This window comes from Martinezella lusitana (assembly GCF_016901135.1).
GTDB lineage: Bacteria > Pseudomonadota > Alphaproteobacteria > Rhizobiales > Rhizobiaceae > Rhizobium > Rhizobium lusitanum_D.
Genome location: NZ_JAFEVL010000075.1, coordinates 1 through 228062, shown reverse-complemented (window position 1 = coordinate 228062; position 228062 = coordinate 1). Strand labels below are relative to the sequence as shown.

Annotated in this window: 209 protein-coding genes, 1 tRNA gene and 2 pseudogenes (1 of these 212 running past the window's edge); 108 read left to right on the top strand and 104 right to left on the bottom strand. The window is 60.0% G+C overall.

Annotation, left to right across the window (positions count from 1 at the left end; all coding sequences use genetic code 11):
• From mmsA to JTP94_RS32750, 7 genes are all read left to right on the top strand, one after another.
• Positions 1–1156: the 3' portion of a multiple monosaccharide ABC transporter ATP-binding protein gene (gene mmsA / locus JTP94_RS32780; RefSeq protein ID WP_204854521.1), read on the top strand. Its footprint begins 383 nt before the window's first position; 1156 of the gene's 1539 nt are visible here — the last part of the coding sequence; its start codon lies beyond the left edge, outside the window; the stop codon is at positions 1154–1156.
• Positions 1153–2361 (top strand): multiple monosaccharide ABC transporter permease, encoded by a 1209-nt coding sequence (gene mmsB / locus JTP94_RS32775; protein WP_204854520.1) that lies wholly within the window; start codon positions 1153–1155, stop codon positions 2359–2361. Before mmsA ends, mmsB begins: the two co-directional genes overlap by 4 nt.
• Positions 2362–2478: 117 nt before the next feature.
• Positions 2479–3477, top strand: coding sequence for an AraD1 family protein (gene araD1 / locus JTP94_RS32770; protein WP_204854519.1), 999 nt, complete (start codon positions 2479–2481; stop codon positions 3475–3477).
• Positions 3478–3543: 66 nt separating this feature from the next.
• Positions 3544–4977 carry an aldehyde dehydrogenase family protein gene (locus JTP94_RS32765; RefSeq protein ID WP_204854518.1) on the top strand — a complete coding sequence of 478 codons (1434 nt, stop codon included), beginning with the start codon at positions 3544–3546 and terminating at the stop codon, positions 4975–4977.
• Between the two features lie 63 nt (positions 4978–5040).
• On the top strand, positions 5041–6786 hold the full coding sequence (gene araD, locus JTP94_RS32760) for an L-arabinonate dehydratase (RefSeq protein WP_204854517.1): 1746 nt from the start codon (positions 5041–5043) through the stop codon (positions 6784–6786).
• A gap of 230 nt (positions 6787–7016) precedes the next feature.
• Positions 7017–8159, top strand: a complete 1143-nt coding sequence (locus JTP94_RS32755) for a helix-turn-helix domain-containing protein (RefSeq protein WP_204854516.1) — start codon at positions 7017–7019, stop codon at positions 8157–8159.
• 83 nt (positions 8160–8242) lie between these two features.
• Positions 8243–9829 (top strand): serine hydrolase, encoded by a 1587-nt coding sequence (locus tag JTP94_RS32750; protein ID WP_204854515.1) that lies wholly within the window; start codon positions 8243–8245, stop codon positions 9827–9829.
• Positions 9830–9997: 168 nt separating this feature from the next.
• On the opposite strand, the gene JTP94_RS32745 is transcribed toward JTP94_RS32750, so the two are convergent.
• From JTP94_RS32745 to JTP94_RS32735, 3 genes are read right to left on the bottom strand one after another with little or no spacing between them, the layout of a single operon-like run.
• Positions 9998–10816: a transglutaminase family protein gene (locus tag JTP94_RS32745; RefSeq protein ID WP_204854514.1), complete on the bottom strand. Its 819-nt coding sequence runs from the start codon at positions 10814–10816 to the stop codon at positions 9998–10000.
• A gap of 12 nt (positions 10817–10828) precedes the next feature.
• On the bottom strand, positions 10829–11770 hold the full coding sequence (locus tag JTP94_RS32740; RefSeq protein WP_204854513.1) for an alpha-E domain-containing protein: 942 nt from the start codon (positions 11768–11770) through the stop codon (positions 10829–10831).
• A 7-nt stretch (positions 11771–11777) separates the two neighbouring features.
• Complete coding sequence (locus tag JTP94_RS32735; RefSeq protein WP_204854512.1) at positions 11778–13187, bottom strand: circularly permuted type 2 ATP-grasp protein; 1410 nt, start codon at positions 13185–13187, stop codon at positions 11778–11780.
• Between the two features lie 398 nt (positions 13188–13585).
• Between JTP94_RS32735 and JTP94_RS32730 the strand changes: the two genes are divergently transcribed.
• Positions 13586–14494, top strand: coding sequence for a DMT family transporter (locus JTP94_RS32730; protein ID WP_204854511.1), 909 nt, complete (start codon positions 13586–13588; stop codon positions 14492–14494).
• 51 nt (positions 14495–14545) lie between these two features.
• Here JTP94_RS32730 and JTP94_RS32725 read toward each other — a convergent pair.
• The 3 genes and pseudogenes from JTP94_RS32725 to JTP94_RS32715 all read right to left on the bottom strand — a co-directional run bounded on the left by JTP94_RS32725 (position 14546) and on the right by JTP94_RS32715 (position 18629).
• Positions 14546–16242: pseudogene (locus JTP94_RS32725) on the bottom strand (DEAD/DEAH box helicase).
• A 333-nt stretch (positions 16243–16575) separates the two neighbouring features.
• Complete coding sequence (locus JTP94_RS32720) at positions 16576–16899, bottom strand: hypothetical protein (RefSeq protein WP_204854509.1); 324 nt, start codon at positions 16897–16899, stop codon at positions 16576–16578.
• A gap of 143 nt (positions 16900–17042) precedes the next feature.
• A complete protein-coding gene (locus JTP94_RS32715; protein ID WP_204854508.1) occupies positions 17043–18629 on the bottom strand; it encodes a trimethylamine methyltransferase family protein in 1587 nt (528 codons plus the stop codon).
• Between the two features lie 215 nt (positions 18630–18844).
• On the opposite strand from JTP94_RS32715, the gene JTP94_RS32710 reads away from it, so the two are divergent.
• Complete coding sequence (locus JTP94_RS32710; RefSeq protein WP_204854507.1) at positions 18845–22093, top strand: response regulator; 3249 nt, start codon at positions 18845–18847, stop codon at positions 22091–22093.
• On the opposite strand, the gene mnmD is transcribed toward JTP94_RS32710, so the two are convergent.
• Entirely contained in the window at positions 22090–22824 is a 735-nt protein-coding gene (mnmD, locus tag JTP94_RS32705) for a tRNA (5-methylaminomethyl-2-thiouridine)(34)-methyltransferase MnmD (RefSeq protein WP_204854506.1), read from the bottom strand. The genes JTP94_RS32710 and mnmD overlap by 4 nt on opposite strands.
• Here mnmD and JTP94_RS32700 point away from each other — a divergent pair.
• The 8 genes from JTP94_RS32700 to JTP94_RS32665 all read left to right on the top strand — a co-directional run bounded on the left by JTP94_RS32700 (position 22823) and on the right by JTP94_RS32665 (position 28532).
• Entirely contained in the window at positions 22823–24007 is a 1185-nt protein-coding gene (locus tag JTP94_RS32700) for an FAD-binding oxidoreductase (protein ID WP_204854505.1), read from the top strand. The two genes, mnmD and JTP94_RS32700, sit on opposite strands and share 2 nt — an antisense overlap.
• A gap of 106 nt (positions 24008–24113) precedes the next feature.
• Complete coding sequence (locus JTP94_RS32695; protein ID WP_204854504.1) at positions 24114–24821, top strand: DUF1045 domain-containing protein; 708 nt, start codon at positions 24114–24116, stop codon at positions 24819–24821.
• Positions 24822–24989: 168 nt separating this feature from the next.
• Entirely contained in the window at positions 24990–25913 is a 924-nt protein-coding gene (gene puuE, locus JTP94_RS32690) for an allantoinase PuuE (RefSeq protein ID WP_204854503.1), read from the top strand.
• 1 nt (position 25914) lies between these two features.
• On the top strand, positions 25915–26412 hold the full coding sequence (uraD, locus tag JTP94_RS32685; protein ID WP_204854502.1) for a 2-oxo-4-hydroxy-4-carboxy-5-ureidoimidazoline decarboxylase: 498 nt from the start codon (positions 25915–25917) through the stop codon (positions 26410–26412).
• Positions 26413–26564: 152 nt separating this feature from the next.
• On the top strand, positions 26565–26927 hold the full coding sequence (locus tag JTP94_RS32680; RefSeq protein WP_204854501.1) for a DUF86 domain-containing protein: 363 nt from the start codon (positions 26565–26567) through the stop codon (positions 26925–26927).
• A 7-nt stretch (positions 26928–26934) separates the two neighbouring features.
• The gene (locus tag JTP94_RS32675; protein ID WP_204854500.1) at positions 26935–27435 is read left to right on the top strand and encodes an ureidoglycolate lyase; all 501 of its coding nucleotides are present in this window, start codon (positions 26935–26937) and stop codon (positions 27433–27435) included.
• Entirely contained in the window at positions 27432–27788 is a 357-nt protein-coding gene (gene uraH / locus JTP94_RS32670; protein WP_204854499.1) for a hydroxyisourate hydrolase, read from the top strand. Before JTP94_RS32675 ends, uraH begins: the two co-directional genes overlap by 4 nt.
• Before the next feature lie 3 nt (positions 27789–27791).
• Positions 27792–28532, top strand: coding sequence for a metallophosphoesterase (locus JTP94_RS32665; RefSeq protein ID WP_204854498.1), 741 nt, complete (start codon positions 27792–27794; stop codon positions 28530–28532).
• On the opposite strand, the gene JTP94_RS32660 is transcribed toward JTP94_RS32665, so the two are convergent.
• Genes JTP94_RS32660 through puuD form a run of 3 tightly spaced genes read right to left on the bottom strand, consistent with a single transcriptional unit; the run spans position 28529 to position 32258 of the window.
• Positions 28529–29668 carry an alpha-hydroxy acid oxidase gene (locus tag JTP94_RS32660; RefSeq protein WP_204854497.1) on the bottom strand — a complete coding sequence of 380 codons (1140 nt, stop codon included), beginning with the start codon at positions 29666–29668 and terminating at the stop codon, positions 28529–28531. The two genes, JTP94_RS32665 and JTP94_RS32660, sit on opposite strands and share 4 nt — an antisense overlap.
• Positions 29669–29715: 47 nt before the next feature.
• Positions 29716–31023 carry a guanine deaminase gene (gene guaD, locus JTP94_RS32655; RefSeq protein WP_204854496.1) on the bottom strand — a complete coding sequence of 436 codons (1308 nt, stop codon included), beginning with the start codon at positions 31021–31023 and terminating at the stop codon, positions 29716–29718.
• On the bottom strand, positions 31020–32258 hold the full coding sequence (puuD, locus tag JTP94_RS32650) for a urate hydroxylase PuuD (RefSeq protein ID WP_204854495.1): 1239 nt from the start codon (positions 32256–32258) through the stop codon (positions 31020–31022). The genes guaD and puuD overlap by 4 nt, the downstream gene beginning before the upstream one ends.
• 207 nt (positions 32259–32465) lie before the next feature.
• Here puuD and JTP94_RS32645 point away from each other — a divergent pair, with 207 nt between their 5' ends.
• Entirely contained in the window at positions 32466–32798 is a 333-nt protein-coding gene (locus JTP94_RS32645) for a hypothetical protein (protein WP_204854494.1), read from the top strand.
• 3 nt (positions 32799–32801) lie between these two features.
• On the opposite strand, the gene JTP94_RS32640 is transcribed toward JTP94_RS32645, so the two are convergent.
• The 5 genes from JTP94_RS32640 to JTP94_RS32620 form a co-directional block, all read right to left on the bottom strand.
• Positions 32802–33698: a LysR substrate-binding domain-containing protein gene (locus JTP94_RS32640; protein ID WP_210384346.1), complete on the bottom strand. Its 897-nt coding sequence runs from the start codon at positions 33696–33698 to the stop codon at positions 32802–32804.
• 281 nt (positions 33699–33979) lie between these two features.
• The gene (gene xdhC / locus JTP94_RS32635) at positions 33980–34795 is read right to left on the bottom strand and encodes a xanthine dehydrogenase accessory protein XdhC (protein WP_204854493.1); all 816 of its coding nucleotides are present in this window, start codon (positions 34793–34795) and stop codon (positions 33980–33982) included.
• Between the two features lie 307 nt (positions 34796–35102).
• Entirely contained in the window at positions 35103–37442 is a 2340-nt protein-coding gene (xdhB, locus tag JTP94_RS32630; RefSeq protein ID WP_204854492.1) for a xanthine dehydrogenase molybdopterin binding subunit, read from the bottom strand.
• A 3-nt stretch (positions 37443–37445) separates the two neighbouring features.
• A complete protein-coding gene (xdhA, locus tag JTP94_RS32625; protein WP_204854491.1) occupies positions 37446–38915 on the bottom strand; it encodes a xanthine dehydrogenase small subunit in 1470 nt (489 codons plus the stop codon).
• Positions 38916–38987: 72 nt separating this feature from the next.
• Positions 38988–39764: a 3-hydroxybutyrate dehydrogenase gene (locus JTP94_RS32620; protein ID WP_204854490.1), complete on the bottom strand. Its 777-nt coding sequence runs from the start codon at positions 39762–39764 to the stop codon at positions 38988–38990.
• 235 nt (positions 39765–39999) lie between these two features.
• Between JTP94_RS32620 and glpK the strand changes: the two genes are divergently transcribed.
• From glpK to map, 9 genes are all read left to right on the top strand, one after another.
• Complete coding sequence (glpK, locus tag JTP94_RS32615; RefSeq protein WP_204854489.1) at positions 40000–41496, top strand: glycerol kinase GlpK; 1497 nt, start codon at positions 40000–40002, stop codon at positions 41494–41496.
• A 170-nt stretch (positions 41497–41666) separates the two neighbouring features.
• Complete coding sequence (locus JTP94_RS32610; protein WP_204854488.1) at positions 41667–42476, top strand: membrane-anchored protein; 810 nt, start codon at positions 41667–41669, stop codon at positions 42474–42476.
• Between the two features lie 63 nt (positions 42477–42539).
• On the top strand, positions 42540–43487 hold the full coding sequence (locus tag JTP94_RS32605) for an LD-carboxypeptidase (protein ID WP_271025214.1): 948 nt from the start codon (positions 42540–42542) through the stop codon (positions 43485–43487).
• A 79-nt stretch (positions 43488–43566) separates the two neighbouring features.
• A complete protein-coding gene (locus JTP94_RS32600; RefSeq protein ID WP_204854487.1) occupies positions 43567–43941 on the top strand; it encodes a YciI family protein in 375 nt (124 codons plus the stop codon).
• Positions 43938–45188, top strand: coding sequence for an RNA polymerase sigma factor (locus JTP94_RS32595; protein WP_204854486.1), 1251 nt, complete (start codon positions 43938–43940; stop codon positions 45186–45188). The genes JTP94_RS32600 and JTP94_RS32595 overlap by 4 nt, the downstream gene beginning before the upstream one ends.
• Positions 45189–45287: 99 nt before the next feature.
• Positions 45288–45758, top strand: coding sequence for an SRPBCC family protein (locus JTP94_RS32590; RefSeq protein ID WP_204854485.1), 471 nt, complete (start codon positions 45288–45290; stop codon positions 45756–45758).
• 30 nt (positions 45759–45788) lie between these two features.
• Positions 45789–46217 carry a DoxX family protein gene (locus tag JTP94_RS32585; protein ID WP_204854484.1) on the top strand — a complete coding sequence of 143 codons (429 nt, stop codon included), beginning with the start codon at positions 45789–45791 and terminating at the stop codon, positions 46215–46217.
• Between the two features lie 53 nt (positions 46218–46270).
• The gene (locus JTP94_RS32580) at positions 46271–46783 is read left to right on the top strand and encodes a GNAT family N-acetyltransferase (protein WP_204854483.1); all 513 of its coding nucleotides are present in this window, start codon (positions 46271–46273) and stop codon (positions 46781–46783) included.
• Between the two features lie 133 nt (positions 46784–46916).
• Positions 46917–47669 carry a type I methionyl aminopeptidase gene (map, locus tag JTP94_RS32575; protein ID WP_204854482.1) on the top strand — a complete coding sequence of 251 codons (753 nt, stop codon included), beginning with the start codon at positions 46917–46919 and terminating at the stop codon, positions 47667–47669.
• Between the two features lie 113 nt (positions 47670–47782).
• Here the strand turns inward: map and JTP94_RS32570 are convergent, their stop codons facing one another.
• Entirely contained in the window at positions 47783–48349 is a 567-nt protein-coding gene (locus JTP94_RS32570) for a PadR family transcriptional regulator (RefSeq protein ID WP_204854481.1), read from the bottom strand.
• 416 nt (positions 48350–48765) lie between these two features.
• On the opposite strand from JTP94_RS32570, the gene sbmA reads away from it, so the two are divergent.
• Complete coding sequence (gene sbmA / locus JTP94_RS32565; protein ID WP_204854480.1) at positions 48766–50031, top strand: peptide antibiotic transporter SbmA; 1266 nt, start codon at positions 48766–48768, stop codon at positions 50029–50031.
• 150 nt (positions 50032–50181) lie between these two features.
• Here sbmA and JTP94_RS32560 read toward each other — a convergent pair whose 3' ends face one another.
• The gene (locus JTP94_RS32560; protein WP_204854479.1) at positions 50182–51162 is read right to left on the bottom strand and encodes a polysaccharide deacetylase; all 981 of its coding nucleotides are present in this window, start codon (positions 51160–51162) and stop codon (positions 50182–50184) included.
• A gap of 177 nt (positions 51163–51339) precedes the next feature.
• On the opposite strand from JTP94_RS32560, the gene JTP94_RS32555 reads away from it, so the two are divergent.
• The 3 genes from JTP94_RS32555 (at position 51340) to der (ending at position 54289) form a co-directional block, all read left to right on the top strand.
• Positions 51340–51921: an NnrU family protein gene (locus JTP94_RS32555; protein WP_204854478.1), complete on the top strand. Its 582-nt coding sequence runs from the start codon at positions 51340–51342 to the stop codon at positions 51919–51921.
• Between the two features lie 214 nt (positions 51922–52135).
• Entirely contained in the window at positions 52136–52819 is a 684-nt protein-coding gene (locus tag JTP94_RS32550) for a tetratricopeptide repeat protein (protein WP_204854477.1), read from the top strand.
• Between the two features lie 15 nt (positions 52820–52834).
• A complete protein-coding gene (der, locus tag JTP94_RS32545) occupies positions 52835–54289 on the top strand; it encodes a ribosome biogenesis GTPase Der (RefSeq protein WP_204854476.1) in 1455 nt (484 codons plus the stop codon).
• Between the two features lie 39 nt (positions 54290–54328).
• Here der and JTP94_RS32540 read toward each other — a convergent pair whose 3' ends face one another.
• From JTP94_RS32540 to JTP94_RS32505, 8 genes are all read right to left on the bottom strand, one after another.
• Positions 54329–54769, bottom strand: a complete 441-nt coding sequence (locus JTP94_RS32540; protein ID WP_204854475.1) for a MarR family winged helix-turn-helix transcriptional regulator — start codon at positions 54767–54769, stop codon at positions 54329–54331.
• Between the two features lie 276 nt (positions 54770–55045).
• Positions 55046–56152, bottom strand: a complete 1107-nt coding sequence (locus JTP94_RS32535; RefSeq protein ID WP_246755440.1) for a glycosyltransferase family 1 protein — start codon at positions 56150–56152, stop codon at positions 55046–55048.
• A gap of 123 nt (positions 56153–56275) precedes the next feature.
• Positions 56276–57202, bottom strand: a complete 927-nt coding sequence (locus tag JTP94_RS32530; RefSeq protein WP_204854474.1) for a sugar kinase — start codon at positions 57200–57202, stop codon at positions 56276–56278.
• 94 nt (positions 57203–57296) lie between these two features.
• On the bottom strand, positions 57297–58283 hold the full coding sequence (locus tag JTP94_RS32525) for an ABC transporter ATP-binding protein (RefSeq protein ID WP_204854473.1): 987 nt from the start codon (positions 58281–58283) through the stop codon (positions 57297–57299).
• Complete coding sequence (locus tag JTP94_RS32520) at positions 58276–59271, bottom strand: ABC transporter ATP-binding protein (RefSeq protein ID WP_037194836.1); 996 nt, start codon at positions 59269–59271, stop codon at positions 58276–58278. The genes JTP94_RS32525 and JTP94_RS32520 overlap by 8 nt, the downstream gene beginning before the upstream one ends.
• Before the next feature lies 1 nt (position 59272).
• Positions 59273–60190 carry an ABC transporter permease gene (locus tag JTP94_RS32515; protein WP_034504004.1) on the bottom strand — a complete coding sequence of 306 codons (918 nt, stop codon included), beginning with the start codon at positions 60188–60190 and terminating at the stop codon, positions 59273–59275.
• Entirely contained in the window at positions 60187–61110 is a 924-nt protein-coding gene (locus JTP94_RS32510; RefSeq protein WP_204854472.1) for an ABC transporter permease subunit, read from the bottom strand. Before JTP94_RS32510 ends, JTP94_RS32515 begins: the two co-directional genes overlap by 4 nt.
• A 49-nt stretch (positions 61111–61159) precedes the next feature.
• A complete protein-coding gene (locus tag JTP94_RS32505) occupies positions 61160–62740 on the bottom strand; it encodes a peptide ABC transporter substrate-binding protein (RefSeq protein ID WP_204854471.1) in 1581 nt (526 codons plus the stop codon).
• 292 nt (positions 62741–63032) lie between these two features.
• On the opposite strand from JTP94_RS32505, the gene JTP94_RS32500 reads away from it, so the two are divergent.
• The gene (locus JTP94_RS32500) at positions 63033–64679 is read left to right on the top strand and encodes an alpha-glucosidase family protein (RefSeq protein WP_204854470.1); all 1647 of its coding nucleotides are present in this window, start codon (positions 63033–63035) and stop codon (positions 64677–64679) included.
• A 1-nt stretch (position 64680) separates the two neighbouring features.
• Here the strand turns inward: JTP94_RS32500 and JTP94_RS32495 are convergent, their stop codons facing one another.
• From JTP94_RS32495 to JTP94_RS32455, 9 genes are all read right to left on the bottom strand, one after another.
• A complete protein-coding gene (locus tag JTP94_RS32495) occupies positions 64681–64935 on the bottom strand; it encodes a type II toxin-antitoxin system RelE/ParE family toxin (protein ID WP_204854469.1) in 255 nt (84 codons plus the stop codon).
• The gene (locus JTP94_RS32490) at positions 64932–65132 is read right to left on the bottom strand and encodes a hypothetical protein (protein WP_204854468.1); all 201 of its coding nucleotides are present in this window, start codon (positions 65130–65132) and stop codon (positions 64932–64934) included. The genes JTP94_RS32495 and JTP94_RS32490 overlap by 4 nt, the downstream gene beginning before the upstream one ends.
• A 154-nt stretch (positions 65133–65286) precedes the next feature.
• Positions 65287–66984: an adenine deaminase gene (gene ade / locus JTP94_RS32485; protein ID WP_204854467.1), complete on the bottom strand. Its 1698-nt coding sequence runs from the start codon at positions 66982–66984 to the stop codon at positions 65287–65289.
• 95 nt (positions 66985–67079) lie between these two features.
• A complete protein-coding gene (locus tag JTP94_RS32480) occupies positions 67080–68408 on the bottom strand; it encodes an aspartate aminotransferase family protein (protein WP_204854466.1) in 1329 nt (442 codons plus the stop codon).
• 357 nt (positions 68409–68765) lie between these two features.
• On the bottom strand, positions 68766–69083 hold the full coding sequence (locus tag JTP94_RS32475) for an ArsR/SmtB family transcription factor (protein ID WP_080760685.1): 318 nt from the start codon (positions 69081–69083) through the stop codon (positions 68766–68768).
• Between the two features lie 367 nt (positions 69084–69450).
• A complete protein-coding gene (locus tag JTP94_RS32470) occupies positions 69451–69942 on the bottom strand; it encodes a HugZ family protein (RefSeq protein ID WP_204854465.1) in 492 nt (163 codons plus the stop codon).
• A 34-nt stretch (positions 69943–69976) separates the two neighbouring features.
• Positions 69977–71026, bottom strand: coding sequence for a choline ABC transporter ATP-binding protein (gene choV, locus JTP94_RS32465; RefSeq protein WP_204854464.1), 1050 nt, complete (start codon positions 71024–71026; stop codon positions 69977–69979).
• The gene (gene choW, locus JTP94_RS32460; protein WP_204854463.1) at positions 71023–71868 is read right to left on the bottom strand and encodes a choline ABC transporter permease subunit; all 846 of its coding nucleotides are present in this window, start codon (positions 71866–71868) and stop codon (positions 71023–71025) included. Before choW ends, choV begins: the two co-directional genes overlap by 4 nt.
• A 180-nt stretch (positions 71869–72048) precedes the next feature.
• Positions 72049–73005, bottom strand: coding sequence for a choline ABC transporter substrate-binding protein (locus tag JTP94_RS32455; protein WP_204854462.1), 957 nt, complete (start codon positions 73003–73005; stop codon positions 72049–72051).
• Between the two features lie 231 nt (positions 73006–73236).
• Here JTP94_RS32455 and JTP94_RS32450 point away from each other — a divergent pair, with 231 nt between their 5' ends.
• The 4 genes from JTP94_RS32450 (at position 73237) to JTP94_RS32435 (ending at position 76679) form a co-directional block, all read left to right on the top strand.
• Positions 73237–73818 carry a thymidine kinase gene (locus JTP94_RS32450; protein ID WP_204854461.1) on the top strand — a complete coding sequence of 194 codons (582 nt, stop codon included), beginning with the start codon at positions 73237–73239 and terminating at the stop codon, positions 73816–73818.
• Between the two features lie 85 nt (positions 73819–73903).
• Entirely contained in the window at positions 73904–74290 is a 387-nt protein-coding gene (locus tag JTP94_RS32445) for a cytochrome c family protein (RefSeq protein ID WP_204854460.1), read from the top strand.
• Positions 74291–74360: 70 nt separating this feature from the next.
• Complete coding sequence (locus JTP94_RS32440; RefSeq protein ID WP_204854459.1) at positions 74361–75377, top strand: hypothetical protein; 1017 nt, start codon at positions 74361–74363, stop codon at positions 75375–75377.
• Positions 75378–75539: 162 nt separating this feature from the next.
• On the top strand, positions 75540–76679 hold the full coding sequence (locus JTP94_RS32435; protein ID WP_204854458.1) for a DUF2333 family protein: 1140 nt from the start codon (positions 75540–75542) through the stop codon (positions 76677–76679).
• A 101-nt stretch (positions 76680–76780) separates the two neighbouring features.
• Here the strand turns inward: JTP94_RS32435 and JTP94_RS32430 are convergent, their stop codons facing one another.
• On the bottom strand, positions 76781–77509 hold the full coding sequence (locus JTP94_RS32430) for a LuxR C-terminal-related transcriptional regulator (RefSeq protein WP_204854457.1): 729 nt from the start codon (positions 77507–77509) through the stop codon (positions 76781–76783).
• Between the two features lie 574 nt (positions 77510–78083).
• Between JTP94_RS32430 and JTP94_RS32425 the strand changes: the two genes are divergently transcribed.
• Positions 78084–79037, top strand: a complete 954-nt coding sequence (locus JTP94_RS32425; RefSeq protein ID WP_204854456.1) for a hypothetical protein — start codon at positions 78084–78086, stop codon at positions 79035–79037.
• 19 nt (positions 79038–79056) lie between these two features.
• Here the strand turns inward: JTP94_RS32425 and JTP94_RS32420 are convergent, their stop codons facing one another.
• Positions 79057–79569 (bottom strand): TIGR00645 family protein, encoded by a 513-nt coding sequence (locus JTP94_RS32420; protein ID WP_080760686.1) that lies wholly within the window; start codon positions 79567–79569, stop codon positions 79057–79059.
• A gap of 171 nt (positions 79570–79740) precedes the next feature.
• On the opposite strand from JTP94_RS32420, the gene JTP94_RS32415 reads away from it, so the two are divergent.
• Both JTP94_RS32415 and JTP94_RS32410 read left to right on the top strand, forming a co-directional pair.
• Positions 79741–81420, top strand: a complete 1680-nt coding sequence (locus JTP94_RS32415) for a formate--tetrahydrofolate ligase (RefSeq protein WP_204854455.1) — start codon at positions 79741–79743, stop codon at positions 81418–81420.
• A gap of 177 nt (positions 81421–81597) precedes the next feature.
• Positions 81598–82446, top strand: coding sequence for a methyltransferase domain-containing protein (locus tag JTP94_RS32410; protein ID WP_271025213.1), 849 nt, complete (start codon positions 81598–81600; stop codon positions 82444–82446).
• A 55-nt stretch (positions 82447–82501) separates the two neighbouring features.
• On the opposite strand, the gene JTP94_RS32405 is transcribed toward JTP94_RS32410, so the two are convergent.
• Complete coding sequence (locus JTP94_RS32405; RefSeq protein ID WP_204854454.1) at positions 82502–83320, bottom strand: extensin family protein; 819 nt, start codon at positions 83318–83320, stop codon at positions 82502–82504.
• Between the two features lie 277 nt (positions 83321–83597).
• Here JTP94_RS32405 and JTP94_RS32400 point away from each other — a divergent pair, with 277 nt between their 5' ends.
• Positions 83598–85817, top strand: coding sequence for a TonB-dependent hemoglobin/transferrin/lactoferrin family receptor (locus JTP94_RS32400; protein WP_204854453.1), 2220 nt, complete (start codon positions 83598–83600; stop codon positions 85815–85817).
• 430 nt (positions 85818–86247) lie between these two features.
• A complete protein-coding gene (locus JTP94_RS32395) occupies positions 86248–87771 on the top strand; it encodes an ABC-F family ATP-binding cassette domain-containing protein (RefSeq protein WP_204854452.1) in 1524 nt (507 codons plus the stop codon).
• Positions 87772–88035: 264 nt separating this feature from the next.
• On the opposite strand, the gene JTP94_RS32390 is transcribed toward JTP94_RS32395, so the two are convergent.
• On the bottom strand, positions 88036–89064 hold the full coding sequence (locus JTP94_RS32390) for a DUF4062 domain-containing protein (protein ID WP_204854451.1): 1029 nt from the start codon (positions 89062–89064) through the stop codon (positions 88036–88038).
• 500 nt (positions 89065–89564) lie between these two features.
• Between JTP94_RS32390 and JTP94_RS32385 the strand changes: the two genes are divergently transcribed.
• Both JTP94_RS32385 and JTP94_RS32380 read left to right on the top strand, forming a co-directional pair.
• The gene (locus JTP94_RS32385; RefSeq protein WP_204854450.1) at positions 89565–91754 is read left to right on the top strand and encodes an anthranilate synthase; all 2190 of its coding nucleotides are present in this window, start codon (positions 89565–89567) and stop codon (positions 91752–91754) included.
• A 134-nt stretch (positions 91755–91888) separates the two neighbouring features.
• Complete coding sequence (locus JTP94_RS32380) at positions 91889–92590, top strand: TIGR02117 family protein (protein ID WP_271025592.1); 702 nt, start codon at positions 91889–91891, stop codon at positions 92588–92590.
• 15 nt (positions 92591–92605) lie between these two features.
• On the opposite strand, the gene bluB is transcribed toward JTP94_RS32380, so the two are convergent.
• Complete coding sequence (gene bluB, locus JTP94_RS32375) at positions 92606–93355, bottom strand: 5,6-dimethylbenzimidazole synthase (RefSeq protein WP_246755438.1); 750 nt, start codon at positions 93353–93355, stop codon at positions 92606–92608.
• A 388-nt stretch (positions 93356–93743) separates the two neighbouring features.
• On the opposite strand from bluB, the gene JTP94_RS32370 reads away from it, so the two are divergent.
• Both JTP94_RS32370 and queF read left to right on the top strand, forming a co-directional pair.
• Positions 93744–94658, top strand: coding sequence for a cation diffusion facilitator family transporter (locus JTP94_RS32370; RefSeq protein WP_204854449.1), 915 nt, complete (start codon positions 93744–93746; stop codon positions 94656–94658).
• A gap of 1 nt (position 94659) precedes the next feature.
• Positions 94660–95124 carry a preQ(1) synthase gene (gene queF / locus JTP94_RS32365; protein WP_204854448.1) on the top strand — a complete coding sequence of 155 codons (465 nt, stop codon included), beginning with the start codon at positions 94660–94662 and terminating at the stop codon, positions 95122–95124.
• A 59-nt stretch (positions 95125–95183) separates the two neighbouring features.
• Here queF and JTP94_RS32360 read toward each other — a convergent pair whose 3' ends face one another.
• Positions 95184–95987 (bottom strand): DUF2076 domain-containing protein, encoded by an 804-nt coding sequence (locus JTP94_RS32360; RefSeq protein WP_204854447.1) that lies wholly within the window; start codon positions 95985–95987, stop codon positions 95184–95186.
• 230 nt (positions 95988–96217) lie between these two features.
• On the opposite strand from JTP94_RS32360, the gene JTP94_RS32355 reads away from it, so the two are divergent.
• The 3 genes from JTP94_RS32355 (at position 96218) to greA (JTP94_RS32345) (ending at position 98689) form a co-directional block, all read left to right on the top strand.
• Complete coding sequence (locus tag JTP94_RS32355; protein ID WP_204854446.1) at positions 96218–96805, top strand: ATP-dependent Clp protease proteolytic subunit; 588 nt, start codon at positions 96218–96220, stop codon at positions 96803–96805.
• Between the two features lie 263 nt (positions 96806–97068).
• Positions 97069–98031: an MYG1 family protein gene (locus JTP94_RS32350; RefSeq protein ID WP_204854445.1), complete on the top strand. Its 963-nt coding sequence runs from the start codon at positions 97069–97071 to the stop codon at positions 98029–98031.
• Between the two features lie 175 nt (positions 98032–98206).
• Positions 98207–98689: a transcription elongation factor GreA gene (gene greA / locus JTP94_RS32345; RefSeq protein ID WP_204854444.1), complete on the top strand. Its 483-nt coding sequence runs from the start codon at positions 98207–98209 to the stop codon at positions 98687–98689.
• Here the strand turns inward: greA (JTP94_RS32345) and JTP94_RS32340 are convergent.
• Positions 98659–99147, bottom strand: a complete 489-nt coding sequence (locus JTP94_RS32340) for a DeoR family transcriptional regulator (protein ID WP_246755437.1) — start codon at positions 99145–99147, stop codon at positions 98659–98661. The genes greA (JTP94_RS32345) and JTP94_RS32340 overlap by 31 nt on opposite strands.
• Positions 99148–99294: 147 nt before the next feature.
• Between JTP94_RS32340 and JTP94_RS32335 the strand changes: the two genes are divergently transcribed.
• Positions 99295–100479: a benzoate/H(+) symporter BenE family transporter gene (locus JTP94_RS32335; protein WP_204854443.1), complete on the top strand. Its 1185-nt coding sequence runs from the start codon at positions 99295–99297 to the stop codon at positions 100477–100479.
• A 327-nt stretch (positions 100480–100806) separates the two neighbouring features.
• Positions 100807–102519 (top strand): 2-isopropylmalate synthase, encoded by a 1713-nt coding sequence (leuA, locus tag JTP94_RS32330; protein ID WP_204854442.1) that lies wholly within the window; start codon positions 100807–100809, stop codon positions 102517–102519.
• A gap of 62 nt (positions 102520–102581) precedes the next feature.
• On the opposite strand, the gene JTP94_RS32325 is transcribed toward leuA, so the two are convergent.
• The 6 genes from JTP94_RS32325 to JTP94_RS32300 form a co-directional block, all read right to left on the bottom strand.
• A complete protein-coding gene (locus JTP94_RS32325; protein ID WP_204854441.1) occupies positions 102582–104426 on the bottom strand; it encodes an ABC transporter ATP-binding protein in 1845 nt (614 codons plus the stop codon).
• Between the two features lie 273 nt (positions 104427–104699).
• Positions 104700–104903 (bottom strand): hypothetical protein, encoded by a 204-nt coding sequence (locus JTP94_RS32320; protein WP_204854440.1) that lies wholly within the window; start codon positions 104901–104903, stop codon positions 104700–104702.
• A gap of 100 nt (positions 104904–105003) precedes the next feature.
• Complete coding sequence (locus JTP94_RS32315) at positions 105004–105828, bottom strand: anti-sigma factor (protein WP_204854439.1); 825 nt, start codon at positions 105826–105828, stop codon at positions 105004–105006.
• Between the two features lie 21 nt (positions 105829–105849).
• Positions 105850–106365: an RNA polymerase sigma factor gene (locus tag JTP94_RS32310; protein WP_204854438.1), complete on the bottom strand. Its 516-nt coding sequence runs from the start codon at positions 106363–106365 to the stop codon at positions 105850–105852.
• Positions 106366–106582: 217 nt separating this feature from the next.
• Positions 106583–107149: a hypothetical protein gene (locus JTP94_RS32305; protein ID WP_204854437.1), complete on the bottom strand. Its 567-nt coding sequence runs from the start codon at positions 107147–107149 to the stop codon at positions 106583–106585.
• 92 nt (positions 107150–107241) lie between these two features.
• Positions 107242–108162 carry a metallophosphoesterase family protein gene (locus JTP94_RS32300; RefSeq protein WP_409456647.1) on the bottom strand — a complete coding sequence of 307 codons (921 nt, stop codon included), beginning with the start codon at positions 108160–108162 and terminating at the stop codon, positions 107242–107244.
• A gap of 68 nt (positions 108163–108230) precedes the next feature.
• On the opposite strand from JTP94_RS32300, the gene JTP94_RS32295 reads away from it, so the two are divergent.
• The gene (locus tag JTP94_RS32295) at positions 108231–108722 is read left to right on the top strand and encodes an NUDIX domain-containing protein (RefSeq protein WP_204854435.1); all 492 of its coding nucleotides are present in this window, start codon (positions 108231–108233) and stop codon (positions 108720–108722) included.
• 335 nt (positions 108723–109057) lie between these two features.
• Here JTP94_RS32295 and JTP94_RS32290 read toward each other — a convergent pair whose 3' ends face one another.
• Positions 109058–110047 (bottom strand): glutathione S-transferase family protein, encoded by a 990-nt coding sequence (locus tag JTP94_RS32290; protein WP_204854434.1) that lies wholly within the window; start codon positions 110045–110047, stop codon positions 109058–109060.
• A gap of 348 nt (positions 110048–110395) precedes the next feature.
• Here JTP94_RS32290 and JTP94_RS32285 point away from each other — a divergent pair, with 348 nt between their 5' ends.
• Both JTP94_RS32285 and JTP94_RS32280 read left to right on the top strand, forming a co-directional pair.
• The gene (locus JTP94_RS32285) at positions 110396–110968 is read left to right on the top strand and encodes a GNAT family N-acetyltransferase (protein ID WP_204854860.1); all 573 of its coding nucleotides are present in this window, start codon (positions 110396–110398) and stop codon (positions 110966–110968) included.
• A gap of 144 nt (positions 110969–111112) precedes the next feature.
• On the top strand, positions 111113–113104 hold the full coding sequence (locus JTP94_RS32280; RefSeq protein WP_204854433.1) for a PhoX family phosphatase: 1992 nt from the start codon (positions 111113–111115) through the stop codon (positions 113102–113104).
• A 39-nt stretch (positions 113105–113143) separates the two neighbouring features.
• Here JTP94_RS32280 and JTP94_RS32275 read toward each other — a convergent pair whose 3' ends face one another.
• The 5 genes from JTP94_RS32275 to JTP94_RS32255 are packed head-to-tail and all read right to left on the bottom strand — an operon-like array spanning position 113144 to position 120428.
• Positions 113144–113569, bottom strand: a complete 426-nt coding sequence (locus JTP94_RS32275) for an N-acetyltransferase (RefSeq protein WP_204854432.1) — start codon at positions 113567–113569, stop codon at positions 113144–113146.
• Positions 113570–113574: 5 nt separating this feature from the next.
• Positions 113575–115647, bottom strand: a complete 2073-nt coding sequence (locus tag JTP94_RS32270) for a hypothetical protein (RefSeq protein WP_204854431.1) — start codon at positions 115645–115647, stop codon at positions 113575–113577.
• Position 115648: 1 nt separating this feature from the next.
• Positions 115649–118471: a DUF4159 domain-containing protein gene (locus JTP94_RS32265; RefSeq protein ID WP_204854430.1), complete on the bottom strand. Its 2823-nt coding sequence runs from the start codon at positions 118469–118471 to the stop codon at positions 115649–115651.
• On the bottom strand, positions 118468–119388 hold the full coding sequence (locus tag JTP94_RS32260) for a DUF58 domain-containing protein (RefSeq protein ID WP_204854429.1): 921 nt from the start codon (positions 119386–119388) through the stop codon (positions 118468–118470). Before JTP94_RS32260 ends, JTP94_RS32265 begins: the two co-directional genes overlap by 4 nt.
• A 26-nt stretch (positions 119389–119414) precedes the next feature.
• Positions 119415–120428: a MoxR family ATPase gene (locus tag JTP94_RS32255; RefSeq protein ID WP_204854428.1), complete on the bottom strand. Its 1014-nt coding sequence runs from the start codon at positions 120426–120428 to the stop codon at positions 119415–119417.
• Positions 120429–120596: 168 nt separating this feature from the next.
• On the opposite strand from JTP94_RS32255, the gene JTP94_RS32250 reads away from it, so the two are divergent.
• The 3 genes from JTP94_RS32250 to JTP94_RS32240 are packed head-to-tail and all read left to right on the top strand — an operon-like array spanning position 120597 to position 123105.
• Complete coding sequence (locus JTP94_RS32250) at positions 120597–121220, top strand: DUF1285 domain-containing protein (protein WP_204854427.1); 624 nt, start codon at positions 120597–120599, stop codon at positions 121218–121220.
• On the top strand, positions 121217–121852 hold the full coding sequence (locus JTP94_RS32245) for an NUDIX hydrolase (protein ID WP_034504049.1): 636 nt from the start codon (positions 121217–121219) through the stop codon (positions 121850–121852). The genes JTP94_RS32250 and JTP94_RS32245 overlap by 4 nt, the downstream gene beginning before the upstream one ends.
• On the top strand, positions 121849–123105 hold the full coding sequence (locus JTP94_RS32240; protein WP_204854426.1) for a CCA tRNA nucleotidyltransferase: 1257 nt from the start codon (positions 121849–121851) through the stop codon (positions 123103–123105). The genes JTP94_RS32245 and JTP94_RS32240 overlap by 4 nt, the downstream gene beginning before the upstream one ends.
• A 15-nt stretch (positions 123106–123120) precedes the next feature.
• On the opposite strand, the gene JTP94_RS32235 is transcribed toward JTP94_RS32240, so the two are convergent.
• The 3 genes from JTP94_RS32235 to hemF all read right to left on the bottom strand — a co-directional run bounded on the left by JTP94_RS32235 (position 123121) and on the right by hemF (position 124723).
• Positions 123121–123306: a DUF1059 domain-containing protein gene (locus tag JTP94_RS32235; RefSeq protein ID WP_034504051.1), complete on the bottom strand. Its 186-nt coding sequence runs from the start codon at positions 123304–123306 to the stop codon at positions 123121–123123.
• Positions 123307–123439: 133 nt separating this feature from the next.
• Complete coding sequence (locus tag JTP94_RS32230; protein ID WP_204854425.1) at positions 123440–123718, bottom strand: hypothetical protein; 279 nt, start codon at positions 123716–123718, stop codon at positions 123440–123442.
• A 93-nt stretch (positions 123719–123811) separates the two neighbouring features.
• On the bottom strand, positions 123812–124723 hold the full coding sequence (gene hemF, locus JTP94_RS32225; RefSeq protein ID WP_204854424.1) for an oxygen-dependent coproporphyrinogen oxidase: 912 nt from the start codon (positions 124721–124723) through the stop codon (positions 123812–123814).
• 169 nt (positions 124724–124892) lie between these two features.
• Between hemF and JTP94_RS32220 the strand changes: the two genes are divergently transcribed.
• On the top strand, positions 124893–125153 hold the full coding sequence (locus tag JTP94_RS32220) for a hypothetical protein (protein WP_204854859.1): 261 nt from the start codon (positions 124893–124895) through the stop codon (positions 125151–125153).
• Between the two features lie 49 nt (positions 125154–125202).
• On the opposite strand, the gene JTP94_RS32215 is transcribed toward JTP94_RS32220, so the two are convergent.
• The 3 genes from JTP94_RS32215 to JTP94_RS32205 form a co-directional block, all read right to left on the bottom strand.
• On the bottom strand, positions 125203–126846 hold the full coding sequence (locus JTP94_RS32215) for a Na/Pi cotransporter family protein (RefSeq protein ID WP_204854423.1): 1644 nt from the start codon (positions 126844–126846) through the stop codon (positions 125203–125205).
• 207 nt (positions 126847–127053) lie between these two features.
• Positions 127054–128193, bottom strand: a complete 1140-nt coding sequence (locus JTP94_RS32210; protein ID WP_204854422.1) for a hypothetical protein — start codon at positions 128191–128193, stop codon at positions 127054–127056.
• A 94-nt stretch (positions 128194–128287) separates the two neighbouring features.
• On the bottom strand, positions 128288–128767 hold the full coding sequence (locus JTP94_RS32205; protein ID WP_204854421.1) for a tRNA (cytidine(34)-2'-O)-methyltransferase: 480 nt from the start codon (positions 128765–128767) through the stop codon (positions 128288–128290).
• 391 nt (positions 128768–129158) lie between these two features.
• Between JTP94_RS32205 and JTP94_RS32200 the strand changes: the two genes are divergently transcribed.
• Both JTP94_RS32200 and JTP94_RS32195 read left to right on the top strand, forming a co-directional pair.
• Positions 129159–131012, top strand: coding sequence for an ABC transporter ATP-binding protein (locus JTP94_RS32200; protein WP_204854420.1), 1854 nt, complete (start codon positions 129159–129161; stop codon positions 131010–131012).
• A 146-nt stretch (positions 131013–131158) separates the two neighbouring features.
• A complete protein-coding gene (locus JTP94_RS32195) occupies positions 131159–133021 on the top strand; it encodes an ABC transporter ATP-binding protein (RefSeq protein ID WP_204854419.1) in 1863 nt (620 codons plus the stop codon).
• Between the two features lie 45 nt (positions 133022–133066).
• On the opposite strand, the gene JTP94_RS32190 is transcribed toward JTP94_RS32195, so the two are convergent.
• The gene (locus JTP94_RS32190; protein ID WP_204854418.1) at positions 133067–134008 is read right to left on the bottom strand and encodes an endonuclease/exonuclease/phosphatase family protein; all 942 of its coding nucleotides are present in this window, start codon (positions 134006–134008) and stop codon (positions 133067–133069) included.
• Between the two features lie 467 nt (positions 134009–134475).
• Between JTP94_RS32190 and petA the strand changes: the two genes are divergently transcribed.
• The 4 genes from petA to JTP94_RS32170 all read left to right on the top strand — a co-directional run bounded on the left by petA (position 134476) and on the right by JTP94_RS32170 (position 137891).
• Positions 134476–135054 (top strand): ubiquinol-cytochrome c reductase iron-sulfur subunit, encoded by a 579-nt coding sequence (gene petA, locus JTP94_RS32185; RefSeq protein WP_204854417.1) that lies wholly within the window; start codon positions 134476–134478, stop codon positions 135052–135054.
• Between the two features lie 14 nt (positions 135055–135068).
• Entirely contained in the window at positions 135069–136343 is a 1275-nt protein-coding gene (locus JTP94_RS32180) for a cytochrome b (RefSeq protein WP_034504061.1), read from the top strand.
• A gap of 22 nt (positions 136344–136365) precedes the next feature.
• Positions 136366–137232 (top strand): cytochrome c1, encoded by an 867-nt coding sequence (locus JTP94_RS32175; protein WP_204854416.1) that lies wholly within the window; start codon positions 136366–136368, stop codon positions 137230–137232.
• A gap of 116 nt (positions 137233–137348) precedes the next feature.
• Positions 137349–137891 carry an adenine phosphoribosyltransferase gene (locus JTP94_RS32170; protein ID WP_204854415.1) on the top strand — a complete coding sequence of 181 codons (543 nt, stop codon included), beginning with the start codon at positions 137349–137351 and terminating at the stop codon, positions 137889–137891.
• A 53-nt stretch (positions 137892–137944) separates the two neighbouring features.
• On the opposite strand, the gene JTP94_RS32165 is transcribed toward JTP94_RS32170, so the two are convergent.
• Both JTP94_RS32165 and JTP94_RS32160 read right to left on the bottom strand, forming a co-directional pair.
• Complete coding sequence (locus JTP94_RS32165) at positions 137945–138412, bottom strand: MaoC family dehydratase (RefSeq protein ID WP_204854414.1); 468 nt, start codon at positions 138410–138412, stop codon at positions 137945–137947.
• Complete coding sequence (locus tag JTP94_RS32160) at positions 138409–138873, bottom strand: MaoC family dehydratase (protein ID WP_204854413.1); 465 nt, start codon at positions 138871–138873, stop codon at positions 138409–138411. The genes JTP94_RS32165 and JTP94_RS32160 overlap by 4 nt, the downstream gene beginning before the upstream one ends.
• Before the next feature lie 186 nt (positions 138874–139059).
• On the opposite strand from JTP94_RS32160, the gene JTP94_RS32155 reads away from it, so the two are divergent.
• Complete coding sequence (locus JTP94_RS32155; RefSeq protein ID WP_204854412.1) at positions 139060–140178, top strand: hypothetical protein; 1119 nt, start codon at positions 139060–139062, stop codon at positions 140176–140178.
• A gap of 22 nt (positions 140179–140200) precedes the next feature.
• On the opposite strand, the gene ychF is transcribed toward JTP94_RS32155, so the two are convergent.
• Positions 140201–141304 carry a redox-regulated ATPase YchF gene (ychF, locus tag JTP94_RS32150; protein ID WP_204854411.1) on the bottom strand — a complete coding sequence of 368 codons (1104 nt, stop codon included), beginning with the start codon at positions 141302–141304 and terminating at the stop codon, positions 140201–140203.
• A gap of 235 nt (positions 141305–141539) precedes the next feature.
• Here ychF and clpS point away from each other — a divergent pair, with 235 nt between their 5' ends.
• Positions 141540–141851 (top strand): ATP-dependent Clp protease adapter ClpS, encoded by a 312-nt coding sequence (clpS, locus tag JTP94_RS32145; RefSeq protein WP_034504068.1) that lies wholly within the window; start codon positions 141540–141542, stop codon positions 141849–141851.
• Positions 141852–141866: 15 nt separating this feature from the next.
• Here the strand turns inward: clpS and JTP94_RS32140 are convergent, their stop codons facing one another.
• The 5 genes from JTP94_RS32140 to JTP94_RS32120 all read right to left on the bottom strand — a co-directional run bounded on the left by JTP94_RS32140 (position 141867) and on the right by JTP94_RS32120 (position 147111).
• Positions 141867–142346: a GNAT family N-acetyltransferase gene (locus tag JTP94_RS32140; RefSeq protein WP_204854410.1), complete on the bottom strand. Its 480-nt coding sequence runs from the start codon at positions 142344–142346 to the stop codon at positions 141867–141869.
• 1 nt (position 142347) lies between these two features.
• Positions 142348–143064, bottom strand: coding sequence for an aminoacyl-tRNA hydrolase (gene pth, locus JTP94_RS32135; protein ID WP_204854409.1), 717 nt, complete (start codon positions 143062–143064; stop codon positions 142348–142350).
• 73 nt (positions 143065–143137) lie between these two features.
• A complete protein-coding gene (locus JTP94_RS32130; protein ID WP_204854408.1) occupies positions 143138–143869 on the bottom strand; it encodes an ABC transporter substrate-binding protein in 732 nt (243 codons plus the stop codon).
• A gap of 14 nt (positions 143870–143883) precedes the next feature.
• Entirely contained in the window at positions 143884–146250 is a 2367-nt protein-coding gene (locus JTP94_RS32125; protein ID WP_204854407.1) for an EAL domain-containing protein, read from the bottom strand.
• A gap of 243 nt (positions 146251–146493) precedes the next feature.
• Positions 146494–147111, bottom strand: a complete 618-nt coding sequence (locus JTP94_RS32120) for a 50S ribosomal protein L25/general stress protein Ctc (RefSeq protein WP_204854406.1) — start codon at positions 147109–147111, stop codon at positions 146494–146496.
• A 301-nt stretch (positions 147112–147412) separates the two neighbouring features.
• Here JTP94_RS32120 and JTP94_RS32115 point away from each other — a divergent pair, with 301 nt between their 5' ends.
• The 4 genes from JTP94_RS32115 (at position 147413) to JTP94_RS32100 (ending at position 152620) form a co-directional block, all read left to right on the top strand.
• A complete protein-coding gene (locus tag JTP94_RS32115; protein WP_204854405.1) occupies positions 147413–148855 on the top strand; it encodes a hypothetical protein in 1443 nt (480 codons plus the stop codon).
• Positions 148856–148931: 76 nt separating this feature from the next.
• A complete protein-coding gene (locus JTP94_RS32110) occupies positions 148932–150386 on the top strand; it encodes a hypothetical protein (protein ID WP_204854404.1) in 1455 nt (484 codons plus the stop codon).
• Positions 150387–150607: 221 nt separating this feature from the next.
• On the top strand, positions 150608–151078 hold the full coding sequence (locus JTP94_RS32105; protein ID WP_204854858.1) for a cupin domain-containing protein: 471 nt from the start codon (positions 150608–150610) through the stop codon (positions 151076–151078).
• Between the two features lie 306 nt (positions 151079–151384).
• Positions 151385–152620, top strand: a complete 1236-nt coding sequence (locus tag JTP94_RS32100; RefSeq protein ID WP_204854403.1) for an MFS transporter — start codon at positions 151385–151387, stop codon at positions 152618–152620.
• Positions 152621–152635: 15 nt separating this feature from the next.
• Here JTP94_RS32100 and JTP94_RS32095 read toward each other — a convergent pair whose 3' ends face one another.
• The 6 genes from JTP94_RS32095 to lgt all read right to left on the bottom strand — a co-directional run bounded on the left by JTP94_RS32095 (position 152636) and on the right by lgt (position 158724).
• A complete protein-coding gene (locus JTP94_RS32095) occupies positions 152636–153568 on the bottom strand; it encodes a ribose-phosphate pyrophosphokinase (protein ID WP_204854402.1) in 933 nt (310 codons plus the stop codon).
• A 105-nt stretch (positions 153569–153673) separates the two neighbouring features.
• Positions 153674–154543, bottom strand: coding sequence for a hypothetical protein (locus tag JTP94_RS32090; RefSeq protein WP_204854401.1), 870 nt, complete (start codon positions 154541–154543; stop codon positions 153674–153676).
• Between the two features lie 55 nt (positions 154544–154598).
• Positions 154599–155750: a Xaa-Pro peptidase family protein gene (locus JTP94_RS32085; protein ID WP_204854400.1), complete on the bottom strand. Its 1152-nt coding sequence runs from the start codon at positions 155748–155750 to the stop codon at positions 154599–154601.
• 1 nt (position 155751) lies between these two features.
• Positions 155752–156534: a peptidoglycan editing factor PgeF gene (gene pgeF / locus JTP94_RS32080; RefSeq protein WP_204854399.1), complete on the bottom strand. Its 783-nt coding sequence runs from the start codon at positions 156532–156534 to the stop codon at positions 155752–155754.
• 132 nt (positions 156535–156666) lie between these two features.
• Positions 156667–157764, bottom strand: coding sequence for a class I SAM-dependent methyltransferase (locus tag JTP94_RS32075; RefSeq protein WP_204854398.1), 1098 nt, complete (start codon positions 157762–157764; stop codon positions 156667–156669).
• A gap of 72 nt (positions 157765–157836) precedes the next feature.
• Positions 157837–158724: a prolipoprotein diacylglyceryl transferase gene (lgt, locus tag JTP94_RS32070; protein ID WP_204854857.1), complete on the bottom strand. Its 888-nt coding sequence runs from the start codon at positions 158722–158724 to the stop codon at positions 157837–157839.
• 265 nt (positions 158725–158989) lie between these two features.
• Between lgt and JTP94_RS32065 the strand changes: the two genes are divergently transcribed.
• The 4 genes from JTP94_RS32065 (at position 158990) to JTP94_RS32050 (ending at position 161346) form a co-directional block, all read left to right on the top strand.
• Positions 158990–159250 (top strand): accessory factor UbiK family protein, encoded by a 261-nt coding sequence (locus JTP94_RS32065; RefSeq protein ID WP_204854397.1) that lies wholly within the window; start codon positions 158990–158992, stop codon positions 159248–159250.
• 388 nt (positions 159251–159638) lie between these two features.
• A complete protein-coding gene (locus JTP94_RS32060) occupies positions 159639–160139 on the top strand; it encodes a YbjN domain-containing protein (protein WP_204854396.1) in 501 nt (166 codons plus the stop codon).
• A 1-nt stretch (position 160140) separates the two neighbouring features.
• Positions 160141–160980, top strand: coding sequence for a pyrroline-5-carboxylate reductase (gene proC, locus JTP94_RS32055; RefSeq protein WP_204854395.1), 840 nt, complete (start codon positions 160141–160143; stop codon positions 160978–160980).
• Positions 160981–161004: 24 nt separating this feature from the next.
• Positions 161005–161346: a tRNA-binding protein gene (locus tag JTP94_RS32050; RefSeq protein WP_204854394.1), complete on the top strand. Its 342-nt coding sequence runs from the start codon at positions 161005–161007 to the stop codon at positions 161344–161346.
• Between the two features lie 170 nt (positions 161347–161516).
• On the opposite strand, the gene JTP94_RS32045 is transcribed toward JTP94_RS32050, so the two are convergent.
• The 4 genes from JTP94_RS32045 to JTP94_RS32030 all read right to left on the bottom strand — a co-directional run bounded on the left by JTP94_RS32045 (position 161517) and on the right by JTP94_RS32030 (position 164782).
• Positions 161517–162098, bottom strand: coding sequence for a DUF1349 domain-containing protein (locus JTP94_RS32045; protein ID WP_204854393.1), 582 nt, complete (start codon positions 162096–162098; stop codon positions 161517–161519).
• 12 nt (positions 162099–162110) lie between these two features.
• The gene (locus tag JTP94_RS32040) at positions 162111–163493 is read right to left on the bottom strand and encodes an ATP-binding protein (protein ID WP_204854392.1); all 1383 of its coding nucleotides are present in this window, start codon (positions 163491–163493) and stop codon (positions 162111–162113) included.
• A gap of 28 nt (positions 163494–163521) precedes the next feature.
• Positions 163522–164223, bottom strand: a complete 702-nt coding sequence (locus JTP94_RS32035) for a response regulator (protein WP_034504088.1) — start codon at positions 164221–164223, stop codon at positions 163522–163524.
• A gap of 76 nt (positions 164224–164299) precedes the next feature.
• Entirely contained in the window at positions 164300–164782 is a 483-nt protein-coding gene (locus JTP94_RS32030; RefSeq protein ID WP_204854391.1) for a MarR family transcriptional regulator, read from the bottom strand.
• A 286-nt stretch (positions 164783–165068) separates the two neighbouring features.
• Between JTP94_RS32030 and JTP94_RS32025 the strand changes: the two genes are divergently transcribed.
• The gene (locus tag JTP94_RS32025; RefSeq protein WP_204854390.1) at positions 165069–165221 is read left to right on the top strand and encodes a hypothetical protein; all 153 of its coding nucleotides are present in this window, start codon (positions 165069–165071) and stop codon (positions 165219–165221) included.
• A 159-nt stretch (positions 165222–165380) separates the two neighbouring features.
• Here the strand turns inward: JTP94_RS32025 and JTP94_RS32020 are convergent, their stop codons facing one another.
• Both JTP94_RS32020 and JTP94_RS32015 read right to left on the bottom strand, forming a co-directional pair.
• Positions 165381–165641 carry a hypothetical protein gene (locus JTP94_RS32020; protein WP_034504091.1) on the bottom strand — a complete coding sequence of 87 codons (261 nt, stop codon included), beginning with the start codon at positions 165639–165641 and terminating at the stop codon, positions 165381–165383.
• Positions 165642–165888: 247 nt separating this feature from the next.
• Entirely contained in the window at positions 165889–166518 is a 630-nt protein-coding gene (locus tag JTP94_RS32015; protein WP_204854389.1) for a DUF1236 domain-containing protein, read from the bottom strand.
• A gap of 175 nt (positions 166519–166693) precedes the next feature.
• Between JTP94_RS32015 and JTP94_RS32010 the strand changes: the two genes are divergently transcribed.
• Positions 166694–167338, top strand: coding sequence for an MBL fold metallo-hydrolase (locus JTP94_RS32010; protein ID WP_034504093.1), 645 nt, complete (start codon positions 166694–166696; stop codon positions 167336–167338).
• 390 nt (positions 167339–167728) lie between these two features.
• Positions 167729–167959: pseudogene (locus tag JTP94_RS36105) on the top strand (ribonuclease E inhibitor RraB); the annotation flags it as partial.
• A gap of 130 nt (positions 167960–168089) precedes the next feature.
• Here JTP94_RS36105 and JTP94_RS32000 read toward each other — a convergent pair.
• The 4 genes from JTP94_RS32000 to JTP94_RS31985 all read right to left on the bottom strand — a co-directional run bounded on the left by JTP94_RS32000 (position 168090) and on the right by JTP94_RS31985 (position 171524).
• Complete coding sequence (locus JTP94_RS32000; protein WP_204854388.1) at positions 168090–168527, bottom strand: BA14K family protein; 438 nt, start codon at positions 168525–168527, stop codon at positions 168090–168092.
• Between the two features lie 146 nt (positions 168528–168673).
• Entirely contained in the window at positions 168674–168889 is a 216-nt protein-coding gene (locus JTP94_RS31995) for a cold-shock protein (RefSeq protein ID WP_004116423.1), read from the bottom strand.
• Positions 168890–169387: 498 nt separating this feature from the next.
• Positions 169388–170278, bottom strand: a complete 891-nt coding sequence (locus JTP94_RS31990) for a DMT family transporter (protein ID WP_204854387.1) — start codon at positions 170276–170278, stop codon at positions 169388–169390.
• A gap of 100 nt (positions 170279–170378) precedes the next feature.
• The gene (locus JTP94_RS31985; RefSeq protein ID WP_204854386.1) at positions 170379–171524 is read right to left on the bottom strand and encodes a PQQ-dependent sugar dehydrogenase; all 1146 of its coding nucleotides are present in this window, start codon (positions 171522–171524) and stop codon (positions 170379–170381) included.
• Positions 171525–172045: 521 nt separating this feature from the next.
• On the opposite strand from JTP94_RS31985, the gene JTP94_RS31980 reads away from it, so the two are divergent.
• The gene (locus tag JTP94_RS31980) at positions 172046–173248 is read left to right on the top strand and encodes a pyridoxal phosphate-dependent aminotransferase (RefSeq protein ID WP_204854385.1); all 1203 of its coding nucleotides are present in this window, start codon (positions 172046–172048) and stop codon (positions 173246–173248) included.
• A gap of 141 nt (positions 173249–173389) precedes the next feature.
• On the opposite strand, the gene JTP94_RS31975 is transcribed toward JTP94_RS31980, so the two are convergent.
• Complete coding sequence (locus JTP94_RS31975; RefSeq protein WP_204854384.1) at positions 173390–174487, bottom strand: calcium:proton antiporter; 1098 nt, start codon at positions 174485–174487, stop codon at positions 173390–173392.
• 228 nt (positions 174488–174715) lie between these two features.
• Here JTP94_RS31975 and JTP94_RS31970 point away from each other — a divergent pair, with 228 nt between their 5' ends.
• Positions 174716–174997, top strand: coding sequence for a DUF2188 domain-containing protein (locus tag JTP94_RS31970; protein WP_037194647.1), 282 nt, complete (start codon positions 174716–174718; stop codon positions 174995–174997).
• Between the two features lie 2 nt (positions 174998–174999).
• Here JTP94_RS31970 and JTP94_RS31965 read toward each other — a convergent pair whose 3' ends face one another.
• Together JTP94_RS31965 and JTP94_RS31960 are read right to left on the bottom strand one after the other, a co-directional pair.
• Positions 175000–175515 (bottom strand): GrpB family protein, encoded by a 516-nt coding sequence (locus tag JTP94_RS31965; RefSeq protein ID WP_409456646.1) that lies wholly within the window; start codon positions 175513–175515, stop codon positions 175000–175002.
• Positions 175512–176423: a LysR family transcriptional regulator gene (locus tag JTP94_RS31960; RefSeq protein WP_204854383.1), complete on the bottom strand. Its 912-nt coding sequence runs from the start codon at positions 176421–176423 to the stop codon at positions 175512–175514. Before JTP94_RS31960 ends, JTP94_RS31965 begins: the two co-directional genes overlap by 4 nt.
• Positions 176424–176514: 91 nt before the next feature.
• On the opposite strand from JTP94_RS31960, the gene JTP94_RS31955 reads away from it, so the two are divergent.
• Complete coding sequence (locus JTP94_RS31955; protein WP_246755436.1) at positions 176515–177492, top strand: NAD-dependent epimerase/dehydratase family protein; 978 nt, start codon at positions 176515–176517, stop codon at positions 177490–177492.
• Positions 177493–177500: 8 nt separating this feature from the next.
• Here JTP94_RS31955 and JTP94_RS31950 read toward each other — a convergent pair whose 3' ends face one another.
• The 6 genes from JTP94_RS31950 to trxB all read right to left on the bottom strand — a co-directional run bounded on the left by JTP94_RS31950 (position 177501) and on the right by trxB (position 183570).
• A complete protein-coding gene (locus tag JTP94_RS31950) occupies positions 177501–178304 on the bottom strand; it encodes an aminoglycoside phosphotransferase family protein (protein WP_204854381.1) in 804 nt (267 codons plus the stop codon).
• Between the two features lie 187 nt (positions 178305–178491).
• Complete coding sequence (locus JTP94_RS31945) at positions 178492–179604, bottom strand: alkene reductase (RefSeq protein WP_204854380.1); 1113 nt, start codon at positions 179602–179604, stop codon at positions 178492–178494.
• A 43-nt stretch (positions 179605–179647) separates the two neighbouring features.
• Positions 179648–180814 carry an MFS transporter gene (locus JTP94_RS31940; RefSeq protein ID WP_204854379.1) on the bottom strand — a complete coding sequence of 389 codons (1167 nt, stop codon included), beginning with the start codon at positions 180812–180814 and terminating at the stop codon, positions 179648–179650.
• Between the two features lie 2 nt (positions 180815–180816).
• Positions 180817–181110, bottom strand: a complete 294-nt coding sequence (locus JTP94_RS31935; protein ID WP_204854378.1) for a helix-turn-helix transcriptional regulator — start codon at positions 181108–181110, stop codon at positions 180817–180819.
• A 565-nt stretch (positions 181111–181675) separates the two neighbouring features.
• Entirely contained in the window at positions 181676–182572 is an 897-nt protein-coding gene (locus JTP94_RS31930) for a LysR family transcriptional regulator VtlR (protein ID WP_034504110.1), read from the bottom strand.
• A gap of 23 nt (positions 182573–182595) precedes the next feature.
• Entirely contained in the window at positions 182596–183570 is a 975-nt protein-coding gene (trxB, locus tag JTP94_RS31925; protein WP_204854855.1) for a thioredoxin-disulfide reductase, read from the bottom strand.
• A gap of 237 nt (positions 183571–183807) precedes the next feature.
• On the opposite strand from trxB, the gene JTP94_RS31920 reads away from it, so the two are divergent.
• The 3 genes from JTP94_RS31920 (at position 183808) to JTP94_RS31910 (ending at position 186232) form a co-directional block, all read left to right on the top strand.
• Positions 183808–184275 carry a winged helix-turn-helix transcriptional regulator gene (locus JTP94_RS31920; protein WP_034504112.1) on the top strand — a complete coding sequence of 156 codons (468 nt, stop codon included), beginning with the start codon at positions 183808–183810 and terminating at the stop codon, positions 184273–184275.
• A 5-nt stretch (positions 184276–184280) separates the two neighbouring features.
• Positions 184281–185189 carry a glycosyl transferase gene (locus JTP94_RS31915; protein WP_204854377.1) on the top strand — a complete coding sequence of 303 codons (909 nt, stop codon included), beginning with the start codon at positions 184281–184283 and terminating at the stop codon, positions 185187–185189.
• A gap of 128 nt (positions 185190–185317) precedes the next feature.
• Complete coding sequence (locus tag JTP94_RS31910) at positions 185318–186232, top strand: glycosyltransferase family 92 protein (RefSeq protein WP_204854376.1); 915 nt, start codon at positions 185318–185320, stop codon at positions 186230–186232.
• A 9-nt stretch (positions 186233–186241) separates the two neighbouring features.
• Here JTP94_RS31910 and JTP94_RS31905 read toward each other — a convergent pair whose 3' ends face one another.
• The 4 genes from JTP94_RS31905 to JTP94_RS31890 all read right to left on the bottom strand — a co-directional run bounded on the left by JTP94_RS31905 (position 186242) and on the right by JTP94_RS31890 (position 192588).
• Positions 186242–187321, bottom strand: a complete 1080-nt coding sequence (locus JTP94_RS31905) for a glycosyltransferase family 4 protein (protein WP_204854375.1) — start codon at positions 187319–187321, stop codon at positions 186242–186244.
• Positions 187322–187329: 8 nt separating this feature from the next.
• The gene (gene greA / locus JTP94_RS31900; RefSeq protein WP_034504116.1) at positions 187330–187806 is read right to left on the bottom strand and encodes a transcription elongation factor GreA; all 477 of its coding nucleotides are present in this window, start codon (positions 187804–187806) and stop codon (positions 187330–187332) included.
• A 298-nt stretch (positions 187807–188104) separates the two neighbouring features.
• Positions 188105–191590 carry a carbamoyl-phosphate synthase large subunit gene (carB, locus tag JTP94_RS31895; protein ID WP_204854374.1) on the bottom strand — a complete coding sequence of 1162 codons (3486 nt, stop codon included), beginning with the start codon at positions 191588–191590 and terminating at the stop codon, positions 188105–188107.
• A 173-nt stretch (positions 191591–191763) separates the two neighbouring features.
• On the bottom strand, positions 191764–192588 hold the full coding sequence (locus JTP94_RS31890) for a LytTR family DNA-binding domain-containing protein (RefSeq protein ID WP_204854373.1): 825 nt from the start codon (positions 192586–192588) through the stop codon (positions 191764–191766).
• Positions 192589–192674: 86 nt separating this feature from the next.
• Here JTP94_RS31890 and JTP94_RS31885 point away from each other — a divergent pair, with 86 nt between their 5' ends.
• Together JTP94_RS31885 and JTP94_RS31880 are read left to right on the top strand one after the other, a co-directional pair.
• Positions 192675–193166: a DUF2306 domain-containing protein gene (locus JTP94_RS31885; protein WP_204854372.1), complete on the top strand. Its 492-nt coding sequence runs from the start codon at positions 192675–192677 to the stop codon at positions 193164–193166.
• 94 nt (positions 193167–193260) lie between these two features.
• Positions 193261–194178: a neutral zinc metallopeptidase gene (locus JTP94_RS31880; RefSeq protein ID WP_204854371.1), complete on the top strand. Its 918-nt coding sequence runs from the start codon at positions 193261–193263 to the stop codon at positions 194176–194178.
• A gap of 48 nt (positions 194179–194226) precedes the next feature.
• Here JTP94_RS31880 and JTP94_RS31875 read toward each other — a convergent pair whose 3' ends face one another.
• A complete protein-coding gene (locus tag JTP94_RS31875) occupies positions 194227–195219 on the bottom strand; it encodes an aldo/keto reductase (RefSeq protein WP_204854370.1) in 993 nt (330 codons plus the stop codon).
• A gap of 124 nt (positions 195220–195343) precedes the next feature.
• Here JTP94_RS31875 and JTP94_RS31870 point away from each other — a divergent pair, with 124 nt between their 5' ends.
• From JTP94_RS31870 to JTP94_RS31855, 4 genes are all read left to right on the top strand, one after another.
• Positions 195344–196267 (top strand): LysR family transcriptional regulator, encoded by a 924-nt coding sequence (locus tag JTP94_RS31870; RefSeq protein ID WP_204854369.1) that lies wholly within the window; start codon positions 195344–195346, stop codon positions 196265–196267.
• 149 nt (positions 196268–196416) lie between these two features.
• Positions 196417–197673 carry a TCR/Tet family MFS transporter gene (locus JTP94_RS31865; protein WP_204854368.1) on the top strand — a complete coding sequence of 419 codons (1257 nt, stop codon included), beginning with the start codon at positions 196417–196419 and terminating at the stop codon, positions 197671–197673.
• Positions 197674–197821: 148 nt separating this feature from the next.
• On the top strand, positions 197822–199216 hold the full coding sequence (locus JTP94_RS31860) for an MATE family efflux transporter (RefSeq protein WP_204854854.1): 1395 nt from the start codon (positions 197822–197824) through the stop codon (positions 199214–199216).
• Between the two features lie 94 nt (positions 199217–199310).
• Positions 199311–199883 carry an EVE domain-containing protein gene (locus JTP94_RS31855; RefSeq protein WP_204854367.1) on the top strand — a complete coding sequence of 191 codons (573 nt, stop codon included), beginning with the start codon at positions 199311–199313 and terminating at the stop codon, positions 199881–199883.
• Between the two features lie 107 nt (positions 199884–199990).
• On the opposite strand, the gene carA is transcribed toward JTP94_RS31855, so the two are convergent.
• Positions 199991–201199, bottom strand: a complete 1209-nt coding sequence (gene carA, locus JTP94_RS31850; protein ID WP_204854853.1) for a glutamine-hydrolyzing carbamoyl-phosphate synthase small subunit — start codon at positions 201197–201199, stop codon at positions 199991–199993.
• Between the two features lie 308 nt (positions 201200–201507).
• Here carA and JTP94_RS31845 point away from each other — a divergent pair, with 308 nt between their 5' ends.
• On the top strand, positions 201508–201960 hold the full coding sequence (locus JTP94_RS31845) for a GatB/YqeY domain-containing protein (RefSeq protein WP_204854366.1): 453 nt from the start codon (positions 201508–201510) through the stop codon (positions 201958–201960).
• Here JTP94_RS31845 and JTP94_RS31840 read toward each other — a convergent pair.
• Positions 201935–202843 (bottom strand): hypothetical protein, encoded by a 909-nt coding sequence (locus tag JTP94_RS31840; RefSeq protein ID WP_204854365.1) that lies wholly within the window; start codon positions 202841–202843, stop codon positions 201935–201937. The genes JTP94_RS31845 and JTP94_RS31840 overlap by 26 nt on opposite strands.
• 340 nt (positions 202844–203183) lie before the next feature.
• Positions 203184–203417: a hypothetical protein gene (locus JTP94_RS31835; protein WP_204854364.1), complete on the bottom strand. Its 234-nt coding sequence runs from the start codon at positions 203415–203417 to the stop codon at positions 203184–203186.
• Positions 203418–203988: 571 nt separating this feature from the next.
• Between JTP94_RS31835 and dnaG the strand changes: the two genes are divergently transcribed.
• Together dnaG and recQ are read left to right on the top strand one after the other, a co-directional pair.
• The gene (gene dnaG / locus JTP94_RS31830; RefSeq protein WP_204854363.1) at positions 203989–205977 is read left to right on the top strand and encodes a DNA primase; all 1989 of its coding nucleotides are present in this window, start codon (positions 203989–203991) and stop codon (positions 205975–205977) included.
• A 7-nt stretch (positions 205978–205984) separates the two neighbouring features.
• Entirely contained in the window at positions 205985–207865 is a 1881-nt protein-coding gene (gene recQ / locus JTP94_RS31825; protein ID WP_204854362.1) for a DNA helicase RecQ, read from the top strand.
• A gap of 38 nt (positions 207866–207903) precedes the next feature.
• On the opposite strand, the gene JTP94_RS31820 is transcribed toward recQ, so the two are convergent.
• Complete coding sequence (locus JTP94_RS31820; protein ID WP_204854361.1) at positions 207904–208674, bottom strand: SDR family oxidoreductase; 771 nt, start codon at positions 208672–208674, stop codon at positions 207904–207906.
• Between the two features lie 264 nt (positions 208675–208938).
• On the opposite strand from JTP94_RS31820, the gene JTP94_RS31815 reads away from it, so the two are divergent.
• From JTP94_RS31815 to JTP94_RS31770, 10 genes are all read left to right on the top strand, one after another.
• On the top strand, positions 208939–210126 hold the full coding sequence (locus JTP94_RS31815) for a glycine C-acetyltransferase (RefSeq protein ID WP_204854360.1): 1188 nt from the start codon (positions 208939–208941) through the stop codon (positions 210124–210126).
• Positions 210127–210147: 21 nt separating this feature from the next.
• Complete coding sequence (gene tdh, locus JTP94_RS31810) at positions 210148–211185, top strand: L-threonine 3-dehydrogenase (protein ID WP_204854359.1); 1038 nt, start codon at positions 210148–210150, stop codon at positions 211183–211185.
• A 449-nt stretch (positions 211186–211634) separates the two neighbouring features.
• The gene (gene rpoD, locus JTP94_RS31805; protein ID WP_204854358.1) at positions 211635–213695 is read left to right on the top strand and encodes an RNA polymerase sigma factor RpoD; all 2061 of its coding nucleotides are present in this window, start codon (positions 211635–211637) and stop codon (positions 213693–213695) included.
• Positions 213696–213798: 103 nt separating this feature from the next.
• Positions 213799–214599, top strand: a complete 801-nt coding sequence (locus tag JTP94_RS31800; protein ID WP_204854357.1) for an APH(3')-II family aminoglycoside O-phosphotransferase — start codon at positions 213799–213801, stop codon at positions 214597–214599.
• Positions 214600–214834: 235 nt separating this feature from the next.
• Positions 214835–216403 carry a DUF930 domain-containing protein gene (locus tag JTP94_RS31795; protein ID WP_204854356.1) on the top strand — a complete coding sequence of 523 codons (1569 nt, stop codon included), beginning with the start codon at positions 214835–214837 and terminating at the stop codon, positions 216401–216403.
• 136 nt (positions 216404–216539) lie between these two features.
• A complete protein-coding gene (locus tag JTP94_RS31790; protein ID WP_204854355.1) occupies positions 216540–217520 on the top strand; it encodes a DMT family transporter in 981 nt (326 codons plus the stop codon).
• A gap of 104 nt (positions 217521–217624) precedes the next feature.
• Complete coding sequence (locus JTP94_RS31785; protein ID WP_204854354.1) at positions 217625–218434, top strand: AraC family transcriptional regulator; 810 nt, start codon at positions 217625–217627, stop codon at positions 218432–218434.
• A gap of 81 nt (positions 218435–218515) precedes the next feature.
• Positions 218516–219247 (top strand): B3/4 domain-containing protein, encoded by a 732-nt coding sequence (locus JTP94_RS31780; RefSeq protein ID WP_204854353.1) that lies wholly within the window; start codon positions 218516–218518, stop codon positions 219245–219247.
• A gap of 98 nt (positions 219248–219345) precedes the next feature.
• Entirely contained in the window at positions 219346–220575 is a 1230-nt protein-coding gene (locus tag JTP94_RS31775) for an MFS transporter (RefSeq protein WP_204854352.1), read from the top strand.
• A gap of 296 nt (positions 220576–220871) precedes the next feature.
• Positions 220872–221795 (top strand): LysR substrate-binding domain-containing protein, encoded by a 924-nt coding sequence (locus JTP94_RS31770; protein WP_204854351.1) that lies wholly within the window; start codon positions 220872–220874, stop codon positions 221793–221795.
• Between the two features lie 24 nt (positions 221796–221819).
• Here JTP94_RS31770 and JTP94_RS31765 read toward each other — a convergent pair whose 3' ends face one another.
• Complete coding sequence (locus JTP94_RS31765; RefSeq protein WP_204854350.1) at positions 221820–222212, bottom strand: GNAT family N-acetyltransferase; 393 nt, start codon at positions 222210–222212, stop codon at positions 221820–221822.
• Positions 222213–222330: 118 nt separating this feature from the next.
• Between JTP94_RS31765 and JTP94_RS31760 the strand changes: the two genes are divergently transcribed.
• From JTP94_RS31760 to JTP94_RS31745, 4 genes are all read left to right on the top strand, one after another.
• The gene (locus tag JTP94_RS31760; protein WP_204854349.1) at positions 222331–222684 is read left to right on the top strand and encodes a DUF1428 domain-containing protein; all 354 of its coding nucleotides are present in this window, start codon (positions 222331–222333) and stop codon (positions 222682–222684) included.
• An 80-nt stretch (positions 222685–222764) separates the two neighbouring features.
• Positions 222765–223193: a secondary thiamine-phosphate synthase enzyme YjbQ gene (locus JTP94_RS31755; protein WP_204854348.1), complete on the top strand. Its 429-nt coding sequence runs from the start codon at positions 222765–222767 to the stop codon at positions 223191–223193.
• A gap of 170 nt (positions 223194–223363) precedes the next feature.
• Positions 223364–223669: a hypothetical protein gene (locus JTP94_RS31750; protein ID WP_204854347.1), complete on the top strand. Its 306-nt coding sequence runs from the start codon at positions 223364–223366 to the stop codon at positions 223667–223669.
• Positions 223670–223926: 257 nt separating this feature from the next.
• Positions 223927–224268, top strand: a complete 342-nt coding sequence (locus JTP94_RS31745) for a hypothetical protein (RefSeq protein WP_204854346.1) — start codon at positions 223927–223929, stop codon at positions 224266–224268.
• A gap of 125 nt (positions 224269–224393) precedes the next feature.
• Here JTP94_RS31745 and JTP94_RS31740 read toward each other — a convergent pair whose 3' ends face one another.
• Entirely contained in the window at positions 224394–225137 is a 744-nt protein-coding gene (locus JTP94_RS31740; protein WP_204854345.1) for an SIMPL domain-containing protein, read from the bottom strand.
• 164 nt (positions 225138–225301) lie between these two features.
• Between JTP94_RS31740 and JTP94_RS31735 the strand changes: the two genes are divergently transcribed.
• The 3 genes from JTP94_RS31735 to JTP94_RS31725 all read left to right on the top strand — a co-directional run bounded on the left by JTP94_RS31735 (position 225302) and on the right by JTP94_RS31725 (position 227590).
• Positions 225302–225377: transfer RNA gene (locus JTP94_RS31735), tRNA-Ile, on the top strand.
• A 23-nt stretch (positions 225378–225400) separates the two neighbouring features.
• Positions 225401–227182 (top strand): site-specific integrase, encoded by a 1782-nt coding sequence (locus tag JTP94_RS31730; protein ID WP_204854344.1) that lies wholly within the window; start codon positions 225401–225403, stop codon positions 227180–227182.
• 111 nt (positions 227183–227293) lie between these two features.
• The gene (locus JTP94_RS31725; protein WP_204854343.1) at positions 227294–227590 is read left to right on the top strand and encodes a hypothetical protein; all 297 of its coding nucleotides are present in this window, start codon (positions 227294–227296) and stop codon (positions 227588–227590) included.
• Positions 227591–228062 lie beyond the last annotated feature (472 nt).

Here is a 228062-nt window from a genome sequence, read left to right as displayed (position 1 = left end):
TGCCAAGGTGGGCCTCAAGGAATCTCCGAATACGCTCGTGACCGACATCGGCATCGGCAAGCAGCAGCTCGTCGAGATCGCCAAGGCCCTGTCGAAGAGCGTCAAGCTGCTCATTCTCGACGAGCCGACGGCATCGCTGAACGAACATGATTCCGATGCGCTCCTCAATCTCCTCATCGAGTTCCGCAATCAGGGCATCACCTCGATCATCATCACGCACAAGCTCAACGAAGTGCGCAAGGTGGCCGATGAGATCACCGTATTGCGAGACGGCATGGCGGTGAAAACGCTGAACTGTCACGAAGAAGAGATCAGCGAAGACATCATTATCCGCAACATGGTGGGCCGCGAGCTGGCCGACCGATATCCGCCCCGCTCGGTTCCGATCGGCGAGACCATCTTCGAAGTGAAGAACTGGAACGCCTTTCACCAGCAGCATCGCGATCGGCAGATCCTGCACGATATCAACGTCAATGTCCGCAAGGGCGAAGTCGTCGGCATCGCGGGCCTGATGGGTGCCGGGCGCACCGAATTCGCCATGAGCGTGTTCGGCAAGTCCTATGGTCACAAGGTCAGCGGCGAAGTCTTCGTCGAGGGCAAACCGGTTGACACCAGCACGGTGCGCAAGGCGATCGATGCCGGTCTTGCCTATGTGACGGAAGACCGCAAGCAGCTCGGCCTCGTTCTGTCGAACAGTATCCTGCACAATACGACGCTTGCCAATCTGCTCGGCGTCTCAAAGGCGACCGTTATCGACGACGTGCGGGAGCTGCAGGTGGCGACGAACTATCGCGCCAAGCTGCGCATCCGTTCGGCCGGCGTCTTCCAGGAAGCAGGCAATCTCTCCGGCGGCAACCAGCAAAAGGTGGTATTGTCGAAGTGGCTGTTCTCCGATCCTGATGTCCTGATCCTCGATGAGCCGACCCGCGGCATCGATGTCGGCGCCAAATACGAAATCTATTCCATCATCAACCAGCTTGCCGCAGACGGAAAGGGTGTTCTGATTATTTCATCGGAAATGCCCGAGCTTCTCGGCACCTGCGATCGTATCTACGTGATGAACGAGGGTCGCATCGTCGCCGAACTGCCAAAGGCAGAGGCGAGCCAGGAGAGCATCATGCGCGCTATCATGCGCTCAGGGGAGAAGCATCAATGAGTTCGGCCAACCCAGCCACGGAAAGCAGCCACGTCGTTTCCGTTGGCGACCATATCCGCAACAATATTCGCGAATACGGCATGCTGATCGCGCTCGTCGTCATCATGCTGCTGTTCCAGTATCTCACGAACGGCGTGCTGTTCAGGGCGCAGAACCTGACCAACATCGTGCTGCAGAATTCGTTCATCGTCATCATGGCGCTCGGCATGCTGCTGGTCATCGTGGCCGGGCATATCGACCTGTCCGTCGGCTCCGTCGTCGGTTTCGTCGGTGCCGTTGCCGGTGTGCTGGTCGTGCAGATGCACATGAATCTCGCTCTCGCGACGGTCATTTGTCTGCTAATGGGCGCCGCCGTCGGGGCCTGGCATGGATATTTCATCGCCTACCACCGCATTCCGTCGTTCATCGTGACGCTTTCGGGCATGCTGGTTTTCCGCGGCTTGACCTATGCCATCATCAACACGACCGGCAACGGCAGCAGCATCGGTCCGTTCCCGCCGGCCTTCCAGATCGTCGCGACGGGCTTCATTCCCGACTTCTTCGATATGGGCGGCATCCATTCGACGTCGATTTTTCTAACCATCGCCATTCCGATTGTCATGTTCCTGATGTCATGGCGTCGCCGCAGCGTTAACGAGGCGCACGGTATCGATGTGGAGCCGTTCGGCTTCTTCGTCGGGCAGAACCTGGTGATTGCCGCCGCGACGATCTTCATCGGCTACCAGATTTCCTCCTACAGGGGCCTCCCGAACGTTCTGGTTCTTATGCTGGTGCTGATCGCCCTCTATGCCTTCGCCACGCAGCGTACGACAATCGGCCGTCGCATCTATGCCATGGGCGGTAACGAGAAGGCGACGAAGCTCTCGGGCATCGATACTCGGCGCCTGACGTTCTACACCTTTATCAACATGGGCATTCTTGCCAGCATCGCCGGCATCATCATCGCAACGCGCCTGAACTCGGCAACCGCCAAGGGCGGCGACGGTCTCGAGCTCGACGTCATCGCGGCCTGCTTCATCGGTGGCGCGTCTGCTTCCGGCGGCGTCGGCAAGGTGACGGGCGCCGTCATCGGCGCGTTGATCATGGGTGTCTTGAACCAGGGTATGTCGATCCTTGGCTACCAGACGGACTCGCAGAAGATGATCAAGGGTGCGGTGTTGCTCGCTGCCGTGTTTATCGACGTCTACAACAAGAACAAGGGCTGATCGCAGAGCGCGACCAGCCAAAACTTTAAAACCAAATCCATGACAGAGTCCGGCTCTCGCTGAGAGCCGGAACGGTAAACTGCATCCGTTCTCTGTCTGATAGGAAAGGATGAAAACATGCTCATCTCGCAGATCAAGGGTTCGAACGGCGAGATCATCGTCGCTGTTCGCAGCGGTCCCGGCGATACGGCCAAGGCCGTCGTCAACGGCGGCAGCGTTTACGCGCTTGCCATGGAGGCTGCCGACAGCGGCAAGTCGTTGGCTTCGGTCATTGAGGCGCACGGCCTCGGAGAGGTGATCGACCTCGAAAAAATCTATGCCGAAGGCCGCTTCCTGCCGCCGATCACACATCCGGACGCTGCCCACCTGCATCTGACGGGCACCGGCCTGACGCATCTCGGCTCGGCCGCGACGCGTGACTCCATGCACAGGAAGACGACGGAAGCGGCTGAAGAGACGCTGACCGACTCCATGAAGATGTTCAAGATGGGCATCGAGGGCGGCAAGCCCAAGGATGGCGAGAAGGGCGTGCAGCCGGAATGGTTCTACAAGGGCAATGGCTATGGCGCCGCAGCACCTGGTGCGGCGCTCGTTTCTCCGTCCTTCGCGCTTGACGGCGGCGAAGAACCTGAGATGGCTGGCATCTACGTCATCGCCAAGGACGGCTCGCCATTCCGCATCGGCTTTGCGCTCTCGAACGAATTTTCCGATCACGTTACCGAGCGGATCAACTATCTCTATCTTGCCCATTCCAAGCTGCGCCCGGCGAGCTTCGGGCCGGAGATCCGCATCGGTGCAGCGCCTGAGGATATTCGCGGCACATCGCGCATCAAGCGTGGCGATAAGGTGATCTTCGAAAAGCCGTTCCTGTCGGGAGAGGCGAACATGTCGCACACCTTCGCAAACCTCGAATATCATCACTTCAAATACGGCCTGTTCCGTGCTCCCGGCGATGTGCATGTGCACATGTTCGGCACTGCAACACTCTCCTTTGCCGAAGGCATCAAGCCGGAGGCGGGCGATGTGTTCGAGATCGAAGTCGCAGAGTTTGGCCTGCCATTGCGCAATCCGCTGGCGGTTGCCGCCGAAGAGAATGTGGCTGTTCGCCAGCTGTAAGTCGTCGAGCCCGGCCGTAAGGGATCGGCCGGGCATTTCCAACACGATCCAGGAAGGCATGAAGCCATGACCATTCATCAGAATCTGATCGCCGGCGAGTGGACCGGCACGACCGGCGCCGAAAACATCAATCCGTCTGATACCAACGAGGTCGTCGGCCTCTACGCCAGCGCCAGCGTTCAGGACGTTGCCGATGCCATCGCCGCCGCCAAAGCAGCGTTTCCGGCCTGGTCGCGCTCCGGCATTCTCGAGCGCCACTCCATCCTGAGAAAAACCAGCGACGAGATCCTCGCCCGCAAGGACGAACTTGGCGCGCTGCTTGCCCGCGAGGAGGGCAAGACCTTGCCCGAGGCGATCGGCGAGACAATCCGCGCCGCGCAGATCTTCGATTTCTTTGCCGGCGAGGCGCTGCGTCTTGCGGGCGAGGTGCTTCCCTCCGTGCGTCCGAATATCGGCGTCGAGATCACCCGCGAGCCGCTCGGCGTGATTGGCATTATCACGCCCTGGAACTTCCCGATCGCCATTCCGGCCTGGAAGATCGCGCCGGCGCTTTGCTACGGCAACACCATCGTCTTCAAGCCGGCCGATCTCGTGCCCGGCTGCTCCTGGGCAATCGTCGATATCCTCCACCGCGCCGGCCTGCCGAAGGGCGTGTTGAATCTCGTCATGGGTAAGGGCTCGGTCGTCGGACAGGCGATGCTGGATAGCCCGGTTCTATCAGGCATTACCTTCACCGGTTCGGTCGGCACGGGCAAGCGCGTCGCGCTTTCGTCCGTCGAGCACGGCTGCAAGTATCAGCTCGAAATGGGCGGCAAGAACCCGATGGTCGTGCTTGACGATGCGGATCTCACGGTTGCCGTCGAGGCCGCCGCGAATTCTGCCTTCTTCTCGACCGGCCAGCGCTGCACGGCATCGTCGCGGCTCATCGTCACCGAGGGCATCCACGACAAGTTCGTGGCGGCGCTGACGGAGAAGCTCAAGACGCTGAACGTCGACAATGCCACCAAGGCCGGCACGCATATCGGCCCGGTCGTCGATGCCAAGCAGCTGAAGACCGACACCGACTATATCGAGATCGGCAGGCAGGAAGGCGCAAAGCTCGCCTTCGGCGGTGAGCTTATCAGCCGCGAAACGCCCGGCTTCTACCTCCAGCCGACGCTGTTCACCGAGGCCACGAACCAGATGCGCATCAGCCGCGAAGAGATCTTCGGGCCGGTCGCCTCGGTTATCCGGGTGAAGGATTACGAGGAAGCGCTTGCCGTCGCCAACGACACGCCGTTCGGCCTGTCTTCCGGCATCGCGACGACAAGCCTGAAATACGCAACGCATTTCAAGCGCAATGCGGAAGCCGGCATGGTGATGGTCAACCTGCCGACGGCGGGCGTCGATTTCCATGTGCCGTTCGGCGGCCGCAAGGGTTCGTCTTTCGGTTCGCGCGAGCAGGGCAAATATGCCGCCGAATTCTTCACCACGGTCAAGACCGCCTACACGCTGGCCTGACCGCCAATTTCAAGGCCTGGGCGCGAACGAGGCGGCCCGGGCGACGCAAAAGGTACCGAGACTATGAAGAAGAAAGCTGAATGGCCGCGCCGACTGCGCTCCTACGACTGGTTCGGCGGCACCGGTAAAAACGCGATCATGCATCGCTCCTGGATGAAGAACCAGGGCCTACCGGCCGACACCTTCGACGGCCGCCCGATCATCGGCATCTGTAATACCTGGTCGGAGCTGACGCCCTGCAACGCGCATTTGCGCGATCTTGCCGAGCGCGTGAAGCGCGGCGTCTACGAAGCCGGCGGCTTCCCTGTGGAGTTTCCGGTCTTCTCGGTCGGCGAAAGCACGCTGCGGCCGACGGCGATGATGTTCCGCAACCTGGCGGCCATGGACGTCGAAGAGGCGATCCGCGGCAATCCGGTCGACGGCGTCGTGTTGCTCGGCGGCTGCGACAAGACAACGCCGAGCCTGTTGATGGGTGCGGCCTCCGTCGATATCCCGGTCATCCTCGTTTCCGGCGGCCCCATGCTGAACGGCAAGTGGCGCGGCAAGGATGTCGGCTCCGGCACGGCGGTCTGGCAGTTCTCGGAAATGGTCAAGTCCGGCGAGATGTCGCTGGAGGAATTCATGGACGCGGAGCAGGGCATGGCCCGCTCGGCCGGCAGCTGTATGACCATGGGTACGGCCTCGACCATGGCGTCGATGGCCGAAGCCCTCGGCATGACGCTGCCCGGCAATGCCGCTATTCCGGCCGTCGATGCCCGCCGCCGCGTCATCTCGCAGCTTTCGGGCCGTCGCATCGTCGACATGGTCAAGGAGGATCTGAAACCCTCCGACATCCTGACCAAGGAAGCCTTCGAGAACGCCATCCGCGTCAACGGCGCTGTCGGCGGTTCGACCAATGCGGTCCTGCACCTCTTGGCGCTTGCCGGCCGCATCGGTGTCGACCTGTCGCTCGACGACTGGGATCGTCTCGGCCGCGAAGTGCCGACCATCGTCAACCTGCAGCCATCGGGCAAGCACCTGATGGAAGAGTTCTACTATGCCGGCGGCCTGCCCGTCGTCATCAAGGCGGTCGGCGAAATGGGCCTGCTGCACAAGGACGCGATCACCGTCACCGGCGAAAGCATCTGGGCAGGTGTGAAGGATGTCGTCAATTACAATGACGACGTCATCGTCCCGCGCGAAAAGGCGCTGACCCAGTCGGGCGGCATCGCGGTTCTGCGCGGCAATCTGGCGCCGAAGGGTGCGGTGTTGAAGCCATCAGCCGCCTCGCCGCATCTGATGCAGCACAAGGGCCGCGCCGTGGTCTTCGAAAGCATCGAGGACTACCACGCCCGCATCAACCGCGACGATCTCGACATCGACGAAAACTGTATCATGGTGCTGAAGTATTGCGGCCCGAAGGGCTACCCGGGCATGGCCGAGGTCGGCAACATGGGCCTGCCGCCGAAGGTGCTGAAAAAGGGGATCACCGACATGATCCGCATTTCCGATGCGCGCATGTCCGGCACCGCCTACGGCACCGTCATCCTGCACACAGCTCCGGAAGCCGCCGATGGCGGGCCTCTGGCGCTGGTGCAGAACGGCGACTTGATCTCGGTCGACGTGCCGGCCCGCACGATCCAGCTCGAGGTTTCCGACGAGGAACTGGCCAAGCGCCGCGCTGCCTGGGTCTCCCCGGTCAAGCCGCTCACCGGCGGCTATGGCGGTCTCTATGTGAAGACCGTCATGCAGGCCGATACCGGCGCTGACCTGGACTTCCTGGTTGGCGCGCGCGGCTCGGAAATCCCGATGAACCGCGACAGCCACTGACTTTAGCGGGCGGAATTGAGAAAGGGGCGGGACGAGAGTTCCGCCCTTAACTCTGCTGCGGAATATTCGCGAGAATGCGTAGAGGGAACCCAGAGGCGCCGAGAGTGGACCTAAAAATCTGGACCGAGTTCGCTTCCGCCGTCAAGCCGCACATAGTAAACTTTCTCGCGCCGAGGACAGTTCCGATGATCGATCGCTCTTGACCCGTGTGCGGAGGAGGCTTCCCAAGAGTGAATAGCGCGGGTCTCATCGCACTCGATAACGGCTGTCGCGGCGCAGCAGCGGGATTGCTTCTGATGTTCGCTGCCGTCCTGCTGCGCGATCGTAACGCGACGAGCGCGATGCGTATCGCTGCCACGCTCGCGGGTGCAGGTGCTGCCTCCGCAATCATCGAGGCGCCGGGATTCCCGTCGGAATGGCACTGGGGAAGCCTGCCGCTCATTGCATTGTCCTCGGGCGGATCGGTCGCCTTCTGGCTCTGGGCTCGGGCGACGTTCGATGATGATTTTGTTTTCCGACCCTGGCATTGCGGCCTCTGCACCGTTCTGGTCGGCCTGACGCTGATGGCTTCCTATGGCGCCCTCACAAGCCCCGTTGCTTCAGTGGTCGACCGGGCCTTGACGCTTGCCAATCTCGCTCTCGCGGTGCTTGCCGTGGTGCAAACCGTCACCACTTGGCGAATGGATCTGGTTGCCCGGCGACGGCGCCTGCGTGTTACCGTGCTGCTGGGAACACTAAGCTATATCGCGACCAACGCGGTCACGAATCTCTCCTCCGTTGCGACCTCGGCGTGGTTGTCCCCGGCCCGAAATCTCGCCAACGCTGTCGGTCTTTGCCTGCTGGCGGTCCTTGCCGGTTGGAGTGTGTTCCGCACGGCCAGGACCAATCAAGCGCTGATGCTGGCGCCGGCCGGCGCATGCGCCGACAGAAGTTCTTCCGCTCTGATCAGAAACGCCGATCGTTCCGGGATCGAACCGGCGCTGCTCAATCGTCTGGAGCGCCTGATGACGGCGGAGCGCATATATCGTCGCGAGGGGCTGACCATCGGCTCTCTCGCCGCGCTCATGAACCTGCCCGAATATCGGCTGCGCCAGATCATCAACGAAGGCCTCGGCTACCGCAATTTCAACGCTTTTCTCAACCGCTATCGGATCGACGAGGCCAAGGCGGCTCTCACCGATTCCAGCCAAAAAGACGTGCCGGTCCTGACCATCGCCATGGATGCCGGCTTCCAGTCGCTTGGTCCGTTCAACCGAGCCTTCAAGGCAGACACGGGTCTGACGCCGACCGAGTTCCGGCGTCTGGCTCTCATCCGGGAGACGTCCAAGCCGCAGAGCGAGGCAAGGAATTTTGAAATCGGCAAGCCGCATTGAGAAATCGGCCAGCCGTTTTTGAGTTTCCGGCGAGAAGGCGCGGTCTCCCTTCGGCATAGTCTCTGCAAAAATCGGAGACAGTCATGGACACACTAGCCAAAAAGCACTTCGTTTTGAGCGCAATACTGAGCTTATGCACTCTGTTGACATATCTTAGCTCGGAGCCAGCGCGCGCGCAGGATCCGGATCAATCAGTATGGCCGACCAAACAATGGCTGACCTCGACGCCAGAAGAGCAGGGCATGGATTCCGCTGAGCTCGCCAAGCTTGTCACCTATGGGGCTCGCAACAGCTTTGACAGTCTTCTCGTCGTGCGTCATGGGCGAATTGTCACGGAGGCGTATTACGCCCCTTACACCGGCGATATTCCGCACCAGATATTCTCTTCGACGAAAGTGATCACCGGCACCCTTCTCGGGATGGTCTACAAGGATGGCCTGCTCGACCGTCTCGATCATCCAATGCTCGATTTTTTCACCGATCGCCAGGTCGCGAATGTCGATGAGCGAAAGAAAGCTATTACGGTTCAAACCCTTTTGGACATGACCTCCGGGCTCGATTGGGATCAGGGATTCGAGGGCGGCAAGCAGCAAACAATGTTCGATCTGGCACGAAGCTCCAATTGGACCCAGTTCATTCTGGATCGTCCCATGGCGCACTCGCCGGGAGAGGTTTTCAATTACAGCAACGGCAACCCGGATATCGTTTCGGCTATTATCACCAGGCTGACCGGCAAGCTTGCCGAGGATTATGCGAGGGAAAAGCTTTTTGCTCCGTTAGGCATTGTCGATTGGCACTGGGATCGCGATCCCCAAGGCCTCACGATGGGACACGGTATGCTGTATCTGCTGCCGCGCGACATGGCAAAAATCGGCTACTTGTATTTGCACCACGGTGAATGGGAGGGAAAGCGCCTGCTTCCACAGGGCTGGGCGGACGTCTTGAACCATAAGACCATGAATGTGCATGCGTCGGATGATCCTAACGAGAGCTATTCGAACTTCATTTGGATATTTCCCGACAAGCACGTTTACATGGCGAATGGCAAAAACGGCCAATTGATCGTGGTGTTTCCTGATTTGGATGTTGTGGTGGTGACCACCGCCAGAAAGCAAGTTCAGTATAAAGCCCTGCTCGATGCTGTTTCCGGCGCGGTCAAGTCCGAGTCGGCGTTGCCGTCGAACCCGGACGCCGCCGAGCAGCTTGCCAATGCGATCAAGGACGTCGCGGTCGAAAAGCCGACGCCCGTCGGCTCAACGCCCGAGATCGCTTCCGCGATCTCGGGAAAGACTTACGAATTCTCTGATAACGAATTCGGATTAAGGTCGTTTACGCTCGATCTAACCGACCCTCTTCCGCATTTTGAAGTCGAATTCTCTTTGCGTTATCCGGTCGGCTCGTCAGCCAGGTACAGCCTGCCGATCGGACGGGATGGGTTCTATCGCAAAGGGGTGCCGAAGCCTTCCGACCCTGGCATCGGCCATGTCACTGAGGCCAAGGGAACATGGCTAGATGCACGGACGTTCGTGATCGACGCGCCAGTTTTGGGATATGGCGAACAACAAAAGCTTGTCCTGACATTTAGCGGCAAGAAGCTGAATTTTTACCGCACGGTCGATGTGGGCGAGGGCGAGGATGTATCGGTGGATGGCGAGCAGGTGGCCAACTAACCAACACGTCCCGCGGTCGTCGGCCGAGATGTTCAAGATGGATCACTTAAACACCACCACGGCGAATTCGAGATGCTGCAGATATCCCAATTGAAGCAAGAGTTTTGTGACATCTGAGCATGCAGAATGCTTCGCGAAGATATTTTCGGGAACCTCAGTTTGCCGCTATCAGCTCTGGCTTTGGCTCTGCCCCTGGTTCGCGACCGTCACCTTGACCGTCAGGCTTTCGCCCGGCGTGCCCAAACGCATGCCGGAGACCGGGGCGGCGTCGCGATAGCAGAGGCCGGTGGCGATGCGGACGTAGCGGTCGTCGGGGCAGACGTCGTTGGCGGGGTCGAAGCCGACCCAGCCGAGGCCGGGAATATGCGCTTCCGCCCAGGCGTGGGTGGCGGCCTGTTCGTTCTTGCCTTCCATCATGAGATAGCCGGAAATGTAGCGCGCCGGAATGCGCAATGCGCGCGCGGCGGCAATGAAGATATGGGCGTGGTCCTGGCAGACGCCGCTCTTGCTTTCCAGTGCCTGCTCGGCCGTTGTTTCCGTGTCGCTGGTGCCGGGCTTGTATTCCACCGTCTGATGAATTGCGCTCATCAGCGCGTGCATTCTGCCGAGTTCATTGTCTCCGGAGATGCCACGCAGCAGCTCCTTCGTCAGCTTGCCGGCCTTGGTGCGCGGTGTATCCCGCAGGAAGAGCCAGAGCGGGCCGAAGCCGCTATGCGGGCCGATAACACCGTTCACGTCCTGCGTTTCGATCTCGCCGGTAGCGACGATCCGGGTCGAATCCTGCTCGCCGTCAAGCGAGACGAGCGTGACGCGATTGGCGAACTGGTCCTCATATTCGACCTCCGGATGCGCACCTTCCACCGTGAGCTTCCAGTCATGGACCGTCTGGCCGATGCCGGTAAGCGGCGTCAGCCGCAGGCGCTGCAGCGAGAACTGCGCCGGTTCGTCGTAGCGATATTCCGTGATGTGGCTGATCGTCAGTTTCATAATGTCGCTCGCTTACTGATAGAACCGGTAGCCGTCGGAAATCTCGGCGCCGAGCTTGTTGTTGCGCGCGACGAAATCCTCCAGGAATTCATGGAGGCCCTGGTCCATGATATTCTTGATCGTGAGTTTCTGCAGCAACTGACGAATGGCTTCGGCAGTTTCGTTTGCAGGCAGCCTCGTCTCGTATTCGGCGCTGAGAAAGCTGATGTTACCGACGATCTTCTCATAACAATAGGCGAGCGACCGCGGCATCTGACCGTTCAGAATCAGGAAGTCGGCGATGTTGGCCGGCTTGTATTCGGGATCGTAGGCCCATTTGTAGGCCCGGTGCGCCGAGACGGATCGCAGGATCGATTCCCACTGCGCGTTATCGAGCGAAGAGCCGACATGCGAGACTGATGGCAGCAGGACGTAATATTTTACGTCGAGGATGCGGGCTGTATTGTCGGCGCGTTCGATGAAGGTGCCCATGCGGGCGAAGTTATAGAGCTCGTTGCGCAGCATCGAGCCATGGAACGCACCGCGGATCAATCCGGCACGGCGCTTGATGACGTCGATCGTCTCCGGCAGTTCGGCCGTTTTCAGCCGCTTGCCGAGCAAGGCCTTCAGCTCGATCCAGCATTCGTTGGTCGCTTCCCAGGTGTCGCGGGTAAGCGCCGTGCGCACCATGCGGGCATTGTTGCGGCCATATTCGATGCAGGACATCACGCTCGACGGATTGGAGCGGTCACGCATCAGGTAGTCGATCGCGTCGGCGCCCGTGAGTTTGCTGTGCACTTCGTCATAGGCTTCGCGGACGCCGGCGCTTTGCAGGACGCCGTCCCAATCGTCTTCCACGGCGCCGCTGCGCGTCAGCGACATGCGCTGACCGGCATCGACAAGGCGGGCTATGTTTTCGGCTCGCTCGATGTAACGGAACATCCAGTAGAGGCCATTCGCGGTTCTTCCAAGCATGTCCGTTTCAGTCCTCCAGAACCCAGGTATCTTTGGTGCCGCCGCCCTGGCTGGAATTGACCACCAGCGAGCCTTCCTTCAGCGCCACGCGGGTCAGGCCGCCGGGGATGATCCGCACCTTATCGGAAACGAGAACATAGGGGCGCAGATCCACATGGCGGGGCGCGATGCCCTTGTTGACCAGGATCGGCACCGTCGACAGCGAAAGGGTCGGCTGGGCGATGTAGTTGTTCGGCCTGCTCTTCAGCTTCTCGGCGAATTCCGTCCGCTCCCTCTTCGAGGCGGTCGGTCCCACAAGCATGCCGTAGCCGCCGGAGCCGTGCACTTCCTTGACGACGAGATCGGCCAGGTTCTCCAGCACGTATTTCAGGCTGTCGGGCTCCGAACAGCGCCAGGTCGGCACGTTTTCGAGGAGCGGCTTGCGGCCGGTGTAGAATTCGACGATCTCCGGCATGTAGGAATAGATCGCCTTGTCGTCGGAAATACCCGTACCGGGCGCATTGGCGATGGTGATACCTCCGGCGCGATAGACATCCATGATGCCGGGAATGCCGAGTGCGGATTCCGGACGGAAGGTGAGAGGATCGAGGAAATCGTCGTCGACGCGGCGGTAAAGCACGTCGATGGCTTCATAGCCTCGCGTGGTGCGCATCTTCACCTTGCCGTCGATGATGCGCAGATCAGAGCCTTCGACCAGCTCCACGCCCATCATGTCGGCCAAAAAGGAGTGCTCGTAATAGGCCGAGTTGTAGATGCCGGGCGTCAGCACGGCGACGCGGGGCTTGCCCTTGCAGCCTGGAGGGGCGAGCGAGGCGAGGCTCTGGCGCAGCAGCAGCGGATAGTCCTCGACGCGCTGCACCTTGTTTTGGTGAAACAGCTCGGGGAACATCTGCATCATCGTTTCGCGGTTTTCCAGCATGTAGCTGACGCCGGACGGCGTGCGGGCATTGTCCTCAAGCACGTAGAACTGGTCTTCGCCCGTGCGCACGATGTCCGTGCCGACGATATGCGTGTAGACGCCGCCCGGCGGGCGAAAGCCGATCATCTCGGGCAGGAAGGCGTCGTTCTTCTCGATCAGCTCGCGCGGGATGCGCCCGGCGCGGATGATTTCCTGCTTGTGATAGATGTCATGGAGGAAAGCGTTGAGGGCGATGACCCGCTGTTCGATGCCCTGGGCGAGCTTGCGCCATTCGCGACCGGAGATGATGCGGGGGATGATATCGAAGGGGATGAGCTTTTCCGAGGAGTCTGCGTGTCCGTAGACCGCGAAGGTAATTCCCGTCTTTCGGAATATGTTTTCCGCATCTCGCGATTTGGCAATGAGATGGCCTCTGTCCTGGCCGGAGTACCATTCGAAGTATTTCTGGTAAGGTTCGCGCGGACTTTCATCCGCAGTAATCATTTCATCAAATGCCAAAGGCGCGGTCCCCGTGTTTTTACCCATTTGAATACAATGGTTTTTACAATGCAAGAAGTATGCGCAGTTACCGATACGAATTTCGCAGCGCCGAAAAATGCCGGATTTGCGGGCATTTAAGGGCGCCGCCGCCGCTATTCGTCGAACCTTGTCGCAGGACGCAGATCAAAATTTGAGCATCTGCTTCATTCGAGGACTGAACGCCTAGGTGGCAGATGATATTTCTTAAACCTGGGCGATCGTGAGCGCGCGGTGAAGAAAAATTGATGGCTGCTTTCAGCAGATGGATTTTGACCGTTCCGCCGCCACCGGCTATCAGCCTTTAGCTCCCCGCGCGACACCCGAATTCGACTCCGATTCCGGCTTCCGCGCATCAAACGCACATCGGTCCGCCTTCCATGTCCCTCGATAAATTCGCGCCGGCGATCTTCGTCGTTCTCTGGTCCACCGGCTGGATCGTTGCCAAATACGCCTCGCTGCATTCAGGTCCGTTCACCTTCCTGATGATCCGCTACAGCCTGTCGGCGCTTGCCTTCGTGCTGCTCTGTTCGGTTACAGGTGCCCGGTGGCCGCGCGATTGGTCGAGCGTGTTTCGGGCTGTTTATTCCGGCATCTTCCTGCACGGCATCTTCCTGCACGGCATCTATCTCGGCGGCCTCTGGTGGGCGATCGCCGGGGGTGTGCCGGCCGGCATGGCCGGAATCATCGCAGCCCTGCAACCATTGATGACGGCCATGGCGGCGCCGTTTCTCGTCGGCGAGCGCCTGCAGCCTATCCAGCGTCTTGGCCTGCTGCTCGGGTTCGTCGGTATTGCGATCGCCATCTCGCCGAAGCTGCTGACGCCGGAGACGGCCAATCTCTGGCAGTCCGTGGTTCCGCTGGTCGTCAATCTACTGGCCATGGCATCGGTGACCTACGGCACACTTTACCAGAAGCGCTATCTGCAGACCGGCGATCTCCGCACCATCGCAACATTGCAATATGTCGGCGCGTTGATCGTGACCGTGCCGCTGGCCTTCGTGTTCGAGGGCCTGCATTTTGACGGCACGCAGACGGCGATCCTGTCTCTTCTCTGGTCGGTCTTCGGTCTGTCGATGGGCGGGGTCGGCCTGCTGCTTTATCTCATCCGCCGAGGCCAGGTCTCGCGCGCCGCATCGCTGATCTATCTGATGCCGCCGGCAGTCGCCATCGAGGCCGCAATCGCCTTCGGCGAGCCGCTGACGCTGCCGATCATCATCGGTACGGTGGTCGTGGTGATCGGCGTCTATTTGACCAACCGGCGTACAGCGGATGTCGTGCCAGAATAGGGCTCACAGGTTATAGAAAAGGGGGCCGATCGGCCCCCTTTTTATATTCGTTCAGGCGCGTTCGCGGCGCTGGCCGCCGTTGCCGGGGCCTCGGCGCTTCATGCCGCCATTGTTGCGGTCGTTGCGCTGTTCGCCCTGAGCGTTCTGGCCACGATCTTCATGGCGACCCGTGGGGCGGCCATGAGCGTGGCGCGGGCCGCGATGAGCGCCGGCCTCATGGGCTGCGCCATTGGCATTTGCCGGGCCATTGTGCGGCATCTTCTTGGCCGGACGGAAATCGGATGTCGAAGTGAGATCATTGTCCACTTCCGGGCGCGGCGCGCGCTCGTCACGACGTTGGCCGCGGAAGTCGGCATTGCGATTGTTTTCGCGCTGCGGACGACGTTCCTGACGCTCGCCGTTGTGGGCGCGGGCTTCGCCGGCTTCACCCTCGCGATGAGGACGGCGAGCCGGACGTGCGGGACGGCCTTCCGGACGTCCCTGACCGGCACCACCACGACCTTGGCCCGGGGCCTGGCCGCCACGACCGCCTGCGCGGTTGTTGGCGCGAACCGGACGGCCACGGTCGGCCGGAGCCTCGCCGCTGGCAACGGCGATATCGATGCCCATCAGGCGCTCGATGTCGCGCAGCAGGCGGATTTCGTCCGGAGCGCAGAAGGCGATGGCGATGCCGTCGCGGCCGGCACGCGCGGTGCGGCCGATGCGGTGGACGTAGGCATCAGGCACTTCCGGCAGGTCGTAGTTGTAAACATGCGAAACGCCGGGGATGTCGATGCCGCGAGCGGCGACGTCGGTAGCGACGAGAACGCGGACTTCGCCGTCACGGAAGCCCTTCAGGGCACGCTCGCGCTGACCCTGGCTCTTGTTGCCGTGGATGGAGGCGGCGGCAAAGCCGACGTGTTCGAGATGCTTCATCAGCTTCTCGGCACCATGCTTGGTGCGCAGGAAGACCATGGCGCGACCATCCGGATTGGCTGATATCGTTTCCTTGAGGATCTCGGTCTTGTGGTTCTGACCGGAAACGAAGTGGACATACTGCTCAACCTTGTCGGCGGCCTTGCCCGGAGGCGAGACTGCGACCGTGACCGGATTGCTCAGGTAATCGGAAGCGAGATCGGCGATCGCTTTCGGCATGGTGGCCGAAAACAGCATGGTCTGGCGCTTGGCCGGGACCATCTTTGAGATCTTGCGCAGATCGTGAATGAAGCCGAGGTCGAGCATCTGGTCGGCCTCGTCGAGGACGAGGTAGCTGACCTGGCCGAGCGTCAGGGCACGGCGGCTGATGAGGTCGAGCAGGCGGCCGGGGGTGGCGACGAGAATGTCGGTGCCGCGTTCAAGCTGCAGCTGCTGCTTGTTGATCGAGGCGCCGCCGACCACGACGTTGATCCTCAGCGCTGTCTTGCGGACGAAAAGCTTGAGGTTGTCGGCGATCTGGTTCACCAGTTCGCGGGTGGGGGCGAGGATCAGGGTGCGGACGGTGCGGTTGTCGGGGCGCTTTGCGTCCTTCAACAGCATTTCGATGATCGGCAGGCCGAAGGCGGCAGTCTTGCCTGTGCCGGTCTGGGCGAGGCCGATGAGATCGCGGCCCTGGAGAACAAGCGGGATAGCCTGCGCCTGGATTGGCGTCGGCGTCGTGAAGTTGTTCTGCGACAGCGTATCGACGATCTGCTTGGAGAGACCAAGCGAGTTAAAATCGGTCAATTCAGTACCTTTCGGGGCGCCAAAGCAAATTGGCCGGATCGCACCATGCGGTCCGGTCTGTCTCTGGCGTCAAGAACCCCGCGTGAAGTGGGAACTTGTAAGTTGGAAAAAGCTTTCCAGCGCATCTGACCGCCTTGGGTGCGGTCTCGTTATATAAAGCGCTTTTGTCCTTCTCTTGCGTACGTCTAAGTCCCGCAGGGCACGCTCACGCGGCGGCCGGAAGGTGAAAGCTGAGCCGCATTTGGTCTTATTCGCGACCAAAGTCAAGAGGGTGCTGGAAGCTTTCCTTCATGGACATACAAATGCCGCCGGAAATCCGGCGGCATCTTTGGCTCCAGAATTCGGATAGGTGCACTCTTGGCACCGTGGCGTTTCAAGCCTCAGCGGCAGACCTCGACACGGTACGCACGGCCCCAGCCATCGTGACGCCAAGCCCAATAGCAGCTCGGATAGGGGCGCACATAGACCCGTTCATAGGCGGGGCCGTCGTAATAGGCGGGATACTCAGAATAGTAGGCGGGATAGGCCGGGTATGCCGGTCGTACCGCTTCGGCCGCCAGAGCGCCGCCGACGACACCGGCGGCGAGGCCGCCGAAGAATGCGCCGCGATCAGAGGCGCTGGCATTGGTGGTGGTTACGGCGGCGGCGCTGCCGAGCGTCAGCGCGATCAAGCCGGCCGTGGTTAAAGTGCGAAGCAAAGACATCGAAATCCCTTTCCCAAACAAAGGCCTCCCAGCCGAAGCCGAGCTTGACGGTGCGCGGAAAACGGGGCGAAGTCGCGGCTAAAAAGAGAGCCGCGACATTAAATTTTGTTCATGATGAAATAGATAAACCTATTGATTTCCCTTTAGAAATCTGTGGGAACGCCGCCTTCTTGCTTGCGCCTGGCCACAAAGGCATCGAGCTCTTCCTCGATTGCCGGATCAAGCGGGGGACGCTCATAGCGGGCGAGCGTCTCCTTGAAGACGCGGTTGGCATGATCATAGGTTGTCGGCCTCCCGGCTTCGGTCCAGGTCTCATAATTTCGCCAGTCCGAGAGGATCGGGGAATAGAAGGCGGTCTCGTAGCGGGCGAGCGTGTGGGCGGTGCCGAAATAGTGTCCGCCGGGGCCAACGTCGCGCACGGCGTCGAGCGCCAGGGCGTCGCTGCTGACATCCAGCGGCGTCAGGAATTCGGCGACCATCTGCAGCATGTCGACATCGAGGATGAACTTCTCGAAGGAAGCCGTCAGGCCGCCTTCGCTCCAGCCGGCCGCATGCAGCACGAAATTGCCGCCGCCCTGGGTCAAGGCCCAGAGAGACAGCGCCGATTCGTAGGCTGCCTGGGCGTCGAGCGTGTTGGAAGCGTTGGTGTTCGAGGTTCGGTAGGGGATGCCATAGCGGCGAGCGAGCTGGCCGCCGCAGATGACAGCCTTCATGTATTCCGGCGTGCCGAAAGCAGGCGCGCCCGTCTTCATGTCGACGTTCGAGGTGAAGCCGCCATACATGACCGGCGCGCCTTTGCGCACCATCTGGGTGAAGGCGATGCCACAAAGCGCTTCGGCATTCTGCTGCACCAGCGCGCCGGCAATCGTCACCGGCGCCATTGCACCCGCCAAGGTAAACGGCGTGACGACGACCACCTGTCCGCGCGCCGACATCTCGATGATGCCCTGCAGCATCGGGCCGTCGAGGCGCAACGGCGAGGAGGAGTTGATGATGGTGAAGAGCGAGGGCTCGCGCTCCATCTGCTCCATGCTGATGCCGCGGCCGATGCGGGCGATCTCGATCGCATCGAGATTGCGCTGCTTGCCGAGCGAATAGCAGTGGAACGCCTTGTCGGTAAGCTTCACGATATCGGAGAGGCAGTCGAGATGGCGCACCGATGCATGGATATCGATGGGCTCGACCGGATAGCCGCCGGTCATGTGGATGATGTCGTAGGACTGGGCAAGCTTGATCAGCTTGCGGAAATCCTCTTGATTGCCTGCTCTCCTGCCACCTTCGCGATCGGCGACGAAGGGGGCAGAGGCGACCTGCGCGAAGACGAGATTGCGGCCGCCGATCTCGACGTTTCTGAGCGGGTTGCGGGCATGGAGGGTAAAGGTCGAGGGAACGGAGGCGATCAGCTCGAGGATCAGGTTGCGGTCGAAGCGGACGCGCTCCTTGCCTGGCGTGACGTCGGCCCCGGCGGCCTTCATGCGGTCGCGCGCTTCCGGCAGGATGATGTCCATGCCGATCTCTTCGAGGATGGTCAGCGACGCCTCGTGAATGTCGTCCAGGGTTTCAGGCGACAGAAGTTCCGTGCGGGCGAGATTGTTGACGAGATTGAGATACTTCGCGCCGCTCGGCTTGCGGCTGCGTTCGCCGCCGCGCCCGCCTGTCCGTCTTCGCCGTTCGACTGGAGCCGCCGCGGTCTCCGATTCGTTCAGGGTCAGGCTATCTTCGTCGCTCATGATGCTCGCTCCCAGTTGTCCGCCGAAGGATTCTTGGCAGAGTTTAGAGCGCCGTGCCGCCATCGTTTGCGACGAAGGCATGACCGTTATAGGATAGTGCATGGCCTGAACGCGACGTTGCATGCCGGGTTAAACATGGTTAACGGCTTGTTAAAGCGATTTGTGATAGAGCATCGTTTCACGAACTATCATGCGCGGTGAGAAGAGAGGTCCCGTTGAATCTGGACGGTGAACTGCTGGAGATGGCCTGCCGCCGGATCGCCAATCTGGATAGGCCGGCCTATATCAAGAACAGCGAGCTGCGCTACGTTGCCGTCAACGAGGCCTATGCGCGCTTCTTCCAGCGCGATATCTCCGATTTCATCGGCAACCGCAGCCACGATCTGCTCGACGCCGACGAAAGCGCCGACCGGGAGGACAGGGAGCGCCGCGCGCTCGTCTTCAGCTCCGAGGAGACGGCGCTCTGCTTCGATCCTACGGGTCGTCAGCGCGCGCGCATGCAGATCGAAAGCTTTTCACCTTCGGAAGACCGCGTCTATGTGTTCGGCATGTCTGTCGACGCGCCGGCCGCATCCAGCGATATGTCGACTGAGGGGAAAGAGCGTGGGAGCCTCGATGAGGTCGGTTTTTTCCGCACAGTTCTGGAGGATCTGCCGGTTGCGACCTTCGTGCGCGATGCCAATCACCGGCTGATCTATGCCAACGCGGCTCATGCCGCCATCACCGGGCTCGACCGCGAGGAAATGCTTGGCAAGACCGAGCACGAGATGTTCGATGTCGGCGCAGATGACTTCTTTGCCGAAAACGAGGTTGCGCTGAAGGACGGGCGTGGGCACGAATTCGAAAGCGAAATGGTGGATCGGCAGCAGATCAAGCATCCTGTCAAGATCCACGTCAACCGCGCTGTAACGTCCGATGGCGGCCACTATGCCGTTGGCTCCATAACCGATACGTCGACGCTGAAGCAGCGGGAAACGCAATTGATGGAGGCGCAAGCCCACGCCGAGGCGCTGCATCAGGATCTCGACAATACTCTCCGTTCGATGCCGATCGGGGTTTTGATCCATAACAGCGACTACATCGTCGAATACGTCAACGATGCCTGGTACGACATTTGGGGGTTCTGCAAGGACGAGCGTTTCGAAGGCCGGCCTTATCGCGATCTTATCGCCAAGCACTTCGAACTCGAGCGCTTCGGCTCGGACTGCCGTAGCGTCGACGATATCTATGAGGCGCGCCTGGCCGCGCTGCGCAAGGCAGGGCCGCATCTGCAGACGGAAGTGAATTTTGCCGACGGCAAGTCCGTCATCATCGATGCACGCCGTATTTCGAATGGCCGGACGTTGGTGTCCTACACGGATATTTCCTCCGTGCGACAGCAATCCCAAGAGATCACCGAAACCCGCCTGGCGCTGGAACACCTTGGCGAGCTGATGGCCGACGCGATGCAGGCCATGTGTCAGGGGCTTCTGATCGTGCAGGACGGCGTGATCATGCTGGCAAACGAGACGCTGAAGGTCATGCTGAAGCTGCCTGCGGAAAGCCTGGAGGTCGGCAGCAATTGGTCGATCGCTTTCGATTATTGCGCTGGACGGGGCGATTTCGGCGACGATCCGGAGACCGTGCGCCAGCGCTGGGGCGAGAGCATCGCTGCAGGCAAGCCGATCTCCGCCGTGTTCCAGGTCGTCGGCGAGCGGTGGATGCAGCTTGATGCCGCGGTCGGCGAGCATCGCCGTTGGATCGTGGTGCTGACGGATGTCACCGAAATGAAGGAGCGCGAAGCGGATCTGCAGCTTCTGCTGGCCCGCAGCAATGCCGCGGATCGTGCGAAGTCCGAATTCCTGACGAACATGAGTCATGAAATCCGCACGCCGATGAACGGAGTTCTCGGCATGGCGGAATTGCTTGGCAAGACCGATCTCGATGCCCGGCAGAAGACGTTTGTCGATATCATCGTCAAGTCAGGTACCGCGCTTCTGACCATTATCAACGATATTCTCGACTTCTCGAAGATCGACACCGGTGAAATGCATCTGCGCAAGGTGGCATTCGATCCGATGGAGGCGGTCGAGGATGTTGCGACGCTGATGGCTGCCGCTGCGGCGGAGAAGCATATCGAATTGCTGGTGCGCGCAGCACCCGGCGTGCCTGCCGCGATGCTGGGCGATGCCGGGCGCTTCCGCCAGATCGTCACCAACCTCGTCGGCAACGCGATCAAATTTACCGAGCGCGGCCATGTGTTGGTCGAACTGGATAGCCAGTCGGCCTCTGGAAGCGACTTGCTGCTGACGCTGCGCGTCGAGGACACGGGCATCGGCATTCCCGATGAAAAGCTCGATACCATTTTCGAGAAGTTCTCGCTGGCGGATTCATCCTTCGCGCGCCGTCTCGAGGGCTCCGGCCTCGGTCTCTCGATCACGGCCGGTCTGGTCGATCTTTTCGGCGGTTCGCTCTCGATCGAAAGCGAATGGGGCAAGGGATCGGTCTTCACTGTCGATCTGCCTATGCCGCTGGTTGCCGAGCGCGGCAAGTCTCCGGATCTGCCGGCCAACGTCAAGGGCGCCGGCATCCTGGTCGTGGAAGACAATGAGATCCATCGGCGCATATTGACCGGGCAATTGGCACAATGGGGGTTCGACGGCTATGCGGCCGAGGACGGTCAGACCGCGCTCGCCATTCTGGATGCCGCTTTCGACATGGGTGTGCCGGTCGATGCCCTGATCATCGATTACAGCATGCCCGGCATGAACGGCTATCAGGTCGCGCGCGCCATCCGCGCTGATTCCCGCTTCGACGCGGTGCCCGTGATGTTTCTCACATCGATGGGTGTTGTCGGTTACGACAAGGAGTTCACGGCCGTCAACGGCCAGGCGCATCTGATGAAGCCGGTGCGCGCCAATGTGTTGCGCAGCACGATTATCGATGTCGTGCGCACATCGCGCCGGCGGAAGACCAACGGCCAGACAAGCGCCGTTGTCAGGTCATCGCCGCTGGAGGCTGAAGCCGCTGTCGCGATCGAGGCCACCGAACAGATGGCCTCGCAAAAACCCGGGAATGCCATCGATGTTCTCGTCGCCGAGGACAACGAGGTGAACCAGATCGTGTTCACGCAAATTCTGCAGGCCACGGGCCTCCGCTTCCTCGTCGTCGAGAACGGTCAGGCGGCTGTGGACGCATGGCGCCAGTTGCGGCCGTCGCTGATCCTGATGGACGTCACCATGCCGGTCATGAACGGCCATCAGGCGACGCGAATGATCCGGCAGGTCGAGGCGCAAGTCGGGCAGGGTTGGCACGTGCCCATCATCGGGGTCATGGCGCATGCGCTGGATGTGGATCGCGTGATGTGCATGGAAGCGGGCATGGACGACTGCCTGTCGAAACCGATCAGCCCCGAGCTTCTCGAGGCCAAGATGCAGCGTTGGCTTGGCGATGCGGCTCTTCAGGCCGATCGCTCCAACAGCTAGGCCGGTTTGACGCCACAGAGCATTTCCCGCTTGCCGGCAAAGCCCTGTCGTCGCTCCACGACGAAACCCGCCGCCTGCAGATTGCGGCGTACGAAGCCGGCGGCCGCGTAGGTGGCGAAAGTGCCGCTCGCAGCCGTCTTGCCATAGAGCTCCTGCATGAGTTCCGGCGACCACATGTCGGCGTTGCGCGATGGCGCGAAACCGTCGAGATACCAGGCATCGAAGCCTGGCTGCGCGTTGCGCACGCCTTCGAGCGCCGGACCGCAGAGGACGGTCAGACGCGTGTGGGCGTCGAGCCTCAGAGACACCACGTCTTGCGGATCGCTTGGCCAGGCGGCGACGAGGGCCTGGCGTTCGCTGTCGATCTCAGGCCAATGCGACAGGGCGCGATCGATCTCCTCAGCCCGCATCGGGTAAAGCTCGAAGGACATGAAATGCAGTTCGGAGCCCGGTGTCGCCTGCTGGCGCCATTGACGCCATGTCTCGCAGAAATTCAGGCCGGTGCCGAAGCCCAGCTCACCGATGAGGAAGTTCCGTGCGTGCTGCCAGCGGGCCGGCAAGCCGTTGCCGGCAAGGAAGACATGGCCGCATTCCAGCCGACCGTCGGTCTGGCAATAAAAATGGTCGCCAAAAGCCGTCGAATAGGGCATATCGCCGTCGCGCCATTCGAGCTCCGGGCTTGCCGTATTGGTTTCGGACGCCTGCGTCCGATCGGAAACTGGATCTGTCATGGAAAAAGCCGATAATCCCCCAAGACCCGCCGGTCAATCATCCGTCGATCTGTTGATCGTCGGCGGCGGCATTATGGGCCTGTGGGCTGCTGTTCATGCCGAACGCCTCGGCATACAGGCACTGCTTGTCGATGCCGGTCGCTTCGGGCAGGGGGCAAGCGGCGGCCTCCTCGGCACGCTGATGCCGCATATGCCGGACAAATGGTCCGAGAAGAAGCAGTTTCAGTTCGATGCGCTCCTGTCCCTGGGAGAGGAAGTTGCGGTGCTGGAGGCGGCGACCGGGCTTTCTGCCGGTTACCGCCGGGCCGGTCGTCTGATCCCGCTGCCGAAGCCGCATTTGCGAGAGATCGCGCGCGGTCATTCGCGGGATGCCGAAACGCATTGGCGTCAGAATGAGCGTGAGTTTCACTGGCATGTGCTCGACGCTGCGCCCGTCGCGGGTTGGATCGATCCGTCGGCTGGCGGAAGCGGTTTCGTCTTCGATACGCTCGCAGCCCGTGTTGCCCCGCGCGCTTTGCTGAAAGTGCTCGTGAACTTTCTTGCCGGGGCCAAGCATGTGCGGCTGGTGGAAGGCCTAAGCATCGACGGCATCGATCCGGATAGGGGCGTCGCGGCCACAAGCGAGGGCGATATACGCTTCGGCCGTTGTATCCTTTCGGCCGGCCATCATTCCTTCCCGATACTGGACGGGCTGACGCATGGTCGCCAATCCGCTCTAGGTCAGCCGGTGAAGGGTCAGGCCGCCTTGCTGAAGGCAAATGTCGACGGCGGCCTTCCAGTGATCTTTCGCGACGGTCTTTATATCGTTCCGCATGAGGGCGGACTGGTCGCTGTGGGAAGCACCAGCGAGAACCGCTTCGACGACCCGCTATCGACGGACGGCCAATTGGATGACCTGCTGGCCGCAGCCCGCATCATGGCACCGATTCTGGCGAATGCGGAAGTCGTCGAACGTTGGGCGGGCTTGCGGCCGAAGGCGGTTGATCGTGACCCGATGGTGGGCGCGCATCCCGACCATCCGTCCCTGATCGCCTTGACCGGCGGCTTCAAGGTCAGTTTCGGACTGGCACACCGGCTGGCCGAGGCGGCGGTGCGGGAGGCGGCGGATATCGCCTGTTGCTTCAAGTTGCCGCAGACATTCACGTTAGCGAGCCATATTGCCGTCGTATCACGCAAAACGTGAATATACGCCCCTCCAGGTCGTCAATCTGTCACGCAAATCACCTATCTCCTTGGCCGTTAGCATCCGGCTGGGGTCAGCCGGTTTATCGCGCCCTGGAGGAGATTTTATGCGCTACGCCATTTGCTTCACGCCGTCTGCGAGCGATCCGCTGACGCTCGTGGCCGCAAATTGGCTCGGCCGCAACGTCTATTCCGGCGAGATGGTCGACCCGCCTGCCATTCGCGGGCTTGGCATCCACGAGATTGCTTTCTACACCGCCGTTCCCCGCCGCTATGGTTTCATGGGCCTGCTGAAGGCGCCTTTCCGCCTCGCGGACGATATGTCCGAGGCGGCGTTGCTGCGCGAGCTCATGCGGTTTTCCGGCACGGTCGCACCGTTCGAGATCCCGAAGCTCGAGGTCGCGCGGCTTGGCGGCGCGCTGGGCCTGGTTCCTTCCGCGCCCAGCCAGCAGATGCATTTTCTGGCGGCGTCCCTGGTTCAGGCCTTCGATCACTATCGCGCGCCATTGACCGAAGCCGAGATCGAACGCATCGATCCGGACGGTCTTTCGGCGACGCAATTTGCCAACCTGCACCGTTGGGGCCATCCGCATGTGATGGATGAGTTCCGCTTTCAGATGATGCTGACCGGCACTGTCAGCCCCAGCGACATCCAACGCATAGAACGGGTATTGCGCGACTTTTTCGAGCCGGTGCTCGCCGCGCCGATTCCCGTATGCAATATTGCCTTGATGATGGAGGACGGTTCCGGCGGTCCTTTCAGGGTGCATTCCCTGCATCCGATGGGCAAGGTCAGCGCTCGCAAGATCGCCTAAGGCACCAGGCATTGTTCGCGGTTCAGGCAATGGACTGACGCATCGGCTCCAAGGCGCATTGTTTGCCTGCCAGCGACTTGCGATTGAAAGGAAAGTGATTTTTGCACTTTCCGTCTCGACTTTCCCTGCATGGATGCTACCGTTCTGCGTGTTCGAGAAGGTGCTTCAATGTCCGAAAACTATTCCCGCAATCTCATCGGCTATGGCCGCAACACGCCGGATCCGAAATGGCCCGGCGATGCTCGCGTCGCGGTGCAATTCGTGATCAATTACGAAGAGGGCGGGGAGAGCTGCATTCTCGACGGCGATCCGGCTTCGGAAAACCTGCTGTCCGAGATCGTCGGCGCTGCGGCCTGGCCGAACCAGCGCAACCTCAACATGGAATCGATCTATGAATATGGCGCGCGCGCCGGCTTTTGGCGGCTGTGGCGTATGTTCACCGAACTCAAGGTCCAGGCGACGGTCTATGGCGTGACGCTTGCCATGGCGCGCAATCCCGAAGCGGTTGCCGCCATGAAGGAAGCCGGATGGGAGATTGCCAGCCACGGCTACCGCTGGCTGGAATACAAGGATTTTTCCGAGGATCTGGAGCGCAAGCACATTCTTGAGGCGGTGCGGCTGCACACCGAGGTCACCGGCGAGCGGCCTTACGGCATGTATCAGGGCAAGCCATCCGACAATACGCTAAGGCTTGTCATGGAGGAGGGCGGCTTTCTCTATTCCTCGGATTCCTATGCCGACGATCTACCCTATTGGGTCGATGGCCTGAACGGCAAGCCGTTCCTGATCATTCCCTACACGCTCGAAACCAACGACATGCGCTTTGCCACCCCGCAAGGCTTCAATTCCGGCGACCAGTTCTTCACCTATCTAAAGGATGCGTTCGACACGCTTTACGAAGAAGGCAAGCAGGGCAGCCCGAAGATGATGTCGGTCGGCCTGCATTGCCGTCTCGTCGGCCGCCCCGGTCGCGCCGCCGCGCTGCGGCGGTTCATCGAATACGTGCTGAAGCACGACAAGGTCTGGATGCCCCGGCGTATCGAGATCGCGAACCACTGGTACGAGCAGCATCTCCCCGGGGGCGAGCGCTGACATGATATCGCGCGACGAATTCGTGAGCCGCTTCGGCGGCGTCTTCGAGCATTCTCCCTTCATCGCCGAGCGCGCTTATGACACCGATGCCATCGTCGAGCCGTTGACCTCCGGCGGCGTGCATGGTGCTTTGACGAAGATTTTCCGTGCGGCGAGCACCGACGAGCGGCTTGGTGTCCTGCGAGCTCACCCCGATCTGGCCGGCCGGCTGGCAATTGCCGGCGAGCTGACCGAGGATAGCCGCAAGGAGCAGGCAGGCGCAGGGCTCGACCGGCTGAGCCCGGTAGAGCATGCCCGCTTCACGGAGCTCAATGCGACTTACGTGACCAAGTTCGGCTTTCCCTTTATTATTGCCGTCAAGGGTCTCGGCAAGGACGATATCCTTGCTGCCTTTGAGACGCGGATCGGCAATGACCGGGACGTGGAATTTGCGACCGCAACGGCGCAGGTGGAGAAGATCTCCTTGCTGCGTCTGCAATCCATGTTGCCGGAGAGCTGATGTGCGGTTGGTGCCGTCATCTTGCCCACGCCCATATTGGCGCAGGTTTTTAGGGCGGAAGCGCGAGCTATTTTCTACCCCGCCCATCGCTTAGTCTTTGGCCAAAGGGGATGCCTTGTTGAGGCCATCGAAAGCATTGGATAGAAATGGGCATGAGTTCGGATCGGCTTATTACTCATCTTGATCGCATGCAGCGGGCTGCGTCCGAAATAGGTCAATTTCTTCAGGGAATTGATCGAGACGCCTTTTTCAATGACCTTGAGAAGCAGCGAGCGATCGGTATGAATCTCATCATGCTGGGCGAAGCGGCCGCGCGTTTATCGGAGGAGTATCCCGAGTTTATCGTTGACCATCCAGATCTGCCTTGGCATGCGCTAGGCGACTTTAGGAATCGAATTGCGCAAGGCTATTTCGACATCGAGCTAACGACCCTTTGGGATACCGCGCAAACATCCGTTCCGGGGCTGCTCTCACAACTGGACACCATTCGCCATTGGCGGGCGGAAGGCGAATAATCATAGAATGACACAGCATCTAGACATCAACCCTTTGACCAAGGCGGCATTTGCGCCATTCGGCGACGTGATCGAGGCCGATCCGGCGACCATGCGCTTCATCAACGGCGGCACGACGGAGCGCTTCCATGCGCTTTCCAGTGCCGAGGCCATCGGCGACGGGGCGCGAGTGATCCTGAATATCTTTCGCGGTCAGCCGCGCGCCTTTCCTCACGCGATCGAGATGATGGAGCGCCATCCCTTCGGCAGCCAGGCTTTTGTACCACTCAACCGCCGTCCGTTTCTGGTGGTCGTTGCGCAAGATGAGGGCGGCAAGCCGGGCAAGCCGCAGGTCTTCCTGGCGCGTGGCGATCAGGGCGTGAACTATCGCGCCAATGTCTGGCACTATCCGTTAATGGCGCTGGGTGAGCCGAGCGATTTCCTTGTCGTCGATCGCGATGGTCCTGGAACCAATCTGGTCGAATTCTTCTTCGAAACCCCCTTCATCATCGGAGCGCCGACGCTATGACCGGACTGACGACCCATGTGCTCGATACCGCCCTCGGCAGGCCGGCCGAAGGCTTGGTCATCGATCTTTTCAGGATCGAGGGGGATGTTCGCACGCATCTGAAAACGGTGACGACCAATGCGGACGGGCGCGTTGACGGCGGGCCTATCCTGATCGGCGACAGCTTTGTCGTCGGCACCTACGAATTGCTTTTCCGGGCAGGCGATTATCTGCGCGCCAGCGGCGCGAAGCTGCCTGATCCGGCCTTCCTCGATCTCGTGCCGATCCGTTTCGGTATTGCCGACACCACGGCGCATTATCATGTGCCGCTGCTGATCTCGCCTTACGGCTATTCCACCTATCGCGGGAGCTGAGACTTGCGTTTTGCTGTTATTGCGGATGTGCATGGCAACCATCTGGCGCTCGAGGCGGTGCTCGAGGATATCCGCGCACAAGGCATTGCCGATGTCGTCAATCTCGGCGACTGCTTCAGCGGCCCGCTGACGGCGGGTAAGACGGCCGATATCCTGCTGGGGCTCGATGCCGTGACGGTTTGCGGCAACCATGATCGGTATCTGATCGAACAGCAGCCTGAGACGATGCATATTTCGGACAGGGCCGCTCACGAGGAGTTGGCTGCGCATCATCTCGATTGGCTGCATAGCCTGCCTTTCAGCGCGGTTTACTTGAGCGAGGTGTATCTCTGCCATGCGACGCCGGCCAACGATAACGTTTATTGGCTTGAATCCGTCTCTTCGGACGGTTATGTTTATTTGAAGCCGCTGAAGGAGATCGAAGCGCTGGCCGCCGGCGTCGAATTTCCGCTGATCCTGTGCGGTCACAGCCACATTCCCCGTGCCGTCCGCCTCGCCGATAGCCGCCTGATCGTCAACCCCGGCAGCGTCGGCTGCCCGGCCTATGACGACGATCTGCCCTACTATCACAAAGTGGAGGCCGGCCATCCCTTTGCCTCCTATGCCATTCTGGAAAAGACGGGCGATACCTGGCTGCCGGTCTTCCGACAGGTGGCCTATGATCACGGGGCGATGGCCCAACTGGCGGCGGAAAGAGGCCGCGACGAATGGGCGAGCGGCTTGGCGACGGGCTGGTTGCGCTAGACCTCGGCGATAACAGTCCGATCCACCGTCTTGATATCGCGCTTGCCGCAAAGCGCCATGGAGATATCCAGCTCCTTGCGGATGATCTCGAGCGCCAGCGAGACGCCTTCCTTGCCCATCGCGCCGAGGCCGTAGAGGAAGGGGCGACCGATGAAGGTGCCCTTGGCGCCGAGGGCGACGGCCCTGAGCACATCCTGGCCTGAGCGGATGCCGCCATCCATATGCACTTCGATCCTGTCGCCGACGGCATCGACGATCCTTGGCAACATGCTGATGGAAGAGGGGGCGCCGTCGAGCTGACGGCCGCCATGGTTGGAAACGATGATGGCGTCGGCGCCGGTATCCACGGCTGCCTTGGCATCCTCGACATCGAGAATGCCCTTGATGACCAGCGGGCCGCCCCATTGCTCCTTGATCCAGGCGACATCGCTCCACGAAAGCTTGGAATCGAATTGCGAATGCGTCCAATGCGACAGCGTCGTCATGTTGGAAATGTCCTTGGCGTGACCGATGATGTTGCCGAAGGAATGACGCTTCGTTTTCAGCATCTCCATGCACCAGGCCGGCCGCATCGCCATTTGCCAGAGGTTTTTCGCTGTCATTTTGGGTGGGGCGGAGAGGCCGTTGCGGATGTCGTTGTGGCGCTGTCCGAGGATCTGCAAATCGGCCGTCAGCACCAGCGCCGAGCATTTCGCCGCCTTGGCGCGGTGAATGAGGTTCAGGACGAAGTCGCGATCCTTCATGACGTAGAGCTGGAACCAGAAGGGCTGCTTCGTCACCGAGGCGATGTCCTCGATCGAGCAGATGCTCATGGTCGACAGGGTGAAGGGAATGCCGAACTCTTCTGCCGCGCGGGCTGCCAGCATCTCGCCATCGGCGTGCTGCATGCCGGTGAGACCGGTCGGCGCCAGCGCCACCGGCATGGAAGCTTTCTGGCCGACCATGGTGGTTGCCAGCGACCGGTCGGACATATCGACAAGAACACGCTGACGCAGCTTGATCTTGGCGAAATCCGCCTCGTTCGCCTGATAGGTCGATTCCGTCCAGGAGCCGGAATCGGCATATTGGAAAAACATCTTCGGCACGCGCCGTTTGGCGAGCTTCTTCAGTTCGGCAATGGTAAGCGGCGCGGTCATGGCTCTCTGCCTTTTCGATGATTATGTTTCGGCGCGTTCAGGTCGCCCTATTGCAGGATCGATTTCATGGGCTTGCCGGCGACATAAGTTTCGACGATAGCGCGATCGTCGCCCATGGTCTGCAGCAGGAACAGTTCTTCGGTGAGGCTCTTCACCACTTCCATCTTCAGCGCCATCGCCGGCGTGGCGGCGGCGTTGAGGACGATGAGGTCAGCCTCTGTGCCGGTGTCGAGTGTGCCGATCTTGTCGGCGAGGGACAAGGCTTCGGCATTGCCGAGCGTCATGTAGTAATAGCTTTCCAGCGGGTTCAGGCGCTCGCCGAGGAGCTGCTGGATCTTGTAGGCCTCGTCCATCGTTCTGAGCATGGAATAGCTAGAGCCGCCGCCGATATCGGTGGCGACACCGATGCGAACAGGCTTTTCGCGGCGCGCCAGCGCCTTCAGCGGGAAAAGGCCGGAGCCGAGGAACAGGTTCGAAGTCGGGCAATGCACGGCGACCGCGCCGGCCTCGCTCATGGCATCGGCTTCGCGTTCGGAGAGATGGATCGCATGGCCGAACAGGCTTTTCGGGCCGAGCAGCCCGTAGCGGGCGTAGGTATCGGTATAGTCGATCGCGTCCGGATAGAGTTCGCCGGTGAACTTGATCTCGTCGTGGTTCTCGGAAAGGTGCGTCTGGATGTGCAGGTCCGGGAATTCGCGGGCGAGGGCTGCGGTCGCCTCCATCTGCGCCGGCGTCGAGGTAATGGCGAAACGCGGCGTGATGGCCACATGATTGCGGCCCTTACCATGCCAGTCTGATATCACCTGGCGGGTCTCGTCATAGCCCATCTCAGGCGTATCGAGCAGACCCTGCGGCGCGTTGCGGTCCATCATCACCTTGCCGCCGACCATGCGCATGTTGCGGCGCATGGCTTCGGAGAAGAAGGCGTCGGCGGATGTTTTGTGCACCGAGCAATAGGCAACCGCCGTCGTCGTGCCGTGGCGGATCAGCTCGTCGTAGAAATGCGTGGCGATACGCTCGGCGTGAGCGCTTTCGACAAAGCGGCATTCCTCGGGGAAGGTATAGGTGTTCAGCCATTCCAGCAGATTGGCGGAATAGGAGGCGATCACCTGCATCTGCGGGTAATGCACGTGCATATCGATGAAGCCGGGCAGGATCAGGTGCGGCCGGTGGTCAACTTCGGTCACGTCGTCCGGTGCTTGTCCCTTGATGGCTGCATAGGAGCCGATCGCGGCGATGATGCCGTTTTCGATCAGCAGGCCGCCATCGTTTTCATAGGTATAGCTGTCCGTGTCATCAAGGCTTTGCGGCGCACGCTTGAAGGAAAGCAGGCGGCCGCGCAGAAGGGTGGTCATTGGCTTTTTTCTCCGACGGAGCTTTCGAACCAGGCGACCAGCAATTTGCGCTCCTCCGGCGTCACTTCGGTGACGTTGCCGGGAGGCATGGCATGGCTACGCCCGGCCTGGATATAGATCTCCCGGGCATGCATAGCGATTTCTGCGTCGTTTTCCAGCATGACGTCCTTGGGCGGGCGCACGATGCCCTCATAAACGGGTTCGGCCGCATGGCACATGGAACAGCGCGTCGAGACCATCTGCTTGACGGCCGGAAAATGGGCGTCGGAGGCAAATTGCTGGAAGGCGGGAGCGACCGCATTGGCATCCTTCTCGCCGGTGAGCACCTTCGGCACGGTCGAAAGCCAGATGATGACGATGAACAGGATGACCGTGGCGATCCAGGTCCAGGTCGGCCGGCCCTTGCGGGCATGCGTCGTGTTGAACCAGTGGCGGATGGTGACGCCCATCAGGAACACCAATGCTGCGATGACCCAATTGTAGGCCGTGCCGAAGGCTAGCGGATAGTGGTTCGACAGCATGAAGAAGATGACGGGCAGCGTCAGGTAGTTGTTGTGCAGAGAGCGCTGCTTGGCGATGCGGCCATATTTCGGGTCCGGCGTGCGGCCGGCGATCAGGTCGGCGACGACGATCTTCTGATTGGGGATGATGATCATGAAGACATTGGCCGACATGATCGTCGCGGTGAAGGCGCCGAGATGCAGGAATGCGGCGCGGCCGGTGAAGAGGTGCGTATAGCCCCAGGCCATGAAGACCAGCACGGCATAGAGCACGATCATCAGGCCCCAGGTATTGTTGCCGAGCGGCGATTTGCAGAGCAGGTCGTAGACGATCCAGCCGCCGACGAGCGAGGCGAGCGAGATCAGGATGGCAACGGGAACGCTGACATCAAGCACATGCCGGTCGATGAGAAAGAGATTGGCGCCGCCATAATAGACGATGCACATCATCAGGAAGCCGGAAAGCCAGGTGAAATAGCTCTCATATTTGAACCAGGTCAGATGTTCGGGCATCTGCGCGGGAGCCACCAGATATTTCTGGATGTGATAGAAGCCGCCGCCGTGAACCTGCCACTCCTCGCCATAGGCGCCGGGCGGAAGATGGGGGCGCTTCACCAGCCCGAGATCGAGCGCGATGAAATAAAAGGACGAGCCGATCCAGGCAATCGCGGTTATGACGTGGAACCAGCGGGCGGCAAAGGCCAGCCATTCCCACGCTATGGCGTATTCATACATTCAGTTCCCCTTCTTCTCTTCCGACTCGATACCTTGCAAAATGTTGAGGGCGGATGGAAGGGGAGAGTTTGACGCGCCGACCAAAAGCTCCGGTCTTGCCGAGCGTCCGGTCCGCATTAGATCAGAATATGGCGGTTTCTTAACGCCCTCGGCTGCTTGGAGCGGGCCGCGTCCGCGGCAGCCGTACATTTCGACGGAGAATTGCCCATGCGTGGTGTTCTGGCGTTCGTATTTTTTCTCTTTGCAGCCTCCGCCCTGGCGCATGATGCGCCTTCCGGGTGGAGGTACGATCCCTATTGCTGCAATGGCGACGGCGAGACCGGCGATTGCGAGATGATCCCGTCGCGCACCGTCACCGTCATTCCGGGCGGCTATCGAGTGACGCTCAATCCCGGCGACCATCGTTATGTGACGCATGCACATATCTTCACGCTGCCGCAGGGCAAGACGATGCGCTCGCCTGATGGCGCCTATCATCTCTGTCTGTTTCCGGACGAAAACACGCCGCGCTGTTTCTATGCGCCTGACATGGCTTACTGAACTTTATTCCAGCGGCCGGCCGAACTCGGCGAGGATCCAGTCCCTGAAGGCGCGGATTCGCGGCGTGTGACGCCTGTTTTCCGGATATGCGATCCAGTAGTCCGAACCGTCGCTCGAGAGAATATCGAAGGGCTGGATCAGCCGGCCGGAGGCAAGCTCCTCCGCATAGAATTCGGGGGTCAGAACCGCGACGCCCTGACCGGCCAAGGCAGCGCTCGCCTCGAAGGATTGCGCGCCCAGCCTGCTTCGCGGCCTGCCTTGAAGGCCAGGGTCGGGGACGCCGGCCTCCTCGAACCATTGAATCCACCAGGGATCGCCGGCGTCGATGATGCGTAGCTTCAGGAGATCGGCGGGCTCATGCACGCCGCCGATCGTTGCCGCCAAAGCCGGGCTCAGCATCGGCGTGAAGTTCACTTTCATCAGCAGATGCGCGCGCAGGCCCGGCCATGTCCCGAGCCCGGAGCGAATGGCAATATCGGATGGCTCGCGGGCGAAGTCGATGATCGACGCTGAGGTGGCCAGTCGAACGGCGATATTGGGATGCTTGAGCTGAAACGAGCCGAGATGGCGTGCCAGCCACTGCGACGCGAAGGTCGGCGTCGAATGGATGAGCAGCGTGGTTTCAGCATCGCCGCTGATCGAGGCCATGGCGTCCTGCAACATGGCGAAGGCCTCGGTCACTTTCGGCGCCAGCTGTTCCCCGGCCTCGGTCAGTTCGATCTGCCTTGGGCGTCGCAGGAATAGCGGCTCGCCCACGGTCTCTTCCAGCAACTTGATCTGATAGCTGACGGCCGTCTGCGTCATGCCCAGTTCATCGCCGGCGCGGGTGAAGCTGCCGAGCCTTGCGGCCGCCTCAAAGACGCGGAGGGCATTCAGCGGGAAGCGTTTCGACAGCTTCATGGATAAGTTCTCTTTATGTATGCAGATGATAGTTCGATTGGAATTTCAGCACTTTTAACGGCAAACTGCAATTCATATCGCTGGTTTAATTGAGGTGTTGTCATGGATTGTTATGTCACGGAGCAGATGGAAGCGGTAAGGCCCACGGTCCTGGCGCGGGTATTTGAATCGTTGGCGCAGGTCTTCGTAAGGCATGCCGAGCCGTCGCCCCATCTGGATATCGACGAGATACCGGACCGGCTGAAGCGGGATCTAGGATTCCTGGACGGACGTGAGCCGCATTATGAGGATGACCGGCTGCGATAGGCCGCAAAGGCTGTCAGAAGCTCGGCGGCGGTCATGGCTGCGATGACTTCCGGGCGCTTGTCCTTCACTGCCGCGCCGCCGATCGGCAACGTCAGGCGCTCGAGCGATGCCTTGTCGCCGCCCTCCCGGGCAAGCCAGTGCGAGAAGGTGGCGCGCTTGGTCGCCGAGCCGATCATGCCGATATAGGCGAGATCGTCTCGGGCAAGTGCTTCCTTGGCGATCAGGAAATCCAGCGCATGGTCATGGGTGAGGATGACGACGGCAGCACCTGCGGGGATGTCCGGTACCAGCGCTTCCGGCATTGCGAAGAGGCGCGCAGAGATCCCGGCAGGAAGCTCGCTTAACTCTTCCTGCCGCGTTTCGATGACGGTGGTCATCAGGGGGAGCGGCTCTAGGGCGATTGCCAGCGCGCGGCCGACATGGCCTGCGCCGAACAAATAAACATCCGGCCAGTCGCCGCTTTCGTCCCGGAGGCGCCGCTTCAGCGCGTCGATGGCTTCGGGCGTTGCCGGTCGGCAGCGCAGCTGCGTGCGGCCGCCGCAGCATTGGCCGATCTCGGGACCGAGCGGAATATCCATGAACTCCAAACCGCCATTGCCGGCCAGCATTTCGCGGGCATTGCCGATGGCCAGATATTCGAACTGGCCGCCGCCGATTGTACCCCAGATATGGTCGACCGAGACCAGCATGAAGGTACCGGCTTCGCGGGGCGTGGACCCCTGGGTGCCGATGATTTCGATCAGGATGGTACGTGGGTTTTCGGAGAGGAAGGTTTCCAGGGGTTGGGTCATGAGTTGTGACCCCTAGAGCATGCGGAGAGTGCACGCCCCCCTCTGTCACTTTGTGACATCTCCCCCACAAGGGGGGAGATTGGCAACCCGTAGCATCCTCGGGTACCAAACAAAGGTCGAACCTGTTGAAACAAAGCGCCGTTGTTTTGTTGGGCAGTGCGGCAAACGCCGAACGATCTCCCCCCTTGTGGGGGAGATGTCAGCTGAGCTGACAGAGGGGGGTATGTTGCGGCACGCGCGATTTCCTCTTTCGACTCGAGACTCTCTACTTGCCACCATCGCGACGAAGGTCTCGGCCTGAAGGACATCACATCCCCTTCAGCCGTTCTACCGCCATCAGCACCCGTTCCGGCGTTGCCGGCGCGTCGAGACGCGGGCAGACGCGATAGTCGGCGACGCTGGCAACCGCCATCGATAGCGCCTCGAGCACCGATATGCTGAGCATGAAGGGCGGCTCGCCGACGGCTTTCGACCGACCGATGGTAGCCTCGGTATTCTCTGACCATTCGGCAAGACGGACGTTGAAGATCTTCGGCCGATCGGAGGCGAGCGGGATCTTGTAGGTGGAGGGCGCATGGGTGCGCAGCCGGCCCTTGGAATCCCACCAGAGCTCTTCGGTGGTCAGCCAGCCCATGCCCTGTACGAATGCGCCCTCGACCTGGCCGATATCGATCGCCGGATTGAGGGAACGGCCGACATCGTGGAGGATATCGGCGCGGTCGATCAGGTATTCGCCGGTCAGCGTATCGATCGATACTTCCGAGCAGGCGGCACCGTAAGAGAAATAATAGAACGGCGTGCCACGTCCGGCCTTGCGGTCCCAATGGATCTTCGGCGTCTTGTAGAAGCCGGCGGCGGAAAGTTGCACGCGGGCGAAGTACGCCTGCTTGACGAAATCCGGGAAGGGGATTTCCACATCGCCGACGCGAACGCGGTTCGGCAGGAATTGCACTTCCTCGGCACCGACACCCCACTTTTCGACGGCGAAGGCAACGAGCCGTTCCTTGATCTGCCGGGCGGCGTCATAAGCGGCCATACCGTTCAGGTCCGAGCCGGAGGATGCGGCGGTCGCGGAGGTATTCGGGACCTTGCCTGTCGTGGTGGCGGTGATCTTCACCCGGTCGATATCGACCTGGAAGCTGTCGGCCAAAACCTGCGCCACCTTGGTATAGAGACCCTGGCCCATCTCGGTGCCGCCATGGTTCAGGTGGATGGAGCCGTCCTGATAGATGTGCACCAGCGCGCCCGCCTGGTTGAAGGCGGTCATGGTGAAGGAGATACCGAATTTCACCGGCGTCAGCGCGATCCCCTTGCGGATGAAGCGGCTGGAGCGGTTGAACTCGATGATGGCGTTGCGCCGCGCCTGATACTCTGCCGTCTCTTCCAGCTCATCGACGATGCGGTTGATGATGTTGTCGGTGACTTCCTGATGATAGGGCGTCAACGTCCGGTCGGAACCCGGCTGGCCGTAGAAGTTGGCGCGGCGGATTTCGAGCGGATCCTTGCCGAGTGCATAGGCGATCTCTTCGATGAAGCGCTCGCCGCCGACCATGCCTTGCGGACCGCCGAAGCCGCGGAAGGCGGTGTTGGAGACGGTATGCGTCTTCAGTGGCTTCGAGACGAGATGCACATGCGGATAGAAATAGCTGGAATCCGCATGGAACAGCGCGCGGTCGGTGACCGGCCCGGAGAGGTCGGAAGAGAAGCCGCAGCGGGCGGCATAGGTCGCATCGACGGCGTGGATCCGCCCGTCATCGTCGAAACCGATCTCGTAATCGACAAGGAAGTCATGGCGCTTGCCCGTCGCGCTCATATCCTCATCGCGATCCGGCCGGAATTTCACGGCGCGGCCGAGCTTCTTGGCGGCGACGGCGGCGAGGGCAGCAAACTGGTTGCCCTGCGTCTCCTTGCCGCCGAAGCCGCCGCCCATGCGGCGCACGTTGACCGTGACGGCATTGGACGGGATGTTCAGGGCATGGCCGACGATGTGCTGAATTTCGCTCGGATGCTGGGTGGACGACCAGACGGCGACTTCGTCGTCCTCGCCGGGGATTGCCATGGCGATATGGCTTTCGAGATAGAAATGCTCCTGACCGCCGATGCGCATCTGCGCCTTGATGCGGTGCTTGGCATTGGCCATCTCGGTTTCCGGTTCGCCGCGCTTCAGCGTCATCGGCTCGTAGACCAGGGGCGAGCCATTGGCGAGCGCGCCGTCGATGTCGCTCCAATGCGGCAGGTCGCGGTAGTCGATCTTGGCGAGGCGAGCGGCGCGGCGGGCCGCATCGCGCGTTTCCGCAATGACGGCAAAGATCGGCTGGCCGTGGAACTCGACCTTGGCTTCGGCGAGCAGCGGCTCGTCGTGCATGCCGTTGGAGCTGGTGTCGTTGACGCCGGGAATGTCGGCGCCGATGAACACCCAGACGACGCCCGGATAGGCTTTGACGGCTGAAAGATCGATGGCGGCGATCTCTGCATGGGCGCGGTCGGAGAGGCCGAGCGCGCCGTGCAGCAGGCCTGCGGGTTCGGGAATGTCATCGATGTAATCGGCGGTTCCGGTCACATGCTTGTGCGCTGAATCATGCTTCAGCGACCCATGCATCGAGCCGTTGATGACGACCTTGCGTTCTTCGAAAGTGGATTTGTCCATGGTTCAAGCCTCCGCCGTCGCGAAGCGTTTCAGCTCCTGTGGCGCACCTGATGTCTCCAGATAGAAGCGGATGAGCAGGTTCTTGGCGGTCAGTTGCCGGTACTCGGCGGTGGCGCGCCAGTCGGTCAGCGGCGTGTAGTCGGCATCGAAGGCGGCGCGGGCGGCGGTGACGGTCGCTTCCGTCCAGGGCTTGCCGATCAACTCGGCCTCGACCGTGCGGGCGCGCTTCGGCGTGCCGGCCATGCCGCCGAACGCGATGCGGATATCGGCGACATTGCCGGCATCGTCCAGCGCCAGATGGAAGGCGCCGCAAAGGGCCGAGATATCCTCGTCGCGGCGCTTTGTGATCTTATAGACGGCAAAATGCACGTCGTCGGCCGGGTAGGGCACGAAGATGCTTTCGACGAATTCGCCGGGATTGCGATCCTGCTTGCCGTAATCGATGAAGAAATCCTCCAGCGGCAGGCTGCGGGTGCCGGCCACCGAACGAAGCTTGACGGTGGCGCTAAGGGCGATCAGCGGCGGCGGTGAATCGCCGATCGGCGAACCGTTGGCGATGTTGCCGCCGATCGTGCCCATGTTGCGCACCTGCTCGCCGCCGATGCGGTTGATGAGATTGGCAAGTGCGGGGATCTTGTCGGCAATGGCGGCAAAGGCGCGGCTGTAGGTGACGCCGGCGCCGATGGTCAGGCCCGTATCTTCCACAGTGATCTTCTGCAGGTCGCTCAAATGGTTGATGAAAACGACCGGGTTGAAGCTGCGCATCTGCTTGGTCACCCAGAGGCCGACGTCGGTCGATCCGGCGACGACGGTCGCCTTCGGTTCGTCGGCAAGCACCTGTGCCAGAGCGGCAACGGAGCCCGGCACGATGAGGCGATCCTCACCTTCGGCTATGGTGATGGTATCACCGCCCTGCATGGCCCAGAGGCGGGCGATGATATCGGCCCTGGTCTTTTCCAGGGGATCGAAGAGGGCGCTCGGTCGCTTCTCGCTGACCTGCTCGGCCGCCTTGACGATCGGCTCGTAGCCCGTGCAGCGACAGAGATTGCCCTGAAGGGACTTTTCGATCTGCGCCCGGCTCGGCTTTTCCGTCGTCAGCCAGAGGCCATAGAGCGACATGACGAAGCCCGGCGTGCAGAAGCCGCACTGGGAGCCGTGGCAATCGACCATGGCCTGCTGCACCGGATGAAGGGTGCCGTTCTGGGCCGCCAGATGCTCGACCGTGACGACGTGGGTCGCATGGAGCGAGCCGACGAAGCGGATGCAGGCATTGACCGATTCGTAGTGAAGTCCGCCATCGATCAGGCGGCCGACCAGCACGGTGCAGGCGCCGCAATCGCCTTCCGCGCATCCTTCCTTCGTTCCCGTCAGGCGCCGCTTGAGGCGCAGGAAATCAAGCAGCGTCTCGGTGGAGCGCAGATTTGAGAGCGAGATATCCTCGCCGTTGAGGATAAAGCGGATGCTGTCGTTCATGTCGTTCCCGAGTTTTCTTTCGTTGGTCGGGGCCGGATGCGCACATGCGAAGCCGGCCCTAACCGTCTATCGTTATTCCGCGGTCCAGCCACCGTCAATCGAGACGTGTGTTCCGGTGACCTGGCGCGCCTCGTCGCTGGCGAGGTAGATCGACAAGGCAGCAATCTCTTCGGCTTTGACGAATTCATGCGTCGGCTGCGCCTTGAGGATAACCTCGTTCTTGACCTGCTCCTCGGTCATCCCGCGCGCCTTGGCTGTGTCGGGGATCTGCGCCTCGACAAGCGGGGTCAAGACATAGCCGGGGCAGATGGCATTCACGGTCACGCCGAACTCGGCAAGCTCGAGTGCCGCCGTCTTCGTCAGGCCCATTATACCATGTTTCGCCGCGACATAGGCGGATTTGAAGGGCGAGGCGACGAGGGCGTGGGCGGACGCGATATTGATGATGCGGCCGTATTTCTTCGCCTTCATCAATGGGATCGCCGTGCGGATCGTGTGGAAAGAGCTCGACAGGTTGATAGCGATGATCTGGTCCCACTTCTCGATCGGGAAATCCTCGATCTTCTCGACATGCTGGATGCCGGCATTGTTGACGAGAACATCGACGCTGCCGAAGGTCGAATTGGCTGTGGCGATCAGGTCGGCGATCTCGGCGGGCTTGGTCATGTCGGCCGGATGGTAGATCACTTTGCCGCCGCCGGACGCCTCGAGCTTGTTTTTGATCGCGGCGATTTCCTCAGGCTTTCCGAAGCCGTTGATGACGACATTCTCACCCTTGGCGGCAAAGGCGGTCGCGATGGCGAGGCCGATACCGCTCGTGGAACCGGTGACGACAACTGTTCTAGCCATGATCTTCTCCTTGGACAGCGCAGCTTCTTGCTGCAACGCAAAAACGGTTTGAGCCTAGTCCCAAACCTGCGGATATGGCAATCGCATCGCCGCAAGACTCTTTTGCGGTCCCGAGGACCACGATGCCGTGAACGGGAGAGCGTATTTCTCGATAAAAAATTTCGTTTTACTTTCTTTTCACATTCGTTTTGCTCGCGTATCTGTTGATTTGGGACGCAACAGGCGGGAGGAATGCATGAGCGGCTATATCTTGGCGATCGACCAGGGAACGACGTCGACGCGGGCTATCGTTTTCGACGGCAAGATGAAGGTTGCCGGCGTCGGACAGAAGGAATTCACCCAGCATTATCCGAGGCCGGGCTGGGTCGAGCACGATCCCGAAGAGATCTGGTCATCCGTCCTCTTCACCGCCCGCAAGGCCATCGAGGCTGCCGGCATCACGGCCAAGGACATCGCCGCACTCGGTATCACCAACCAGCGCGAGACCGTCGTGGTCTGGGATCGCGAGACGGGCAAGCCGATCCACAATGCCATCGTCTGGCAGGATCGCCGCACGGCAAGCTATTGCGAGAAGCTGAAGCGCCAGGATCTTGAAAAGCTCTTTACCCGCCACACCGGCCTGCTGCTTGACCCTTATTTCTCAGGCACCAAACTGTCGTGGCTGCTCACCAATGTGAAGGGCGCCCGTGCGCGCGCCGGCAAGGGCAACCTGTGCTTCGGCACGATCGACACGTTCTTGATCTGGCGGCTGACTGAGGGCAAGAGCTTCGTCACCGATGCGACCAATGCCTCGCGGACGCTGATGTACAATATCGGCAGCAACGAATGGGATAGGCAGTTGCTCGACATCCTGCGCGTCCCGGCTGCGATGCTGCCTGACGTGAAGGATTGCGCCGCCGATTTCGGCATCACCGATCCGTCGCTCTTCGGCGCCGCGATCCCGATCCTCGGCGTTGCCGGCGACCAGCAGGCGGCGACGATCGGGCAGGCCTGCTTCGAGCGCGGCATGATGAAATCTACCTACGGCACCGGCTGCTTCGCGCTGCTCAACACCGGCGCGGACATGGTCCGCTCCAGGAACCGGCTGCTGACGACGATCGCCTACCGGCTGAACGGCGAAACGACCTATGCGCTGGAGGGCTCGATCTTCATCGCCGGAGCCGCCGTGCAATGGCTCCGCGACGGGCTGAAGACAATCAAACGTGCCTCCGATTCCGGCGAGCTGGCGGCCAAGGCCGATCCGATGCAGGAGGTTTATCTCGTGCCGGCCTTCACTGGCCTCGGCGCGCCCTATTGGGATCCGGATGCACGCGGCGCGATTTTCGGGCTTACGCGCAATACCGGGCCGGAGGAAATCGTCCGCGCGGCGCTGGAGGCCGTCTGCTACCAGTCGCGCGACCTGCTGGACGCCATGCACAAGGATTGGCGCAATGGCAGCGGCCAGGACACGGTGCTGCGCGTTGACGGCGGCATGGTCGCCTCCGATTGGACGATGCAGCGGCTCGCCGATCTGCTCGACGCGCCCGTCGACCGTCCCACCATTCTGGAAACCACGGCCCTAGGTGCTGCGTGGCTCGCGGGCAGTCGCGCCGGCGTGTGGCCCGACCGTGCCGGCTTCGCCAAGGCCTGGGCGCGCGACCGGAGATTCGAGCCTGACATGGACGACAAGACGCGAAATGCCAAGCTGAAGGGATGGAAAAACGCGGTGGCGCGTACCTTGAGTGCACGGTAGGGACCATCTTAGCCGGCTACGCGTCACCGCAGGTTATGCCGTGTAAGATTTCTTTATTTTACTTATATAAAGAAGAGCAGCGATACTTGCGCCGTGGGTGCTTCGAATCACCCTTCGCGGAATAAGTCCTTCATTGGACCAACGCCTTCTGGGAGACGACAAGGCGCGCAATGGCTGTTCAATTCACGGAACTGAAGAAGCATATCTATAGACAGATCAAGTATCATCTGTCCCGGCCAAAACCGCCCGTCCTGGCGAAGCCTTTTCGGGGGCCTGTACTCGTGGTCGGATCCGCGCCGGTGTCAAATAAGCCCGCGGATTTCGACGAGACCTTCCGGGTAATCACCATCAATGGCTCGCAGGTGGTGACGAAAGCCTGGGGGATTGAGGTTCCGGACGTCACCCTCGTTCAGTTCAACCAGATCGAGGGAACGAACACCAACGCCGTCGAAGTACGCCGCATTCTGAATGGCGAGCGCACGAAGATGCTTTACGTCCTGCTGTGGCGGAAGGAGCTCCAGCGGTTGGAAGAGGGGCTGAAGGCGTTCAACTACCGTTACGACAGGCTTGAGATCGTTGATCGCTACAAGCGCATGGCACTTCTGGACCGGGTCGGCGGCGTAAAATGCAGCGAACTGGGCGCCGACGATAAATGCTCAAATGGCATCAATGCCGTGCTCTTCGCACTCTATAACGGTGCGACCGAAGTGATCATCACCGGGATCAACCCCGATTCCGGCGGACATGTCTACAATCAGGAAAATCTCGCTCGGCTGCATGTGCGCAAGGATCGCGAAATTCTCGAGCGGCTGCTGGAGCGTGGTTATCCCGTCTTCACGGCTGATCCGGCCGTGTCGCAATCCGTCGGCCTGCCGCTGTGGAAGGGCAGGGCGCAAGCTGCAAAGATGTCCGAAGCTGACGTGAAAGCCAGGCGGCCGGCATCGAAAAAGGCAGCGACCCTGAACCCATTGTTGGGTTGACGGGCTGGCCGTTCGTCGGAGCGGAGGCTGACGAATCTCATCGTTTCATGCCAAGATCGCGGCATGGAATCATTGGATCACGCAAATATCAATCAGATGCTGATGCCGCCACCACTCAGGCCGGGCGATAGAATACGTTTTGTCTCCCCTGCCAGCCCGCCCGATAGAGACATGGTTTTGAAACATGCTGAAATGCTGAAAGACTGGGGTCTCACAGTCGATTTTGGCGAGCATGCTTTTTGTAAGCGGGACTATCTTGCCGGAACCGATGAAGAGCGGCTGGCGGATTTCAATGCCGCGCTTCGTGATCCCGATATTCGGGCGATCTTTACCACACGCGGTGGCAAGGGATCCTATCGGATCGCTGATCAATTGGATTTTGCGGCCGCCAGGCGCGATCCGAAGTTTGTTATCGGCTTCAGCGATATTACCGCATTGCACCTCAGTTTCTTGAAGCATTGTCATCAGATCGGCATTCACGGAGCATTTTTTGCCGGACCGAACGAGGACACTGTCAGCGCGGAAACGAACAATTCGCTACGCCGGGCGCTGATGACAACTCAGGACATCGTCATCAACTCGCGTCTGGAGGAGCCGACTTCCGATCTTACGACGCACGGAATGACCACAGGGCAATTGATTGGCGGGAATCTCGATATGGTCGCCACGACGGCCGGCTGGGCATTGCCGGATCTGCGCGGCGCCATCCTGCTTCTCGAAGCGGTCAACGTGTATCGCGGGCATGTTGACCGGCAGTTGACGATGCTGCGCAAGGCTGGCCATTTGAATGGCCTATCGGGGGTCGCCATCGGTCAGTTCACCGGTTTCGAGTTCGACCGCAATTTCTCGATCATCGATATCCTGCGCGAACATCTTGATATGCTTGGCGTACCGGTCCTCGGTGGCCTGCCGCTTGGGCATGGGCATAGCCCGGTAAGCGCATTGATTGGTGCCGTTGCGGAGCTTGACGCAAAAGCGGGTACTTTGACGATCAAGCGCGGCGATACCTAGCTTCTTCCCGCGATAATTTTTTGACGTGACCTGTCGGCACGGGTGATACTTCTTCGTCTTTATGGAGAGGGAGATTCTGATGCTCTACGCAATCCTATGCTACAACGACGAAGATACCGTATTCGCCTGGTCGAAGGAGCAGGAGGACGCGACGATGGCGCGGCTCATTGCGGTGCAGACGCCGCTTGCCGAGGCCGGCAAGCTTGGGCCTGTGGCGCGTTTGATGCCGACGACAGCGGCAACGACGCTGCGCAAGGGCAAGAACGAACCGCTCGTCATCGACGGTCCCTTCGCCGAGACGAAGGAGCAATTGCTGGGCTTCTATGTCATCGACTTCGAGACGCTCGACGAAGCGATTGAATTTTCCAAAGAACTGGCCGTGGCCAATCCCGGTGCAGGCTCCTACGAGATCCGTCCGCTTTACGTGTTCAGGCCAGGGACCATTGCGACATGACGGATCTCGCCTGGATCGATTTCGCGTTTACCAATGCCCGGCCGCAGGTGCTCGGCGCGCTGCTGCGTTATTTCCGCAATCTCGATATTGCCGAGGAGGCTTTTCAGGAGGCCTGTCTCAGGGCCTTGAAGACCTGGCCCGACAAGGGGCCGCCGCGCGACCCGGTCGCCTGGTTGATCTTCGTCGGTCGCAACAGCGGCATCGATACGGTGCGCAAGCAGGCGAAAATGCAGAGCCTGCCGGACGAGGAGGCGATTTCGGATACCGGCGATGCCGAGAGCGATCTTGCTGAACGGCTCGACGGCTCCGGCTACCGCGATGACATTCTCCGGCTTCTGTTCATCTGCTGCCACCCGGATCTGCCGGCAACGCAGCAGATCGCCCTGGCGCTGCGTATCGTTTCCGGCCTTTCGGTGGCGCAGATCGCCCGTGCGTTCCTAGTCAGCGACAGCGCGATGGAGCAGCGGATCACCCGCGCCAAGGCGCGCGTGGCGGCGGCGGGTGTGGCGTTCGAAACGCCGGGTGCAGTCGAGCGCAGCGAGCGGCTGGTACTCGTCAGCGCCATGATCTACCTGATCTACAATGAGGGCTATTCCGCCGGGGGGACGCATCGCGAGGCTGCTGCCTTCGCGGACGAGGCGATCCGGCTCGGACGGTTGTTGCTTCGTATCTTTCCCGCCGAGCCGGAAATCATGGCGCTGCTGGCGCTGATGCTGCTGCAGCAATCGCGCAAGGCGGCGCGCTTCGATGCGGACGGACAGATCATTCTGCTGGAGGAGCAGGACCGTTCGCTCTGGGACCGGACATCGATCGATGAGGCGCTTGCTCTGCTCGACAAGGCGATCCGTCATCGCCGCCCCGGACCTTACCAGGTGCAGGCTGCAATCGCCGCCCTGCATTCCCGAGCCAAACGCGCCGCAGACACGGACTGGGCGGAGATTGATCTGCTCTACCAGGTGCTGGAAAGACTGACCCCATCTCCGGTGGTGACGCTCAATCGTGCCGTCGCCGTCTCCAAGCTGAAAGGGCCGGAGGAAGCGCTGGCGCTGATTATGCCGCTGGAAGGGCAGCTCGACAGCTATTTCTATTTTCATGGGCTGAGAGGCGGCCTGCTGGTGCAGCTCGCCCGTCCGCAGGAGGCGCGCGTCGCTTTCGACAGGGCCATTGCGCTTGCCCGCTCGCCGGCCGAAGCAGCCCATATTCGCCATCAGCTCGACTGCCTGGGCGCGGACGCGGCGGCAAAATAATCGAAAAATTCGCTTTCCGCATGTCGGGAAAAGATCAGCGCCAACGTCCTTGGGACATAGGCCAATAGGGCCGTTCAAACCGGAGAAAGGAACTGGACCATGACTGAACAGACCCAACGCCACGAGCTTTCGCTGACCCGCACCATCGACGCGCCACGCGAGAAGATCTTCCGTTGCTGGACCGAGGTCGAAATTCTGAAGCAATGGTTCGCGCCGCTGCCGTGGACCACATCTGCTGCTGCCCTCGATGTTCGCGCAGGCGGCTCGAGCTCCATCACCATGCGCAGCCCGGAGGGTGAGGATTATCCCAATAGCGGTATCTATCTGGAGGTCGTTCCCAACGAACGTCTCGTTTTCACCGATGCCTTCACCAGCGCCTGGGTGCCGTCGGCAAAACCCTTCATGGTGGGGACGATCCAGCTCGACGATCTCGGCAACGGCAAGACCCGCTATACGGCGACCGTCCTGCACTGGTCGGCCGAGGATCGCGACGCACATGAGAAGATGGGCTTCCACGAGGGATGGGGCCAATGCACCGACCAGCTTGCGGCACTGGCGGCAAAGATCTGAATTTCTCAATCAGTTCCGGGGGATATAACGATGTCTTATGCAGTAGATTCACCTTCGCCCGCGGTAACGCGAGCTCAGCGCGCGGCTGGCGTCACCCTCAGCGGGCTGATCGTTGCCTTCCTTGTGTTCGATGGCGTGATCAAGCTCATTCCGCTTCCGGTGGTCACGGAGACGATGGCGGGGCTTGGCTATTCCGCCGACCCGACGCTCGCGCGGCTGCTCGGTGTCATCACGCTTGGCTGCGCCATTCTTTATGCCATCCCGAGGACCTCGGTCCTCGGGGCGATCCTCCTCACCGGTCTCCTCGGCGGGGCGATCGCGACGCATCTGCGGGTTGGCAGCCCGGTCTTCTCGCACCTGCTGTTTGGTGTCTATCTCGGCGTAATGGCCTGGGGCGGACTTTACCTGCGAAATGAAGCGGTTCGGAAAATGATTCCGTTCTTTCACCGAAGCTTTTGATTTCGGATTCGATTTGCTAAGGCTCGCTCCCTCTAGCAAGGGTGGAGCGAGCCATGCCGCAAGTGATCATCGCACCGGTCAAGCAATCGGATGCAGACGAGCTGATCGCAGCCAATATCGCCAGCCGCGCCCATCATGCGCCCTGGGCCTACCCCTTTCTCGATCGCGACGGTTTCGATGCCTGGTTCGGCCAGACGGTCACCGGGCCGAATATAGGGCTGGTCGCACGCGACACCGGCTCGGGCGGCATCGTCGGCGTCATCAATATCGGCCAGATGGTTTGGGGCGGCTTCCGCAGCGCCTTTCTCGGCTATCACGGCATGGTGGGTTTCGCCGGCCAGGGCTTCATGACGGAGGCATTGCGGCTGGCCGTGGCGCATGCCTTCGATACTGTCGGCCTGCATCGGCTGGAAGCCAATATCCAGCCTGGGAACTATCCCTCGATCGCGCTTGTGAAGAGGCTCGGCTTTCGCAAGGAAGGCTTTTCGCCCAAATATCTGAAGATCGGCGGGGTCTGGTGCGATCACGAGCGCTGGGCATTGCTCGCCGACGACCCGCGGCTTTGATCTTTCTTCGGAGGGGGCAAAAGTCGCGTCAGTCGTCAGAAAGGCATTGACTGAGCCGGATGAAGAGGCGAAAGCCAGATTTTAACCTCTCGCAGAGCGCTTGCCGAGAGCGCGAGACTGCCGGAAGCCGTAGATGATCATCTCGAACGAAGACGAACTGACCAAGCTGAAAGAAATCGGTCGCATCTGCGCCAACGCGTTGCATGCCATGGCCGCCGCACTGGAGCCCGGCATCACGACGCTGGAGCTCGATGCCATCGGCCGCAAGGTGCTAGAAGATGCCGGCGCGCAGTCCGCGCCGGAACTGGTTTATAAGTTTCCCGGCGCGACGTGCATCAGCATCAACGAGGAAGTCGCGCACGGCATTCCCGGTCCGCGCGTGATCCGGGCGGGCGATCTGGTCAATCTTGATGTTTCGGCTGAGAAGGACGGGTTCTTTTCGGATACCGGTGCTTCTTTCGCCGTGCCGCCCGTCAAACCGAAGATCGAGCGCCTGTGCCGTGACGGCAAGCGGGCGCTCTGGGTCGGCCTCAACCAGGTGCGCAGCGGCGCGCCGCTATCGAGGATCGGCCACGCCGTCGGCGCCTTCGCGCAAAAGAACCGCTATACGCTGGTGGCAAATCTCGCCAGTCACGGCATCGGCCGTTCGCTGCACGAGGAGCCCGCCGAGGTTTCGACCTGGGCAGACCCCGACGAGACGCGGATCATGGAGGACGGCCTGGTTTTCACCGTCGAGCCGTTCCTGTCGCTCGGCGCCACCTGGGCGGAAGGCGGCGACGATGCGTGGACGCTTTATGCCGATCCACAGGCGCCCACAGTTCAGTTCGAACATACGATCGTCGCCACCCGCAACGGGCCGGTGATCCTGACATTGCCTGATAATTGAGCGCCCGCGCCTAAAGCGCGTCGTGATCTTTCAGATCAGCTCGCTGCGCTTTAGGCCCTTGGCTTTTCGCATGCCGTTATTGCAAGCCGCCGCACAGTTTTGCGCGACATGCCTTAGTCATCGGACTTCGTTTCGCCGCGGATGATATCGGCGGCCGCCTGCTCAAGGATCGCCGCGATGCGAGCACCCTCGGCCTTGTTCCACGGAAATTTCGACCGCAGCGCCGAGCGCAGAAGATGACGGGCGCGATGGACGTCGCCGGCGCCGTCGCGATCGAATGGGCTGTCACGCCCATCATCGTCGCCGCTGCCGAAGACCTGGCGGATATGGGCCATCTTCTCGCCGATCGCGCCAAGCTTGGCGAGTGTTGCTTCCACGAGTTCGCGATTGTCGTCGACGCGCTTCTGGCCGCTCTCGGTGATGCGGTAGAGCTTCTTCGTGCCGCTCGCCTCGACTTCGGCCTGGCCGGTTTCTTCGAGATAGGTGAGGGCAGGGTAGATGACGCCCGGGCTCGGCACATAAAAGCCGCCGGAACGCTCTTCGAAGGTCTTGATCAGCTCATAGCCATGGCGCGGCTGCTCGGAGAGCAGGGCAAGAATGATGAGCTGCAGGTCGGCGGCGTCGAACTTGCGGCCGGTGCGAAACCCGCCGCCGAACATGCCGCCCTTGAAGCCTCTCATGAAGTCTCTCCTGTGCTCACCGTGCGATTCACGGCCTCGACCATGTCGTAGGATATATGCCTCGACGGTGTCAAAGCCATCGCCACACATGCGATCTCTAAAACCTCTCATATCGTTTCTCCTTGTGGAATGTAAGCGTTTATATCGTTAGTCATGTCGTAAGATATATATCGTAAGATAATGATGTGCAAGATGCGCGCTGATTTTTTCGTTGAACCGACGGCGGAGAGGAGAGGGCGGTAATGCCTGCGAGAGGGGAAATCTCAGCTGAACAGTTGCATCACGATCATGGGATAAGCTGTTACATATATGTAAGAATGCAGCCCTGCCGGTTGCCGCTCCTTGCGAACTGTCCTAGGTTCGCCCCAAATTGACGTCATTTCCGGTCGTTCGAACCAACAGGAAGCCTAACCGTCGTGTTCCATTCTTTCTTTCCGAATCCGAGATTGTTTTTTTCCTCAGCGTTCGTCTGGGCGCTCGTCTGTGTCTTTCTGTGGTACCTTGTCGGGGCAAATGTCGTCGCGTCCATGGGCTACCCACCGCTGCCGGAGGATCAGCAGCCGGTAGGAGCGGCTTTTTTTGCTGTTCCCAATAATTTCATGTTTTATCTATATTTTATTCTATGCAGTGCGATCTTCTGTGGTGTTTGGCATGCGATTTCAAAGAACAACCCCTGGGCTATTTGGTCAGTGTGGGGTTCCGCATTCATCGTATTTATTACTTACTTCGGTGTTCAGATCGACGTGGCGGTGAATGTGTGGCGGCGGCCGTTTTTTGACCTGTTGCAAAACGCACTCGGCGGAAAGCCTGGCGTTACAAATGAAGACTTCTACACATTGCTTTGGGCCTTCACGCAGATCGGTATGGTGGGCGTAGCGGTCAGCGTCGTCTCATCGTTTTTCCTGAGCCATTATCTTTTTCGCTGGCGTTCGGCGATGAACGGTTTCTACATGTCAAAGTGGGAGAAGCTTCGGCACATCGAAGGCGCATCGCAGCGTGTTCAGGAAGACACCATGCGGTTTGCAACGAACCTCGAGGGGCTCGGCGTTAGCCTGATCGGCTCCGTCATGACTTTGATTGTGTTTCTGCCCATACTATTGGAATTGTCGAAATATGTGACTGATCTGCCGATTGTTGGCGTAATCCCGTATTCGCTCGTTTGGCTCGCCCTGATTTGGTCGGTATTTGGTACGTTCCTGCTTGCGCTCTTCGGGATAAAGCTACCAGGACTAAACTTCCGCAATCAGCGGGTCGAGGCGGCCTATCGAAAGGAGCTTGTCTACGGCGAGGATAGCGAAGATCGCGCGCAGCCGCCCACTGTGAAGGAACTCTTCTCCAACGTTCGGCGCAACTATTTCCGCATGTATTTCCACTACGCGTATTTCAACGTAGCGCGCTATTCATATGGCCAGGTCGACGCGATATTTCTCTACTTTGTGCTGGTGCCGACCTTCGTTGCCCATAAGATCACACTCGGCATCTGGCAGCAGGTTGCCACGGCGTTCGGTCAAGTCAGCAACTCTTTCCAGTATCTCGTCAGTTCATGGACGACGATCATCGAGCTGCTGTCGATCCATAAGCGCCTGAAGGCATTCGAGGCCGCGATCGATGACACGCCGCTGCCGAAGATCGACCAGACTTATCTTGAACGGCAAACGGGCGTCATACACGCCGACGGTTGACAAAATAAGGCCCCGGAAACGGGGCCTTTTTCATGGACGGGAATAGATAGAGAGAGAAGCGGCTCGCTGAGCTTGCATGGGCAACGAAGGGGCCTCCGCTTGCCGTACCGCCGGCCCTTCGCTTTGGCTCAGGCTTTGCCCGACCGCTCCTCACCCCTGCTGAGGCTTGCCTCGGGCCGCGATCAGCGGGATCGCTTCGGAATAGCTGACGCAGGCGACATCCTGCTTGTGGCAGACGTCGGTGACGAAACGGTCGAGCGCGCGCCAATAGGCGCCGTCATTCATCTCGACGAAGTGGAAGCCGAGCTGCAGCGGGATGCGCTCGCCATCATACTGCTTGTTGAAGGCGGCTTCGAAGGCATCGAATGTGCGGTCTTCATAGGTCTTCGCATTGGCCTTGTCCTCGACGCCCTTGGAATGGCGGACGTAGAGATTGTAATCCATGCCGATCACCAGCCGCTGTTCCGGCCCCTCCGGGATCAGCGGTAAACCGAAGCGATACAGCCCGTTGACCACCTGCGGCAGGCTGGGGCCTCTGGTGACGAGGCTTGCATCATATTGGAAGCCCATCTCCTTTTCCGCCGGCACCAGGCCGTCGCTGGTTGAGAGATACGGTGCGCGGAAACCCTTGACGTCGTGCGTGGCGAAATCTTCCCAGCCCTGCGGCTCCTTGTCGGCGACGCCGACATTCTTCCAGGCATCGCGAAGGGCGACGCGGGCATTCATGAACTCCTGCTTCCAGTCGGCGGCGCTCCAGCCCTTGCCGTCGAAGTGGCCGCAGGCATGGCTGGAAATATCGTGGCCCTCCAGATGGGCTCCCCAGATGTTGGCGATGCGGGTGCGCACATCGTCCTCGCTCTTGGCGAAGCCGACATTCGACTTGCCGGGCCGCTGCTTCGGCCCCTGATAGGCCTTGGCCTGCGCCTTGTTCATCAGGAAGGTGCAGGACAGGAAATAGGTGAAATGCGCGCCGTTGCGCGAAGCGATCTCGCGGCTCTTGGTCCAGAGGGCGTTGTCATGCGCACCGTCGAAGGAAATCATGACGAGCTGTTTGGGTTTTCCATCGGCCTCGGCGACGGCCGGCAGGGCAAGGGAAAGCGCGACGGAGAGACAGGAAGCTAAGCGAAACATGGGCACCGGCATTGGTTGATCGAGCATGGTTTGTGAGAGATCGTCTCGCGATTTTGGGCGTCATGCTCCGGGGGCATTTCCTTCCTTTCGCGCAAATGCGGCGAAGCTGCGGTGATGCTGGCAATTTTTTGCAGCAGCCGATAAGGATGTGCCTACCGAACCGAAGGGGTTTCATTCATGGCATTGCTTATTCTCGGCATTGTTCTTTTTCTGGGCATCCATCTGATCCGCGTCGTCGCTCCGGGCCTGCGAACCTCAATGATCGCGAGCCTCGGCGAATCCGGCTGGAAGATCGCCTATTCGGTCGCGAGCCTCGTCACGCTTGCTGTCCTGATCTACGGGTTCGGCCAGGCGCGCGACATGACGCCAATCTGGTCGCCGCCGTTCTGGATGAGCCATATCACCATCCTCCTGATGCTGTTTGCGATGATCTGTCTTGTCGCCTCGCTGTTGCCGGCGGGGCATATCGCGGTCAGGACGAAGCATCCGATGGTGCTCTCGGTAAAGATCTGGGCGCTGGCGCACCTGCTGTCCAACGGCGACGGTGCGGCGATCCTGCTGTTTGCGGCCTTCCTCGCCTGGGGCGTGATCCTGCGCATTTCGCTGAAACGGCGCCAGCGCGCCGGGGAAATCACGCTGCGTCCGTTCGTCTCGGCGAAATACGATCTCTATGCGATCATCATCGGCGTCGTCGTCTGGGCATTGATCATTTGGAAGCTTCATGCGTGGATTATCGGGGTTTCGCCGCTGGTTATGTGACGATTTCTGCCATTCCCCCTTACATCAGCCGCAAAATGGAGTAGAAGGCCCCACTAGAGCCGGATGATTTTAGGTCGAATAGACCTAAAATCTGAATCCGCTCCAGCATCATGGAAGTAGAGCATGATGTCACCCGAAAACCGCTCGCACTTTTCGGCATGATGCTCTAACCCCTAAGCTCTTTGGAATGATTTGGCCTGGGCCGGAGACGAGAATGGCATTCAATGACGACAGCTTCATCCGTGAGGTGAACGAGGAACTGCGTTCGGACCAGTTGCGGTTCGTATGGCGCCGTTTTGGCCGGCTCATCATTGGGGCAGCCGTGCTCATCGTTCTCGGAACCGCGGCCTATAGCGGCTATCGCTATTGGGCGGGCAATCAGGCCGGCAGCGGTGGCGATCAGTTCCTAGCGGCGCTGACTCTGGCCGACCAAAACAAGACGGACGAAGCCCTTGCCGCGCTGACGGCCATCGAGAAGAACGGCCCCGGTTCCTATCCATTGCTGGCGCGTCTGCGCGCGGCGACGCTGCAGGCACAGAAGGGTGACACGGCCAGCGCAATCGCCGCCTTCTCGGCCATCGGCAAGGAAACGGACATTCCGGTCGTCGTCCGCGATGCGGCGCGTCTGCGCGCAGCCTATCTGCTTGTCGACACCGGCACCTATGATCAGGTTGCTGCCGAAGCGCAGGAGCTGGCCGTGCCGGCCGATGCCTTCCGGCATTCGGCGCGTGACGTTCTGGGTCTTGCCGCCTATAAGGCCGGCGATCTCGCCAAGGCCCGGCAGTGGTTCCAGGCGATCGTCGACGATCCGCAGAGCCCGCGCAACGTTGCCAACCGCGCGCAAATGTTGCTCGATCTCATCACGGCAACCGGCAAAGCTCCGGTCGCCAACGGCTGAAGGACGGATCGCTAAATGAGTTTCACGGTCGCGATCGTCGGTCGCCCGAATGTCGGCAAGTCCACGCTTTTCAACCGTCTGGTTGGCAAGAAGCTTGCGCTTGTCGATGACACGCCGGGCGTCACGCGTGACCGTCGTCCCGGCGATGCCAAGCTGATCGATCTTCGTTTCCGCATCGTCGACACCGCCGGTCTCGAAGAAGCCGACGAAGAGACGCTCGAAGGCCGTATGCGCGCCCAGACCGAGCTGGCGATCGACGAGGCCGACCTGACGCTGTTCGTCGTCGACGCCAAGATGGGCTTGACGCATGTCGACAAGACGCTGGCCGAAATGCTGCGCAAGCGCGGCCGGCCTGTCGTGCTCGTCGCCAACAAATCCGAAGCCCGCGGTTCCGACGGCGGCTTCTACGATGCCTACACGCTCGGCCTTGGCGAGCCTTGCCCGATCTCGGCCGAGCACGGCCAGGGCATGATGGATCTTCGCGACGCGATCATCGACGCGATCGGCCATGAGCGCGCCTTTCCGGAGACGGACGACGAAGCGGAAACGAATGTCAGCATTCCCCGCTCGGCTGTCGGCGAGGATGGCGAGGAGATCGAAGAGGAGCCCGTCTATGACGAGACGCGGCCGCTGCGCATCGCGATCGTCGGCCGCCCGAATGCCGGCAAGTCGACGCTGATCAATCGTTTCCTCGGCGAGGACCGGCTGCTGACCGGCCCGGAAGCCGGGATTACCCGTGATTCCATCTCCGTCGACTGGAGCTGGCGCGGTCGCACCGTGAAGATGTTCGATACCGCCGGCATGCGCCGCAAAGCCAGAGTGATCGAGAAGCTGGAAAAGCTCTCTGTCGCCGACGCGCTGCGCGCTATTCGCTTTGCCGAGACCGTGGTCATCGTCTTCGATGCCACCATCCCCTTCGAGAAGCAGGATCTACAGATCGTCGATCTCGTCATTCGCGAAGGCCGAGCCGCGGTAATCGCCTTCAACAAATGGGACATGATCGAGGATCGCCAGGCCGTGCTTGCCGATCTGCGCGAAAAGACCGACCGATTGCTGCCTCAGGCGCGCGGCATCCGCGCCATACCGATTGCCGGTCAGACGGGCGACGGCCTGGATCGGCTGATGCAGGCGATCGTCGATACTGACAAGGTCTGGAACAAGCGCATAGCCACAGCCAAGCTCAATCGCTGGCTGGAGACACAGCAGGTTCAGCATCCGCCACCTGCCGTTTCCGGACGGCGCATCAAGCTGAAATACATGACGCAGGTGAAGGCGCGCCCGCCGGCCTTCATGATTTCCTGCACGCGCTCGGATGCGCTGCCGGAATCCTATGTGCGTTATCTGATCAATGGTCTGCGCGCGGATTTCGCCATGCCAGGCGTGCCGATCCGCATCCATTTTCGTACGTCGGAAAATCCTTTTGAAAACAAAAAGAACAATCCTTACGAAAGTAAGAGGAAGCGGTCCTGACGCGCCTTGCCTTGCCGCAATGTAAGCAGGCGTGTTCAATCAGGCAGCATTCTTGTTCAGCGCCTCGCGCAATGTGGTGATCTCCGCTTTCAATCGCGTCAGTTCATCCAGCGTCTTGTCAGAGGCATCGAGAATGCAGGCGGGAATGCTCGCCGCCTTCTTCTTCAGGGCCACACCTTCGCTGGTCAAATGGATCAGCACCTGACGCTCGTCTTCCTTGCTGCGGATGCGCTGGATGTAGCCCGCCGCCTCCAGGCGCTTCAACAGCGGCGTCAGCGTGCTCGATTCGAGGAACAGCTTTTCGCCGATGCCGCCGACGGTCTGGCCATCCTCTTCCCACAGCGTCACCATGACGAGATATTGCGGGTAGGTGAGATTGAGCGCGTCGAGCATGGGTTTATAGAGCCGGTTCATGGCATGGTTCGCCGAATAGAGGGCGAAGCAGATGAAGGTGTCCAGTTTCAACGGGTCGTGCGCCATCTCTCATACTCCCTGGGGAATAGCATCTAAATCGTGCGATAAATAATCGTACATCTAAAAGCGCGCGACGGCTATGGATTTCTTGTGCTTTTCGGAAAACCAACCTGCGAGAGGCAAACTCTTGAGCACTTCGGCTGCCATTCGGACCTTCATATTGAAGGCGAGGCCGCTTTCACCCGACAGGCTCATGCCCGCTGCCGCGCATATGCGCGCCGCTATCAATTATCTGGAGATGGGTGTCAAGAATTCAATATCGAGCCTGGCCGTGGCACGGGCTCAATCCTTGGGCGTCCGCGTCCGGCCACGATGGTTGGCAACGCGGACATTGCCGATGAATTGGGTGGTGGCGGCTTCCCAGGAATAGTTGAGCGCCACTGTGCGCGCTGCCTCGCGGGAGCAGGACAGCGCGTCAAGGCAGGCTTTTGTCAGATTTGCGTCCACCACACCGGCTGGCTCGTTGCCGCCGAGAATGTCAGCCGGGCCGGTGACAGGATAGGCGGCGACGGGGACGCCGCTCGCCAGCGCTTCCAGAATGGCATTGCCGAACGTATCGGTTTTCGACGGGAAAACGAAGACGTCGGCCTGAGAATAGGCATGCGCCAACTCCTCGCCGAACTTCGCACCCAGAAAATGCACATCTGGATAGAGCTTCTGCAGTTCCGCGCGCGCGGGTCCATCGCCGATGACCACTTTCGATCCCGGCAGATCGAGATCGAGGAAGGCCGGGAGGTTCTTTTCGAGAGCAACGCGGCCGACGGTCATGAAGATCGGACGGGGCAGGCCGAAGGGATTGTCTTCGAGCGGTTGCGGCCGAAAGAGCGTCGAATCGATGCCGCGGCTCCAGGGCAGCAGATTATGGATACCGCGCTGCTTGAGCTCGTTGGCGAGGCTCGGCGTTGCCACCATGCAGCCGAAACCGGCATTGTGAAACCATTTGACGAAGGCATAGAGCCAGCTTTGCGGTATCGGCAGGCGCGCCGAGACATATTCGGGAAAGCGGGTGTGATAGCTGGTCGAAAAGGGCATGCCGTTTCTGAGGCACCAGCGCCGCGCCGTCAGCCCCAGAGGACCTTCGGTGGCGATATGCACATAGGTCGGCCGGAGCGCTTCGATCCTGCCGGCGATCTTGCGATAGCTGGCGATGGAAAGCCGGATTTCCGGATAGGTTGGGCAGGGGATGTTGCGAAAGCCGTCCGGCGTGATCATCGACACTTCGACACCCATGCGCGTCAGTTCGCGATTGGTGTTCTCGATCGAGCGGACGACGCCGTTCACCTGCGGATGCCAGGCATCGCTGACGATGAGCAGCCGCTCCGGCACGGCGACAGGCGTCGCTGCCTGGTCCCATATGGTGTGATCGATGTCTGACAACCGTTGTAACATGCCCAAAACTGCCCATCCGCGCCGCATCCTCATGATGACGGTGCAAGCCGATTGCGGTGTTCAAACATGATTCCCGCGCCCACCTTATTGTGGGGGGTGTCCATGATGGAAATATTACAGTGGTTATCTGGCGGTTTTCAGCTTCTTGGGCGAGACGAGGGCGCCGTGTTCCTGAATGACCTTCGCGGCGATTTCGGCGGCGAAGGCGGCAGCGGCGAGCGGATCGTCGTGCTGCAGATAATGGGCAAGAAACGCGCCGTTGAAACTGTCGCCGGCGCTGGTGGTATCGACGACCTTGTCGACCTTGACCGCAGGCACGAGCGTTTCATCGGCGTCGGTGCCGACGGTGCCGACGGTGGCGCCTTCGGGGCCGTTCTTGACGACGACCATATCCGCTCCGTACTGCCGATAGCGGCGGATGGTGCTCGCAATCGAGTCGTCGCCGAAATGCGCGGCTTCATCATCGAAGCTCGGCATCACGACGGTCGAGGCGCGCGCGCCATCCGTGATCATGGTGTGCATGGCATCCAGGCTCGACCACAGGCGTGGGCGCAGGTTGGGGTCGAAGGCCACCAGCTTGCCGACGGCCTTGGCGCGACGGAGCTCGGCCAGCAGCGTATAGGCATCCTCGCGCGGCAGGATCGCCAGCGTAATGCCCGAAAAATATAGCACGTCCGACGCCTCTATCGCGGCGCGCAGTGCATCGCCGTCTGCCGCGAGCTGGCGGGCCGCGGAGCTGTCGCGCCAATAGCTGAAGGAGCGTTCGCCATCCTTCAGGTTGATCATGTAGAGGCCCGGCGTCTTGCCGCGCAGGCGGCGGATATCCGCGGTGCCGATGCCGGCGCCGCCCATGAAGGCGACCATTTCGTCCGACATGGCGTCATCGCCGAGCGTGGTGAAATAATCGACGGACCAATCGGCGGGCAGGCAGGCGCGAGCATACCAAGCGGTGTTGAAGGTGTCGCCGGCGAAACCCTTGCGCAGGTGTCCGTCGTCGGCCTGCGACAACTCCACCATGCATTCGCCGATCGATAGAAAACGCCCGCCCAAGACTTCCTCCTGCATTTTTGCCTTGCTGCTGAATACGCGCTAGCAGCCGCCTGGGCAAGGTGGACGGCGGCAGCCGCCGTCCACTTTTGAGAGCTTACGGCCTGTCCATGTGATAGCAGGCGGCCGTCTGGCCGGGGCGCACCTGCTCGGTCGGCGGCATCTTCGTGCGGCATATGTCCGTCGCCTTCCAGCAGCGGGGCGAGAAGACGCAGCCCGGCGGCGGATTGAGCGGCGAGGGCGGATCGCCCTGCAGGCGAATGCGCTCACGGCGACGTGCCAGCTTCGGATCCGGGATGGGTGCCGCCGAGAACAGAGCCTGCGTATAGGGATGGGCCGGATGGTCGAAGACCGTCGCGGCCTCGCCGGCTTCCACCACCTTGCCGAGATAGAGCACCAGAACGTCGTCCGAGATCAGGCGCACGACGGAGAGATCGTGGCTGATGAAGATCAGCGTCAGGCCGAACTCCTTGCGCAGGCGGCGCAAGAGCGTGATGACCTGCCCCTGGATCGAAACGTCGAGTGCCGAGACCGGTTCGTCGCAGATGATCAGCTTCGGCCGGGTGATGACGGCGCGGGCAATGCCAATGCGCTGGGCCTGGCCGCCTGAGAACTCGTGCGGGTAGCGGTTGATCATCTCGGGTACCAAGCCGACCGCCGCCATGATCTCTCGCACACGATCCTGCCTCTGGGCCCTGGTCAATTTCGGTTCGAACACGGTGAGCGGCTCGGCGATGATATCGCCGACGGTCATGCGCGGATCGAGCGAAGCGATAGGGTCCTGGAAGATGATCTGCATGTCGCGACGAGCGGCGCGCATTTCCTCGTCGGTAAGATCGAGCAGGTTGCCGCCCTGCCACATGATACGGCCCTTCTGCGCCCGGATCAGCCGCAGGATGGAGCGGCCGAGCGTCGACTTGCCGCAGCCCGATTCGCCGACGATGCCAAGCGTGCGCCCGGTCTTCAGTTCGAAACTGACATCATTGACAGCCGTCAGGATCAGCGGTGGCTTGAAGAAGGATTTCGACGGCAGCTCGAACTCGGTGGTCAGATGTTCGACCTTCAGAAGCGCTTGCTCAGCCATGGACGAGGCTCCGTTCCTGATTAGCCGAAAGGGGATGGAAGCAGGCCGCACAGCGCTGCGGCGCCAATTGATCGAGCGGCGGCGGCGCATCGATACAGTCGTCCTCCACATGGGCGCAACGCGGCGAGAAGGCACAGCCGCGCGGCAGGTGCATCAGGTTCGGCGGCCGGCCGGGGATGACGGCGAGATCGTCGACATCCTGGTCAGGCCGCGGGATCGAGGCGTGAAGCGCTGCCGTGTAGGGATGGGCCGGGTTTTCGAACAGTTCATCGACCGGCGCTTCCTCGACGATGCGGCCCGCATACATGACGGCGACGCGGTCGGCGAGGCCGGCCACGACGCCGAGGTCGTGGGTGATCATGACGAGCGCGGTGTGCATTTCCGCCGTCAACTCATTGAAAAGATCGAGAATCTGCGCCTGGATGGTAACGTCGAGCGCGGTTGTCGGCTCGTCGGCAATCAGAAGCTTCGGCTTGGTGAGCAGCGCCATGGCGATGACGATGCGCTGACGCATGCCGCCCGAAAGCTCGTGCGGATAAAGGTTGAAGCGCCGCGTCGGGTCGGGAATGCCGACACGTTTCAGCATGTCCAACGCCGTGGTCGATGCCGCCCGTGCCGAAAGTCCGCCGTGGACTTCCAGCTGCTCCGTCAACTGCCGGGAGATGCGCAACGACGGGTTAAGGGCCGTCATCGGGTCCTGGAACACCATCGCCACATCCTTGCCGCGCACGTGATCGAGTTCACGCGGCTTCAGTTTCAGGATGTCCTTGCCGTCGAGCAGCGCCTGGCCGCTGGTGCGGCCGTTCTTGGCGAGCAGGCCCATCAGACCGAGGAAGGTCTGGCTTTTACCGGAACCGGATTCGCCGACGACAGCGACGCGTTCGCCGCGGCCGATCTTCAGGTTCAGTTTCGAGACGGCGGCGACCTCGCCTTCCGGCGTGCGGAAGGTGATCGAGTAGTCTTTGAGTTCGAGAAGCGTGTCTGTCATGTCAGCGATCCTTCGGATCGAAAGCGTCGCGCAGACCATCACCGATGAAGAGCAGGCTCATCAGCAGCGCGACCAGGAAGCCGGCGGGGAAAAACAGTATCCAGGGGGTCGTTTCCATGCCGGCCGAGCCCTCGGCAATCAGCGTGCCGAGCGATGTCAGCGGTTCCTGCACGCCGAAGCCGAGATAGGATAGGAAGCTTTCCGTGGCGATGATCTCCGGAATGGTGAGCGTCGCGTAGATGACGACCGGACCAACGAGGTTCGGAACGATGTGCTTGAGGATGATCTTGAACGACCGCTGGCCCGAGGCGCGGGCGGCTTCGATGAATTCCCGCTGCTTGATGGATAGTGTCTGACCGCGCACGATGCGGGCCATGGTCAGCCATTCGAGCGCGCCGATTGCCGCGAACAGCAGATAGACGTTGCGGCCGAAGATCACCATCAGCAGGATGACGAAGAGGACGTAGGGCAGCGCGTACATGATATCAACGAAACGCATCATGATGGCATCGACGCGACCGCCAAAATAGCCGGAGACGGCGCCGTAGAGCACACCGATGAGCACGGAGACGAGGGTTGCCACGAGGGCAACGGTCAGCGAAACGCGCGTGCCGTAGAGCGTGCGCGCCAGCAGGTCGCGGCCATTGCCGTCAGTGCCGAAATAATGGCCGGCGGCGAAGTCCGGGGGACCTCGGAAGGAGGTCCAGTCCGGATCCTCGTAGTTGAAGGGAAGGAAGCTTGGGCCGAAAATGGCGATGAGGACCAGCAGCGCCAGCACGATCAGCGAAAGTGCTGCCGCCTTGTTGCGCAGCAGGCGACGCATCGCATCGCCGCTGAGCGAGCGCCCCTTGGGCGCGAGCCCTTCTGCCGAAAGCAATTCCGCTTCCAGCAATTCTCTCTTGGCGGAATTGAGGATCATCGCATTCTCACTTTTGGGTCGAGCCAGGCATAGGCGATATCGACCAGCAGGTTGAGGACCACGATCAGGACCATGTAGAAAATGACCGTGCCAAGGACCATGCCGTAATCGCGATTAAGGGCAGCACCGACGAAGTAGCGGCCGACACCGGGAAGGCCGAAGATGCTTTCCACGACCAGCGAACCGGTGAGGAGATAACTTGCCGCCGGCCCGAGATAGGAGACGACGGGCATCATCGCCGGTTTCAATGCATGGCGCATCACGGTGAGCCTGGGGCCGATGCCCTTGGCCTTGGCGGTGCGGATGAAATTCTGGCTCATCACCTCGATCATCGAACCGCGCATCAGGCGGGAGATGCGCGCCGCGTGCGGCAGGGTCAGAACGATGATGGGCAGGACCAGAAACCGGATCGAACCATCGCCCCAGCCGCCGACCGGCAACCAGCCGAGCTCGTTGCCGAAGACAAGCTGAAGGATCGGGGCGATGAGGAAGCTCGGCATGACGAGGCCTATAAGCAGGCCTCCGCCCAGCCAGTAATCGGCGCTGCGGTTCTGATACAGCGCCCCAAGACAGCCGATGAAAACGCCTATGATGGTGGCGAGCACGAAGGCGGAGCCGCCGATCGTCAGCGTGTAGGGAAATCCCGACATGATCTGCTGGGTGACGGTGAAGTCCTGATTGGCGAATGAGGGGCCAAGGTCGCCCTTCATCACATCGCCGACATAGATCAAGTATTGCTCGACCAGCGGCTTGTCCAGATTGTAGTGGGCCGCGAGGTTGGCTTTGACTTCCGGCGGCAATGGCCGTTCGCCATCGAAGGGGCCGCCGGGAGCGAGACGCAGAATGAAAAAGCACACTGTCACGGCAATCCACAGTACGGGGATTGTCGACAGCAGACGACGGAGAGCGTAACGGAACATGGGTGCGTTGAGGCCCCGCCCGGCAAGAGCAGGCAGGGCCTTTTCCTATCTATTCTTTGATGGACAGCCAGCGAGTGCGGTGAATGTCCTGAATATTGTCAACGAAGCCCTGGACCTTCGTGGCCACGATGTTCTGGGAAACGTAGTAATAGATAGGGATGGCGGCGCTGTCGTCGAGCGCAAGTTGCTCGGCCTTCTTGTAGATCTCGGCGCGCTTTTTCAGATCGATCTCTTCGTTACCCTGCTTGATCAGAGCGTCGTAGTCCGGATTGCTCCAGCGGCCGTAGTTCATCTCGACGCCGGTCGATAGCAGGTTCAGGAAGTTGATCGGATCGTTGTAGTCGGCGAGCCAGCCGGCACGGCCGATTTCCACCTGGCCGCGCTGCATCTCATCGTAATGCACCTTGGTTTCGGTGTTGTAGAGTTCGATGTCGACGCCGAGCGGCTTCCACATGGCGGCGATCGCGACGGCGATGCGCTTGTGGTTGTCGTTGGTGTTGTAGCGCAGCTGCGCCTTCAGCGGATGATCAGGACCGAAGCCGGCATCCTTCAAGAGCTTCTTGGCCTCTTCGACCTTCTGCTTGTAAGGCTCGTCCTTCCAGCTGACATAGGCCGGTTCGCCATAATTGGCCGTGCCCGGCGGTACCCAGGAGTACATCGGCAGTTCGCCGGTGCCGAGGATCTTCGGGCCGATGACTTCGCGATTGACGGCCATCGAGAGCGCCTGGCGGACGCGCTTGTCGTTGAAGGGCGGCTTGGTGGCGTTCAGGACGTAGTAGTAGGTGCCAAGGAACGGAACCACATGCGCCTGGCCGGGAAGATTTTTCTGGATCCACTCATACTGATCGGCGGGAAAGGAGGTCAGAATATCGAATTCGCCGGCGCGATAGCGCTTGAGGGCGGCAGACTGATCTTCCAGCGTATAGAAGTTCACCTTGTCGATGTTCACGTCCTTCGCGTCATAGTACTGGTCGTTCTTGACGTTGCTGACATGCGAGCCGGGCACCCATTCGACCGGCTTGTAGGGACCATTGGTGACGATGTTTTCGACCTTGACCCAGCTGTCACCCTTTGCTTCGACGACATGCTTCGGCAGCGGATAGGCCGTGTAGTGCATCAAGGCGTTGAGGAAGTAGGGGGTCGGGTTTTCGAGCGTGATTTCCAGTGTCTTGTCGTCGATCGCCTTGACGCCGAGCTGGGTCAGATCCTTGATTTCGCCCTTGTTGATCTTTTCCGCGTTCTTGATGGTGTATTGCAGGTAGGCGTATTGGGCGGCGGTCTTCGGATCCATCAGGCGCTGGAAAGCAAAGACGAAGTCCTGAGCGGTGACAGGCGTGCCGTCGGACCACTTAATGCCGTCGCGCAACTTGAAGGTATAGACCTTCTGGTCGGCGGAAATGGTCCAGCTCGCAGCCTGGCCGGGAATGGGGTTGTCCTTGGGATCTTCGGTCACCAAGCCTTCGAAAATATCGCCGTCGATACGGTTTTCCCAGTCGCCCGAAATTTTTTGCGGATCGAGCGACGTGGGGTCGCCGCCGTTGTGGATATTGAGGGTCGCGGCATGTGCGGAGAAGCTCAATATCGTGCTGACGAACGCCGTCGCGATAAATCTTCTGGCCAAATGAGACATATGTTTTCCCACCTTTCTGGAGTTATTGTCCTTGTTTTACAAGGGTATTTTTGATCCCGCAGGTGACCCGTACGTGCAGGTCAATGTCGGAAGTTATCCAAAGCGGCGTCGCATTCAAGCCCCAAAAAGACGCACAGGCTTTGCGTGTGGGCATCCATGTTGATAATTCGCTAAAATTGACGCCGTGAATTTATGCTTCCGGCCTCGTGTTCGCGCCTCCGGCCGATTGCGGCTTGCCGCCTGCGGCCGAGTATGCAAACTGAAAAACCGTGTGCGATATCGAGGCGGTTTGATGAAATCGACGAAGAAGGCGGCGGGAGCCGACTGGTGGCGCGGCGCGGTGATCTATCAGGTCTACCCGCGATCGTTTCAGGATACGGATGCCAACGGACTTGGCGACATCAAGGGGATCACCCGACGCCTGCCTCATATTGCCGCACTCGGGATCGATGCGATCTGGCTGGCGCCGTTCTTCACCTCGCCGATGGCGGATATGGGCTACGATGTCGCCGACTATTGCGATGTCGATCCGATCTTCGGCACGCTTGACGATTTCGACGAGATGATGGCGGCAGCGCATGCGCTGGGGCTCAAGGTCATCATCGATCAGGTCATCTCGCATACGTCGGATCGGCATCCCTGGTTCGTGGAGAGCCGGGCAAGCCGCGACAATCCCAAGGCTGACTGGTACGTGTGGGCCGATCCGAAACCGGACGGCACGGCGCCGAACAACTGGCTTTCGATCTTCGGCGGGCCGGGCTGGGAATGGGACGGCGTGCGCCGGCAATATTACCAGCACAACTTCCTGACCTCGCAGCCGGACCTGAACTTCCATAATCCCGAAGTCCAGGATGCGGTGCTGGCAGCCGTGAAATTCTGGCTCGACCGCGGCGTCGACGGCTTCCGCCTGGATACGGTCAATTACTATTTCTGCGACAAGGAGCTGCGCGACAACCCGCCGGCGCTTGTCGCGTCAGGTGGTCTGGACGCGCCGGAGAGCAATCCCTACGGCATGCAGAACCATCTCTATGACAAGACCCAACCGGAGAATATCGGCTTCCTGAAGCGGTTCCGTGCGCTGCTCGATCAGTATGAGGATCGCACGACGGTCGGCGAAGTGGGCGATGGTGCCCGTTCGCTGCAGACGGTGGCGGCCTATACCAGCGGCGGCGACAAGCTGCATATGTGCTATACGTTCGACCTGCTGGGGCCGGATTTTACCCCGGCGCATTTCCGCCGTTGCGTCGGCGATTTTCAGGATAACGTCGTCGACGGCTGGGTCTGCTGGGCCTTTTCCAATCACGATGTGCAGCGCCATGTCAGCCGCTTCGCGCTGACGGAGGAAGAGCAGCCGCGCGTCGCCAAGCTGGCGATTTCGCTGCTCTCGACGCTGCGCGGCTCGATTTGCCTGTATCAGGGCGAGGAGCTGGGTCTGCCGGAGGCGGAGCTTGCCTTCGAGGATCTGCGGGATCCCTATGGCATTCGCTTCTGGCCGGCCTTCAAGGGGCGTGACGGATGCCGGACACCGATGCCCTGGGAGGCGAGCCGTGCCCATGCCGGTTTCACGACCGCCGAGAAATCCTGGCTGCCGGTGCCCTACCAGCATGCGTCCCTTGCCGTGGACAAGCAGGAGGCGGACGAGGGTTCCGTGCTGCATCACTATCAACAGACGCTGGCCTTCCGGAGGGAATATGCCGCGTTGCGCGACGGCGATATGACATTCCTCGACACCGAAGAGGATGTTCTCGCCTTCACGCGCTCGAAGGGTGGCGAGACGTTATTCTTCGTTTTCAATCTGTCTCGCAAGCCGGTGAAGGTTGCTCTGCCAAAAGGCATCAAGCTGGCAAAAACCATCGCCATGCCGGGTTTCGGAACAGCCGACGCGGGAGCGATGGTGACGCTCGCCGCGCAAGATGTGTTCTGCGGGCAAGTGGAATAATTCAGCGCAGGAGCTTGTCGTATTCGGTGTGGGAGCCGATCCAGAACCAGATGAGATCGTCGCCGTCAGCGACAGCAAGCGCTCGCCAGGAAATCCCGACCCGCGCCGACCAGAAGCGGCCTACTTGCTTAAAGTGAAGCGAGGGATGCTTAGGGTTCGATTTCAGAAGTTCGAAGTTGCGGTCGGCGAGCTCTCGCACATGTTTCGGCAGCTTTTCATAAGCCTGCCAAAACGGCGGCGCGGCGTGATGTTTCAAAGCGCGCGCGTCTTTCCTGCACGAAAATCAGCCAGGGCTTTGTCTGCCAGCCGGTCCAGTTTGCCAGCGCCTATATCGGCTTCGATCTGCCTGTCCCAACGGGTTGCCTGCAATGCTTCGAACCATTCGGCAAATGCCTTGAAATCTTCCGGCTCCAGCTCGATGACGTTTTTCTCAATCTGCTCAAGCTTTGTCACGATTGTTCTTTCCATGACCAAATGGTTTTATGTCGTGAAAGAAAGATAACAACAGGCTTCCGTCAATTGAAGTCCCCGATGCGCGAATTGTTTGGCCGCCGCTGCCTTCGCAACACAAGCTATGCTCCGAAGATGACCGCGCCAGGCAAGTCTGTCAGCCGATCAGCATGAACTTATCGACATCCACCAGACCCCTGTCCGATATTTTCAGGTGCGGGATGACGGGCAACGGCAGGAAGGCGAGCTGCAGGAAGGGCTCTTCCAGCGTCGCGCCGAGGGCGTAGGCTGCCTGCCGCAAGTGGTGCAGCGTATCGCGCACGCTTTCGTAGGGCTCGAGGCTCATGAGGCCGGCGATGGGCAAAGGGATCTCGCCGGTGACGACGCCGTTTTCGACGACCACGAAGCCGCCGTTGATATCGCTGAGACGATTGGCGGCGAGCGCCATGTCATCCTCGTCGACGCCGACGACGCAGATATTGTGGCTGTCGTGACCGACCGTGGAGGCGATCGCACCCCTCTTCAGCCCGAAGCCCTGAACGAAGCCGTTGGCATGATTGCCGTTCTTGCCATGGCGCTCGATGACGGCGACCTTGATGATATCGTTGCCGAGGTCGATATCGGTCTGGTTGCCCTTGGCGGGCAGGCGATAACGGCGATGTTCGGTGATGATCTTGCCGGGGGTGACGCCGATGACGGAGCTTTCACCCTCGCTGACCGGCACACCGAAATCGGCGGCGTTGATCGGGCGGGCCTTGACGCTGTCGAGGCCGACGGGAGCGATGGGCTTGCGGGTGGCGAAGAGCTCTGCCGTAACCCGGCGGCCTGCGGAGAAGACGGTCTCAGCCTTGCAGTTCTCCAGGCTGTCGATGATGACGAGATCGGCGCGCCAGCCGGGTGCCACCAGTCCGCGGTCCCGCAGGCCGAAAGCGCGGGCAGCCGAGATCGAGGCGGCACGATAGATGGCCAGCGGCTCGACGCCGTGCGCGATGGCGGTGCGGATCATATAATCCAGATGGCCTTGCTCGGCGATATCAAGGGGATTGCGATCGTCGGTGCAGAGCGCGAGATGAGGTGAAAGGCGCTCGGTGATGATGGGCATCAGCGCGTGCAGGTCCTTGGAGACCGAACCTTCGCGCACAAGCACCTGCATGCCCTTGCGGATCTTCTCCAGCGCCTCTTCGGCGGTGGTCGATTCATGCTCGGTACGGATGCCGGCCGAGAGATAGCCGTTGAGATCATTGCCGCGCAGCAATGGCGCATGGCCGTCGATATGGCCGCCCTGGAAGGCCTCGAGCTTCGCCATGCAGATGGGATCCTTGTGGACCACGCCAGGGAAATTCATGAATTCGGCGAGACCGATGACCTTTGGATGATCACGGAAGGGGAGGAGCTTTTCGATCGGCAGATCGGCGCCGGAGGTCTCCAGATGCGTCGCCGGCACGCAGGAGGAAAGCTGGACGCGGATATCCATGATGGTTTCAAGCGAGCAGTCCAGGAAATACTGGATGCCCTCGGTGCCGAGCACATTGGCGATTTCATGCGGATCGCAGATGACTGTCGTCACGCCATAGGGCAGGACGCAGCGGTCGAATTCATGCGGCGTCACCAGCGAGGATTCGATATGCAGATGCGTATCGATGAAACCAGGGACGACGATGCGGCCGGAAATATCGATCTCCTCGCGGCCTTTATAGTCGCCGCAGGTGCCGACGATACGGTCGCCGCAAATGGCGATATCGGAGGCAACAAGCTCTCCCGTCACCAGATCGAAGAACCGCCCGCCCTTCAGCACGATATCCGCCGGCTCTCGGCCTACGCCCTGGTCGATATAGCGTTCGAGTTTGGTGGTCATCTTCATTCCTCGCATATGGATCGCCCCTCATACCCGACCGTTCTGCTTGTGCAAAAAGGAGGTGTGAGGGGCGCTGATGTTTTCGAGCCTATGACTTAGATATTATTCTGCAAGATCTCGCGAAGCTTGCCGAACAGCTCGTCAATGTGATGCTTTTCGATGATCAGCGGCGGCGAGAGCGCGATGATGTCGCCGGTGGTGCGGATCAGCAGGCCCTTTTCATAGGCCTTGAGGAAGGCTGTGAAGGCGCGCTTGGTGGGCTCGCCGGCGATCGGGTCGAGCTCGATGGCGCCGATCAGGCCGGTGTTGCGGATGTCGATGACGTTCGGGCAGTCCTTCAGCGAATGCAGTGCGTCGGCCCAGTAGTCGGAGAGCTCGGCTGCGCGCGTCAGCAGGCCTTCTTCCTTGTAGGTGTCGAGCGTGGCGAGCGCGGCGGCCGATGCGATCGGGTTGCCCGAATAGGTGTAGCCGTGGAAGAACTCGATCATGTGCTCGGGTCCCTGCATGAAAGCGTCATGGATCTCCGAGGTGACGAAAACAGCACCCATCGGGATGACGCCGTTGGTCAGGCCCTTGGCCGTGGTGATGATATCCGGCTTCACATCGTAATATTGGGCGGCAAAGGGAGTGCCGAGGCGGCCGAAGCCGGTGATGACTTCGTCGAAGATCAGCAGGATGCCGTGCTTGGTGCAGATTTCGCGAAGCTTCTGCAGGTAGCCCTTCGGTGGAATCAGCACGCCGGTGGAGCCGGCAACCGGCTCGACGATGACGGCCGCGATGGTGGAGGCGTCGTGCAGCGTAACGATGCGTTCCAGCTCGCTGGCGATATCGCCGCCATGCTCGGGCTCGCCGCGCGTGAAGGCATTCTTGCCGGGAACATGAGTATGCGGCATGTGATCGACGCCGGTCAGAAGCGTGCCGAACATCTTGCGGTTGGTGACGATGCCGCCGACGGAGATGCCGCCGAAATTGACGCCGTGATAGCCGCGCTCACGGCCGATGAGACGGAAGCGCGAACCGTTGCCCTTCACGCGGTGATAGGCGAGCGCGATTTTCAAGGCCGTCTCGACCGATTCCGAACCGGAGTTGGTATAGAGGACATGGTCCATGCCTTCGGGGGCGATATCCACCAGCCGGTTGGCCAATTCGAATGCCTTGGGGTGGCCGAGCTGGAAGGCGGGGGCATAATCGAGCTCGCCGGCCTGCTGGCTAATGGCTTCGGTGATCTTTGGCCGGCAATGCCCGGCATTGACGCACCATAGCCCCGCGGTTCCATCCAGTACCTGCCGACCGTCGTGGGTGGTGTAGTACATGTCCTTGGCGCTGACGAAGAGGCGTGGTTCCTTCTTGAATTGACGATTGGCCGTAAACGGCATCCAGAAGGCGCGCAAATCGTTAGGGGTGGCATTCAAACGGTCCGACATGCTGTTCTCCAACGGCCATTCGGGGGCCATTTCCCGATTACGGCGTTACGCCGCGTCTTATGTTTACTGGTTGGTCAAATTATCAGTCGGCCTCTTGGCGTCAAGGTAGTGATAGCGTTGGAAAAGGGGAGAGTGACGGCATGCAAGGACCACGTCCGTTGGTCGAGCGGATTACGCTGGGCGGCCCGCCCGCCGAATGAATAATGCCCGACCCCACACACGAAAAAGCCGGCAAATCCAAAGATTTGCCGGCTGAAAAAGTTAAACATGTCGTGATGAAAGCAAGTCGATCTTCAAGGTTCGAAAGCATCGCCCCCATGGATCGTTCGTCAACAGACTTGGAGCTAGTTACAACTCCTAAGCAGCCGATCTACTTTTTTCAGGTTCACAATAAATGTCTTCCAGCGTTTCAAGAACTCGAATGACCGATTCCGATGTACTGGAGTAATAAATGGTTTGAGCATCACGACGCGTTTTCACCAGCTTCTGAGCACGCAGCTTCGAAAGGTGCTGGGAAAGTGCAGATTGGCTCAGTCCGACCTGAGTGGCCAAAACGCCAACAGGAACTTCGCCCTTAACAAGACTGCAAAGGATCAAAAGGCGCTTTGGGTTCGCCATTGCTGATAATAACGCTGCCGCAACATTAGAGTGTTCGGCCAAATTTCTTGTCTTCATGTTTTGAACTTCCTAATGTGGAGCGTACATCAGAAATTGTGCTATTTCTAAACCGGTCCAACCCGATATCTAACAATACCAATATGGGCCGAAGATTGTATATACCTAAATTTAAGGTATCGAGTATGCTATTTTAGATATGTATGTATGAGGGCAACAACATGGCAAGTGGGTTGTGAATTCCCTGCCTGAGGCGTCAATTACCCCAAAATAGGTCGATTCTTGACAATTCTAGGCCATAAATATGCCAATTTTCGTGAGAATTTCTTTGCAACCTACCAGTAACGGTCTCTGCTACGTCAGGGTGTCAGGCTACTAATTCTCGCACTATTGTATGCTCTTACTGGATCGGCAATTTGTTTTCGGCTTAAAGAATCACAAGGTCCTCGGCGGAGAGAATGTAGGCCTTTCCAAAGCCGCCGTTCAGGCTGGCGTCGAGTGGAATGAGGCGAAAAAAGCAGAAATCCGGGAAGTCGATGTAGAGCTTCGATTTCGGATGACGCGCGAGAAAGCGCGTGCGAATGCGGTCATGCGCGCCGCTTTGACGATCGACGCGCTCAGCGCTGCATCGCACGGTGAGGCGAGGATGGGCAAGAGGATCGCCTTTGCCGGGCTCGCCGAAGAGAGCCGATGCACGCACATCTTTCAATAGCGCCCTGGTATGTGCCGCAAGACCCGAAACGAGGATGACCGGCACGCCATCGGCATCATTGGCGATCAGAACGCGGCTGACCGAGGGAAAGCCTGTTTCCGGATCGATGACGGCCAGCGCCGCATGGGCAGCCGTGTTCATGAGGACGCGCGCCTGATTGCGCGCATCCTCGTCCGTTTCCCTGATGACCGATGGCTTGTCGTTCATTGTCTGCCCCGTGAATTGGAGCAGTCGCGAACGACTACTCCTTTCGCCGGTGGCTGGTGAGGCCGGCCACGACGTCTTGCGCCGAGATCGTTCCGATAATCGTGCCATTGTCAACAACGCCGATATTGCCCGGTTGGCGCGTCAGCGCGTCGAGGATATCGACAAGCGGCGTGGTGGCGTTCGCCGTCGCTGTAACGGAGCCGCCGGCGGCAGAGTGCGCGATGCCCCGTTGCATGACGTCCTGCGCCGTCAGCATGCTGATCGGGTTCATGTGCTGCACGAAGTCCGCAACATACTGATCGGCCGGATTCTTGACGATTTCCTGCGGTGTTCCGCACTGGATTATGTGCCCGCTCTCCATGATGGCGATGCGGTTGCCGATGCGAAACGCCTCGTCCAGATCGTGGCTGACGAAGAGGATCGTGCGCTTCAGGCGGCGCTGGAATTCCAGGAGCTCGTCCTGCAGGCGGGTGCGGATCAGCGGGTCGAGCGCCGAGAACGGCTCGTCCATGAGCAGGATCGGCGCGCCCGTGGCGAAGGCTCGGGCAAGGCCGACGCGCTGCTGCATGCCGCCCGAGAGTTCGTTGACCTTGCGGTTTGCCCATTGCGTGAGATTGACGAGCTGAAGCTGTTCATCGACGCGCGTCTTGCGTTCCGCTTCCGGCACGCGGGCAAGCTCGAGGCCGAAGCCGACATTGTCGGCCACCGTGCGCCACGGCAACAGGGCGAACTGCTGGAACACCATGGAGACGGTGTGCATGCGCAGGTCGCGCAGCGCCTTGGGGCTGCAGGAATAGGGGTTGACGGGGCCGCTCTTCGAGTTGACCATGACATCGCCACGCACGACTGGCGCCAGGCCGTTGACGGCGCGCAGCAGCGTCGACTTTCCCGAGCCTGAGAGGCCCATGAGCACGAGGATTTCGCCCTCCTCGATCTCGAGCGTGGCGTTGGCGACGCCGAGCACCATGCCCGTCGCCTTGCCGATCTCATCGCGCGACTTGCCTTCGTCGGCGAGTTTCAGCGCCGTGTCCGGACGGTCGCCGAAGATGATGCTGACATTGTTAAATCCGACAGCGACGGTCATGAGCGATCTCCTTCGCCGGGGGCACGGAACATGCGGTCGAGAATGATCGCCAGGATGACGATGCAGGCTCCGGAATCGAAGCTCTTGCCGACGTTGACGCTGTTCAGCGCGCGCAGAACCGGCACGCCGAGGCCGGGGGCGCCGACGAGAGCCGCGATGGAGACCATCGAGAGCGATAGCATGATGGTCTGCGTCAGGCCGGCCATAATCTGCGGTGCGGCGAAAGGCAGCTCGATCTTGCGGAGCACCTGCTGCGGCGTCGCACCGAAGGCTTCGGCGGCCTCTACGAGAGAGGGCGGCGTTGAAATGATGCCGAGGCGTGTCATGCGGATCGAGGCGGGGATGGCGAAGACCACGGTTGCGACCAGGCCGGGCACCATGCCGAGGCCGAGCAGGATCATCGCCGGTACCAGATAGACGAAGGTCGGGATGGTCTGCATCAGGTCGAGGATCGGCCGCATGATGGCATAGAGCCAAGGACGTCGCGCGGCTGCGATGCCGAGGGGGACGCCGACGAGCATACAGGCGAAAGTGGAAGCCAGAACCAGCGCAAGCGTTTCCGTCGTCTCTTTCCAGTAACCCTGGTTGATGGTGATGAGCAGTCCGATGAAGGTGAGGGCGGTGACTGCAACGCTCCGGCGCATCCAGTAGGCGATAGCGGCGAAAACGACGACGACGATCAGCGGATGTGGCGCCTGTAAAAGGAACAGCAGCGCGTTGATCCCATGCGCAACGACGAAGGAAAGGCCGTCGAAGAACCATGTGAAATTGGTCGTCAGCCAATCGACGGCGGCTTTGGCCCATGGACCGATGGGGAGGCGAAAATCGGTTAACCAGTTCACGTGTTTGCCCACTATTGGGGCGGCGAATCCGGACGTCTTGGGTCGTTCCGGATAGGGCCGCCGGAGAATAACGGCCTATGGCGCCACATGGGGCGTTGCCCGATGCGCGGCGCAATAGGAGGGAAGCAGTCCGTTCATGGAAGAGAAAGGGGCGGTTGAGCCGCCCCTTATCCCCCGATGTTACAGGCCGAACTTGGCCTTGACTGCTGCAAGCCCGTCACCGCCGTCCTTGGTGGTGACGCCGGCGAGCCACGGAGTGACGGCTGCCGGATTGGCCTTCAGCCATTCGGTCGCTGCCACTTCCGGATCCTTGCCGTCGTTCAGGATCTTGCCCATGATTTCGTTTTCCATCGGCAGCGAGAAGACGAGATTCTTGACGAAGGCGCCGACGTTCGGGCATTCCTGCAGATAGCCGGCACGGACGTTGGTATAAACCGTCGCGCCGCCATAGTTCGGTCCGAAGACGTCATCGCCGCCGGAGAGATAGGTCATCTTATAATTGCTGTTCATCGGGTGCGGGGCCCAGCCGAGGAAGATGATCGGCTTGCCTTCCTTATCGGCGCGGGAGACCTGGGCGAGCATGCCCTGCTCGGAGGATTCGACCACCTCGAAGCCCTTGAGGCCGAAGGTGTTCTTGTCGACCATGTCGATGATCAGACGGTTGCCGTCATTGCCCGGCTCGATGCCATAGATCTTGCCGTCAAGATCGTCCTTGTGAGCGGCGATATCCTTGAAGTCCTTGATGCCGAGGGCGGCACCCTTCTCGTTCGTCGCCAGCGTGTACTTGGCGCCTTCCAGGTTGGCGCCGACGGTTTCGACCGATTTGTCCGCGGCGAACGGCTTAATGTTTTCGGCCATGGAGGGCATCCAGTTGCCGAGGAAGACGTCGATATCCTTGTTTTTAAGCGATTGGTAGGTCACCGGCACGGCCAGCACCTTGACGTCAGTGTCGTAGCCGAGCGCCTTCAGAAGTATGGAGGCGGTTGCCGTGGTGGAGGTGATATCAGTCCAGCCAACGTCGGCGAAATGTACGGTGCTACAGCTTGCCGGCTCGGCGGCGGAGACGGCTGAAGCGCCGAATGTCAGTGCCGAGAGAGCTGAAGCGAAGGCAAATGCGGTAAAGGTCATTTTTATCATTGCGTGACTCCCAGTCTACGTTCCCAAGCAATCACCAATAACTGACATTTTCAAGCGACCACAGTGTATTTGCGTCGGTTTGGAGGGGCTGATTGCGACGCGTGCGTTTTTCCCGTCCAGTATCGGCAGGCCGATGCCTTACCAGGGGTCACTACTAATTCCTGTGGTTTTCGGTGAAGGCGTCTTTCCTTCTTGCGTCAGCGCTTTCATGAAGCGATCAAGGAGAACGTCATGGCCAAGCTCTATTTTCATTATTCGACGATGAATGCCGGTAAATCGACCATGCTGCTGCAGGCCGCTTATAATTATCAGGAACGCGGCATGCGCACGGCAGCCTTCATCGCAGCGCTGGATGATCGCGCGGGCCGCGGCAAGATAGCGTCCCGCATTGGCTTGACGATGGACGCCATACCGTTCGAGGCTACTGACGATCTCTATGCATTGGTCGAAGGAATGCATGCCGACGAGCCGTTGGCTTGTGTCTTCCTTGATGAGGCGCAATTCCTCTCGCGCGATCAAGTATGGCAGCTTGCCCATATTGTCGATCGTCTTGGTCTGCCTGTTATGGCCTACGGGTTGCGCTCGGATTTTCACGGGAGATTGTTTCCAGGTTCGCAGGAGTTGCTGACCATCGCTGACGAGTTGCGTGAAGTACGGACGATTTGTCATTGCGGGCGCAAGGCGACGATGGTCGTGCGCCTGGATTCGGCTGGAGAGGTGGCGCGCGAAGGCGCGCAGATCGAGATCGGCGGCAGCGACAAATATGTCTCGCTATGCCGCCGCCATTGGGAAGAGGCGATATCGGGCGAGTGATGTGATCATGCCATTCCATCATCTGGTAGGCGGTCCTAAAGCTCTCCATCGCGCGGCAAACGGTAATGATCGATCGGGAGGAAGGATGAAACTGTTCTGTCTGACATTGGCATTCGCTGCATTCGCCTCAGCTTCCGCGGCCCTCGCGGATGGCGATGCGGTTGCCGGTGCCGTCGTTTTCAGGAAATGTGGTGCTTGCCACACGGCGACTGCGCACGAGAACCGTGTCGGACCATCGCTGATGGGCATCGTCGGCCGTCCGGTCGCCAGCGTGCCGGACTATAAATACTCGCCCGCGATGACGGCGTTCGGAGCCGGCGGCAAGGTCTGGGACGAAGCTTTGCTGCGGAAATACCTGCCGGCCCCGCAGTTCCTGGTCAAAGGCACCAGGATGACGTTTCCCGGCCTGAAGAACGATAGGGATCTCGACAATCTGATCGCCTATCTGAAGAATCCGGCTGCGGCCCAATAGGTTTGTTCGGCATTTTCTTTGCCGACGGAAGCGGCTAGTCTCGCCTTAAAGGCAATTGAGAGACGCTTTCATGGTCAGGCCTCATTCCTTCGAGGGCGCAATCGACAAGCTACGCGCCACGCTAGACGATGCCATCAATGGCGTGAACGCCGCCGTGACCCTGCTGGCCGGCCATTCGAAAGGCGAGGGGCGCGCCGAAGCCGTCAATTTCCCCGTAGAAGAAGCGTTGGTGCGCGAGACCGTCGAGTTGCTGGACCGCTGGAAAGTCCTTGGCCTGTCGCTGGTGAAGGAGCTGGATCTCACAACGGCGCAAGCAGATCTGCAGCATCGACGGCTGTACGACGAGAATGCCGGTCTCGAAAGGGCCGGCTTGCTGAGCAGAAGGTTGGGGCAGGGTCACGTCAAGCCGGAGACCATCATCATCGATCTCGACGCGGCCTTGGATGCCTCGGCCACGCTTGATCTTTTATTCAAGCAGGCTCGTCCCGCTCTATCGCAATCCTTCCACGATTGCGAGATGCATCTGGAGGGCGTGATCGAGCGGCGGCAGAGGCTTGATTTCGACATCGAGGAAGTACAGCGTCAGGCCGATGCCGTGGCGGTGAAGACCAACGATCACCGCCGCAATCTTTCTGCGGCGCGTGTTCGCGATCTGCAATCCGAGCCGGAAGCGGCCTACCGTGAATTGCTCGTCGAGCAGGATAGCCTTCGGGAGAAAGAGAGGGTCCTGCAGTCGGGTCGAACAGCGCACCAGCGCCTCATCGACGTTTATGAGGGGCTGGCGGGCGTTCTGAATGCCGAAATCGCTGCCGTGAACGCCATGGCGGGCAAGCTCTCGGTCGATATCGAACAGCGCATCGCCCTGTTGAAGGCGCTGGCATCGGAGATCGATTCTCCATTGCCCGCAGTTGCGCGCTCGGCGCCGGTTGCGCAGCTGATAGAGGCCTTCGAGATGAACCTGCTGGCGGGACATGATCTGGCGGCGCGCAAGGCTCGTGCGGACAGCGTCTTCACCAGGCGCTTGGAGCCTCATCTTCTGCCTGCGCCGGCAGAGGTGACCGAAGTTCCGGATGAAACGCAACCATAGGATTGATTGCTATCCGGACTCGAAAAATCGGTGCAGACGGTTGTTGTTTTCCCTAAGAACACATATCTGCTGGAACGCGAATGGCGATAAGGCCTTACGGTGCGGAAATCGAAAAGGATTTTCGGGAAAGCCGGTGCGCGGTGCGGTTTAGGAGGCGTGTCCATGCTTGACTCGATCACAGCACTTTTCAGGCGAATGGTTGGCGCCATTGCGCGGTGGCTGGGACTGGTCTTCGTCTGGATCACCTGGCCGTTTCTCGCGGCACATGGCTGGTATCGGCAGCGCAACTGGCTGATCAAGCTGCCGGTCGTCGCTTTCGTGACGCTGCTGGCACTCCTTTACATCTATTTCATCTGGCAGACGCAAATCTGGACAGGTTTCAATCCCGCTTATCCCGACGTCTACAAGTTTTCAGACCGCAAGCTCTCTGCCGGACAGGAGCTTCCAGCACCAAGCGGACAGCAGGCCGCCGCCGGCGCGCCGAAGATCTGTCAAACCTCGGCAATCGTCGATGTTGCTGCAGATCTTAGCGATTTCAACGTCAACCAGAATGCCTGGATCTCCTCGATGGTGCTTTACAAGCTGGGGCTCTTCGGCATGTCATGGGACGATACGCCTTTTCTGGACAACAAGGCCTCCTTCCAGCGGGGCGTAAACTCCGTGGTTCGCCGTACCTCGGCGGAACTGGTCGACACGATCGGCCGCGTGCGCGGGACCTCCGGCATCAACAGCGATCTGCAGAAGGCGCGCGGCAACTTGCAATTTGACGAGTCGAGCTGGTATTTCGGGCTGCATCCGTTCGGGCCGAAAACACCGACGCCGAGTTACTATCGCGCGGCAATCACCAACCTGCGCAGCTTCAATACTGATCTTGGCACCTGCAAGGCGCTTTTCGACGGACGCGCCGACAATCTCCTGCAGTTTGTCGACCACATTGCCAACGACCTTGGCAGCACGGCGGACATATTGGCAAAGCGAGCCGCAGATCACAGCTACGGCTGGTTAGACACGCGCGCGGACGATCGCTTCTGGTTCGCTTACGGCCAGCTTTACGCCACTTACGGCATTCTGAGCGCGGCCGGCGCAGATTTTCAACAGGTCGTAGCCGAGCGCAATGTCGGTACGCTTTGGACTGGCACCATAACGCAGTTGCAAGCAGCGTTGCGTATCCAGCCTGCCATCATCTCCAACGGACCTGAGGACAGCTCGTTCATGCCGAGCCATCTGGCGACGATGGGCTTCCATATTCTGCGCGTGCGTTCGAGCCTGGTTGAAATCCGCACGGTTTTGGGCGGCCGTTAAGCGCGGCATCGGCCCTTCGCTGGGCTTGTAACGGATAGATGACCCGCATCGATCGAAGATCGGCGATGGCTGGATCTGGTTGCGGCGGATGTTTGGAGCGCCTAGCTGATGAGCTTGAGCCGGATGGCTTTCGCAACGAGCTGCGTGCGGTTGACGCAATCAAGCTTCTTGATCGCGTTCATCATATAGGCGTTGACCGTATGGTCGGAGAGGGAAAGGATCTGGCCGATTTCGACCGAGGTCTTGCCCTGGGCAGTCCAGCGAACCACTTCGAGCTCACGGGCCGAAAGCATGTGCGGTACCGAGCCGTCGTTGCGCCTCAGATTATTATAGGAATCAAGCGCTTGCAGCATGATCATGGTGAGCTCGTTGAGCTCACTCTGGCTCAGGCTGTTGCGATTGCCCATGAACCAGAAGACAAGACGCTGCCCATCCGGGGAGTTGATGGGGACTACAATGCTCATAGGGCAGTTGTAGCTGATCAGCAGCGCGTGGAGTTCGCGCGGCAAACTCATGTCCGGTTCGTTGTCTTTTTCCAACAAGTGCCACGAGCGCGGCATTACAGTATCGCGCACACGCAACATTGGACAGCGTCGCACCAGCTGTTGCCGATCGAATTCACGCATGAACTGCAGCGGCACCGACCCCTCGATCAGCAGGGGCGTCATCATCGAATCTTCGGGAGCCGGAGCATTCATGAAGGCCGTATGGCTGAAGCCGAAGGCAGAGCTCGTTCGCTCCAATGCCTGCGCAAAAGCCGCCTGCGTCCGGGCTGTGGCCAACTCGGCGGAAAGCAACAGTTGTCTCTCGGCAGTGATGATATAGGACATATGAGTTGAGGAGCCCACAGCGTGTTATCGTTATCAAATACTGGATTTATGAGTGAATGCTAGACGCAAAAATACCACAGGGCCAGAAATAATTTTATTTTCATATATTTTAATATACCAACCTACGGATTTGTATGACTTTTTGCGAAAGTCGGCCCTAGAAGCGAAGATTTCTTCCCCGATACCCCATATTGCGCCGGGGATATACAGTTAGCGTCGATTGATGAGCCTGAGATGGGATTTGATGAGAATCGCCGTTCGGTCTCAAGCCGTGTCTGCACCCGTTTTCCAGGTCATCAACAAGCGATCGCTAAGGTAATCCGGGGCTTGATCCGGGCCGCTCTTGTGCTTATCATAGTATGATTTTGTGTTTATATGGTATGATGAGTATGCATTGTATTGCATGCTCGTTAGCTTGATCACAAAGGCTCCTGTCTTCGACAGCCGCCCTTCACGGTTACATAAATAGGCTGCCTTTGCGCAAATGTCGCAAGTGGATACAGGCGCGCCTTGCGAAGGCCAAAAGCGGTTGCTATCGGTCTTGCCAAAGCAATCGCTTCCAGGCGTGTATCTCATGAATTTTCGCTTCTTCCCGCAGCTTGCCGTGCGGTGTCGTCAAACGGCACTGTGGTTCCTGACAGCCCTATCGCTCTTGGTGCCACCGCCCGCGTTCGCCGGAGCCACTGACGGCGGCAAGCCGATGGAATTTTTGCTGGTTCATGGCGACATGGCCAAGTGCCGCGCCGAGAATAATTGCCCGGACTGGATCTCCGCCGAAGGGCAGATCATGCCGGATTCACCGAAGAAGCTGCAGAAATTCCTGAAGCGGCTCGGCGGCCGGAGTTTGCCGATCGTGGTCAATTCGCCGGGTGGCGACGTGCGGGCGGCGATGGAGATGGCCTATGCCATCCGCAAGCAGAAGCTTTCGGTCGCGGTAGGGCGTACGCGCTCGCGCGCTTGTCCCTATGCTGAACCGATTTGTTCGGCGGCCCTGGCAAAGGATGGGTCCATCAAGGGCGAGCCGTTTTCAGCCGGGGCGATCTGCTTTTCGGCCTGTCCGCTATTTTTCGCCGGAGGCATCCAGCGCGTTTACAGCCCCTTCGCGCTTATGGGAGTGCATCAGATCACCACGACATACAGCGAGGTGCGCGTTCAATACCGCACCGAATATGAAATGGTAGGCGGCAAGCGGAAGGTCATTTCCAAGCGGGAGATCGGGCGCAAGTTCGTCGGAAAGTACGACACAACCAAGCTCGACAAGGCCCAGAGGGCGAGGCTGGTCAAGTTTCTCGACAAGATGGGCGTCGATAGGTCGCTTGTCGATCTGATGCTCGGAACCGAGCCAAACGGGATCCATTTGATCCCGCAGATGGATGCGCTGAAGCTGAAGCTGACGACGGAGCTTGCCGCGGCCGATGAACTCGTCTTGGCGCATGATTGCAAGGACAAGCAATCGATCGCGGATTGCGCCGCGCCCGCGTCGCCGGCGCCGCCGGTTGCAGTCGCGCCGACGATGGCCGGCAAATAGCCGATCGCTTCTTTCGGCCTCAGCCGTTCTTATTGCTTTTGGCTTTCGACATGATCTGTTCCAGGAAGCCAAGCAGTAGCGCCGAGACGACGAAGGCAAGATGTATGATCGTGAACCACATCAGCTTGGCGTTGTCATATTGTGTAGCGTTCAAGAAAATCTGCAGCAGGTGGATCGAGGAAATCGCGACGATAGAGGAGGCGACCTTGATCTTGAGGCTGCCTGAATCGAGCTTGCCGAGGAAGGAAACCTCGTCTTCGGCTTCATCGAAACGGCTTACGAAATTCTCATAGCCGGAAATCATCACCATCACGATCAGGCTCGCCACCAGGGCGGCGTCGATGAGGCCGAGAATGGCAAGGATCATGTCGGCCTCGTCATACTGGAAGACGTTGATGGCGACCTTGTAGAATTTGTAGGCGAACGACACGGCGTAGACTGCCAGCGAGGCTGCGAGACCAAGATAGAAGACAACCAGAAGCCAGCGGCTGGAGAGAATGATGCGCTCGACCAGTAGTTCCAGGGACTTCATATATTTTCCTTTTCTATCCTGCATTTGCTCGCGGACAATAAGCGCGCCTCGGTTCGGCGACAAGGCTGGTGAGTTTCGCGTGGGACAGCGAACCGCGGCTATTCACAGTGGATATTTATTGAGCTATCCCGACAAGAGAATGACTGCATGTTAAGGCCGGGGACGAGTTTTATGGCAACGGTGGCATCCGATATCGAAATCGCACGCGCTGCGAAGAAACTGCCGATCATCGAGGTTGGCGCCAAGCTTGGCATCCCGGCGGAAGATCTCGCGCCCTATGGCTACGACAAGGCAAAGATCGGCGCTGGTTTCATTGCGGCGCAAGCCGACAAAAAGGATGGCAAGCTCATTCTCGTCACCGCCATCAACCCGACGCCGGCGGGCGAGGGAAAGACCACCACAACCGTCGGCCTTGGCGACGGTTTGAACCGTATCGGCAAGAAGGCAGTCGTCTGCGTGCGCGAGGCGTCGCTCGGCCCCTGCTTCGGCGTCAAGGGCGGGGCGGCGGGTGGCGGCTATGCGCAGGTCGTGCCGATGGAAGACATCAACCTGCATTTCACCGGCGATTTCCATGCCGTCACTTCGGCCCATAATCTCCTTGCCGCGCTGATCGACAACCACATCTACTGGGGCAACGAGCAGAATATCGACATCCGCCGCATCACCTGGCGCCGCGCGATGGACATGAACGACCGGGCCTTGCGCGACATCGTCGCTTCGCTCGGCGGCGTCGCCAACGGTTTTCCGCGCGAAGGCGGCTTCGACATCACCGTTGCCTCCGAGGTCATGGCGATCCTCTGTCTTGCTTCGGATCTCAAGGATCTGGAAAAGCGGCTCGGCAACATCATCATCGGTTATCGTCGCGACCGCACGCCGGTTTACGCCCGCGATCTGAAGGCCGATGGCGCCATGGCCGTGCTGCTCAAGGACGCCATGCAGCCAAACCTCGTGCAGACGCTGGAGAACAACCCGGCGCTGGTGCATGGCGGCCCCTTTGCCAATATCGCTCATGGCTGCAATTCGGTGATCGCCACGCGCACGGCATTGAAGCTTGCCGATTATGTGGTGACGGAAGCGGGATTCGGCGCTGATCTCGGCGCGGAGAAATTCTTCGACATCAAGTGCCGCAAGGCGGGACTTTCGCCGGATGCGGCCGTCATCGTCGCGACGGTGCGGGCGCTGAAGATGAATGGCGGCATCAAGAAGGACGATCTCGGCAAGGAGAATGTCGCAGCGTTGGTCAAAGGCTGCGCCAATCTCGGCCGGCACGTCGCCAATGTCAGAAAGTTCGGCGTGCCCGTCGTGGTGGCCATCAATCATTTCGTCTCGGATACGGAGGCCGAGGTCGAGGCGCTGAAGGATTATGTCGCGCGGCTCGGCGCCGAGGCGATCCTCTGCCGCCATTGGGCCGAGGGTTCCGCCGGGATTGTGGATCTTGCGCACAAGGTGGTTGAGCTTGCCGAATCCGGCCAGGCGAAATTCCAGCCGCTTTATCCCGACAATCTTTCCTTGCTGGAGAAGATCGAGATCGTCGCCTCGAAGATCTATCACGCGGGCGAGGTCACGGCGGATAAGGCCGTGCGCGACCAGTTGCGCTCCTGGGAAGACCAGGGCTACGGCCACCTGCCTGTTTGCATGGCCAAAACCCAATATTCCTTCTCGACGGACCCGACCGTTCGCGGCGCGCCGGAAGGGCATATCGTGCAGGTTCGCGAGGTGCGGCTCTCGGCAGGTGCCGGCTTTGTCGTCGTGATTACCGGCGAGATCATGACCATGCCCGGTCTGCCGAAATCGCCGGCGGCGGAGAGGATTTTCCTCAATGATCAGGGCTACATCGAAGGATTGTTTTAAGTTCTGAATTTGATTCAACTGCGCATGTTTTGAGGTGTGATCGCTTGCCGGCTGTGGCTTGCTTCCAGCGTCTTATTATTGGTTGGTGCTCCCAAAGACCTGTTTTTATCGGCGTTGCGAAAATCGGAAACTCAATCAAAATGAGCTTCGAGATTGTCGCGACCTAAGGGGGACACCGTGAGTGCAGTTCGCCGCGCCAGCTTGGACGAGATACGAGCCCTTCATGCGAAGATGATGGCGGCTGCCAGCAATTCGGCGGATGAGAGGCTGGAACGCGTCTTCGGGCTTGTGCGGCGCGAAGCATTCATGGGGCCTGGGCCGTGGCAGATCCTGGTCAATCGACGCTACATCGAAACGCCGAGCGACGATCCGGCCTATCTCTACCAGAATGTGCTTGTCGCATTGGACAAGGCAAAAGGCATCAACAATGGAGAGCCATTTCTCCATGCCGCTTTTCTCGGTGCCGTTGCTCCCAAGCCGGGCGAGACAGTGGTCCAGATCGGCACGGGAACCGGATACTACACTGCTCTTCTGTCGAAGCTGGTGCTGCCGGGTGGCCATGTCCATGCATTCGAGATTGACGAAGAGCTGGCTGGCCGCGCACGCGAAAATCTCACTTCGTTCGAGGGCGTTTCCGTCGTTCGAGGCGATGCGACTTTACTGGAGCTGCCGAATGCCGACCTGATTTATGTGAATGCCGGCGTGGTCGCCCCTCCGACCTCCTGGCTTGAGGCGTTGCGACCCGGGGGCCGGATCATCGTGCCGTGGCAGGCCAACGACAGGATCGGTCTTGCCGTTCTGATCACTCGCACCGAAGCGGGATACAGTGCCCGGGCCTTGATGCCTGCCTTTTTCATCCCCTGCATCGGGGCGTCGGATCCCACACAGCGTAGCAAGGCTCCAAGTGTCAACGAGGCCTGGTCTATCCGGTCGGTCTGGCTGACGCGAGATCGTTCACCCGACGAAACGGCAGTTGCTATCTACAAGGATCTATGGTTCTCCAACGCCGGCGAAACGGCGAGATAGGGTTCTGCCAAAATCCAGACTTTGCGGCAAAGCCGGCATTTCCACGAAGCTCTAGCTAGTGGCAGTATCGAAAACCGCCGTTCCTTTCGAGCACATCCAGATGGAAGTGCTTTTCGTGGGCCGCATCGCTTTCCGGGTCGAGGACCGTCGTGAAATAGAGGCAGGCCGAGGCGCTCGCCGCACGCTGGAATGCGCCCGTCAGCGTCGGATCCTCGCGCCGCGGTTCGATGCCGATGGTCTTGCCGTTCTCGAAGGTGAAGCTGGCGACATCAATGGCGTTGCCGCGGGCATGTTCGGAAATCTTGCCGGTGGAGGCATTGTTGCGCAGGCGGCAGACATAGGTCGAAGCCTGGTTGATGGTGACGATCTTGCCATTGTCCAATGCAGCAGCCGACGGAATCACGCTTTCCTTGACCCAATGGGCTAGCGCCAGTGCCGCCTCGCAGCGCATCTTGCCCTCGGGTTTGAATTCGATGCCTGGCAGAGCCGAGGAAAGCGCGATCGGCTTGTCGATGCCGCAGCCGTTGCCATCGTCAATGCGCGGAATCTCCTTGAACGTGGCGCCCATGGCACTCAGCTCGGAGAGGCATGTCTTGTGTTCTTCGTCCGATTCCGAGGCGATGGTCAGGGGCGGTCGTGGCGGCCCCTGCATTTCGCCGGTCGTCGGCTCGTCCTCCGGGGTTGCCGGCTTTTCCACGGGTGTGACGGGCTTTTCCGCGGGCGTGATGGGTTTCTCCGCCGGGATCGGCGGTTCAGCGGATGGTTGGGCTTGTTCGCTATCCGGTTTTTGTTGCGGTATCGGGCCGGTCTGCGGAAGAGAGGCGGCTGCCAGCAAGATCGTGGCAGGGACTATGGAAACGAATCGGAACAGCATCAAATAATTCAGCCAATACTAATGATGATGCCGATAGAACGCTTGATGCGACCATTTCGTTGCAATTCAGCAACTTTTTCCGTTCGTCTTTAAACATGAGAATTTTATTCATGATTATGGACGCCAGATATATTGACAATAATACTCATGTTTTTTATGCGGCAGAAAGAGGGCGGAATATTTCCGCTTTGTTAACAAAACTAACCCAGCCAGCCCCTTGCCTGCCTCTGTCGCAGCAACCAGCCAGCCCGGTGAAGCAGTTCGAAAGGAACGGTTTATGGTTGTCCGGCGCTCCCGCTCGGTTCTCTTGGCATGCACAGCGTTTTTGGCTCTAGGGCTGGCGACGACATCTTACGCGCAAACTGCAACTCAGGCCGACGAGGCGACGGGCGAAGCGGCCAAGAGCGACCGCGTCACCAACCTGAAGCCGATCGTCGTCAAGGGCAAGGCGGCAAAGGATGTGCTTGCCGATTCCCCGACCGCCACCGAGACGACGGCAAAGCAGATCGACGACAACCAGATTACGCGCATCGAGGACCTTGGCCGCAGCACCGAAGTCGGCGTCGGCTACAACCGCACCACCGGCGGCATCAATATCCGCGGCCTCGGCGACGACCGCGTATTGACCACGGTCGACGGCATCGAGATCCCCTATATGCTCGATGTCGCCCGCGGGGCGGACGGCGGCGTCAACAGCTTCGATTTCAACGCACTTTCGAGCGTCGACATCGTGCGCGGCGCCGATTCCAGCCGCGCCGGTTCGGGCGCTCTCGGTGGCGCCTTCGTGCTGCGCACGCTGGAGCCGGAAGATTTGATTACGCCTGGTTCGACTTGGGGCGGCGTCTTCAAGTTCGGCTATAATGGCGATGACAGGAGCATCGGCGGCTCGGCTGCCGTTGCCAAGCGCATCGACAACACGGCCGTTCTTTTCGAAGGCGGCTACGCCCATGGTCACGAACTCGAAAACAACGGTGACGTCGGCGGCTATTCGACCAAGCGTACCAAGGCGGACCCGGCCGACTACAATCAGAGGAGCGGCCTCTTCAAGATCCGCCAATATACCGATATCGGCACCTTCGGCATTACGGCGGAGCATTTCAACAAAGACAAGACCATCGATGCGATGCACTCGCAGAGCCTGACTGGAAACCTTCGGCCGGGCAATTATGATACGAGCGACAATACCGAGCGCAACCGCGTTTCGCTTGACTACAAGTACGACGCTGAAAGCGCCGATTCCCTCCTCGACACGGCCAATGCCGTCTTCTATTGGCAAAACGTGCTGCGGGAAGAGGGTCTCGATGGTTATCGCTACACCTCAGTCATCGGCGACTATTCGCGCCGCAATGAAATCGAAAACCGCAGCATCGGCTTTAACGGCAATGCCTCGAAATCCTTCGATACCGGCAGCCTGCAGCACAAGGTCACCTTCGGTCTCGACGTCGCTTTCAGCAAGGCGCATCAATATTCGGCGGGCGAAGATAATTGCGCTCTTCCCCGTTGGCGGGCGACCTGCGCATTCCTGCACACCAATCAGTCTGATATGCCCGATGTCGACGGCAAGCGTGTCGGCGCCTTCGTCGACGACAAGATCGAGATCGGCTCCAGCAACGTCTCGCTGACGCCGGGCCTGCGCTTCGACTGGTACGACTACTCGCCGAAGAACACGGATGCCTATCGCGACAGCGCCAACTATAGCGGTCTGCCATCCGGTCAGTCCGACAGCCGCTTCTCGCCGAAGCTGCGCGCGTCGTACCAGCCGCAGGACAATGTCGAGCTTTATGCGCAATGGGCGATGGCTTTCCGTGCGCCTAACGTCAGCGAGCTCTACGTGAATTACGGCGTGCCCGGCGGCTACGTCAGCTACGGCAATCCCGACCTGAAGCCGGAAACCAGCAACGGCATCGAAATCGGCACCAATCTCGGCGACGACGATTTCGGCGGTCATATCGGCGGCTTCTACAACAAGTACAAGAACTTCATCGACTCGGAAACATCGGCCGATCCGACGCGCACCTATCCGCTTGGCATTACCGAATACTTCAACCGCGCCAACGTCCGCATGTTCGGCGTCGAGGTCAATGCGCACAAGAAGTTCGACAATGGCATCCACATCAAGGGCTCGCTTGCCTATGTCAACGGCAAGGACTCCGATAGCGGCGAATGGATCGATTCCGTCGCTCCCGCCAAGGCGGCCTTCACTGTGGGATATGCGACCGAGGTCTGGGGTACGGACTTTACCTTCATCACCGCAACCAGCGAGCCGAAGAAGGATGGCGATAATTTCCGCACTCCCGGCTACGGCATCTTCGATCTGACTGGCTGGTGGGAACCGGAGCAGGTGAAGGGCTTGTCGCTGCGCGCCGGGGTCTACAACATCTTCAACAAGACCTACTACGACTCGCTCAATGTCGCATCCACGGGCCTTACGCAGCCTGCGGCCTATTATTCCGAGCCCGGCCGGACCTTCAAGCTGACGTTGACACAAAGGTTCTGATCGGTCTCATCGAGGCAGCAAACTCAGGCGATGCTTCGGCATCGCCTCTTTTTTTGCCTTTGAGCCGTGGCATCGCGAGGTTGCACAATTGAAAATCGCAATGTTCGGTGTTATTGGAAGCGTGCAGTCTTTAACCTATTGAGAGAAAAAGAGAGGAGGACCGCATGACCAAGATAGTCTGGCATATTCGCCAGTTCGGTCCGACTCGTGCCCTGCAGATGCGTTTGCAGGGCTGATCAGAGGCTGCATCTCACTCATTTCTTCTGGTCTGCCCTTTTGGGAGACGCGGCGCCGCACCTTACGTTCGTGCTGCCACGTCATGACATGTTTCGAGCATTGGCCGATATATGGCCGACGATATGCGCGTGGAGCGGCAACAAGGAGCCGCCGACGATGCTTCGGGCATGCTCGATCAGGACCGGAAGAAACCATGACTCTGATCAATCTTCGCAATTTCGGCCTCACCCTGGGTGCGCCGCTGTTTTCCAACCTTAATCTTACCGTCGATGCCGGTGATCGCATCGGCATCGTCGCTGCGAACGGACGCGGAAAAACCACGCTGCTCAACTCCCTTGCGGGCAGGCTGGAGCCCACGACCGGCGATATCACCCGCGCGCGCGGTCTTCGGGTTGGCTATGTCGAGCAGAACGTGCCGGCGGATCTGGCTGAAGTTTCCTTTTACGATGCCGTTCTGCGCGCCTTGCCGAAGGAACAGGCCGCGAGCGAGAGCTGGCGTGTCGACGTCACCCTGGATTCGCTTGATGTGCCGGCTGCGATGCGGGAGAGGGCGCTCTCCCAGCTCAGCGGCGGCTGGCAAAGGCTTGCCATGCTCGCCCGTGTCTGGGTGACCGAGCCGGACGTTTTGTTGCTGGACGAGCCGACCAACCATCTCGATCTCGCCAAGATCGCTCTACTGGAGGACTGGCTGAACGCTCTGCCGCGTGATGTGCCCGTGCTCATCGCAAGCCACGACCGCGCCTTCCTCGACGCCGTCACGAACCGGACGTTGTTTCTGCGCCAGGACCAGTCGCCGAGCTATCAGCTGCCGTACAGCCGGGCGCGGGCGGCGCTGGACGAGGCCGATGCGTCAGAAGAGCGGCGTTACCAGAAGGACATGAAGACGGCGCAGCAGCTGCGCAAGCAGGCGGCCAAGCTCTATAATCTCGGCGTCAATTCCGGCAGCGATCTGCTGACGGTGAAGACGAAGCAGTTGAAGGCTCGGGCCGAGCGGCTGGAGGAGGTCGCGCGGCCAGGCTATCAGGAGCGTTCAGCCGGTGTGATCAGGCTCACGAATCGCGGCACCCAGGCGAAGATATTGGTGACGCTTGACGACGCCTCCGTCGAGACGCCTGATGGCACGCTGCTGTTCAAGACCGGCAAACGCTGGATCTGTCAGGGGGACCGCATTGTCCTGCTCGGGCCTAACGGTGCCGGCAAGACCCGGCTCGTCGAGATGATCCGTAAGGCTATCGGCGATCCAGCAAGCGTCGGAGCGGTCAAGCCGACTCCGTCTTTGGTGCTCGGCTATACCGATCAAGCTCTGTCCAATCTCAGCCAGGATGATACGCCGCTTGGCGTGATCACGCGGCTGTTCGAGCTTGGTGAGCAACGGGCACGCACCCTGATTGCCGGCGCTGGCATGGGCATCGACATGCAGGGCCGCGCCATCGGCAGGCTTTCCGGCGGGCAGAAGGCGAGGCTGGCGATGCTGGTGCTGCGGCTGACCAATCCCAATTTCTACCTGCTCGACGAGCCGACCAACCATCTCGATATCGACGGCCAGGAGGCTCTGGAAGGCGAGCTGACGGCGAATGAGGCAAGCTGCCTGCTCGTCTCCCACGACCGCAGCTTCGTCCGCAACATCGGCAACCGCTTCTGGCTGATCGACCGGAAGCGGCTGATTGAAGTGGAAGATCCTGAGGCGTTCTTCGAGGCGGCCAGAAGACAGGAATGATGAAGGATGCGGTGAGCAAGGAGCCCTATCTCGCCCTTGGCGGGCGAGAAAGCAAAAACTTAGGTTTAGATGAGGGCTTGTCCCTCGTCTAAGTCTTAGTTTTTGCAAGAGAGGGGGTAGGTGGGAGGTAACAAAGCACCGTCCCTACATTGTATAAAGAAAGTTACCTGTTAACAGGCGATGAGAAAAAAGCGCCCTCACTGGAATCGCTTATCTTTCCACCGTGTATGTCCCGCTAAATCTGTATTGCAGAAACCCGTCTGATCATACATCCCAGTCGGTTGGGATGGCTGAATCCTCGCTCTTTCGCTTTGCGGCCCCCCAATTGAGTAACATGGCATGGCCGAGGTCTGTCAAACTCCAGAAAAGCCCCATGTCGCCTTTCACAGTTGGCATATAGTTAACGATGATTAGACCCAAGGCCTGAAGATGGGTTCGAATGAGCTTGAAGTTTTCAGGATCTACTGAAACCGTATGTTTGTGGCTTGGGGAGGATACCCGGAGTACGGTCTCACCTAACGCAAAATTGACTGACGCGTCATTAGGGTGTTTGTGAAGCTCCGGCGCGATTCTGACAAAGAGCTGTCGCCAAGTAAGCGCTATTTGGTGATTCTGTCGTCGATTGTATCGATTGTCAGTAAGCCAACTGATAGACACGGTTACTTCGTCATCGATATGAGCGAGATCTGGATTTTCGAGATTGGGTCGCTGCGCGACCTTGAGTTCTTCCTTTAGACTTTCGATCTGCTTCAACAAAGCGTTCTGCTCTTGAACAGCTGCTTCGCTGGCGATCTTATTCGCCCTTATCCATCCTATGGCCGGATAAGTTTTTACAGTCTTGTTCAAGCTTAGAGCGACCAAACCTGGAAGCTCTGCGCCATCTTTCCAAAATTGCACTAAGCGTCCGCTTTTGACTTTTTCACGGAATGCCGCGAGCTTCGCTTGCAAATCAGGGCTACTATCAATGAACTTTGACGGTATCTCGCCCGGTTCCTGATGGATAAATGCTAAGACCTTCAATCCACGGTCGACGGCGTAGTCGTACTCCATTTCTGTGTAACTAACTCCCGCCGATGAGACCGAGCCGTACCGCCCCCCAATAATCAGAATGTAGTAGTCACTGTCGTCAATAATCCTCTGAATAAATTTGAACTGCTCTTCATCCATCGCTGGGAAGAGCTCCATCCCAGCCGGAATGCAATCCATTGCCATCAGGGTCTGGAAGACAGCGCTTCTTTCGTCCTTCAGATCGTAGAATGTGGAGCTAATGAAAACTTGATAGCGAACGTCCATGGCTACTTCCTCTCAAGAGGCTGAGCTTTACTGAATTCTAAAAGAACATCAATAAAGCCTTAGTTCCCCACTAGCTTTTCTCCTGAATGGCGCTCCATGTGGCCTATCAACGCGGAAAGCTGGCCCCCCGCTCTTGCAATTTCAATGGCTTGGAAATTGCGCTAAGCTTTTGAATTTGCTGAACCTCCGGTATCGCAATTCCTAAACCAATGAAATTGCTTTCTCGCCCGCCAAGGGCGAGATCGGCTCCGCGCCTTGCAGCATCTGCCGTCTGTTATGAACTTTCCTCCCATCGCCCGCTTGCGCATCGCGGCATCTCACGCTAACAATTCACGCCATGAACATGTCCTTGAACAACATTGCAGTATGGTGGTGGGCTCGCTGAAGCGGCCTCGACCAATCGTGTTCAAAGACGACGAGTGAGCCGCCCGAGATTTCGAGGCGGCTTTTTTGTTATAAAGGCCGCCTGTCATCCGGGCCTGATAACGGAGTGAGGAACAATGGTAACGATCCTGCGGGATGATGGTGCGGAAATCTACGAGACAAGGGGCGGGATCACCGTTACCCGGCAGCGCCGGCCGACCCCTTATGCGGATGCGGTTTTGTCCTATGTCGACAAGCTCGACGAGCGCCGTGGCGCGGTCTTCTCGTCGAACTACGAATATCCCGGCCGCTATACGCGTTGGGATACCGCCATCGTCGATCCGCCGCTCGGCCTTTCCTGCTTCGGCCGCGACGTCTGGATCGAAGCTTATAACGAGCGCGGCGAAGTCATTCTCGGCTTCATTGCGGAAAAGCTGCAGACGGTTTCGGAGGTGACGCTCGGCGCGTCGACGCCGCGCCGGCTCGACCTGACTGTCAAGACGCCGGACCGGGTCTTTACCGAGGAAGAGCGCTCGAAGATGCCGACCGTCTTTACCGTGCTGCGCGCGGTGACCGAGCTGTTCTATTCGCAGGCCGACGCCAGCATCGGCTTCTACGGCGCTTTCGGCTATGATCTGGCTTTCCAGTTCGATGCCATCAACCTGAAGCTTAAGCGCCCGGACGACCAGCGCGACATGGTGCTCTACCTGCCGGACGAAATCCTGGTTGTCGATAACTACTCCGCCAAGGCCTGGATCGACCGTTACGACTTCGCCAAGGATGGCATTTCGACCGAGGGTAAGTCCGGCGAGATCGCCGCCGAGCCCTTCCGTAATACCGATGCCATCCCGCCGAAGAGCGATCACCGCCCCGGCGAATATGCCGAACTGGTGGTCAAGGCGAAGGAGAGCTTCCGCAAGGGCGATCTCTTCGAAGTGGTCCCCGGCCAGAAATTCATGGAGCGCTGCGAGAGCAAGCCTTCGGATATTTCCAAGCGACTGAAGGCAATCAATCCGTCGCCCTATTCCTTCTTCATCAATCTCGGCCATCAGGAATATCTTGTGGGAGCATCGCCTGAGATGTTCGTGCGCGTTTCCGGCCGCCGCATCGAGACCTGCCCGATCTCGGGCACGATCAAGCGCGGCGACGATCCGATCGCAGATAGCGAGCAGATCCTGAAGCTTTTGAATTCCAAGAAGGACGAGTCCGAGCTGACCATGTGCTCCGACGTCGACCGCAACGACAAGAGCCGCGTCTGCGAGCCGGGCTCGGTCAAGGTCATCGGCCGTCGGCAGATCGAAATGTATTCGCGCCTGATCCACACGGTCGACCATATCGAGGGTCGCCTGCGCGACGACATGGACGCCTTTGACGGTTTCTTGAGCCACGCCTGGGCCGTCACCGTCACCGGTGCGCCGAAGCTCTGGGCCATGCGCTTCATCGAGAGCCATGAAAAGAGCCCGCGCGCATGGTATGGTGGTGCGATCGGCATGGTCGGCTTCAATGGCGATATGAATACTGGCCTGACGCTGCGCACCGTGCGCATCAAGGACGGCATCGCCGAAGTGCGGGCCGGTGCGACGCTGCTCAACGACTCGATCCCCGAGGAAGAAGAAGCCGAAACCGAATTGAAGGCCTCCGCCATGCTGTCTGCGATCCGTGATGCCAAGGCTGCGAATTCCGGCAAGCAGCAGCGCGACGTTGCCTCCGTCGGCAAGGGCGTGAAGATCCTGCTGATCGACCACGAGGACAGCTTCGTCCATACGCTGGCAAACTATTTCCGCCAGACGGGCGCCACGGTTTCGACCGTGCGTACGCCGGTGCCGGAAGAGGTTTTCGACCGGCTGGACCCCGATCTGGTGGTACTCTCACCGGGACCCGGCAATCCGAAAGACTTCGACTGCAAGGCGACGATCAAGAAGGCGAGGGCGCGCAACCTGCCGATCTTCGGCGTCTGCCTGGGGCTACAGGCGCTGGCGGAAGCCTATGGCGGCGAGCTGCGCCATCTCGCACTGCCGATGCACGGCAAGCCGTCGCGCATCCGCGTGCTCGAACCGGGCCTGGTCTTCTCCGGCCTCGGCCGCGAAGTGACGGTCGGCCGCTACCATTCGATCTTCGCCGATCCCTCGACCCTGCCGCGTGACTTCATGATCACGGCCGAAAGCGAAGATGGCACGATCATGGGCATCGAGCATGTGAAGGAACCGATCGCGGCGGTGCAGTTCCATCCGGAATCGATCATGACGCTCGGCGGCGATGCCGGTATGCGGATGATCGAGAATGTGGTGGCGCATTTGGCGCGCCGCGCGAAGACGAAGGCCGCCTGACGCGAAGCCCCGGCGGCTGCAGATTTGAACAACCCCCATGCACTCGGAAAAAGTGCATGGGGGTGTTTTTTGCCTTGAAAGAGCCAACAAACACCTGAAGACATTCCGTATCGGGTAGGGGCTTCCGGTTGCTGATTGCGAAAATATTCAAACGCGTTCTACTCGCCGTGCTGGCGCTTGTCGCGATTGCTGCGCTCGGCATCGTCGTGCCGCGTCCGTTTTGGCGTGACCAGCCTTCGCCGGCCGAACGCTCCCATCGCATCCTCATGCTTAGCAATCCCATCCATACGGATATCGCCATCCCCGTCGACGACGATCTCATAACCCGATTTGGTTTTCTGCGAGCGGCCGGGCTCGATCTCGACAATCCGAACCTGCGCTACCTCGTTTTCGGCTGGGGCGGCCGAAGCTTCTATGTCGAGACGCGGACCTGGGCGGACTTGAAGGTGGAACCGGTGCTGAAGAGCATCACCTTGGATCGTTCCGTCATCCATGCAGAGCTGGCGGGCGAAATTCCCGAAAATGCGCCCGAGGTGACCGTACTCAACATCGATGCCGACGGGCTTGAGCGGCTGAAGCAATTCATTCTCGGCAGTCTCGTCTCAGCGGATAGCGGGCCGGTGTCCCTGCTGGGCAGCAATTACGGCGCGAACGATGCGTTCTTCGAGGCGAGGGGATATTTCAATGCCTTCATGGGATGCAATACGTGGACGGCTGCCGGATTGCGGCAGGCGGGGCTAAAGTCGGGACTATGGACTGTACTGCCGTGGATGCTGCGGCTATCGCTCACCCTGCATAATGAGCGCGATCGTTTTGCATCCGCTCCGATGAACTAGCGTTACCCAAGCTGCTCAGAGAGCATCCTCGCCATCCTGCCAGCTTTCCTCGAAGATAAGCTTGTCGAGCGGCAGGCGGTCGCGCCAGCCCTTCACGGCAAGTTCCGGCATGTCGTAGAGTTCGTCGACATAGCCGACGCACAGCCAGGCGACGATTTTGACGTGCTCGGGTATGCCCAGGATCGTCTTGATGGCCTCTTCGTGGAAGATGCTGACCCAGCCGACGCCGACACCTTCGGCGCGCGCGGCGAGCCAGAGATTCTGGACGGCACAGACGGTCGAATAGACATCCGTTGCCGGATTATGCGTGCGGCCGAGCACCACAGGGCCGCCGCGCTTGGTATCGCAGGTGATGCAGATGCTGAGCGGCGCCTTGCGGATGCCCTCAAGCTTCAGCCGCTGATATTGCGCGCGCCGATCGCCCTCAAACATTCCGCAGGCTTCCTCGTTTGCCTGATGAAACGCTTGCCAGACGCGTTCGCGCGTTTCCTGCTGACGGATCAGGATGAAATTCCACGGCTGCATGAAGCCGACCGAGGGGGCGGAATGGGCGGCCTGCAGCAGGCGCCTGACGAGGTCCTCCGGCAGCGGGTCGGACCTGAACTGGTCGCGCACGTCGCGGCGGGTCTCGATGGCGCGATAGACGGCGTCGCGCTCTCCCTCGGAGAACGCACCGGCCGCGACCAGATGATCCGATACGCCCGCCGGAGCATCGGCGATGGAGGGCGCAAGATTGGCGCCGGTGGGGTCGTCAAGAGCAGACATGTTCAACCATGGTTTCGTGAGGGAGCGGTGGTTTATCGGTCGATGCCGCCCACCTTCGCATATCGGGCTGAAGCGCAGCTTAGTGCGCGATCGCAAGCGAAACTACCAGCACGATTCTTCACAGGCGAGCATATAATCGGCTTCCAATTGCCGCGCAGCGTCGTTTCAAGCGGATTTTTCCTCATGCTCCGCCCTTCGTTTGAACCGCCTGCTGGGGAAGAATTGTGCTGAGAGATGTGGCGCTTCCTTTGACAAATGAGGCGTTGTGCATCATATAGGCCGTCAATGAACCGCCTGCGCGAAACTCGCGCGGGCGGTTTTGCATTTCAATGGCGCGTTTTTTGCAATTCATTCGCATATGCATGGCGCGCAGACATCGGAGAAGGGTATGAGCGGGCAAGGGAACGATATGATCAGGCGGCTCGCCCTGTGGGGCATTCCGCTGTCGCTCGGTGTCATGGGGCTGAAGATGCTGGCCTGGTGGCTAACGGGTTCCGTGGCGCTTTTGTCCGACGGCCTGGAGTCCCTCGTCAATGTCGTCGCCGCCTTGATTGCCTTCTTCGTCATCCGCTACGCGCAGAAGCCCGCCGACCACGATCATCCCTTCGGCCACCACAAGGCGGAATATCTTTCCGCCGTCACCGAGGGGGCGATGATCATCGTTGCGGCGCTGATGATCGTGCAGGAAGCGGTGGGGCATTTGGGCAATCCGCAGCCGATGCAGGCGCCGGCGCTCGGCCTTGCGATCAACGTCGTCGCCGGCGTCATCAACGGTATCTGGGCCTTGACGCTGATCCGCGCGGGCAAAGCGCATCGCTCGCCGGCGTTGACGGCGGACGGGCAGCACATCATGTCCGACGTCTATACCTCGATCGGCGTGTTGATCGGCCTGCTGCTGGCGCTCGGCACCGGTCAGCCGATCTTCGACCCCGTGCTTGCCATATTTGTCGCCATCAACATTCTCTATCAGGGCTGGAGGGTCATCTCCAGTTCCATCGACGGGCTGATGGACAAGGCCGTGTTGCCGGAGGAGGAGAGCGCGATCAAGGATGCGATCGCCAAGAATGCCGAGGGGTCGCTTGGCGTGCACGATCTGAAGACTCGCCGGGCGGGATCCGTCACTTTTGTCGATTTTCATATGGTGGTGCCCGCCGCCATGCCGGTGCGTGACGCGCATCGCATCTGCGACCGCCTTGAAGACGCCATACGGGTGATCCATGCGGGCGCCGAAATAACCATTCATGTGGAGCCGGAGGGCGAGAAAGCCCACGGCATTCGTGTCAAAGTGATCAAGGAGGCCTGATATGCCCAACACCGATGTTTCCGGCCTGTCGATGCTCGGCAGCCAGACGGAGACGGCAGCGAACCCAGAAGCGGCCGTTCTCGAAAAAGTGCCGTCCGGCCATGTCGGCACTGACTACGTGGTGCGCTTCACCGCACCGGAATTCACCTCGCTCTGCCCCATGACGGGCCAGCCGGATTTCGCCCATATCGTCATCGACTATGTGCCGAACGAGTGGTTGGTGGAATCGAAGTCGCTGAAGCTCTTCCTGCATTCCTTCCGCAATCACGGCGCATTCCACGAGGATTGCTCGATCTACATCGCCAAGCGGCTGGTGGAACTGCTGGAGCCCAAGTGGCTGCGCATCGGCGCCTACTGGTATCCGCGTGGCGGCATCCCGATCGATGTCTTCTGGCAGACCGGTAGGCCGCCGGAAGGCGTGTGGCTGCCGGATCAGGGTGTGCAGCCCTATCGCGGCCGAGGCTGAACAAAAAAGCCGCCATCCGGAGATGGTGGCTTTTTCCTGGAGCTTATGTCGGCCTGATTTCAGGCAAACGAGCTGTCGTCGTCGCTGTTGTCGAACGAATCGTCATTGGCGTCGTCCTGAGCGTCCTGAGCGGCGTCCTGGGCGTAATCGGCCGCGCTCTGATCATTCTGATCGCTATTATCGTCATTGCCGAAATAGTTGTTGTTGATGACCGTTTCCTGCACCGGTTGTTCGGCTGCGTTGGCCGCAGTTCCGCCGAAGAGGCCGCCGAGACCCGCGCTTGCCGCCGTGCCGCCCAGATGCGGGCTGAACAGGCTGGAAAGCGATTCCGCCAGCATCACGCCGCCGGCAACGCCGGCTGCCGTGCCCAAAGCTCCGCGCAGGAAGCTGCCGCCGCCCGAGGCGGGCACTGCCTGCTGGCTCCAGGGGCCGGATGGCTGCGGCTGGCCACCCCATGGGCCTGGCTGCGGCTGGGGTTGGGCGTTGCGGGCATAATCATCATAGAGATGACCCTGCTGCTGCGGATATCCGGCCTGAGGGGCTGCCGCGCGCGGCTGCTGGCCACCGCCGAAGAGAGAGCCGAGCCCGCCGAGGAAACCGCCGCTCTGGCCCTGCTGATGACTGTCGGCCCCCTGCTGCTCCAGTTCGTGCACGCGCGCTTCGAGCTGCTGGATGCGGTCGGCGGCAGCCTTCATGCCCTGTTCCTGCATGATGACGGCCTGCGCCAGGAAATACGGCGCGTAAGGCTGGTCGCGAACCGACTGATTGATGAAAGTCTCCGCATCGGCGTCGCGTTGAGCGCTGGATGCGGAGCGCACGCGGTCGAAGAGAGAGGTGAGCAGTTGACGTTCTTCAGGCGACATGATGGCCTCCTTGGCTATCTGTTGCTGCAAATTCGGGGCGCGATCCTCACCGCGCTGACCTGACGTAGGATCCAATGTCGGCTTTTCAAAGCCTTTCAAGTTACATTTCGGTAATCCGCAACCATAACACCATGTTCCCTGGTGCTATTCCCGCCTTGTCTTTTTCCGGCATTGTTTTACGGATTGAGTCGCACTATGTGCGGTGAACGACGCATCTGCTGGAGAGTTGAATGAACGACGAAGACGAACAGGAAGACAAGAAGACGGAGCTGCCCTTGGGCAAGGACGCGGAGGCGAATCTTTTCAAGTCGCGTTCGATCTTCATTTATGGCGGCATCACGCAGGAACTGGCGCAGAAGACCTGCGCGCAGCTCGTAGCGCTCGCCGCCGCCAGCGACGAAGACATCCGCATCTATGTGAATTCGCCCGGCGGCCACGTCGAGTCAGGCGATTCCATTCACGACATGATCAAGTTCATCAAGCCGAAGGTCTGGATGATCGGCACGGGTTGGGTCGCTTCCGCCGGTGCGCTGATCTATGTCTCGGTTCCCAAGGAGCGCCGTATTTGCCTGCCGAACACGCGCTTCCTGCTGCACCAACCGTCCGGCGGCACGCGCGGCATGGCCTCCGACATCGAGATTCAGGCGCGCGAGATCATCAAGATGAACGAGCGCCTGAATAGGATCTTCTCGGAAGCCACCGGTCAGCCGGTCGAAAAGATCGCCAAGGATACGGACCGCGACTACTGGCTGTCCGCCGAGGAAGCCAAGACCTATGGTCTGGTCTCGCGCATCGTGACGTCGCAGGCGGACATTTGATCTAGCGGGTTTGCTTATCGCGAGCCCTCGTTTGCCGGCAGGCAGGCGAGGGCTTTTTGTGCGGTGACAGCTGTTTACCACGGCTGCTCTTGCCCAAAGCAGACGCTGATCATACCCCGTTCGAAACGTTCCGTATTGAGGCTCGAGATACGGACGGACCAACGCACCAGAAGAGCGAATGACGGGTTGAGCTGGCGTCCAGCAACGGCTATCTGGTGCCAACCTCAAGACGATCCTCCGCAAACAACAAGGCACATCCCGGCATGATCCCAGATTTCCTCGTCACCCATTCCGGTGGCTTCCATGCCGACGAGCTGCTGTCCAGCGTCATTCTGACCCGGCTCTTCCCGCAGGCTCGCCTCATCCGCAGCAGGGCGCAGGAATGGATCACACCCGGCGCGGACCGCATCATCTACGATGTGGGCGGAAAATATGATGCCGCGGAGCGGATCTACGATCACCATCAGCGCGGTGCGTCGCTGCGGGACGATGGCCAACCCTACAGTTCGTTCGGATTGATCTGGAAGCACTATGGCCATGATTATCTCGCCGCCTTCGGTCTTCCTGAAGCAAATATCGATGCCGTACATGCCTCGTTCGATGCCAGCTTTGTGCTGCCGGTCGATCTGGTGGATAATGGCGCGCTTAGCCCCTCCGTTGCCGGGCCGTTGGCCGGGCTCACGCTGCCGGCGCTGCTGGAAACCTTAAAACCGGTTTTCGACGAGACCGATCCCGAGGCCGACGATCGCGGCTTCCACACCGCACTGGCCATCGCTCGTAGTTTCGTCGAGGCAAGGATAGGTCAAAGTGCTGCAAAATTGCGGGCCGAGGCGCTTGTACATCAGGCAATCGTGGATACGGGCGGGGGGCGAGTTCTGGAACTCCCGATGGGAATGCCGTTCCGTTCGGCCATCGTGAAGGCGGGCGCCGATCGCTTGCTGTTTGTCGTTCACCCGCGCGAAAAGGACTGGTGCCTGACCGGTATCCGCCGCGCCGAGGAAGGGTTTGAGCTGCGGGCCGATCTGCCTGCGGCTTGGGCTGGCCTCACCAATGGTGATCTGGAGGCGGCCTGCGGCGTGGAGGGCGCGAGCTTTTGCCACAATGGCCGTTTCATCGCCGCCGCCAGGACCCGCGAGGCCGCTCTCGCCATGGCCGAGCTGGCAGTAAGAGAGGCGCTTTCCACCGAGCAGGCATCAGCAGCCGAAGCCGGCCTTGTTCCAGGCTGAACTATTCCTGTCGTCTGTGACGACCGGAAACGTCGCAGTCCGTGGGGCGATGTCGGCCACCGATGGGTCAAGATTGGCGGTTCGTCCATTGTCGGTGTATTTATGGTTCTGAGAAAGCGGGGGTAATCACCCCGATGTGCTGCAAGACCGCACCGCGCCCGAAGGGAGTTCGAGATTGGCCGTTGCCTTCACCAAGGAAGAGAGTTTCGAAACCGCTTCGGAAACCCTGATACCTGATCGCCCAATTTCGCCGCACCCGAATCTTGTGACGGAAGCGGGGTTGAAGGCTCTGGAATTACAGCTCCAGCAAGCGCGCGAAGCTTACGATGCCGTGAGCACAATCGAAGACGTGAACGAACGTCGCCGGCAGGCAGCAAGCCCCTTGCGTGATTTGCGCTACTTTGCGGCAAGAGTTCGCACGGCGCAGCTTGTCCCTGAATCGACTTCAATTGACACCGTCGCCTTCGGGAGCACGGTGACCTTCAGCCGTGACGATGGGCGCGTGCAGACCTATCGCATCGTCGGAGAAGATGAAGCGGACCCCAAGGCCGGTTCGATTTCCTTCGTATCCCCGGTGGCAAAGCTTCTGATCGGCAAGGCTGTCGGGGATGTCGTCAGCATGAGCGATCAAGAGCTCGAGATCACTGCCATCTCGTAGAGCGCCCAACTGGCCGCTACCGCCGTCGCGTCAACGCTGCCTCCGACGATGGCGTTGACCGCGCCGCCGATCATGATGAGCTCGAAGTCGCCACGGTTCATGACGGCAGACGCTATGTCGATGGAATTCGTTGATATCGTCAATTCGCTGTTCTTCGGCAGCAGGTCCATGATTGCAAGGTTCGTGCTGCCGCCGTCGAGAAACACGAATTCGCCCGGTTCGATCATGCTGGCGGCTGCTCGCGCCAGTGCCCGTTTTCGATCAGATGCCTGCCCGATCCGCGTGGAGATGGGCTGCGAGGGCGTGAGAAGGGGGAGCGCGCCGCCATAGACGCGTCGGCATTTGCCCTCGGCGGCAAGTGCCCGCAGATCCCGGCGCACGGCATCCTCGGAAACATTGAACTCGACCGCAAGCGATGCGGCGACGATCTGCCGTGACCATATGTTGAGGGCCGGCAAGTTGCATTGCCTGCTTTGACGCCGTTCGCCGATTGGCCGATCTTGCTGTCATCGTTGCCACTTTGCCCAGGAACTGCACTTGCACACCCGCTGCTTGTGATGCTCCATGTGGGCTCAATCGTCTTTTCCGCCTGAGTCTTCGCCGCCATGCTCAAAGATTTGTCCATCCAAAGCCTGTTCATGGGGTGCCTCACGGCCTTCGTCGGCTTTGCCAGCTCCTTTGCCGTCGTTTTCCACGGTCTGCAGGTCGTCGGCGCGACGGATGCGCAGGCGGCGTCCGGCTTGATGGCTCTTTCGGTTGCGATGGGCCTTTGCGCCATCGTGTTGAGTGCCGTTACCAGACTGCCCATCAGCATTGCCTGGTCGACGCCCGGCGCGGCGCTGCTTGCGAGCGCCGGTGCGATCGAGGGCGGCTTTCCGGCGGCGGTCGGGTCTTTCTTCATCTGCGGTGTCCTGATCGTTATTGCCGGGCTGTTCCGGCCGTTCGGCCGTGCTGTGGCCGCGATCCCCGCGCCACTGGCCAACGCCATGCTTTCGGGCGTGCTGCTTGGCCTGTGTTTTGCGCCGGTGAAGGCGATTGCCTTCAATCCCGCATTCGGCCTGCCGATCATCCTTGCCTGGATCATTGTCGGCTCCTTCAAGCGGTTGTGGGCAGTGCCAGCGGCACTTGCCGCCTTCGCCCTGGTGCTGGCCTTCGGCGTGAAAATACCGGATGGCGCATTCGCTTCGCTCGAGCATTCGCTGCTGCCGAGCGTCGAGCTGGTGAAGCCGGTCTTCACCATCGCCGGCATCGTCTCCATCGCGCTGCCGCTGTTCATCGTCACTATGGCATCACAGAACATCCCCGGCATCGCGGTGCTGAAGGTCCACCACTACGATCCCAAGCCAGGCCCGCTATTTGCGATCACCGGTGTGTTTTCGCTGCTGGCCGTGCCCTTCGGCGGCCATGCGGTCAATCTTGCCGCGATCACGGCTGCGATGTGCGCTGGGCAGGACGCGCATGCCGATCCCAAGCGGCGCTACTGGGCTGCGATCATCGCCGGCCTGGGCTATATTATCCTGGGATTGCTCGCCAGCGCCGTCACCGCTTTCGTGGCGCTGGCGCCGCCGATCCTGATCGAGGCGGTCGCCGGCTTGGCGCTGGTCGGCGCGCTGTCGAACTCGGCTCTCAATGCCTTCCAGCCGCCGGAATCGCGTGAGGCTGCGGCCATTACCTTTCTCGTGACGGCATCTGGCGTTTCCTTCGGCGGCATTTCCGGCGCCTTTTGGGGCTTGATCGCCGGCGGATTGATGATGGCGCTGTCGCGCGGCATGCAACTGCTGAAGACGTGAGCAGGGGGTTGCTTCTTTTTTATCGGGCGGCTATAAGCGCGGCCATGAAGTTGACTGGCGCAAAGATTTCCGAACAGATTGCACGTGGGCGCTTCGCCCTGCGTGACAATACGCGCGCCCTTACCTCGCTTCTCCTCCTCGGCCTTACGCGCGGTTGCCGGGTCCTTTGAGGAGCGCCCGGCGGCCGAAAAGCCCGCTGGCCATCGCTCCTCGCGCCTTACCCTAAAATCGACAGCACACCCGCAAGGGGCCCGCATTTATCATCGCCAAGCTGCATCTGATCGGCTAAGACGCGGGATAAATGACGGGAAAGGAAGAGACGAGACCATGGACGCGAACAGCCATTCCCCCAAAGGCATGCCCGACGCAACGGTGAAATACCGCGCCTATCCCCAGATCAATATTCCCGACCGGACTTGGCCGTCCAAGGTCATCACCAAGGCGCCAATCTGGTGTTCCGTCGACCTGCGCGACGGCAACCAGGCGCTCGTCGATCCGATGGGCCACGACCGCAAGGCGCGCATGTTCCAGCTGCTGCTGGACATGGGCTTCAAGGAAATCGAGATCGGTTTCCCCTCGGCTTCCCAGACCGACTTTGACTTTGCCCGCTGGTGCATCGAGCAGGGCAACGTGCCTGACGATGTGTCGCTGCAGGTTCTGGTGCAGTGCCGCCCGGAATTGATCACCCGCACTTTCGAGGCTCTCGAAGGCGCCAACAAGCCGATCGTCCACTTCTACAATTCCACCAGCGAATTGCAGCGCCGCGTGGTGTTTTCCAAGGACGTGCAGGGCATCAAGCAGATCGCCGTCGATGCGGCGAAGATGATCGGCGACATGGCGGCCAAGGCCGGCGGCGGCTATCGCTTCGAATATTCGCCGGAAAGCTTCACTGGCACCGAGCTGGACGTGGCTCTGGAGATCTGCAACGCGGTCATCGGCGTGATGAAGCCGACGCCGGATAACAAGCTGATCATCAACCTGCCGTCGACCGTGGAAATGGCGACGCCGAATATCTATGCCGACCAGATCGAATGGATGTGCCGCAATCTCGATAACAGAGAAAACCTGATCATCTCGCTGCACCCGCACAACGACCGCGGCACGGGCATTGCTGCCGCCGAACTGGCCTTGATGGCTGGCGCCGACCGCGTCGAAGGCACGTTGTTCGGCAATGGCGAGCGCACCGGCAATGTCGATGTCGTCACCATGGCGCTGAACATGTTCACGCAAGGGGTCGATCCGGAGCTGGATTGCTCCAACATCGAGCGCATGAAGGAAGTCTTCGAATATTCCAACCAGATGGCGATCGGCGAGCGCCACCCTTACGTCGGCGAACTGGTCTACACAGCCTTTTCCGGCTCGCACCAGGATGCGATCAACAAGGGCATGAAAGCGGCCAAGGTCGCCAACCATCCGGTCTGGGAAGTGCCCTACCTGCCGATCGACCCGCAGGATGTCGGCCGCACCTATGAGGCGATCATCCGCATCAACTCGCAATCCGGCAAGGGCGGCATCGCCTATATCATGCAGCAGGATTACGGGCTGAACCTGCCGCGCAATCTCCAGGTGGAGTATCGCGAGGAGATCCAGCGCATCACCGACGAGGAAGGCAAGGAATTGCCCTCCAAGCGCATCTACGAGCATTTCATCGAGCGTTACGTGACGCAGCCGAGTGCCCGGCTTCGCTTCGTCGACCATCACACCTTCGCCGATCCCGAGCGCAAGGGTCAGCGCATCGTCGCCGCCGAGATTACCGACAATGGCGAGGTGAAGCGTATCGAAGGCCATGGCAACGGCCCGATCGACGGCTTCATCAACGCGCTCTCGATCTATCTCGGCGTTCCGATGTCCGTCGAAGATTATTCAGAGCATTCGCTGCAGCATGGCTCCAACGCCTCGGCGATCTCCTACGTCGAGATTTCCTATCCGGGCGGCAAGCTCTTCGGTGCCGGCATCAACACCAACATCGTGGCTGCCTCCCTCGAAGCGATCGTTTCGGCGGCAAACTGCGTGCTCGATATCCAGGCGGCGAAAGCCTGAAGCCATCCGCCGCCTGCTGTTAAAATCCCCTCGGTCATGCCGAGGGGATTTTTTGTTGCGTATCAACTCGCTGCCGGATCATCGGCTTCGATGAAGCCGCCGGACTGGTGTGCCCAGAGCGCGGCGTAGATGCCGTTGCGAGCGAGCAGCTCCGCGTGGGTTCCGTCCTCGACGATATGGCCGTCGTCGAGGACGACAATGCGGTCCATGCGCGCGATGGTCGACAGCCGATGGGCGATGGCGATGACCGTCTTGCCCTCCATGACGCGGTAGAGTGTGTCCTGAATGGCGGCTTCCACTTCCGAATCCAGCGCCGACGTTGCCTCGTCCAGGACCAGGATCGGCGCATCCTTCAGAATGGCGCGGGCGATCGCTATGCGTTGCTTTTGACCGCCTGAAAGCTGAACGCCACGCTCGCCGGCATGGGCGTCATAGCCGGTGCGCCCCTCGTGATCCCGCAGGCTGGCAATGAAACTGTCGGCGGCGGCATTTTCGGCGGCCGTGACAATCATGGCCTCCGAAACACCGGTATCGCCATGGGCGATGTTGTCGCGAATGGAGCGGTGGAGGAGGGCTGCCTCCTGGCTTACCATGGCGATCTGCCGGCGCAGGCTTTCCTGCGTCACGTGGCGGATATCCTGCCCGTCTATTTCGATGGAGCCTCCCTCCGGATCGAAGAAACGCAGCAGCAGGTTGACGAGGGTCGATTTGCCCGTGCCCGAGCGGCCGACAAGACCGATTTTCTGACCCGCCGCAATCCGCAGGAAAACGCCGTCCAGACCGCCATCACCCTTGCCGTAGTGATGTGTGACCCGTTTGAAGGCGATCTCGCCGCGATCGATAGCAAGCAGGCGTGCGTCGGGCGCATCCTCGATGGAGAGAGGCTGCGCCACGGTCAGCAGCGATTGCCGCATTGCGCCAAGATGGGCAAACAGCGAGGAAACGGCATCCAGCATCCATTCCGCCATGCCGGTGATGCGGAAGCTCAGGGCAAGGGCGGCTGCGATCAGGCCGAGCGGCGCGCCGCCGGACTGCCACAGGATCACGGCATAGCCGACCAACGCGACGATCAGGAAGCTGCCGAGGAACAGCATGCTCGAATTGACCGTGACCTCGAGTTTCTGAACGCGAACGAAGGTCTTTCGGGCGGCGGCAAAGCGTTGCCGGGCGTCGCGATCCTCCGTTTGCGCGTCGGCAAAGAGCTTTATGAGGTCGATATTGGCATAGGTGTCGACCATCATGCCCGCAAGGGCGGCATTGGCCCCTTGGAAGTCCTCGGATGCATGGCGCAGCCGCGGAATGACGAAGGCCATCAGGCCAAGATAGCAGCAGAGCCAGATGATCAGAGGCCAGATCAGGCGCGGATCGATCGAGGCCATCAGCCAGAGTGAGCCGGCGACATAGATCGTGACGAAGGACAAGGTATGCAGCACGGCATAGGCAGCACCCGTCGCCGACGTACCGATGTCGCGCACCTGGTTGGCGATGCGCCCGGAGAAATCCTGACGGAACCAGCCAACGGATTGCCTGAGCACATGACGATGGGCGCGCCAGCGGAACAGCGTCTCGGCATTCGGCCGGAATGCGATGTCGTCAAGGCTCTCCCTGAGATAGCCCGCAAGCGGCCGGCCGATCAGTACCAGCGCGGCGGCGGCCAGCAGCCCGATGCCTTGCGATGCCCAAAGTTCGTCCCGCCTGGCTGTCGCAAGACTGTCCACGATCTGGCTGGTATAACCGATGAGCCAGATCTCGATGGCAGCGCCTATGACGGTCAAGGCCAGGCTCATGGCCATGACGGCTCGGAACGGGCGAAGGTTGGTGATGAGATACCGCCACGTCTGCGACGATGGCTTCAGCTCGACATAATCCTGGAACGGATCGACAAGCTCTTCAAAGCGACGAAACATGAGTGCCCTCCAAGGGCGGGAAATAGCAAGCTGATGGGTGGGCCGAACAGGCAGCCCTTCACGGCACTGCTTTTCAGCGGTGGTTTCCTGTGCCGTGGGTTTTCATCAAAGTGCTCTCCTCATGGGTCGCTGCTGCCTCTATAGCGTGTATCGGCGCTGATGTCAGCAGAAATTGCGCTGCTGCGGAGCAATGCGCCGGCAGCACAGAACGGACTATGATTTCAGAGGTATCAAAGCCGATGCCGAGTAACGACACCGAAGCCTGTGGTGTGCTCAGGATTTTTGCTGGGCAAGGAAGTCGCGCTGTTTCGTCAACCGCTCGAGCTCTTCTTCCTGTTCCGCGATGCGATCCGACGTCCGTTCTTCGTCCGCCGCGCCGGAAAAGGCGGTGGCTTGCTCGATCAGCTCGCGAAGATTTTCCCTTATTGCCGCAATTCGACTGTCGATTTCCGGGATGGTCAGCAGAATGTCGGACATGGTGAAACTCCAGCGAGAACATAATCCAATGCGGATTGACGCCGGACATTATCCATCGGCTGGCTGGCAGCTGCAAGCTGCAAAGCGAGAGGATGCTTTATTAGATTTCCGAGGATACCCTGTTGGCAATCTGGTCGAGCATCGCATCCGACGAGGGGCCGACGACTGCATAGGTCGCGCCATTGCGATGCCAGGATACGATGCTGACATCGTCCTTGATGGTCTCGTCGAAATTGTCGTCATCCGAAACACCGTCGGTCTTGGTGAAACAGATGGCGACCACGTCGCCGTCCAGGTTCTTGTAGATCAGCTGGCCGACAGGCTTGCCGCCGGCAATGAACATGCGCGCGCCCTGGAACACGAGGCCGTCGGCGGCAAGATCCGGAAAATTGAACTTGACGCCCACCGTGTTCGACAACCACCTGACGATCTCGTCCAGCTCGCTCGCTTGCAGTTCGACCATATGGTGCGGCTGGCGCGAATAGATGCGATGGTAGGCGGCAACGTCATCCAGCCAGTTGCGCGTCGATGTCTGCGCCGGAGTGGGTGGCGCGGCTGCCGGTACGCCCGATGGCTGTATGCCGAAGAAATAGCCGATGCCGCCGCCGAGCGCGAACAGGATGAGGGCGGCCGCAAGCGACTGCCTGCCGGTCGGGGCAAGTTTCAGGGATGGTCGGGCAAGACGGGGGGAGGGGTCGCGTGTCTTCGGAGGCTGCGCACTCTTGATGGACCGCACCAGCGCCAGCGGCACCGGTTCCTTCAATACTTCGTCGAACGCCTTGCGGCCGACATCGGAGCCATGCTTCAGTTCATCGAAAATCCGCCGCGCGTCCGGATCGGAAGCAATGAGCTTTTCCAGCTCATCCTTCTCTTCGCGGCTCATCTCGCCATCCATAAAGGCGGACAAACGAACTTCGAGCGGCATTTTCTTCATGTCCTGCAATGCTTAAAACCTTCGAGACGAGCGGCTGTGGCCTTGGGAGGCAAGATAGAGACGGGCGCTGGAGAGCCGCGATGTCACTGCCGACAGGGGAATGCCGAGAATATCAGCCGCCTGCTTGTAGTTATGACCTTCGACTTCGACCAGCAGGAAGACACTGGCAAGTCCTTCGGGCAAAGATGTGACCAAGCGATGCGCTTCTCCGGCTTCCACAGGGTTGAAATGGACGCCGGATGTCGCCGGTTCGCCCTGCTCCAGGGCGTTGCCCTTGGCGGCGGGGCGCAACTTGTGGCGCCGTGCTTCGTCAACCCATTGATGCCGGGCCATCGTATAGAGCCAGCTTTCCAGCTTGCCGCCGCTGTTCCAAAGATGGAACTTGGCGATGCCGCGCTGACAGACGCTCTGGACGAGTTCGTCCGCATCGGTCAAATCGCCGGTGAGCGTCACCGCGAAGCGGCGGAGCTTCGGGAGAAGGCCGACCAGATCGCGTCTGATATCGATGGCTACTACCGGCGTGGGCATGGTCGTTCCAGAGAGGTGTTGGAGGTTGTCACACTAGCGATACCTTTCCGCAAATGACGGCCTTTCCCTTGTGAAAGGTCATGCGAGCGGAATGATCGTCCTGTGTTGGTATGAACCATTTCTATGCCGTTTCGCAAGTCTTCAAAAATTGCTCGCGCACTTGCCTGCCGTCGTTCGAGTGCCGCGCCGTCAAGGCCTCGCGCCTTATTTTATTGCACTAATAGGTGACGTGGCCCTTCAGCGATTGCTGCAGCGAGCGATACGCCCAGGTATTTTCACCGCCACGGTCACGGATTTCGACAACCTGTACCCGCGCGCCCTGGACATCGCCCTGCTCTAGGAGGGCTTGTCCCATATAAGAGCGCGCAAGGATATAGTTTTCGTCGCGTTGCAGAGCCTTGCGGTAGTAGCTCATGCCGAGCTCCATGCGACCGGCCTTGCGGTTGGAATAGCCGAGATAATTGAGGATGCGGGGATCGTCCTGATTCTTGGCGAGCTTCAAGACTGTGATGGCGTTGTCATACTGGCCGGCATAGGCGAATTCGCGCGCGGCCTGGAACAGCTGGTCGTCGTTGAAGCCGCTTTGCTTCGGCTTCACGCATTCCTTCTTGTCCTTGTCCCACACCTTGCCGTCGGTGCACTCGGTCGTGGTCTTGCTCTTCGGTGGTGGCGCCGTTTCGTCGTTTTCCGTACCGGCGGCGAAGGCGTGCAGGCTGGCGGTGAGCAAAAATCCGGCAGTAAGCGCGATCATTGCGGAGCTCTTCGTGGCGACCTTAAAACCCATGATATCCTCCGGGAATCCGATGGTTCGATTGTAGCTCCGTATCTTCAAAAACGCTACCGAAACGACGCGGTCGATGGACAGAAAACACGAGATCATGGTGCCAGAATATCGACGCCTTCGGCTTCGACACCCTCGCCTTTAGCATTGAGGCTGTAGCGTTCGGCCTTCAGTTCCCAGGCGCCGGGGCGACCGGCAATGGTGAAGAGATTGTAGGCGGCGCGCGGCTTCAATCCGCCGGCGCTCTGCGAGGCCGAAGCAATGCCGACGACCGGCACCGGGCCGGTCTGTCCGCGCAGCCAATGCACGGTGTTGAGGTGCGTATGGCCGTGAAGGACCAGTTCGGCGCCGCCCGTCGAGATGGCGGCCGCAAAGCGGCGAATACCGATCATGCGCTTGTAGAAACTGGTCGCGCCGCGGATCGGCGGATGATGGATCATGACGACACGAAAGAGCCCGGCATCGCCGGCGGCGCGAAGCATGTTCACCGTTTCACGCGCCTGGCGGGCGGAGTAAAAGCCGCTGGCGGCGAAGGGAGGCGTGGCGAAGGCTGTGGAGCAGCCGATCAGCGCAACCTGATCGCGAACGCGCAGATACGGGAAGATATGCCGGTCTTCCGGCCATTCTGCCGGCGCGCGATCACCCCTGACATAGGGATACCAGGCGCGCATCGCTTTCTCATATGACCCGGGCACATAGGCATCGTGATTGCCGGGAACGACCGAGGTGTTGAGTGGGTCGCCGACCGTCTTCAGCCATGCGGCCGCCGTTTGGATCTCGATGCCGCTCGCAAGGTTGACGAGATCGCCTGTCACGGCGAGATGGTCGGCTTGCTTCGCCTTGATGTCGTCAAGAAGCAGATCGAGCATACCGCCAAAAAGGTGCTTGCGCCGGTTCCGATGCCAGTTCACAAATCCGGTAATGCGCTTGGAGGCGAGTTCTCTGATCGAAAGGCGCGGCAGGGGACCTAAGTGAACGTCGGAAATATGCGCGAGCTTGAACATGGGATGAGACATAGCCCACTCCATTGTCAAAACAAATACATCCCTTGTCCGATTGCGGGTCGAAGCGTCGGAGTGCAGGCATGAGCGATGAGGTCTCACGCGACGAGAAACGCGGACTGGGGACACGGCTGCTTGGCTTTGCGCTGCATACCTATTTCGCGCTGACCCGCAGCATGACGCTCGGCGTGCGCGCGGCCTGCTTCGACGGCGAAGGGCGAATTTTCCTGGTGCGGCACTCCTACATCGCCGGATGGCACATGCCCGGCGGTGGCGTCGAACGCCATGAGACGGTGGAGCAGGCGCTTGCGAAGGAGCTGCGGGAGGAGGGCAATCTGGTGGTATCGGGCAGGCCGCAGCTCTTCCACGTCTATTTCAACAACCGCACCAGCAGACGCGACCATGTCGTCTTCTACCGCGTCGAGGTGACGCAGACCGCGCCGCGCAGGCCGGATCGCGAAATCGTCGAAAGCGGCTTCTTTCCGCTCGACGCGCTTCCCAAGGGCACGACCAAGGCGACCTATCGGAGGCTGAAAGAGCTGGACGGGGCCGCGCCACCCTCGAACTATTGGTAACGGCTTCGGTGCGGAACACCTTGTGGCGGTTCGGGCGTCACATGAAAATAGAAGGTTGGGCGGATGGCGGATGCGGAGCCTTTCTCGCCCTTGGCGGGCGAGAAAGCAAATTCACTGGTTTAGGAATTGCGATACCGAAGGCGCTACATGCTCAAAGCCCAGCGCAATTTCTAAGCCATTGAAATTGCAAGAGCGGGGGTCACGCCTTGCTCTTTCATCTAATCTGCGGATTCCGTGCGTCCCTGCCTACCCCCTCTCTTGCAAAATCTAGCACTTAGCTAAAGCTAAATGCTGATTTTGCTTTCTCGCCCGCAAGGGGCGAGATGGAGCGCGCCTCAGGCAGCCTTTGCCAATCCCTCCCGGCCATGCGGGCGATCGAAATCAAGCTCTGGGCCGATGGGGACGATTCCCGTCGGATTGATCGTCTTGTGGCTGCGATAGTAGTGGCTCTTGATATGCGCGAGGTTCACCGTCTCGGCGACGCCGGCAACCTGGTAGAGATCCCGCAGATATGCCGAGAGGTTCGCATAGTCGGCAATGCGGCGGATGTTGCATTTGAAATGGCCGACATAGACAGCGTCGAAGCGAACGAGCGTGGTGAACAGCCGCCAGTCGGCTTCGGTCAAATGCTCTCCGAACAGGTAGCGCTTCGTCGATAGCCGTTTGTCGAGCATATCGAGCGTCTCGAAGAGGCGGCGGGCGTTTTCCTCGTAGGCCTCCTGCGCTGTCGCGAAGCCGGCCTTGTAGACGCCGTTGTTAACGGTGTCGTAGACGATCTCGTTCAGTGCATCGATGTCCGATCGCAGGTCCGCGGGATAGAAGTTCGCCTTCGATCCGGTCAACGCATCGAAAGCGCTGTTGAACATGCGGATGATTTCGGCTGACTCATTGTTGACGATCGTGCCGGTTCGCTTGTCCCAGAGAACGGGGACCGTGACACGACCGGAATAGTGCGGGTCGGCCTTGACGTAGATTTCCCAAAGCGCCTTGGCGCCGAAAAGGGGATCGAGCGTTCCTCCGTCTTTCCCTTTGAATTCCCAGCCGCTTTCCAGCATCAACGGATCGACGATCGAGACCGGGATCAGATCCTCGAGCTTCTTCAGCCTGCGGAAGATCAGGGTGCGGTGCGCCCAGGGGCAGGCAAGCGAAACGTAGAGATGGTAGCGTCCGGCCTCTGCCTTGAAGCCTCCGGTTCCGGTCGGGCCGGGTGTGCCGTCCGGGGTGATCCAGTTGCGGAACTGCGATGCCGCGCGCTTGAAGTGGCCCTTTGTCTCCTTGGTGTCGTACCAGACGTCGTGCCAGACGCCGTCAACCAACATGCCCATTGTTCTGTCCTTTCGGAGATGCTGCTGAGAACTTACCCCGAAGATACGGCATGCCGACCGAATTTCGAGACGATAAACGATGAACACTGCGTTGCCGGCATGACCGGCAGGCATCGAGGGCGTTTCCATTTGGGTGACGTCATCATGCAGACACGATTATGCATCAACAAACAGCAGCCCGAATTTTGCATTGGACGTGCCGAATATTTCCTGCTATCGGGCTTGTCACACTTTGAGGACCCCTTGTCATGAAAGTTACCAGAAGCCTGCGACGACGCCGATGATCCCGAACGCTCGACGAGCGCCTTCGTGAACAATTCCGTCTGTCTATCTGGTTTCCTTGGTCTAATGTACAAGCACGATCTGGTCTACCTCACTGAGGATGCGTCGCACGACGCTGTCATCGAACTCATCAACGAAGAAGCATTCGGCCCCGGCCGGTTCACCCGCGCCGCTGCACGGATTCGTGAGCAGGGGCCGCATGATCGCACGCTGTCCTTCATCTGCGCCGACGACGGAGAAACGATCGCCTCCGTGCGGATGACGCCGGTGCTGGTCGGCTCGGTCAAGGGGCATTTGCTTGGGCCACTCGCGGTCCGGCCCTCGCACAAGAACCAGGGTATCGGCCGCGAACTCGTGCGAATCGCCGTCGAAGCCGCCAAACGCAAGGGGTCGGAAGCGGTCATCCTTGTCGGCGACCCGCCCTATTACGGCCCGCTCGGCTTCGAAAAGGTCGCTTATAACGCCCTGATGTTTCCGGGTCCGGTCGATCCCAACCGTGTTCTGGTCGTGCCGATTGCCGCCGACACGCATGCGCGGCTGCATGGTTCGATCGTCTGGCGTGATGATTCTGCTTTGGCCATTATTGCCGAAGACGAAGATCCGGATGAAATGGTGCCGCTGACCGCAATTGCGGTCTAGCGGTTGCGTCATCCACAGTTGTACTTCAGCCCGTGGCTCTCGCATTCCGACGCTCGGTCATTTTTCATCGACCTGTCATATAGCCAACCTAAGAGTTTTCTTCGCCCTAATTCGGGGCGATTGCTAAACTTTGGGGGTAAAGCAATGACAGGAAATCTCACACAGAAAGACATATTCCCGACCAGTCAGCTCGAAGAAGCCGACGGGGAGGGACACAACTGCACCGACAATCCGACGATGGGGGAAATCATCAGTCGTCGTTTTTCGCGCCGTGGCTTCCTGCAAGGGTCGCTCGCCGTTTCCGCCATCGCTGCAACGGTGGGGCCTGTTGCTTTGATGAGCGCTGAAAAGGCACGCGCAGCCGGCGGTTCCGCCTTCATCTTCAAGGAGATCGAAGCCGGTGTCGATGCTGATCATCATGTCGCGGAAGGCTATGACGCGAATGTCCTGCTGCGCTGGGGCGATGCCGTTTTCGCCGACTCACCTGCCTTCGATCCGAAGAACCAGACGGCAGAAGCACAGCGCCGCCAGTTCGGCTACAACAACGACTATGTCGGCTATATCCCGCTCGGCGGCTCGTCCGAGCACGGCCTGCTGGTCGTCAATCACGAATACACCAACCCGCACCTGATGTTTCCGGGCCTGGTGACCGTTGCGGACGGTAAAATCAAGCAGGCACCGCTGAGCAAGGAGCAGGTGGATATCGAAATGGCAGCCCATGGCGGCACCATTGTCGAGATCCGCAAGGTCGACGGCAAATGGCAGGTCGTGCCTGATGGCAAGTACAACCGTCGCATCACGACCATGACCGAGATGCAGCTCACCGGCCCGGCAGCGGGCGACGAGCGGCTGAAGACGGTGGCAGACGCCAGCGGCAAGAAGGTGATCGGCACGCTCAACAACTGTGCCGGCGGCGTGACGCCGTGGGGCACCTACATCATGGCCGAGGAAAACTTCCACGGCTATTTCTCCGGCAAGCTGCCCGAAGGCCACAAGGAGGCCGCCAACTACAAGCGCTACGGCGTGCCGGAAGGCGGATATGAGTGGGCGAACTTCCATGACCGCTTCGACCTCGGCAAGGAACCGAACGAGGCGAACCGCTTTGGCTGGATCGTCGAAGTCGACGCCTTCGATCCGCAGTCGGTGCCGAAGAAGCGCACGGCGCTCGGCCGCTTCAAGCACGAGGGCGCCGCCAACATCGTTTCGAAGGATGGCCGCGTGGTCTTCTATCTCGGCGATGACGAACGCTTCGACTATGTCTACAAGTTCGTGACCGCTGCCGCCTATAATGAAGCCGACCGCGCCGCCAACCTCGACTTGCTCGACAACGGCACGCTCTATGCCGCCAAGTTCTCCGACGACGGCGCGCTGCAATGGCTGCCGCTGACGTTCGGCCAGGGTCCGCTGACGACGGAAAACGGCTTCACGAGCCAGGCCGACGTGCTGATCGAAACCCGCCGCGCCGGCGATCTGCTCGGGGCGACGAAGATGGACCGCCCAGAGGACATCGAACCCAATGCCGTCAATGGCAAGGTCTATGTGATGTTGACCAACAACACCAAGCGCAAGGCCGAGCAGGTGAATGCCGCCAACCCACGCGCTGACAACGCCTTTGGTCACATCATCGAGATCAGCGAGGACGGTGGCGCATTCTCGGCGACGTCAGGCAAGTGGGAAGTGCTGCTGAAGTGCGGCGATCCTTCCGTCGCGGCTGTCGGCGCATCCTTCTCCACCGACACGACGAAGAACGGCTGGTTCGGCATGCCGGACAACTGTTCGATCGATGCTGCCGGACGTCTCTGGGTGGCGACCGACGGCAACAGCAACAAGGCGACCGGCCGTACCGATGGTCTTTGGGCCGTCGATACGGAAGGTGCCGCGCGTGCGACCTCGAAGCTGTTCTATCGCGTGCCTGTCGGTGCCGAGCTTTGCGGCCCGCTCTTCCTGCCGGATGACCAGACGGCCTTCGTTGCCGTGCAGCATCCGGGCGACGGTGGCGATGACTGGTCCGGTCACGGCCGTCCGTCCTATTACGAGGATCTGTCGACGCGTTGGCCGGACTTCAAGCCGGACATGCCTGTTCGTCCGGCTGTCGTTGCCATCACCAAGGCCGGCGGCGGCAAGATCGCCGTCTAAGGTTTTGCAATAGAAGCGAAAATCGTCGCCCCGCTGTGATCAGCGGGGCGATAGCTTTTTCTGCAGGAAGAAACGGCTGCGGCCGGCTGGGAATTCCGGCAATTCGCCGAAGATGACATAGCCCTGCCGTTGATAGGCGCGCAGCGCCTGCGGATTGAAGGTGTCGATCCAAGCGCCTTGGCAGCCGCGGTCCATCGCTTCCACTTCCGCCGCTTCGAGCAGCTTTCCCGCCATGCCCTGACCGCGAAGCGTTTCCGGCACGAACAGCCATGCCGTGAACAACCATCCCCAGGCCGTGTAGCCCGAAACGCCACCGATGGTCTTGCCGTTTTCGTCGCGGATCAGCACGGCGAGCGGGCGGCGTTTGGGGGGGCCGACATCGGCGGTGTTGAAGGCCGTCAAACCCTCGCTGATTGCAGCAAGTTCGCTTTCGGAGGGGGTATCGGTCACATCGAGTTGCGTCATAGCATTCACCGCCCTTCGCGCCACCAGGTGGCGGAGAAGGCAAAGAGCAGGGCGGCAAGGCCGGCAAAGCCCGCGAACAGGGGCAGGGAATTGATCCCCTTCAGCACAGTTTCGTCGGTCATGCGGATGGTCAGACGCTGGCCGTCGGCAACGCGGACGGCGCCGCGCACTGGCAGCACCTGCGGGACCGTGACGCCGCCATTGGTACCGGCGATACGGGTGACAAGACCCTTGGTCTTTTGCGCGAGGGGCTTCAGCGTCTCGGTGGTCGAGATCATCGCCTTGAACTCAGGGGCGTCGATCGCGCCGATATGGACGAGCGTCGAAAGATTGCCATTGGCGATCTGGTAAAGCCCGATCTCGTCCATGCGCTTTTCTGCCTGGTAGAGACCCGGCTGCGTCTGCTTCAGCGGTAATGTCTGTGTCTTGCCGGAGGGCGATTTGATCGTGGCCGGGCCGGGGTCGTCGCCGACGGTCTGGCGTGTCACCTCCAGCGTGCGGCCGCCGGCGTTCGCGGTCAGTGCTTCTTCTTCCAGCGCCGGCTCCTTCAACAGCCAGTGGGCGATGCGGCGATAGAGCGACACATGAGGGCCGCCGCCTTCGAAGCCGCGTGCCCAGAGCCAGCCCTCATCGGAGAGCAGCATGGCGACACGGCCCTGACCGACACGGTTCAGCACCAACAACGGGCTGTTGTCGGCGCCGACCATCACGGTCTGGCCTTGCGGCTTTTCGACATCGACGCTGCGGAACCAGCGGCCCCAATGCGGCGGTTCGGTGTCGGATCCGTCCAGGCCGCGCGTCACCGGATGCTTGCGACCCTGCTCCGACAGGCGCGGATAGAACGGCTTCTCGATCATCTGGCCGGTCGGTTCCGCCGGCAGCACCGAGGCGAGCGGCGTCAGCGCGATCGAATTTCCGGCTGCATGCTCGGGACCGGCTGCCACCAGCAGCGCGCCGCCGTTTTCGACATATTGCGCCATGTAATCATAGTAGATCGTCGGCAGGACGTTCTGGCGGTCCTGGTAACGGTCGAAAATGATCAGGTCGAAAGAGTTGATCTTATCGACGAAGAGCTCGCGCGTCGGGAAGGCGATCAGCGACAATTCGTTGATCGGCGTTCCGTCCTGCTTGTCCGGCGGACGAAGAATGGTGAAGTGCACGAGATCGACGGAGGCATCCGATTTCAACAGGTTTCGCCAGGCGCGTTCACCGGCATGCGGCTCACCGGAGACGAGCAGGACGCGCATGTTCTGTCGAATGCCCTCGATCAGCTGGACCGTGCGATTGTTGATGGGCGTGACTTCGCCCGGCACTTCGGCGACGGAGAATTCGAGGACGTTGTTGCCGGCGCGCGGCACCTTGAAGCTGAAGGGCGTATCCTGGCCCGGTGTTGCCTGTAGCGTCGCGATCTCGTCGCCATTCATCTTGGCGGTCACGGCAGCGGTGCCACCCGGGCTTTTGCCGTCGTCGACGACACGCAGAATGAGCTGCTGTTCGTCGTTGACGATGCCGAAGCGGGGGGCACGCACGATTTCGATGCGGCGATCGAACTCATCGGGCTTGCCGGTGATCAGTCCGTGGATGGGTGCATCGAAACCGAGCTGCTGGTTCACGCCGGGGATGTCGTGGATCTGACCGTCGGTCAGGAAAATCGCGCCGCCGATCCGGGCGGGCGGCACGTCCGCGATCGCCGAGGAGAGGGCCGCGAAAAGCCGCGTCGATGGCGAATCCGATTCCGCCGGATCGCGCGCCTCGACGATGCGGGGTTCTATACGCGGGAATTGCGCCAGGCGATCCTTGAGCATCGCCAGGGCATCGTCGGTCATCTTGTTGCGCTCCGGCGTGTCCTGGCTCAGGCTGCGGTCGACGACGACGGGAACGATGGTCGTGAGCTGATCGCGGTCTTCCTGCATCAACACGGGGTTGGCGAGTGCTGCCAGCAGAGCGAAGGCGGCCAGAGCGCGGATCCAGCCGCCACGCAGGCGTCGGTAGATCGCAAGCGCCGCGATGGCGATCGTCAGCACCGCGAGGGCTGATAGCACGGGCCAGGGCAGGAACGGGGCAAAACCGATATTCATCTTACTGCCCCAACCGTTGCAGGATATCCGGGATGTGCACCTGATCGGACTTATAGTTTCCGGTCAGCATGTACATCATGATGTTGACGCCGGTACGGTAGGCATATTCGCGCTGGGTCTCGTCGGGAGGCACGGTCGGTAACAGCGGCGCGCCGTTGTCGTCCACTGCCCACGCGCCGGCGAAGTCGTTGCCCGTGATCATGATCGGCGTCACGCCATCCGAGGAAGCCACAGCATTGCCGTCCCGGCGCGTATCCTGACGCGCCTCGACCCAGAGCGGGCTGTCGGCATAGCGGCCGGGGAAGCTTGACAGCAAGTAGAAGGACTTGGTCAGCACATGACCCGCAGGTACCGGCTCGAGGGGCGGAATGTCGAGATTGGCGAGGATCTGCTGCAGCCGCTGGCCGTTCGGGCTCGGCGTCGACGTGTCGCCCATGGTGTCGAGGGCGTCGCGCGTGTCGAAGAGCACAGTGCCGCCGTTGCGCATGTAGGCATCGATGCGGTTGATGGCGTCGTTGGACGGCATCGGCGCCGTCGCCGATATCGGCCAGTAGATGAGCGGATAGAAGGCGAGCTCATCCTTGGCGGGGTCCAGCCCCACCGGCGGGCCTGGCTCCAATGTCGTGCGATATGTGAGGTAGTCGGAAAGGCCGGCAAGGCCGCGCTCGGAAACATGATCTACGTCGGATTCGCCCGTGACGACATAGGCAAGGTGCGTCTTGTCGAGCCGCGAATAGATGGTGTCGTCGCCGGGTTTGGAATCGTCGGCCAAGGCACTCGTCGGATGCAGGAAGACCGCGACCGAGAGGGCCAGCAGCAGCATCGCGGCCCCGCCGGCGATGGTCTTTGTCGACCTGCCCAGGCGAGGAAAGGCGCCGTTCATGAAGAGTACGATCAGGCTGTCGGCCAAAAGGACGAGGAAGGCGAGGGTGAAGAGGATCGGCTTGGCCGACCATGCCTCGCCGCCGATCAAGCCTTCCCGCGCCACTGCGCCGGCAGCTGATGTGTCCAGCGGTTTGAGCTCGGCGCCGCGCGGCAGGACGTTAAGCGCGATAAAGCCTTCCTCTGAGCCGTAGAGGCCGGGCGGATTGTCGAAATTGGCGACGGCCGTCTCCTTGTTGTTCGGTTCGAGCGGCCGGGCACTGCCGATCTCGCTGGTCAGCACGCCCTTGGCGGTCAGGAGCCGATATGGCGGCATGGCCTCGGTTGCCTTGGCTGCGCCTTGCGTCGACGTGACGCCGCCGGAGCGCGACAGCTGGACGATGCGACGCAGCATCTCGACGAAGTCGCCCGAGATCGGCAGGTCGGACCATTGCGGTTCGGCGCTGACGTGGAACAGTACGATGCGGCCGGCTTGCATCTGCTTCTCGGTGACCAGTGGGGTTCCGTCTGCAAGGCTCGCCCAGGTGCGTTCGGCAAGATCCGGCGTCGGTTCGGCCAGAACCTGCCGTTTGACCAACACATTGGTCGTCTTCGGCATGCCGGCGAAGGGGCCGAAGGAGGGGAAGTCGGCAAGCGGCTGCGGCTCGGCCCAGGAGAGTGCGCCGCCGAAAGTGCGCTCGCCTTGCCGGAGCGTCACGGGCACGAGCGGATCATCGGCAGGCGCGGCGGCAAGGCGCGGACCGGCAAAGCGCACGAGCGTGCCGCCATTCTGAATCCAGCGCTGCAGCGGCGCATAGCTTTCCTGCGGCAGGCGGCCGACATCGGCCATGATGATCACGGACGGATTACCGGCCAGCAATTCGGGGATCGATTTCGCCAGATCGGCGCTATTGGGCTGGATCAGGTCGGCATAAGGCTGAAGGGCGCGCTGGATATAGTAGAGCGGCGACAGGATCGGCTGGAATTCGTCGGCCGCCTGCCCGGAGAGGAGTGCCACGCGGCGGCGGCGGAAGCCATCGTCGAGCAGATAGACGCTGCCGGCGCTGGCATTCCGGTCGATGCCGATGCGGGCAAAATCGTTGCGCATCTCGAAGGGAGCGGCGATGGAGCCGGTAGCGACCGTCTGGCCGCCGGCGAAGGTCAGTGAACCGGCGGCGATCGGCCGACCCTGGTTGTCCTGCGCCGTGAGGCCCAGGCGCAACGGGCTGCCGCCGTTCAGCCGGGTCGCTGTTACGGTCATGTCTTTGGAGGTATTGGCCGCGCCGGTGATTGCCAGAATGTCGCTGCCGTCACCTTCGATCAGCCGCAGCTCACTCGGCTGCAAGGCGGCGAGCCGGCTGGCGATATCGTCCTTGTCCTTGCTCTCGATGCCGTCGGAGATGAAAGCGATCGTGCCCGGCTTGCTGCCGTTGAGCGCCGCCTTCACGGCGTCGGCGGCGCGTTGGCGGTCGGGCACCAGCGGTCTTGGATTCATCGCATGCAGCTTGTCGCGGGCCGCTGTCGCAGCACCGGGCGTAGCGTCATTGCCTTGTTCGGCAGTAAAGGCGACCGAAACGGGAATGCCCTTGGCGTCGGCATCGTCGATCAGTGCGTCCGCGGTTCGAACACGGCGCTCCCAGTCCGAGACGCTTGCCCAGCTATTGTCGATCATCAACACCAGCGGTCCGCTGCCCGACAGGGTGTTGGTGCGCGGATTGAACATCGGGTTGGCGATGGCGAGGATGACGAGGGCGGCCAGCAGCATGCGCAGCAGCGTCAGCCACCACGGGCTGCGCGCCGGCGTTTCCTCTCGCTTGAGAATCGTCGCCAGAATGCGCAGCGGCGGGAAGACTTCCGCGCGCGGTTGCGGCGGCGTGAGGCGCAGGAGCCACCAGATCGCGGGCAGCAGGATCAATGCCGCGAGGATGGCAGGCGAGGCGAAAGCGAAGGAAAGACCGCTCATGGCTGGCCTCCAGACGTCACCTTGGCCGGCATACCGGAAAGATACATATGCACGGCGACAAGCGCTTCCGATGCCAGCCGGTCGGTGCGATGGTTCAGGAAGGTCCAGCCGAGATGGCGCAGCGACTGGCCGAGACTTTCGCGGCGAGCGAGATAGGCGCGCTGATAATCGTCACGCAGGTTTTCGGCGCGACCGGCAATCAGCTTCGAGCCCGTTTCGGGGTCGCTGAACTCGGTGCGCCCGCTGTAGGGAAAGATTTCCTCGGCGGGATCCGCGACTTCGACGACATGACCACGCAACCCCCGGCGCGCCAGAGGTCCGATCCGGCTCATGACATTATCGGCATCATCCAGGAAATCGCCGATCAATACGATGTCGCTCCAGCCACGGATCATTGCCGTCTGCGGCAGGCCGCCTTCGAGCGGCGTGTGCATCAGGGCCGCTGCCAGCCGCTCGGCGGCATTGCGGGTCGAGACCGGTTCCATGATCCCGGGGCAGCCGATGCGCTCGCCGGAACGGGAGAGGATTTCCGCGAGCGCCAGCATCAGCACCAGCGCGCGGCTTTCCTTGGAAGCATGGCCATAGGTCGATTTGTACATCATTGAAGGCGACAGATCGGCCCAGAGCCAGATCGTGTGAGCGGCCTCCCATTCATGGTCGCGTATATAGGTGTGATCGTCACGGGCCGAACGGCGCCAGTCGATGCGCGAAAGGCTCTCGCCTTCGCTATAGGGGCGGAACTGCCAGAAATTCTCGCCGATGCCGCGCTTGCGCCGCCCGTGCCATCCGGCGATGACCGTGTTGGCGATGCGCTTGGCTTCGACGAGGCAATCCGGCACGAGGGCGGCGCGGCTGCGGGCGCGGGAGAGGGCATCGTTGCCTGAAGTCGGTCTGACGATCTGTCCGATGGATGCCACGCGCTATACTCTCCTCGACATCCAGCTTAGGTTCTCGACTGCTTTACCAGCCCTGCGATGACATCACGCACGGACATGCCTTCGGCGCGGGCGGCAAAGGTCAGCGCCATGCGATGTTCGAGCACGGGCTCGGCAAGCGCATGCACGTCGTCGATCGACGGTGCAAGCCGGCCTTCGTAGAGCGCACGGGCGCGGGCGCAGAGCATCATCGCCTGGCCGGCGCGAGGTCCGGGGCCCCAGGCAACGTGCTTGTCGGTCGAGGCATTGCCCTGACCGGGTCGGGCGGAGCGCACCAGGGACAGGATCGCGTCGACCACGCCGTCACTGACGGGCATCTGACGGATCAGTTGCTGGATCTCCAACAGGCGCTCGGCATCGATGACGGCCTGCGGCGTCGCTTCGCTGATGCCAGTGGTTTCGAGCAGGATCTTACGCTCGTCGGCAAGCTCCGGATAATCGACATCGACCTGCAGCAGGAAGCGGTCGAGCTGGGCTTCCGGAAGCGGATAGGTGCCTTCCTGTTCCAGCGGGTTCTGTGTTGCCAGCACATGGAAGGGCGCGGGCAGGTCATACCGCTGGCCAGCGATGGTGACGTGATACTCCTGCATCGATTGCAGCAGCGCCGATTGCGTGCGCGGCGAGGCGCGGTTGATCTCGTCTGCCATCAGCAGCTGCGCGAAGACCGGGCCTTTCACGAAACGGAAGGAGCGGCGGCCGCTTTCGTCCTGATCCATGACTTCGGAGCCGAGAATATCCGAGGGCATCAGGTCGGGCGTGAACTGCACGCGGCTGGAGGCAAGGCCGAGGACGGCGCCAAGCGTGGTCACGAGCTTGGTCTTTGCAAGGCCCGGCACGCCGACAAGCAGGGCATGACCGCCCCCGAGCACGGCAAGCAGCGTATTCTCCACGACGCTTTCCTGGCCGAAAATGACCTTCGATACCTCTTCGCGTATGTTGGCGATATCGCTCAGCGCCTTCTCGGCCGATGCAATGATCGCCTGCTCGTCGAGGCTCGTTTCGGTCGATTTGATCATGCCCATTTGCATCTCCAATGGCAGAAAAACGGCGCGCGCGATTCGCAAACCTTACACATTTGCTTCATAACCAATACAACTTATCGCCACGAAGACGGCTGACAAGCACGTTTCGAATGACTATCTCGTGAGATACTGTCGTATTCGTGACTAATGGCCAACCGGGACGGAAGAATGGCAACCGAGGAAATCAAGGCAACCGGTGATGCGGCGAGTCTCGCGGCGCTGATTTCGCGCGCAGCCGGCGACAGCGGCGGCCGCAAGAAGGGCCTGCCGCCCGTCGATCGCTGGAATCCGCCATTTTGCGGCGATATCGACATGGAAATCCGCGCTGACGGCACCTGGTATTATCTGGGCACGCCGATCGGTCGTGCGCCGTTGGTGCGCCTGTTTTCCACAGTCCTGCGCAAGGACGAGGACGAGAAGACCTACCTCGTCACGCCTGTGGAAAAGGTTGGGATCCGCGTCGTCGATGCGCCGTTCGTCGCCGTCGAGATGAGCGTGAACGAGCGCGATGGCAGACGCGTGCTGACTTTCCGCACCAATGTCGGCGATGTCGTCGAAGCGGGCAGGGAGCATCCGATCCGTTTTGTCATCCGTGGCGAGAATGATGAGCTGAAGCCGTATCTGCACGTCCGTGGTCGGTTGGAAGCCCTGGTGACGCGCGCGGTCATGTATGATCTCGTAGAACTCGGCGAGCCTGTCGAAATTGCCGGGCGGGAAATCTTCTGCGTGCGCTCCGGTAGTTCTATTTTTCCCGTCATGCCGGTTGCCGAACTGGATGCGCTGACGCGATGAGCGAATTCCCTCTTTATTCCGCGGATGAATTTCGGCGGCGCGCCCTCAATCAGAGTGGTGGCCCGATCGAGCTTGCCTGGCGGGATCACGGCGATCATCTCCTCAATCCCGAAACGATATTGCAGGTCGAGGGCCTGAAGCTGCGGGATGCGGCGGTGCTCGTGCCTGTTGTCGACAGCGGCGACGACGCCAAGGTGATTTTCACGCTGCGGACGTCGACGTTGCGCAAGCACTCCGGCCAGATCGCCTTTCCGGGTGGGGCGGTCGATCCCGAAGATGCTTCGCCGGAAATGGCCGCCGTGCGCGAGGCGGGCGAGGAGATCGGCCTTGCCGATATCTTCATAGAGCCCGTCGCGCGGCTTCCGCATTATCTTGCAGCCACCGGCTTCCGCATTACGCCGATCCTCGCCGTGGTGAAGCCCGGCTTCGATCTGGCTCTCAATCCGACCGAGGTCGAGGATGCCTTCGAGGTGCCGCTCTCCTTCCTGATGGATCCCAACCACCACGCCACCGACACCATGCTATGGCAGGGGATCGAGCGTCATTTCTATCGCATGCCCTATGGGCCACGGATGATTTGGGGCATTACCGCGGGCATCGTCCGCACGCTTTACGAAAGGCTCTATTCATGACGTCCGTTGCCGGTGAGGCCTGGTTCCGGGATGAGGCGCTGCAGCGGGTGCTGTCGCTGCTGAATGCCGATCGCGGCGAGGGCCGTGTCGTCGGCGGTGCGGTGCGTAACAGTCTCATGGGGCTGCCGGTCGCCGATATTGATATCGCAACGACATTGCTGCCGGAGGCCGTTGTCGAAAGAGCGGCTGCGGCAGGCATCAAGGCGGTGCCAACCGGCATCGCGCATGGTACGGTCACCCTGATCATCGACGGAAAGCCGTTTGAGATCACGACCTTGCGGCGAGATGTTGAGACGGACGGGCGCCGCGCCCGCGTCGCCTTCAGCGAGGACTGGCAGGCCGATGCCGAGCGGCGCGACCTGACGATCAACGCCCTCTATGCTTCGGCCGATGGCGAGGTGGTCGACCTGGTGGGCGGGCTTGCCGATCTCGAGCGTCGCAATATCCGCTTCATCGGCGATGCGGCGACGCGGATTGCCGAAGATCATCTGCGCATATTGCGCTTCTTCCGCTTCTTTGCGCATTACGGCAGCGGCCGGCCGGATGCCGACGGGCTGCGCGCCTGCGCGGCGGCCCGTTCCAAGATCGCCGCGCTGTCGCCCGAGCGCGTCTGGTCGGAGATGAAGAAGCTGCTCGCAGCCAAGGATCCCGGCCGGGCGCTGCTCTGGATGCGCCAGGTCGGGGTATTGACCGAGGTTCTGCCGGAAACGGAAAAATGGGGCATCGATGCCATTCCGGCGCTCGTAACCACCGAACAGGCTCTCGGCTGGCCGTCCGATCCTTTGCTGCGGCTTGCCGCCATCGTACCGCCGGATGCGGCGAGACTTGCCAAGCTCGCCGAGCGGCTGCGCCTGTCGAAGGCTGAGACGGCCTGTCTGCAGGCCTGGGCAAATATGCCCGCGATCAAGGACGACATGTCGGAAGCGGCCTTCGATCGCTTGCTCTATCGCCATGATCCATCGGGCGTTGCCGCGCGGCTAAAGCTCGCGCTTGCTGTTGCGCGGGGCAAGGCGGAGGGCGATTTCGAAGAGATGGCGCGCGCTGCGCGACTCGGCAAATTGCTGGAGCGAACGACGAAATGGAAGAAGCCGGCTTTCCCGCTCGGCGGGGCTGATGCGCTTGCCGCAGGCATAGACGCCGGCCCCCGAGTCGGGGAGGTTCTCGGCAAGCTCGAGCAGGAATGGCTCGATGGGAACTTCGCGATGAGCCGGGCGAAACTTCTCGCCCGACTCAAGGATTTGGCGAGCGCCTGACAGCCAGGTGGCAAATCAGGCCGCGTTTGCCTCGTCGCGAATGCGTGCCTTGATGTTATCGACCATGTTTTCCCGGACGATTGTTTCGCCATGCGCATCACGCATGTGCTCGACGGCGCGACGAACCACCTCGGCATCGTCCTTGGCGCGAGTGTGCCAGGTGCAGCCAGGCACCAGCGTACCACATTCGAACAGTCGCATATTTTCCTCCTCATATTTCAACGCTTGGACATTCCTTCATGCCGAAGGGCATGAAAGTTAAAACGCAACGGGCTGGAAAAGGTTTCTCTCGTCCGGCAAAGCTCTTTGCTTGCCGGACGCGTGCTTCCGGATTTCAATCCGGCATTGCCCAGGATTTGAAGCAGTCCGAAGACTGATATTTCGCAATGGGCGCTTGTCTGGCCGAACGATCGTCCGCCATGCGGGCGACTTCGCTTGGCGACTTGCCTGCCAGCTGCATTCTCACCTGCTCGATAAAGCAGGAAAGCGGCAAATCGGATCCACTGCGGATCCGCATATCCTCGGCCAGTTGGATGATGAATTCCGGACTATCGACTGCGCGCGAAAGCTTCTGCTCCTTCGAAACTTCCGTGACTTGATTCTGTACTGCCATTACAACCTCCTCCGATTGAAACGAGCATTACGTAACCTAAGCACTCCTGCGGGCGATTTCAGGGTTCTGTCTGATCATTTTGTGTTGAACGCCCTAAGGCCAACGCACCACTGGCGGCAGAGACGATAGAATCGACTCGACATTGCCGCCTGTTTTCAGTCCGAATATTGTACCCCGATCGTACAGCAAATTGAACTCCACATAGCGTCCGCGACGAATTAATTGCTCGTCGCGATCCTCCTCGGACCATGTCTCATTGAAATTCGAGCGGACGATCCGCGGGTAGACCATGGAGAAGGCCCGACCGACGTCGCGGGTAAAGGCGAAATCGGCATTCCAGCCGCCCGCTTCCTCCTCGGAATGCAGCCAGTCGAAGAAGATGCCGCCGATGCCGCGTGCCTCGTTGCGGTGTTTCAGGAAGAAATACTCGTCGCACCAGCTCTTGTAACGCTGATAGTCGGCGACGGCATGCCGGTCGCAGACGATCTGCATGGCGCGGTGGAAAAGGGCGCTGTCGGGGTCTTCCTGCGTGCGGCGACGGTCGAGCACCGGCGTCAGATCGGCGCCGCCGCCGAACCAGTGACTGGTCGTGACCACCATGCGGGTATTCATATGCACGGCCGGCACGTTCGGATTAACCGGGTGGGCGATCAGCGACAGGCCAGACGCCCAGAAGCGCGGGTCTTCCTCGGCGCCCGGTATCTGGCTGCGGAAATCGGGAGAAAATTCACCATAGACGGTCGAGGTATGGACGCCGACCTTTTCGAAGACGCGGCCTTCCATCATCGACATGCGGCCGCCACCGCCCTGGCCCTTTTCCCGCTGCCAGTCCTTGGCGACGAAACGTCCTGGCTCCTGATCGGAAAGGGGGCCGGCAAGCTCGTTCTCCAACTGCTCGAACTCGGCGCAGATCGCGTCGCGCAGGCTCTCGAACCAGCTTCGCGCCGCCTCCTTCTTTGCTTCAATATCCTCGGGTAGTCCTTTGGGAAGATTGGGTCGTTCCATGCATGCTCTCCGACAGTGCGAGCAGCCGGCGGCCCGCGATTCGTACCGTATGTATCGTGATTTTGAATAGCAGCAACACTACGGCGCAGCCAGTGCAGCGACGTCGCAGGAAAATCGACTCGCAAATTTCCCGATGCGGTATTATGTTCCCTCCCATTGGCGAGGTTTTATCATGAAGATACCCGGACCGCCGCCCCTAGATGGGCTGAGAAACAGAATATTCCGCTACCGGCAGGAACATCCAACCGGCAGAAAGAGCGATTTCGTTCGCGAGACCTTTTGTCTCAGTCGCCCCGACGCACGCGCCAAGGCGCGCGAATGGTTCGATGAATTCCCCAAAGCCGCCTATTGGACCGAAGTCGAAAGCTGGCGTCAGATCGAGGGCGATCGCATCGAATTCACCATGCGGCGTTTGCCGTCGGCGGATTGAGCCGGACGAAATTGCGGCTTGCGATGGCAGGCGATGAGCCTGTGCGCTCCTATTGCGTGCTCCGCAACCGGCTTTCGATCAGCAGCCCGCTCTCGTCCAGGATCGGATGTGCCACCGAAACGATGTGGGCATTGATGCGCTTCAGATCGCGCAGCATGTCGAGATGCAGCGAGCTGGTCTGGAGGCTGTCGACGCGGCCGTCGCGCAGTCTTTCGAGATGGCGCTCGGAGGACTGTTTCTCCAGGCGGCGAACGTCGACCTTTACCTCCATCAGCTGCCTGGCGAGATTGGAATCGCGGGTCACGAGGATGGTCTGGGCGATGCGCAGGTTGTCGATCGTCAGGCTGAAGAGGCTTCGCAGTTCGCGGTATCCATCCTCCGAGAAGGTCAGGCCCTTGCCGATCTTCTTCGCCACCTGCTCGGCAAGGCCCTTCTCGATGATGTCGCCGATATGTTCGAGATTGATGGCATAGTCGATGATGACGATGGAACGCCGGCCGTTCTCGGCATCCAGCCCGTCGCGCCCGAGCTTCGACAGGTAGATCTTCACCTCCTGCTGGATCTTGTCGACGCGCTTCTCCAGAATCGGGACTTCCTTCAAAGGCGATAGGTCGTTGTCGTTAAAAGCGTTCTCCGTGCGGATCAGCATGCGCTCGATGAGATCACCGACGCCAAGCACCTCGCGCGTGGCGCTTGCGAGTGCCACGACAGGCGTGGTGAGGGCCTGCTGGTCGAGAAATTTCGGCCCGTCGTCGGTCTTTGGATCGTCGGGCACGACCCTCAGCATGGTTCTTGAGAGCAGGCGCGAGAAGGGCCAGGCGCAGACGGCGAGGACGATATTGAAGAGCAGATGCACATCCACGGGCAGTTTGGCCGGCGAGAGATGAAGGCTTTGCATCCAATCACCAATATAGCCTGCGAGCGGCAGGGCGATGAGGCAGCCGATCGTGCGCACGATCAGGTTGCCGAGGGTGACGCGCCGTGCGGTCGCCGGCCCGGAGAGGGTCGCCATGACCGGCGGGATCGCGCCGCCGAGATTGGCGCCGAGCACGAGCACCACGGTCAATGCGGGAGACAGTATACCGGTGGCCGCAAGCGACAGGATCAGCACGACGACGGCAAGGCTGGACGAGGATACGAACGCCAGCACCGCTGAAAAGATGAGCGCTACCGGCAGCGCACCGTCAAGCAGGCCGATGAAGGCGCCAAGCGCCGGCGATTGCCGCATCGGTGCGGTAGCAAGGCTCAGCAATTGCAGCGAAAGTAACATCAGCCCGATACCGATCAGCGCCGCTCCAGCGCCTTGTTTGGCGGTCGACGATCGGCGATAGAGTACGATGCCTATGAGAATGATGAGAGGGGACAGCCATTCGATGCCGGTCGCGACGATCCATGCCGTGACCGCAGTGCCGACATTGGCGCCAAGCAGCACGATCTGTGCCATGCTCGGCAGGACAAGATCGCGCTCGACGAAGGAGGCGATCATCAGCGCTGTGGCCGTGGAGCTCTGCAGCGCGATTGTCGCCAGGAAGCCGGATAGGAATGAGTGTCCGCCGCTGCGCGTGCCCTTGGCAAGGCCCGTCCTGAGCTTGGCGCCGAAGGCGCGCGACACGCCGTCCTTCACCTGTGCAAGGCCGAAAAGCAGGAGAGCGACGGCCCCGAACAGATTGATCATGACAATGGTAGATTCCATTTTTTCTTCTTGATCTCTCTCATGCCGCCATGTCGTCGATGAATCCGAAAGCGATAATAACCTACTGAAAAGGCGTGAATTTCAGAACATAATCGCGTTGGATGGAGTGCGACGATTTTGCTCGCCGGCTAAGCATTATACGCTTGCCGTGAGCTTAGTCCATCATCAGTTGCGACATATAGGGTCAGTATTTGCGCATGGCCCCGCTCAATACGGTTTGGGCGGTTGCAGATCTTCGGAAGAGCCGGGTTCAATGTATGGCGTGCTGGTCAGTGTGCCGGCCGAGAAGGCCTTTTTGATCTTTTCGATCGTCGCGGGTCGCGGTCCGGGGCGGGCAGAGGACAAGGCAACGATTGTCCCGGTCGCCGTCGGCGATGTTTCAGAGGGATGTTCCTCGGCCCGCGCATCCGCTGCCATTGGCGAGGCCGCCAGGATTTCCCTAAGCGTTGATGTCACAGGCAAATGGCCGCCCAAATCGGTATTCGTGTGATGCCAGGCATGGGGAATGCGTCGATCGGCATGGATGAACGGTCGGGAATTGATTTCGCCGAACCAGTCCCATTCGCCCATGACATCGACGACGTCGGTGAACAGCGGCGGCATGGCGATGCGTGCACCTATCGTCACGATCTTCATAGTCTCGGCCAGGTTTGCGACCCGTATCTCATCCTGTTTGCAAAGATCATGCAGGGCGGCGGAAAGCACCAGATTGCCTTTGGAGTGGCCGACCAGCAAGCGAAAGGAGAGGCGGGGGTCCGCCAGAAGCGCCTGCACGGTTCTGGTATCTAGGCTGGTGCGGGCGGCCGCACCGTCGCCATAGGCTCCGACTTTGGGACGTCCGGCAAGGTCGTCCAATGTTTCCAACATCGGCCGCATGCCCCTCAGATGGCCGAAGAAAAAAAGTCCGCCGAAAGCCTCGGTGATGACATCGGCGATGCCGTAGCCGGAGACGACAACGGCGACTGGCCCCTGGATTGCATCGGCCACGTTTCGCGCAAAGGCGGCCGCACCCAGCGCGGAGCCGCCGATGCCGGCGACGGCGAGTGCCCGCACCTTATCGCCGCCTCGCAGCACGAATTCGCTGACCGTCTCGCAAAGGGTTATCGCAGCACCACCGCTTGGTGGCACGATCATGATCGCGCCTTCGGCGGCCAGCGAGTCGCTGATGTAGACGGCTTCTTCCGGCGTGATCACCTTGATGTCGTAAAACAGGGCGTCGAGCGCGACATTCCGTTGGCGAAGGCCTTCGAGAGCGAGATTGCGTAGGGGCGAATGCTGGAGCCGCTCGGGGAGGCTCAAGGTGCGCGCGAACTGCATGAGGGAGAGTGTGAATGCCGTCTGGAACATGGGTCACCTCGCCAAGGTTGCCTGAGTTAGAGCATTCCAAGGCCAAGCTTCTCACACTTTATCCGACGTGCCAACGCCTATTCGGGCGCGACATTCAGGCCCGGTGCGGCGTCTGTGACCATTGCGTTTGCCGCAGCGCTTCGCCTGCTATCATGGCCGCCGACATGGCAACATTGATGGAGCGCTGGCCCTCGACCATCGGGATCAGAATGCGGCCATCGGCCTTGCCATGCACATGCTCGGGCACGCCGGCGCTCTCGCGGCCGAAGAGGAGAATATCGTCGCCGCGGAAGGTGAAGTCGGTATAGCGCTCGGCCGCTTTGGTGGAGGCGAGCACCAGTCGCCGCCCGCTTTCCAAACGCCATGCCTCGAAGCGTTCCCAACTCACGTGCCTGGTCAGGGTGACGGTGGCGAGGTAGTCCATGCCGGCGCGCTTCAAGTTGCGGTCCGATATGTCGAAACCTGCCGGTTCGATGATGTCGACACCGAGCCCGAGGCAAGCGGCCAGACGCAGGATCGTGCCGGTGTTGCCGGGAATGTCGGGTTGGTAGAGGGCGATGCGAAGCGTGGTCATGCGCTGGAATTAGCGAAATCACCCGGATTTGTCTTCGATTTTCCTCGATCCCTCGATTTCTGTGATGTCTCCCATCAGTACAATTGAAGGTTTCAGCCCATTTTTCAGGCATATTTCACTTTTCAAAATAGGAAATGCGCGCTAAAAGACACTCGCTCTACAACCAGCGAAATAGGAGGCACAGATGGATATCACCTTTGTAATGATGCGCCTCCGTGCCGTGAACCCACGGTTCTGATTAGGGCGCTTTAAGGCGCACTTTCGCAGGTCCCCCTTTTCGTTTCGTTGCGCGGCCAATATGGCCTCGTTCTTTCATCGCCCGGTCACCATATCAGTCTGCGACCTTTAGGCGCAGCGGGTGGTCAAAAGGTCGAGTCTCTGGAGCATTTCAATGTTTGGCTGGTTTGAACGCCGACTAAATCCATTTCCGAGCGAGATACCGGACGCTCCGCCGCGTGGTCTGATTGCCTTCTGCTGGCACTATACCAAGCCGGCTGCGCCCTGGCTGATCGCCATGAGCATCCTCACCATGTCGATCGCGATCGGGGAGGTGGCGCTGTTCCAGTTCCTCGGCGACATCGTCGATTGGCTGACGAAGGCCGACAGGGCGACCTTCCTGCAAACGGAATGGCACAAGCTTTTCTGGATGGGAGCGATGGTGCTTGTCGGCCTGCCGCTTGCGGCAGTGCTCGACAGCTTCATCATGCACCAGGTGCTGATCGGCAACTACCCGATGATCGCGCGCTGGCAGATGCATCGTTTCCTGCTGCGCCACAGCATGACCTTTTTCGCCAACGAGTTCGCGGGCCGTGTCGCCACCAAAGTGATGCAGACCTCGCTTGCCGTGCGCGAAACCGTCATGAAGGTCCTCGATGTTTTCGTCTATGTGGTCACGTACTTTCTGTCGATGATCTTCGTCATCGCGATGGCGGACTGGCGACTGGTGATTCCGATCGTGCTTTGGCTCGGTATTTATGTCGGCATCGTCTCCTACTTCGTGCCGAAGCTGCGCAAAATCGCCGCGCAACAGGCCGATGCGCGTTCGACGATGACGGGGCGTGTCGTCGACAGCTATACCAACATCGCGACGGTGAAGCTGTTTTCACACGCGGGTCGCGAAGAGAGTTATGCCAGGGCCGGCATGGAGGAATTCCTCGGCACCGTGCACAAGCAAATGCGCAAGATAACGATGTTCAACGCTGCTGTTTATACCAACAATTGCGCGGCGTTGTTCGTCGTCTCGGCACTGTCGATCTGGTTCTGGCTTAACGGCTCGATCGCAGTCGGTTCGATCGCCATCGCCATCGGCCTTGCCATGCGGATCAACGGCATGTCGCAGTGGGTGATGTGGGAAGTCTCGGCGCTCTTCGAGAACATCGGCACGGTCTATGACGGCATGGAAATGATGACGAAGCCGCATGATATCGTCGACCAGCCGACGGCTTCGCCGATTACGGCCAAGCAGGGCGCGATCCGCTTCGACCACATTCGCTTCCACTATGGCAAAGCGAAGGGTGTCATCGAGGATCTGACCCTGGATATCCGCGCCGGCGAAAAGGTGGGGCTCGTCGGTCGCTCAGGCGCCGGCAAGACGACGCTGATGAACCTGCTGCTCCGCTTCTATGATCTGGAGAGCGGCCGCATCACCATCGACGGCCACGACATCGCCGGGGTGACGCAGGACAGCCTTCGTTCGATGATCGGCGTGGTGACGCAGGATACCTCGCTGCTGCACCGCTCGATCCGCGACAACATCGCCTACAGCCGTCCGGACGCGACCGACGAAGAGGTGACCCAGGCGGCCAAGCGCGCCAATGCCTGGGAGTTCATCGAAGGGCTGGTCGATATGCAGGGCCGCAAGGGGCTGGATGCGCAGGTCGGTGAGCGCGGCGTCAAGCTCTCCGGCGGCCAGCGGCAGCGCATCGCGATCGCCCGCGTCTTCCTGAAGGACGCGCCGATCCTGGTGCTCGACGAGGCGACCTCGGCGCTCGATTCCGAAGTGGAAGCGGCGATCCAGGAAAACCTCTTCGCGCTGATGCACGGCAAGACGGTGATCGCCATTGCGCATCGCCTGTCTACGCTGACCGAGATGGACCGCCTCATCATCCTCGATAAGGGCCGGATCATCGAGACGGGCACGCATCAGGAACTGGTCCAGAACGGCGGTATCTATGCCGAGCTCTGGAGCCGCCAGTCCGGCGGCTTCCTCGCCGACCACGAAGAGGCCGAGGCGGCAGCGGAGTAAGCATAAGGAAAGGGCGGCTTCGGCCGCCCTTTCTGTTGGCGCCTCATTCGTGGTGAGCCCGCCGCATCCAATCCTAACGAAAATGTAACCTTTCTGGCGGCCCGCCTTTACTTTGCGTGGCCTCGGAAATTCCCTATATCGCTCGCATGTTCATCCGTTCCGTGTACCGTCTGTTCGAGACGTGGATTGATCCCTATTACCGCAGCGGCGATCTCCGGCCGCCGCGGTCGCTTGGGGCCTTCATCTGGTACTATGTCAGCCAGGCGAAAGGACCGTTCCTGGCGATGGCGGCGCTCGGCGGTGCCGTGGCCATGCTCGAGGCGGCGCTGTTCTGGTTCGTCGGCCATCTGGTCGACATTCTGGACAAGGTAAATCCGGGCGAGGGATGGGGCGGGCTGCTCGCCGGCCACGGGGGAATGCTCCTCGGCATGGTCTTCGTCGTTCTGGTGGTCCGTTTCGTGGTCGTCAGCCTCGGCGCGCTTGTCGAGGAGCAGGTCGTCGTACCCGGCTTTCTCAATCTTGTGCGCTGGCAGGCCTATCGGCATGTGGCCAGGCAATCGGTCGAGTTCTTCCAGAACGATTTTTCAGGGCGCGTCGTCACCAAGGTCTGGTCGGCGGGCCAGGCGACAGGTGATCTTGTCGTGTCGCTGCTGCAGGTGGTCTGGTTCATCATCATCTATGCCGCATCGACCATCGCGCTGGTTGGCAGGCTTGACTGGCGGCTGGCGCTGGTGATCACGGTGTGGATCGGCATCTTCTCGCTGCTGGCCCGCCACTTCGTGCCGCGTATCCGGCGGCATGCGCGCAATGCTGCGGAGGCATCCTCGATGCTGAACGGCCGCATGGTCGATGCCTATGCCAATATCCAGACGCTGAAGCTCTTCGGACGTGAGGAGCAGAACGACGACTATATCCGCAACGGCTTCGATCGTTTCCAGGCGGCTGTCATGCCCTTCACGCGGCTGTTGACGGGCGTGCGTTCTTCGCTCGCCCTGCTATCGGGCGTGATGATCACGACCATCGGCGCGCTGGCCGTGCATCTCTGGCTGTCGGGGGCGATCTCGACCGGCGGCGTCGCCTTCACGCTCAGCATGGTGCTGCGGCTGAACATGCTCTTCGGCCGCATGATGTCGCAGTTCAACGCCATCATGCGCAATCTCGGCACGATCCAGAATTCGGCCGAGATGATCTCCGAGCCCATCGGCCTGGTCGACCGGGCCGGCGCCAAGGACCTGACCATCAGCGGCCCCGAGATACGCTTCGAGGATGTGACCTTTCACTACGGGCGCGGCGGCGGCATCATCGACAATTTCTCCCTCAGCGTGCGCGCCGGCGAGAAGGTCGGCATCGTAGGCCGTTCGGGGGCCGGCAAGACGACACTCGTCAATCTGCTGCTGCGCTTCTACGATCTTGAAGGGGGTCGCATCCTGATCGACGGTCAGGACATCGCCGGCGTGCGACAGGAGTCGCTGCGCGGTGCGGTCGGCATGGTGACGCAGGATACCGCCCTTCTGAACCGCTCTATTCGCGACAACATTCTTTTCGGCCGCCCGGATGCCGGCGACGAGCTAATGGTGGAGGCCGCGCGCCAGGCGGAGGCAGACAAGTTCATCATCGATCTGGAAGATCAAAAAGGGCGAGCGGCCTATGCGGCCCATGTCGGCGAGCGCGGCGTCAAGCTTTCGGGAGGCCAGCGCCAGCGTATCGCGATTGCGCGCGTCATGCTGAAGGATGCGCCGATCCTGGTGCTTGATGAGGCGACGTCGGCGCTGGATTCGGAGGTCGAGGCTGCCTTGCAGTCCAATCTCGACACGCTGATGAAGGGCAAGACCGTGTTGGCGATCGCCCATCGGCTGTCGACCATTGCCAAGCTCGACCGACTGATCGTGGTCGACAAGGGCAAGATCATCGAGGAAGGGACCCACGAGGCGCTGATCGCCTGCGGCGGCCTCTATTCCGAGCTCTGGGCACGCCAATCCGGTGGCTTCATAGCGGCCGACGCCGAATAGCCCTCTTGCTGTCACCAACGACGAACATCCTGCGGCATCAAGGCCTTATCGGGGTACGCTGAACTCCGTCATCAGGCCGAAATGGTTCGAGCCCATGGCGTCGGGTATCTGCTTTACGGATACCAGCCGCAGCGGCGGGCGTCCGAACACATGGTCGATGGTGATGCCGTAGGCGCCGGCCTCGATCGGCCAGGTGGCCGGCTCGGGGAAGGCGTGGCGCAGGCCGGTTGCGGCCAGGAAGTCGCGCATATCGGGCGCGATGACCGACGCGTTGAAATCGCCAGCCAGGATCAACGGCCCTTTCACGTCGCCAAGGATCGGGCCGAGAAGATCGAGTTCGACCTGATGGAAGGCGTCGAAATAGGGCTTGCTCAGATGGACCGATGCGAAATTGACGGGCCGCCCGTCCATGTCGATGGTGGCGAGAATGAAGCGATTGTCCCAAAGGCTGCCGAGGCTGCGCATGAGCTGCGTCTGGAACGGCCTCTTCGACAGCATCAGCGAGTCGCAATCGGACGTCATCACGCCACAGCCGATGCGGTAGGGATAGACCTGCGTGATGCGATCCATCTGCGAAAAGATCGGGCCTGCCTCGAAGATCTCGACGACATCGGCCTTCGAGCCGACGATAAGGTCGGCGATGCGTGCGCCGTTCTCGAAGTTGCTGTCCTCTATGTTGAAGGAGAGGAGCCTGAAGCTTCCGACCGAGGCTTCCGCCGGGGCGATGAAGGAGGGGGCGGCATATTCTTGGAGCATGACGACGGAATGCACCAGCAGCGCGACACCGACTAACACCAGGAACATCGCATACCAGTGCCGTTTGAAAACAAGCGCGATCAAGGCGAGCACGATCGCGAACAGGCTAATGTGGGTCTGCAGGCTCTCAAAGAAGGCCAGTATCCAGGAATCGGCTACGTAGCGTGCCACGAGCATGCCGAGCGCTAAAGTGGCGAGGACACATAGAACGCAATAAACCGTATGTCTCATGAGAGGTTCTCGTGCTTCGTTTTCGGCGCTTTGACGACGCGCAGCAACGGCGTCAATCGTTCATAAATCGCGCGCTAAATCCATTCAGTTTTAAGAGGTAGAAAGGCAAGCTTATTATATGTCGGACGCAGCGTCGCTACCGCTTATGCCGCAATGCAGCATTGAAATCACTGTTTATTTTGCCCTGCATCATAAAAATATATTATCTGAATCGCTCGTTTTTTCATGCGCTTAGGGTCGCTTGACTAAAGCTCGCGATTTTAAGCTGCGGCCTTGCGACCGAATAGCGCAGTTTTGCCGCGACATTGTGCCCTCTCCCCTTGCCAAGACTGGACATAATTTGCGATCAAGCTTAGAACGCAGCGGGTTACGGAGGAATCTATGGCGGAATTATGGTCGCGTTGATTCGTCGTTAGTGAGGGGGTACCGCGGCTCTGCCGCGGTTTTGCGGAAGAGGATGTCCAGCCTTGAGCGAGCATAGTACGACAAGTGAGTCCACCGGCGAGCCAACTCGCCGCGATTTCCTTTATTTGACGACAGGAATGGCCGGCGCAGTGGGCGCGGTTGCCGTAGCCTGGCCGTTTATCGATCAGATGCGGCCGGACGCATCCACACTCGCTCTTGCTTCCATCGAAGTCGACGTGTCGAGCCTGGAGCCTGGCATGTCTCTGACGGTGAAATGGCGCGGCAAGCCCGTTTTCATTCGCAACCGCACGCAAAAGGAAATCGACGATGCCAAGGGCACGCAGATCTCGGATCTGAAGGACCCTGTCGCCCGCAATGCCAACCTGCCGGCGGATGCGCAAGCGACGGATGTCGCGCGTTCGGCGGGTGATGGCAAGGAAAACTGGCTCGTGATGATCGGCGTCTGCACCCATCTCGGTTGCATACCGCTCGGCCAGGCTGGGGAATATGGTGGTTGGTTCTGTCCCTGTCACGGTTCGGTCTATGACACCGCCGGTCGCATCCGCCATGGGCCGGCGCCGCAGAACCTCGCCATTCCGCAATATGCGTTCACCGCAGAAAAAAAGATCAAGGTCGGTTGAGGGGGAGCTGAATCATGAGTACTCATTCGTCTTACGAGCCATCCACAGGGCTCGAAAAATGGGTCGACGCACGGTTACCGCTGCCGCGTATGGTCTATGACAGTTTCATTGCCTATCCGGTTCCGCGCAACCTGAACTATGCCTATACGTTCGGCGCGATGCTGGCCGTCATGCTGGTTCTGCAGATCCTGACCGGTGTCGTCCTTGCCATGCATTATGCGGCGGATACGACCGTTGCTTTCAATTCGGTCGAAAAGATCGTCCGCGACGTCAACCACGGCTGGCTGCTGCGCTACATGCATGCCAACGGCGCGTCCTTCTTCTTCGTTGCTGTTTATCTCCACATCGCCCGCGGCCTCTACTATGGCTCCTACAAGGCGCCGCGCGAAATCCTCTGGATCCTCGGCGTGATCATCTATCTGCTGATGATGGCGACAGCCTTCATGGGCTATGTTCTGCCCTGGGGCCAGATGTCCTTCTGGGGTGCCACGGTTATTACCGGCTTCTTCTCGGCGTTCCCCTGGGTCGGCGACTGGATCCAGACCTTCCTGCTCGGCGGCTTTGCCGTCGATGATCCGACGCTCAACCGCTTCTTCTCGCTGCACTACCTGCTGCCGTTCATGATCGCCGGCGTCGTCATCCTGCACATCTGGGCGCTGCATGTGACCGGCCAGACGAACCCGACCGGCGTCGAGGTCAAGCTGAAGACCGATACCGTGGCCTTCACACCCTACGCTACGCTCAAGGACGCGCTTGGCGTTTCGATCTTCCTGCTGGTGTTCGCCTATTTCGTCTTCTACCTGCCGAATTTCCTCGGTCACGCCGATAACTATATCCCGGCAAATCCGCTGAAGACGCCGGCCCACATCGTTCCGGAATGGTACTTCCTGCCGTTCTACGCGATGCTGCGGTCGATCACCTTCAACATCGGGCCGATCGACTCCAAGCTCGGCGGCGTGTTGACGATGTTCGGCGCGATCATCGTGCTGTTCTTCCTGCCCTGGCTCGATACGTCGAAGGTTCGTTCGGCCGTCTATCGTCCCTGGTACAAGCTGTTCTTCTGGCTGTTCGTCGCCGATGCCATCCTGCTCGGTTGGCTGGGCTCGCAGCCGGCGGAAGGGATCTACACCACGGCTGCGCAGTTCGCGACATTGTTCTACTTCCTCTTCTTCCTCGTCGCCATGCCGGTGCTTGGCATAGTCGAGACACCGAGGCGCGTTCCCAACTCGATTACGGAAGCGGTTCTTGAAAAGCAGGGCGGTAAAGTTGCCACCCCGGTTCAAGCATAACCGGCGATAGAGGAAGAAAACGATGAAAAAACTTATTGTCGGCCTTCTGTCGCTCACGCTCATTGGCGGTCCGGCTACCGTTGCCGCCTTTGCCGCGGAAACGAAGCCTGCGGCGGAAAGCGAGACGCCGCACTATCCGCTGAAGGAGCCGCGCGAACAGCATTGGTCCTTCTCAGGCCCGTTCGGCTATTACGACAAGGCGCAGCTGCAGCGTGGCCTCAAGGTCTACACGGAAGTCTGTTCCGCCTGCCACTCGATGAAGCTGGTGGCTTACCGCACGCTGGGTGATCTCGGCTATACGGACGCACAGGTAAAGGCTTTCGCCGCCAATTATGAGGTGCAGGACGGGCCGAACCCTCAGGGTGAGATGTTCACCCGTAAGGCGGTTCCATCAGATCATTTCAACTCGCCGTTCCCGAACGACGAGGCTGCTGCTGCCTCCAACAACGGGGCCGTTCCGCCTGACATGTCGCTGCTTGCCAAGGCGCGCGAAATCGAACGCGGCTTCCCGCAGTTCATTTTCGATATCTTCACGCAGTATCAGGAAGGCGGCCCGGACTACATCTACTCGCTGCTGACCGGCTATGAAGATGCGCCGGCCGATTTCAAGGTGCCGCAGAATTCGCATTACAATCCGTATTTCGATGCGGCTGCGACCTTTGCGATGCCGAAGCCGCTTTCGGATGGGCAGGTGACCTACGACGACGGCTCGCCGCAGACGGTCGACCAGTATGCACGCGACGTGTCTGCCTTCCTGATGTGGACTTCCGAGCCGCATCTGGAGGATCGCAAGCACCTCGGCTTCATGGTCATCGTATTCCTGCTGATCTTCTCAGTGTTGATCTACCTCACCAAGCGGTCGATCTATGCCAAGGCTGGCGCTCACTGAGCCTTTCTGCTTTTCGGGAAAAAGGCGGCCTAACCGGGCCGCCTTTTTTGTTGGTATAGCGCCTGGGTATTGCTAGGGTGCGGCCGGCCCTATCATAGCCTGAGAGTACATATTTCATGAACACTATCGCTTCGGAGCTTGCTGCCAGCATTCGCTCCATTCCGGATTATCCTAAGCCCGGTATCATCTTCCGCGACATCACCACGATGCTTGGCAATGCCAAGGCGTTTCGTCGCGCAGTTGATGGGCTGGTGAATCCCTATGCCGGGACGAAAATCGACAAGGTTGCCGGCATGGAAGCGCGCGGCTTCATTCTCGGGGGAGCGGTGGCGCATCAGCTCTCGGCCGGCTTCGTGCCGATCCGCAAGAAGGGCAAGCTGCCGCACGATATCGTCCGGATCGCCTACAGCCTGGAATATGGCGTCGACGAGATGGAGATGCACCGGGACGCTGTCAATCCAGGCGAAAGGGTCATCCTCGTGGACGATCTGATCGCGACCGGTGGCACGGCTGTCGGCGCCACGCAGTTGCTGCGCCAGATCGGCGCCGAAGTCGTCGCTGCCTGCTTCGTCATCGACCTACCGGATCTGGGCGGCCGCAAGAAGCTCGAAGCGCTTGATGTGCCGGTTCATACGCTGGTGGAATTCGCCGGTCACTGAGCCGGGCCTGTTGGGGCACGCCGGGCAGAATTTGCCGGCTGCCCCCGCTATTCCTATTCAAATGCCAGCACGGTGCTTTCGAAGCGCAGGGCCGGCATGCTGTGCTGGTTCGAGCCGTCACAGGCGAGCGTGTAGAGCGTCCAGCCGGGGCGCGAGGCCAGAGGGCGGCTGGCGAGCAGGGTGACGCCATAGGCGATGGTGTCGCCGGCGAAGACCGGGCGCAGCCATTGTAACTTCGTGAAGCCAGGCGAGGGGCCGAGATTGGGTGGCGTTTTGCCCTCCGCGATCAGCCTGATGGTCTCGCCCTTCCAGAAATCGACGAAGGTGCGCATCCACATGGCGCAGCTGTGCCAGCCGGAGGCGCAAAGGCCGCCGAACAGCGTCTCCTTGGCCGCTTCGGCATCCATGTGGAAGATCTGCGGATCGAAGCGCGATGCGAAACGGACGATGCTTTCGGGCGTGAAGGTATGGCTGCCGATCTCGACCCGTTCGCCGATGGTATAGAGCTCGCTCATCTTCATGCCGATACCTCCGCGCCGGCGCGCATGCGGATCATCGTCGAGTTCTCGCCGAGGCAGACGAGCTCGCCGCGCTGGTTCTCGACCTCGTGGTGGAATTTGACGATGCCGATGCCGGGGCGCGAGCGCATGGGACGTGCTTCCAGCACGATGGACCGACCGGACAGTGTATCATCAGCGAGAACCGGCTTCTTCCAATCCATGAAGTCGATGCCCGGCGCACCTTGCGCATCGGCTTCGAGAAGATAGGAGTCGCACATCATGCGCATGAACATCGCCGAGGTATGCCAGCCTGAGGCGGCAAGGCCGCCGAGGATGCTGGCGCGGCCCGCTTCCTCATCCAGGTGCATCGGTTGCGGATCGAATTCACTCGCAAACTCGATAATTTCAGCCGCCGTCACATGTTTTGGGCCGAGCGGAAATTCCTGCCCCTGCTGAAAATCCTCATATGCCAATTTCGTCATATTCGTCACGAGCCTCCTCATTCCGTCCGTGCGCAATCGCATGCCAGGCAGGAAGGGCGCAAGTATTTTCGCGACAGCCGCGGACGAAGAGACGCGATGAATGCATGCCTGTGCCCCCAGCAGCCCTTGATTGTGTCCCGGCAATATGATGAGGCTGCACAACATCGTTACGAAGCAAGGACAGACATGAGCGATCTCAAGACCGCGCTGGAAGGCGCCGCTGGCGAGGGGATCATTTCTCCGGATCAAGCCATCCGGCTTTTGCCCTATCTGACCGAGCGTAATATCGGCGCCGGCGCACCGGCCATTCGGAACAGTCTCTCGCAGCCGCGCGACAATGATCTGACGAATCCGCTGGAGGACAGTGAAGCGCCGCGCTTCATTCGAGGCTTTCATGATGTCCTGATCACCATCGGCATCATCGTGTTGCTTGCCGGGCTATGGGGGCTTACGAGCTTCCTCGGGCCGCTGCCGGCGATTATCATCCTTGCCGAAATCCTGGTGCGTCGCCAGCGGCTGGCGCTTCCGGCCGTGGCGCTGACCATCGCGCTGGCGCAATGGATAATCACCGTCTCGGTGGTCTATCTCGGTCCGGCCGACGACGGCCGCGCCATCATGGTGGACTGGATGGTGATGACACTTCCGTTCCCGCCGCTCTTTGCTTTGTTCTATTGGCGCTACCGCGTGCCGTTGTCGCTGGCGATGCTGCTCTTCTCGCTGTTCGCGCTGTTGCTGGCGGCGGTCTTCTATATCATAGGGCTGGTGACGGGCGCGCCGAACGTGGTGCTTGCCTACCCGCTGCTGTCGATTTGCATCATGTTTGCGGCGGCACTCGGGACATTCGCGGTCGCGATGTATTTCGATCTCCGCGATCCTCAGCGCGTAACACGCCGCTCGGACGTTGCCTTCTGGCTGCATCTCGCGACCGCGCCGGCGCTGCTTTATACGGCGAACCTGCTCGCATTCATGCTTGAGTTCGGCAGTGACGACACCATTTTCACCAAGATTGGGAGTGGCAGCTACGCGCAGGCGACAACCATCGTCGTCATCGTGGCGATCATGATGCTGATCGGCCTGATCATCGACAGGCGTGCTTTCGTAACAGCTGGTTTGCTTTCGCTCGGCGTGGCGATCGGAACCATTTTGCGGCAGAACAATGCCGGGCTCGACAAGGTGAGCTTCATCGTGCTGATGATCGTCGGGCTTGTCGTGTTGGTGATCGGCGTCGGCTGGCCGCATCTGCGCCGCGCCACGGTCCGGCTGCTGCCGGCATCCGTACAGGGAAGATTGCCGGCGCTCAGGTAAGGGCCGGCAATCCCTTCATTCTTTAGGCGTTGAAGAGGAAGTTGAGGACATCGCCGTCCTGGACAATATACTCTTTGCCTTCGGAGCGCATTTTGCCGGCTTCCTTGGCGCCCACTTCGCCGTTATAGGCGACGTAGTCGTCATAGGCGATGGTGCTGGCGCGGATGAAGCCGCGTTCGAAATCCGAATGGATGACGCCGGCGGCCTGTGGGGCCTTCGTGCCGCGCTCAATCGTCCAGGCGCGCGTTTCCTTCGGTCCCACCGTGAAATAGGTGATGAGGTGCAGCAGCTTGTAGCCGGCGCGGATCAGCCGGTCGAGCCCGGCTTCGTCGAGGCCGAGCGCCGAGAGGAATTCGATGGATTCGTCTTCGGGCAGCTGCGCCACTTCCGCTTCGATGGCGGCTGAGATGATCACCACCTCGGAATTCTGCTCCTTCGCCATGACTTCGACCGCGGCCGTATGCTCGTTGCCGGTCACGGCATCAGCCTCGGCGACGTTGCAGACATAGAGAACCGGATGCGAGGTCAGAAGGTTCAGGCTCTTGAGGATGCGGAGTTCCTCGGCATCGAGCTTCGACAGCAGCGTGCGCACCGGCTTGCCTTCGTTCAGCAGGCTGAGCGAGGCTTCCATGATCGGCAGCATCGCCATGGACTCCTTGTCCTTGCTGGTGGCGCGCTTGCGCATCTGTTCTGTGCGGCGCTCCAGGCTCTCGAGATCGGAGAGCATCAGCTCGGTCTCGATGGTCTCGGCGTCGGCAACCGGATTGATGCGGCCTTCGACATGGGTGATGTCGCTGTCTTCGAAGCAGCGCAGTACATGCACGATGGCGTCGACCTCGCGGATGTTGGCGAGGAACTGGTTGCCGAGGCCTTCGCCCTTCGAGGCGCCGCGCACCAGGCCGGCGATATCGACGAAGGAGATGCGCGTCGGGATCAGCTCCTTCGACTTGGCGATGTCGGCGAGTTTGCGCATGCGCGGATCGGGAACCGCGACTTCACCGGTATTCGGCTCGATCGTGCAGAAGGGATAATTCGCCGCCTGCGCCGCCGCCGTCTTGGTCAGCGCGTTGAACAGAGTGGACTTGCCGACATTCGGCAGCCCGACGATACCGCATTTGAAACCCATGGCACCTTGTCCATATCTAGAAAATCTTTGCAGTGCGTATGGGGGAAGGGCCGTTGCGGGTCAAGTCTTGTGGGGAAAGCAAGCCGATTTTCTGCCGCAAGACGGGTTGAAGCCTTCAAAAGCTGCGGCGCCACATCGTCTCCGAGACACCGTCCGCCTTGAATGGCGTGGTGCGCTGCACTATAATAATGCCATTAGCTCAAAGCCTTTTTCTCTGTCGTCAACGGTGATGCCGATGAGTGACAATGATGTTGTCCTGAAACCAAAGACCAAAACCAAGCTGAAGGTCGAGAGGCCGAAGCTTTACAAGATCATTCTCGTCAATGACGATTACACGCCACGCGAGTTCGTCATCATGGTGCTGAAGGCCGTGTTCCGCATGAGCGAGGAGGCGGGCTATCGCGTCATGATGACGGCGCATAAGCTCGGCACCTGTGTCGTGATGGTTTGCGCGCGGGATATCGCCGAGACGAAGGCCCAGGAGGCGATCGATCTGGCGAAAAGCGCCGACTTCCCTTTGATGTTCACGACGGAACCGGAAGAATAGCCTCCAAGTATCCTGTCAGACGGTGGTGGGACGGCGGATCTGGAAGCCTGTCTTATCCTGGCTGAAGCCGCTATCGGCGTAGAAGCGCAGTGTCGCCGGATCCTTGGAGCCGGTCAGCAGCATGATCTTGTAGCAATTCTCCTCCCAGGCCAAAGCTATGGCCCTTCCGATGAGTGCCCTGGCAAGGCCGCGCTGACGATAATACGCGTGCGTGACGACATTCTCGATCAAGGCATAGGAGGCGCCGCCGCGCGTCAGGTTGGGAATGACCACCAGGGTAACGGAGGAGACCGCTTCGTCGCCGGCGAAAGCCGTGAAGATCGTCATGCCGGGATGCGAGAGGATCTCGGCAAAGCGGTTTTCCGCCAGATGGGGCTCCAGTTCGGGATCATCAGCATTGAGATGCCGATAGAGTGCAAGAAGCGTAGACAAATCCCCGGCGGCGGCCGGCCGGATCACGATACCAGCGGCGTCTTCGGCTAATGCTTCCGGCATTTCAATTGTCCTTCTTGCCGAACATCCTTTTTAGCATCTCCGCCATCGGGCCGGTTTCGGGTATTCTCGGCTGGCTGTGGTTGCGCGCCTGATGGATATGCGATTTGGCCGTGACTTTCTTTTCCGCCTTTGGCGCCTCTTCCTCGGCCTTGCCGCCGAGGGCGAGCGCGATCTTGTTCATCAGCTGCGAATCCTCGCCGCGCACTAGCATGTCGGCGTTGTCAGCGAGCGTATCGAACAACGGTTCCAGCCAGTCCCGGTCCACCTTGGCGAAATCGCCGAGCACATGGTTTTGCACCAACTCCTTGACGCCAGGATGACCGATGCCGAGGCGTAGCCGCCTGTATTCGCGGCCGCTATGGGCGTCGATCGATTTGATGCCGTTATGGCCGCCATGGCCGCCACCGCTCTTCAGTCGCGCCTTGCCGGCAGGCAGATCAAGTTCGTCGTAGATCACCACGAGATCGGATGGCTCGAGCTTGTAGAAACGCATGGCCTCGCCGACAGATTCGCCGGAGAGGTTCATGAAGGTCTGCGGCTTGATGAGCAGCACTTTCTGGCCGCCAAGCTCGCCTTCGGCAATCTCTGCCTTGAACTTCTTCGACCACGGCGAAAAGCTGTGTCGGCGATGGATCGCATCCACGGCCATGAAGCCGATATTGTGGCGGTTGCCCTGATATTTGGCGCCGGGATTGCCGAGGCCCGCGATGAGAAGCATGCGCTTCACCCCTTGGAAAATGCAGATGCCCTTCACGACAGGGAATTGACGGCAAAGTCAAGGCGGGATGCTGTCACTCGCCGAGGTGCAGGCCGTACTTCAGGAAAATCCGCGTCTGCGTGCCGTCGGCGATCAGCGCATCGAGCGCGGTTTGCATTCTGCTCCGGAGATCGTCGGGGAAATCCTTCTGGCAGGCGATACCCATGGGTTGCTGGGAGAGGATCGTCACCTTCTCCACGGCATTGCCGTCCTTCTTCAGCTTGTCGAAATAGGATTCCGAGATCGGCATCAGGTCGACGCGGTCGCTCATCAATTTCTTCAGCGTCGCCCTGAAGTCGCTGCCCACATCGATACGCGGAAAATTGTTCCGGCGCAGTACCGTCTCCGTATAGTCCTGGCGCCAGGTGCCGACGAGGTACCTCTTGGCTTCGTCGATCGTGGCGGCTGTAACCGTCGAGCCGCTGTGCTTGATCAGGATGTTGCGATCGATCAACAACGGCTGCACCCATTTGAAGAGCTTGTCGCGCTCGTCGTTGTGAGCCGTGGCGAATACGCAGGTGAAAGGCTCCGTCAGCGCCTGGTTGTAGGCCCGGGCCCAGGGCATGACGTCGATCGTGTAATCGACGCCGATGTCGGTCATGACCTTCTGTACTTGTTCGACGGTTGCTCCAACGGGGGTCTTGCCGTCGCGATAATTGAAAGGCGGATATTCTTCGGTCGTGAAATGGATGGTTTCAGCACGGGCAGGGGAAAGGACGGATAGCGAAGACAGGCTGACGGCGACAGTGAGCAGCAGTTTTCGCATGCGGTTCCTCATTGCTATGACGCCTGCGCTACGGGGGAGAGGTGGTCGAATTGCGGGCCGGACAGCGTTTTCATGAGATTGTCCGGATGCTGCGGTCGATGGAAGAGATAGCCTTGCCCGTAATCGATGCCCATGGTGCGCAGGGTCGCGCATTCCTCTTCGGTTTCCACACCCTCGGCAATGACCGTGCAATTCATCTTGTGCGAGAGCGTCGTGATGCTCTCGACCAGCATGCGGCTCTTGGCGCTGACATCCGAGGCGGTATCGTTGATGGCGCGGATGAAGGATTGGTCGATCTTGATGATGTCGACGGGGAACCGATTGATATAGCTCAGCGACGAATAACCCGTGCCGAAATCGTCGAGCGCGATGCGGCAGCCGTAGTGGCAGATTTCGTTGATGACCATGCGTGTTTCCGGATTGTCGTCCATCAGCACGGCTTCGGTAATTTCGATGACGATGCGCCGCGGGGAAATATCGTAGCGCGAAAGCAGGGCTGCGATCCGCACGGGCAGATCCGGCTCGAACTGCAAGGGTGAGAAATTGATCGCGATGTAACTGTCCTGCATGCCGTCGAGCCGCGACAGGCGGGCGAAATGGGCGATCGCCTTTTCCATGATGCGATTGCCGATGCGTATGATGGAGCCTGTTTCTTCTGCAACTTCGATGATGCGGCCCGGAGGCAGGATGCCCTTCTGCGGATGATGCAATCGCATCAGCGCCTCGAAGCCGGCAATCGAGCGATCATCGATATTGACGACTGGTTGCAGATAGGCTTCGAACCAGTCTTCGCTGAGCCCGCTTTCGATGTAGCTCTCCAGCTCGGCACGGCGGCGGGAATCGTCGAGCATGCCGTTGTCGAAGATCTGCGCGCCGTTCTTGCCGTCGCGCTTCTTGGCATACATGGCGATATCGGATTTCAGCAGCAGTTCGGCCGCGTTGGCGGCATGGCGCGGATAGATGGCGATGCCGATGCTGGCGCTGAGGCGGGCGTCGCCATAGAACGGCGTGTCGAAGACTTCGGCGATGCGAGCGGCCATGTCCATGGCTCTTGCTTCCGCGTCTTCCGCCAGTAGCAGGATCGCAAATTCGTCGCCGCCGAGGCGGGCAGCGACATCGCCGGGCTTCAATCGAGCCTGCAGGCGCGATACGAGCTCGCGCAGGGCCGCATCGCCGGCGGCATGGCCCATATTGTCGTTGATCCACTTGAAACGGTCGAGGTCGATGAAGAGGCAGGCAAGCTCGCGATGGCGCAGGTCCGCCTCGTTGATCTTGGCGTCGAGTGCGGTCTCGAAGCCCTGACGGTTCAACAGGCCGGTTAGATGGTCGGTAATCGCCTGGCGCAAGTTCCGGTCTTCGGATTGCTTGAGTTCGGTGACATCGGTCATGACGGACAGCGAGAGGCCATCCTGGACTGCCGTCGTCTCGAGGATCAAGACGTCCATTTTACGCCCGTCCCGGCAAAGGAATTTTACCGTGACGGCAAGGCGAGCGGCGCTGTCGGGGTGGCTGTGTTTGCGGTCGACATATTGCGAGCGCGAATCCGGCAGCACCAGACTGGCGAATTCACGTCCCAGCACTTCGGCACGATTATAACCGGTAGCGGCGAGCCAGTAATCGCTGACGGCGGCGATGCAATCGTCCTTGTCGAGGGAGAAGAGCATGGCGGGCGTCAGATTATAAGTGTCTGTGGCGCGGCGATGAGCGTGCTTCAGCTCGGTTTCCTCGCGCTGAAGCTTGCTCTGCATATCGTTGAAGCTGCTGGCGAGCCGTCCCATTTCGTCATTCGATTGCCAATCGACATGATGGCGCGAACCGAGCCGCCGCGTCGCTTCGACGGCGTGCGTCAGCCGCATCAATGGCTGGATGACGAAAATGCGGTTGCCGATCAGCGCCGCGCCGAAAACCGTCAGCACGGCAAAGATGAAGATGGAGATGAAGACGATCTCCTCGTTCTTCAAACCGTCAAAGAGCCCGAGTTGAGGATAGAAGACCGTGATAGTGCCAAGCTTCTTTGCGCCATCGACGCCGTTATAGACGATCGAACGGGAGACCGACTCCAGATTGCCCTTGTAGGATTTCGGAATGGTCGATTGCGTGACGTCAAGCTGGCCGGAGAGGTCGCGGACATTGACCCTGACAATGGCGCCTTCGGCGACCGTCGTTGCGCTGATCTGGGTGACGCTGTCTTCGTCGAGATCCCAAAGCGGCTTTGCCAAAGCCTGGGCATTGGCGACGAGCAGAACGGTGATGTGATCCTTGATTTCCTTTTCGGCGCGTTCCGACGACAGGAAAAGAAACAGCACAAAGAGCGGCGCTACGAAAACCAGCAGCGCTCCGCAGACGATCGCGAAAAACCTGTTTTCGACCGAATGGCTCATAGTCCCATTAGCTCCCCAGTCATAGGCCGGCGGATCTTGGGATACCGTTCCCTACAACTCTTTCGCGTAGGGTTCCATGAATGTGTTAAATGTTGCTGAAATTCTGGGGTTAAAGAATATCAATCAAAGTATAGATTCAACAAATCATTATTTTTACTTATGCTAATATTAGTGATCGGATGTGAAAAACCCGCCATCCCCATAGGGGAGGCGGGTCTGGATGCTTGGCAATGAAGACGCCAATCAGGCGCTGGCTTCTTCGCCGCCTTCTGCTTCTTCTTCCGTAAGACCGGCTGCCGGGGCAACGATCGTTGCGATCGTGAAGTCGCGGTCGGAGATGGTCGGCGTGACGTTCTTCGGCAGCTTCACGCTCGAGATGTGAATGCTGTCGCCGCTCTTCAGACCGGTGAGGTCAACGGTGAAGAATTCCGGGATCGCATCGGCCGGGCAGTGAACTTCGACTTCGTGACGAACGATATTCAGCACGCCGCCAGCCTTGAGGCCCGGGGACTTGTCGTGGTTTTCGAAGTGAACCGGGATTTCGACGGTGACTTCGGTGTTGCCGGAAACGCGCAGGAAATCGACGTGAACCGTGAAGTCACGGACCGGATCGAGCTGGTAGTCCTTCGGCAGAACCTTGAACTTCTTGCCGCCGACGTCGATCGTTGCGATCGTCGTGAGAAAACCGCCGGCGTGGATGCGCTTCGTCACCTCATTGGTGTTGATAGCGATAGAAATGGGGGCCTGCTTGTCACCATAGATGACAGCGGGAATCAAACCATTGCGGCGAAGTTCACGGGCGGACCCCTTACCAACCCGTTCGCGCGCCTCGGCCTTTAGCTCGTAGCTCTCGTGGCTCATAGCTATTCCTTTCGAGGTTATATGGAGAGTCCATCCGGTCGGTCATATGCCGTATCGGTTGAACTGGAGGAGGGCGAGCCCTGCCTCATCCGCATTGCCTCCAAGGGTGTCTACGCGGACGCGTGGCGTATAATACAAAGTGGCCGAAGGCGCAAGCACCTCCGGAATGCGAAGCTCCGTGATGACATTGCAACTCTTGCGCACGAGGCTGCGACGCCATTTCTATCAACGACTTGACATATACCCTCGGCCCCTTCAACAGTCGAACTCAATCGATCAGGGTCAAAAGGAGAGGTCGGGCATGCGCTCCAGGGCTATCGCCGCTGCGGTTATTTCCATGGGTCTTGCCGGCGCATCACAGGCGGCCGACATCAACGAGCAAGGCGCCAAGGACCTCCGCAATATACTGACGCATTCTCTTTCAAACGATCTTGCCCGAAGCGATTTCGTCTCGGTCAAGCCGGCGGGTGATCAGTATGAGATTACCTACGACCTTGCGAAGTTTTTCGACAAAATCAATTCCAGCGCGTTCTCCGTTACGGGTTTCAAGCCGCTTTCCATGTTCGCGCAGCCGATCGATCAGGGCAAATGGCATTTGAAGGGCGATAACAGCCTCGATATTTCCCTGCATTCGCCGGTGTCCGACATCGCTTATTCCGTTGCCTCCACCTCTTTCGATGGCATTTTCGATCCCACGATCGAGATGATGCGGTCGATGGGCATCAAGAGCAGCGGCGTGAAATTCTCAAGTGTCGGCAGCGGGCCAAGGAGTGGGCGCAAGATCGATGCCACCATCGACAGCGCCTCTTTCGCCCATACGGTGACCGACAGCACCGAGGCGGGCAAAGTCGATCTGCAATTGCAGGGCACGTTGCAGCGGCTCAATGAGCAATTCACGTTGCGGCCGCACGGCTCGCCCGTCAATTTCAGTGCTGAGAGCGTCAATACGAGCGTTACAGCGACGAGCCTGCCGGTGAAGGACCTGCGCGCGCTCATTCGCTTCTTCGTGCAGCACGTGAAGGCGAAGCAGCTCTCGGAAAGCGGCAGCGAGAAGTTCGAGCAGCTGGTACGCCGCGCCTTGCCCGTTTTCGGTTCGCTCAGCAAGACCGTGACGTTGAACAATGCCGTTGTGGCAACGGATAAGGGCAAGGTCGGCGTCAAACGTGTCGACTACAGCTTCAGGATGGATGGTCTGACCAAGGCGTCCAATGTCAATCTCGAGCTGCGGGCGGATCACTTTACTCCCGATGCGGACCTCATCCCGGCGGCTTATTCGACTTTCCTGCCCGAGACATTGGACGTTCAGCTCGGTGTGCCCAACATCAATTTCGCCGGCCTCATCGATACGGCTCTCGAGGCGGTCGCCACGCGGGCGACGCCGGTTTCCGCTGAAACGCTGAAGCGCACGATGTTCCCGAGCGGATACGGTACGCTCGAATTTCCGAAGATAAGCGCTACCTCCGGTGTCTACGACGTCGAGGTTTCCGGCGCGGTGAAGGCCTCGACCAAGGCCCATTCCGACTATTCGCTGCAGGCAACAATCTTGGCGCGCGATTTCGACAAGACTGTCGCTGCCATTCAGGAGGCCGCCAAGACGCAGCCTCGTCTGAACAATGTCTCCTTCAGCCTGCTCGCCGCCAAGGGGTTTGCAAAAACCGATCCGGACGGTCGCCTACGCTGGGACGTCACGATGGATGAAGATCGGACTGTTACGGTCAACGGACAGGTGATGAAGAAGCCCTGAGGCACGGGAGCGAGCCATGCTTCTTGGGCATTTTCGGACTTTCATATTGTTTTTCCATCATATTTGGGGGTGAATTATGCGTTTTAAAGCGGTTGCCGCGGCGGCTGTTCTCGCCGCCGGCGTGGCCGGCATTGTCCAGGCGGCTGACGTCAGCGGGCAGGGTGCCAAGGATCTATTCGGCAATCTGACCTATTTCCTGCCCGATGATATCGCCAGGAGCGGCGGCATTTCGGTAAAGCCGGTCAGTGCTCACTATGAGGTCACCTATGACCTGCAGAAGCTTTTCGACAAGCTGAACGTGACCGGTTTCGATATCAGCGGCTTGAAGCCGTTGGCGCTGCTTGCGACGCCGCTGGATAGCGGCCTCTGGGATATCGAAGGCAACAACGCCTTTGACGTGACGGCGCGCTCGAAGCCCGGCAGCGGTCCCGACACCGAATTTCGCTATGCGCTGGCCTCCTCGAATTTCAAGGGCGTGTTCGACCCTGCGCTTCACTATCTGCGTTCGATGGATATGAAGGGCAGCGGCATCACCTTCGCCACCAAGACCACCGACAATGGCGTCCAGAAGAACGACGCCACGATCGACAGCATTGGCTATACCCTGTCCTCGTCCGACAGCGGCGAGCCGGGCAGGCTCGATATCAAGATGAGCGGCGGCCTGCAGTCGCTCTACGACAAGATCTCGTCCGACAGCACGGCGCTCGGCGAAATCAAGGTCGCGGCGATCGATTTCAATGCCAGCGCGACCAAGCTGCCGTTGAAGGCGGTGAATTCCCTGCTGCATTTTGTCTCGGAACATAAGGACCAGAAGACCCTCTCCGACACCGACAGCCTGGCGTTGAAGGCCCTGCTGATGGATGCGATGCCGATCGTCGGTTCGTTCGACGAGTCGGTCGCCATCAAGGACATTGCGGTCACCACGCCGCTCGGCGATGGCGGCCTGCAGAAGCTCGGCTATTTCTTCAAGGTTGCGGGACCGTCCAATGCGATGAACGCCGATTTCGGACTGAGTGCCGAAAAGCTCACCCTGGCCTCGGGCCTGGTGCCTGAAGACTATATCGCCTTCATCCCGGATGCCGCCGATGTTCAGCTACAGGTGCCGAACCTGAACTTCTCCGCTCTGATGGACGTCTTGCGGCAGACCGATTTCAAGGTTCCGGACAACAATACGGCCATGGATGCCAAGTTGCAGCAGGCCATGTTCCCGGATGGGACGATGACCATCAACTTTCCGAAAATCAGCGCCGTCTCGGGTCTTTACGATGTCGAGGCCTCCGGCAGCATGCGCGGCTGGCTGAACGAGAAGGACCGCGTGTCCATGAAGATGACGGTCCTTGCCCGCGATCTCGACAAGACGATTGCCGCCATTCAGGAGGCCGCCAAGACGAAGACCGATCTCGCTCAGCTTTCCTTCGGCCTGATGATGGCCAAGGGCTTCGCCAAGACGGATGCGGACGGGCGTTCGCGCTGGGAGATCGATCTTTCCGACGACGGTGGCGTGAAGGTCAACGGCCAGGTCATCAAGTAAACGGCTTATCCCGCTCACCCAGGTATGAACACAACCAATGCTTGTGTATGACGCGTGTATTTCGCTCCAATATAGAGGCTGGATGACGAGAGCCTGTTTCCGACGCGCTTGACAACAGGCTCTTCGCTCGCACCCGCCACGAACGCAGTGGCTCTCGCTGAGATTAACCACCTTCCGGCGATATGCTATATAGTTGCAACCGAACAGGAGGGGGGGTGGGTATGTCGAGTTTCCGAAATGCAGTTGTCTCTTTGCCTGGCAATGAGCGCATAGCAAGAACGCCTTTTGGTGCAAAAATCGTTATCCATGCCACGGCCACCGAGACTGGAGGCGTATTCGGCCTGTGGGAAACCTTCACTCCGCCAGGTCATGGCCCGGCCCCCCACACTCACACGCGAGAGACCGAAGTATTTCGGGTAATCCATGGGCTCTATCGAGTCCAATGCGGTGACGAGGAGTTCGACGCGCCTCCAGGAACCGTCGTCGTTCTGCCACCGCATGTGCGACACAGTTGGCGAAATATAAGTGACGAACCTGGCCAAATGTTCGGCACGGTCACCCCAGGAGGGTGCGAGCAATTGTTTATAGACATCGAAGCTTCTTGTGCCGACACTCCCGAAAAAATAGCGGTGATCGAAGCGCGTCTCGGGATCATCAACGATATGACGCTGGCTCTCGGATTGGGAGGTTAGGATTCACGCTAACTGACTATAGTGCGCCAGGGGCCAGAAAAGGCCACCGATGGGAGCTGCTCCCAACTATTGAAGAATTGCCTGTGGACACAACTGCCCCGATAACGACTTGGCGCGACTCTGCGTGGAAAATCTGATCAATTGTTGTTGGCATCGACAACGCCTGCCCCGCAAAGAAACAACCAGTCATTGCCGCCAGCGACAGATTTTCCCTCGGTTTCGGCTTCTGCTTTTGCACAATCACTGGGGAACCTGTGCGAAAGGGGTAAGCCTTTCAAATAATCAATCCGAAGTCAGAATGCGATCATGTTTGTTCTGAGGCCGCTCGGCCAGCGTTCGATCTCTCTCCTGTGGGCCGGTCAGGTGCTGGCGGCCACAGGTTCCGAATTTTACATGGTCGCAGTCGTCTGGATCGCGGCGGACTTCATCGGCAGGAATGCGGGATATGTTTCCGCGTTGCAGTCCGGCGCGCTTCTGTTCGGCAGTCTCTTCGGCGGCATCGTCACGGATCGTTGGCGTCACAGCACCACGATGATCACAGCCGATCTCGTGCGTGCAGCTCTGTTGCTGACGTTGTCGCTTGCCGGCCTTCTGCATCTGATGAGCCTGCCGCTGCTGATGGTGCTTGCCGGATGCATTGCATTGCTGACCTCGACATTCGACCCGTCGCTGCAGGCGACCCTGCCGACGATTGCCGTCGATCCCGATGTTCGGCATGCAACCAATGGCCTGTTCGATGCCACACGGCGCATGGCGCGCATTCTCGGTCCGAGCTTGATTGCACTGGTGAACGGCTTTCTGCCGAAGTCGCAGTTTTTTACTGTCACTGCAGCTACCTTCTTGCTGTCGGCGCTCGCCGTCTGGCTCGCGGTCGCGAAATTCCCGGCTGCGCCGCGGCGTCGCGATTTTTCCGGAACGGCTGCCGTGATAGATGGTGTCCTTGGCGGATGGCGGGTGGCTCGGGGTCATGCGGCGATCCTCTATGGCTTATTCACCAACCTGATGGGAAACATTGCCTGGGCAATGGGAATTCTGCTCGGGATGATCTTGCATCTGCGCGAAACCAGTGCCGATCCTCTGACGGATTACGGCTTGATGATGACGGCTTACGGTGTCGGTAACCTGACGACCAATCTCATTCTCAGCAGCATCAAGCCCCGCCGGCCTGTTGTCTGGATTATCGCGGCAAAGCTAATTTTCGGGGCAGGGGTGTTCCTGCTGCCGCTGATGCACGACCGGATGTGGCTGATGATCGTCGCGTGCTTCGCGGCAATCAACGGTCCTTTCGAAAATCTCGCCATGCTGCATCTGATGCAGACGCGCAGCGAACCGCATCGCCTGGCACAGGTCTATCGTCTGCTGATGTGCGCTATTTTCACCGGCTTGTTCGTGGCTTATCTCATGTCGCCGAGCCTGTTTGCCTGGTTCGGCATCGGGCCTTCGATCATGGGTGCGGGGGCGGCTGTGTTCGCCTCGGGTCTTGTCGGGATTGGCTTGCTGGCATGGAGGCAGACGCATCCGTCCGCAGCGAAGACCGCCTGAGAATGCTTGGCCGCTTCAGTCGAACAGGCTCGAGACCGATTCTTCCTGGCTGGTGCGGTTGATGGCTTCGCCGATGAGGCCGGCCGTAGTGATGACGCGGATATTAGGCGCCGATTGCACCGCGGTTGTCGGCTGAATGGAATCGGTGATCACCAGTTCCTTCAGCTTCGAGTTTACCACACGGGTCACGGCACCGCCCGAGAGCACGCCATGCGTGATGTAGGCGGTGACGCTTGCCGCGCCTTGTGCGAGCAGGGCATCGGCCGCGTTGCAGAGCGTGCCGCCGGAATCGACGATATCGTCAATCAGCAGGCAGTCTTTTCCTTCCACGTCGCCGATGATGTTCATCACCTCGGATTCGCCCGGGCGGTCGCGGCGCTTGTCCACGATCGCCAACAGACAGTCGAGACGTTTGGCAAGGGCGCGGGCGCGCACGACGCCACCGACGTCGGGCGAGACAACCATGACGTTGCTGATGTCGTAATTGGCCTTGATATCACGGGTCAGCACCGGAATCGCATAGAGATTGTCGGTCGGGATATCGAAGAAGCCCTGGATCTGGCCTGCGTGCAGGTCGAGCGTGAGAACACGGTCGGCACCAGCCTCGGTGATCAGATTGGCCACCAGCTTGGCCGAGATCGGCGTGCGCCCAGAGGCGCGGCGATCCTGGCGGGCATAGCCGAAATAGGGGATGACTGCGGTTATGCGCCGCGCCGACGAGCGGCGCATCGCATCGATCATGATCAGCAGTTCCATGAGATGATCGTTGGTCGGAAACGACGTCGGCTGCACAAGGAAGACATCCTCGCCGCGCACGTTTTCCTGGATCTCTACGAAAATCTCCTGGTCGGCGAACCGGCGGACGCTAGCCCTTCCCAAGGGAACATTGAGATAATTGCAGATCGCTTCGGCAAGGTGCCTGTTCGAATTGCCTGCGAAAACCTTCATCTTGGCCCGCCTGTTACCAACCTGATAGCCGCGCTTTTAACCGCCTTGCACTCGAATGCAAGGGGGAGACGCGCGATACCTTTCATATTTCTGAAAAGCTTGTGGCTATCCACCGTTGGAATTGCGCCAGGAATTGAATTCCGACATGGTTTTGGAGGCAATTTTCTGCATGACGGCCGGCGGAACGGCCGTCCACGGGTCGCCGCGCTTCAGCGGTGCGCTTTCCGCCCCCTGGATTCGGTGCAGGCGGTTGCCGGCATTGTCCAGCACGTCCCAGACATAAGTCACGGAGATTTGTGGCCCATCCTCGAAGGCGGAGAGGTAGCCCTTCAAAATATAGCTCGCGCTTGCGTCGCTGGAACTCTTGATCGTCAGGCCGAGCGAGCGGGCATCCGCGCCAAGCTGACGCGATAACGGGGTGACGGCGTCGACGGGCGCGCCGATGATCGGCAGAAAGCGAATGCTGTTGCCGCCGGGGGCGGCGGCGGGCGGCAGCGATGCCTGCTGTTGCTGTTCAGGCTGTTGATCGTCGGCGGCTTGCTGCTGCGGTTGCGGTTGCGGATCTTCCGAGAGGCGCCGGTCGGCCTCGCTCTGCTCGTCGGTTTGCGACGTCTGCGTATCGGCCGGGGCGACGGAGGCGGTGCGGCCATCATCGAGCGGGCGGGAGGCATAAGGATTGTTGCCGTTTGATTTCAGCGCCGACGCCTGATCGTCGAGCGTGCCGCTGCCGCCATAGCTCTGCGGTTGGTACCCTTGTTGATCGGCCTGCCGCCGGTAACTGTAGCTGTCCTGCGTGGTTTGATAGCTCTGGCCGGCTTGTGGCGCCGAGGCCATGCGCTCGACTTCGCGTTGGGTAACCGGATTGGAGCTGACGTCGCCGATCGCTTCCGGTGGCGTCAGGGCGTCCGTAGTGTTGCAGGCGGAGAGCGCGAGGCAGAAGCCGGCGACAGTCAATATTGTCCTGACCAGTCCCATTTGCGCGATCCTTTCCCTCGACGGTCTCTCCGTTCAGGATCGCTATATTACGCCGCTAACGGTTAAGAAATTCGAGCGGGTGGCGGGATAGGGCTTTCGGGGCTTGCGACGTCGTCAGATAGGTCTGTCCGAGGGTCATGGCGGTGCCGCTGTCGGAATCCATGATGATCATGTGCACGAAGAGAGACATATTCTCCTCGATCTCCTGCGGATTGCCAATATGGAACATTTCGTGCTCCATCCAGGACGGAGAAAAGCGGGCGCCGAGCGAATAACCACAGGCATTCAGCCGGTGGCGCGAAAGCCCGCGTTCGTCCATGACCTTGGCGTGCATGTCGAAAACATCGCCGAAGCTGTGGCCAGGCGTCAGGATCGTTTCGATCGCCTGCAGCGTCTCCAGGCAGGCACTGTATAGCTCGCGGTGGCGATGACTGGGATTGCCGATGACGACCGTGCGCATCATGGCGGCATGGTAGTGGGCATCGACGCCGGCCCATTCGAGTGTCAGCTGGTCGTCGGCGTCGAGCTTGCGGCGGCCGGCCTTGTAGCGGCAGAGCAGGGCCTCGGCGCCGGAACCGATGATGAATTCGTTGGCGGGATAGTCGCCTCCGCCGGAAAACACCGCGCCCTGCATGGCGGCCAGAATATCGGCCTCATCCGCACCGGGCTTGATCAGCGCCAGGGCGGCGTCCAGGGCCTCATCGGCGAGGGCGGCAGCGCGCTCGACATGGCCGATCTCCGCCAGGCTCTTGATCAGGCGCAATCGGCCGACGAGATAGGAGGCATCGACGATCTGGCCGAAACTGGCAAGCTGGTGGTCGAGCAGGCGGGCGATGCGGCCGGTCATGCCATGCGTATCGTATTCGATGCCGATGCGGGCACCGAGAAGGTCGAGATCGGATAGCAATTCCTTGAGATCGAGCGTCGGATCGGCATTGACGCGATCGACCCAGATACGGATATCGGAAATGACCGAAGTGAGCTGCGCCTGACGAAGGTCGGCGGAGCGCGTCAGGAGCGTCATCGATCCATCCGCCTTGACCACCAGGGTCTGAAAGAAGCAATAGCCGAAGGTATCGTAGCCCGTCAGCCAATACATGCTCTCCTGCGCGAAGAGCAGCATGGCGTCGAGCTTCTCCTCCTGCATCTTGGCGAGCAGTCGAGCCAAGCGTGGACCAAATTCGCTGCGTTCGAAATGCAAGGCCATATCAAGCTGCCTCCCCGATGGCGATGGCGGAAATCTGCCGGCCGTAATCCGGCTCCTTCGCATGTGTGGTGCGGCGATAGGAGAAAAAGCGGTCGGGATCCGGATAGGTACAGAGATTCAGGCTTTCGGCTGTCACGCCTGCCTTGCGCAGGCGATCGACGGTCAGGGCCGGCAGGTCAAACATGGCGTGGCCGGCCCGTTCCGATGACGTGAAATATCTGGCGTAGCCTGGGTCGTGGGCAAGGAAGCGATCGACGAATTCCGGGCCGACCTCGTAGCTTGCCCGGCTGATGGAGGGGCCGAGGCAGGCAACGATTGCCTCACGCCTTGCGCCGAGCGCCACCATCGCGTCGATGGTGTTTTCCAGCACGCCGGTCAGCGCTCCCTTCCAGCCGGCATGCGCGGCGCCGATAACTAGATTTTCCGGATCGGCGAAGAGGATGGGGCCGCAATCGGCGGCAAGAACGCCAAGCACGATGCCTGGCGTCGCCGTCACCATTGCGTCGGCCTGCGGGCGGCTGCCGTCATAATGCGCGTCAATGGTGACGACATCGGGGGAATGAATCTGATGCACGGTGGCAAGCCGCTCCACGGGAAGGCCGAACCAATGGGCGACGCGGCGGCGGTTTTCCCGCACATGCTCGCGATTGTCGTTTGAGCTGAGGCCGACGTTCAAACCACGATAGAGGCCTTCGGAAATGCCGCCGGCGCGGGTGAAATAGCCATGGCGGATGCCGGCAGCCTCGGCGGCGCTCAGCAGCGTGCTTGCAATTGGTGTCGGCAACACAGCGTTCCTTGATTGCGGTTTAGCTTGTCGTGCGATGAATAACGCAGCCGCGGCGAAGCAGTTCGATTTGGCCGGGATGTTGGCCCACCCCGGCGCGGCCTGTCAATCCGCAGGATCGATGGTTATGGTTCAGCTGACAGGACGAAAGGGCAGGAGGTCGATCGCCGGACTGGAAACCGCGAGCACCTTGAAAAGCTCTCCCATCTTGCCTTCACCGGCGCCGGCCAGCCTCTCTACGGCGACGCGGATATTCTCCTGAGTTGCGACATCGCGATCGCGTCCGAGAGCCGCTGCTCGTTCCAGCAATCCGAGCCCGATCAAGAAATCTCCCTGGTGACAGCATCCGTTGATGTGCATGCCGGACGCGAGCGCCGTTTGCGCCAGATGCTGAAAATCGACATGGCTGGTAAGGTCGGCTTCGCCGGGATGTTCCAACGGCGGGTCGTATTCATGCATGCGCACGGCCTGCAGCGTGTCGCCAAAGCCCGTCGTCATGTGGCCGTAGTCGATGGCGAGCGCGGTGCCGCCATGGGCGGCCAGCCTGTCGCAGATCGTCGTCATGACGGCCTGGCGGGCTGGCGCGACTTCGAAAATCATACCGAGCGGTGGAAGGGCGCCCTCTGGAAGAAGCGCCGGATCAAGGGTGGCGACGCCGGTGGCGAAGGTCAGCTCGTCGTCGATATCAAGGCCGACCGCGCGCTCGCGGAAGCCGTTGGCGGTGCGAACGAACTGGCGGATGGGGATGGCATCGAAAAGTTCGTTGGCGGCGAGCAAAGTAAAACCATCCGGCACTTCGCCGAAATCCGTATGCCACGAGACTTTTGCGCCATAAGGCTCCAGGGTCTGCTGCTGAAATCCTTGCAAACGCTCGCTGGTCTCGACCAGATGGACCGTCATGGCCTCATAGAGCGGCGGCGCCAGCTTGCTGATGACACGCAGCATGTCCGATATCATCGTGCCGCGACCAGGGCCGATTTCGACAAGACGCACATCGGCCGGCGTTCCGTGACGCTGCCAAGCGTGCACCATGAAGACGCCGATCATCTCGCCGAAGAGCTGGCTGATCTCAGGTGCGGTAACGAAGTCGCCGGATTGGCCGAAGGGTTCGCGCGTTTTATAATAGCCGTGCGCCGGATCGGCGAGACACAGCGAAAAATAGTCCGTGATGCTCAGTGGCCCATTCGTACGGATGATGGCTTTGATCTTTTCACCGAGCGCCGTCGTCATTCTCTGCTTTCGCTAGTGCATGGCCTTGAAAAGCGGGGCTTTCGAAAGGGTCATGCGATATTAATCTTCAGCTCAAGCCGTCTGCCTGGTTGCTGCCTGGCGGGCGCGGACAACTGCCCACAGGCCGATGGCAACCATCGGCAGCGACAGCACCATGCCCATCGTCAGCCAGTTCGTGCCGAGAAGATAGCCGAGCTGCTCATCAGGCTGACGGAAGAATTCGACAAAAATACGCGAGAAAGCGTAGCCGATCACAAAAATACCGCTGACCGTGCCGGGTTTCTTCAGCGCCAGAGCCCAACGCGTGAGAATGAAGAGTACGAGGAAGAGTAGGATGCCTTCGATACCCGCTTCGTAAAGCTGGCTCGGATGGCGCGGATCGGGACCCGCGGGGCAGATGCCATTGTGTGCCGCGATCACGTGCGGGCTGCAGAATACCATCGCCCAGGGGACATCGGTGGCCCGGCCCCAGAGCTCGCCATTGATGAAATTGGCGATGCGACCAAAGAAGAGGCCGACAGGCGCGACGGCGGCAACGATATCGAACAGGCTCCACGCCGGGATCTTGTTACGTTTTGCGAATAAAATCATGGCGATGGTCGTGCCGATCAATCCACCATGGAAAGACATGCCGCCGTTCCAGACTTGAATCGCGCGGATCGGATCGGCAAGCACCGGATCGAGATCGTAGAACAGGATATAGCCGATGCGGCCGCCGAGAACGATGCCGAACGCAACCCAGAGGATGAAATCATCCAGATGCTGGCGCGTCATCGGCGCTGTGTCGTTCAGCCAGAGCTTGCTGTTGTCGACCAGGCGTCTTGCATAGAACCAGCCGAGCAGGATGCCCGCCACATAGGCGAGGCCATACCAGTGAATCGAGAGCGGGCCGAGAGAAACCGCAACCGGATCGATATCCGGAAACGGCAGGATGGCGGCGAGATTGGCGGATGTCAGCAAGATCGTCAGGCCCGTTGTCGCATGATTCCCAAAAAGCACTGCGCCATTTCGGGACAAGAACATGCTAAATCCAAATGTGCGCGGAACATGGCGCTCGCTGTCGAAACGGTCAAGTCGATTATTGCTGTGTCCTTTATCGCAGGTCCGGTTGTCCCGTTCTATCTCAATTTGCTTGCATCGGCCTCTTGGAAATCTTACCTCAACAGTATCTGGCCCCACATCGATGCCCGTCTGTTTTCGGGCCGACGGCCGCAAGGAGATTGCTATGAGCACTGGACCGAACCGTATCTTGGATGAATTCGCCAAGCTGATGACCGATGCCGCCGGTGCTGCCCAGGGCGTGCGCCGGGAGATCGAGACGGCTTTCAATGCGCATGCCGAGCGTTGGCTGAACAGCCTGGACATCGTCAAGCGCGAGGAATTCGAGGCCGTTCGCGAGATGGCGATCAAGGCGCGTGACGAAAACGAAGCGCTGCTCGCGAGAATCGAAGCGCTCGAGGCAAAGCTGGCCTCCAAGGGCAAATGAGCACAATCTTTCGCTGTTGACCGGCGCGGCACCCGTTTGCCGCGCTTTTTTCTCTGAAAATATTCAGCTGTTTTTCCACCTGTGGACATAGGCAAAAAAGCCAATCGTCAGAGTCGGTTATGACTCCCTTCTGAATAGACGTCGGAAGAGCTGTCCACAGTGCCGTTTCCAAAATCGATCTTCAGGGGCTGGCATGCCGGGCATGCCGCTATACACTGATTTTAAATGATGATTCGAAACGGACTTGGTAAGCTCCGGGCAGGGTGGACGCGTTAGTCTGGCAGCCGTTCAACATCATCCCGAGGATGTTTCCGGAGTAAAGCGGGTTGCGTTCTTTCAGTGTTGGACCACGAGAAAACTGCATTCGTTCCGGTCAAGAAGGTGCTGCATGAGCCTGATGGAAATGGAAGTCGAACGACAATCGAATCCGGTTGACATGATCGAGTTCGTGGCCGCCAACAATGATTGGTCGTTCGAACGGTCCGGCGAAGATGAACTTGCCATGACCGTCGAAGGGAAGTGGACCGATTACCACATCTCCTTCTCCTGGATGGAGGAATTCGAGGCGCTGCATATCGCCTGTGCTTTCGACGTCAAGGTTTCGGAGCCGCGCGTCAACGAGGTGATCAAGCTGCTGTCCTGTATCAACGGGCAGGTGCTGATGGGGCACTTCGACCTCTGGCGCCAGGAGGATATCGTAATTTTCCGCCAGTCGCTCTTGCTGTCCGGCGGTGCGGAGCCCACGAACCGACAAGTGGAAGTGCTGCTTTCCAACGCGCTTGACACCTGCGAGGCATACTATCAGGCTTTCCAGTTCGTGGTGTGGTCCGGTCTTGAGGCCAACCGCGCCATGGAAGCTGTGCTTTTCGAAACGGTAGGCGAAGCGTGACATGACAAGTCAACAGTCCGCCAGTGCTTTTGCATCCACGGGGCCGATCGTGTTGATCGGCGCCGGCAATATGGGCGGCGCGCTGTTGACGGGATGGCTGAAGAATGGCGTGCCGGGATCTTCGGTGATCGTCGTCGATCCCAATCCATCCGAGCCGATGCGAAAGATGATTGCGGATGCCGGAGCGAGCCATGTCATCGGCATTCCCGCCGGCGTGACTGCGGGTGTGCTCTTCGTTGCCGTCAAACCTCAGGTCATGGATGCGGTGCTGCCGCCGCTCAAGGCTGCGGTGGGCGCAGATACTGTCGTCGTGTCGATCGCGGCCGGCAAGACGCTCGCCTCGCTCGAGAAGCATCTGGGCGAGGCGGCGATGGTGCGGGCCATGCCCAACACCCCTGCCATGGTCGGGCGTGGAGTGACCGGCGCCTTCGCGAATGCCAGGGTCGGCGAACGGCAAAGGCAGCTGGTTCAGAATCTCCTGAAAGTGTCCGGTCCGGTCGAGTGGGTGCCGGGCGAAGCCGATATCGATTCGGTGACTGCGGTCTCGGGCAGTGGACCTGCCTATGTTTTCTATCTCGTCGAATGCATGGCGGAAGCGGGCCGGAAGCTCGGTCTGCAGGCGGACCTCGCCATGCGGCTTGCACGGGAAACTGTCGCGGGGGCTGGTGAATTATTGCATCAGTCCCCCGACGACGCTTCGCGTTTGCGGCAGAACGTGACCTCTCCGGGCGGGACGACCGCCGCGGCGCTGGGTGTTTTGATGGCAGAAGACGGCATGCAGCCCTTGTTCGATGCGGCGCTGGAAGCGGCACGCAAGCGGGCGCAGGAGCTGGCCGGTTAAGTTTTCGACGAAAAGGGCAGAGGCATGACGGAAGAGATCACCTATGGCGATTTCGAGCGGGTGGATATCCGCGTCGGGACGATCATCGAGGCGGAGACCTTTCCGGAAGCGCGCAAGCCGGCATACAAGCTGCGGATCGACTTCGGGCCGGAGATCGGCATCAAACGCTCCTCCGCGCAGATCACCGTGCACTACACGCCGGAAACCCTTATCGGCCGGCAGGTATTGGCCGTCGTCAACTTTCCTCCGCGTCAGATCGGCCCGGTGCGCTCCGAGGTCCTGACGCTCGGGTTCGAGGATGAGGCCGGTGCGATCGTTCTTGCCGCGGTGACTCACGCGGTGCCGAACGGCAAGAGGATGATGTGAGCTTGACCTTCTCCCCTCGGGGAGAAGGTGCCCGAAGGGCGGATGAGGGGGGCGGAGCAGAGCGACGCGAGCCTTGAACGGCAGGCGAAAGGCATTCCTCCTGACGGTGCAATGCCGCCTCAACCTGTGCTGTCGCGCGTCCTTCTCCCCGCTGGGGAGAAGGTAGTCCGTTAATGGATATCCCTTGATACTGGATCGGTCAGGCTGAAATCGAGGAACTCTGCCTCGAAGCCTTCGCGCTGCGGCGAGCAGAAGGCGGGGCCGATCGATACCTCCTCCAGCGTCGGATCGAACCAGGCAAGCCTTGCCATGCGCCATTCGTTCATCCGATCGATGCGATACTGGATGAAGAGAGCGTCACCGTTGCGCGTCACCCGCGCAGACATGGCATCGAATTCGTGGTCCAGCCGAAAGGCGGACCAGTCGGAATTGCCATTGGTGACGACGACGCTGAAATGCCTGGCGCCATCGGTATATTCGATCCCGCATTTCATCCAATGCCAGGCGTCATGGCGGATCATCAGGCCCGCCTGATCGTAAAGTTCGCGGTAGTGCCCGACGAAGGTCACTTCGGCGGTAAAGTCGCCACGGCGGGATGCGCCGAGAAAATGGCCGTCGTCGCGATGGAAGCCATAATAGGTTTCCTGCCAGAAGTCGGTTTTGTTTCCGGAGCGTACGAACAGCCGCCCCTGGTTCACTTCCCACATGGGCGGCGCATTCAGCCAGTGCATGTTGTCGATGTCGATCGGCATGCGATGCCTCCCTCAGGCCGGAATGCGGATGGTGGCGCGCAGGCCGCCGAGCGGACTATCGCCAAGCGTGACGTTGCCGCCGTGGCTGCGGGCAATGTCGCGGGCGATGGCAAGGCCGAGGCCGGTGCCGGATTTGTCGAGATTGCGTGCCTCGTCCAGCCGGAAGAAGGGTTTGAAGACATCCTCGCGGGCACCGACTGGAATGCCGGGGCCATCGTCATCGAAGATGATCGTCAGCCATTTGGCGCTATGCTTGGCCTCGACGCGCAGGCTCTTGGCGTAACGGCGCGCATTGGTGGCAAGATTGGTCACCAGGCGGTTAAAGGCATTCGGACGAACGGAAATCTGGTTGTCGCCTTCGATCGAGAAATCCATGGACTTGCCATGCAAGGAAAAGTCCTGCTGGATCTTCTCGAGAATGTCGCTGAGCTTGAACTGGCCGACATCTTCTTCCGCTTCGCCGCGCGCGAAAGCCATATAGCCCTCGAGCATGCTCTGCATGTCCTCGACATCGTCATTGAGACCGAAGAGATCCGGATTGTCGCCGACGAGGGCGAGCTGCAGCTTGAAGCGGGTGAGTACCGTACGGAGGTCGTGACTGACGCCGGAAAGCATCGCGGTGCGCTGCTCGATCTGACGTTCGATGCGTTCTCGCATCAGGATGAAGGCGAGGCCGGCTCGACGGATCTCATCGGCGCCGCGCGGTGAATAGTTTTCCAGCCGCTGACCTTTGCCGAAGCTTTCTGCTGCCTGGGCCAGCGCCTGAATCGGTCGGATCTGACCCCTAAGGAACAGGACGGCGATGCCGATCAACACCAGGGAAGTGCCGACCATCCAGAGGATGAAGATATGGGTGTTGGAGGCATATGTCTGGCTGCGCTTGGCAAAGACCCGCAGCACCTTATCGGGCAGCTTGACCCGGATCTCGACCAGGCTGGAGTTTCCGACCGTATCGATCCAGAAGGGCAGGTTGATCTGGTCGCGGATTTCGTCGCTCAGAATTCCATCCAGGATGGAGAAGAAGGGCTTTTCGCGCGGGGCCGGCAACTCGCCGCCCGGTTCGATCGAGATGGCGAGGTCGAGCTTCTGTCGCGCGATCTGCGTAATGGCCGAATAGTCGGCGTCCTGGGGATAGGTCTCAATGACTGTTATGATGGCGGCGATGTCACGCGTGGTCGCCATGGACAATCGCTGCGTCACCATCTGCCAATGACGCTCCATGAAGACGACGGTCACGACCGCCTGCAGGATGATCATCGGCAGAATGAAGATCAGCAGCGACCGGGCATAAAGGCCCGTCGGCAGCACATTCCGGCGCAGCCAGCGCGAAAGCCACCGCAGACCGTTGGACGGCGTGTGATCCTGGTCGCGCCTGATCGAATCGAATGTCACCATCGCCGCTGATCCTGGAGAGCCGATCTTCTCAGTCTATGCTAAGGCGGTAGCCGATGCCACGCACCGTCTGCAGCCAGATGGGGTTGGCCGGATCGTCTTCGATCTTGCGGCGCAGCCGGTTGATTTGTACGTCAATGGTCCGTTCGCCGACTTCGGCATCGCCGCCGATGAGCTCGTGGCGGGGGATCGTCTCGCCGGCGCGCTTGGCGAAGAGCAGCATGATCTCCTGCTCCCGATCGGTCAGGCGGATGATCTCGGCAGACTTCTTGAGCTCCTTGCGGGTCAGCGAAAACGTGTAAGGCCCGAACATGACGAGCTCGATTTTCGGGGAATCGGCCGGCGTGTTGCGACGAAGGATGTTGTTGACGCGCAGCACCAGTTCGCGCGGATCGAACGGCTTCGGCAAATAATCATCGGCACCTGCTTCGAGGCCAGCTATGCGGGAATCGGCTTCGGCAAGCGCCGTCAGCATGATGATCGGGATGTTCTTAATGGCCCGCAGGCTCGATGTCAGCGCGATACCGGATTCGCCGGGCATCATCACGTCCATGATGATGAGATCGAAATCAAGCCCCTCCAGCTTGCGGCGCGCCTCGGCTCCGTCGGCAGCGGCCGTCACGCGGAATCCCTTCTCCATCAGATAGCGGTTGAGAAGGGCGCGGATGCGCGTATCGTCATCGACGACCAGAAGGTGCGCCGCATCGTCCGAAATAGCTGTTTTCGTCGTCATTCCATCCGTCTCGATCTTGTCCTACCCAGTGATTGAGGTGATCCATTCCGAACCGGCCCCGCGGTCGGAACTGCCGTCACTTCTCAGTCTGCATTCCCCTCAGGAACCGTTTCACGCTTTCGCGCGTCGCTTCCGATGCGCCTTCGAATGCCCGTTCAATACGGCGCGATTGCGGCTCAGCCAGCGCCAACGCCAGATCTCTGCCCGCCTGCGTCGGATAAAGCTTACGCTGCCGACGGTCTTCCGGGCCGGCGACCTGACGAATATACCCTGAATCGATCAATTGTTTGAGAACCCGCGCCAAACTCTGTTTGGTGATCTTCAAGGTTTCCAGAAGGTCCGCAACCGTCATGCCGGGTTCGCGGTTAACGAAATGAACGACGCGATGATGGGCACGTCCGAATCCGCTCTTGTCCAGGATCTGGTCCGGATCCGACACGAAGTCGCGATAGGCGAAGAAAAGCAGCTCGATGATCTCGAAATCGATGATTCCCGCATTCCGCATGGGCGTTGCCAGCAGCTCCATCTTTGCCGCACTCTGGCTCGTCTGTCGTGACACCCTGGCATTTCCTTTCCTATTTTGGAGCATTCGGGAAACTTACGCAAAAATATGTCAGCTTTATTGACGCATTTTTACGCCGCTGGTCGCTCCCGCGCAATCTTGCTTGGCCCGGACGGTGTGGCCCCATCTGAAAATTAAGCCCGGCCTCGCAAAACTCCAAATATATCTTGCATTTCCCTTTGGTGCCTCACGGGCTGGAGCCTAGCTGAGGCAACAATCAATTGCCATGGTGTAATGGCGTCAGGACACAATGTGGGGCTCTTGCGGGCACTATGGCGAGAGGATGGGTATCTCCGTCAAGCACAACGCTATCAACGTGGTGATTGCGATCCGGCGGCGCGCGGCCTTTTTCAAATCGGACGGCATCTGGTTCGATGTCGCCGGATACCGCCGCCGATCTCTAGATGATCTGCACATTTTGCAAACGGGCGGCTGAAACCGGCGCCATTCAGAGATGACGAGGCTCGATTATCGCGGTCCCGTGGCGGAGGTATCGTCCATTCCGAACCCTTCTGCGCTATCGAGCAAGGTTTCGCATAGGTCTGTGAAAGCCGGGCCTGTGATCCCGCCCGGCTTTCGCAGTTTCCGATCTCTGCTACTTACGGCCGAGGACCGCGCCGACGATTGCCGAGAGCACGCCGCCAGCGATCAGCGAGGATATGCCCTGTGCGATAAGGCCGGTAAGGGCTTCGCTGCCGATCAGATTGAGGATCAGACCGCCACCGAGACCGCCGACCGCACCGGCAATCGTTCTGGCGACGAGATTGATCCCGTCCTGCTTCAACACAGCGCTCGCGGCGTTGCCGCCGATCGCGCCGGCTATCAGTTGAGTGATGATAGGCCCTAGACTTTCCATGATTGCCCTTCTCCCATTGTTCCGGAAGACGCTTCCGGATGCCCTCTCGTCGCGCCCCGGATCGATGCCAGGGAGCGGCGATAATCCTCAGTGACATTAGGATTACATCATGCACCGACCGGTGGAAATAGAAAGGCAACTCAAACGGGAGAATTCCCTAATAATTTCAGGGGAAATCGGCTTTGAAGGCATGCGGCCATCTGGCCGCATGCGAATTTCGCCATCTTGTTTCGATTCGAAGGCCGAATCAGCGGTAGACGTAGACGATACGCCGGGTGCCCGGATCGACCAGGACCGGCTGACGGTTCACTTCGACGTAGCTATATTGATAGTTGGGGATGCGGTGGACCTCGACGCTCTCTGGGAGAGTTGCACCGACGGCGACATCGTCATCCAACTGGACGGTATCGACCGGATTTTCGTCGATATAGGTTCGAATCTCGCCCGGTGGTGTGATTGCAACGACATTGCCGCCGTTCTGATCGACGCGGCCGACCAATTCATCATTCGGGTCGGGCTGCACGCTGCCGGTCTTGACGGAATCGGTTTGCTCGTAAGTGACGGTCGGAACACCCAGGTCGTCCCGGTGATCCTGGACCACTACCGACGTGCCATTTTGTTCGACGCTGAGATACTGGGCGTAGACCCAGCCTCGCATGCCGTTGACGTCGACCCGGCACCAGCGGCTGCCTTCGATGCAGCCATCCAGCGTGGCTTCGGAGCCGCGCGTCGCGACGCCTACCGTCGGAAATTCCGCGCCGGGACCCGAGCGCACCTCAATGTCGGTGGCGGTGGTTGCGGACATGTCGGCCTGTGCCAGGCCGGCACTACCGACGAGAACGAAGCCGGCCAGCAGCAGATTTCTCTTCAAGGACATTGGTTTTCTCCTTCTGCGTCAAAAGACCTAGGCTCAACGTTTCCGGCGCTTCAGTGTTCCGAGAGGCATGGCCGCGTTGCGCTGCTTGTCGGCGAAATCTGAAATCGGTGGGGGCTGTTTTGCCGATTGTTTGCAGCTATACCGGCAGCACGACCATCAAACAGACGAGGCGCTCATGGGCATGCTCCAGGCCGGCATCATTCCGGTGACCCCCTTCGAACAGAATTGCACCATCCTGTTCGATCCGGAGACGAAGGAGGGGGTGGTGGTCGATCCCGGCGGCGATGTCGACATCATCCTGCAGACAGTGCGCGAGAATGGCATCACCTTGAAGGCCGTCTGGCTGACGCATGGCCACATCGATCATGCCGGAGGCGCTGACGAAGTGCGCGAAGCGCTGGGCATCGAGGTCATCGGTCCGCACGAGGACGATCGGTTCCTGTTGGAGGACATCGAAGCCAAAGGCAAGATGTTCAACATCGCAGGCGTACGCAACGTGGTGCCAGACCGTTTTCTTGAGGAAGGCGACAAGGTCGCCTTCGGCGAGCATGAGTTCGAGGTTTTCCATTGCCCCGGGCATGCGCCAGGCCATGTCATCTATTTCAATCGAAAGCAGGGGTTCGCCCATCTCGGCGACGTGCTGTTCAGCGGCTCGATCGGTCGCACCGACTTGCCCGGCGGCAATCACCAGCAGCTGCTGGAGTCGATCCGCGACAAGGTCTTCCCGCTCGGCGACGAAGTGGGCTTCATCTGCGGTCATGGCCCAGGCAGCCGGATCGGCGACGAGCGCCGCACCAACCCTTTCCTGCGCGGACTGTGAATCAAAAAGCGCCGCTCGATGGCCCAGCCACTAACCTGAATGTGGAAGCGCAGGGCTGCGTGAAGCTGTACCCGTTTCAACGCCAAACAACGGCGCATTTCCTGTGTCGGAGATTTTTGGGAAGCCCCAATGGAAACTAAGAGCCGACAGCAGCCATTGCGTGCGAAGGTAGTTTTTGGCAACTTATCTTTTTAGGGACTATTTCCGGGGTTTGGTGTGCATCGAAAAAACTTTAGTTTTGGTCGCGGGCTCATATTGTCCGTCGCATTGCTTTCGATAAGGGGGGAAGCTTTCGCAAGCGATTTCGCTAAGAATGAAGAGGTCCGGAAGGTATTAAGAGAGCAAGGCGATAATGGCAGGACAGCCCGGCCAGTCTAGCATTACGCTTACTTCCCGACAGCTTCAGCAGGAAATCGGTATCGCAATTTCCTTTTAGCACATGGATATCAAATCGACCGTGAGGCGAATGAAGGTTCGCGACCGAGACCTTGGTCGATCACGTTCTCCAAGGTGCAAGCTCCGAACGATATCGACTATGAGACGGAGCTTCTCGATGCTGATGCAGTTAATAACGGCGGCGAATATGACGGTTGGGAAACAGACGTTAACCCTGGTCCGTGACCACACCGGGCCGACGGCGGTCATGGTTCAAGATGTGGGAACCGTAAGGTTTTGAGCGGTTCCTCATTTAGGTTAGTGGCTGGGCTCGATGGCGGCGCTTTTTTCCAATGATACGAGCAATCGTTCGGGATCAGTCGGCCGTGCAGAAGTGGCGCATGCCGTCATAGCCGACATAGGTGCCGCTGCGGCCGTCGAAGCTTCTATAGCGATCGTAGCAATAACGCATCCATGACGAGGACCACGGGCGCAAGCCCCCAGCGGATGGAGGCGCGTAATAGCTGACATCCCGCTCGACATAGACGCGGCGCGGCGGGGCGCGATAGTAATAGGGCGGGGGCGGTGCATCATAGTCGGGCTCGGCATAGACCGGGCCGGGCTCGACATAGCGCGGCTGGCTGGCGATAGCCGAGCCGACGATCAGGCCGGTGGCGAGGCCGGCAGCGCCGATCGCCCAACCATCGCGGTCGCGATGACGCCAATATTCATCTGCCGAAGCAGCACTGATGGACGTCAGCGTCAATGCCGCGGCCATGGCGGACATGACGAGCGATTTGCCGAGTATGGTCATTAGTCTATCCTCTACCGAGAACGGGACGACTGCAATTCCCGCTCTTTCATGTCAGGCAGACTATACGCAACAAACTGAATGCAGACTGAATGACAAAACCCGGCATCGCTGCCGGGCCTCAACTCGAATGATAGCCGTAAGACGTATCAGCCGGCAATCTGGAGATTGACGGCCTTCGGTCCCTTGCCGCGGCGATCCGGTTCCGTGTCGAAGCTTACTTTCTGGTTTTCCGACAATCCTGCCAGACCAGAAGCCTGAACTGCAGAAATGTGTACAAAGATGTCTGCCCCACCTTTGTCCGGTTTGATGAAACCGAAGCCCTTATCGGTATTGAAAAACTTTACAGTGCCAGTCTCGGCCATGCCTAAGGTCCTTTTCTCCCTGCCCGCCATCCACACGGGCAGCACTACTGTCTTGCCCTTGCGGGGCGCTTACAGGCAATTCTCGCAAATTGAAGGAAAAGGTCCCCTATACCTCGGCATGATCTTGATGCGATGTTCGCCACCCGCTTCTCGACCAAGCTGACCGGAATATTTAGCGTTCCCGGCGCGCAATTTTTTAGGACTTCCCATGCTCTAAAAATGCCCGAACAGCGTTGAGAGTGCTGTGTTTATTGGGAATTGGCAAGCAAAAGTTTTCTAACGCATTGGGGGGAGCACAGTACCGTAATGCGGGTGTGATAACGCGATTCGCAAATTTTCCCGCTTTGGGACAAGTTTCTAAGGTTTTTGCATCGTTTGCGATATAGTTTTGGCCTCATTTTCCCAAATGGCCGACGATAAACGCGTGTTTCAGATTGTTCGAAAAAAATTCAAAAAGTACGTTTGGGGACAGCCATAGCGAGCATTTTCAGGCCGATTTCACGCTGTGGCGCGGCGTCGACGGGCAAATTCCGGCACCAGTTCCACGGCCAACATCGCGGCGAACATCAAGGCGCAGCCGGCATAGCCGAGCGGCCCCATGGTCTCGCCCAGCAACAATGCGCCAAGCGAGGCTCCGAACAACGCCTCGGCGGACAGGAAAATCGCCGCCTGCGGCGCCGTCGTATAGCGCTGACCGATTATCTGCAGCGCGAAGGCAAGGCCGGATGAGAAGACGCCGACATAGAGGATTTCGCCGAGTGCTGCGCGAATATCGGCAATACTGATCGGCTCGATGGCAATTGCGACGGCAAGAGCAAGCACGGCCGTGACAGCGAATTGCGTGGCGGAAATACCGAGCGGCCGGCCGGTCTCATTGACGGCGGAGCCGGCAAGCGTGATCTGCGCGGCCCAGAAGAGCGCGCAGACAACGGTCAGAAAATCACCGATCGTCAGATGCGAGAGGGATCCGCCGGACAGGAGGTATATGCCGCCGAGCGCCATCAGGGCCGCCGGCCAGATGACCCAATGCGGCGAGCGGCGCAGAAAGATGACGGCGATCAGGGGCACGAAGACCACGTAAAGGCCGGTGATGAAGCTGGAGTTGGTGACGGTGGTGGTCAAAAGCCCGAGCTGCTGCGTCGCGGCTCCGCCGAAGAGCGCGATGCCGATCAGCAGGAAGGAGAGCCAGTTGCGATGCGTCAGCGGCTGCCTCACCTTTCTGTTTTCCATCCACACGAAGGGCAGGACGACCAGCGTGGCGACGGCGAACCGCAGGCCGATGAACCAGAACGGTCCGATCGACTTCATTGCCGTCGATTGTGCGACGAAGCCGCCGCCCCAGATCGCGGCAGCAAGCAACAACAACAAATTCGCCTGTATGCGAGACATCTGCATCCTGCGGGAAGGGAAAAACGAGTTGGGCGACCGTTAGCAGTTGCTTTTGCTCGGGGCAAGGGCGAACGGCAGCGCTTCTGGCTATCGCCTTGCTTTAGCTCGCTGTTCTTGAAACTCTCAGCAATGCGCCTTCGTCCTCGTCCGTCGTTATCAGGAGGGCGCCATCGGGAGCGACGGTGATGTCGCGCATACGGCCGAATTCGCTTTCGAACATGCGTTCCCGCTCGGTGATCTTGCCGCTGCCGTCACGGCTCAGGCGCGAAAGCAACTTGAATTTCAGCGCGGTGACCAGCAGGTCGCCGTTCCATTCGGGAAACATCTTGCCGCGATAGACGGCGATGGCACCGGGCGCGATCGAGGGGTCCCAATAGAAGAGGGGCTGCTCCATGCCTGCCTTTGCCATGCCGATGCCGATCTTCGTACCGGAATAATTGACCCCGTAAGAGATGATGGGCCAGCCATAGTTCTTGCCGGCTTCCGGCGTGTTGATCTCGTCGCCGCCCCTGGCGCCGTGCTCGGCCGTGTAGAGCTTGTTCGTCGCGGCATCGAATGTAATGCCCTGCGGATTGCGATGACCCTTCGACCAGATTTCCGGCAGGGCACTCTTGCCGTCCTTGAACGGATTGTCGGCGGGAATGCTTCCGTCAGCCTCGATATGAATGATGGAGCCGGCGTCGTCATGGAAATCCTGCGCGCGGTCCTGCGCGCCGCGATCGCCGAGGCTGATGAAGAGGCTGCCATCCCTGGCGATGGCTATGCGCGAGCCATACTGGATATTGCCGCGCGACAGCTTGTTCATCAGGAAGATGCGCTTCACATCGGTCAGTTGTTTTTCGTCCTGCGACAGTCTTGCGCGGAAGACCGCCGTACCGCTTCTGCCGTCGGCTGCCACGGAGGCGGTGAAGTAAAGGGTGCGATTGCTGGTGAATTTCGGATCGAGTTCCACATCCAGCAAGCCGCCCTGTCCGCGGGCATAGACCTCCGGCACGCCGGAGATGGGGGCTCCTACTTTGCCTTCGCGGATAGTCCGCATGCGGCCGGGCCGTTCGGTGACGAGATAGGTTCCATCAGGCAAGACTGCGACGGCCCATGGATGCTCAAGGCCGGTGGCGATCGTCTCGATTTTGACCGCTACTTTCTGCGTCTTGAAGGTTCGCGCAGGTTCGGCAAGCACCATGCTTGCCGACAGCAAGGCAGAAGCCACCAGGGCGATCGAAAATCCTGTTTTGCCAAATTGCATCTTCCCGACTCCCCCAATATCGCCGCTTCCGCAACGTGGGGCGGCCAATCTGCCGTTCAAGGTCGGGTATCGGGTCGATAACGTCTTTGTGTCCGCGAATTCGGCGCGCTCATCCGTCGATCCGTCGGCTTGTTTTGCGGGCGAGGGCTCCGACAGGGTGGTCAGGGCGGATCGCTGCGGGTTTGCGGGAAACGAAGGGCATGGGAAACCCTTTGTTTTATATTGGAAATTTCAACTCTCCTCAGAACTTGAATCAGGTGCTTCGCAAATCGATTCAACTTCGAGGGATGAGGATGTCGAGGCTTGCGCGGCGGATGAGGATCCGGATGTCAGGCGCTGCCTTGCGCCGTCGCCTCGAGATCGCCCGAAGACGACAAGGAAGACACAGCCCAAAAGCCATGAAATAACGTCACAGTGACGCCTTTCTGCTTGAAACTGCGGCCCATATTCGACATAGAGCTTAGCGCAGAAATCTGGTCCACAGGCTTTCTGCCCATTTCAACCGAATAGGACCGATCATCATGGCCTTTCTTGCCGACGCTCTTTCCCGTGTAAAGCCTTCTGCCACCATCGCCGTTTCCCAGAAAGCGCGCGAGCTGAAAGCAAAAGGACGCGACGTGATCGGCCTCGGCGCGGGCGAGCCCGATTTCGATACACCTGACAATATCAAGCAGGCCGCCATCGACGCCATCAATCGCGGCGAGACCAAGTACACGCCGGTTGCCGGCATCCCGGAATTGCGTAAGGCAATCGCCGCCAAGTTCAAGCGCGAGAACAATCTCGACTATGCTCCCGAGCAGACCATCGTCGGCACGGGCGGCAAGCAGATCCTGTTCAACGCCTTCATGGCGACGCTTAACGCCGGTGACGAGGTCATCATCCCGACGCCTTACTGGGTCTCCTACCCGGAAATGGTGGCGCTGTGCGGCGGCACGCCGGTGTTCGTCGCAACGACGCAGGCCAACAGCTTCAAGCTGCAGCCGGCCGACCTTGAGAAGGCGATCACGCCGAAAACCAAGTGGTTCATGTTCAACTCGCCGTCCAACCCGTCGGGCGCTGCCTATACGCATGCCGAGCTGAAGGCGCTGACGGACGTGCTGGTCAAGCATCCACATGTCTGGATCCTGACCGACGACATGTACGAGCACCTGACCTATGGCGATTTCAAGTTTGCCACGCCGGTCGAAGTCGAGCCGAGCCTTTATGACCGCACGCTGACGATGAACGGCGTCTCGAAAGCCTATGCGATGACCGGCTGGCGTATCGGTTACGCGGCCGGCCCGCTGCAGCTCATCAAGGCGATGGACATGATCCAGGGCCAGCAGACCTCCGGCGCGACCTCGATCGCCCAGTGGGCTGCAGTCGAAGCACTGAATGGACCGCAGGACTTCATCCCGCGCAACAAGAAGATCTTCGAAGGCCGTCGCGATCTCGTCGTGTCGATGCTGAACCAGGCGAAGGGTCTTTCCTGCCCGGTTCCGGAAGGCGCCTTCTACGTCTATCCGTCCTGCGCCGGCCTGATCGGCAAGACGGCTCCGACCGGCAAGGTCATCGAAACCGATGAGGACTTCGTATCCGAACTGCTGGAATCGGAAGGCGTTGCCGTCGTCCACGGCTCGGCCTTCGGCCTCGGTCCGAACTTCCGCATTTCCTATGCGACGTCGGAAGAGCTGCTCGAAGAAGCCTGCCGTCGCATCCAGCGCTTCTGCGGCGCCTGCAAGTAAGCAGTCGAAGACAAGTCAAATGAAAAGCCCGCCAGAGATGGCGGGCTTTTTGCTTTTTCCGGCTTCGATATAAGCTCATCAACTGATTCAAGTGCCTCGCGATTTGAATCCGCCTGCTGCCTCAAGTCTTTGAAATCAGAGTCAAAGTCCAAGCGCCGTCAGCATGATGAAGGTGGCGAAGAGGATGAAATGGGTCATGCCTTCGATGGCGTTGGTTTCGCCGTCGTTGAGGTTGATGGCGGCGGCAATCAGCGTGATCATGACCATGACTGTCTGCACCGGCGACATGGCCATGATGAAGGGCTGGCCGGTATAGAGCGCGATCGCCTCCATGACCGGCACCGTCAGGATGACGGTTGAAAGCGATGCACCCATGGCGATGTTGACAGTCGCCTGCATGCGGTTGCGCAATGCCGCGCGCAAGGCAGTCAGGATTTCGGGGGCCGCCGATATCGCTGCGACGACGATGGCGGCGATGGCCGGTGGGGCGCCCGTGCCCTTGAGACCGACATCCATGAAAGCCGCCATGAACTCCGCGAGCGCACCGATCAGCACGACGCCGATCAGGATCGTGACGATCGATGTGGTGGTGGACTCGTCTTCGTGATGCTCTTCGGCCGCGGCGAGCTTCTTCTCGGTGCGCGGATAGCTGTAGCTGAAGAAATAGCTGTGCTTGCCGACCTGCATGCGCAGGAACAGCGCATAGAGCGCGACCATCGCGACGATGGTGAAGGCGGAATAGTAGTGCCATTTCACATCGGGAATGAATTCCGGCACGATCATCGAAATACCCATGGCCGTCAGGATCATCACGCCGTAGGTCCTGCTGGAATCGTCGTTGTAGGGCTGCTCGCCATGTTTCAGTCCGCCGAGGAGGGCGGCGAGACCGAGGATGCCGTTGATGTCGAGCATGACGGCGGAGTAGATGGTGTCACGCACCAGTGTCGGCGAGCTTTCCCCACTCATCATGATGGCGAGGATGATGACTTCGACGGCGACGGCTGCCAGCGTCAGGATCATCGTGCCATAGGGGTCGCCGACTTTTACGGCAAGGGTTTCGGCATGATGCGCAACGCGCATGGAGGCCAGCACAATCGTCGCGATCAATGCAACGGCCGCGATCATCGATGCGGCTTGCCCCATTTCCAGCACGGCATGCTCGCCGACATAGGCGATGACGGCGATTGCCAATGCCACCAAGAGGGCTTTTTCCTGTCTAAGCCAGTTCGCTATGATCACGTTTCCAACCTTTGCGCCGATTCACGGTTGTACTCTAAATCAATGATTTCCCACATCAAGCTCGCATGCGAAGGTGAAATTTGCAGTCGAAGCCGTTTAATGGAATACTGGTTGGATAGGTCTGCCCAACTAAAAATGTCGCGGCATCCTCGAAACTTGTCAGAGATGCATGCGGCCCGCCGGCTACGTCCGGTCCTAAGGTCTTGGCAGATGAGCAGGAGGATCTGAATGGTCAAGGTCGTATACGAAATCGTGCCGCATGATGGTGGATGGGCATATCGTTTCCGCGATGTCTATTCGGAAGCATTTCCGACACATTCCGAGGCGGTGGAAGCAGCCAGGATTGTCGCGGCCGAACAGCAGGTCGGGGGTGACTCGGCCGAAATCAGCTGGCAGGACGAAAGCGGCAAGTGGCATGAGGAATATGCCGATGGCGGCGACCGGCCGGAAACGGAAGTCATCGATGGCCAGATGCACTTCCCGCCGGTGGATACGGCTCCCGGAGCTTAGAATTACGGCGTACCTGATGCCTTGTCGATGATCGCATCGACGAAATGCCGTTTCTCCGCGGTATAGCGATCGCCATCGTGTCGGTGCTTTTCCGCCAGCTCTAATTTCAGCCTGGCATATTCGGCCATGTCGGCAGGGTGCAACCTGAGATGATCGCGAAAGATTATCCTTCGTTGATGCGTCTGGTTGTTCGGCGGGCAGAGATAAATGCGTTCCGGCGGCTTGCCATCGCGCAGCATGAACGCCCAGACATCGTCATCGTAGCGATTGCCGCGCGGTTCGTAATCCTGATCCAGAAGAAGCTGCGTTGCTGGCGGTATGTCGTTCGGACTACGAAGAATGATGTCGATATCGATAAGCGGCTTTGCCGTTAGGCCGAGAATGGATGTGCTGCCGATGTGCTCGATCGCCACGACGTAGGGTGCCAGCAATCGTTCGAGCTTGCCGCGAATACGCTGGAAATTCGCCGGCCAATCCGGATCATAGGGCACCAGTTCCACCCCCGTACCCATTGTCATGATCGTTCCCCTGCAGTGCCACCCTTGACATAGTCCAGCAAGCCCGCGACCAGCGCATCGAACGTCACGCGGCAGCGCGGCGATGTCTTCAGGTTTTCATGCATGACGACCCAGGTGTCGAGCGGCAATTCGATCTCGGGCAGCAGGCGCACGAGGTCTCTCTCGCGTCTTGCCAGAGGTACCTGGAGGAAACCAATTCCGATGCCTGCGCGCAGGGCGTTATGCTGCGCAATGCTATGGTCGGACCGAAAGACGAGGGGGACGCCGTCGAACACGGGATAGCGCTTCAGCATCATCCTGATATAGGCCGTCTGGCGATCGAAGCCGATCAGCTTGTGTCGACGCAGGTCTTCGATGCTCTCGGGTTTGCCGTGTCGTTCGATATAAGTGTGATGGGCGAAGAAGCCGAGCGCGATGACACCGATATGGCGGGAGAGCAGAGCTTCCTGCGCCGGCTCGACCATGCGAACGGCGATATCCGCCTCGCGCTGCAGCAGATCCTCCACCGCATCGGAGGCGGAAAGCTCCACGATCAGCTCCGGGTAGCTGGCCTGCAGCCCGGCAAGGATCGGTGGCAGCACTTGCGTGCCGATGACTTCGCTGGCGCTGATGCGCACTGTCCCGCTCACCCTGTCGCGTGAGCCCGAAGCGGCGCGCAACAAGGCGGCGGTCGTGTTGGCCAATGTCTCCGCATAGGGCTTCAGGACAAGGGCGGCATCGGTCGGAATGAGGCCTTGTTGCGAGCGCGTGAAGAGTTCGGCGCCGACCGCAGCTTCCAGCGCGTCGATATGGCGGCCGATGGTTGGCTGGGTGAGGCCGAGATCGCGGGCGGCGGCAGACAGCGAACCATGCTGCAGCACGGCGAGGAAGGTGCGATAAAAATCCCAGCTCGGTTCAGATGCTATCATACATTTATGTATAGTATCTGCAGATTTTTTGACAATTTCGTTTATTGGGCGCGCGAAGCATAATCGGCTCATCGAACCAATGGAGATGACGATGAGCGTGCAGATCGAGAATACGAAAACCGCATTGATACTCGGCGCTACCGGCGGCATCGGCGGCGGCGTTGCCGAGGGGCTTGCCGCCCGCGGCTGGCGCATCCGGGCACTGAACCGTGATGCAGCGCGGGCGGCTCGTCGCCAACCGGGCTTCGACTGGGTCCAGGGTGACGCCATGCGGGCCGAGGATGTCTTGAAGGCTGCGGCGGGAGCCGATGTTATCGTGCACGCCGTCAACCCGCCCGGATATCGCAACTGGGGACAGCTCGTACTGCCGATGCTTGATAACACCATCGCGGCGGCAAAGGCGGTCGGTGCGCGGATCGTGCTGCCGGGTACGGTCTATAATTTCGGCCCCGATGTCTTCCCCAATGTCACCGAGGATAGCACGCAGCGGCCGAAAACCCGCAAGGGCGCCATCCGCGTTCAGATGGAACGGCGCCTGAGGGCGGCTGCGGAGGAGGGCGGTACGCCGGTCATCATTGTTCGTGCCGGAGATTTCTTTGGCGGAGCCCGCGCCAATAGCTGGTTTTCACAGGCCATGGTGACACCTGGCAAACCGATCCGTTCCGTAACCTATCCGGGCAAATCCGGTATTGGGCATCAGTGGGCTTACCTGCCCGATGTTGCCGAGACGATGATCCGCCTGATCGAGCAGGGCGACGAGCTGCCTGCTTTTGCTGTCTATCACATGCGCGGCCATTGGGATGGCGATGGCAGGCAGTTGGTCGATGCCGTGCGGCGCGTGCTCGGGCATCCTGTGAAGGTCAAGGCGTTTCCCTGGTGGATGGTGCCACTGGCTGCTCCCTTCGTGCCGTTCATGCGGGAGTTGCGTGAAATGAGCTATCTTTGGGACGTGCCGTTGCAGATGAGAAACGACAAGCTGCTGGCCGCGCTCGGCGAAGAGCCGCACACGCCGATCGACGAGGCTGTGAAGACGAGCCTTGCAGCAATCGGCTGCCTGCCGGCGGCATGAGCCGACCGTCAGGCGCCGAGCTCGGCAAAGGCAATACCCGCGACGGTGAAATCCGAATCCGCATTCTTCGTGTCGCCGTCACTCAAGAACCAGGCGGCCGAAAGTCCCGCATAGGCGATGATCCATTGCAGCAGCCGTTTCGGCTCGAGGCCCGTCTCGGCGCAAACGATCGGCAACTGCCGTTGCAAGCGACCCGGTTTGGTGACGGTCGGCAGCTCGGGATTGCAGAAGGTATTGGCGAAATCGAAACCGCGCTCGCCATAGACCCGCTTGGGATCGATGGCGAGCCAGCCGCGAGGGCCGAAATCCAGAATGTTCTCGTGGTGAATATCGCCGTGCAATATGGTCTGGTCGCGTTGATCCGCCAGAAGGCGTGCGGCCACCTCGGCGCAAGCGGCGAGCATGCCGCCGTGAATGCGCGCTGCCGGTTCGAGTTCCCGGAACCAGCGATCCAGAGGTACGAGATCCGACGGAAGCGGTTTTGCCCTCGGCGCATGCAGCCTTGCCGCCGTGCGACACATGATCCGGCTTGCCTCGTCGTCTTCGCCCTGCATCGCCATGGTGAGCAGCGAGCCTGGCCCGGTCGCCCGCTCCATAAGCGCGGCATTGTCATCATGCTCGTAGACGAAGGCCGTGCCGTCACCGTCCCACCAGCGCAACACGCGATTACCGAACTTCTCGTCGACATCCAGCGCGATCTTGAGCATGGCGGGCTTATCTCGCCAGAGGACCGGCAACAGATGGCTCGAATGGGTGATGATGGGATCGCCGTCGGGTGTCAGCGACCAACGGTCGATATAGGGATCAAACATGTATCGGCTTTGCTATACCTGGGCATTGTGCTTCTGGAGCGTGCATGCCTGCTTAGCTCGGTTGTGCCGTGTCTGTTTTCAAGCGTTGAAACGGAAAAACCCTCGCAACGTTTCGTCGCGAGGGTGCTTTGTTGGTATCGAATTAAATCCGAGATGCGTGCTTACGCGTGAAAGCGCCGCCTGCGGCTCAGGCCGCTTCATTGAGCGTGGGATAATCGGCATAGCCCTTGGCGCCACCGCCATAGAGCGTTGCCTGGTCCCATGGCGCCAGCGCAGCATCTTCCTTCAGGCGATGGACGAGGTCCGGATTGGAGATGAACGGCTTACCGAAAGCGACGACATCGGCCTTGCCGCCGTCGACGGCCTCGATCGCCATCTCGCGGGTATAGGCATTGTTGACCATCCAGCCGGCCTTGCCGCCTGCGGCCTTATAGGCTGCGTGCAGGGCATCGTAGTCGAAGGGCAGGAAGTCGCGCTTGCCGCCAGTCTGGCCTTCGACGACATGGATGTAGGCGAGGCCATACTTTGCCAGGCCATTGACCACATAGGTGAACAGCTGCTGCGGAGCGGGATCGCTCGCATCGCCGGACGCGGTTACCGGCGAGATGCGGATCGCCGTGCGGCCGGCACCGATTTCCTTTGTGATGGCATCGACGACTTCGAAGAGGAAGCGCGCGCGGTTTTCGATCGCGCCGCCATACTGGTCGGTGCGGTCGTTGACATTGGCGCGCAGGAACTGGTCGATCAGGTAGCCGTTGGCGCCGTGGATCTCGACGCCATCGAAGCCGGCATCGATCGCAGCGCGGGCAGCCTTGCGATAGTCCTCGATAATGCCTGATATTTCCGAGGTTTCGAGAGCGCGTGGCTCGGAAACATCGGCAAAGCCGCCGGTGCCGTCGCTATTGACCAGATAGGTCTTCGAGTTCTCGGCGCGCTTGGAGGTGGAGGAAACCGGCTTGCCGCCATTGGGCTGGAGAGTGGTGTGGGAGATGCGGCCGACATGCCACATCTGCACGACGATCTTGCCGCCATTGGCGTGCACGGCGTCCGTCACCTTCTTCCAGCCGTCGAGGGCTTCTTTGCTGTAAAGACCGGGCACGTCGGCATAGCCCTGACCCTGATGGGTAATTGCCGTTGCTTCGGTGATGATCAGCCCGGCACTGGCGCGCTGGGCGTAGTATTTGACGTTCAGCTCGTTCGGCACGGCATTCGGGGAGCGATTGCGCGTGAGAGGCGCCATGACGATGCGGTTGGCAAGGGAGATGTCGCCAAGCTTCGTCGGTTCGAACAATTTGGTCATGGGTCGTCCTTTCTTATGATGGGGGGCGGGAGGAGGAGAGTTGTCAGGACGAGGCGAGGGCCTCGCCCTTGGAGCGGGTGGCTGCGAACGTCAGCAAGACGGTGATGAGGCCGAGGATCGCCATGGCCGAGCCGGCAAGTGGCACCTGCGACAGCGAAAAGCCTTGGTCGATGACCACGCCGCCGATCCAGGCGCCGAGTGCGTTGCCGGTGTTGAAGGCGCCGATATTGATGGTCGAAACCAGGTTCGGCGCATCCTTTCCGAAGGAAACGACGCTGATCTGCAACGCAGGTACAGCCGCAAAGGCTGCCGCCGCCCACAGGAACAGCGTGATCTCGGCACCGACAAAGGAATGAATGGTGACGCTGAAGATCGCCGACGTCACCGCGATTGCGATGAAGACGCCGGCAAGCGTCGTGCCGAGGCGCCAGTCGGCGAGCTTGCCGCCGATCAGATTGCCGATCGTCAGGCCGACGCCGATGGACAACAGCGTCCAGGTGACGGTTTTCGGCGAGACGCCGGTGACGTCGCGCAGCATCGGGGCGATATAGGTGAAGAGCGCGAACATGGCGGCCGAGAAGAACACGGTCGTCAGCAGCGACAGCCAGAGGCCGGTGCCGCGCAGTGCCGAGATCTCGCGGGCGAGATTGCCCTGACGCACCTCTTCGCCCTTCGGCAGTACGGCGATGAGGCCGATGATCGAGGCGACGCCAAGAAGAGAGACGATCCAGAACGGCGCGCGCCAGCCAAAAGCCTGGCCGAAGGCCGTGCCGAGGGGAACACCGAGCACGTTGGCGAGCGTCAGGCCGGTGAACATCAGGGCGACGGCGCGGGCCTTGCGATCATCCGCAACCAGGCTTGCCGCGACCACCGAGCCGATGCCGAAGAAGGCACCGTGGCAAAGCGCGGTAACGACCCGGGCGATCATCAGCACCCAATAGCCCGGGGCGATGGCGCAAAGGAGATTGCCGAGAATAAAGAAACCCATCAGCATGATCAGGGCCGAGCGCCGCCGCAGATGGGCGGTCGAGACCGCCATGATCGGCGCACCGATCGCAACAGCCAGCGCGTAGCCGGTGACCAGCCAGCCGGCTTGCGGAATGGTGACGGACAGATCCGAGGCCACTTCGGGCAACAGCCCCATGATGACAAACTCGGTCGTGCCGATGGCGAATGAGCTGAGCGCGAGAACGAGAAGCGCAAGAGGCATGTTCAAAGTTCCTTTTGCAGGGAGTCGAGGAATTCCGCGATGGTCTCCTCGTTACGCTTGTAGAAAATCCACTGCCCCAGCCGTCGCGTGGTCACCAGGTCAGCGCGGTGCAGCGTGCTCAGATGGGCCGACACGGTGGATTGAGACAGGCCGCAGCGCTCGAACTGGCTGGCGCAGACACCCAGTTCCAGCGGATGCTCCTGCGTCGGGAAATGAGTATGCGGATCCTTGAGGTGGTTGAGGATTTCAAGCCTGGCCGGATGGGCCAAAGCCTTGAGTATCTCGCTCTTGTCCATGGTGTTCACCACATGAATATCGAATAATGACGATATATGTATCGATGGTTTTCGATATATCAAGGTCGACGCGGGATATTATTTTCCGCATTGCAATAGGGGCGACTGCTCAGAAAATGGGCAAAAAAAGAGGGCCACCGGAGTAAACCAGGGCCCTATAGGTATGAAGGTCAAAAACCTCCAGAGGGGAACAGCCAATGCGGTGGAACTGGGAGGAAAAGCCACCATGTGCATCAGCTGTGTGCGTTATGATGCTAATTTGTGCAGTGCGCAATGCTTTTTTGTGCATGGCAGTTATGCGTTTGCGGGGTCAGCGCCAAAAAGGCAAAAAAAAGGGCCGCCGGAGTAAACCAGGGCCCTATAGGTATGAAGGTCAAAAACCTCCAGAGGGGAACAGCCAATGCGGTGGAACTGGGAGGAAAAGCCACCGTGTGCATGAGCTATGTGCGATATGGTAGTTAAATGGGCAGGCTTCAACTCTATTTTGTGCATATCAGCTATGCGTCATACGCGCGGCTGATATATTAGTCTCAAAAAGAGTTTGTTATCAGTGGTTTACCTTTATCTAGAAATTCCAGTTCCGGGCCTTGGCGACGACAAAATCTCGGAAAACCTTGAGCTTAGCCGCATTTTTCATCTCGTCAGGATAGCAGAAATACGTATCGAAGGACGGGACGTCCGCATTGATGGCAAGTTGAATCAGGCCCGGATCCCGGCCGACGATGTAGTCGGGCAGCACGGCGATGCCGATGCCGAGCAGGCAGGCGCGCTTGATCGACGTCTGGCTGTTGATCTGCAGATGCGGCATTCGCTTGTTGTCGGACGAGCGTCCGGCGATCTCCAGCCAGTTGACGTCGAGCAGGTAATTCGGTGCCGGCTCGCCGAAGCTGATGATGCGATGCTCGTCCAGATCCTCGACCGATTGCGGCTCGCCGTAGCGATTGATGTAGGAGGGCGCCGCATAGACGTGCATATGCACGGTGAAGAGCTTGCGCTGGATCAGGTCCGATTGCTGCGGCTGGCGCAGGCGGATGGCGCAATCCGCATGGCGCATGTTCACGTCCAGCTCCTCGTTGTCGAGGATGAGCTGGATCTGCATATCCGGATAGAGCTGCAGGAATTCCTGGATCTTGTCGGTGAGCCAGCCCTGGCCAAGGCCGACCGTCGTCGTCACGCGCAGCTTGCCGCTCGGCTTGTCGGTCGTTTCGGTCAGTTGCATCTTGACCGTCTCGAGCTTCAGCAGAACATCGTGTGCGGTGCGGTAGAGCAATTCTCCCTGTTCGGTCAGAATGAGGCCGCGCGCATGGCGATGGAAGAGCTTGATGCCGACATCCTGCTCCAGCGCGCTGACCTGCCGACTGATGGCGGATTGGGACAGGTGCAATTTATCCGCCGCATGCGTGAACGATCCCGCTTCGGCAGCCGCATGAAAAATACGCAGCTTGTCCCAGTCCAATGGCATGCCGCTTCCCCTCATCGGCTGCCTCACTCCGCAGCCACGGCGACGGGCATATGCCCAGTCAAGTAACGTTCCGCCTCAAGCGCGGCCATGCAGCCCATCCCCGCTGCGGTGACCGCCTGTCGGAACGTATCGTCGGTCACGTCGCCGGCGGCATAGATGCCTTCGAGGCTGGTCGCCGTCGAATCCGGTGCGGTCCAGAGGTAGCCATTGTCCTTGAGCTTCAGCTTGCCCTTGAAAAGCTCGGTCGCCGGCGCATGGCCGATGGCGACGAAAATACCGTCGATCGTCACATCGGTGACGGCACCGGTGCGCGTATCGCGCAGGCGCGCGCCGGAAACCGACGGCGGCATCGGCGGCTTGGCCGGCGTGCCCGTGATTTCAGCGACTTCGATGTTCCAGAGAATCTTCACGTTCGGCTTCGCGAACAGGCGTTCCTGCAGGATCTTTTCAGCGCGGAAGGATTCGCGGCGGTGCACTAAGGTCACCGACTTGGTGATGTTGGAAAGATAGAGCGCTTCCTCGACAGCGCTGTTGCCGCCGCCGACCACGATCACGTCCTTGTTGCGATAGAAGAAGCCGTCGCAGGTGGCGCAGGCGGAGACGCCGAAGCCCTGAAAGTGCTGCTCGCTCTCGATGCCGAGCCACTTGGCCTTGGCGCCGGTGGCGATGATGAGTGTGTCGGCGGTCCAGACCTGGCCGCTGTCGGTGCGAGCGACGAAGGGACGCTGATTGGTGTCGACCTCGGTCACGAGGTCATTGACGATCTCGGCGCCGACATGCTGGGCCTGCTGCAGCATTTGCTCCATCAGCCAGGGCCCCTGGATCGGGTCGGCAAAGCCCGGATAGTTTTCGACATCCGTCGTGATCATCAGCTGGCCACCCTGTTCCAGGCCGGCAATCAGGACCGGCTGCAGCATGGCGCGCGCAGCATAGACAGCGGCAGTATAGCCGGCTGGGCCGGAGCCGATGATGAGCACCTTCGTGTGGCGGGCAGGCATAGTCAGTCCTTTCAATTTCAGCGCTTGGGAAACCGCGGCTTCAACGCGAAAAGCAGGCGATTTCACGATCCGCCGCTCCATTTATGATTGCCGCATGCATTTATTCAAGGGCAGCCTTGCATTACTAACAGAGCAAATCTGCTTTGTGTAAGAATCGGTTACGCTAGAGAAACTTTCTTGCGTATTTTCCTGCCTTATATAGAAGCTGGCGAAGGGGAATTAAAGAAAGGCCATAAAGTGCTTCGCGCTGAACTCGATGCCATCGATATCAAGATCCTGCGGGAGCTGCAGCGGGACGGGCGGATGACGAATGTCGAGCTGGCCGATCGAGTCGGCATCTCCGCGCCGCCCTGTCTGCGCCGGGTGCGCAAGCTGGAGGAAGCCGGCATCATCGAAGGCTATCATGCCATGCTGAACAGCCCGAAGCTCGGCTTCGATCTCGTTGCCTTCTGCATGGTCGGTCTCAAGCATCAATCCGAGGCCAATCTCAAGGCCTTTGCCAGTGCTACGGCGGAATGGCCGCTGGTGCGGCAGGCGTGGATGGTTTCCGGCGACAGCGATTTCCTGCTGCATTGCGTTGCGGAAAACCTCACCCGGTTCCAGGATTTTGTCATCGAGGTTCTGACGGCGAATGAGCACGTCGATACGGTGCGTACGATGCTGACCATTCGGCAGGTCAAGAAGCTCGGGTTGGTGGAGCTTTAGGACGGATGGCGGATCGCCCCTGGCACCGATCGCTGATCAAGTCCGGCGTGCGCCTCGTGCTGGGCGGTTCGCTGGCTCACGTGCAGGATTGGTTTCCCGGGCTCAGCATCGTTCGCAGCCAAAATGTGAGCGAAGTGCTCTATCGCGGCTCCAAGGTCGCGAGCCTCGTCGGTATGGATCGGCTGCGTGAGCGCTCCGGTGACAATATCTATATTGTCGGCTCAGGCCCTTCGATTCGCGCTTGCGATCTGAGTGGACTGGAATCCAGGAGTGCCATTCTGCTGAACGGCGCTATCGGGCTCATCGGCGACCGGATCGTCGAGCCGCTTGCCATTGCGGTCGAGGACGAACGTTTCGTCTGGCGGCATATCGAAATGATGCGGAAGAAGATCGCGCCGGGCTCGCTTTGCTTGTTTTCCATTGCCGTGCTGCGTGCGCTTTGCGAGATCGACAAGGGCTGGCTGGCGGACAAGACGATCATTCTGATCGATGACATCCGCAAGCCCTATGGCGCCCGCCGCCGCTCCCCCGACGACATCAGGCAACTCCAATATGCGCGGCTGGATGCGACCGGTTCCGCCGGTTTCTCGCTCTCGCCGGATCGCGGTGTTTTCCTTGGCGGCTCGGTTGCGGTGTCGGTGCTGCAATTTGCCTTGTATTGTACACCAAAGACGATCGGCTTTCTGGGCATCGATATTTCCAATGCGCGTGAACCGCGTTTTTATGAGACCGGAAGCGACACTGCTTTCTCAGGCATAGCGCGGGCCGAAGACCGCATTGTCGAGCACCTCGTGTTCGCCCGGCAAATCGCTGGGGAACGCGGTGTTTCGTTCATCAACTATTCGCCCGTTTCAGCGCTGCTGAAGTATGATTTCGGTTACGACGACAGGTTTGCTGCAAGGTCGAAGGCTTGACGCTACCGTGAGGTGCTGAAATCCCTTGGGTCGTTCCGTTAGGACATACGGACTGCTCGGCTCGGGGCTTGCCAACGCAAGTCGTTGATTGTTAGCAACGCATCGTCCCGTTGCAGAGAAAGAGGCTGATGCGCTGGCTGAAACCCAAAGGCTCCGATGCCAAGAAACTGACCATCGAGCCGCCCGAGCCGCGGGCAGGGCGGCATGGCATTGCCATTGCCGCCTGCGTCAAGAACGAGGCGCGCTACATCGAAGAATGGGTGCGCTTCCATCAGGCCGTCGGCATTCGCCACTTCTATATCTATGACAACGGCTCCACGGACGACACCTGTGCACGGCTTCGCAATCTCCTGGATGAGGAGACGCTGACGATCATCCCTTGGGCCGGACGGATGCAGGATGCAGCGACGTCAACGATGCTGAACGGCCAGGTCATCGTCTTCGCGCATGCGATCCTCAATTTCGGCTGTCACTACCGCTGGATGGCCTTTATCGACGTGGATGAGTTCCTGCTGCCGAAAGAGGCGCGCACGGTCGAAGAGGCGTTGGAGGCAGTCGGCGATTTTCCGAATGTTTCGCTGCCATGGCACATGTTCGCCACCAGCGGCCATGAGGCGCCTCCTGCCGGGCCTTTGACGCTGAACTACACGCAGCGTGGCGCCGATCCGATGACGCGTAAGGAAAATGTCAGCAATTTCAAGTGCATCGTCGATCCGTGTGAAGTGACAGAGGTCAGCGTTCACCAGTTCCAGACGCGAGCTTATGAGGATCTGACGGCCAATGATGCCGGCCAGCGCTTCACGCGGCGGGCGCGGAAATCGCCTGAGTTCTATTCGAACCGGTTCCTGCAGCTCAATCACTACTACACGAAATCTAGACAGGAGCTGATGGAGAAGCTTGAGCGGGGATGGGCCTACGACAGCAGCGCGACGAAATACCGGGACAAGGTCCTGTCCATCGTCAAAAGCATCGAGGAAGATATGGTGGAAGATCGTTCGATGATCGACTTTATCGAACGCAATCATGTCGATCTCGGTCGCTAGCCTGCCCGCTCAATCGTTGGCGATGAGCAGCCGTCGATAGACGTCGCCAATGGCAGTCGCTTCCTTTTCCAGTGCGAAATCGCTGCGCACATGACGCACGGCGTTTTCGCCCTGACGGAGCGTCTCCTCCGGATTGGCAAGATAGAAGGCGATAGCCCTGGTCAGCGCTTCACCATCGTCGGCGGGGACGACGGCACCGGTCTCGCCCGGAACGATCAGCTCCGCATAGGCGCCGGCATCCGAGGCGACAACCACTGTGCGGGACGCCATGGCTTCGAGCGGCGTCAAGCCGAAACCTTCGTTGCGGGAGGGGGCGACGTAGAGGGTCGCGCGACGGTACCAGGGCTTGATATCGTCGACTTCGCCAAGAAAACGGATGCGATCGGCAAGGCCGGCGTCGGTCACCAGCTTCACCAATTCATCGCCGAAGCCGCGATGTTCGGCAGTCACCCGGCCGCAGATGACGGCGGTCCAATCCGGATAGCGCGGCAGAAGCTCGATCATCGCCTTGACGAAGAGATCGGTGCCCTTCTGATGGCGGACGCGACCGAAGCAGCCAATCAAGTAGGTGCCGGGCAGGCCGGTCGCGACCATGCGGTCGTCAGCGGTCTCTGGCGGATGAAAACGGTTGAGATCGACGCCATGCTGGATGACGGTATGCGGCACCTGCAGGAAACTGCCGGAGCGGGTGCTGGTGGCGATAACAGCGTCCATGCGGCGGATGAGCCAACGCGTATAGCCGGTATGGTGGCGCTGGGCCGCCGAGGTGAAGACCAGCTTCAACGGCATGCGCAGGACGGAGCGCAGCAGCAGACCGACCAGCATCTCGTTGTTGCGGCGGGCATGCCAGACACGCACGCGATGCCGGCGCGGCTTGGTCCAGAGGCCGAAAAGCCTGACCCAGCCAAGCTTGGGCAGATCCGCCGGCAGACCGGGGCCGAGCGTTGCGATGTGATAGCCGAGCTCGATCTGCTTTGGGATCAGCTGCACGATCGTGGAGGTAACGCCGGAGAGCCGGCGTTTGAAATTCGTCGCGACGATCTCGATCTCGCGGAGATCGCTCGCATGCGTTGAATCGCGATCGCGCACGGGGCTGATCAGCCCCAGGTGACGGAGAGGATTCCGTAAGCCTTGGCGCCGCCGGGTGCATTGACCTCGATGGAATCGCCGACTTCCTTGCCGATCAGAGCGCGTGCAATCGGCGAGGATATGGAAATGCGGCCGGCCTTCACGTCGGCTTCCTGGTCGCCGACGATCTGATAGATCTTCTCTTCCTCGGTGTCCTCGTCGACGAGTTTCACCTTGGCGCCGAACTTGATCTTCGAGCCGGACATCTTGGAAAGGTCGATGACTTCGGCGCGTGCCGTCAGGTCTTCGAGCTCGCCGATGCGGCCTTCATTGTGGCTCTGTGCTTCCTTGGCGGCATGGTACTCGGCATTTTCAGAGAGGTCGCCATGGGCGCGCGCTTCCGCAATTGCCTCGATGATTCTCGGGCGCTCTTCCTGCTGACGCCAGCGCAGTTCTTCCTGCAGCTTGACGAACCCGTTCTGTGTCATCGGTACCTTTTCAACCATTTGCCTTGTCCTTCACTCCCTGCGCTGCTCTTCCGCACACACAAAAGAAAACAGGTTCCGAAGCGGTACTTCGGAACCATGTAGAGCCATTATTTTGTCATCTATAGCAGATTGCGACAGCCGATTTCCAGAAAATTCGATGACTTATGGGAGGCTACTCCACGTCTTCGCATGCCAAGGCCGGGTGCCCGGAAATCGGCCATGAGGCTTCTTCACCGATCACCGCGATGGCCATTCCAAGCCAGGACGAATGTGAGCCGGCTACTGTGTCAGCATTCGTCGTGACGGAAACTCGCCCTTAGAAATAGCTCTGCAGCGGCCGCACTTCGAGGTTCCCGGCCTTCAGTGCCTTGATCGCCATGGCGGCGGCTTCGGCGCCGGCCATGGTGGTGTAGTAGGGCACCTTCTGCATCAATGTCGCCCGGCGAAGCGATTTCGAATCCGAGATCGCCTTGTTGCTGTCGGTCGTATTGATGACGAGCTGGACCTGACGGTTGCGGATGGCGTCCTCGATATGCGGACGACCTTCCAGGACCTTGTTGATCTTCGTGGCTTCGATGCCGTTTTCGGCCAGGAAGCGTTGGGTTCCGCCCGTCGCGAGGACCTTGAAGCCCTGTTCCGTCAGCATGCGGATGGCGGGCAGGACGCGCGGCTTGTCGTCGTCGCGGACCGAGACGAAGACTGTCCCGTCGCGCGGCAATTCGACGCCGGCGCCGAGCTGCGACTTGGCGAAGGCCAGCGCAAAATCGGTATCCAGGCCGATGACTTCGCCGGTCGAGCGCATTTCCGGTCCGAGCAGGATGTCTACGCCGGGGAAGCGCGCGAAGGGGAAGACGGCTTCCTTGACGGCGATGTGCTTCAGCTTGCGCGGATCGGGCTTTTCGCCATAGGCGGCAAACACCGCATCCAGCTTTTCGCCGGCCATGACGCGGGCGGCGATCTTGGCGATCGGCGCGCCGATGGTCTTGGCGACGAAAGGTACCGTGCGCGAGGCGCGCGGGTTGACTTCGAGCACGTAGACCGTGTCATCCTTGATGGCGAACTGGACGTTCATCAGGCCACCGACATTCAACGCCTTGGCCATGGCCTTCGCCTGGCGCTCCAGCTCATCGAGCATGGCTGGCGAAAGCGTGCGCGGCGGCAGCGAGCAGGCCGAGTCACCGGAGTGGATACCGGCCTCCTCGATATGCTCCATGATACCGGCGACGTAGACGTCGGTGCCGTCGGACAGGCAGTCGACGTCGACTTCAATGGCGTTGGCAAGATAGCTGTCGAACAGGAGCGGGTTCTTGCCGAGCAGCGTGTTGATCTGGCCGGTTTTGTCGTTCGGATAGCGCTGCTTGATGTCTTCCGGCACCAGCTCGGGGACCGTGTCGAGAAGATAGGTTTGCAGCATGCCTTCCGAATGGATGATCTGCATGGCGCGGCCACCGAGAACATAGGACGGGCGCACGACCAGCGGGAAGCCGATTTCCGACGCGACGAGGCGGGCCTGCTCGACCGAATAGGCGATGCCGTTGTTTGGCTGGTTGAGATCGAGCTTCATCAGCAGCTTCTGGAAACGGTCGCGGTCTTCGGCAAGATCAATGGCGTCAGGCGCCGTGCCGAGGATCGGAATGCCGTTTTTTTCGAGCGCTTCTGCGAGCTTCAGTGGGGTCTGACCGCCGAACTGGACGATGACGCCGACAACTTCACCATTTTCCTGCTCCGCCTTCAGGATTTCGATCACATCTTCGGCCGTCAGCGGCTCGAAATAGAGGCGATCCGATGTGTCATAGTCGGTCGAGACCGTTTCCGGATTGCAGTTGATCATGATTGCTTCATAGCCGGCATCCTTCAGGGCGAAGGCGGCGTGGCAGCAGCAATAGTCGAACTCGATGCCCTGGCCGATACGGTTCGGGCCGCCGCCGAGGATGACGACCTTCTTGCGGTCGGAAACCTCAGCCTCGGAGCGGGCGGCGCCGACGAAAGGCGTCTCATAGGTCGAATACATGTAGGCGGTCGGCGAAGCGAACTCGGCGGCGCAGGTATCGATGCGCTTGAAGACGGGGCGCACGTTCAGCTTGTTGCGAAGCTCCGCCACTTCCTTCGGACGCTTGCCGGTCAGCGTCGCCAGACGCGCGTCGGAGAAGCCCATCGCCTTCAGCATGCGCAGGTTGGTCGCATCTTCCGGCATGCCATGCTCGCGGATGCGGGCTTCCATATCGACGATGCTCTTCAGCTGCGCGATGAACCAGGGGTCGATCTTGCAGCCTTCGTGCACTTCTTCCGGCGTCAGGCCAAGGCGCAGCGCCTGGGCGACCATGCGAAGGCGATCCGGCGTCGGGGTGCCGATGGCGGCGCGGATGGCGTTGCGGTTTCCTTCACCCTCTTCGGTGCCGGGGATTTCGATCTCGTCGAGGCCGGTGAGACCGGTTTCGAGGCCGCGCAGCGCCTTCTGCAGCGATTCGGCAAAGGTGCGGCCGATCGCCATGACTTCGCCGACCGACTTCATCGCCGTGGTCAGGACAGGCGAGGCGCCAGGGAATTTCTCGAAGGCGAAGCGTGGAATTTTCACGACCACGTAGTCGATCGAAGGCTCGAAGGATGCCGGGGTTGCGCCGCCGGTGATATCGTTTTCCAGTTCGTCCAGCGTGTAGCCGATGGCCAGCTTGGCTGCGATCTTGGCGATCGGGAAGCCGGTGGCCTTCGATGCGAGAGCAGACGAGCGCGACACGCGCGGGTTCATTTCGATGACGACGAGGCGGCCGTCCTTCGGATTGACGGCGAACTGCACGTTCGAACCGCCAGTCTCGACGCCGATCTCGCGCAGGACCGCGATCGAGGCGTTACGCATGATCTGGTATTCTTTGTCGGTCAGCGTCAGCGCGGGGGCAACCGTGATCGAGTCACCGGTATGGACGCCCATCGGGTCGATGTTTTCGATCGAGCAGATGATGATGCAATTGTCCGCCGTGTCGCGGACCACTTCCATCTCGAATTCCTTCCAGCCGAGCACCGATTCTTCGACCAGCACTTCGGTGGTCGGCGAGGCATCAAGGCCGCCGCCGACGATTTCGAAGAATTCCGAGCGGTTATAGGCGATGCCGCCACCGGTACCGCCAAGGGTGAAGGAGGGGCGAATGATGGCGGGCAGGCCGACATGATCGATCGCCTGGGCTGCAATTGCCATGGCATGGCTCATGTAGCGCTGCTTGCGGTCGCTCTCGCCGAGGTTCCACTGGTTTTCCAGTTCGTCGAGCGCCTTGTCGAGCTCGGCACCGGAAAGCTGCGCCTTCAGCTTGCTGCGCTCGGCTTCGTGGGTCTTGCGGTCGGTATCCTTGATATCGGTAGCGTTCGCCAGCATCGAGCGCGGCGTTTCAAGACCGATGCGGGCCATGGCTTCGCGGAAGAGGGCGCGGTCCTCGGCCATGTCGATCGCGGCGGGTTTAGCGCCGATCATTTCGACATTGTAGCGGTCGAGCACGCCCATGCGCTTCAGCGAAAGGGCGGTGTTGAGCGCGGTCTGACCACCCATGGTCGGCAGCAGCGCATCCGGGCGCTCCTTGGCGATGATCTTGGCAACAACCTCGGGCGTGATCGGCTCGACGTAGGTGGCGTCCGCCAGGCCCGGGTCGGTCATGATCGTTGCCGGATTGGAGTTGACGAGGATGACGCGGTAGCCTTCCTCCTTGAGCGCCTTGCAGGCCTGTGTGCCGGAATAGTCGAATTCGCAGGCCTGGCCGATAACAATCGGTCCTGCGCCGATGATGAGGATCGATTTGATATCTTGGCGCTTCGGCATGGGCTCACATCCGTTTTTTTGTTGCGCGAAAAACCGGCCAGGGTGGAAGATCACCGGTCGGGGCGCGCATGGGCAAGTCTTTTCAGGCTAGAAGCGGCTTATAGGCAAATGTATTTGCAAACGGAACCCCATAAATCGCGGAATCGACATGAATTCCGCATGCTTTGCCGTTGCTAACCAAAACGGTGCCGGACGGCGTCGGCGTAGGGGCGGCTCACCGGCATTTCCATGCCGTCGCGGGTTACGATGAAAAGTTTGCCGTTGTCGCGTTTCAAACCGGCGACATGGTCGGCGGCAATCCAATGGGATCGATGCAGGCGCATGCCCTCGGTCTCGCCGATTTCCCTCAGCGCATCGCCGAAGCGCAACAGGACGAGCTCGCGGCCGCGGCTCGTGACGACCTCGGTATAGTGGTCACGGACGGCAAGCCTTATGAGCGCTCCCCGATTTTCCGGTTTCAGGCGTGACAAGATTGGTGCCTGTGAGGGCGGGTCTTTAATCTCGGATGTCTTTGCAACAGGAGTCGTTGGCTTCTCCTCAGCCGGTCCTTCGGCTGCTATCGCGATTTGCCGTTGCATCGTCAGATAGGTCAAGAGGCAGAAGAGAAAGCAGAGCGGTATCGAACTCAGCGATTGGCGCAGGCAGCCTGCCAAGGTGGGTATGGTGCCGAAGAATGCCAGATCGACGAGCCCGATGCCGAAGCCGATCGGAAGTGCTGCAATGATCGAGCCCGTCATCATCCGGGCAAACATGCCGGCCATCTGTTTGCGCAGGAGAATTTCGGCGACGACGGAGAAGACGATGGCTATCGACCAGGCCATGGCATGAAGGGCCAGCCAATAGCCGAGCCGAGCGCCCGGCATCAACCGAGCGAATGTGCCGTAGGGACCGGTCAAGGCAAAGATCAGGACGACCGTGACGAAGGTTGCCCAGAATCGCGGCGAACGCTGGAAGACTTGCAATTCACGAAGCGTGGATTGCAGAAAGGTGTGATCCACGAAATTTTCCCGTTCTTTCGCGCAATTTCAATTGAGAGAACAATAATATCGCGGAAAGGCTCGACAAACTCAACGGGATACCCGCCATGACTCTCGAGCCGCTTCTTCATGCCCCGATCGCAATCCAGATTCACGTTGCGGCAGTCATCCCGGCCGCCTTGCTCGGCGCCTATCTTCAGCTGAAGCCCAAGGGGACGCCGAGGCATCGATTGCTCGGCAAGATATGGCTGAGCCTCATGGTGGTCACGGCGCTATCGAGCTTCTTCATTCACCAGATCAACATGGTCTATGGCTTCAGCCCCATCCATCTGCTCTCGATATTCGTTCTCTTTGGCTGTTGGGGAGCGATCGCCAATGCCCGCAATCACAATATTGAGGCGCATAAGCGCACCGTCAGAAGCCTGTACTTCGGCGGTATCGTCGGTGCGGGAGCGTTTACGTTCCTTCCGGGCCGCATCATGAACAGGGTAGCCTTTGGCGGCGACGAAATTGCACCGCTTGTCGTCGTCGCGGGTATTGCGATCGTTCTTCTGTGGCTGCTGTCGAAGGAAATATGGCGTCGTCGAGGTTTAACTTGACGTTCTGTCGTTCGCCAACTGGTGTTGCCCGTCTTCCTGGATATATAAGTGCTTTAAGGGACTTTGATTTGAGGCATCGCCAGGGAGGTGCACTATGGATTGGAAGGGGCGTCGGCAATCCGACAATATTGAGGATGAGCGCGGCTCATCGCCCATGGGCGGCGGCACGGGTGGCGGTGGCTTCCGCTTCCCCGGCGGCGGGATAGGCGGCGGCGGTTTGAGCCTGCGCACCATCATCGTTCTGGTGGTGATCTTCCTGGTGCTGAGAGCCATGGGCGTCGATGTCATGGGCCTTCTGCAGCAGAGCGGTGTGCTGGGCGGTGGTTCTGGATATCAGCAGAGCACCTCAACCGGGAATAATGGTCAGCCCGCCAATGACGAGATGAAGCAGTTCGTCGCGACTGTTCTTGCCGACACGGAGGATACCTGGACCGGTATCTTCAAGTCGATGGGCCAGACCTATACCGATCCGAAGCTCGTGCTGTTCTCGGGCAGCTTCCCTTCGGCTTGCGGGCAAGCTTCGGCGGCGACCGGGCCTTTCTATTGCCCGAGCGATCAAAAGGTCTATCTCGACATGGCCTTCTTCCAGCAGATGAAGGATCAATTCGGTGCATCGGGCGATTTCGCTCAGGCCTATGTCATCGCGCATGAGGTCGGCCACCATGTTCAGGATCTGCTCGGCATCCTGCCGAAATTCAACCAGGCCCGCCGGACCATGAGCGAGGTCGATGCCAACAAGATGTCCGTGCGCATCGAGTTGCAGGCCGATTGCTTTGCCGGCATCTGGGGCAAGTTCACGCAACAGAAGGGCATCTTGCAGGCAGGTGACCTTGAGGAGGCGTTGAACGCCGCGCAGCAGATCGGCGACGACACGCTGCAAAAGCGCACGCAGGGCTATGTCGTTCCCGACAGCTTCAACCACGGCACCTCGGCGCAGCGCATGAAATGGTTCAAGCAGGGCTTCGAATCCGGCAAGCTCAGTGATTGCGATACGCTGAACAATCCCGTTTGATCTCGTTCGCCCGCTCTCCGCCAGGGGAGCAGGCGAAGCGACAATTCCTTATTTCTCGCTATCCAGATGCGTCAATTGCGCTTCCGGATAGCGGCCGCCCGCGGCGGCGTCCTTTGGCACGGCGCGTTCGATCGCCGCCATATCGGCTTCCGACAGCTCCACGGAGAGCGCGCCCAAAGCTTCCGTCAGGCGATCGCGGCGGCGGGCGCCGACGACCGGCACGATGTCCTTGCCTTGGGCTGCGACCCAGGCGATGGCGATCTGGGCGACACTCGCATTCTTGGCTTCGGCGATCCCTCGCAATGCTTCCACCAATTCCAGGTTCTTTTCCACATTTCCAGCCTGGAAGCGCGGGCTCATGGAGCGGAAATCGCCTTTCTGGACGTTGTCCTTCCGCCAATGGCCGCTGATCAGGCCGCGCGAGAGGACGCCATAGGCCGTGATGCCGATACCAAGCTCGCGACAGGTGGGCAGGATACTGTCTTCGATGCCGCGCGAGATCAGCGAATATTCGATCTGCAGGTCGACGATCGGATGCACGGCGGCGGCGCGGCGGATGGTGTCCGCACCGACCTCGGACAGGCCGATATGCCTGACGTAGCCTGCCTTGATAAGATCGGCCATGGCGCCGACCTGCTCCTCGATCGGCACGTTCGGATCGAGACGTGCCGGCCGGTAGATATCGATGTGGTCGACGCCGAGACGTTGCAGCGAATAAGCGACGAAATTCCTGATCGCGGCCGGTCGGGCATCATAGCCGAGCCACGCGCCGGCCGGATCGCGCAATGCCCCGAATTTCACGCTGAGCAGGAAATCGTCGCGCTTCAGCCCCTTGATTGCCTCGCCGATCAGCATCTCATTGTGGCCCATGCCATAGAAGTCGCCGGTATCGAGCAGGTTGATGCCGGCATCGAGGGCGGCATGGATTGTCGCGATGCTCTCGGCGCGATCGGACGGCCCGTACATGCCGGACATGCCCATGCAGCCGAGGCCAAGGGCGGATGCCTGGGGGCCGGTCTCGCCCAATTGGTGGTTTTGCATTGCAGTTCTCCTAGGTCGGAAGCGCGCTCTCATCTCCAGAGACATCTACGCAGCTTGTTTTACTCGATCGACCTTTGTGCGATAATCCAGGTAAATTGAAACGGGTTGTTTGGAATTTCGCACAATGGATAACTTGCCGCTGGCCGATCTTGTCGCCTTCACCGCTGTTGCCCGCGAGCGTAGCTTTCGCGTGGCCGCGCGCAAGCGCGGTGTTTCCGCCTCATCGCTGAGCGAGGCGATCCGGCGACTGGAGGAGCGGCTTGGCGTCCGCCTGTTTAACCGCACCACGCGCAGCGTGACGCCGACCGAAGCGGGCGATCGGTTGATGGAGCGATTGACCCCGGCAATGAGCGAGATCGCGGTCGCGCTCGACGATGTTAACAGCTTTCGCGACCGTGTGGGCGGAACTTTGCGGCTGAATGTGCCGACGGTCGCTGCCATGGTGGTCATGCCCGATATCGTCAATCGTTTTTTGAAGAACTATCCGGGGATATCGGTCGAAATCGTTGCCGAAGACAGTTTCATCGATGTGCTCGCGGCTGGGTTTGACGCCGGCATTCGCTATGACGAGAGGCTGGAGAAGGATATGATCGCGGTGCCGATCGGGCCGCGACAACAATCTTATGTGACCGCCGCGGCGCCTGCCTATCTGGCGGCAAACGGCACACCGCGCCACCCGCGCGATATACTGGAGCATCGCTGCATTGGCCATCGGTTCCTCAGTCGTTCCAACGCGCCCTGGGATTTTGAAAAGGATGGCGAAACGATCGTCATTTCGCCATCGATGGTGATTGCCACGAATTCGATCGATATCGAACGCAGTGCCGCGGTGGCAGGTCTCGGCATCATCAGGACCTTTCGGGAATTCCTCGCGCCGCAGCTTGCGACAGGCGAGCTGGTACCCATTCTCGAAGAGTGGGAAACGGCCTTTTCCGGTCCGTTTCTCTATTATGCCAGCCGCCGTCATATGCCGGGGCCGCTGCGAGCCTTCGTCGACTTCCTTAATCTTGAGCAGCGACGGAGCCGGGAAAAACAAGTGTCATTTTAGCCCGAGGATCAAAAAAAGCGGCCGATAAATCAACAAGATTGAAGCGTTCACGGATTGTTTCCGCCAAAATCTTTAGGTATGGGGAACACTCCGGTTTTTCGTTCACGTTCTGTCTCTTCATGGAGGCGGGGCCGCCAGAAGGCAACTCCATGATCGATCAGAAATTCGCACGACGCGGCCTGTTCCTCGTCTTCCTTATCCTCTTCCTCGATGTCATGGGCATTGCGATCATCATGCCCGTGATGCCGAAATACCTGGAAGAGTTGACGGGGGCTGCGGTCAGCGAAGCGGCCACCGAAGGCGGCTGGCTGCTGCTGGCCTATGCCGCGATGCAGTTCCTGTTCTCACCGCTGATCGGCAATTTGAGCGATCGGTTCGGGCGTCGTCCGCTGCTGCTCGCCTCGGTGCTGACATTCGCGATCGACAATTTCATCTGCGCGATCGCGGGTACCTACTGGATGCTGTTCGTCGGCCGTATCCTCGCCGGTATCAGCGGTGCGAGCTTCTCGACCTGCTCCGCCTATATCGCCGACATCAGCAATGACGAGAACCGCGCGAAGAATTTCGGGTTGATTGGCATGGCCTTCGGTGTTGGCTTCGTGCTCGGTCCGGTCATCGGTGGTTTTCTGGGCGAATTCGGTCCGCGGGTGCCTTTCTATGGCGCGGCTGCCCTCGCATTCCTGAATTTCGTCGGTGCCTATTTCCTCCTGCCGGAAACATTGAACGCTAGGCATCGCCGGCCGTTCGAGATCTGGCGGGCCAATCCATTCGGTGCGCTCAAGCAGATACGACGCTATCAGGGCATTGGCTGGGTTTGCGTCGTGATGTTCCTGAACTGGCTGGCGCATGGCGTCTATCCGGCCGTCTGGTCCTTCGTCACCTCCTATCGCTATGATTGGAGCGAAGGGCAGATCGGCTTTTCCCTCGGAGTGTATGGTATCGGCGCGGCCTTCGTCATGGGACTGGTCTTGCCTCGGCTGGTGCCCATGCTCGGGGAGTGGAAGACCGCATTGCTCGGGCTGGCGTTTTCCTGCCTCGGCCTGATGGGCTATGCTTTCGCATGGCAAGGCTGGATGGTCTATGCGGTCGTCGTCGCAACGGTCATCGAAAACGTCGCCGATGCGCCCTTACGTTCCATTGCCGCGAGCAAAGTTCCACCTTCGGCGCAGGGTGAGCTGCAGGGCGCGCTCGGCAGCCTGACCAGTATCACTGCGATCATCGGGCCTCTGCTGTTCCCGTATCTGTTCCGCTATTATACCGCGCCGACCGCGCCGGTGACCTTTGCCGGGGCGCCATTCGTCATGGGTGCAATTCTGGTCGCGACAGCGCTCATTGTGCTTCTTACCAAGGTTCGCAAAGATCAGCCGAAGGTGGCCGTGCAATCGCCAGCCGGAGAGGCGGCCTAAAAATTCATCAGATATTTTGATGGTATGATGAATTCTTTAGCATCGTGATCTTGTCGGCTGGCTTTTCAGCCTAAGTTGCGGTATTGCGACAGGCTCGCGCACCCAGGGGTGGGGCGGTTCGCGCGATTCTGGAAATCGAGTTTTCATGATGGATATGCCGGTAGCTGCGCGCCCGTACGCGCACGACAACAATAATTCGTGGTCTGCGCATCTACGTGCCACCCTTGCGCTCGGCATACCGCTGATCGGCGCACAATTGGCGCAGCTTGGCATCAATACCACGGACGTGATGATCGTCGGTCGCCTTGGCGCCGAGCAGCTTGCCGCGATGGTACTGTCAGCGCAGTTCCTGTTCACGATCCTGATTTTCGGCTCGGGCTTTTCCATCGCCGTCGTGCCGCTGGTGGCGCAAGCCTACGGCCAGGGCGATGTCGTGTCCGTGCGACGGGCGCTGCGCATGGGTCTATGGGTTGTGACGGCCTATTGGCTGGTGGCGCAGCCTGCCTTTCTATATTCCGAAGAGATTCTCCTGGCGGCGGGACAAAAGCCTGATGTGGCAAAACTGGCCAGCGACTACATCGCCATCGGCCATTTCGCCCTGTTGCCGGGATTGCTCTACAACGTCATTCGCGCCCTGGTGAGCGCTATCGGCCGCGCCGGCATCATCCTCAATGTCACCATCGCCATGCTCGTCATGAACGCTGTGCTTGCCTATGCCTTGGTGCTCGGCCATTTCGGCATGCCGGCGCTCGGTCTTCATGGCGCGGCCATCGTCTCCGTTGCCGTGCAGACGGTCGGCTTCATCTTCATTGTCGGCTATGTTCAGAGCCACGAGGAGACGCGCCGCTACGAGATTTTCGTCCACCTTTGGCGGCCGGATTGGCATGCCTTGTGGGATGTCGTCCGCCTCGGCTTCCCGATCAGCATCACGGTCCTTGCCGAAGTCAGCCTGTTCACGGCGGCGTCGTTGCTCATGGGGCAGATCGGCACGATCGAGCTTGCTGCCCATGGCATCGCTCTTCAGTGGGCATCGATTGCCTTCATGATCCCGCTCGGCCTCAGCCAGGCGGCAACGGTGCGGGTGGGTGTCGCGCACGGGCAGGGCGATCATCTCGGCCTGAAGCGCGCGGCGATCGTCGTGCTCATCGTTTCGAGCTGCATCTCGCTGTGCGGCAGCATCCTGTTCGCCACCTTGCCGGCATGGTTCGGAAGCTGGTTCCTCGACATTACTTCGGCCGATGCGCCGCAAGTGCTTGCCTATGCTACGCCGCTGATCGTGGTCGCCGGCCTGTTCCAGCTTGTTGACGGCTTGCAGGCGATCGCCAGCGGCCTGCTGCGAGGCCTGAAGGATGCGCGTGTGCCGATGATCCTGGCGCTGATCGCCTATTGGCCGATCGGCTTCTTCCTGGCATGGCTGCTGGCCTTCCCGTTCGATTTCGGCGGGGTCGGCATATGGCTCGGTTTCCTGCTGGGTCTCGCCTCGGCGGCGGTGATGCTTTGCGCGCGATTCTACATCCTGGTACGCTCGGAAAAGGCCGTCTGATACCGGCGTGTCGATTGTCAGTCCGCGAGACTACTGACAAATATTGACAGTATGGTCGTCTATATTCCTGTCATACCAACGACGGGAGACGACCATGACCTTCAAAGCAAGCGATCGTAATGATGCCGCGCTTTTCCCGCGGGAAGACTCCATCAACCAGGGCACCACGGTGCGCCTTTTTCCGCACGCCAATACATCGTCCCGCCGGCCCGAGCCTGCGCAGAAGTCCTATTGGCTGGCGGTGGCCAGCGCGGAGCACGTGCGCCTTGGGCGCGAGCACGGCTTCATGCAGATGAGCCACGGCAAGCAGGCGCCCTTGAAACGAATCAAACCGGGCGATGGCATCGTCTATTATTCGCCGTCCGTCACGATGGGCGAGAGAGATGGATTTCAGAGCTTCACCGCCATCGGCTTTGTCCGTGACGGTGAGCCCTATCTTGCACAGATGGCTTGCGGAAAAGCCTATCGCCGCGATGTCGATTGGCTGGATGCGCCCGAGCAGCCGCTACGCCCTCTGCTGGGCTGGCTTGATTTTACCCAGGACAAGAACTGGGGCTACAGGCTGAGATTCGGCCTTGTCGCCTTCGGACAGTCGGACTTCGAGTTCCTGCAGGAAATCATGATGAGTGAGCTCGAGGTGGTAAAACAGCGGCGGCTGCAGGCTTGATCGAGCAGGGGCCGGTAAAGGATCTCCCATCCTGACGTGCGACAAGAGAAAGCCTCGGATTGGCAATCAATCCGAGGCTTTCTGCATATTGTGACGCTTGTGAAGGCTTAGGCGCGTTCGGCCAGTGCCGGCTCGCCCTTCTTCTCGCGCACCAGATTGATGAAGCGGCGGAAAAGGTAGTGGCTGTCCTGCGGGCCGGGCGAGGCTTCCGGATGATGCTGCACCGAGAAGACAGGCTTGCCGGAGACGCGCAGGCCGCAATTGCTGCCATCGAAGAGAGAAATGTGAGTTTCTTCAATGCCTTCTGGCAGCGAGTTCGAGTCGACTGCGAAGCCATGATTCATCGAGACGATCTCGACCTTGCCCGTCGTATGGTCCTTGACCGGATGGTTGGCGCCGTGATGGCCCTGATGCATCTTCGCCGTTTTGGCGCCGAGTGCGAGGCCGAGCATCTGATGGCCGAGGCAGATGCCGAATAGCGGGATTTCCGACTTCAGCAGGTCCTTGATGACGGGCACGGCATATTCGCCTGTCGCGGCCGGATCGCCGGGGCCGTTCGAAAGGAAGATGCCGTCCGGATTGAGGCCGAGCACGTCTTCGGTCGAAGCGGTTGCCGGCAACACGGTGACCTTGCAATCGAGACCGGCGAAGAGGCGCAGGATGTTACGCTTGACGCCGTAGTCGAGGCAGACGATGTGGTACTTGGCCTCATCGGCGCCCAGTTCGCCATAGCCCTCGTTCCAGACCCAGGGGGTCTGCGACCAGTGCGAAGACTGGCCGGACGAGGCGACCTTGGCGAGGTCGAGACCTTCGAGGCCACTCCAGGCCTTTGCATCCGCCTTCAACTGTTCGATGTCGAAGACGCCGTTCGGATCGTGGGCGATGACGCCGTTCGGCATGCCGTTTTCGCGGATCCAGGCGGTCAGCGCGCGGGTATCGATGCCGCACAGGCCGATGACGCCGCGGGCCTTCAGCCATTGGTCGAGATGCTTGGCGGCACGGTAGCTCGACGGATCGGTGATATCGGCCTTGAAGATGACGCCGACGGCACCGTGCCGGGCGGCCGGCGTCAGATCTTCGATGTCTTCCTCATTCGTGCCGACATTGCCGATGTGAGGGAAGGTGAAGGTGACGATCTGGCCGAGGTAGGAGGGGTCCGTCAGGATCTCCTCGTAACCCGTAAGCGCCGTGTTGAAGCAGACTTCGGCCTGGACCTTGCCGGTCGCGCCGATGCCCTTGCCTTCGATCACGGTGCCATCGGCAAGAACGAGAAGAGCAGTCGGCTTTTCAATGGTCCATGGGGCTGTGGCGGTCATAGTCATCCCGTTTCCGGCGTCGTGCGCGACCTTGAAGAGGCCGCAGGCTTCCGCCATGTTTGTGGCAAGGTACCGCCGGCGACACAGGCCGCGGCTTGAGATCTTCATATCGATCTAATGTGCAGGTGATGGACATAGCCAAACAAGGCGAGCCGGTCAATGCGCGCTTTTCGTTTCCTGCCGGGGAATTCGTCTCGTTTCGGCCGGTTTGACGCAATTGCATTGGTCGGCGCTGATGGTCTATGAGACGGACAGCATGAAATGAGAGGCCGGGCGATCGTCGCCTGCCTGCTTGAGGAGTTACAGACATGATCCGCGAGACCCTTTCCAATGCCCAGAAGGATGCGATGAAGGCAAGGGATACGGCGAAGCTTTCAACCGTGCGTCTTATCCTTGCCGGTATCAAGGACAAGGACATCGCCAATCGCGGCCAGGCCAAGGAGCAGGCAAGCGATGACGAAATCCTCCAGCTGCTCGCCAAGATGATCAAGCAGCGCGAAGAGTCGGTGAAGATCTACGTCGACGGTGGTCGTCCCGAACTCGCCGACAAGGAGCGCGCGGAAATCACCGTCATCCAGGGATTCATGCCGGAGCAGCTCTCCGACGAGAAGGTGCGCGAGATCTGTGCCGGCGTCGTTGCGGAACTCGGCGCCCAAGGCTTGAAGGATATGGGCAAGTGCGTGGCGGCTTTGCGCGAGCGCTATGCCGGGCAGATGGACTTCGCGAAGGCTTCGGCTATCCTGAAGGAGTTGCTGAAGTAAAGACCAGTCTCACCTTCGGCACACGGGTCTGCCGTGTGCCGAGGGCTCGCCGCCAGGCAGCATCTATGATGGCAAACTTTTCCGCCTGATAGTGCCGATATTCCTGGATGAAGCCGCTGGACAGCCACAGCTCGCTTTTCCCCGAGGGGCCTGTCCAGCCAACGCTTTGCATGCTGACCGCTTTGCGCATGAGCCGCTTTGCGTGCGTTCTTGAGATGTGGAAACGGCGACAGATATCCGTGAACGCGATCGGCCCGACAATTGCTCTTTGTGTTTTCGGATCGATCATACCGACGCGCGAGATCAGGTAATCCATGATTATGCCGCCGGAATTTGCCCAGGTGAACAGATCGAATGTATCGCCTGGATGGCGGACGGCGTCACTGGCAATGATGCTGACCGAGATTGCAGGCTGCAATGCCGCAATGAGTTCCGGTCGCCCGGCGAACAGGCTGCCTCGTTTGCCTCCGTCCAATTTGTCGAGCGCCGCCAAGTGAATACCGAGCCATCTTGCAAGCTGTTTGACGGCTTCTTCGGTTGGCTCCATCGGTCGTACCCGACGGTCTGGCGTGATTGTCTGGTGGCGCAGAAAATGATGGTCGAGCATTTCCTGAATGAAGCTCAATGCCGTGTTGTGACTGGCGATTTCGTGCTCGACGACAAAGTCGGCAAAGCGGTTGGCATGGATACCGGGCGGCTTCCCATCAACGCCGCCGTAATATAAGGCGAAGCCGGCGAGGGCCATCAACCAGCGCTGCTGCGAAGAAAAAACGGAGCCTATCCGGCGATTTTCTCCGTAAACGGATACAATTTCTCGGGTATAGTCGAGAACTATAGCGAAAAAGTCAGGATTATCGGCAAGTTCCTTCGCGGATAAAGACATGCAGCCATCTCCGATGAGCTGAGCAATTCTCCATGCTGTCTTAGGAAATCATCATCTAGATTACTGATATATGAAATATCAATTGTGGCCATTACGTCAAGGTACTGGCCTCATTTGAACTCTAAATGTTCTGCCGCGGAGATTCGGAGCTTCCGTCATCGGAAAATTGGGATCGTAAAATTAGAGAAGGCAGGAGCTGGGGGAGCTCCTGCCTTCTTGCGCTTTGCAGCCGTTTGATGACGCAGGGTGGGGCCCAAAAATCAAACGTCTATTGCAAAGGCACTCAGGTGGGGCGGCGCCGGGGGTAGGGATGGTGCCCCACCTGAGTATCCCGTAAAACTTATCTGAGAATCCTGACTTCCTGCGGCAAAGCCAATGCTTGCGACGTTAGTCCGGACATTTGAACTTTGACGCCTGCCGTGAGAGCAGGGATCTTCATATCCACCGGCAGCTGATATTCCGCGCCAGCGTAGAGCGTATTCCGATCGTCAGCGCCGCCAGTCGTCATCGCCGAGCTATAGGTAGCTGTGGCGAAAATGGCCGCGGCGGCTAGGGGTACGATCAGGACCCGCATTTCCTCTCCTAAACTGAGAGCCCTGTACCTGATGGCTTTCCGTTCGTGGGGGCGTCTCGGCATGTCGCGTCGCGAAGCATTTTTCTTCGCCGGCTTGTCTCGCCCCGTGAGAAGAACGCTATTGCGCCGCACACCAACAATCAAATTACAAAAAAATAATGTTTGGCTTACGAACCATGCCGCAAATGCGCCACCAAACAGATGGGTCGCAGGCATCGCTCATTGCAGCCGCTGATTGTTCCAGATACATCCGGCGTACCCGTCTACCCACTTCAAGGTGTGCAAGTCTTTGCTTTTTCGCCTCTTTTTCTGCGAAGGCTGATGCTCATCAGGTCGGCCCAAGACTCAATTCCGGCTAAGTGAGGTCAATATCGATACCGTTTTTGGTGACACGGAAACGACGCCTCAAGCCGGTGCGCGCGGCCTGATTCTGATAGTAGCCTCACGAAGTTGTGATCAAGATGATGAAATTGCAATTGCCTGCAAAGGGCTGTGAATACCGTGTGTGCAGGTCGGGTCGTCATGGCAATGCGTGCCATTCCTGTTTATATGAGACGAGCCAGAGGTAGCCATGCGATTTTCCAATACGTTTCTCGATGAGATTCGCGACCGCGTTCTGATTTCGGACGTGATCGGTCGTCGCGTGAGCTGGGACCGGCGCAAGACCAATGTGCCGCGCGGAGATTTTTGGGCCTGCTGCCCTTTCCATGGCGAGAAGTCACCGAGTTTCCACTGTGAAGACCGCAAGGGCCGCTATCACTGCTTCGGCTGCGGTGTGACGGGCGATCATTTCCGTTTCCTCACCGAGCTGGAGGGACTGAGCTTTCCTGAGGCGGTGCAGCAGATCGCCGACATGGCCGGCGTCCCCATGCCTGTGGCCGATCCCATGGAGGCAAAGCGGGAGAAGGAGCGCACGTCGCTGCTCGACGTCATGGAGATGGCGACTCAGTTCTTTCAGGATCAGCTACAGACTGCCAACGGCGCCCGTGCTCGCGCCTATCTGCGCGATCGTGGCCTGACCGGCCGCACGATCGAGACTTTCCGTCTCGGCTATTCTCCCGACAGCCGCAATGCGCTGAAGGAGTTTCTTGCCGGCAAGGGCGTCTTGAAGGAGCAGATCGAAGCCTGTGGGCTGGTCGTGCACGAGAACGTGCCGGTCTCATACGATCGCTTTCGTGACCGCATCATGTTTCCGATCCTGTCGTCGCGCGAGAAGGTGATCGCCTTCGGCGGCCGCGCCATGTCTTCGGACGCACCGGCGAAATATCTCAATTCCAACGAGACCGAGCTCTTCCACAAGGGCAATGTGCTTTATAATTTCACCCGTGCGCGCCGCGCTGCCCAGAGTGCCGACGGCGCAGGCACCATCATTGCCGTCGAAGGCTATATGGATGTCATCGCCCTGCATCAGGCCGGCGTCGAGAATGCCGTTGCGCCGCTCGGCACGGCGCTGACCGAGAATCAGCTGGATCTCCTTTGGAAAATGACGCCGGAGCCGGTGCTCTGCTTTGATGGCGATGGCGCGGGATTTCGCGCCGCCAATCGCGCCGCCGATCTGGCGCTGCCGCATATCAAGCCGGGCCGCACCGTCCGTTTCGCACTGCTGCCCGATGGCAAGGATCCGGACGATCTCGTCCGTCACGACGGGCGTGCGCCTTTCGACAAGGTTCTGGCACAGGCGAAGCCGCTGGCCGATCTGGTCTGGGCCAGGGAGGCCGGCAGCGGCACGTTCGAGACGCCGGAAGCACGGGCGGAGCTCGAGGCGCGGCTGCGGCGCATCGTGTCTGTTATCGTGGACGAGGATGTCCGCCGCCATTATCAGCAGAACATGCGCGAGCGGCTGAACGGGCTCTTCCAGCCGCAATTCCAGCGTGGCGGCAATCAGCAGGGGCGAGGCTTTTCCCGTGACGGCAATGGCCGCAATTTCACCGGTCGTGGTGGACAGCAGGGCCGCGATCGGCCGGTCAGTACGACGGCGTCCGATCGCTTGACGCGTTCGGCCATGATCAAGGGGCATCAGGACATTCCGAGCCTGCGCGAAAGCGTTCTGGCGCTGACCATCGTCAATCATCCGCTGCTGTTGCAGGACGAATATGACGAGATCGCCGCCATCGATTACGAGAGCCGCGAATTGCAGCGTCTCTGGTCGGCGGTTCTCGGGATCGCCGCAGCCATGGTCGCGCCGCAGCTCATCCGCGAGCGGCTGGTCGAGCAGTTGGAGGAACAGGACTTCGGCGTATTGCTGAAGAATCTCGACCAGCAGGTTCGCAACGCCAGGCTATGGACGGCAACCGAGGAAGCCGCAATGGAAGACGCGCGCGAGGGCTACCGCCAGGCGCTTGCTCTTCACAAGCGTTCCAAGGCACTGCGCTGGCACAAGATCGAATTGGAAGGCGCGATTGCCGAAGCAACGGAAGATAGTGATGGCGAGCTTATCGAGCAGTTGATGCGCGCCTTGCAGGAAGTGCAGCTCGAAGCGGTGCGGCTGGAAAACCAGGAGGCGATCATCGATGGCTTTGGCGTGCTTTCCGGCCGAGTCAAAAGCGTTGCGGGAAAGTAGGGAATAGATGCCACTGCCGGATAGACTGGAACCGCGATTTTCCGCCGATGATGCCTTATTCGGCGATCGTGCCGGGGCGCCCGCGCCACTCGATGTACTGAAGCGCGTCTATGGCTATTCCGCATTCCGCGGCAAGCAGCAGCAGGTGGTCGAGCATGTCGTCTCCGGCGGCGATGCGGTCGTGCTGTTTCCGACCGGGGCCGGCAAGTCGCTGTGTTTCCAGATTCCCGCACTTTGCCGTGACGGTATCGGCATCGTCGTCTCGCCGCTGATCGCCTTGATGCGAGATCAGGTGGAGGCGATGAAGCAGCTCGGCATCCGCGCGGCCGCCTTGAATTCATCCCTGTCGCGCGAGGAGGCGAGCGATGTCTATCGCGCCGTCTCCAGCGGCACGCTCGATATGCTCTATGTCACGCCCGAGCGCATTCTCACCGATGGCTTCCAACAGATGATCGCCAGGGCGAAGATTGCGCTGTTTGCGATCGACGAGGCGCATTGCGTTTCGCAATGGGGGCATGATTTCAGGCCGGAATATAGGGATCTGGGCAAGCTTGCGGAACTCTTTCCCGGCGTGCCTCGCATCGCGCTGACGGCGACGGCCGATCCTCATACCCGCGACGATATCATCGAGCGGCTCGCTCTTGACGGTGCCAAGGTCTTCACCACCAGTTTCGACCGGCCGAATATCGCCTATGAGATTGTCGAGCGCGATCAGCCGCGCCAGCAATTGCTGCGCTTTCTCGATGGCCATCGCGGTGACAGCGGCATTGTCTACTGCCTGTCGCGGGCAAAGGTCGACGATACGGCGGCGTGGCTGAATGGGCAGGGCATCCGGGCGCTCGCCTATCACGCCGGCATGGACCGGTCGCTGCGCGATGCCAATCAGGACGCCTTCCTGAAAGAAGAAGACCTTTGCCTTGTGGCGACGGTCGCCTTCGGCATGGGCATCGACAAGCCGAACGTACGCTATGTCGCCCATCTTGATCTGCCGGGCTCGATCGAGGCCTATTATCAGGAGACCGGCCGTGCCGGGCGAGACGGGTTGCCGTCCGAGGTTTGGATGGCTTACGGCATGGCCGATGTCATCCAGCGGCGACGAATGATCGATGAGGGCAATGCAGCCGATGAGATCAAGCGCGTTGAGCGAGGAAAGCTCAATGCGCTGCTCGCCATTTGCGAAACGGCCGGCTGCCGGCGACAGGCAATTCTTGCGCATTTCGGCGAGGCGCATGGCGGCGGTTGCGGCAATTGCGATACCTGCCTGAAACCTGTGGAGACCTGGGATGGGACGGAAGCGGCGATCAAGGCGCTGGCGGCGGTCTATCGCACGGGCGAGCGTTTCGGCACCGGTCACGTCATCGACGTGCTGATGGGCACGGCCAATGAAAAGACGCAGCGGTTCGGCCATGTCGATATGCCTGTTTTCGGTGCCGGAAAAGATATTCCTGCCCGCACCTGGCAATCGATCTTCCGGCAATTGTTGGCGAACGGCTTCATCACCGTCGATCATACGGCTTTTGGCGCGATGAAACTCGAGGACGAGGCGAGGGCGGTCTTCAAACGCGAGCGGCAGGTCTTCTTTCGCAAGGACCGGCCGGAAGCGGGTCGCCGGAACAAGAAGGCTGGACGGTCGGAGAAGCCAGCGCATGGTCTTGCCGGCGAGGCGCAGGCCCTGTTCGATGCGCTGCGCGCCGAGCGTACCAGGATCGCCAAAGAACTGGGTGTACCGCCCTATGTTGTCTTTCCGGACACGACCCTTATCGCCTTTGCTACGGAGCGGCCGAAGAACCACAAGGCCCTTCTCGGGATTTCGGGTGTCGGGCAGTCGAAGCTCGAACGTTATGGAGATGCGTTTCTCGCTGTGATTTCGGATTTCACTGGTCGGTGATATCTCGCGGACGAGCGTGAATCACGACAATCTCCACGCTACATGCGCACGGTCATGCCGCCATCGATGGTCAAGACATGGCCGTTGACGAAGGAGGCAGCGTCGCTGGCGAGAAACAATGCAGCGCCCGCAATTTCATCCGGCCGCCCCCAGCGCTGAACCGGGATGCGCTGGCGCACGAAAGGGATCAGTTCTTCATTCGCGGCCATCGCGGCATTCGTTTCCGTCGCGAACCAGCCCGGAGCGATGGCATTGCTGGTGATGCCATGTGGGCCGAATTCCACCGCCATGCCGCGCATGAGGCCGGTCAGCCCCTGTTTGGCTGCGGGGTAGACGCAGTCGCCGGGCATGACGACTTGGCCGCTGATCGAGGTGACCGAGATCAGCCGCCCGTGATTGTGTCGCTTCATCAGGCGGGCGGCATCGCGGGAGAGCATGATCGAGGCGGCCAGATCCGTGTTGAGCAGGGCGAGGATCGCTTCGTCATCGAAGTCGGCCAAGGGGCGTCTGTCGCGGGCGCCGACATTGTTGATCAATATGTCGAGCCGGCCATGATTTTTCTCGATATCCGCCATCGCCGCGCGCTGAGCCTCGCGGTCGCCGATGTCGAAGGCGGCGGCTTCGGCAGAGCCGTCTCTTGTCCGGATGGCTTCGACGGCCGTATCCAGCGTGGCCGCAGTTCGTCCGTTGACGATGACATGGGCGCCGGCATCAGCAAGCGCCTGGGCCATTTCAAATCCGAGGCCGCGCCCGCCGCCGGTAACAAGGGCAATCCGCCCCGCGAGGGAGAATCTGTGAAATATGCTCATGGCTCTCCCTTTATCATCCGATCAAGATCTGACTTGCCGCAAGATAATGGACTCAGTCAAGTAATTTTTGCAATAGCAACCGATGAACCCTGGCTAAGAACTTGCGTATATCCGAGCCAGTTTGACAGATAATATCGAACCTGGTCCCTATCGCGCCGACGTCACGGCGCTACGCATTTTTGCCGCTGCTGGATGCAGCAAGAGGCCGAATCCTGTGTTATTTCTTGAATAGTTAGGCACCGTGACCAGCATCGGAATGCGACCATGACCTCTGCGTTCATATCCCACTTGCGCAACGAACTTGCCGGCTTGAAAGACGCGGGGCTCTACAAGCCCGAGCGCGTCATCACCTCCAAGCAAGCCGGTGAGATCGCCGTCGTCGGCGGCGCTCGCGTGCTCAATTTCTGCGCCAACAATTACCTTGGCCTCGCCGACAACGAGGAGCTTGCCGAGGCGGCGAAGAAGGCGCTCGATCGCTACGGCTACGGCATGGCCTCGGTTCGCTTCATCTGCGGCACGCAGGAAGAGCACAAGCAGCTGGAAGCGCGGATTTCGGCCTTTCTCGGCATGGAGGATACCATCCTCTACTCCTCCTGCTTCGATGCCAATGGCGGGCTGTTCGAGACGCTGCTGTCTGAGGAAGATGCCATCATCTCGGATGCGCTCAACCATGCCTCGATCATCGATGGCGTGCGGCTCTCCAAGGCCAAGCGCTTCCGCTATGCCAACAACGACATGGCGGCGCTGGAGGAAGAGCTGAAGAAGGCGGAGGGCAGCCGCTTCAAGCTTATCGCGACCGACGGCGTCTTCTCCATGGACGGCATCATCGCCAATCTCGGCGGCGTGTGCGATCTGGCCGAGAAATACGGTGCCATGGTCATGGTCGATGACAGCCATGCCGTCGGCTTTGTCGGCGCTCATGGCCGCGGATCGCCGGAGCATTGCGGCGTCGAGGGTCGGATCGACATCATCACCGGCACGCTCGGCAAGGCGCTTGGCGGTGCCTCGGGTGGCTATACCTCGGCCAGAGGCGAAATCGTCGATTGGTTGCGGCAGCGATCGCGCCCGTATCTTTTCTCCAATACGTTGGCGCCGGTCATCGCCGCCGCCTCGCTGAAAGTCTTTGACCTGATCGACAACGGCGACGCTCTTCGCGATCGTCTCCGTGGCAATGCCGAACTCTTCCGCAGCGAAATGACCAAGCTCGGTTTCACGCTCGCAGGTGCCGACCACCCGATCATCCCCGTCATGCTTGGTGATGCCAAGTTGGCGCAGGAGATGGCGGCGCTGATGCTGCAAAAGGGCGTCTATGTTATCGGCTTTTCCTTCCCCGTCGTGCCGAAGGGACAGGCGCGCATCCGCACGCAGATGTCGGCCGCACACTCGAAGGCCGATGTCGAAAAGGCGATCACCGCCTTTGCGGAAGCCGGACAAGAACTCGGAATCATTTGAATTGGTTGGAGAGAGCCGATCATGTCGAACATGATGAAAGCGCTGGTCAAATCCAAGCCGGAAGTCGGGCTGTGGATGGAGCATGTTCCGGTTCCCGAGGTCGGGCCGAATGATGTCCTGATTCGGGTCAAGAAGTCGGCGATCTGCGGCACCGATGTCCACATTTGGAACTGGGACCAATGGGCGCAGAAGACCATTCCGGTGCCGATGGTCGTCGGTCATGAATTCTGTGGCGAGATCGCCGAGGTCGGTTCGGCGGTGACGAAATATCACGTCGGCGAGCGCGTCTCCGGCGAGGGGCACATCGTCTGCGGCAAATGTCGCAACTGCCGTGCGGGCAGAGGCCACCTCTGCCGCAACACGCTCGGCGTCGGCGTCAATCGACCCGGCTCGTTCGGCGAATTCGTCTGCATTCCCGAATCCAACGTCGTGCCGATCCCCGACGATATTTCGGATGAGGTCGCGGCGATCTTCGATCCGTTCGGCAACGCGGTGCACACGGCGCTTTCCTTTGATCTGGTGGGCGAGGACGTGCTCGTCACGGGCGCCGGGCCGATCGGCATCATGGGTGCGATGGTCGCCAAGCACTCGGGCGCGCGCAAGGTTGTCATAACGGACATCAATCCCACCCGGCTGGCGCTCGCCCGCAAGCTTGGCATCGAGCATGTCGTCGATGCCTCGAAGGAGAACCTGGCCGATGTGATGAAAGCCATCGGCATGACCGAAGGCTTCGACGTCGGATTGGAAATGTCGGGTGCGGCACCGGCCTTCCGCGATATGATCGACAAGATGAACAATGGCGGCAAGATCGCCATTCTCGGCATCGCACCAGCCGGCTTCGAGATCGACTGGAACAAGGTCATCTTCAAGATGCTGAACCTGAAGGGCATCTATGGCCGCGAGATGTTCGAGACCTGGTACAAGATGATCGCCTTCGTGCAGGGTGGTCTCGATGTATCGCCTGTTATCACCCATCGTATCGGCATAGATGATTTTCGCGAAGGCTTCGAAGCCATGCGCTCCGGCAACTCCGGCAAGGTGGTCATGGACTGGAATTGACCCCTAACTGTCGCTTTTCTACATCGGTAACACGTCGCGATGCAGGAAATGCGAGCGTTTGGCTAGCACGCTCTTGTCATCGTGCGGGGACTTCCTAAATACGGAAAGCAATTGTTTATGGCGCACCGAGCCTGTGGATAAGGCTTTTTCGGGTATTTAACGGGCTTTTTTGCTGGAAAAGCTTGACGAGAACAAAAAATCTAGGAATCACCGTTTAACTTCGGAAAGAACGGTAAACTGGATCAAGCGGATCACCTAATAACATGGCCGGAAATCCAAACGCAATCCAGCTTTGCAATCCGGCAGCGGTGATCGTGGTTAATCGGGCATTAAAGGTCATTCCGTTAGGTGTTTGTCGGTGAGTCGAGGCTGGCGCAGGGCGTGCCGGCCAGATTGAAATGTTCTACCGCGTGTAAGTTTGCAGCGTCAGGGAAAGCGACGATATAGAGATGGCAACTAAGGTCAAAGAGAACGAAGAAGCTGAAGTCGAACGCGACGGCACCTCCGACGGCCCGCTTCTCGATCTTTCCGATGACGCGGTCAAAAAGATGATCAAGGCCGCGAAGAAGCGCGGCTATGTGACGATGGACGAGCTCAATGCCGTCCTGCCGTCCGAAGAAGTGACATCGGAACAGATCGAAGACACGATGGCCATGCTCTCCGACATGGGCATCAATGTCATCGAGGACGAGGATGTCGAAGAGGCGGGTACTCCGTCGAACGACGATGACGATGCCGGTGGCGACGAGGACGGAGAAGGTGGCGAACTAGCACCTTCCACAGGTTCGGCGCTCGCGACCGCCAAGAAGAAAGAGCCGACCGACCGCACGGACGACCCTGTGCGCATGTACCTGCGCGAAATGGGTTCAGTCGAGCTGCTGTCGCGCGAAGGCGAAATTGCGATCGCCAAGCGCATCGAGGCCGGCCGCGAAACCATGATCGGCGGCCTCTGTGAGAGCCCGTTGACGTTCCAGGCGCTCATTATCTGGCGCGACGAACTCAACGAAGGCACCACGCTGCTGCGTGAGATCATCGATCTCGAAACCACCTATTCCGGTCCCGAGGCCAAGGCTGCGCCGCAGTTCCAGAGCCCCGAGAAGATCGAGGCCGACCGCAAGGCTGCCGAGGAAAAGGAAAAGGCGCGCCGTGGCCGTTCGCCGAATGGCGACGACGACATTACCAATGTCGGCGGCGAAGGCATGCCGATCGAGGAGGAGGAAGAGGACGAGGACGAATCCAGCCTCTCTCTCGCCGCGATGGAAGCCGAGCTGCGCCCGCAGGTGATGCTGACGCTCGACACGATCGCCGAAACCTACAAGAAGCTGCGCAAGCTGCAGGACCAGCAGGTCGAACAGCGCCTGTCGGCCTCGGGCACGCTGTCGTCGGCGCAGGAGCGCCGTTACAAGGAGCTGAAGGATGAACTGGTCAAGTCGGTCAAGTCACTGTCGCTGAACCAGAACCGCATCGACGCCCTCGTCGAGCAGCTCTATGACATCAACAAACGCCTCGTGCAGAACGAAGGTCGTCTGTTGCGCCTTGCCGAATCGCACGGCGTCAAGCGCGATAGCTTCCTCGAGCAGTATCAGGGTGCCGAGCTCGATCCGAACTGGATGAAGTCGATCGGCAATCTGGCCGCGCGCGGCTGGAAGGAGTTCGCCAAGAACGAAAACACGACGATCCGCGACATTCGCCAGGAAATTCAGAACCTTGCGACTGAAACCGGAATCTCTATCTCAGAATTCCGCCGTATCGTGCACATGGTGCAGAAGGGCGAGCGCGAAGCCCGCATCGCCAAGAAGGAAATGGTCGAAGCGAACCTGCGCCTCGTCATCTCCATCGCCAAGAAGTACACCAACCGCGGCCTGCAGTTCCTCGACCTCATTCAGGAAGGCAATATCGGCCTGATGAAGGCGGTCGATAAGTTCGAATATCGCCGCGGCTACAAGTTCTCGACCTACGCCACCTGGTGGATCAGGCAGGCGATCACCCGCTCGATCGCCGACCAGGCCCGCACGATCCGCATTCCGGTGCACATGATCGAGACGATCAACAAGATCGTCCGCACGTCGCGTCAGATGCTGCACGAGATCGGCCGCGAGCCGACGCCGGAGGAACTGGCCGAAAAGCTCGCCATGCCGCTCGAAAAGGTGCGCAAGGTGCTGAAGATCGCCAAGGAGCCGATCTCGCTCGAAACGCCTGTCGGTGACGAAGAGGATTCGCACCTCGGCGATTTCATCGAAGACAAGAACGCGCTTCTGCCGATCGACGCCGCCATCCAGGCAAACCTACGCGAGACCACGACCCGGGTTCTGGCATCGCTGACGCCGCGCGAAGAGCGTGTCTTGCGCATGCGCTTCGGCATCGGCATGAACACCGACCATACGCTCGAAGAAGTCGGCCAGCAGTTCTCGGTCACGCGCGAACGTATCCGCCAGATCGAGGCCAAGGCGCTGCGCAAGCTCAAGCATCCGAGCCGCAGTCGCAAGCTCAGAAGCTTCCTCGACAGCTAAGGCCGGGCGCAAGCCGGCATTGGCGTTGTTATGAGATTGAACCCGGTTTGCGAAAGCGAGCCGGGTTTTCCATTGATAACGGATCGGGATCAAGGTTCGGGCCATGGCGAACAAGCCGCAGACTATCGAAATGCCACTGCCCGCACGGCTGAGCGATCTGCTCGCGGAATATGATTGGCGACCGGCTGAGCTCGGTCGCTCCTCGGCGCATGTCTTTCGGCTCGAAGCTGTTGGCCGAGCGCCCGTCTATCTCAAGACCGAGATCATTCATCCGCTGGGCGAGCTAGCGGGTGAGGTTTCCAGGCTGCGATGGCTCGCCTCAAAGGGTATTGCGTGCCCCGAGGTGATTGTCCACGAAACAGACGGTGGGCGAGAGTGGCTGTTGATGAGTGCGCTTCCGGGCGCGGATCTCGTCAGCGATGGTCGATTGCCGCCGATCGAAAGAGTGCGGATCCTGGCGGGCGCGCTGCGGCGGCTGCACGGCCTTGATATTGCCTCCTGTCCTTTTGATCATCGCCTGGAGAACAGGATTGCTGATGCAAAAGCGCGGTTGCTTGCAGGCTGTGTGGACGAAGACGATTTCGATGACGCAAGGCTCGGGAGATCGGCGCAGGATCTGTTCCAGGAACTTGAAGAGCGCAGGCCTATGGCGGAGGATCTGGTGGTGACCCACGGCGACGCCTGCCTGCCGAATTTCATCGCCAATGGCGATGGCTTCAGTGGCTACATCGATTGCGGTCGCCTCGGCGTTGCCGATCGCCATCAGGATATCGCGCTGGCCTGCGGCAGCGTCGAGCGCAATTTCGGGGAAGATCTTGTTGCCGACTTTTTGAAGGCCTACGGAAACTTTGAGATGCACCCTGAAAAGGCGGCTTACTATCGGCTGCTGGATGAGTTCTTTTGACGATGGATGAACGGGTTCTCACGTCACCCGATCACGCAGGTGTGTTTTTGAGCCATTGCGGATCGAACAGTGGCCTGACAAGTTCGATTTCGGCAATTGCTTCTTTCGTGTCGTGTTGTTGCGTACCATATGTCTGCGGGCCGGCGAGGTCCGATCTGTTTTCGGTAAGGTTCCAATGAGAATGATGTGCGTTTTCCCCTCTGTTGCCTTTGCTCGGCAAGTCGTCCGCTGAACGATGGGAGAGGTTGCGGCAAAGCGGGATAAGGAGATCAGGCCGGGCTTTGTCCTGTCGATCCTCCTGCATGTCCTGTTTGTTGCTATTTTTCTGCTGCCGCTGCTGCCCGCACCGCCTCAGGCGAAGCCCGAGGACAGCGTCAACGTCGAGCTCGTGCCGCAACAGCAGGAAAAGCAGGAGATCGCGACGAAGGAGAACGAGAAGCCCGATCAGCCTCCGAAGCCGACACCAAAGCCCGACGAGAAGCCGCAGCAGCAGACGGCGGAGGCAAAGAAGCTGGACGAGCAAGCACAGGCGGATGCTAAAGTGCAAACACAAGACAATGCAAAGGCCGACAGCGTAAAGCAGCCTGCTGACAAGCCGGATGACAAGGATGGTGGCGCCAAATCGGAGCAGAGAGCTTCTGCTCCGGAAAAACCTTCGGAGACAAAAGCAGAGCAGGCGGAACAGAAACCGATTGATAAATCGGATTCTGAGACGGCGCAGGCGGATGCCACTTCAGCCAGCCCGGACGATAGAAAGCCGACCCAAGATGTATCATCACCAAAGCAGGCAGACACGCCGACGACGGATAATGCGACACTATCACCCACGGTGACCGATAGTCAGCCTGAAGAGCAGTCTACGACATCAGCAGACACCAATAGCGCTCAGTCTGCTACGGAGCAGGCAGATGCTAATGCTCAGGCAACGGCGACGCCAGCAGCATCCAATTCTGATTCTCAATCGCAGAAACAGGCATCTTCCGCACAGGGAGGATCGGACGATAAGCCTACGCAACCAAATGCGACTACGCCGGCTTCCGATCCGAATTCACCCGATACCGCATCAATGTCGAAACCGGAAGAGCTTGCGACGGACTTGCCGTCCGACACTACAGTCGATCAACCGGATACGCCGCCGACTGATCAAACCATCGTGGGATCACAGGCAAGGATGAGCGCGGCTCCCGACAGTCTTGCACCGCAGATTGTCGTGCCGCGCATCGTAACGTCTCAACAACAGCCAGCAACGAGCGAGGGGGTTGGCTCCAACAACGGGAACGGGCAAGGAGATGGTACTGCTTTAGTTGTCGAGCCGGGGGCCCAGCATGAGCAGCAAAGCTCGATAAGACCAGTTCCTCAAGCGACGCAAGAAGGGTCAAAATTGGGAAATACGGGGCCTGCAAAGGCAGAGCCCGGCGTAGCGGCGGGACCGTTCATACAAGCTAAGCAATTTTACTCATCGAAGGAGCTCGCGGGGTTACCCAAGAGCTTTTTGGTGAAATGGAAGGGCCTTCCGGAACCGATGCGGATGAGCCAGCTTTGCAACGCTGAAACCGCAGCTCAGCTCAATGCGGCAGGCATTCATGTGATTGGCTTTGGCATACCGAAGGGTGCCGAAAGTCGAAATTCGAACCGGAGCATAGAGGCCGACAAGGCTGTATACCGAACGCCGGATGGTTATAATTATGTCGGCATAAAATGCGGGCTCGATGTCAGCGCAACGAAAGTCACGTCTTTTGCATATCGCCTGGGGGCTGCTATCCCGCAGGACAAATGGAAAAGCCTTAGCCTTCCATCAAACTGATTTGACGAACACACCTGCCTCGCCTGCTTGAAACAATAGTTTATTGCTACCCCCAATCGAAATTCGGCCTATTTCATCATACAATTGCCCGTATCTACCTGATTCAATTCTCCTCCCGTCGCATTGTACGATTCCGATGTCCTCGATTACGGCCGATTCCAGTTCCGCAGCCGCCGGTCGCTCCGCCTTGCGTGGCGTCCTCGTGGCATTCGCGTCCTATGCCGTCTTTGCCTTCAGCGATGCCTCGATCAAGATCCTGCATGGTGTGGTTCCCTCCTATCAGGTGGCCTTCATCGGCGCTCTGTTCGGTTTTGCCGCCGTGCCCTTCCTGAAGCGGAGGGAGGATGGCTGGATCGATATGGTGAAGACGTCGAACCGGCCCCTGTGGCTGCTGCGCTTCATCTGCGGTGCTACGGGCGCGATCTGCTCCGTGGTCGCCTTTACCAAGCTACCTATGGCGGAAGCCTTTGCGCTGCTCTTCCTGCTGCCGTCCTTCGTGACGATCCTCTCCGTTGTCTTCCTTAAGGAAGATGTGCGCTGGCAGCGCTGGACGGCCGTCATCCTGGGGTTCGTCGGCGTGCTCATCGTCTTGCGGCCGGGTTTTCGCGAACTCTCGATCGGCCATCTCTGCGCCGCGATCGGTGGGCTTGCCGCCGCGATTTCGATCGTCATCAACCGTGCGCTCGGATCGAAAGAGAAGCGTATCTCGCTCTACGGGGCGGGTCTTTTCGGCACGCTGATCGTCAGCGGCTTCCTCATGCTCTCGGAGGTTACCGCGCCGACCGCGACGCAGTGGATTTTCCTGGCGAGCTATGGCCTGCTGGGCGCCTTCGGCAACGTGTTGCTGATGAATGCCGCGCGTATGGCGCCAGCCAATCTTGTCGCTCCGCCGCAATACAGCCAGATGATCTGGGCCATCGCGTTCGGTTATCTGCTGTTCAATGACAGCATCGATACGCCCATGGCCTTCGGCATCGTCCTCATCATCTTTTCCGGGCTGTTGACGCTGGCGCGCGAGCGCAAACGCGGCACGCCGCTGCCGGCGGCCGTTGCCGGCAATACCCAGGCAGCATTGGCGACGGCGCAGGATGAAGAGACCGCAGCGTCCGACAGGTGATGCAGATGTCCTGATGGGCACGCATTGCATGCGATGGCACCGCCGCGCTATTCTTTGCCGAAGTTTTCAGGGCAGCACTTTGTCCGTGTGGAAAAGCGATCATCATGAGATCCGGCCAGTTCAGGATATTCCGCTCTCACGTTGAAGGCATCGAGGCCGTGAAGGCAGAAACGGGTCATAGCTTTCCCAAGCATACGCATGACCAATTCGGTATCGGCATCATCGAATCCGGCGCGCAGGCGTCGCTCAGCGGGCGCGGAATGGTGCGGGCCGAGGCGGGGGATGTCATCAGCGTCAATCCGAACGAAGTGCATGACGGCATGCCCATCGGCGAAAGCCGGGCCTGGTCGATGCTCTATTTCGATCCGAGGCTGATCGGCGATCTGCTTGACGATATCGGCGAGGGGAGCATTGGCGACGCGGAATTTCCGTCGCCTGTTATTCGCAATGGCCAAGTGGCGTCGTGTTTCAAAACCCTGTTCCCGCTTCTGGTTGGCAACGCCGCGCCACAGGATGAACTGTTGCAGGATGGGCTGTTGTTATCGCTGGTCGCTGCTGTGATGAGCGAGGGAGTGCCGGCGCCGCGCGATTTTGCTGTTCCTGCCGCCATCGGTCGTGCGCGCGATCTGATCGAGCATGATCCCGCAGCACCCCTGACGCTTGCCGAACTCGCGGATGCCTGCGGGCTAAGCCATTTCCAGTTCCTGCGCGCATTCACCAAGGCGACGGGGCTCACGCCGCATGCCTATCTCTTGCAGCGCCGTATCCACGAGGCGCGGCGGTTGATCGCGGCGGGCACACCATTGGCTGAGGCAGCCTTTGCCAGCGGCTTTGCGGATCAAAGCCACATGACGCGGCTCTTCGTGCGCAATTTCGGCATATCGCCGGGCGCCTATGCAGCGGCGGCCTGCTGAGGCTCCTGCAATTTTGTTCAAGACCGGGCGATGACAACGAGGTTTTCTGCAACGCTAAGCGAGATTGCAGAAGGAGAAGCCATGTACTTCCGCCATTCAAACGAGATGTGGAGCGAGTTTCCCGAATTGGTTCCCGGCGTTCTGTTCGCCGAAGGGATCACCGCGGACGCCGCTGTGGCGGATCGCATCGCCAGGTACCATGCGACCGCCGCAGAGCGGCTGGTGCAAGGTTCCGAAGGCGAAATGCCGGAAATTCAGGCCTGGCGGCGCAGCTTTTCGAAAATGGGGTTGAAGCCCACTCAATATCGCTGCGCTTCGGAGGCCTTGCTGCGTCGTTTTCGTCAGGAGGGTTCGTTGCCGCGGCTGCATCCGCTCGTCGATCTCTGCAACGCCGTGTCGATCGCATTCGCCATTCCCGTCGCGGTTTTCGACCTTGCGAAGATAACAGGTGATCTCGAGGTGCGGCACGCAAGCGGCAGTGAGTCCTACCTCACCTTTTCCGGCGAGACGGAGCATCCGGAGCCTGGAGAGGTGATCTTTGCCGATACTGGCGGGCAGGCGCATGCCCGGCGCTGGACCAACCGGCAAAGCGGCCGTTCCGCCGTGCGTGAGGATACCAAGTCCGTGCTGATCGTCGCCGAGGCGCTGCATGACTTGGCAAGCAGCGATGTCCCGCGTCTGATCGGCATGATCGCGGCGGAGCTGGCGAGCGTCTGGTCTGTCGAGGCGCGGTCGGCGCTTCTCAGCCGTTCATCACCGCGATTTGATCTGTCGCCCGCGACGAATCTTCAACCTGAGCAAAAACACAGTTGACAACCGGCGCGTTCGGGCAGAGCAGGGGCTTCGACAGAATTTCGAACGATTGAGAAAACATGTCTCCGCGCACCCGCGCCGGCAGACGAAGAAAGCCGATGGATACGCTGCAGAATCAAGACCGGCCGGGTGTACTCGGTCACCCCGGCTATCGTTCGTTTGCGGCGTCGCGCGTCTTTTCTTCGATAGGTTTTCAGTCGGTGACGGTCGCCATGGGCTGGATGATCTATGATCAGACCCATAGCGCCTTTTTCCTTGGCCTGGTCGGCTTCTGCCAGTTTCTTCCCATGGTCATCCTGACCTTCGTCGTCGGCCATGTGGCCGACCGGTTCGACCGGCGCCGCATCGGTCTCGCCTGCCAACTGGTCGAGGCCTTGACCGCTCTCGTGCTGGCCGTGGCGGTCTGGCAGCAGTGGATCGGCCCGGCCGGCATTCTGGCCGCGGTTGCGGTCATGGGTGCCGCCACCGCATTCGAACGCCCGACCATGGCGGCGCTGCTGCCGAATATCGTGCCGTCGTCGTTGCTTCAGGTTGCCATTGCCACCTCGACCTCGATGATGCAGACCGCCTTCATCATCGGCCCGTCGCTCGGCGGCCTGCTCTACGGCGTCAGCCCTGTCGCGCCCTTTGCCGTTTCCGCGGTGCTCTACGTCATTGCGAGCATCAACGTCATTTCGATCCGTGTCGAGCGGCAACAGCCGTCGTCACGGGAGCCAATGACGCTGAGTTCCGTCTTTGCCGGCGTTTCGTTCATCAGAAGCCGGCCTGTGATGCTGGGGACGATCTCGCTCGATCTCTTCGCCGTCCTGCTTGGCGGCGCGACGGCACTCCTCCCGATGTTCGCCCGCGATATCCTGCATGCTGGCCCCTGGGGACTCGGCCTATTGCGCGCCGCCCCGGCGGTTGGCGCATTGGTGATGTCGATCCGGCTGGCTCGGCGACCACTCCAGACCGATGTCGGCAAGAAGATGCTGTTTGCGGTGCTGATTTTCGGTGTTGCCACCGTTGTGTTCGCGCTCTCGAGCAATATCATCCTTTCCGTAGCGGCACTGTTCGTCCTCGGCGCGTCGGATACGGTCAGCGTTGTCGTGCGCAGTTCGCTCGTGCAGCTCCTGACGCCGGATACCATGCGCGGCCGCGTCAATGCCGTGAACTCGCTGTTCATCGGCACATCCAACCAGCTCGGCGAATTCGAGTCCGGTATGCTCGCCAGCGTCCTCGGGCCGGTATTGACCGGCATCGTCGGCGGCGTCGGCACCATAGTTGTGGTGCTGCTCTGGATGCGGATCTTTCCGGATCTGACCAAGGTCAAGACGCTCAGGGGCTAGTCGCTCCGGAAATCGGACTGACCTGCCGTGCCGTTGTGCAATCCCACATCCCGCAGCAAATGCGCGTTCGCTGCGCAAAGCGTATCGCGTTGGCCATTCATTTTCGTCGCCGGCGTTCTGTCACAGCCACGCCAGCGGATTGACCGAGCCAGGTGCTCCGCAATCCAATGCTTCCAACCATATGCATGAGTTTTTTTCATCTATCGCGAACCCTATGGTTTCCCGTGATGGACAGATGCGCTGGAAATCCAGATGTGTATAATGAAGTCTCTCACAATCAACTATGCGAGATTTTCATGGGAAAGAGGCCGCTTCCGCCTTTGTCGGTGCTCCAGGCGTTTTGTGCCATCGCGGAAACCGGCGGCTTTGGCCGCGCGGCTGATAGAATTGGGCAGACGCAGACGGCTGTCAGCCATCAGCTTGCCCAGCTGGAAGGATGGATTGGAGGCAGGCTGTTCGATCGGGGCCGGGCCGGGGCCAGGCTGACGCCGTTGGGTGCGCGCCTGCATCCGGCAATTGCGGGGACGATCTCCGAGCTGGAGACAGCGCTCTATCAGGCGCGGGCGAGCGTCTCGGTTCGCAGCGTTGCGGTTTCGGTCTCGCCGGAGTTTTCAAGCCAATGGCTGGCGTCGCGACTGCCGGATTTCTGCCAGCGTCATCCGGATATCGAATTGAGGATGGCAGTCGGCTATCAGCGCCCGGATTTTCAACCCGGCGGTACGGATCTGGCGATCTGGCTCGGCCGCGCCGAAGCCGGACTTATCGAGGAGGAATTACTGACGGACGAGGAATTCGTCGTCAGTTCGCCGGCGCTTTCCAAACAATTGCCGCCGCGTAACGCCATCAGGGCGGCCCCGCTGCTGCGCTATGCCGGCATGCGGCATACGATATTGGACTGGCAACGCTGGTATGAGCAGATCACCGGCAGGAGCGGCGAGGCAGATACGCAGTTTGATATCGTGGCGGCTGTGGAGGATGGGCTTCTGTTCGAGAGCTTTGCGGATATGCTTGACGCATGCCGGCAAGGGCGTGGCTTCGCCCTCGTTCGCAGCTCGCTTGTGGCGCGTGACGTCGCCGACGGTAAACTGGTGCGGTGTTTTATCGAGGCCCAGCCCGCCGCAGCCAGCTACAATCTTGTCTATCCGCAGAATGCCCTGCAAAATCCATCAGTGGCGTTGTTTCGTAACTGGCTGCTTTCGCAAGTCCGTTCGGCCGCCTGAGCCGGGGGACAACACGGTCCCGCCTCAATCGCGCAACCTTATCAGGCCCGCTTCCGTGGCGGCAAAGCCGAGCTTTCGATAAAAGCCGGTGAGATGCGGTTCGAAATCGACATGAAGCCACTCGGCGCCCCGTTGTCTGGCCAGCATCTTGGCCCTCTCGACCAAGCCGGTCGCGATGCCCTGCCTGCGGAATTCGGGATCGACGCAGGTATCGAGAATGAAGGCGTGAATGCCGCCATCCCAGGCGACGTTGACGAAACCCACCAGCCTCGTGCCTGTGAACGCGCCGACATGCGCGAGGCTTCTTGCGAGGATCGATGAGAAATCGGGCCTGGAAGGATCGTTCCAGGCCGCCACCCAAAGAGCATTGAGCGCGTCGTTTCCGGGATTTGGGTCATCCCTGTATTCTATGTCCATGTGCATCTCTCAGGCGGATCGCTTCGTTGGCAATGGTCGGAAAAAATGCGCGCCCTATGTCGGATATAGTCGTGGCCAATCGTCATTCTAACGCGAGCATAGAACAGAGGAGGCTGACATGTCCTATGTGGATGGTTTTATTGTTGCCGTGCCGAAAGACAAGATCGAGGCATACAAGGTGCTGGCGCACACGGCCGGCGAGGTCTGGAGGGAATATGGTGCTCTCAGCTATGTCGAGGCCTTCGGAGACGATGTGCCCTATGGCGAACTGACATCCTTCCCCCGCGCGGTGCAGGCAACCGAGGATGAGGTCGTTGTCTTTTCGTGGATCACCTATGAATCCCGGCAGAGCCGCGACGCGATACTGGAAAAGGTCATGGCCGACCCGCGCTTGAAGGACGGGATGGCCAACATGCCCTTCGATGGCAAGCGCATGATCTACGGCGGCTTCAACATCTTCCTCGAGATATAGCCTGCCGGTCGCCGGACTTGACTTTCCGGCTGTTGCGGCCGACCTGATGCGGATCGCCATCATTCTTGCTGGAAGAAGCCATGCCGCAAACGGTCGTCACGCTGTCCACCCGTGGTCAGGGACTTTACGAATTCACCGACCAGGCGGCGGATTTCGTCCGTGCGTCGGTGTCGAGTAGCGGCGAGGGGCTTTTGACCGTCTTCGTGCGCCATACGTCCTGCTCGTTGCTGATCCAGGAAAATGCCGATCCCGATGTGAAGACCGACCTCAATGCCTTTTTCCGCCGGCTGGTGCCCCCGTCTTCCGATCCCTCGATGCGCTGGGTCGTGCATACGACGGAGGGACCGGATGATATGCCGGCGCATATCAAGGCGGCGCTGACGCAGGTGTCGATCGGCATTCCCGTTGTGAACGGCCGTCTGGCCCTCGGCACATGGCAGGGCATCTATCTCTTCGAGCATCGCGATCGGCCGCACCGGCGCGAGATCGTGCTGCATCTTTCCGCCTGAGCTGTCGGAATTTTCGCGTCAACCGATTGTTAATCGCCATGAATACAATCTGAATGGCCAATTCGCGTTTGGTTCAGCTTGGCTGACATAACGTGAGCTCAATCCCAAGGGCATCAGCCGGATATCGGGATTGCAACGATCCGCAGCAAGGATTTGAAGGAGAAACACCCATGACCAATCTTTTCGCCAAGGCAGGTATTGCAGCTCTCATCGCGCTCGGCGGCATTTCCGCATCGGCCGTCACCGCAACGGCCAATGATTTCCATCCCGGCATCCAGCAGGTGCGTTACGATCACCATCGTGGTCGTGCATGCTCGCCGGTACTGGCGGTTCGCAAGGCCCGTGACATGGGTCTGCGTCGCGCCCATATCGACAACATCACGCCGCGCCGGGTTGTCGTCGAAGGCTTCGGCCGCCGCGGCCATGATCGTGTCGTTTTCGCCAACGCACCCGGTTGCCCGTTGATCCGCCGTTAACGGCAGCTAAGTGGGAGCGGCCGCGTTTTCCACATATATTCGCTAGTTTCGAAGCCGCCTCCGCTCAGGGGGCGGCTTTATTTTTTTACATTGTGCTATGATCGGGCATCTGGCGTCGTTTTAGCGTTCATTGTACCTGACTAGCGGATGAACGGCTGATTCTGAGCTTGTTCAGCATCGCGCCGTTACTTTTCGGGCACTCGCTCAGCACATGTTGCAAGCATGAGAGGGAAGCCCTTTGCTCTTTGGAGGACACAATGAGACAATTGCTGGCAAAGTTGGGGGTCGCCGTCGCCATCGCAGTTACCGCGCTGTCGGTCACGGCGGATTTTGCCTCCGCACAGGGGTTGGATATCTATGTCGGCCCGGGCCGTCATCGGCCGCCACCGCCTGACTACGACAATCCGCCGCCGCGCTTTGACCGCCGTCGTGGCTGCGATCCGCGTGAAGCGTTGGATGTCGCCCGCAGCTATGGCCTGCGCCGCGCCCGCGTCGTGGATGTGACGCCGCGCCGCGTCATCGTCGATGGCTTCGGTCGTCGCGGTCCGGATACGATGATGTTTGCCAATGTTCGCGGCTGCCCGATGCTGGGCCGCTGATCGGAACAGCGGGCGCACATTGCGCCTGCCATTCCGCCTTTGACTTTTAGCCTTGTGGCGGGGGCCACGGAACCGCCTTTTGCTCGATTTGAATGAATCCGAGCGAAGGGCGGTTCTGTTTTCAACTACTGCTGGATCGCGTAGGTGATGCTGACCGAGGCATTATATTCATTCTCGCCGGTTGCGACGGGAACGGCCTTGTCCATCGGGGCAGCGGCCATTGCCTGGCGCATATATGGCTGAGGAGGAGTGGCAACGCCGCCTTCGTGGATCGCGATGACCCGGCCGAGCTTGACGCCGGCCGCATCCGTCAAGGTCTTCGCCTTGGCGGCAGCATCGACTACCGCCTTCTTGCGGGCTTCCTCAAGCACGGCATCCGGCTTGTCGTTGGTAAACTGGATGTCGCCGCCCTGGTTGATGCCGAGCTTGATCGCCTGGTCGAGCAGCGCGCCAAGCTTGGAGAGATCGCGCACGCGAACGGTCAGGCCGTTCGTCACCTGGTAGCCGTTCAGAACCGGCGGCTGCGCACGGCCGTCCTTGTCGTTCGGATAGGTATATTGCGGCTGGATGGAAAAACCTGACGTCTGCAGGTCGCGCTCGGCGATGCCGCTATCCTTCAGCGTTGCCAGCACAGCGCCCATGGCCTTGTTGTTCTGGTCGAGCGCATCCTGAGCGGCCTTCGCCTGCTGAACGACCGAAAGCGTGATCACGGCCATATCCGGCGCAACAGCCGCATGTCCCTCGCCGGTGACGGTGATAACGGCTTCGCGCGGCTTTGCATCCTCGGCGAAGGCGCCGGCGGCGGGCACGAAGAAGGCAGCGCTGACAAGAGCGGCAAAAACAAAATCTCTGGTTTTCGTCAGTGGCATGGTTCGTTCCTTGGTTGGTGTTTCCTCGGGATTCGCTTTTGCGGATTGATTGTGAAGGTATTGCGGCAGTCCCTTGTGGGAAAAGAGAAATTGGGCTAGAGCCAAGTCGGCTTCCGGGGAACCATTGCTCCGGTGCTGCGAGCGCGACGATTTTCTCTCGTGCCGGGCCTGTAGCTCAATGGTTAGAGCCGGCGGCTCATAACCGCTTGGTTGGGGGTTCGAGTCCCTCCGGGCCCACCAATTCCTATCTAAGGGATTGAAAATTGAAAAAGAAAAGCAAAATCAAATCTGTAAAAATCCGCTCTGCTACACAGGAACGCTACACAAGCGGGGTCGAAGAGGTGGTGAAAGTTACGGGTTTGATACGGCGCGGCAGCACTTACAGCCTCCGTCGGCGAGTTCCCACCGATCTGGTCGTGGCGCTTGGCAAGACGGAAATTTGGATTGCGCTGGGCACCTCTGAGTATAAGGCTGCTGCGAAGGAAGCGCGGCTTGCTTCAGTCCGCCTTGACCTTCAGTGGGAAAAACAGCGCCAGGCGCTGACGCGAGGCGAAAAGATCAACCCGGACGATCGCTTATCGGCAGGCGAGCTTCGTCGCGCCGTGATAGGTGATTTCTGGGTCCGTGAGCAAAGTGCCTCTATAACGGTAGAGGATGAGGAGAGACGAGAGGACATTGAACGCGAGATCGGTGGTCTTGAAACCCGCGACCCGTCGGCCGAAGCCGTGCTGTTCGCGCAAGCTCGGTCCATCATTCGGGAGAGAAAGCTTAAAGTTCCCCTGCCTGCCGAGACAACAATTGGCGGAGCCAAGGAGCCCTTCGTCCCCTCGGACGAGTTACGGCGCCTTCTAGAATTGATCCGTCGCGCCGATGTTGAGCACCTCAAGCGGATGATTGATCGCTTAGAAGGCGCGCATGGCGACCAGACGCATGATCCTCTGTTCGAGGGCGTCAATTCTATCTCAGCCGCGCCGGCCCAATCCGAAGGCGTCACGCTCGGGGAAGCCATTACCAGAATGCAGAATGATCCCACGCGTGCCCACTTGGGCGACACTGCAGATGCGAAGTATGTCGTCACCTTCCGTGCCATGAAGGAGCTGCTTGGTGACGACAAGCCGCTCGCTGCGATCACGCGTGCCGAGTGTGCCGCCGTTCAGGAACTAATCGCCGGATTACCCGCAAACGTTGCCAAGCTGAAGGCTTACAAGAGTTGTGCGACGATGCGGGAGATGGTGGAGACAGCAGCCACCCGAACCGATCGCATGCTGTCGCCAACCACCGTGAAAGTCTACACGCATACGCTCAGCGCCTTCTTCAATTGGGCGATAGGCAAGGGCCTGCTCACGCTCAACCCAGCCGTAAAGCTTGCAGGCGGTAAGAAGCGGGCGAAGAATGCTAGGCGCCCTTGGAAGATCGACGCGCTTAATATTATCATCGCCGGCTTGCCCGCGTGGTCGCGTAAGAGCGAGAGCATTGGTCGCTATTGGGTGCCGCTCATCGCTCTGTTCTCTGGCATGCGCCTGGGCGAAATCGTGGGTTTAACTGTGGATGATGTCGAGAAAACATACGGCGAGCATTGCTTCGTTCTTTGGGAGACAGACGAGCAGGAATACAAGACGCCGGGCAGTGAGCGCGTCATTCCCGTTCACCCGGAACTGGTGCGCCTAGGTTTGCTTGACCTCGTAGAGAAAACCAGGAAGGCGGGGGGAAGGCGTCTTTTCCCCGAGCTCCCAGGCAAGGATCAGGACCAACTTTCTGATCTATTCCAAAAGCGTTTTAGCTACTGGCTGACATCAAAGCTAAACATCAAGCAGCGCGGTCTGTCGTTCCATTCGTTGCGCCATAACTTCCGCGACGCATTGCGCGAAAACGGCGTGCCGATAGACTCGACGCGCGCCCTGGGTGGCTGGTCGAGGTCGGGTATTGTTGAGGAGAGATATGGTGCCGGTGTGAGCGTCCGTACGCTGGCCAAATGGGTCGCTGAGATTAGCTATGACGGACTTAATCCACTCGGTCATTTGCAACCCGTTGCAACGGCGGGCTGACGATGTTTGCCGATCGAGCGGGGCAACGCGTCTCGTAGAGCCGCTCCCTGCCTACCGTCGGCCATAGCCACGTGGTTTATTGCAACGGGTTGCAAATCACGGGAAAGCAGTGTGGATGAGATTGAGTTCGGTGAACACTACGATGTCAAAATCACGCCCGCCATCCGTGCAGCTTCTGATAATGCGAAAAGATGGAAAGCTTTCTTCATATTGTTCAACATCTTACGACAGTTGCATCGTTTTGCGGAAGCGCCTTCTGATGCCGCCTTTTGGTGCTATTTTGGTGCGATTGGGTCTATTTTGCCCTGTTTGGGGGCTGATTTGGCACCAGTTGGCACCGGACCATTTGGCGAGCGGAAGCCTCGTTTGGCTGGGGCCGCTAGCCAGAGGTGCCTTGGCCCCGCTTGATTTGACCAGCACCGTTCACCACGACGCGGCGTCGGGAATACCCGCGCCACCCAGAAGCGCTACGCCGTGCTTGAGGCCATCACAAGTAGCAAGGCGTCGGCCTTCGCCGCAGGCGGCTTCGCCAGCCGGAATGCATTCAACAGTTCCTCGGCCCATGTGCCGTCCCTGGTGATCAATATGCAGGGCAGTTCTGGCGATCCCCCGCAGGACGCCCGGTTCGCGTCTTAGGTAGCGTCCGCCGTGGTGCTGTTTTGAAGGCCAATGCCCCGGACTGCTTCCGCCGCCCGAAAATCAGAAGCTCGCCCAGCTTGCGACCGACTTTCGCTGGGTTGGGGACGCTACACCGTGAGCGTCCGGCGAAAGCATTTTCGCTTGCTTGGGCGGCCGAAGCTATAGGAGGCGCTTCACCTCATCTGCCATGACGCGCTCGATCATGTCGGGATCGCATTGTTCATCGACGAGGAAATGGCGG

What these genes read in the sequence shown, in the direction of transcription:
- mmsB (WP_204854520.1), top strand. Translation starts at nt 1,153, where the DNA reads ATGAGTTCGGCCAACCCAGCCACGGAAAGCAGCCACGTCGTTTCCGTT.
- araD1 (WP_204854519.1), top strand. Translation starts at nt 2,479, where the DNA reads ATGCTCATCTCGCAGATCAAGGGTTCGAACGGCGAGATCATCGTCGCT.
- JTP94_RS32765 (WP_204854518.1), top strand. Translation starts at nt 3,544, where the DNA reads ATGACCATTCATCAGAATCTGATCGCCGGCGAGTGGACCGGCACGACC.
- araD (WP_204854517.1), top strand. Translation starts at nt 5,041, where the DNA reads ATGAAGAAGAAAGCTGAATGGCCGCGCCGACTGCGCTCCTACGACTGG.
- JTP94_RS32750 (WP_204854515.1), top strand. Translation starts at nt 8,243, where the DNA reads ATGGACACACTAGCCAAAAAGCACTTCGTTTTGAGCGCAATACTGAGC.
- JTP94_RS32745 (WP_204854514.1), bottom strand. Translation starts at nt 10,816, where the DNA reads ATGAAACTGACGATCAGCCACATCACGGAATATCGCTACGACGAACCG.
- JTP94_RS32740 (WP_204854513.1), bottom strand. Translation starts at nt 11,770, where the DNA reads ATGCTTGGAAGAACCGCGAATGGCCTCTACTGGATGTTCCGTTACATC.
- JTP94_RS32730 (WP_204854511.1), top strand. Translation starts at nt 13,586, where the DNA reads ATGTCCCTCGATAAATTCGCGCCGGCGATCTTCGTCGTTCTCTGGTCC.
- JTP94_RS32720 (WP_204854509.1), bottom strand. Translation starts at nt 16,899, where the DNA reads ATGTCTTTGCTTCGCACTTTAACCACGGCCGGCTTGATCGCGCTGACG.
- JTP94_RS32715 (WP_204854508.1), bottom strand. Translation starts at nt 18,629, where the DNA reads ATGAGCGACGAAGATAGCCTGACCCTGAACGAATCGGAGACCGCGGCG.
- JTP94_RS32700 (WP_204854505.1), top strand. Translation starts at nt 22,823, where the DNA reads ATGGAAAAAGCCGATAATCCCCCAAGACCCGCCGGTCAATCATCCGTC.
- mnmD (WP_204854506.1), bottom strand. Translation starts at nt 22,824, where the DNA reads ATGACAGATCCAGTTTCCGATCGGACGCAGGCGTCCGAAACCAATACG.
- JTP94_RS32695 (WP_204854504.1), top strand. Translation starts at nt 24,114, where the DNA reads ATGCGCTACGCCATTTGCTTCACGCCGTCTGCGAGCGATCCGCTGACG.
- puuE (WP_204854503.1), top strand. Translation starts at nt 24,990, where the DNA reads ATGTCCGAAAACTATTCCCGCAATCTCATCGGCTATGGCCGCAACACG.
- uraD (WP_204854502.1), top strand. Translation starts at nt 25,915, where the DNA reads ATGATATCGCGCGACGAATTCGTGAGCCGCTTCGGCGGCGTCTTCGAG.
- JTP94_RS32680 (WP_204854501.1), top strand. Translation starts at nt 26,565, where the DNA reads ATGAGTTCGGATCGGCTTATTACTCATCTTGATCGCATGCAGCGGGCT.
- JTP94_RS32675 (WP_204854500.1), top strand. Translation starts at nt 26,935, where the DNA reads ATGACACAGCATCTAGACATCAACCCTTTGACCAAGGCGGCATTTGCG.
- uraH (WP_204854499.1), top strand. Translation starts at nt 27,432, where the DNA reads ATGACCGGACTGACGACCCATGTGCTCGATACCGCCCTCGGCAGGCCG.
- JTP94_RS32660 (WP_204854497.1), bottom strand. Translation starts at nt 29,668, where the DNA reads ATGACCGCGCCGCTTACCATTGCCGAACTGAAGAAGCTCGCCAAACGG.
- guaD (WP_204854496.1), bottom strand. Translation starts at nt 31,023, where the DNA reads ATGACCACCCTTCTGCGCGGCCGCCTGCTTTCCTTCAAGCGTGCGCCG.
- puuD (WP_204854495.1), bottom strand. Translation starts at nt 32,258, where the DNA reads ATGTATGAATACGCCATAGCGTGGGAATGGCTGGCCTTTGCCGCCCGC.
- JTP94_RS32645 (WP_204854494.1), top strand. Translation starts at nt 32,466, where the DNA reads ATGCGTGGTGTTCTGGCGTTCGTATTTTTTCTCTTTGCAGCCTCCGCC.
- JTP94_RS32640 (WP_210384346.1), bottom strand. Translation starts at nt 33,698, where the DNA reads ATGAAGCTGTCGAAACGCTTCCCGCTGAATGCCCTCCGCGTCTTTGAG.
- xdhC (WP_204854493.1), bottom strand. Translation starts at nt 34,795, where the DNA reads ATGACCCAACCCCTGGAAACCTTCCTCTCCGAAAACCCACGTACCATC.
- xdhB (WP_204854492.1), bottom strand. Translation starts at nt 37,442, where the DNA reads ATGGACAAATCCACTTTCGAAGAACGCAAGGTCGTCATCAACGGCTCG.
- xdhA (WP_204854491.1), bottom strand. Translation starts at nt 38,915, where the DNA reads ATGAACGACAGCATCCGCTTTATCCTCAACGGCGAGGATATCTCGCTC.
- JTP94_RS32620 (WP_204854490.1), bottom strand. Translation starts at nt 39,764, where the DNA reads ATGGCTAGAACAGTTGTCGTCACCGGTTCCACGAGCGGTATCGGCCTC.
- glpK (WP_204854489.1), top strand. Translation starts at nt 40,000, where the DNA reads ATGAGCGGCTATATCTTGGCGATCGACCAGGGAACGACGTCGACGCGG.
- JTP94_RS32610 (WP_204854488.1), top strand. Translation starts at nt 41,667, where the DNA reads ATGGCTGTTCAATTCACGGAACTGAAGAAGCATATCTATAGACAGATC.
- JTP94_RS32605 (WP_271025214.1), top strand. Translation starts at nt 42,540, where the DNA reads ATGGAATCATTGGATCACGCAAATATCAATCAGATGCTGATGCCGCCA.
- JTP94_RS32600 (WP_204854487.1), top strand. Translation starts at nt 43,567, where the DNA reads ATGCTCTACGCAATCCTATGCTACAACGACGAAGATACCGTATTCGCC.
- JTP94_RS32595 (WP_204854486.1), top strand. Translation starts at nt 43,938, where the DNA reads ATGACGGATCTCGCCTGGATCGATTTCGCGTTTACCAATGCCCGGCCG.
- JTP94_RS32590 (WP_204854485.1), top strand. Translation starts at nt 45,288, where the DNA reads ATGACTGAACAGACCCAACGCCACGAGCTTTCGCTGACCCGCACCATC.
- JTP94_RS32585 (WP_204854484.1), top strand. Translation starts at nt 45,789, where the DNA reads ATGTCTTATGCAGTAGATTCACCTTCGCCCGCGGTAACGCGAGCTCAG.
- JTP94_RS32580 (WP_204854483.1), top strand. Translation starts at nt 46,271, where the DNA reads ATGCCGCAAGTGATCATCGCACCGGTCAAGCAATCGGATGCAGACGAG.
- map (WP_204854482.1), top strand. Translation starts at nt 46,917, where the DNA reads ATGATCATCTCGAACGAAGACGAACTGACCAAGCTGAAAGAAATCGGT.
- JTP94_RS32570 (WP_204854481.1), bottom strand. Translation starts at nt 48,349, where the DNA reads ATGAGAGGCTTCAAGGGCGGCATGTTCGGCGGCGGGTTTCGCACCGGC.
- JTP94_RS32560 (WP_204854479.1), bottom strand. Translation starts at nt 51,162, where the DNA reads ATGTTTCGCTTAGCTTCCTGTCTCTCCGTCGCGCTTTCCCTTGCCCTG.
- JTP94_RS32555 (WP_204854478.1), top strand. Translation starts at nt 51,340, where the DNA reads ATGGCATTGCTTATTCTCGGCATTGTTCTTTTTCTGGGCATCCATCTG.
- JTP94_RS32550 (WP_204854477.1), top strand. Translation starts at nt 52,136, where the DNA reads ATGGCATTCAATGACGACAGCTTCATCCGTGAGGTGAACGAGGAACTG.
- der (WP_204854476.1), top strand. Translation starts at nt 52,835, where the DNA reads ATGAGTTTCACGGTCGCGATCGTCGGTCGCCCGAATGTCGGCAAGTCC.
- JTP94_RS32540 (WP_204854475.1), bottom strand. Translation starts at nt 54,769, where the DNA reads ATGGCGCACGACCCGTTGAAACTGGACACCTTCATCTGCTTCGCCCTC.
- JTP94_RS32535 (WP_246755440.1), bottom strand. Translation starts at nt 56,152, where the DNA reads ATGTTACAACGGTTGTCAGACATCGATCACACCATATGGGACCAGGCA.
- JTP94_RS32525 (WP_204854473.1), bottom strand. Translation starts at nt 58,283, where the DNA reads ATGGCTGAGCAAGCGCTTCTGAAGGTCGAACATCTGACCACCGAGTTC.
- JTP94_RS32520 (WP_037194836.1), bottom strand. Translation starts at nt 59,271, where the DNA reads ATGACAGACACGCTTCTCGAACTCAAAGACTACTCGATCACCTTCCGC.
- JTP94_RS32515 (WP_034504004.1), bottom strand. Translation starts at nt 60,190, where the DNA reads ATGATCCTCAATTCCGCCAAGAGAGAATTGCTGGAAGCGGAATTGCTT.
- JTP94_RS32510 (WP_204854472.1), bottom strand. Translation starts at nt 61,110, where the DNA reads ATGTTCCGTTACGCTCTCCGTCGTCTGCTGTCGACAATCCCCGTACTG.
- JTP94_RS32505 (WP_204854471.1), bottom strand. Translation starts at nt 62,740, where the DNA reads ATGTCTCATTTGGCCAGAAGATTTATCGCGACGGCGTTCGTCAGCACG.
- JTP94_RS32500 (WP_204854470.1), top strand. Translation starts at nt 63,033, where the DNA reads ATGAAATCGACGAAGAAGGCGGCGGGAGCCGACTGGTGGCGCGGCGCG.
- ade (WP_204854467.1), bottom strand. Translation starts at nt 66,984, where the DNA reads ATGACCACCAAACTCGAACGCTATATCGACCAGGGCGTAGGCCGAGAG.
- JTP94_RS32480 (WP_204854466.1), bottom strand. Translation starts at nt 68,408, where the DNA reads ATGTCGGACCGTTTGAATGCCACCCCTAACGATTTGCGCGCCTTCTGG.
- JTP94_RS32475 (WP_080760685.1), bottom strand. Translation starts at nt 69,083, where the DNA reads ATGAAGACAAGAAATTTGGCCGAACACTCTAATGTTGCGGCAGCGTTA.
- JTP94_RS32470 (WP_204854465.1), bottom strand. Translation starts at nt 69,942, where the DNA reads ATGAACGACAAGCCATCGGTCATCAGGGAAACGGACGAGGATGCGCGC.
- choV (WP_204854464.1), bottom strand. Translation starts at nt 71,026, where the DNA reads ATGACCGTCGCTGTCGGATTTAACAATGTCAGCATCATCTTCGGCGAC.
- JTP94_RS32455 (WP_204854462.1), bottom strand. Translation starts at nt 73,005, where the DNA reads ATGATAAAAATGACCTTTACCGCATTTGCCTTCGCTTCAGCTCTCTCG.
- JTP94_RS32450 (WP_204854461.1), top strand. Translation starts at nt 73,237, where the DNA reads ATGGCCAAGCTCTATTTTCATTATTCGACGATGAATGCCGGTAAATCG.
- JTP94_RS32445 (WP_204854460.1), top strand. Translation starts at nt 73,904, where the DNA reads ATGAAACTGTTCTGTCTGACATTGGCATTCGCTGCATTCGCCTCAGCT.
- JTP94_RS32440 (WP_204854459.1), top strand. Translation starts at nt 74,361, where the DNA reads ATGGTCAGGCCTCATTCCTTCGAGGGCGCAATCGACAAGCTACGCGCC.
- JTP94_RS32435 (WP_204854458.1), top strand. Translation starts at nt 75,540, where the DNA reads ATGCTTGACTCGATCACAGCACTTTTCAGGCGAATGGTTGGCGCCATT.
- JTP94_RS32430 (WP_204854457.1), bottom strand. Translation starts at nt 77,509, where the DNA reads ATGTCCTATATCATCACTGCCGAGAGACAACTGTTGCTTTCCGCCGAG.
- JTP94_RS32425 (WP_204854456.1), top strand. Translation starts at nt 78,084, where the DNA reads ATGAATTTTCGCTTCTTCCCGCAGCTTGCCGTGCGGTGTCGTCAAACG.
- JTP94_RS32420 (WP_080760686.1), bottom strand. Translation starts at nt 79,569, where the DNA reads ATGAAGTCCCTGGAACTACTGGTCGAGCGCATCATTCTCTCCAGCCGC.
- JTP94_RS32415 (WP_204854455.1), top strand. Translation starts at nt 79,741, where the DNA reads ATGGCAACGGTGGCATCCGATATCGAAATCGCACGCGCTGCGAAGAAA.
- JTP94_RS32405 (WP_204854454.1), bottom strand. Translation starts at nt 83,320, where the DNA reads ATGCTGTTCCGATTCGTTTCCATAGTCCCTGCCACGATCTTGCTGGCA.
- JTP94_RS32400 (WP_204854453.1), top strand. Translation starts at nt 83,598, where the DNA reads ATGGTTGTCCGGCGCTCCCGCTCGGTTCTCTTGGCATGCACAGCGTTT.
- JTP94_RS32395 (WP_204854452.1), top strand. Translation starts at nt 86,248, where the DNA reads ATGACTCTGATCAATCTTCGCAATTTCGGCCTCACCCTGGGTGCGCCG.
- JTP94_RS32390 (WP_204854451.1), bottom strand. Translation starts at nt 89,064, where the DNA reads ATGGACGTTCGCTATCAAGTTTTCATTAGCTCCACATTCTACGATCTG.
- JTP94_RS32385 (WP_204854450.1), top strand. Translation starts at nt 89,565, where the DNA reads ATGGTAACGATCCTGCGGGATGATGGTGCGGAAATCTACGAGACAAGG.
- bluB (WP_246755438.1), bottom strand. Translation starts at nt 93,355, where the DNA reads ATGTCTGCTCTTGACGACCCCACCGGCGCCAATCTTGCGCCCTCCATC.
- JTP94_RS32370 (WP_204854449.1), top strand. Translation starts at nt 93,744, where the DNA reads ATGAGCGGGCAAGGGAACGATATGATCAGGCGGCTCGCCCTGTGGGGC.
- queF (WP_204854448.1), top strand. Translation starts at nt 94,660, where the DNA reads ATGCCCAACACCGATGTTTCCGGCCTGTCGATGCTCGGCAGCCAGACG.
- JTP94_RS32360 (WP_204854447.1), bottom strand. Translation starts at nt 95,987, where the DNA reads ATGTCGCCTGAAGAACGTCAACTGCTCACCTCTCTCTTCGACCGCGTG.
- JTP94_RS32355 (WP_204854446.1), top strand. Translation starts at nt 96,218, where the DNA reads ATGAACGACGAAGACGAACAGGAAGACAAGAAGACGGAGCTGCCCTTG.
- JTP94_RS32350 (WP_204854445.1), top strand. Translation starts at nt 97,069, where the DNA reads ATGATCCCAGATTTCCTCGTCACCCATTCCGGTGGCTTCCATGCCGAC.
- JTP94_RS32335 (WP_204854443.1), top strand. Translation starts at nt 99,295, where the DNA reads ATGCTCAAAGATTTGTCCATCCAAAGCCTGTTCATGGGGTGCCTCACG.
- leuA (WP_204854442.1), top strand. Translation starts at nt 100,807, where the DNA reads ATGGACGCGAACAGCCATTCCCCCAAAGGCATGCCCGACGCAACGGTG.
- JTP94_RS32325 (WP_204854441.1), bottom strand. Translation starts at nt 104,426, where the DNA reads ATGTTTCGTCGCTTTGAAGAGCTTGTCGATCCGTTCCAGGATTATGTC.
- JTP94_RS32320 (WP_204854440.1), bottom strand. Translation starts at nt 104,903, where the DNA reads ATGTCCGACATTCTGCTGACCATCCCGGAAATCGACAGTCGAATTGCG.
- JTP94_RS32315 (WP_204854439.1), bottom strand. Translation starts at nt 105,828, where the DNA reads ATGCCGCTCGAAGTTCGTTTGTCCGCCTTTATGGATGGCGAGATGAGC.
- JTP94_RS32310 (WP_204854438.1), bottom strand. Translation starts at nt 106,365, where the DNA reads ATGCCCACGCCGGTAGTAGCCATCGATATCAGACGCGATCTGGTCGGC.
- JTP94_RS32305 (WP_204854437.1), bottom strand. Translation starts at nt 107,149, where the DNA reads ATGGGTTTTAAGGTCGCCACGAAGAGCTCCGCAATGATCGCGCTTACT.
- JTP94_RS32300 (WP_409456647.1), bottom strand. Translation starts at nt 108,162, where the DNA reads ATGTCTCATCCCATGTTCAAGCTCGCGCATATTTCCGACGTTCACTTA.
- JTP94_RS32295 (WP_204854435.1), top strand. Translation starts at nt 108,231, where the DNA reads ATGAGCGATGAGGTCTCACGCGACGAGAAACGCGGACTGGGGACACGG.
- JTP94_RS32290 (WP_204854434.1), bottom strand. Translation starts at nt 110,047, where the DNA reads ATGGGCATGTTGGTTGACGGCGTCTGGCACGACGTCTGGTACGACACC.
- JTP94_RS32285 (WP_204854860.1), top strand. Translation starts at nt 110,396, where the DNA reads ATGTACAAGCACGATCTGGTCTACCTCACTGAGGATGCGTCGCACGAC.
- JTP94_RS32280 (WP_204854433.1), top strand. Translation starts at nt 111,113, where the DNA reads ATGACAGGAAATCTCACACAGAAAGACATATTCCCGACCAGTCAGCTC.
- JTP94_RS32275 (WP_204854432.1), bottom strand. Translation starts at nt 113,569, where the DNA reads ATGACGCAACTCGATGTGACCGATACCCCCTCCGAAAGCGAACTTGCT.
- JTP94_RS32270 (WP_204854431.1), bottom strand. Translation starts at nt 115,647, where the DNA reads ATGAATATCGGTTTTGCCCCGTTCCTGCCCTGGCCCGTGCTATCAGCC.
- JTP94_RS32265 (WP_204854430.1), bottom strand. Translation starts at nt 118,471, where the DNA reads ATGAGCGGTCTTTCCTTCGCTTTCGCCTCGCCTGCCATCCTCGCGGCA.
- JTP94_RS32255 (WP_204854428.1), bottom strand. Translation starts at nt 120,428, where the DNA reads ATGGGCATGATCAAATCGACCGAAACGAGCCTCGACGAGCAGGCGATC.
- JTP94_RS32250 (WP_204854427.1), top strand. Translation starts at nt 120,597, where the DNA reads ATGGCAACCGAGGAAATCAAGGCAACCGGTGATGCGGCGAGTCTCGCG.
- JTP94_RS32245 (WP_034504049.1), top strand. Translation starts at nt 121,217, where the DNA reads ATGAGCGAATTCCCTCTTTATTCCGCGGATGAATTTCGGCGGCGCGCC.
- JTP94_RS32240 (WP_204854426.1), top strand. Translation starts at nt 121,849, where the DNA reads ATGACGTCCGTTGCCGGTGAGGCCTGGTTCCGGGATGAGGCGCTGCAG.
- JTP94_RS32235 (WP_034504051.1), bottom strand. Translation starts at nt 123,306, where the DNA reads ATGCGACTGTTCGAATGTGGTACGCTGGTGCCTGGCTGCACCTGGCAC.
- JTP94_RS32230 (WP_204854425.1), bottom strand. Translation starts at nt 123,718, where the DNA reads ATGGCAGTACAGAATCAAGTCACGGAAGTTTCGAAGGAGCAGAAGCTT.
- hemF (WP_204854424.1), bottom strand. Translation starts at nt 124,723, where the DNA reads ATGGAACGACCCAATCTTCCCAAAGGACTACCCGAGGATATTGAAGCA.
- JTP94_RS32215 (WP_204854423.1), bottom strand. Translation starts at nt 126,846, where the DNA reads ATGGAATCTACCATTGTCATGATCAATCTGTTCGGGGCCGTCGCTCTC.
- JTP94_RS32210 (WP_204854422.1), bottom strand. Translation starts at nt 128,193, where the DNA reads ATGTTCCAGACGGCATTCACACTCTCCCTCATGCAGTTCGCGCGCACC.
- JTP94_RS32205 (WP_204854421.1), bottom strand. Translation starts at nt 128,767, where the DNA reads ATGACCACGCTTCGCATCGCCCTCTACCAACCCGACATTCCCGGCAAC.
- JTP94_RS32200 (WP_204854420.1), top strand. Translation starts at nt 129,159, where the DNA reads ATGTTTGGCTGGTTTGAACGCCGACTAAATCCATTTCCGAGCGAGATA.
- JTP94_RS32195 (WP_204854419.1), top strand. Translation starts at nt 131,159, where the DNA reads ATGTTCATCCGTTCCGTGTACCGTCTGTTCGAGACGTGGATTGATCCC.
- JTP94_RS32190 (WP_204854418.1), bottom strand. Translation starts at nt 134,008, where the DNA reads ATGAGACATACGGTTTATTGCGTTCTATGTGTCCTCGCCACTTTAGCG.
- JTP94_RS32180 (WP_034504061.1), top strand. Translation starts at nt 135,069, where the DNA reads ATGAGTACTCATTCGTCTTACGAGCCATCCACAGGGCTCGAAAAATGG.
- JTP94_RS32175 (WP_204854416.1), top strand. Translation starts at nt 136,366, where the DNA reads ATGAAAAAACTTATTGTCGGCCTTCTGTCGCTCACGCTCATTGGCGGT.
- JTP94_RS32170 (WP_204854415.1), top strand. Translation starts at nt 137,349, where the DNA reads ATGAACACTATCGCTTCGGAGCTTGCTGCCAGCATTCGCTCCATTCCG.
- JTP94_RS32165 (WP_204854414.1), bottom strand. Translation starts at nt 138,412, where the DNA reads ATGAAGATGAGCGAGCTCTATACCATCGGCGAACGGGTCGAGATCGGC.
- JTP94_RS32160 (WP_204854413.1), bottom strand. Translation starts at nt 138,873, where the DNA reads ATGACGAAATTGGCATATGAGGATTTTCAGCAGGGGCAGGAATTTCCG.
- JTP94_RS32155 (WP_204854412.1), top strand. Translation starts at nt 139,060, where the DNA reads ATGAGCGATCTCAAGACCGCGCTGGAAGGCGCCGCTGGCGAGGGGATC.
- ychF (WP_204854411.1), bottom strand. Translation starts at nt 141,304, where the DNA reads ATGGGTTTCAAATGCGGTATCGTCGGGCTGCCGAATGTCGGCAAGTCC.
- clpS (WP_034504068.1), top strand. Translation starts at nt 141,540, where the DNA reads ATGAGTGACAATGATGTTGTCCTGAAACCAAAGACCAAAACCAAGCTG.
- JTP94_RS32140 (WP_204854410.1), bottom strand. Translation starts at nt 142,346, where the DNA reads ATGCCGGAAGCATTAGCCGAAGACGCCGCTGGTATCGTGATCCGGCCG.
- pth (WP_204854409.1), bottom strand. Translation starts at nt 143,064, where the DNA reads ATGCTTCTCATCGCGGGCCTCGGCAATCCCGGCGCCAAATATCAGGGC.
- JTP94_RS32130 (WP_204854408.1), bottom strand. Translation starts at nt 143,869, where the DNA reads ATGCGAAAACTGCTGCTCACTGTCGCCGTCAGCCTGTCTTCGCTATCC.
- JTP94_RS32125 (WP_204854407.1), bottom strand. Translation starts at nt 146,250, where the DNA reads ATGAGCCATTCGGTCGAAAACAGGTTTTTCGCGATCGTCTGCGGAGCG.
- JTP94_RS32120 (WP_204854406.1), bottom strand. Translation starts at nt 147,111, where the DNA reads ATGAGCCACGAGAGCTACGAGCTAAAGGCCGAGGCGCGCGAACGGGTT.
- JTP94_RS32115 (WP_204854405.1), top strand. Translation starts at nt 147,413, where the DNA reads ATGCGCTCCAGGGCTATCGCCGCTGCGGTTATTTCCATGGGTCTTGCC.
- JTP94_RS32110 (WP_204854404.1), top strand. Translation starts at nt 148,932, where the DNA reads ATGCGTTTTAAAGCGGTTGCCGCGGCGGCTGTTCTCGCCGCCGGCGTG.
- JTP94_RS32105 (WP_204854858.1), top strand. Translation starts at nt 150,608, where the DNA reads ATGTCGAGTTTCCGAAATGCAGTTGTCTCTTTGCCTGGCAATGAGCGC.
- JTP94_RS32100 (WP_204854403.1), top strand. Translation starts at nt 151,385, where the DNA reads ATGTTTGTTCTGAGGCCGCTCGGCCAGCGTTCGATCTCTCTCCTGTGG.
- JTP94_RS32095 (WP_204854402.1), bottom strand. Translation starts at nt 153,568, where the DNA reads ATGAAGGTTTTCGCAGGCAATTCGAACAGGCACCTTGCCGAAGCGATC.
- JTP94_RS32090 (WP_204854401.1), bottom strand. Translation starts at nt 154,543, where the DNA reads ATGGGACTGGTCAGGACAATATTGACTGTCGCCGGCTTCTGCCTCGCG.
- JTP94_RS32085 (WP_204854400.1), bottom strand. Translation starts at nt 155,750, where the DNA reads ATGGCCTTGCATTTCGAACGCAGCGAATTTGGTCCACGCTTGGCTCGA.
- JTP94_RS32075 (WP_204854398.1), bottom strand. Translation starts at nt 157,764, where the DNA reads ATGACGACGGCGCTCGGTGAAAAGATCAAAGCCATCATCCGTACGAAT.
- JTP94_RS32065 (WP_204854397.1), top strand. Translation starts at nt 158,990, where the DNA reads ATGAGCACTGGACCGAACCGTATCTTGGATGAATTCGCCAAGCTGATG.
- JTP94_RS32060 (WP_204854396.1), top strand. Translation starts at nt 159,639, where the DNA reads ATGAGCCTGATGGAAATGGAAGTCGAACGACAATCGAATCCGGTTGAC.
- proC (WP_204854395.1), top strand. Translation starts at nt 160,141, where the DNA reads ATGACAAGTCAACAGTCCGCCAGTGCTTTTGCATCCACGGGGCCGATC.
- JTP94_RS32050 (WP_204854394.1), top strand. Translation starts at nt 161,005, where the DNA reads ATGACGGAAGAGATCACCTATGGCGATTTCGAGCGGGTGGATATCCGC.
- JTP94_RS32045 (WP_204854393.1), bottom strand. Translation starts at nt 162,098, where the DNA reads ATGCCGATCGACATCGACAACATGCACTGGCTGAATGCGCCGCCCATG.
- JTP94_RS32040 (WP_204854392.1), bottom strand. Translation starts at nt 163,493, where the DNA reads ATGGTGACATTCGATTCGATCAGGCGCGACCAGGATCACACGCCGTCC.
- JTP94_RS32035 (WP_034504088.1), bottom strand. Translation starts at nt 164,223, where the DNA reads ATGACGACGAAAACAGCTATTTCGGACGATGCGGCGCACCTTCTGGTC.
- JTP94_RS32025 (WP_204854390.1), top strand. Translation starts at nt 165,069, where the DNA reads ATGGGTATCTCCGTCAAGCACAACGCTATCAACGTGGTGATTGCGATC.
- JTP94_RS32020 (WP_034504091.1), bottom strand. Translation starts at nt 165,641, where the DNA reads ATGGAAAGTCTAGGGCCTATCATCACTCAACTGATAGCCGGCGCGATC.
- JTP94_RS32015 (WP_204854389.1), bottom strand. Translation starts at nt 166,518, where the DNA reads ATGTCCTTGAAGAGAAATCTGCTGCTGGCCGGCTTCGTTCTCGTCGGT.
- JTP94_RS32010 (WP_034504093.1), top strand. Translation starts at nt 166,694, where the DNA reads ATGGGCATGCTCCAGGCCGGCATCATTCCGGTGACCCCCTTCGAACAG.
- JTP94_RS32000 (WP_204854388.1), bottom strand. Translation starts at nt 168,527, where the DNA reads ATGACCATACTCGGCAAATCGCTCGTCATGTCCGCCATGGCCGCGGCA.
- JTP94_RS31995 (WP_004116423.1), bottom strand. Translation starts at nt 168,889, where the DNA reads ATGGCCGAGACTGGCACTGTAAAGTTTTTCAATACCGATAAGGGCTTC.
- JTP94_RS31990 (WP_204854387.1), bottom strand. Translation starts at nt 170,278, where the DNA reads ATGTCTCGCATACAGGCGAATTTGTTGTTGTTGCTTGCTGCCGCGATC.
- JTP94_RS31985 (WP_204854386.1), bottom strand. Translation starts at nt 171,524, where the DNA reads ATGCAATTTGGCAAAACAGGATTTTCGATCGCCCTGGTGGCTTCTGCC.
- JTP94_RS31980 (WP_204854385.1), top strand. Translation starts at nt 172,046, where the DNA reads ATGGCCTTTCTTGCCGACGCTCTTTCCCGTGTAAAGCCTTCTGCCACC.
- JTP94_RS31970 (WP_037194647.1), top strand. Translation starts at nt 174,716, where the DNA reads ATGGTCAAGGTCGTATACGAAATCGTGCCGCATGATGGTGGATGGGCA.
- JTP94_RS31965 (WP_409456646.1), bottom strand. Translation starts at nt 175,515, where the DNA reads ATGACAATGGGTACGGGGGTGGAACTGGTGCCCTATGATCCGGATTGG.
- JTP94_RS31960 (WP_204854383.1), bottom strand. Translation starts at nt 176,423, where the DNA reads ATGATAGCATCTGAACCGAGCTGGGATTTTTATCGCACCTTCCTCGCC.
- JTP94_RS31955 (WP_246755436.1), top strand. Translation starts at nt 176,515, where the DNA reads ATGAGCGTGCAGATCGAGAATACGAAAACCGCATTGATACTCGGCGCT.
- JTP94_RS31950 (WP_204854381.1), bottom strand. Translation starts at nt 178,304, where the DNA reads ATGTTTGATCCCTATATCGACCGTTGGTCGCTGACACCCGACGGCGAT.
- JTP94_RS31945 (WP_204854380.1), bottom strand. Translation starts at nt 179,604, where the DNA reads ATGACCAAATTGTTCGAACCGACGAAGCTTGGCGACATCTCCCTTGCC.
- JTP94_RS31940 (WP_204854379.1), bottom strand. Translation starts at nt 180,814, where the DNA reads ATGCCTCTTGCGCTTCTCGTTCTCGCGCTCAGCTCATTCGCCATCGGC.
- JTP94_RS31935 (WP_204854378.1), bottom strand. Translation starts at nt 181,110, where the DNA reads ATGGACAAGAGCGAGATACTCAAGGCTTTGGCCCATCCGGCCAGGCTT.
- JTP94_RS31930 (WP_034504110.1), bottom strand. Translation starts at nt 182,572, where the DNA reads ATGCCATTGGACTGGGACAAGCTGCGTATTTTTCATGCGGCTGCCGAA.
- trxB (WP_204854855.1), bottom strand. Translation starts at nt 183,570, where the DNA reads ATGCCTGCCCGCCACACGAAGGTGCTCATCATCGGCTCCGGCCCAGCC.
- JTP94_RS31915 (WP_204854377.1), top strand. Translation starts at nt 184,281, where the DNA reads ATGGCGGATCGCCCCTGGCACCGATCGCTGATCAAGTCCGGCGTGCGC.
- JTP94_RS31910 (WP_204854376.1), top strand. Translation starts at nt 185,318, where the DNA reads ATGCGCTGGCTGAAACCCAAAGGCTCCGATGCCAAGAAACTGACCATC.
- greA (WP_034504116.1), bottom strand. Translation starts at nt 187,806, where the DNA reads ATGGTTGAAAAGGTACCGATGACACAGAACGGGTTCGTCAAGCTGCAG.
- carB (WP_204854374.1), bottom strand. Translation starts at nt 191,590, where the DNA reads ATGCCGAAGCGCCAAGATATCAAATCGATCCTCATCATCGGCGCAGGA.
- JTP94_RS31885 (WP_204854372.1), top strand. Translation starts at nt 192,675, where the DNA reads ATGACTCTCGAGCCGCTTCTTCATGCCCCGATCGCAATCCAGATTCAC.
- JTP94_RS31880 (WP_204854371.1), top strand. Translation starts at nt 193,261, where the DNA reads ATGGATTGGAAGGGGCGTCGGCAATCCGACAATATTGAGGATGAGCGC.
- JTP94_RS31875 (WP_204854370.1), bottom strand. Translation starts at nt 195,219, where the DNA reads ATGCAAAACCACCAATTGGGCGAGACCGGCCCCCAGGCATCCGCCCTT.
- JTP94_RS31870 (WP_204854369.1), top strand. Translation starts at nt 195,344, where the DNA reads ATGGATAACTTGCCGCTGGCCGATCTTGTCGCCTTCACCGCTGTTGCC.
- JTP94_RS31865 (WP_204854368.1), top strand. Translation starts at nt 196,417, where the DNA reads ATGATCGATCAGAAATTCGCACGACGCGGCCTGTTCCTCGTCTTCCTT.
- JTP94_RS31860 (WP_204854854.1), top strand. Translation starts at nt 197,822, where the DNA reads ATGGATATGCCGGTAGCTGCGCGCCCGTACGCGCACGACAACAATAAT.
- JTP94_RS31855 (WP_204854367.1), top strand. Translation starts at nt 199,311, where the DNA reads ATGACCTTCAAAGCAAGCGATCGTAATGATGCCGCGCTTTTCCCGCGG.
- carA (WP_204854853.1), bottom strand. Translation starts at nt 201,199, where the DNA reads ATGACCGCCACAGCCCCATGGACCATTGAAAAGCCGACTGCTCTTCTC.
- JTP94_RS31845 (WP_204854366.1), top strand. Translation starts at nt 201,508, where the DNA reads ATGATCCGCGAGACCCTTTCCAATGCCCAGAAGGATGCGATGAAGGCA.
- JTP94_RS31840 (WP_204854365.1), bottom strand. Translation starts at nt 202,843, where the DNA reads ATGTCTTTATCCGCGAAGGAACTTGCCGATAATCCTGACTTTTTCGCT.
- JTP94_RS31835 (WP_204854364.1), bottom strand. Translation starts at nt 203,417, where the DNA reads ATGCGGGTCCTGATCGTACCCCTAGCCGCCGCGGCCATTTTCGCCACA.
- dnaG (WP_204854363.1), top strand. Translation starts at nt 203,989, where the DNA reads ATGCGATTTTCCAATACGTTTCTCGATGAGATTCGCGACCGCGTTCTG.
- recQ (WP_204854362.1), top strand. Translation starts at nt 205,985, where the DNA reads ATGCCACTGCCGGATAGACTGGAACCGCGATTTTCCGCCGATGATGCC.
- JTP94_RS31820 (WP_204854361.1), bottom strand. Translation starts at nt 208,674, where the DNA reads ATGAGCATATTTCACAGATTCTCCCTCGCGGGGCGGATTGCCCTTGTT.
- JTP94_RS31815 (WP_204854360.1), top strand. Translation starts at nt 208,939, where the DNA reads ATGACCTCTGCGTTCATATCCCACTTGCGCAACGAACTTGCCGGCTTG.
- tdh (WP_204854359.1), top strand. Translation starts at nt 210,148, where the DNA reads ATGTCGAACATGATGAAAGCGCTGGTCAAATCCAAGCCGGAAGTCGGG.
- rpoD (WP_204854358.1), top strand. Translation starts at nt 211,635, where the DNA reads ATGGCAACTAAGGTCAAAGAGAACGAAGAAGCTGAAGTCGAACGCGAC.
- JTP94_RS31800 (WP_204854357.1), top strand. Translation starts at nt 213,799, where the DNA reads ATGGCGAACAAGCCGCAGACTATCGAAATGCCACTGCCCGCACGGCTG.
- JTP94_RS31795 (WP_204854356.1), top strand. Translation starts at nt 214,835, where the DNA reads ATGGGAGAGGTTGCGGCAAAGCGGGATAAGGAGATCAGGCCGGGCTTT.
- JTP94_RS31790 (WP_204854355.1), top strand. Translation starts at nt 216,540, where the DNA reads ATGTCCTCGATTACGGCCGATTCCAGTTCCGCAGCCGCCGGTCGCTCC.
- JTP94_RS31785 (WP_204854354.1), top strand. Translation starts at nt 217,625, where the DNA reads ATGAGATCCGGCCAGTTCAGGATATTCCGCTCTCACGTTGAAGGCATC.
- JTP94_RS31780 (WP_204854353.1), top strand. Translation starts at nt 218,516, where the DNA reads ATGTACTTCCGCCATTCAAACGAGATGTGGAGCGAGTTTCCCGAATTG.
- JTP94_RS31775 (WP_204854352.1), top strand. Translation starts at nt 219,346, where the DNA reads ATGGATACGCTGCAGAATCAAGACCGGCCGGGTGTACTCGGTCACCCC.
- JTP94_RS31770 (WP_204854351.1), top strand. Translation starts at nt 220,872, where the DNA reads ATGGGAAAGAGGCCGCTTCCGCCTTTGTCGGTGCTCCAGGCGTTTTGT.
- JTP94_RS31765 (WP_204854350.1), bottom strand. Translation starts at nt 222,212, where the DNA reads ATGGACATAGAATACAGGGATGACCCAAATCCCGGAAACGACGCGCTC.
- JTP94_RS31760 (WP_204854349.1), top strand. Translation starts at nt 222,331, where the DNA reads ATGTCCTATGTGGATGGTTTTATTGTTGCCGTGCCGAAAGACAAGATC.
- JTP94_RS31755 (WP_204854348.1), top strand. Translation starts at nt 222,765, where the DNA reads ATGCCGCAAACGGTCGTCACGCTGTCCACCCGTGGTCAGGGACTTTAC.
- JTP94_RS31750 (WP_204854347.1), top strand. Translation starts at nt 223,364, where the DNA reads ATGACCAATCTTTTCGCCAAGGCAGGTATTGCAGCTCTCATCGCGCTC.
- JTP94_RS31745 (WP_204854346.1), top strand. Translation starts at nt 223,927, where the DNA reads ATGAGACAATTGCTGGCAAAGTTGGGGGTCGCCGTCGCCATCGCAGTT.
- JTP94_RS31740 (WP_204854345.1), bottom strand. Translation starts at nt 225,137, where the DNA reads ATGCCACTGACGAAAACCAGAGATTTTGTTTTTGCCGCTCTTGTCAGC.